The following is a 201618-nucleotide window of genomic DNA, read 5'->3' as shown; positions in this document are numbered from 1 at the left end:
GTAATTTAGCGAGCTTAAGGGCATCACGTTTATCGGTTTTAATCTTCTCGCCTGGTTTTTTAGGAATAAGAGACGGGGCAACCACATAACAGCAATGGCCAAGGCTTGTGATTAATCTGTAAATCCAATAACCACAAGGGCCTGCTTCATAAACAAAGTGTAACGTTGCGCCAGGGTATTTAGATTCAAACTGACGAACAAGCTTTTGAACGGCAACTTTGGAAGAGGAAAATCGACCAAGGTGAACAGGTTGTGCACCTCTATGTTCTTCAATATAGGCGACTTCATTGAATTCTTTATGTGTATCAAGTCCGATAAAAAGTATGCTATGTTTATTCATGTTAGCCTCTGCTGTTTAGTTGATAGACAAACTAATTATGGCTCTGGCTTTGAATTAAGCTAACCCACGAAAAGCGGAGGCTAACACCGTGTGGGAGTCATTATGTCTATGCGCCAAAAGAGTGTCTGGGATGATTTTTAGAAAAAAGGAAAAGTTAACTGCTCTCAAACTCTATTCTATTGGAGCCGATCAAAGTGGAATTCACCGCCCGAATTTAGTAGATCTGCTACTAGACTTTTTTAGTTCTAAATTCGGAGAGCTGCCTAGTAGCTTTGTGATACACGGGCCTTATGGTATTCCCAAAGGACAGGATATCGGCATTAGAGCGTTTAAGAATAAACTTAAGTCAAAAGGCCACGACAAATACTATGCACTCCATGGAGAAACAGAATCAAAATTGGGTTTTGAAGTTCTCTTTGAAGCCAAAATCGGTAATGAGTCTTATAGTGAGCTAATAATATGGTTTAATCCTGATCTTTTTTCAGCCTCCTTAAAAGACGTCGCCGTAGAGTTCCAAACCTGCTTTTACACAAGTAGCGGTTTTGACATAGAGATAAACCCTCTAAAACAAACAGTCACAGAAGATAAAATTAATAGAACAATTTTCGGTGGAACAAGTATTGAGGTGTCTTATGAGAATAAGCAATGGATTAAGGGGTTTAAAAACGGAGCTTTCCGAAAGGCTGATGGTAAAAACCTATATAGTGACATACAGTTCAAAGAGGTTGTTAAACAAGAGCCAACAACTACTTTTAATAAATTGGGAAATTTAAACTATGTGGAATTTGGCGCATAATCGGGTAGCCGGAGGTCTCTAACCTACAGCCCCCACACCACACATCATGCGCTTTCTATTAGCAGGAAGTGCAATGGGCGGTTCATCTCCCGTAATGAGTATTGATCCAAATATCTCTCAATGACACTAACCCTTGTGAAGCTAAGTAATCACTGCCTAATGCAATGTTAATTCCTTTTGTTTTTGAGCTTCTACAAGTGCCTTCGCTTCCAAGCGCCTACTTTTGGTACTGGTGATACCACATGCTATGGCGAGTCTTTCACTAACACCCAATTTCATTAAACTGCGTACTTTATGCGTGCTATTCCTTTGTAAAGTGCGCAATTGCCGCCAGTAACACAAATTTATCCTGCGGCGGATCCAATGATCTAAATCCACCGTAAGCTGATAAGCGTTGGCAGACAGCAAGTAAGCTACATCGACAAATAAAGGTCAAAAAATACTGTGCAATATTAGAGTTAAAAGGCATGAATAAATTGACCTTGCACAGATAAACGAAAGTGAATACATTCAAAAATGCCAATTAAAATAATCCTAAGTCTTTTTATATTTTACATGAAAGTCAGTTGCCGATTGCAGCAAAATAGCAACTCGGCTATGGTTTAACCATCAAGGAATATAAATAAAAAACGAGTTAATCTACAGGCTCGTTAGAGGTAAAAATGAGTTTCGGTACATTTTATAAAGTTGAAAACGAAGTTCGGTCTGCTTTCGAAGGAAAGGTAGCGAAAAGCGAATGGTATGATGTTTTAGGAGAAATTGAGATTCAGAATTATGAATCTTGCGATGCTGAAGAATCAATACCCGGTTGGGTCTTAGCATTAAAGAACCAAGGTGAACCATTGAGTTTGTTATTCCAAGGGGAGCTCCGTGCAGAACCAAATGAATATGATGATCCCGACGTTGTATTTGTTGGCAAAGAAATGATCGCGTCAATTGTGACGGAGCTAGAAAACAAGTCGAAGCCATATTTTCAAGAGTTGCTCTATGAAGTGAATTGTTCGCCAGATTTTTGGCTGTTTGACTCAATGTTTAATTTTTTAAAGAGCGCAGCATCTAATAACAATGCTATCGTAATTATATGGGGTGGATAGTGAAACCTAAGTTAAATTAGCTGTTCTTTATAATGAAGACCAAACAAGAGACTACAACACATTTACGAGCTCAGAATTATTCAAAAAGGAAAGCTTTTGACTCCGATTAAAATATTTAGTTTGCAGCAGCATAAAAGCAAGTACGAAGATCGCCCTTTAAAGTCTTATTTATATGTTTGCGGTGACAAAACGGCACTGCAAGTCTCGGGTTATGAAATAGAAAAACAATTTGAGCTCGCTGATTATTATCTTCTTCTACTTAACTGGGACTGCCTATTTGAAGAAGGCTGTGAAGTTGTTATTTTAAATAAGCAGATTAAGCTAGTAGCGACTTATAGTTTTACGCCATTTTACAACAGCTTTCTATTAACTGATTTTAACGAGCTATCTAACAACTGTTATGAATTGATTTTTAATCAATTCGAGCGATTTGAGTTAACAATTAACTACCCGAAAAAGCAGTTATTAAGTAAAGTTATTAAGGTACGAAAATTTACCTAGTCTTTCTTTGTAGTAGTTAATTTTTAGGTTTATGATGAGCCTAGATTACATATGCAATTAAAGGGATAACAATGTTCAGGTTGTTTTATTTTTATACTTACCCTTAAACACTGTAATCCAGTAATCATTTGCTTTTATACCACCTCCTAGTTGCTTCCAAGGCTTTTACAGCGCAAGAGTGGCATACATTATATCGCGACGTTATTTTAATCGTTGGCTGGTTTCCGCAGTAGGTACATGGTTTAGTTAAGAGCTTACAGCCAGCTTTGAGCTGAGTTACGAGAAACGATGCGCAATTCTCACAAATATAGCCTTCTAACCCAGAAGCTGTGGGGCCGCCACATGTCGTGAGTTTAATAGCGCAAACCCTTGAACATGATCCCTCAAAAGTTAATTTCTGTTGTGCCATGAAATACCTTGTTATAAGTATTTACTCAAGAAGCTCTGAAGCATCTTCAATCAGAGCCCAGTCTTTCATATCTTGAACAAATTGGCGATTCTATCGTCGATGGAATATGCTCCGTATCTCAGTGGTGCCTAGCCTCTGAAAATGATTGGTTTAGCAATTGTAACGATGTACATCATAAAGAGCTTCTTGTATCAATAGCAGGTCACAGTGAAAGTCAGCTATGTTTAGACTACAGAAAAAATGGGAGAAATGGTGAGCCGGGTTTGACTGCATTTTTTGTTACTCAAGTATCAGCTGAAATAGACTCAATTGAAAGTATAACTAACTTAATTCATATTTTAATCAAGTTCAAATACACTCACAGCCCAGTAGAGTGATCTACTATGCGGTGCAGTTATTGTCTAATGAGATCGTGATGATAAAGAATAAACTTGAAGGGTTAATGTTATCGATAATCGATGACACTCGTATCGAGGATTTTTGTTTTACTGATAATTTCGTCATAGCAACTATCGGTATCAAAGATGGTCCAATTTATGCTCCAGTTTTAGATTATGAAATTACAGGCGATGAATCACTTATTATTGATAAAGACAGTTTTAATATTGAGTGGAAGCAAGTAGTATTTGAAGGCAACACTATCTCTGTAATTAGAAATAACAAGCCCGCACTATATCGCGTAGCTCCAGATAAAAAGCGATAGTTTTTGTATTGTTCAATTAAAATTTGAATACTTAATTACATCTTTTTTTAAATATGCAAAACACTGATCTGGTGTATGAGGCGTTAACCAAGATGGAAAAATTTCTAGTAAGACCTGGATATAAAACAGAAGAGCTTTTAATTGAATTTTTGGGAGACCATACGGGGCCTCAGTATCCTGATATACAAAAAATTCTCGTACAAGGATTAAAAGCTGAACCTGATCAACTTAAGTCTTTTGAACCAACTCAATACTCTTCTTTTGATATTGCTTCAATGGCCGTAGCTGCAGATGAGTTTCTGACCTTCTGGAAATATCCAAATGGAGAATATGAATTAGATGACGATAGATGGGCTTTGGCTTTTTTCATTCATGCCCCTAAAAATAATCTACAAGTAATAACAGATATTGAAGGTGTTTTATTGGCTAGTGGTAAGTTTATTAAAGAAGAGGTTGATTTTAGTCAATACAAATAATGCGTCATTCACTTACTAGCAGATTCAACTTTGAAGAACAAATCAGTAAGCTGCTAGTATATTCAGCCATTAATTTGGTTTGTGTATTATCGTTCGCGCACACCAAACTTTAAACTATTTATCATCGGCATTTTAGGCCGTTCATCAATAGGTTAAAGGTTAATTTTTCAGTTAGATTTATGGATAATAAAAACATGAAAAATATTATTAAATACTTTTTCACTTTAAGCATTTTACTATGCTCTACTTCGACTTTCTCAAAAGAAAACGATATTCAATTTAAATGGAAATTAACACAAATCATTGCTTCAGATACAAATACCATAAAAATTAAAGATGGTAACTTTGTCAAAATTGATGATGCGGGGATCCTTGAGATGATGAAAGAGTATGGTAACAGGTATCATCCTTATCACAGAGAAGGGAAAATATTACATGTAACCTCAGCTGGAGAGACAACTAAATGGGAAGTATTACTTGTAGATAAACATAATCTTCATCTTGATACACCAATTGGAACCTATATTTTAAAACGTTAAATCTTATATTTATAAGTAGCTTAGCTATTTTGCTTTTCACGCGCTAATTGATTCGGTAATAACTGCTCTACAATCTCTCTTGCTGGCAATGTATAACGAACACCATCAAACATAACAGATGTAAATTCATTAATGCTAGTAATACCTGTAAGGGTCCAACCTTCACCGCGCTTTGGGCAATACACTGTGGTTGTAGGTTGTATTACTTTAAATTCGTCATTCATAATTAGCTCAGTTATTAACTTGTATGGCGGGTATCTTAAGGGAATAATAGCGGGCTTTAAAGCCGTAATTTAATTTTATTTATGAACAATGAGTTTGCACTAAGTCGAATCACATTAAAGCCAATTAAGCATAGGGACTGTAGTGCGTTGTGGGCTATTTTGTCTGAGCCGTTAGTTGCTCAGTTTAATGACTATGCAGTGCCACTTACGCGTGATGACGTAAAACAACTGATCCAAGATGATATTACTGGCATGTATGAAGGAAATACGCTGCGCTTTGGAATGTACTTATTAAATACGTCGACCTTGATTGGCTGCATTGGTTTATATGATATTGAAGAAGATACTGCTTTGCTAGGTTTTGAGTTGTCACCAAATCATTGGGGGAATGGGTATATGTCTGAAGCATTAGCATTCATACTAACAAATATAACAGCCCTTGTTACGCAGTTAGGCAATGAGTTGAGCATTACTAATTTAAAGGCTAAAGTGGCGATAGAAAACACCCAAAGCCAGCAATTACTTCGCCGTTTTAAATTCACTCATGTAGCGAGTGAACAATGGGTGTATCAACTGTAAATCATACTTTGTTACATAACGGTAGTTTAATTAAAAATACAGGTAAAGATTGTTTTTTAAAACAATCTTTACCTGAAAGCTATGCTGCTATAAAAAAAACTAAATCGCACTGCAATCATAATTCTATTGAGTACAGCCGGCTTCATTGCATGCGCTATTGTCATTTATAAATATAACGCGCATTACACGTCAAATTTTAAAGACATCACTATTTACTCTAAGGAATTGGATGAAAGTAGGAAAGTGTTTATTCGTTTACCTAGCAATTATGAGCCAAATAAACGCTACTCCTTGATCATTAGAACCGACGGTAACTTTAATCTTACGCAGTGGGATTCTGTGATGGCTGAGCTACCAGCGCAGCAGGATACAATTTTGGTATCGATCCCCAATCAATTTTGGCTTTTATTGAAGCGTAACAAACTACAAAAGAACACATCATACTAAGTTTATTAATTAAGATAACTCTGCATAAGAGTTATTTTTAACTAAAAGCTATCAAAAGGAATTATGAGCTTGATAAATCAAAGTTAGTAATTCGATTAAACGTATCACAAGAGTTATGCTTATTTGGCTTTGGAGGGATCTTCATTGATACAACGATTTACTAATAGGGCAGTTACAGAGTTCTTAAAGTAATCAGGTTCAGGTCAAATAAAAATGCACTTAACCACATAGAAAAGCGCTATTACTTTAAGTTAAGCTTTTAACTTAAACAAAGGGTAAGTTAAAAGCTTAAATTTAATGCCCAAAGTGAAACACAGCGTGAAATAAGTTGTTGCTAAAGAATAGATATTTTGCTGGTGAGTTGGCGTAGCATTTTTTCAGGTTCTGGCGCAGGTTCATTTAACCCTGAAATAATGGTCATAAAATAACAATCTAACATCACACTTGCTTTTATATCGTCAAACTCTTGCTGTTCATTGAACAGCCGTTTTTTAAACTCACTCATTTGCTGTTCAAAAAAAGCTGCTTGCCAAATCATATCGCTTATCAATATTTTACTAAATTCAATGTTATTACAATAAAATTCAAACAACGGTAGGGCATAGTGACGTAACTTAAGCCTTGGTGCATGTTGGCGATCAGTTAAACTAGCCTGATGAATGATCGTATCTATTTGTTGCTGCATTCCTGCTTTTAGTAAGTCGATTTTATTTTCGAAATGACTAAACACAGTACCAACGGCCACATTAGCCGCTTTTGCAATTTCTCGTGTAGATGTATGAGCATAACCTTGCTCTAAGAATAACAGCCACGCCGAGGTAAGAATTTTATTGTAGGTTTGCGTTTTTTTATTCATTGTATATCAATTAATTATATTTAACTTGTGATAGTAAAGATGAAGTTACTTGAAAAAGTGACTGCGCTCAATTATATTTATGAGCACGCTCATTTAAACAAGGAACTTATATGAACTTTATCAAAAAAGTTATTGGTTACGGACTATTTATCCCATTTATTATTTTTTATTCTTACATGCTAGGACCATTACTTAAAGCAATTTTATTACCGGGGGGAATTTTAATGTTATGGATAATTTTAGGACCTAAGGAAGGTTATTTGGCTTTGACAAAAGCGTTTGCAACTAAAGGTAAAGCAAAAAAGTGTGATCGCAGCGGGTGCTAAATATTAGCAAAACAGGCTGATTAAATAATCAGCCTGTCAGTGTTCTAGTTATATGTTCTAGTTATAATGTGTAATGAAAACCAAATGCAATGCCATCATCTTCTGATAGACCCATTTGATATTCTTGCTCTTTATCGGCACTTGAAAAATCACTAAAGTCTTTACGTGCTTCAATGTAAAAAATCGTATCTTCGTCGAATAGATAGTGAAAGCCAAGTACTGTAAATTGACGTTTAAAGTTGTCATTAGGGTCGGCGTTAAAATTTGGTTGGATCACGTAATCTGTTCCAGCATCATAGACGTTATATGCAATGAAGGTACGAATGTCATTATCAAACTTATAAGATAATAAAGACTCTACCCCAATCGCGTCTTTGATCAGACGGCCTAAGTTATCGGTATCATGATTTTCATTTTTGTTGATATTTGCGGCAAAATAAAGGCCATCATTGTTGAAGTTACCCCAAGTAACGCCTGCGCCATAAATAAAATCATTAACAGACTGAATTCGTCCTGCTGCGTAATTTACGGTCAGTTCTCCGCGGTTAAACCCAGCAGAAAGTTTTAAGTCGTCGCTTACTGAATAGGTAACGGCTGCCCCATAGGTTGAATTAAATTCTACTTGTTGAGCAAGATCACTGCCATTTTCCCACAAAGTCTGACAAGCAGCTTCAGAAATGGCTTCGATATCGCAAGTATAAAAATCATTATTTTTAAATTGCACTTGTGTTGCAATACTAAAATCACCGAACGTATTACGATACTGCAATAACTTGTCACCGCGCCCGGTACCATTAATTGCACCATCGTCTTTGTTGTAAGTGTAAACACCGGCTGCATTGCCATCCCACACTAGGCTGTAATTAGTACTATAAACTACGTCGTACCAAGCACCCCATTGTTTACCAATTGTCACTTGTCCGTATTTTTCATGTGCTATACCTACATAACCAAGTCGGTTATATAAAAATTTATCTTGAATAGATTCAAAGCGGTTGTTATAGATAATATCGCTACTACCAACAGGGTTTACACCCCATTCTAATAAGGCTAAAGCTGACCACTGATCTTTTAGTTTGCGACTAAAATCAAAGCTAATCCGTGATGCACCATTAACTATTTCAGTTTGCCCTTGTGTGTGGATTATTCTGGCGTCAATAAAACCACCGATGGTTAAATTGTTTTTTCCGTCATCATAAACCTCAACAGCGTTTACGCTCGGTGCTATCAACGCGCTTGCGATGATGACCCCAATTAATTTTCTATTCATTTAATATTGCCTTGTGTGCTATTTATCATTGTCCTTTGGTCGCGCAGACTAACAAAGCTAAATTAATGGCTAAAGTGAAAAAATATCATCAAAAAATGATAGAGGAAATTTGAATTGTTAATTTATGTTCTTTTTGTGCGCAGCTACACAATACTAGCATAATAAATTGACCTAAATTAGCTTATTTCGATGGACAGCAGCTATAGCCCACAAAGCTAATAATTCATGGAAAAATAGGCCTATTTGGTTTACACTCCAGCCAATTTTATTTCTTTGATTTTCCCCGTTGGAGGGTAGCGCTATCATCAGTACAGCTAACATCACCATGCAATTTGGTGCTAAACCGTTATTTGAGAATATTTCAGCTAAATTTGGCGAAGGTAACCGCTATGGTTTAATTGGCGCAAATGGCTGTGGTAAATCAACATTTATGAAAATCTTAAGTGGGGAACTGGAGCCGTCAGCTGGTAATGTAAGTACTGATCCAAATGAACGTGTTGCTAAACTAAACCAAGACCAATTCGCTTACGAAGAATATTCAGTTATTGATACTGTGATAATGGGCCACAAAGAGCTGTGGGCAATTAAACAAGAGCGTGATCGAATCTATAGCTTGCCTGAAATGAGTGAAGAGGATGGCATGAAGGTTGCCGATCTTGAAACTGAGTTTGCTGAAATGGATGGCTATTCTGCAGAATCTAAAGCCGGCGAGCTACTAATGGGCGTAGGTATTGCAACTGATCAGCATTACGGTCCGATGTCAGAGATTGCTCCTGGTTTTAAACTGCGTGTGCTTCTTGCGCAAGTGTTATTTTCAGATCCAGATATCATGCTACTCGATGAGCCAACTAATAACTTGGATATTTATACTATCAAGTGGCTCGAAGATGTACTGAATCAACGTGATTGCACAATGATCATCATTTCCCATGACCGTCATTTCTTAAACTCTGTATGTACGCATATGGCTGATATTGACTATGGTGAATTGCGTATATACCCAGGTAACTATGACGAATATATGTTTGCAGCAACGCAAGCTCGTGAACGCTTATTAAGTGAAAATGCCAAGAAGAAAAATCAAATTGCCGAGCTACAACAGTTTGTTTCGCGTTTTTCAGCTAATGCATCTAAAGCAAAGCAAGCAACATCTCGTGCCAAGCGAATTGACAAGATTCAATTAGATGAAGTTAAAGCATCGTCACGTCAAACACCGTTCATTCGTTTTGAGCAAGAAAAACAGTTATTCCGTAATGCCCTTGAATTAACAAACTTAGGCCAAGGTTTTGACGATATGCTGTTCACTGGCCTTGAAGGCTTAGTTGAAGTAGGCGAGCGTATCGCTATCATCGGTGAAAATGGGGTTGGTAAAACAACACTATTAAATACTTTAGCAGGTCGTTTGGCACCGAAGCAAGGCGAGTTTAAATGGTCTGAAAACCATAATATCGGTTATTATGCGCAAGATCATGCTGATGAATTTGCCACCGATATGAACTTATTTCAGTGGATGGAGCAATGGCAGCAAGAAGGCGATGATGAACAAGTTGTTCGCAGTTTCTTAGGCCGTATGTTGTTCTCACAAAATGATATTAAAAAGTCTGTAAAAGTAATATCTGGTGGTGAGCAAGGCCGCATGCTATTTGGTAAGATTATGATGCATAAACCAAATATCCTATTAATGGATGAGCCAACGAACCACATGGACATGGAGTCAATAGAAGCATTAAACCTTGCGCTAGAAGCATATGAAGGTACGTTAATGTTTGTATCTCACGACCGTCAATTTGTATCCTCAGTTGCAACCCGTATTTGGGAGATCAAAGACGGCAAAATAATTGATTTCAGAGGTACTTACTCTGAATATTTAGCCAGTAAAGAAGGCTAAAGCTCAATTTACTTACTGCTCAAAAAGCCATGCTAGTCATGGCTTTTTTGTTACTCGATATTCGCAATTTAACAATTAATACGTGTATAATAACCGCCTTTAATGCGGACATAAGTCCGCTATAGGTATTAAAACCATTACTGAGGAGTATTTATGACTGTTGGCATTATTATGGGTTCCAAGTCAGATTGGCCAACTATGGAACATGCGGCGATCATGCTAGATAAATTTGGCATCGCTTACGAAACTAAAGTTGTATCGGCTCATCGTACTCCTCAACTACTCGCTGATTACGCAAGTTCAGCAGCAGAACGTGGTATTAAAGTAATTATTGCCGGTGCCGGTGGTGCAGCGCATTTACCAGGTATGGCCGCTGCTTTCACATCGTTACCAGTATTAGGTGTGCCGGTTAAGTCTAAAACGTTAAATGGCATTGATTCATTGCTGTCGATTTGCCAAATGCCAAAAGGTGTTGCGGTAGGTACATTAGCAATTGGTGAAGCTGGTGCTGCAAATGCGGGATTATTAGCTGCACAGATTTTAGGTTGTCAGCAACCGGAGATATTCGCCAAAGTTGAAGCGTTCCGTAAAGAACAAACCGAAACTATTTTAGCTAACCCAAATCCAGCAGAGTAATATGACTATTTTAATTTTAGGAGCCGGCCAATTAGCACGTATGATGTGTTTAGCTGGTGCGCCATTGAATTTAAATGTGGTTGCGTATGATGTTGGTAGTAAAAAAATTGTTCACCCATTAACTGGGCAAATCTATACTACAACGTTAGAGCAAGCCATTGTAGATGCTCATGCGATCACTGCTGAGTTTGAGCATATTCCTGATGATGTGCTAACGCTATGCTGTGCAAGCAAAAAGTTTTATCCGGGTAAAGCCGCGATTAAAACGGGTGGCGATCGCGCCCTAGAAAAAGCATTACTAAGTAAAACCGCGGTTAAGTGCGCACCATATCAGTTAATCACTGAAAAAGCCCATTTAGAACAAGCCGTTGCTAGCTTGGGTAAGCCATTAGTGATCAAAACCTGTCAAGCCGGTTACGATGGAAAAGGCCAGTGGCGTTTAAAATCAGATGATCAAATTGAGCAGATATGGTCACAAATGGCTGATTTTATTGCCTCCGGTACTGAATCCGCGCCACACACTATTATTGCCGAACAAATGATCCCATTTGATCGTGAAGTATCAATCATAGGTGTTCGCGATAAAAGTGGTAATACCGCTATTTACCCACTTACTGAAAACCAGCATACCAATGGTGTTTTAACCTTATCTATCGCCGGTAAAGAAAAATCTGTGATTCAACAACAAGCTGAAGATGCATTTAATAAATTGGCTAATGAGCTTGATTACGTTGGTGTATTGGCGATTGAGTTTTTCGATGTGGCAGGGCAGTTATTGGTCAATGAAATTGCTCCTCGGGTTCATAATTCTGGTCATTGGACCCAACAAGGCGCGCATTGTAGTCAATTTGAAAATCATATGCGTGCAGTCGCTGGGCTGCCATTAGGTAGCACACAATTGCAGCGTGTTACGGCAATGGTGAATGTGCTCGGACAAGCAGCGATCCCTCAGCAAGTACTAAGCATTGCTGAGGTTACGAGTCATTGGTATGGTAAAACAGCAAAGCCTGGTCGTAAAATGGGCCATATTAATGTATCTGCTGCGAACCTTCATGAGTTAGGTGAACGCTTAGCACAATTGTCGGAGTATCTTCCGGAGGAAGATTATCCCGGCGTATTAGCGGCCAGCACCGCGTTGATTTTAAATTAACTAAAAAAGCCGAGTTTATCTCGGCTTTTTACTTGAGGAATGGTTTTATGATTAGCGCTAAATACAGAACCGTGGTATTCGCTTTTTTCATGGCATTATTTATGTCTGGTTTTATGTCATTGGTAATTTCAATTTTTAATGTTGGTTTAATTGATAACATAGTTTCTATTTGGTTAGCGGCGTGGGCTTTTGCATTTTGTGTCGCATTTCCTACCGTAATTCTTGTAGCGCCAGTTGTGCATAAGCTCACTACAAAGATTGTGCGCTCGTAACGAAGGGATTATTTTGTCTGTGTCTGAACGGATTAAAAAGCCTCTATACCTGCTTTGTTTTGGCCTGTGTATCACCCCTTTAATTGGTGGTGGTAGTGCCCTAATTTGTGGCGCGATGTTTGCAATTTTGCTCGGTAATCCATTTGCAGAGCTATCCCAAAAGGCAAGTAAATGGATGCTCAAAGCCGCGGTGGTTGGCTTAGGTTTTGCTGTTGATTTTAATCAGGTGATTGAAGTTGGTCGCAGTTCGCTGGCACTGACCATAGTCAGTATTACAGCGATCATTGGTCTTGGTGAAATTTTAACGCAAGTCTTTAAATTAAATCGTAACACAGGTGTATTAATATCATTCGGTACGGCTATTTGTGGAGGCAGTGCGATTGCAGCAATGGCACCGGTAATTAAAGCTAAAGATCACGAAGTAGCGGTTGCACTTGGTGTAGTGTTTTTATTAAACGGTGTCGGTTTGCTACTATTTCCAACCATTGGTCATTACTTTAGTTTAAGCCAACACCAATTTGGTTTATGGGCAGCGTTAGCTATTCATGATACCAGCAGTGTAGTAGGGGCGTCAGCAGCTTATGGAGCTGTGGCACTAAGTATTGCTACAACAGTTAAGCTCACACGTGCGATGTGGATCATTCCCTACACTACGATTGCAGGTGTCTTTTGGCGCTCAGAAGAAAAGGCCAGCATTCCTTTATTTATTGTTGGCTTTTTAGCTGCTGCATTGATCAATACGTATTTACCTCAATTTACGGATCTCTGGCAGCTGATCAACACCGTAGCAAAGCAACTATTGGTAATGACTTTATTCTTAATTGGCAGTGGCTTATCACTGGCTGTATTAAAACAAGCAGGACTAAAGCCCTTTATAATGGCAATTATTTTATGGATAGTCGTAAGTAGTGTCATTTTGTTATTAATTTTAGATGGATATATCGTATGAAGAAGCAGTTTTCTATCGCCACATTAGCGTGCCTATTAATCAGTGGTTTTTCTAACTCAGCATTGGCCGCATCATCTTTACGTGTAGCCACGTTTAATGTGAGCATGGATGCAACAAATTATGCTGAAAATGATAAGGACGTTGATCCTAATGGCCTGGTAAATGCGTTACAAACAAATCATCCACAAATCAAAAATATTGCCGAGATCATTCAACGTATTCGCCCTGACATTTTATTATTAAATGAATTTGATTATGTCAGCAAAGCGCAAGGCATTGATTATTTTAAAACGCACTACCTTGCTAAAAGCCAAAATAAACAGCCCGCTATAGATTATCCGTACAGCTATGTAGGCCCAGTAAACACAGGTTTGAAAACGCCATTTGATCTAGATAATGACGGCCAAGCAACTGGTATTAAAGGGGATGCATTTGGTTTTGGCTTTTTTGAAGGCCATTATGGTATGGCCGTTTTATCTCGCTACCCAATTGATTTTGATAAAATTCGTACCTTACAAACCTTTAAATACAAAGACATGCCAGATGCTAAAATGCCTATTGATCCAACTACAGGTGAAAATTGGTATAACAACGAAGAATGGCAAGCTTTGAGACTCAGTTCAAAATCGTTTTGGGATATTCCGGTTACTGTAAAAGGTAAAACGCTGCACGTTATTGCATCGCACCCAACGCCTCCTGTATTTGATGGTGCTGAAGATAGAAACGGCTTACGTAATCATGATGAAGTACGTTTGATTAAAGATTATATCGCCAGCGCAGATTACCTCTATGACGATCATGGTGTCAAAGGCGGGTTAGCTGAAAAATCACGATTTGTTATAGTCGGAGATTTAAATGCGGCTCCTGAAGGAGATAAAAAACGCCCAGAAACAACGGATCAACTTTTAAAAAATCCATTAATAAACAGCAAATTTACACCAACCAGTAAGGGCGCTAAAACCAGCTACAGTGAAAAGTATGCAGCGGCTTACACTGCAAACTGGCAAGCTCGTGCAGATTATGTTTTGCCTTCAAGTTATGGCATTGAAGTCCATGATGGTGGGGTATTTTGGCCAACTAAAAGTAGCGAGTTGTACCGGTTAATTAAAGATCGTAATGCATCGTCAGATCATCGCATGGTGTGGTTAGATATTTCTATAAAGTAACTTGGTTATTAAACAGCAAAGTTTGGCTGTTTGTCTGAAATAATTGCTATTACATAGGTGCTTCTGCTTAAATTGGGGGAATTACAATAACCTTACAGAAGCCCTATGATTTTTAAATCTTCTACTCAAAAAACCTTAATTGCACTTGCCGTCGCGTCCAGCGTTATGTTGTCCGGTTGTCAATCAACCGCATCTACCCCTACAGAGCAACCACAATCAACTGTTGCCAGCGTTGTTGTAACGCCTGCTGATAAAGGCAGCAGCGCAATCACACTTGAGCAAGCAATGGCTCATCCTGATTGGTTAGGCCGCCAAGCAGAGCGTGCGTTTTGGGCTGCTGATTCAAAAACAGTTGTCTATGCGCAAAAGCAACAAGGTAATGAGCTACGAGACTTATTTACACAAGCTGTTGATAGCCAAGCTGCAAGCCAAGTAGCGTTAAATAAGTTGCATACATTAGGGGCTGATGATGCTGTTTATTCAGCGGATCGTACACAGCAAGCTTATGTATTTGAAGGTAATATATTTGTAAAGAACATTAATACAGGTGCAATTACACAAATTACTCACGACAGTGCTAAACAATCTAAACCACAATTTTTAACTGATGGTAATTTAGCTTATCGTCAAGCAAACACTTTTTATAAAGTAGATCTGGCAACGGGACTGCAAGCTGAGCTTGTAAATCTTCATTTGAGCGATGCACCAAAAGGAGTTACAGAGCCTGAAACTTACATCGCTAAAGAACAGCATAAACTGATTGATTACATTGCGCTGACCCATAAAAATAAAAAAGATAAACAAGCGCGCAAAGAGCAACTCAACCAGCAAAATAGTTCAATTGCCAATGCTCAGTTTTACTTAGGTAAAGGCAATGAGTTAGCCGATGTGCAGTTATCTCCAAATGGTAAAGCCTTAATTGCTGTTGTCACTGAAGCCAGACCTTGGCGAGATGAAGCCGACATCATGCCAAACTATATTGCTGATGATGCACGGGTAAAAGCTGAAAAAGTACGTCGTCGTGTTGCTGATGAAAAACCACAAACCTCGCAATTTATCTACATAGATTTAACTGAGCAAACGCAAACAGTACTCGCATTTGATACCTTACCTGGTTTTGATGAAGATGTATTAGCGGCAGTTAAAAAAGAAAACTATGCCCGTGACGGCAAAACATATGAATCTAAAAAAGAACTTCGTGCTATCAACCTAATGATGGATTGGGGATGGGATCAAAGTGCTATCGTCTGGAACAAAGCCGGCACGCAAGTCGCGATTATGCTTGAAGCATGGGATAACAAAGACCGTTGGTTAGCTACTGTTGATACTAAAAATTCCAAACTTGTTTCACAACATCGTTTACACGATGATGCATGGGTTAACTATGCTTATAACGATTTTGGCTGGTTAAATAATTCAGATACCTTGTATTATTTATCTGAAGAAACTGGCTATAGCCACCTATATAAAAAACCACTCAATGGTAAAGCAACACAACTTACCAAAGGCCGGTTTGTCGTATCGAACCTCACACTAACAGATGACGACAGTGCAATTTACTACAAAGCCAATGTTGAGCATCCTGGTCTATATGAAATCTACCGCGTTGATCCACAAACGGCAAAATCAGAGCAAGTAACCAACTTAGACGGTATGACCGACTATAAATTAAGCCCTGATCAAAGCAAATTATTGTTAACACATTCCAAAATCATGGCTCCACCAGAGTTATATGTTGCTGATGCAAAAGCGAATACAACTGCAACGCAGCTAACTCATACAGTATCGAGTGAATTTTTAGCAAAACAATTAATTGCGCCTAAAATTGTTGCGGTACCGTCAAGTCATACTGAACAACCGGTATACGCTAAAGTATATTACCCAGCAGACTACGTAGAAGGTGAGAGCGGCAAAAACCGCAAAGCGATCATTTTTAACCATGGTGCAGGTTATCTACAAAACTCACACATGGGTTGGTCAGGTTACTTCCGCGAATTTATGTTTCATTCATTACTAGCCTCTGAAGGTTATGTAGTGATGGACATGGATTATCGCGCATCAAAAGGTTATGGACGTGATTGGCGTACGGCGATTTACCGTCAAATGGGTACCCCAGAAATTGAAGATTTAGCCGATGGTGTTAAATGGATGGCTGAAAATGCCAATGTTGATACCGGTGCTGTGGGTACATATGGCGGCTCTTATGGTGGCTTTATGACCTTTATGGCGTTATTTACTCAGCCTGATTTATTTCAAGCAGGGGCTGCGCTTCGTCCAGTTACCGATTGGGCACACTATAATGGTCCATACACATCAAACATTTTAAATCACCCAGATGTTGATCCAATTGCGTATGAAAAAAGTTCGCCTATATATTATGCGCAGGGACTTAAAAACCGCTTATTGATCAACGCCCCTATGGTTGATAATAATGTGTTTTTCCAAGACTCAGTACGCTTAGTACAGCGTTTAATTGAGCTTGAAAAAGAAAACTTTGAAACGGCTATATTTCCAGTCGAACCACATGGTTTTGTACAGCCTTCTAGTTGGTTAGATGAATACCGTCGTATTCATAAACTATTTAAAGAAAGTTTATAAGCACTTAAATGTTAGACAACGCCAAGCTTATGCTTGGCGTTTTTTTATATAATTGATCAGCAGTGGCGTTGCGAGTACTATTCCGCCAATTGCACCTATTAAGTGAGCATCAACAGCAACCCGAGAGGCAATTAATTTACTCACTTCAGCACTGGGGCCATGAAATTGTTCATAAGCAATTTTAAGCCAAATACCGATAAACAATAAACCGCCGCTTTTCATGCCAACTTCAATATCTTTGATTGCCCCCCACACAATGACACCATGCAGTAGTGCACTCAATCCGGTGTAAATGTGAATGTCAGGACAAAAAAAGTAAACCCCAATACCGCACCAAGCAGCCAAAAACAAGGTGTGCAATGCATATTGCGTCGGTTTTGTATGCTCAGCATGTAACGCCCATATCAGTACGATACCGGCACAATTTAATGCTAAGTGCGCCCAGTTAGCATGCACATATTGGCTCGTGATCAAACGCCAAACTTGGCCTTGGTCAATGAGCTGGCGATTAAACTCTAAAACATCATTTAAATTAAACGCTGCAAATAGGGCGCTTAATGCCATTAAACACAGCGGGGGTAAAATATATCGGGGTTGAAGTGGTAAATTGACCATTTTATTCTTATTTTTACAGCAAAATTTTGCATATTGTGCCCGTTTAACTTTAAGATGCCAAACATCTCAATGCAATTAAGGTCTTTTTATGTTTTTACCTTTTAAAACCAGCGTCGTCTTTAGTTTAACTCTTTTTACTTTACCGGTTTTAGCCACTCAAACACCACGGGAAGTACGCGAGCCAGAAGCCGCCACTGGCCATCAACTAAAGCAACATGTCACCGGTCAGCAGTATATGGTTGCTGCGGCAAACCCCTATGCAGCTAAAGCTGGACAAACCATACTCGCTAAGGGCGGCAGTGCTGTTGATGCTGCCATTGCAACACAATTAGTGCTGACTTTGGTCGAGCCGCAATCATCCGGGATCGGTGGTGGGACTTTTATGCTGTATTTTGACAAAGGTCATAATAAGCTAACCAGCTTTGATGGCCGCGAAACAGCACCAAGTAATGCTGACGAAACATTGTTTTTAGATGAAAAAGGTAACGCGGCACCTTGGATTGAAGCAGTGGTTGGCGGCCGTTCAGTGGGTGTACCTGGTTTATTGCATGCCTTCGCTAAAGCGCATCAACAATATGGCAAACTTGCATGGGCGGAGCTGTTTAAACCAGCCATAGAACTTGCTGAACAAGGATTTGTAGTATCGCCGCGTTTACATGCTTTATTAGCCAAACAAATAAATCCTGGGGTGACAACACTTCCGGTGATCCGTGATTATTTTTTCCCAGATGGTAAACCGCTTGCTGTTGGCACTGTTAAAACGAACCAACCACTTGCTGAAGTTTACAAAAAAATCGCCAGTAAAGGCATTGATGCTTTTTATAAAGGCGATAACGCTAAGAAAATGGTTGCTGCGGTCACTCATTCTATTGTTGCGCCAGGCACTTTAGCATTAACCGATCTAGCTAATTATCAAAGTAAACAACGTGACGCAGTTTGCACCCCGTACCATAGCTATAAAGTATGTTCTATGGCACCACCGAGCAGTGGCGGAGTCGCGGTGTTACAAATTCTCGCTTTGCTTGAAGATAAGAACATGGGTCAATTTAAAGCTAATTCTGCACAAGCCCTGCATTATTTTAGTCAAGCATCGCGACTCGCTTTTGCGGATCGTAATGTGTATATGGGCGACCCTGATTTTGCAGATATTCCTACTAATGAGCTACTCGATAAACGCTATATCGAGCAACGAACAAAATTAATAAGTGAGCGAGATGAAAAAGCCTATGCAGGGCAGCCTCGTCCATTACTAAGTTACGCACAAGATGATGCGTATGAATTGCCATCTACTACCCATGTATCTATTGTTGACAGTGAAGGGAACGCGGTATCAATGACCAGCTCAATAGAAATGGCGTTTGGTTCAACGGTTATGGTGAACGGTTATATATTAAACAACCAATTAACCGACTTTGCTTTGTCGCCGCGCAAAAACGGCAAATTATTAGCCAACCGCGTTGAAGCAGGTAAACGCCCGCGCAGCTCAATGTCACCGGTGATGGTGTTTAATAACGATGGCAGTTTACGCTTAGTGGTCGGCTCACCTGGCGGTAGCCGAATTATCGACTATGTCGCGCAAGTAGTTATTGGCGTATTAGATTGGCAACTAACTGCTCAACAAGCCATTGACTTGCCAAGAATTACTAATCGTAATAATAATTACACTAGTATTGAAAAAGGCACCGCTATCGAGGCAATTATTCCTGATTTACAAAAGCGGGGTCATACAGTAAAAGTGGTCGATTTAAACTCTGGCTTGCATGCGGTTGAAGTCGTCAATGGCACTTTATTTGGTGCCGCAGATCCTCGCCGCGAAGGGATCGCTTTAAGTGAGCAAAGTATTGTTCTTAAAGAGCACGAAATGCCAGTGAATAAGCCTTAATTGACATCGTGATTTAATGTACAATCTATTTTTACGTGTGTGTTAAGCACACACGTCTTATTTTCTCCTAATGGTCTGACAAGATTGAATATCATTGCTTTTTAATATTCAACAGTAATAATGACAGATCGTAACTTAAAGACTTCGTTAAGCTTGGACTTATGACTACAAATACTGACCCAAATTATCTTTATATTCATCACTCAGGCCCTGGTCTGATCGAAACGCCACTCTTAAATAAAGGCAGTGCATTTACTCAAAAAGAGCGTGAAAGTTTCAACCTTGCGGGATTACTGCCTCCTCGCTATGAAACGATTGAAGAACAGGTTGAACGTTGTTACCAACAATATTCAAGTTTTAAAGACAACCTAAATAAACACATTTATTTACGTGCCATCCAAGATAACAACGAAACACTTTACTATCGTTTAGTGCGTGACCATCTTGAAGAAATGTTGCCTATTATTTACACCCCAACCGTGGGTGATGCCTGTGAAAAATTCTCAGATATTTATCGTAGCGCGCGCGGTTTATTTATCTCTTATGAAGATCGTTATCAAATCGATGATATTTTACGTAATGCGACCAAAGGCAAAGTAAAAGTTATCGTTGTTACCGATGGTGAACGTATTCTTGGTTTAGGCGACCAAGGTATTGGTGGCATGGGCATTCCAATTGGTAAGCTATCACTTTATACCGCCTGTGGTGGCATAAGCCCAGCCTATACGCTACCGGTTATGCTTGATGTAGGAACGAATAACGAAAAGTTATTAAACGATCCTATGTATATGGGTGCTCGCCATAAACGTATTGCACAAGATGAATACGATGAATTTTTAGATCTATTTATTAAAGCCGTTAAGCGTCGTTGGCCAAATGTGTTATTACAATTTGAAGACTTTGCACAACCTAATGCAATGCCTTTATTAAAACGCTACCGTGATGAAATTTGTAGTTTTAATGATGATATTCAAGGCACAGCGGCGGTTACAGTTGGTTCGTTACTTGCTGCATGTCGTGTGAAGAGTGAACAGTTATCAGAACAAAAAGTAGTGTTTGTAGGCGCAGGCTCCGCAGGTTGTGGTATTGCCGAGCAAATCATTACGCAAATGGTGTCGGAAGGTATTTCTGACGAACAAGCCCGCAGCCAAGTTTTCATGGTTGATCGTTTTGGTTTGTTAACACAAGGTATGGAAGGACTGCGCGACTTCCAGCAAGCACTTGCTCAACCTACAGATAAATTAGCTGATTGGACATACAGCGGTGAATACGCCTCATTGCTAGATGTGATGCACTGCACAGCTCCTGATATTCTCATTGGTGTATCAGGGCAACCGGGTTTATTTACTGAGCAAGTCATTCGTGCCATGTATAGTGGTTGCGCGCAACCAGTTATTTTCCCGTTGAGTAACCCATCTAAGCAAGTTGAAGCACTGCCGGAAGATGTGATCAATTGGACACAAGGCAAAGCGATTGTTGCAACTGGCAGCCCATTTGCACCGGTTGTTTATGACGGTGAAACATTTGTAATTCCACAATGTAATAACAGCTATATTTTCCCAGGTATTGGTTTAGGTGTTATTGCGGCGAAAGCCACCAGTATTACTGATGCAATGCTCATGGTGTCGAGTGAAATATTGGCAGAATCATCACCTCGGGCTAATACCGGTAAAGGGAGTTTACTACCTGCACTAACAGAAATTGAAACACTGAGTAAACGCATTGCTTTTGGGGTGGCTAAAAAAGCCATCGAAGAGGGGGCAGCGCTTGAGATCAGCGATGATATGTTATGGGCAGCAATTGACAGAAATTACTGGTTACCAAAATACCGTAATTACAAACGTTGTAGTATCTAAGCGATCACTGCTGATTAACTAGTAAATTATCTAGAAACAGGCTTCGGCCTGTTTTTTTATGCTTGTTCATTTTAAATTAACCGCGTACGGTATCTAATAACGTTATTAAAACTATTAAGGATATGTATGCGTTATTTACCATTGTTAGCCGCGACTCTAAGTTTCAATGTATTTGCAGCCAGTACACCAGATGCCCCACACATTTATATTCAAGGCCAAGCGCAAATCTCCACTATTGCCGATAATGTAAAGTTAGGCGTTGCCATTGTTGAAGTTGATAAGGACTTGATGAGCGCTAAACAAAAAGCTGATCAAACTATGGCTAAAGCGATTAAATTAGCAAAGCAGCAGGGGATTGATGAAAAAAGTATTTATGGTTCACAGATCTCAATTAACCGAGAAAATCAATATAACCGTGAAACAGGTAAACAAGACTTTATTGGTTACCGAGTTAGTCGCACACTTTCACTCACACTGACGGATGTAACAAAATATCCATTACTGCTGCAAAGTTTAGTGAACGCAGGCATTAATGAAATAAATCAAACTGAGTTCACATCGAGTCGTTACGAGTCATTGCAAAAGAAAGTACAAAAAATGGCAATTGCAGATGCAAAATCAGCGGCAAAAGAATTTGCAGCTGAATACGACGTAGAACTCAAAGGTTTGTATAGTGCTTCAAATGCCCCTATGAACATATCAGCTCAACCTTACATGCGTGCTGAAAAAACCATGTTGTCAGACAGTAATTCTGGCAGTTTCGTACCTGATGCCTATCATGCTGGCGAAATCACAATCTCAGCAGACAGCTATGCAATTTATCTAATTAAAAATTAACACTCAACTCATTGGTGGCGAAATTTCGCCACCAATTTATCTCCCATTTCAGGGGAGATCCTCGCGATAGCATTAAGCATATTAATTATTTGCTCGCGATCATACTGATTACTAATATTTTCATTTACATCATCGATAATAGCATCTAAATAAGTAAATAGACTCTGCGCTGCTTTACTGTTCTGGTGGGTTCTGAACAAAATGTTTTTGAACGCTTCGAGTACATTATTCATCACATAACCATCACTTTTTGCATAGTTGCGGATTGGCGTGAAGTTATCATGCAATAATTCATCAAATGATGTTTCATGGAAATATAACAGTGGCTGTTTATCATCACTATGTTTTAAAGAGTAATTAACGTTATAAATGCTTAATCGATCAATGAGTAAAATACTGAGCATATCGATCGCCTTTACCGCAGTACCTGGATCGTTAATACCCGGGCTCATCGCTTTCACTGCAATCTCTGAAATCTGTGTCATTCCAAACCTATAATTGTCACTTACATATTCTTCGATATAAAAAATAAAGCAATTAAGTAGATCTTCAAGGAGTTGCTCGTTATCAGATAAATCATGATTACATTTTAAAAACGGATAGCCTTCAACAGTAAAAAAACCCTGCTTAACTACAACATAAATTTTTATATCATGTTGTTGGCAAAGGGCACATAGTTTATCGCTATTCACGCCTTTAAAGTAACCTTCTGTTTTACTTGAAATATTCGACCAATCGTCAAAGTTAGGAAATACATCGATAGGGTTATCTTTTTGCATGCTAATAATCGATTTCAATTCATTTTTAGTATTCTTATATAAGTCGTTTAATACGTTATCGACTTGAATAGCCCTTGAAATTGAATGGATGAAAAATACAAAAAAGCCTAACGATATTAGGCCAAAAACAAGTGAAAAAAGTATGCCCAATGAAGGAATTCCTATTTCACCATTATCCATAGTACGGATGTTGATCAGCATAACGATTGAAAAAATAATACTGCCGAGATAAAACCCCAAAACAAGTTGATGTGATTTACGCGTTATAAGCCCCGGTAATACTCTAGGTGATAGACTTGCGCTGGCACTATTAAGTACCACCATAACCATAGAAAAACTAAAAACAGTTAGCGAAATAATACTACCCGTTAATGTACTTAGAATCGTTCGTGCATTTTCTTCGCTATCAACCAATAGTACCTCAAGCAGCGACTTAAGCTCCATAACAAAAGAGGTGTACTCTGTTGTGGTAACAAGTACTGCAAACAATAAAAATATCACCGATAATAACGATGGATAGAAACCAATACTACTGACTAATTCTCGGTAATTATCGGCAAATTTTCGCGGAGTAAACATATATGAACCCTAAGATGACTTAGTTGTTGCACCAACAACAGCTAGTTTATGCAGTAAGCTTAACAACAAACTTTGTTGCAGGTCTAATTATTAATAGTAACAGTGCCAATAGGAACGTATTTTTTGTCCGCTGCAGGTTTAAAATCTATAATATATGGGCTTCTAATCGCGGGCGGTAAGATGTTGTTGCTTTATTTATATTTCATCATGATTAATCGGATAAATAGTAAACGCCATTGATACTGTACTGGTTGATTATCATTTGTTATTTAAATAACAATAGTTGTATAGTACTACCAATAATTAGGGAGACTTGGTAATACACAAGTTTTTATAAACACTTAGATAAAAATTAGGTTTATTGTGATTGTATCTTTATATGCTGCTTTATTAGCACTTTTTTATATTTATTTAACGATGAACGTAGTTAAAGTTCGTCGAGCTGAACGAATTTCACTTGGTGATGGTGGTAATCAACAACTGCAATGCGCCATGCGCGCGCATGGTAATTTTATTGAGTATGTTCCTCTTGCAATTATTTTATTGTTTTTAGTCGAGTATCAAGGTTTAGCCAGTCATTATTGCCACGCATTTGGGGCAGCATTACTGATAGGGCGCGTATTTCATAATTTGGGTATTGTCGATAAAAATCTCCGCTATCGCCAAATTGGCGCGCTAACAACCTTCTTAATAATAGCGTTAAATGCGTTTATCTTATTACTTACACGCCTTTATTAAATGTCAGAGAGAATCTTTATAATTGGCCTACCTCGTACGGGCACAACCAGTGTATGCCATGCATTTTTACAACTTGGTTTTAGTTGTGCCCATACAGCCTATACCAAGCAATGTTTTAACCAAGCGCAAGTGATCGCTGACACCCCAATTTTTAATGATTACGAATATTTAGATTCACTTTATCCAGGTGCTAAATTTATCTATTTAGAGCGAGAAGCAGATAAATGGCTGCCTTCAATTCGCCAATTATTACTGAGAATGCACACCAACTTGATGCGAGCGGATGGGGGGTTCAACCCTCATATTAAGCGTTGTTATCTGCATACCTTTGGCCGTTTTTCTGTTGATGAGTTACACAGTGATGCCTATTTGCAACAATGCTATGAGCAACACAAAAGTGCTGCTCATAACTATTTTGCTAAGCGAACAGCTGACTTTTTATCAATAGATATCGCCCATCCAAACAGTTTTAATCAGCTTTGTGATTTTTTGCAATTACAAACTGAACTGACAGAGTTTGAAAAAATGAATATTGGTGGCAAAGTAACAGCTTGGAATGCAATAAAACATCCACTAAAAGTTGCTTCAACAGCAAATGGTAAAATCGATAAATATCTATACCCATCGTCTTGATAGGAAGTAACTACTCAAGGTGATTAAAAATTATTGCTGTAACAAGATTTTGTAGTTCAATTGCGTTAAAATCTCGCCATTAGTTTTTAGGTAAAATATTTATGTTCGAATTAAAATACCATACTCCATTTGCATGGACCGAAGCTGTGATGGCAGACTTTGACACCTTTTTACAAGATCATGCCGCTGCAGAAAAAAAAGCATCCGGTATGGCTATGTCGATGTTGTCGCATTATCCAGATCGCCGCAAGCTTGTAAAAGCAATGACAGATTTAGCACTGGAAGAAATGATCCACTTTAAACAAGTATTAAAGCTACTGCTTGATCGTGATGTTAACTTAGGCAACGACCAAAAAGATCCCTACGTGAAACAAATTCGCGCGATTTTTAGAAATGGCCGCGACGAGTTCTTAATGGATAGATTATTAGTCGGTGCCGTAATTGAGGCGAGGGGACACGAGCGTTTCTCTTTAGTTGCACAAGCATTACCAATCGGCAAAGAAAAAGATTTTTATGTGGCAATAGCTAAATCGGAAGAAAAACATAAGAACTTATTTGTCGAGCTGGCTTATGAATATTTTGATAAAAATGAGGTCGATGCACGATTAGAAGAAATTCTTATCGCTGAAGCTGAAATATGTAAAAACATTCCATTTACTGCAGCGCTGCATTAAACATATGGGCACTAGCTGGTAATTTTATTTATCTAGTGCCTAACTGTAAGTTACTAATTTATCAACGTTTTAAAATTTTTGATTAATTCACTTAACTCAACAATTGTAGGGCTCCCGCCTAAATAATTGGTATCAATATGGTACGTATTTTCGATCCAATATGGCTTAGCGGTTGCGTTATGTCCATGAATAGAGAACAGCACGCCAAGGTTTTGAACCAGTTTTTTACTCTGCGTTATTTGTCTATCCCATAATAAGTCACTGATCAGTTGAGCATTTACTTTCATAGGTTGCTGCCAATCCCAACATGTAGCTAAAGTATGCGACAAACCAATTTTTTCGCCTTGGTAGTTCAATAAAATTGATAGTGGGCATGATATTAATTTATTACAGGCATTTAGTAGGCTATTTTTATCACTATGTTTGTGCCATAGACCGCCATTTTTTATCCATAAGTCATACGCTTGTTGATCTTTAGCAAGTGCCTCGAGCATCATATGCTCATGGTTACCCAAGACCATATAGACACCCAACTGTGAAAAGGTATCTAACAACTTTAAACTATCATTGCCACGGTCGATAACATCACCTAATGAAATTAGTACATCAGCGTGCGGATCAAAACTTACTGAATGGATGGCTTGTAGAAATTTATTATAATCAGCATCTAAATCACCAATCACAAACACACGTTTATCATCCGGAATATCAATAACTTTATTAGGGGACGCATACCGTATTTTATTCGTGCTAATTCCCATCAAAACAAATTACTCCTGTGATTTTACTAATTCTTCATACGATAACATTGTAGCTATGTAAGCTAAAACAATTTATAAATAAGCGAAGTGTTTACTGGTCATAAATAATCAAGCCGTAGTTCACGCTTAAAAAGTCGCTACCAGATAGTCAGCAATAAAAAACGCATCTTACGCTAGGGCACTTGCCTGTGAATATACTAAACGAGCTGTCACGTACAATTGAGCAAATACACGAACGAATGATCGTAGAGCTAGGACCATAGTTCAACCATCATAGCTGCCGGTAAAGTTTAAACATCGGCAGCACATTATAGTTGTGTGTAAATGAGCAATGCTCAAAGTCAGCTAATATAAAACAGATTTAAAGTGCGCTTAGAATCAAAGTTAAACGACCAGCCTTAACAATTAGTTATGTGTGAGTTAGGTATTTGAAATTGATGTAACTGATTTAATCTAAATTTGCATGCAAGTAGGGAAAATAGCGTTTATTAATCACGGTAATTAGTGTAAGCCGCCGCAGAAATTTAGAAAAAAAGACGCTAGATTTTAGAATGCTATTAATTATGTTAAATAGGCTTTACTTTTGACTTTATTGGTCATTACAATGGTGTTTACTGATGTGTTGAAAGAGTAGGGTTTAAACAGTGTTTAAACCCTTTTTAAATGTTAGCTAAAGAAAGCCTTGCGAGCCAAGATGAAATCTAAACCAAATTGTTTAAACTCGGTTTCGTTTAGTAGTTCGAGTACTTCAACGCCTTTACATGTTTCTGCATTGAAGTTAATGGGGAAGAACTGCTCCTCAACATTAAACTCTTTCGCAAGTTCCAATGCACTTTTTAGTGCTGATAATCCATTCTGATTTGTTTCAGAAAGTGAAATATTAATACCTTTGAACTTTATACCGCATAGCTTATCTATCTTGCGTTGGTATGGAGCGAGTACTTGCTCAACCGTTTGCACTGCAGGGCGTTCCGGTGCGGTTGGGCTTTGGAGTGGATCAACTGCTGTAATTGTGCCGTCTTCATTTGCCACGGGCTCTGGCAAGTTAGCGTTAAACTCGTTGACTTGGTTTAGCTCTACTAAGTACTCGTAGTAGCTACGCGCCCATTGCCATTGCTCGCCTTGTGCGGCAATTTCGGCAAATTTTTCAATATGCTCAACTTTACCCTTTGCTATAAGTTGCGACAGGTCATTTACTATTGGCCCTTGTACAAGTGTCGGTAAACCCTGCTCATTAAGAACGGGGGCTTCGTTTTCGTCTAGGACGATAAAATCTAAAAGTGGGGTTATGTTATTTGTCATTTTTAATCCATCCAAGTGGTTCAACGCAACGCGCAGTACCGACCAAAACAGTGTTACCGTTTTCGTCAAGCATTGTGGTTTGATTGTCTGCAATGTGAATTTTGCCATCATCGCCCCAGTCTGTACCGTTGTGTTTCAGCTCTGTGTATGCGTAATTGATAAAGCCTTGCTGGTTTTGAACTGTGTCGTAACTTAACGCTTTAAATGCCGAGCTTGAGTTTGTTGGAGCGGCGAGCGGGATGGCAACGTGCTTAGTCTCTTTACTTGCTGAGAGTTTACCCGTTGCTAAATCAATACCAATTTGATTTAAACTTAGTTCAGCAGCTTGATTGCTTGTTGATGTATTAACGTTACCAGTGAGTGCAAAACCCAAATCGCGCGCTTGGGTTGCTGAGTCAGAGATTAAAACGTTATTTAGATTTCTGATTGCAGAATGGACAGCGTTTTTAGTCATTTTAGCTTTGGTTTTGTACTGCCAAATTGTCACTTGGTTAGCTGGCATATTAGTGACTGTAACCGTGTTTTTAGCCGCGTTACCAATTGCTGTAGTGGCCTGAGTCCACGTTGCACCGCTATCGGTCGTATGAGTGCGGGTAATGTCAGAACCTAAACCAACATATGGGCGTGTGAGTGCAAAATCATCTTTCGCACCGTTGGGCAAATCCGGTAAATAGCTGCCTGTCCAGCCGTCTTTGAGGTCATTGCATTGTAGTATGTCTGGTATTGAGCCTTGCACATCTGTATGTATAAAAACTGAAGATAGCGAAGGTCCAATAGCTAATGACAGAACGTAATTAAGATTTTCACCCGCAGGTATGCCGTGACCAATAGCGGGGGCGATTGGTACAATACGAATGTTATAGCCCTCCAATGAACCTGACGATGAGTCAAGCAACGAAAATCCTTGTATTTTGAAATACATTGGACTGCCATTGTAAAAAATGCAAATCGATGAAAAATCTAGTGAGGAATTTAAATTATTTGTCCACCAACTTGGCTTCGTCATTCCTAAATTTAAATATGTCGTAGTGTGATACCCAGAGGTTTGCCCCACATTCGTTATGACGGCACTTTCTTGTCCACGATACTCACCTGATTTAATAGCTAAGTCGGCTTCTGCAAAATCTTCTTGCTTTAAACCCCACGCTGAATAGCGCATATCACGGCAGACACCGCCTTGGCCCCATGCGTAGATAGCATCATAGAAACGTCCATCAGGTCTACCAGAAAAATTGCTAGTCACGCTGCCGCCAATAGCCCCAGAAGCGACATATCCACCTGAACCATGATAATTAAAACAATCACTTCTACTCGTTAATTTTCTTTCAGTGTTTGCAGCCCACCATTTTACTCGGCTACCATTTGTATTTACGATGGTTGATGTGCCTTGAGGATTAAGGTGCGGGTGATATGCGCCCTGATTTAAGCGATTGACGGTACCACAAACTAAAAAATAACATTCACCGGCAACTGCTGAATCTAAATCGGCGGCACTTGAATCCGACATAGCCCCAAAAACTCCGGCATCGATACCCGCAACTGGATGAGCAATCCCCAAAGATTTTGAGCTGTATAGCGGAAATGCACTACCAATAGCTTGTGCTACGTCACGTTTCCCCTGTGGTCGCACATGCTTTATAGGATTCACAGAGGCATAATCTAGGTAACCTCGATTTGAAGCGTCAACAAAATCCCAGTTGTTGTTTCCGGTTCCAGCAAAACTGCGCCCACGAGCACAAAATTGATAAAATTTCCCCGTTGCATCATCAAAATAAATATTATTTTCAGGATCACTTGCAATGACTCTGCGTTGTGCTTCCGTAGCCGTTTGCCAGTTAACGCCTTTGCCGCGACTTGATTCATCCCCCTCATACCACGCAAAATAAGTGACTGGGCGAACATTATCACTTACCGTTGCTACACCATTGACACTTGTTGCTTGGCTTTGAATTAACCCATTGGCATAAACAAACGGATCAGCATCATTAATCTCACGTAAAAACCCCTCAAAGCCCCACATATCAACTCTATCAGTGACAGCTTTATTTGTTTCCGTTTCACTTGCAAATGCAATGGCGGGTGTTGCGTGTGTAACTGAAACACCCGTTTCACTGTCATAAGTGCGAGTACCGTCTTCAGTAGGGGGGAACTGTAAATAGTTATCTCTTGCTGCACTATTTAGATATTCTATTTTTGTTAGCACTCCTGCGACATTAACAAGAGGATAATCACTTTTAGAATTGCCTATAGCGCTAGTTGAACGCCCAAGGACTAAAGTTCGGCCTTGTGAATTTAAAACCCAAAGCCCTTGATTTATTGAACCACCCGCTCCGGTTAAATGCTTACCAAAATGCATAAAACCACTGGCCGCATACTTCTCATTGTTCGCAGCGCGGCGGGCTTCAAACTCTACCTTACGCATGGCCCACGGATAGGGATGGTATGCGTCCATTTGTGCTTCGTTATCTGCCTCAATTTGTTTGAGGGTTTTAACTGTTGTTGTGGTGCCGTCTTGATTAACGAACGTGACGTTACCCATATTTGTTTGCCAGTTTTGCATGGCCACAAAATTATCGTTGACGTTTTTATTTGCGTTGTTAATAGCATCAACAGCGGCTCTAAAATCGCCCGTGGTGGGTATTACAACAGCGGGCTGGCTAGACTGGCTACTGTTAGCCCAGTTTTTAACAAGCTCAATGTATTGCTGGCTTGCAGCGCCAACATAGCCGCGATTTATCTCAACTAAAAACCCAGCTAAAAATAAAAAATCACCTTGGCGAATGTTAGCGATACTCTCGCCGCTGTTGATTGTGACCACTTTAGAGCCGTTGGTCACGCTGGCTTGACTGGCTGTAAATGCTGCCATGGTTTAGACCTCTTGAGATATTAATGTTAGTTTTTGGGTGGTGGTATATGAACCCGACACCTGTAAGCCTGTACGACTGGTGATCGCTAATTTATAGGTGCGGTTTGATGCATTTTGTTTATTGTCTGTATAGGTAAACGATCCTGATCACGATTGATTCGTGCTCCAAAGGTATTTTCGAGATTCAAAATCGTACTCACTACTGACGCTGGCGCTGCCCGTGAATGATTGGGTTTTGCGTGATACCCAGCCACCATTTATATACTCATAAAGTACAATAGTATAATCAGGTGCGGGTGGGGCGCTTGGGGCTGTGTCACTACGACCAGTTGCGTACGCATTCGCTTGCAACGAACAAACAAGGTCGATCACACCACCATTACTTCCAAATGGGCCAATTGTTACATTTGCATTCGATGCCAAGCTTGTTGTTGTTAGCGCCGTGCTTAAAATACCTGTTGTGATCGAGCCGCCAAAATATGCGTTGCCTGACGTGTCTTTCCATTCGAGTGCGTTCGATTTACGTAACGCAGCTAGATTGGGTAAGCCATTACTCATTATTTTAGGGCCATACCAGTACCAAAGACTATCTGGTCCGAACCCGCTGGCAAGCTCAATTTTCATAAAAGCGCCACCAATCAAATCAATGCGGGGTGACTCAATACGAGTACCGGCTCTTAATACTTTTCCATCTAATGTATCGTCAATTAACGCACTGCCGTGGATTCGTAATGTGTAACTTTCCCACGAACTGCCGTTGTAGCGCTTTGTTGTCTGGATTTTTGCATCACTAGATTTATAAATAGTTACGCGATCGTGCTCAACGGGTGAACCAGGTACGCTGGCATTTGCTGTCGCATCTGACCACGCGCCTATTGACGTGGCTACACTTACCTCTATTGAACCACGACTACCATTGGTGCCATTAGTACCATTAGTGCCGTCATTACCATCAAAATAATCAATGCCTTTTATTGGGCTGTAACCCGCTAACCCCAATTGAGTAAATGCAATGTTAGTAAGCTCTGTACCTACTTGATAAATACTACAATCAAACCCGTATTCACCTGTTGGTGCCGTAAGTGATGAATAAAAAAGCACGCCGTTTTTGTAGTAATGTACGTGCTCGCCATCACACTCCACAGCTAGATTGTCTGAGCTGGTATAACTGCCAAAAAAGCCAACATACGTACCCGATTCATAGATACTAATTGAACCTTGATCACCGTAAAGTGCATAGTTAATGTGCTCATAACCACCCAACGTGTTGGCTGTTTGGCTAAGCCCAAAAATAGTATGGCGGCTATCATTTAACGTCGCAGATACAGCACATGCTTTGTATTTCATAACACTCTGAGCACCAGCATCCCAGCCTAATGATCCAGCAACCTTAGTAACACTGTTACCAGTTTTTACTGCATTGGCGTTTACAGCGTTAATAGTAAATGCACTCGCGCCATCTACGCCGTCCGCTCCATCCTGCGCTTTAATATCATCCAGTGTGTTTACTTGGTGGCCGTCACCAAGCACCAAGCGCCCACGTATAACATGCTGTGGGTTTTGCGGATCGGTATTATCAACGTAGGACGTTGGCACAAAGGTGTCACCAACCATCACGCCTTGGCGTATAACATCACCCACTAAATCAATGCTTGCAATTTCGCCATCGTTATAGCCCGCAATACCTGTTACGCGACCATTGTTATCAAGCGTCCAGCCACCGCGAGCAACCAGCTTACCGCCCACCGTGGTAAACAGTTGGCGTAGCTGTTTAATGCTTGCCGTGCTTTCACCGTCTGTTATTTGCATATTGGCGATAAATTCAGCGAGCGGGCCATTAACCCACGAACCGCCATCTGCAACACATTGCACCGCGTCATTTTCGCTGGTGATTTGCCCCTCAGCATTTACGCAATAACCTACTGCAGTGCGGGTGTATTGCTGAGCTGTGGCTATCGCGGTGTTTTTAGCGGCCTCGGTATCATCATTAATTTTGCTGGTTAGGGTTTGTTGTAACGTGCTGAACGCTTGGTCTTGGCTTGCAAATGTTTGGGTTATTTCGTCAAACTCAGCAATAGTGTCGTCAACAAACGATGCAAATTCTTCATCACGCAGCGTACTTGCTTCATTGATTGTTGCTAGGGCAGTAGTAACATCACTAAAACGCGCTGTAACGTTTTCAAACGTGGCTTGATAACGTTGGTCACGCACTACACTTGATTGATATTGATTTGCCACCGCTTTATTTAGTGATGTAATAATGGCATTGCTGTTGTTAAAAATGGCTGCTAACTCAAGCTGCTGCTGAGCCAAACTTTCAAAATCACCAGCTTGAGCTTGCAGCTTTTCGTTAGCGAGCGACGCTTTAACATTGAGCGTTGCCAACTCATTGTCTTGCATCATTTGGTTATACGCTGCAATTACATCATTCAAGCCCTGCGCTTGTTGCCCAAGCTCTAGCCCTTGAATTTGTACAATGCTAGTTGTTACCGCGCCCTCAGCGGCGTCTAATCGTTGTTTTACATTCGCAAAAGTAGCATTTACGCCGTCTTCTTTATCATTGAATAACGTGATCTGATTTTCAATATAACCCTCTGCCGCATTAATAAACTGCTGCGCGTTATTGGCTTTTTGCAAAGTGCCATTGTCAGCAAACTGCTGCAGCGTGGCGCTTATTTGATACGTTGCATTAAATGTATCAAGCAGTTGGCTTACGTTGCTTTGCGTTTGATAGCCCTGCAGCGTTACCCACGCTGCCCCAATTTCAACTGCGCGCTGCACTGCTGGGCCGTCAATCCATTCATGGCCAGCGGCAATACAGGCCATTGCGTCTGGTTCATCAACGCGGTTGCCCTCGGCATCTACGCAATAGCCGGTTACTGCGCGGGTAAACTCGTTAGCAGTTGCAAGCATGGCCAAATCTTGCGTTTGAAACTCAATGCGTAATTGTGAACCCATGCTTGCACGAGCTTGTTGCTCTGTGCTCACTAAATTATCAATGCGGTTTAAATCAGCCTCGGCGCTGCCCATGCGCACGCTTAGTTGCTGCTGCGAGTTGGCAGTTACAGTTAGATCGTCTGCATTGGCTTGTATTAAATCGTACGCAAATGCAATGTTATCGTTTATGCCGTTTGGTTTATTAACAAACTGGGTGATCAAGTTTGTAATGGTGCCATCAGCGGCATTTATCCATTGCTGGGCTTCTTTTGCTGCAGTGATTATGCCCTCGTCGTTAATCTGCTGGATTGTTGCAGTTATGCTGTATTCACCGTCAAACGTGCTAATAAACTGCTCAACGTTCGCGGCGGTTTGGTAGCCTTGGTTATTAACAAAAACGCTGGTGTAGTCGTTAATTAACTGTACCAGTGGGCCGTCAACCCACTCATGGCCAGCGGCAATACATGCCATGGCGTTAACTTCATCAACTTTATTGCCCTCGGCATCTACACAGTAACCAACAATGGCATCAACCCTTTCGTTGGCTTGTGCTACTGAGCGCGTACCCTCGTTGATAATTTCAGCGCGCAGCTCACGTTCAGTGCTTGAACGGGCGGTACGTTCGTTCGCAAATGCTTGGTTTAAACTCGTTAAATACGCAGCGTTTTGGCCGTATAAGCCCACTAATTCAAGTGTTTGCGTTGCGAGTGATTCAACATCATTAGTAACAGCGGCAAGCTTTTGATTAGCGGCAGCAAGGCTAAAGCTTTGCTCTGCAAGTTCTTTGTCTTGCTGCATTTTGTTGTATGCTGCAATAACCTCATTTAAGCCTAAGCCTTTAACATCAATTTCTAGGCCGCTTACTTGGGTAATGCTTTGGCTTATTTCGCCAGCGATGGCATCAATGCTTTGTTCAGCGGTGCTAATGCGCTGGTTTACACCATCGTCACTGTTTAAAATGCTGGTTACTTGGTCACGAATGGTGGCATTTGCTCCGTCGATCCACGTTTGAGCAGCGTTGGCTTTTACGATGATGTCTTGGTCGTTAAACTCTTGCAGCGTAGCGGCAATGCTGTACTGAGTATTAAACGAATCTATAAGCGTTTGTACGTTACTTTGCGTTTGATAGCCCAGGGCGTTAACCCAAGCGGTTGTTGCATACTGTGCCATAACGCCCGTTGCGGCGTTAATGTCTTGCTCAAGCTCTGTGGTACGCGCGGTAATGTCTGCAAGGGCTAAATCGTTTGCACCGCGTTTACCCACCTCGATAAAGTCGATATCACACGCGCCAAGGTCAAACTCTAAACTGGTAATCGTACCCGTGTAGCCCTGTGTTCCAGTAGCATCAAGCGTTAAAGTCTCAAAGTCGCTGCTCGTTGGCTCAGGCAAATGTAGGGCAGTGGCCCCCCCATTAAATTTAATATCACCTTTCCATGTTCCGCCTGAGTGTTTACGCACGCGCAGGCGAAACATCGGGTTTTCATCGGCGTTATAGCTAATTGCTGGGCTACTAATTTGCGCGGTGGCCACAATGTATCCAAGGGCATTATGGCTATCTGGATCAAACCCTTCGCTACTTGTATTAAACTGCCAACTGTATGCGGGTTGCAGTGCAGCTAATGCACCGGCTATCTGACTTTCAACTTCACTAAACGTGGCTTTTTGGTTGATTTGCGCGGCTTGAACAATAAGCTGCGCCTCAGCATGGCTAATACGATTTTGAGACTGAGCAATTTGCTGTGACGCAAGGGTAATTTTACTGTTCACACCGTCAATTAAAAGCGTAGCGCTATTAAAGCTTTCATCCGCATACGCAAAGGCACGGTTTACAATAGTGCCAGTATCCGGATCAACATACACAGCCGCATCAATCAAACGCTCATTATTAAACGCACGGCGCTCGTATTCGTTACGCCAGTTTGTATAAGCACTCGTTATGTTTAACAAACTCAAACCAATGTTTTGTTGAGCTAAACGCTGCTGCTCAATGGCAATATTATTGATTTTAATCAGCGCGGGTAAACTGTTTTGATTCGACTCGTCTAAAACTTCGGTTACGCGCTCTAAATCATCTATTTTGCTGTTTGAGTTGGCTAATTGCTGCTGTAAGTTGTTTGGGTTCTCAGCGTCAATCACTTGTACTTTTTCAGCAAGGCCGGTTATCGCATCAAGGTTTTTAGCAATTAAGCTCGGTAGGTTGTTCTCGGTTTCTGGGCGCAGGCGGTCTACTTGTGCGTTAATGTCTGCTATGAGTGTTTGGGCTTCTTCGCTTAGTTTAGTGAGGGGTAATTCATTAATGTACTCTGTTAAGTCAACAGTAGTCGTGGTGGCCGTTACATTCACCCAATCACTTTCGCCCAGGTGATTTACGCTGCGCACTCTAAATTTATAGTCGGTTTCGCTTTTTAAACCGATGCGATTATAAATTTGTGCAAGCACACGTTCGCCGCTTTGTGGCTGTGCGTTAGTGCCTAAAAACTCCCACTCAAATGCAGTGCCAATGCCTGCTGCAGCAATCTCGGCAGTGAGCGTAATTTGGTTATAATCAGCCGTTACATACACAGTGGGCAACGTAGGGGTGAGTACATTAAATTGCACAGCAACAAGCTGTGAGCGCTGGCCAAAAATGTTTTTAGCGCTAATACGTGCGGTGTATTCTCCCAGCTGCAAATTAGGGATTGTTACTTGTGTATACGTAACAGAGGTTTTAAATACCGGCTCGTTGGCGTCGGTATTAATAAACTCAACATCGTATTCATTAACTGCAAGCGGGGTCGGGTGATTCCATTTGATTATGCCGTTGCCATCACCATCTATTGTTACCCGTACATCAAAAACAGGCTGAGGTTTACCCACCAAATAGTCACTGTTTGGGGTTAAATCCTGCGCGCCAGGTATTATGTTATCAGCCCATAAATTAGGGCCGTCTTCAACACACATCAAGCTTACACCGCCATCTAATCTAAAGCGGCGCTCGGTTACACGGTAAATTTTATTGTTAATCGACTCGCGGGGTAAGTTTAAAAGCACAGTACGGCCAACCGCAGCAGCTAAGCCTTTGTGCTTAAGCGGTAGCTCTATTTCGCCAAGGCGTGTTTGCTCTAAATAAATTGTTGCTAGGCGCTGCGCAGTGGTGCTACTGCGTACAAATGGCAGTGAAATAGACTTTTCTAATATCTGATTATCAATGGTTTGATACCCAGTAGACACGACAGGCGGGGCGTCTGTACGATCGTAGTTTTGCTCAGGGTCGGTAAATGTGGCTCTAACAACATTGGCACGGTCGCGTAAATCAGCATGCCATTTAATTTTAATATTGCCGTGTACATCATCCTGGTTAATTGTATACGTCGGGTTGCCATACCATGCACCTACCCGCACATACCATTGGCCCATTTGTCTAAAAATTTTACCCGCAAAACAGGCTTCTAACTGGTTTAAAACATCAATTGGTTTGGTGCTAAATGTAAAGCTGCCATTGGTTGTGTAGCGCGGCTCAGTGGTAACAACACCCTGAGCGTCGGTAAACTCGGCGTCTTCATCACACACGTTAATTGCCGCAATCCACCACTGCAACGGCAACCTGCTAAAGGGCACTTCATACGCGCCATAAAACCGCACATAGTGCAGGGCGCACAGTACGGCGTTTTGACTCCAAAGCCAGGTGGTTTCATCATCAGGGTCTTGGCTTGTATCCCGTGGGTCCCACACTCTAGCGCCGCGTATTAAAAAGCCCATATCGCCAATGCCGTCTTCAAACACTTCGCGGTTATTTTCAATCTCTATAAAAATATAGCTTTGCCCAAAGCCCACATGCTCGCTCGTCCAGCCTGCCATTTTAGCCACCGCTTTTGCGTTAGCTGTGGTTTGGCGGCCATCGCTTAACTCATAATCCCAACTCTCACTTGGGTAATCACTCAGCTTTTTATCAGCAATGTAAATCTCTTCAAGGGCATCAATAGGCGCACCGTTAATGAGTACAATTAATTGCATCCATTTTTTATCGCCTTTTTCAACTTCCGCTTGGTGAGCAATAATACCGCCCACACGGTCACGGCCAAAAGTAATACGCCTTGGTTGGTCTATGCCTTTTTGCAGGCCTTGGCCAAGGGTTGCTAAATCATTTTCTGGCAAGTCCGGCGCTAACGAATCCCACAGTGCGCCAAGCCCTGTATAATCAAAAACAGTATCAACAACATTAACAACCGTATCTACAACCTTAGACATTGCGCTGCTCCAACGGGTAAACTGCTTTTACTGTGTCCATTGGTCGGGTTACTAAACCATATTCCCCCACACACACCACTGCGTTTACAGTCACTATGCCGCCCACATACTCACCTTTAAATTCAACTAAGGCGATATCACCACGGCGGGCGTAACTAAGCGCTATAGCAGGGTTTAAACGCTCTTTAAACACATTGAACATCATTTAAACCGTGTTTAAATAGTTGTTTAAACGCGCCAGTTTCAGTGCGGTATTTACCTCTAAAATCCGCTGCTACATCACTGCCAGTTGCAAATAACACCCAGTCGGCAACGAATAGGCAGCAATCATTTTTACCCCATTTAAACGGTTCACAGTTTCGTTGGTTAATAAATGCAGCAAGCTTAGCGGCGACGTTCATTGCGTGGCCCTCCTATATAATTACCAGGTTGCGTATCAGGTAGGTTTTGTTTGTTCGCGGTGGTTTGTTCACTAAAAAATACATCACCCGGGTAAAGTGATTTTTGCGTGGCGTCGTTCCAACGTTGATTTAAACGGGCTTCTTTCCAGCGCTCGCTTTCACCTGCAACACTTAGCTGTATTTGCGATACATCGCCGCGCTCTACGTCACAGGCAACAATGTATCCACTTTCAAGCAATTGGCTTTGGCTTACGCGGTAGTGTTCATCCACAGTAACAAGGTAAATTTCACAGCCCTGGCTTATAGGGTCGTTTTCGGCCACCTCGGCTAATACAGCTTGGTCTTGGGTGTGTAGGGTTAAACGTATGCTGGTGCTGTCGTTTTTATCGCTGGCGGGTATTTCGCTCACAGTGCCAAGCATGCCCACGCCATGCCAGGTTAAATTAGCAAAGCGGCGTTCACCGACACCTGTATGCAGCAGTACATCGCCGCTTTTAAACGCCAGGCGTACAAAAAAGCGAGCGCGGCCACTGGTGGCTAAATCAGTAAGTAGGGCGGCGTTTAGGCTTTCCATTAAAACGCCTCCCGACCTTTAATTTTCCAGCTTGTAACTATGCCGTTTTTATACTGCGCACTGGCAAGGCCTTGCTTGTTATCAGCCAAACGGAATAAACCAACCGGTTGTTTAAAGGTAATTAGGGTGTTGTCTGCAGGTATTTTACGCAGAGGGGATTCAAATATTACTGTGGCGCGGCCAAGTGAGTCAGTCACTAAATCTTGGGTTAAAACTTTTAGCTCAGTGTTTTGGCCAACACCTACTTGCATACGTTCGCCAACAACCAATAGGCTTTGGTTAGCGGGTAAGCCATCAATAATTAAAATATTGCCGTCTTGGTTATCACCACGCACATAACCCACAAAATCTTTATCAAGTTGTTCACGGCGGTAATCAATTAAGGTAAACGTGCCCACTTGGCCGCGTAAACTGGCAATAAAGCCATCAAGCGCCAACGCATCGCGCTCAGGGACATTGGCAAGTTCAATTTCAAATTCCCAGTAAGCACCCTCAAGGTCGTAAACCTCGGTCGCGTTATTGGCTTTATTTAAATGAGTTTGGCTATTTGGTACTAACGTAAAGTTAGAGAGCTTAGGCCGTTTGGGTAGGGGGAGTGGTTGCATCGTTACCAAGTTTCATAATAAAACACTGGTAACGAGTATAAAATTTAAGGGGTAAGCTTTCGGCTGGAAAGGGGTTTACATATGTCTTTCAAGTTCTTTTTTTAAGTTTTTATTTAAAAGTTTTGTATCAAATTCGAAGATCAAACTTACCAAATCTGTGTCAAAATTCATCTTAAAGGATTTTATATAAAGAGTATAGAGTACCTCTTCCTTTTGCTGGTACAACTCCTCAAGCAAATATTTGAAACTGTTTAATGCTTCATTTGTAATATTTTCATCTCTATCAAGATTTGAAATTTTTTCAACTATAACTTCTCCCATTAAAGGGAGTAAAATTTTCTCAAGGCTATCTGAATTTCTAATGAGCCCTACAACATCTAAGGGTTCATCAATTTTCTTATGATGTTTGTATAGTTGTAAGCAAGTTTTCACATCAAATTTTATATCTATTGTTTTTCTAACAAGGCTTTCAAGCGTTAACGGTTTTATATCGGCAAACGCTTCAACTTTTTCTGTAAGACCGGGGTTATCTCCTACTGCTTCTAATAATTTTCCGCAAACATCTAACTTAAAGCTAAATAAGTTGTTATCCAGAAATTTATCTCTTGTTATTTGTACTTGTTTTACAAATAAATCTAGCCCGTTCTGATTTATAACTAACTTATTTGATTCGTGGATTAAAGAATTTGCTTTTTTCATCGATTTAAGGTTTGAAGCTAATAGCCCAATCGTTATTAAAGTCAGTACAGGGGTTAAAACGTTATTAAAATAAATAGCTGTATTCATCCAGCCATCTAAATTTGTCTGAGCGGGTCTATAATCAAAATAATGACTAAAATGAAAAAATACACCTCCTATCAATAACCCAAGCAGGATTACCAAGCTTATTTCTTTCAAATATTTCACAAGCATTCCATCGTTTTAAAACTCCTTTTTACACCAATCTCAATTACTTAACAACTAAGCAGCGCCACGAACTGCTTTAATAATTGCACCATTACTTTGAATATTAGCCACAACAACACCAACAACCTGGCGGGCTATGTCTTGACCAACCGCTTGTGATGCTTGTTCATTAGCGCCACCTTGTACGGTAATTTGGTTTGTTATATTTAACGTAACTCCACCTGAGCCACCACCATCATTCGCTGCGCCGCCTGCATTGTAACGCCGCGCCATTTGGCTAATCTCAGTATTTTGTTTAGGGCTTAATACGCGCTCACCACGTTGTAATACATAGGTAGACTCATTCGGCACATAATCTAAACCACCGTGCGCAATACCCGCCGGTTGCTGGGCTTTAATTTGGCGCACTTGTTGTAAGCCACTCATTACTGCAGCCGCTGCGGCAACGCCACCCAACACAGGGCCAACAATTGGAATAGGCGCTAACGATGTATATGCAGCCGTTGCACCTTGGTACGTATTAATAACAGCCTGAGCAATAGCAAAGGCTTTGTACGCTTTAAAGGCTGTTTTACTTTGCCCTGCCATGGCTTTAAACGTGGCAGCACCTAAACCAACAATCGCGCTCGACTTTTCGGCTTCGGTTTGTTTTTCAAAGTTAGCAAAGGCTAAAACATTACTTTGCAGCGCTCCGGTATGGCGGGTTTTAATTTGCATTAACCGCTCTTGGTGCGCGGCTTCATTTGCTTCACGCTGGCTGTAATAACCATTTGCTGAGTTAAGCTCTGTTTGGCGTTCTAAATCACGTAGCTGATTATCAGTGTTATATTTTAGTTCGCCTACATCATCATTCGCCGCTAAGCCTATTTGCGCTCGGCGCTTGGCATCAACACGGGCTTGTTGGCGGGCTTGCTCTACACTCAGTTCGTTGTTGTAAGCGGCCAGTGCTTCACGCCCAGCAAAGCCTTTAATAGTGGCTATACGGTTTTCTAAGTCTGCCTGTAAATCGTTTTTACGTTTTTCTTCGGCTTGGTTTTGTATACGTGTTTTTTCAGTTTCACGTTTTTGTGCAATGGTTTTTAGGTCTTCGCCATATTTAACATCAAGCTGTTTTAAAATAGCGTCGTATTTAACTTTATTAGCAGCATCGTTTTCACGTGCAACGATCACCATTTGCTTACGTTTTTCGTAGCTATCTTTTAAGCGGGCTTCTTCGCCCATTAAGCTGACTTCTAAACGCTTTATGTTATCGGGAAGGGCAGTACTTGCTACAACTGGCTTAGGCTTTTCAGTTTCTTTAATTGCAAGCACTTGTTGCAGTGCCACAATTTCATTCTTTAAATCAGTAACGCGTTTTTCAGCGGCCTCTACGTCAGAAAACTTACCTTTTAAGAATGGATTGTTAAAACGATCCCGTGCTTCATCAGCAAGTTGAATCGCATTTTTTATACGCCCTTGAGCCATTAATAGTAAGCCTTGCGCTTGGCTACCGGTTAAATTGGCATAAGGGTTTAAGTCTTTACTCGCCTCCTTTAATTTATTAACTGAGTCGGTAGCGTCATCGCCTTGGCTTGCAAAGTAAGCAAGGCCAAGCCCTGCGGTAACGAACAAACCAACAGGGCCACCTAGTAACCCCATTACAGTGCTAAGGCCCCTGCTGCTAAGGTTGCTCTACGAGCAATAGGCACATAAGCGTTGGTTGTAGCGTTTACCGCTCCTTGTGTTGCAGCTACTTGCATATTACTTGCAGCCAACTTATTAATTGCAGCAGCTCTAGTGCCATCAGTATGCGCCATTGCTAGCTGTCTTTTTGCAGCAGCCTGATCAATTAATGCCCTTTGGTGCTCTGCAATAGCAGTCGCTTTAGATTGTTTGGCCAAGGCTGCATCAGCAATTAACGCACGGTTCTTAGCGGCAATATTTGCAATGTAGCCCTTTGTGCTGGCAGCTATTCCAGCAACTAAATGCCCAGCTAAAACGGCAGCTAATCCGCTGGTTGCCATCACTAAACCATTTACAACCTCTTCGTTCTCCCTCAAATAGGCCATGCTGTCGGTAATTGAGTCAACCACACTTGTAACAGCAAAGTTTACTGGCTCTTCATATTTGCGTATTAAACGTTGGTACTCATTCCCCATTTCCGCAAAGCTGGCGTTTATTTTACCCTCGGTGGCCTCGGCCGCACCGGCATAATCGTTAAGCGCTTTGATCAGATAGTTTTTAAACATCTGGCTGGTTACTTGGCCATCGTTCACCATTTGCCTAAAACCGCCGGCGGCTTTACCCGCTGCTTTATCAAGTTTTTGTAAAAGCCCTGGCATGGGTTCTGTTACTTGGTTTAACTCTTCCGCGCGTAAAACGCCGGCAGTCATCCCTTGCGTCATACCAAACAAACTCTGCCCAAGCTGCACATTACTGGCACCTGTTTTAGCAGCGGCGTTAGCCATGCCCTCTAAAATGGCTTTACCTTGGGTTTGGGTAACAACACCCACTTCTTGTAGCGTTAAAATTTTACTGTAAGAGTCGGCAAGGGTGGTGTAACCGGTGTTTAATCGGTCTGATGTGGCAAATAAATACTCTTGTACTTTAGCGTAGTTTTCAGCTGAACCAGTTAAACCTTTTAAGCGGGTATCGAGCAATTGTGCAGCGCCCGTATCGCGCACAAACATAGTAGCGGTGCCAATACCCACCAAGGTAGTGAGCGTTGCACCAATTTGCCCGTAGGCGCTATTCATTAACCTCAGCTGGCGGGTCATTGCGCCTTGCTGTTGCATAATGCGAGCTTGGCTGGCACCTAATTGCTGGTTAGCTACCATTTGCCGCTGTACTGCTTGTTGAATACGGTTTAATTCATTTACGTTTTGGCGCGCACCGGTGGTCACTGCTTTACCGTCATAACTTAAGCGTAACGCCAAATTCAAGTTGTTGCTCATCGGGTCGCCTTATTAAACCAATTATTGTGCGCTCTAGGGTTTGCAGTTTTGCAAAATCATCGGGGTTGAGGGTTATGTCTGCATAGCGCCAGGCTATATCAGCCCTGGCATAATCAAGGGCAATTTCTATCCCTTGGTTATCCCGTTGCCATTGGCTGCTGGCGGTGGTGAGTGCCACTACCGCCGTATGGTTCTGGGGCAATACAAACAATGTTTCCTCATCGTGTGGCGCAATCTGTTTAGGTGCGCCAAAATGGGCTTCGTCGTCGTTAAGTGTTTTACTGTCTGCTGCTAGGTCGCCCAAAAACCACCTAGCAACATCGGCTAGTTTTTTTCAGTGATACGGTACTGGGCGTTAATGCACTCAACACTTAATCGGGCCGCTAAGCCACTGTACGCCAGCATTTCTTCAAGTGTGCTTATATCAAAGGGTACGTCTTTACCGTCATCAAAAAAGTCATCCCAACCCACTAATAATGCACGCACAATCTTGTTGTCATTAGCACCTTGATTTTCAGTAAGTGTTTTAAGCTCGCTTTCAGGTACTAGCTTAATTTTTGCAGTAAATTTAAAAATAACCCCACCAAACTCAAAATTGAGTGGGGCACTAATTAAGGCACTTTTTAACCCATTTAATAATTTTAATTTCATTGTTTGTTTTCCTAATTTAGCAGTCGTAATTCGTTATTTCTGGGTGACTAACTTACTCAAACACTATCGTCAGTTCGTCATAGCCCGCGCCGCTTGGCACTAGCTTGCCGTCAAACTCATAACCAGTTAATTCAGATTCCAGGCTGGTGTATTTAGGCCAAGGCATTTGGTAGCGGCCAATAATGGTTACTTTTTTACCTGCGGCGGTGCCGTGGGTAAATTCAAACATTTGCACTTTGCCCACATCAGCAAACGGGTTAAAGGTGGCCAGTTCTTCAGCTGTTAGCGTAAAGTTAGCGCTGCTTTCGTGACCGGTTATCATTATTTCTTCATGATTAATGGCACGGTCAAACACCACGTTATTACCTAAGTCGACAGTAAGCTTGTGCAGCGTGCGTTTAACGTCGTTAAGCTTAAAGTCACTGCTATTACTTACGCCAAGTACTTCGGGGCGCACCCAACGATCCCAATCAACAGCAGGGGCGGCAGTACTTGCAACCGGCGCACTAAACAAGCCTTTAAACTGCCAATTCAGCATCGGTTTGCCTTTTTCAAGCGCAAAGCTCACATTACCTTTCATTTCGCTAATGTTGTGGGTGTTTTTACCAAAGCGTACTTTGCAGGTAACCGCTACAGCCGCGCCTTTGGTAAAGGTAACGCTTGAGGCATCCGCCACTTGCACCATGCCACAGGCTAATAACAGCGGGGCAAAGGCAGGCTCATTACCCACCGTGCCACTCATGGCAAGCGGGGTTTTAAAGTTAAGGCTTATGTGCTCACCGTAAAACGTCTCAAGGCTTGCACCGCTGTAACTGGTTTCTAGCTCGTCTTTTTCGCTTTCGCTTTCAAGGGCCAGTTCAACGTCACTGGCATAAATAGCGTGCAGGCCCGTTAAGGTTGTGCCCAGGGCATCAGCTAAAATGAGTTTGTCTTTAAATCGCCAACTGCTCATGCGTTAGTCTCCACTTTAATTAGCTCACCGTTTTTTAAATTAAAAGCGCCGGCTATTTCATCTCTGTTACCTTTAGCACTTGCCAGTACCTGGTTAACGTTTTGGGCAATCGTCATAGCGCGGGACTTTTTAGGGGTTGTGATCACAACGCCTGTTTCCTCAGCGGGTTTACTTGATTGCGGCTCGGTTTGTTTGCTCATGGCATCACCTTAACAGTTACAGTATGTAGGCCAGTTACACTAAACTGGCACTGATAAATTAGGTTGTTGGTTTTTTTGTTAAGCTCAATGGTACGGCCCTTATCAAGCTTTATTGGGTCCCACCCAGGGTATTGGCATCCCGCAATAGCGGCTTTTACATCACTGCGCAATTGCTTTACTTGTGCATCACTGTGGGCATTACCTGCAGCGCAGGGGATCACAATCATCACAGCAAACACGTCTTTAACCTGGTATTCATCACGGCCGTGTACTTCATTGGTGTTGGTGTTGTCATCAGCCAGTGGTAATACAAACAGCTGAGCGCTGTGTACAGCATGCTCGCGTACATGGTTAAAATCGCTCGCAAATCCCACTGATGCATCAAAAACAGTGTTGTTTAATAAGGCTTCTATGTTGTTTAAATCAAAGTTAAATGCCATTTAAATGCTCTTTAAATTAACCAATCAGTGATGATGTCGTTGATCTCGTTTTCTTGCACAGCAGCTATACCCAGTATTGGCCGTGCAGGTAACGTCACGCTTTTATTGCGGCCAGTTTCACCACCAAAGTGGTGTATGGCTGCGTACTTTTCACCTAAGCCATGCTCAAGCGTATTGCCGTTTACGTTGTGCGTAACAGAGCCTGCAAGGTTACGGTCATCAGTCAGCGTTAAACCGCCACGGTCTTTTGCCGCTTGCGACTGCTCCCACTTGCGGCCTTCGGGGGTTACTTCGCGTAAAAAGCGGGTGGTGACGTCCATGTCTAAAAATGCACCAATGTCGTCCAATACATCAGCTGGGGCAACGCTTGTGTTTGCAATTTGGGCTAAGCGCGGTAGGGCATTCCCGCTTATATGTATAAATACACCCGCCATTAATAGCGTTCCCAATTAAATTGAGAGCCTGCAGGTTTGGTTCGCATCCCAGTTCTTACGCCTGCAGGCGCGTCTTCCTTAATTTGGATCACACCTTTACTAACCTTATCAAGCATCGCCATGGCGTGGCTTTTAAGGGCTTTAAGGTTTTCGTCAGCAATGTTAGGGGCAAGCTCACAGTGCATTAAATCGTTAGCAATGCCTGGCAATACTGATTTATTAATATCATCTGGGTTTAACGCAAATCGTGCTACGTAGCCCGCTATAACAGCATTTACATTTTTTTGTGCTTGCGCATACCAGGCATTAATTTGCTCTTGCAACTCGCTGTACGTCTCACTTAAAAGGGCGGCTTCAACATCATCACGCGTCACGCGAGTGCCTGGCTCATTAAATTTATTCGACGCAAATTGCAACAGCGTATTAATGCCTATTTTGTCTATAACTGCTTGTTCTGTAGTAAACATGCACACCTCAGTTAGTAAAAAAAAGCCCCGAGCAAGTCGATATTGGTTAAACGCGGGGCCTTTACACAGGGAACAACAATGATTAATTAACCGGCTGGCGTCAGCACGTTGGTCAGCAAAATACCGCAGTCTTTCGCTAACACAATTTCTTTAACTGCTTCACCTACCATCACTTCTACACCGCCATTTAAGCCAGCGGCTACATCACGGTTTGACGACACACGCGAGCCATAGCGTGCGGTTAAAGCAAATGTCATACGTTTGTTTTGAAATGACGCCAATGGGTCGTGATACGTAAACGATAAGTTGTCAGCAAAGGCACGTTTAAGCACTAAGTCTTTGCCTTTTTTCGCTGTATTCAAACGAGCTTGGCCAACGTTGATATGGTCAATTTCGAGCTGCTCTTTAATCCAGCTCCAAGGTACTAAGCCCTTGTCGCCACTGGTGCCGTTATACGCTTTAACAATATTAGGGTGGGTACGTAACTTGGTAGACACTGTTTGAGACATAGTCATCGCGTTAGGGCGCATTAATGGCTCGTCTAGCATTTCTAAAAAGAACGGCAAAATATCAAGCGTAGGGTCATCTAAAAACTTAAATCCTTGCGCCGATAAGCTTTCAGACTTACCAAAGTTAGCCGCAGTGTTATACAGCTCAGCAACACGCACTTCACGACCAAGTAAAACTAAGTCGGCAATGCTCTCAGCGGCATGCGTACGCGGGTTGTAGTTTGCTGGTGCATTAGCCTGGTCATCATTTGGAATAACATCAGATAAACCATAATCAACAACAGAGCTTTCTTTTTCCGTTACACCAAACTCAACTTGATTCGGGCTAGACTTACGGCCAATTTTGGTATCTGGCAGCGTAAATTTGTCGCCTTTGTTGTATTCAGTCCATTCAAACGATCGTTTACCAACAGATGAATACGGCGCTAAATTATCAGCAATTAGCTTTTTATTTGTATAAGCAATGGCTATGGCCGTTTGCTCAACGTCAGGGGTAAATGGCATACCATTACTCATGGCAAATCCTCACTTTAAAAATTTAAGTTAACCCAAGCGCATTAAGCACTCGGAATAGTCGCAATTAACTGCGGGGCTAAAAATATGTCGCCAATGGTGCCAGCGTCGCCTTCTTCCATTGCCCAGCCTGCAACGTGTATTTTGGTTTCACCCACGTAGTCGGCTAAATCAAGGGCGATAGCTTTACCTTCAGTGTCAGCAACAATCAAATCACCTGCAGCAATATCACCACCAAATTCAACAGGGGCAGATTGGGTCATTACCACATCAACACGTAAATGGTTGTCAGTGCCTTGCTCTGTAACACCAACAAACACGGCGCTTGCGTCAACAGCCGGTTCAACCTGAAAATCTTCAAGTGCAGACACCGCCACTAATCGGTTGGCAGCAATAACAGCAACCGCGCTAAAGTTTCTAATAAATCCTGGTTGTGCCATGGTTTTAAGCCTTTTTGATGTGATCTAGCGCGGCAGTAATGCTAATTTCAATGCCCTTGCTAGATTGTGATTGTTGAAATTCAAGCGCCTTAGCTGCCAGCGCTTCTGCACTGTCGTCAGTTACTTCGCCGTCTTTATCGTCTTTACTAAACTCGTGGGTTAACCCTGTTTGCTCAGGTAAGCCTTTTAAAAAGCCTTCAAACCACGCAGCGGGTTTAAGCTCTTGGCTTTTACCGTCAGCGGCAGCAAACTCAAAAGTGGTGTCGCCGTCATCCAGCTTGGCCATAAACTCAGCCATGCCATCGGTATTGGTTAAACGTGGGGCCTTACCGCCATTTACTTCGGTGTTAATAAAGGTGCTAGCCGCTGCAACACGTTGCGCGTATTCAAGCTTTGCATTTTTAGCGTTGGCCGCATCAATTTGGTCTTGCAGCGCCTTTCTTTCTTTTTCATCCATTGCATTGTCCTCATGGGTGGGTGGGGTGGCGTTGCTATTTACATCAGTATTAATAGCATCATCACCTTTACTAAATTCGGCACCTTCACCCGCATTGGCTTTAGCACGTTCGTGCTCAGCAATAATGGTTTCTTCTTTTAACCATTCACCTTCGTAATGTGGCACAACTTTGTCAGCCGCTTCACTGCCAAAACGGTCAGTTAAAAAGCTGCGTAAGTTGCTCATAAGGCGGGTAAGGGCGTTTGATGTATGCAGCGATATGTTGTCAATATCACCTGCAGCAAATTCTAAAGTTAAAGTGTCGGCGTCATCACTTTGGTTAAACTGCCAGGCTAGGCCTTCAACAGCAGGGGGCTTGCCGCCCAAATAGCCAATGTGTGCCAGCTTATAGCCGTTATCAGTTTTTTCTAAACGTACAGAGCGGTTAGGGTAGCGCTTGCTTTCAACGGCCTGTGCAAACTCAGCACAAACGTCTTCAGCTTTGGCAAACAACGAGCCACCAACGGCTTTTAATTCACTGGCCCAACCCCACGCAGCGTCATGCATTTTAGGATGGCCAATAACCAACGGCGCGGTTTTAGGTTTAAAGTTGGCTACAACGCTGTTTAAATCAGCGTCGCTAAACGAATGAGTAACGCCTTTAGAGTCGGTTTGTGTGCCTGCTTTAAAAACTTCAAACCAATCAAATTGGGTGTTTTTGTTTGTTTTGTCTGCCATGTTCCAAGTGCCAATAAACTAACTAAGTGGCACCCAGTGTAGGGGGGGAGTGATTATTGAACCGCTGGAAAAGACTTTACAGCGTTAAGAATGGGGTAACCTATATAGGCTAAGCGGGTATTTAAAACACTGCAAGGAATATTTTATGGCTCGCTGCACATCATGTACAAAACCACTCACTCAAAATGAAATAACGTTTCTCGACGGCCAATGCTCAAACTGCGAAATTGACGCCCACGCCCAGGCGTTCTCACTCTGCAAATCGTGCAACAGCCCACTGTACACACCCATTAAACTAAACGGCGAGTTTTACTGCTCAAATAAATGCGCACATAAAAAAGAAGTAAAAAAAACCCGCTAAGTGCGGGTTTTATCTATTACTTTTATAGCTGTACAAGTTAATGTTACTACTACTTTTTATTCTTACCCTGATTGATCACTAATCTAAATTGTTGTGCTGTTTTAAAACCTTGAAACTGATCATGTGCTGCATAAATTGCTAAGGAGATAATAGCTCCCCTCACAGACAAAAATAGCCACTGCGCAAGGGTTGAATCCCCCCCATACAAACTAGAAATGCCATTAAACACAGCATCTAAAATCAATAATAAAATGATAAAAGCAGCATTGCTAATGACTTCATTTTTTAAATCAGTTAGTAAATTTATAGCCTTATCTATCTTTTTTTGAGCAGCCTTTAGCTCACTAACATCTTTTAACACACCCTCAATGTAGTTAAACAACGCCCATGTTAGTGCGCTTGCAGCAGTAACAAAAAAAGGGAAAACGGCCAATACCGTATCAAATAACTTTTTTGCAGCCCCGTTAGTTATGTGTAAAACAGCGAAACATAGAATTAAAGACACCAAAATATATAAACCAATTAATAATGGCTTTTTAACTTTTACCCATATGTTTAATTGTCGCATAAACTTCAGCACCTAAATTTGACTCTTTATAATTTAAGGTATGCACAGAATCAGCTTTTTCACCTAACTCCATTTGAGAGTCATCTGTTTCACTCTCATTTTCAATAGATGGCAGGCTTACTGTATCAATATTCTCGTTACTACTATGCGCCTTTTTTCCGCCCCTTTCACCTTCTGTAACAACACTCCAGCTTCCTTCGCCTTCTGCAATATACTCTAGGTAGTTTGACACTGGTGCTTCGGGTACTTTCAAATCTCCAGAGTCATTTTTCAAAGTAATGTCAATTTCATCTTGCCCAAATATATCTTTTAATGCTTCTACAGCATCCCTTGCTTTTTGGTTTGTATCTAATATGTTTGGAGATATTAACTTAAATTCTAGTCTATATATTTTACTTTTTGAGCCTACAATATTCCAAAACTTAGCTGATTCAGATTTACCTTCAATAAAAATGCGATGATTGTATGTAGCAAGTATTGGATCTGTAAAAGCTGACTGCAATGACCTGGCTATATGTTCAGGATCGCCATATCTCCAATCTTTCCTAACAAATATGTGTTGAGTTTCGATATCGATTACTACAGATAATGGAATCCAATTATCATGCACCACTTCAACGATGTCACCAGGAACCTTCTCGCCAGTTTGTTGTTTCTTAAGTTTTGCTATTTTTCCGCAGAAAAACCGCTCTTTTGGAAAATCATACCCAAAAGACGGAACGAGCCCTTTAAATCCAAGAACGCTATAAAGAGCGCCAGCTGACTTAAATTCTCTATCATTCTTGATCGCTGGTATTATTGCGTGACCTTTAACTGGTGGGATCGCTTTTACATTAAGCGCTTTTTGCGCTTCTTCCACTAGTGAGTAGCGTAAAATGAGATATTCTTTAACCATTCTTGTATTTCCCTATATGTATTATTATTTGTTTTTTTGAATAATACACACAAAGCAGACGGTTTAAAATCCTCTTTGAGCCAAAACACTAAACCATAACTTTAAATCCAAGTTAAACCATGTTTAAACCCTGTTTAAATTTAACTGAGCGTGTTTAAACGGTTTTGAGTTAAGCCATCATAGCCACAAAAATCAATAGGGCGCTTAAAATCGCTTACAGGCGTTAATGGGTTTTTAGCCTTTTTACAAAAGCTGTGCTAAAAAATAAGCCCCCGCTGCATTTAAATACAGCGAGGGCTTAACCCAACATAAAAAAGGATAAACTATGGATAACCAAAAAATAGAGATTGCTAAATTGTCCGTCCAACTATTTACAACAATGGTTGATAAATCGTTACTGTCACAACTAGCAAATGAACTGCAAACCCCAGAAATGACATATTCAGATGCGAGACCGCTTGAGCTATTTGACGCTATCTTTGCCCATGTCGAAACCAAGGTCAATGGTAAGTAAGTCATGCTCACTTAGAGCGCCAGCTCCCGCAGCGTAAGCCGCAATAAGCAATGGGCGGTTACTGTAGTAAATGCCCATTTGCTTGCATTCTTTTTTAACCAGCTCTACAACCCGCTGGCTAATAACAAGCGACTCATCAACTGTCATACTATGTAGCTTACTCATCATCATTCTCCAATCAGTTAAAATAAACACGTAAATTAAATACAATCAGTGAGCATCTACAATAACCAACCGCGGTAAAAACCACTGTCGGAAAAACCTTTACATATAAAAACGGGGTAGTTAATTTAACCAACAGGATCAAAACAAAAAGGAAACACATGAAAACTTACTTTAAATACTTATACTTCCCAAAAATGCTATTAATTGGTTTATCCCTCCAATTCTATTTTTTGTATTCTTAACCAATATGACTATTGATACTTTTAAAAAAATTGATATTGAACTTACCACTCAAAAGCTTAAAAAAGAGTTTGATGTTAGTAGTACCAGGGCACTTTCCCTTGCTATGGGTTTATCACAGTCTGCATTCATAAATGCTATGAAACGTAGCTCATTACCATACGAAGGTATTGTAAAGGCGTGTGTAGCAAAAAGTATTTCACTAGATGACATATTTGGAATAAAACAGACATTCACAATAAGTCACCAAAATGAATCAAATCTAGCTAATTCATATAAAACCATCAAAAAAGAAGTAACTCATTTAAACAACTTAGTGGAATCAGTAATAGATGAGACCATAGCGTTCAATGAGTTAACAGGAGAAAGGTCACTTTCTGTGCGTAAGTCGCTAAGACCAATACTTGTTGAAGCAGCTTTAGAATATGAGTGTGATCATACTATCGTACAAGCTATTGCAAAGAGTACTTTAAGCCTGCTTTAATCTTTAAGAAAAAGCCCCTAACTAGGGGCTTTAACATCATTTTTCAGTAATTTTCACTGTTTTAGTTATCAATTCTGACACTAATTTTGACGTAGTAGATTCGCTTATTGTCTTATTGGCAGATAATTGGCAGATATAAAACATACCCATATTTAGGAACGAAGTTCTCTCTGTTGTTGTAGTCAATAAATTAGCTGTTTGATTTATAGAGCCTGATATTTCAGCTAAAGCTTGTGACTTAGCTCTATCATCACCTTGACTTTCACTCACTTTAGCTGCTGTTTTAGACAAATTTAATATCGCTTCTGATATAGTTGCGTCACCTTCCGCATCTGTTGTTTTAATTGCCAAAGCAGTTTGCATGCACGCTCTAATCGTTCCATCAGGATCGTTTAAAATAACAGCTGCACTGGTATCAGGCTCCCAAACAAATAGCGTACCAACCGTTTTATCCTCCTTGTCAGAAATAGATATATATGATTTTTTGAAATATGTGCTGCATCCACTAAGTACAGATATAGCAATAATGATAAAGATGATTTTCATCGTGTATCCTTACAAGTGTTAATTTCATGTAAATCTAGTCTGCATAATTACACTTGTAAAGTTTAAAAATAATTAATTAATTAACGCACTTTACATTCAATTGCTTTCTGATACTTTCTCTTTAATTCTCAAGGAGAGACCAGTTATGACTACCCTTAATCAAAAAGAAAACATCCCTAGTGTTTTCACCTACAAATATTTCTGGCTAGCAATTGCTATCCCAGTATCAATTTCTTTGATCCTTATGTGTTTTATTTGGATAAATGATAGGTTAATACCTGAGTGGCCTAACAAAAATTCGTTAGACATATTCCTAACCTTTATGTCAGTTCCTTTATGGATTCTTGGATCTTCAATCCCACTAGCAACACTTGCAACAGCGAATTTCAGAGCGATTCAATTTCAGGAAAACTTAGAGTATCAAAAAAGGAATTTGGAAAGGCAAGAATTTGAGCATAAATTAGATCTCTACCACAAAGAACTTGTACTTTTTAAAGAAAAATTTGAAGCAGCGATTTACAATGGTGGGTTCAAATTAATCAGGGCAAATGATGCGACATCTATATATTGCCGCTTCTACCTTAAACCTAAGTCAAAAGATGATGTTCATAATAAAGTTGACGAAAATCGTGTTGAATACATATTTGCCTTTTTTATTAATTTTGAAAAAGAAGTATTTACCATTGCAAGGGGGCTAAATATGAATGAAATGAAATATGAATTAGTTAAGCACATTATTAATGATAAAGACCAGAAAATTGTCACTGCAGTTTGTTCACAAATCAATCCATACAAAGTAAAAATTATCGTGCTTTTATTAATTTTTGAAGACGTTTTGAAAGCTATCTGTGATGCGATAGGTATAAAACATTATTCTATTTTTAAATTCCCGTTAGCAACTGTTTTTGAAATGATAGTTGATATTTTTGCATTGCAACGAAGTTTGTTAGATAAAGGTTATTTGAAATACCACAACTTCTTCTCTTTTGAGAGGCAATCTCATCTGATCAGTATTATAAATTTTTGGATAGATCAAAGCCAAATTGAAAAATTTCAAGATAACAAATACTTATATGATGACTTTAAAGGTGAATGCTATATAAAGTACGGACAGATAAAAAGTAATAGCGAACTGTAGTTTTCAATCTGTTGGTGTTTAAGCGAGTTCCAATCAGTTCCATTTGTAGAGATCATATTTTACTTTGCAGTACATTTTCAATATCGCTTAAAGATAAATCATATAACCTAATATGATCACTGGCATTGTAGTTACTCATAAACTTTTGGTATTCAACAGAGCTAACAGGAGAAGTGTCTATAAAGAATGACTCGCCATCTTCTCCAAGTTTATTTGTGTAAGTAATTTGAGTTGAATGTTTTAGAGATATGAAAACAAAACCATACTTGTCATTAAATTTAGAATTTTGGAATTCAACATAAACATCAAAAAACTTAGCATTATTGTTATGACCTTTAACAATCGATAATTCACCAGTTGGATCTGAAGAATTAAAACTAACATCATAGTATCCAATTATTGGTATATAAGAGACAATCTTTTCTGTTTCTTTATACTGTTCAACTATAATTATTGAATTTACATTTTTATTAAAATTACTAATTTCTTCTCCTGAATTGTATATTCTCAGCTCAGTCTCATTCGCATGCTTTGCGACTGGATCATATAAAGAGATTTCCTTTAAATAGAAGTTAGGTTTAGCATTCAAAGAAGATAGCTTTAGCTGCTGATCAGCTAATTTGTAGGATGCAATAGCTACAAAAAGAGCTGCAATGCTTAATGATATAGGTGCAAAAGTATCAAAGTATATTTTATTTTTTTCTAACCAGACTCGCATAAATATAATCCATTAAAATTTGTACGTTACTATTTAAACCTTTGTCCTTTGCAGCACTCGCTCTACACGGCCAAGCACTGTGAACCTGCCAGATTCAATATCTTCAGCCTCAACAAAAAAACCAGAGTAAGCGTTGTTGTCACTAGTGACTTTATAACCCTTACTTTTAAAATCGTACTGAATACGTTTTACAAAAATCTCATCATCAAAGCGCAGAACACAAACACCTTCACGTGCTTCTGATAAATCATCTATCAACGAAACAAGCGTTAAATCACCATCGTGAAGTGTGTTTTCCATACTATCACCGCGAACGGGAACAACTGTTAACTTCTTATTATGTAAGTTGTGTTGTTCTAACCAACGCTTTGAAAGTTCAAAACGAGCAATAGGGTGCTCAGCTACCACTAATGCGCCACCACCAGCACTGGCTGATAAATCATATTGCGGCACCGCCGTTAAATCAGCATGGCTGGTTTGCAGGGCTGTGCCTGGTGTTGATGCGGCTGGTAAAGTATCTCTTTTACAGCCTTTGAGTACGTAATTAATATCAAAGCCAATATCGGATAAGGCAATTAATTTGTCAGAAGGGATTGGATATCCAGCTTCCCAACGAAGGAAAGTCGTTTTACCTACACCAATTGCTTTAGAAGCATCTGCTTGTGTTAGCTCTAACCTGTTACGCTCTTCCCGCAAGAAAGTTGTCATTTATTGAAACTTTTAACCATTAAAATTACTAGAAACTTCAATAATGTACAATATATTGAATACAATAATGCCAAATATTGAAACCTTGACGTTGACAGTTTCAACATATTGAAACTATACTCACCACACATTAACAAAAACATTCTCTTTAAATCTCGCCAAAGAACTGAAAAGAGAATGTAAACCAAAAGGTACTTTACAATGAAACCAGAGCAAATTAAACAAGCCCTTGAAGAAAAAGGCTATTCACTGTCAATTGTTGCTACTGCGCTGGGTTTAAACCTATCGCATGTTAGTAGTGTTGTTTATCAACATACCACCTCATACAAAGTGGCTGCTGCCATTGCCAAGATTATCGGTAAACCGGTAGACGTTATTTTCCCCGATGTACCTGCCTACATTAAAAACAAAGATTGTCGCGCTAAAAAAGTACAAGCGTTACGCGAGTTACTAGCCAGTGAGCAATAGCATCGGCAATCACGCGTATTAAATCAATGTAATTTTGCAAGAGATTTTTACCATGGAAAATTTAACAATGGCACAGCAAAAACAACTCACTAAAAGCATTCTAGATGCCGATGTAGCGCCTGATTGCGATATATACCACTTGTTTATTCACAGCGTATGTTCAGCCATGAAGCGTTCAGGCTTTAGTCGCCCAGTAATAGCTGACCGCATGAACGATGCACTACGCGCTCAAAACAACGATGTAGACCAAGCCAAACTCAATAAATGGCTTGCCCCAAGTCAAACTAACTATATGCCAATGCATTATTTGCCTGCCTTGTGTTACGCAGTGCGTTCAACAGAGCCAGCCAATATATTGCTTAAACCCATTTTGTTTAAAGCGGTCGATCAGCGCTCACAGCTACTGCAACAGCACGCAGAACTGCAAATGGAGATTGAAGAGCGAACAGCCATGCAGCGCTACATAACAGAGTCGTTATTAACTAACGACAATCAAGACTGAAAGCACCATTTCACCACCCGATATAAAACCCATATAAGGCTAAAAACAATGACAATCAAAGACCAAAAACCGTCTGCATTTTGTAAAGCCAGCCGCATAAACGCAGCCGGAGGCCATTATGAGCACTGAGTTAACGGATCAAACATTCTCTGCCGAAGAGCAACAGCAGTTAAGCGCCAAAATCGAGAAGATGGCAGGGCACATACAGCTCGTAATGCCAGATTCAGTTGACGAAGCATGGCAACTGGTTGTGCGTATGGAAGAACAAGCGCTGGTTGATACCGCAAAGCGCGGGCTGTTGTATATGTCGATCAAAATGCACTTAGGCCACGGCGAATTCGAGCAAAAACTAAAAGAGTTCGGTATTCCTGTTCGTAATACACAAAATTCGATAGCAGTAGCAAAAATGTTTTTAGCATTGCCTGATTCAAAAACGCAGACGTCTGCGCTTTTGAACATGAACAAAAGCAAGCTGATTGAAATGGCACGTTTACCGGTTGAAACCGTTGAATCGTTAGATGACGACGACCTAGACACGCTTAATGATTTATCAGTGCGTGAGTTCCGCAAGGAAATTCGCAAGCTAAAAGACAAGCATACCGAGCTTGAAGAGCAAACAGCCACGCTTATAAACGCCCTAGAGACCGAGCGCTTAACCAAAGCCCCTAAGCAAATGTACGAGCTGCCGATGTTGGTTGCACAGATTCGCCGTGATGCGTTTGCGCACAGTGCCGTTGTTAACGAGTCGCTCGAAGAGTTTATAGCCATGGCAGAGCAGCTATGCAACACACGCGACCTTGACCTAAACCACCGTATTGGTGCAGCGCAAACCACTTGGCATTTATGGCTAGGCATACAGCAGCGCATAACCCACATGTTAAACCGTTTAAGCGGGGAGTTTGGCCCTGAGCATTTAGCCGGCGCTGAGTGCATACCGCAATTTGCCGAAGACGAATGGCAAGACGCCCAAGCAAACCGTGAATACATGCTTGCCATGTTTAACGACCGTTTTAGCACTAATTCTAATAAAAAGTAGGAGAGAGCAATGCATCCTGCAGTACAAAAATACAATAAGTTACCCAGCACAGGTAACGAGCTGAGTTGGCAAAATGCCAGCGAAACAGCCCGTAAAAAAGCCCAAAATAGGGCGGTGCTAGTTCGCCATTTACTTACCCAAGAGTGCGGCATACCTAAAGCATTTGAGGCATTGGTTAAAGCCTACCGTGCCAACACGGCGCTTAGCACATTAGCAAGCGCGATTGATGCACTAGGTAAGTTACCCGGGCGCGCCACTATTTATAACTGGTGCAATGCGTATAAAGACAACGGCATTAACGGCCTATTACCAAACCACAAAGGCAAAGCACAAACCCAATACAGCTGGCTTGCCCGCTGCCTTGAGCTTTACCACAGCCCAAACAGCCCAAGCTTTGCACAAGTGGCAGATCAGTTAAACAAAGAGGGCTACAAGGCAGAGCATCACCAAGTGCGCCGCTTTATAAATGCACTCCCACATGAGTTAGGCCCACAAAGCCCGTATCGCATGGGTGCAAAACTGTACCGCGAAAAACATAAAGATCATTTGTTGCGCTCAACCGATAACTTAAAGCCTGGCGTTATGTATAACGGCGATGGCCACACGCTCGATGTATATCTTGCTCACCCTAAAACGGGTAAGCCATACCGCGCTGAGCTTACCGCGTTTCAAGACGTAGCAAGCCGCACCATTGTGGGCTGGGAACTCGGCTACGCCGAAAGTACACTTGATACGCTAGCAGCAATAAGCCGCGCTATTAAAGTGCATAACAATGTGCCTGCCATGTTTTACCTTGATAACGGCTCAGGCTACAAAAACAAACTCATGAACGACGACACAACCGGCTTTTATGCACAGTTTGAAATAGACGTTATTTTTGCCATACCAGGCAATGCCCGTGTTAAGTGGATAGAGCGGTTCTTTTTACATATGGAAGACCGCGTTGGTAAACGCTTTAGCACGTATTGTGGCCGCGACCACGACGATCGCCATAAGCAACTGGTACTTAAAGAGGCCAAGCAAGGCAAACGTAAACTGCCCACGGTAGACGAATGGATAGCCGAATTTAAAGCGTTTTTAAACGACTACCACAACAGCGAGCACCCTGAAATTAAGGGTAAAACCCGCCAGCAAGTATGGGACGAAAACATAGAGCGCGTACCACCGGTAGAGGGCGATTTTGTGATGCTACCGCGCGAAACCGTCAACATTCGCCGTGGCCGTTTTCGCTTGCACCAACGTGACTACAGTGCCGACTTTTTACACCAGTTTAACGGCCAAGAGCTTGTTGCCGCCTACGACCTACACGACGACAGCTACACCAAGCTTTATAAGCTAAACGGTGAGTTTTTAATGTTCGCTAACTTAAAAACTAAATCGCATGCCGTGCCTACATCGCGTATTGAGCAAGCTGAAAGTAAACGCCGCACTGGCCGCTTAAAACGCATTGAAACCAAACGCCGCGAAATCGAAGCCCAAGAAACGCAATATCGCATTATCGATGTTGATTCTGTGGCTAAGTTTGGTGCGCCAATTAAGGCTATTGCAGCACAACAAGCACCGGTAAATATTTTTGATTTTGATGTAACGCCTACGCAGCCACAGCACGAAATCGACCTAAACGAATTACTAGATCAACCCAATTTACGCAAGGAACATACTTATGAGCTATAGCCAACCACACCCATACACGCCAGAGCAAACGCTACGTGTTGAGCTAATAAACCAAGAGTTAAGCACCACAGGCATGACCGCCGAGGAGCTTAACTGCGGCTTTGCATTGCAGTCAGTTAAAGAAGTACTGGCAAACAAATGCACCATCAACCCTGAAAAAATCATTGTGGCGATGTGGCAAAAGCTGTTTGGTAACGCCGCTATTACTGAGATTGAAAAACGCAACGGCTTTAATAAGTCATATAACAAAGCTGATCGCGAACTAGCAGCCCGTATTTGCTTGCGTTTGCAATCGCCCGAAATACGCGAGCAAAACATTACCAGCGCCAGTATTGCTGTGAGTATGGGTAAAAGCCCTGCGTCTATTAGCCAATTAATTAACGGTAAATACAACGCAAAGCCAACGGCGCACTTGCACGACATTTGGGCGCTTATTTGCCCTGCAGAGGTTGACCAAGGCAAGCCATCTAATGAGCGCAAAAAAATTGAAATTGTGTACGGTGATGTGCGCTTTATTCCTACTAGCACCTCAAAGCTCATTGCTATGGCATGTGACCAAGCGCGAGCACGTAAACGCTTTAGTGTGTTTGCAGGCCAAGCGGGGTTGGGTAAAACCAAAGGCATTGCGGAATATTGCCGCCACAACAAAGAGGCTATTTTAATTGCCGGCAGCGAGCAAACCAGCAGCACCCAAGTGCTTGAGCAACTCACTACAGCCCTGGGCTTATCGCGTTGCCCAAGTGCCTATAAAAACATGCAAAAGATTATTAGCGCACTACGCGACACAGACCGCCTAATTATTTTAGACGAAGCCGACAAGTGCAAACCTAACTCGCTCGACCCGCTGCGCACCATAAGCGACCAAGCCATTGTAGGCGTAACGCTGGTTGGCAACATTCAACTCGTAGACAAACTGCAAACCCAAGAGCGCTACGAACTGATAGCAAGCCGCGTGTGCTTTTGGCCTAAACCCATTGGCCAAATAACGGTTGAAGACATACGCACCCTGTTTTTAGAGCTAACCGAGGGCACGGTAAAGCTCGCCCAAAACGATGCAAAGTGGTGGCAATGGCTGCACAAACGCGTTGAAGGTAATGCCCGTGAGCTGGTTGAAAACCTGCTCCCGCACTTGCTTAACCACACCAACAAAAATCCAGACACCGCCGTAGACAAGCTGTTAGTCAATGGCATTTTTTCATCAGTACTTAATAAACCAGCGGTTTAAACGCTGTTTAAACATATTTTAAATAAGGATTTAATCATGGCATTTTCAATTAATTTAAACACTCCACGTTTTACCGCACGTTTAGCAGTAAACGACACGATTAGCACGCAACACATGCTGGCTGTACTTGCTGATAAACAAGGCTCAGGCGAGTTTATCGACAGCTGCAACGGCAATATCAAAGCCGCGTTTTCAATGCTGATAGCCGAAAAGCTATTCACTATTCAGCACGTTTTAGGCGTTAAATCGCCAGAGCAATTGGCTATTCGCTTTAACAACTTACACCCAAACCTAGCGCGTATTTATACCCAAGGCGTTAGCGACTGGGGCATTAAGGTCATCAATTTACAACCAGCCATTGCGTTTGAGTTTATCCCGATGGAGCAAAGCGCATGAGCAACTTGATCCAACAAATCAAAATTGCGCAAAAGGCGGCGGGTATCGAGCAAGATATCCACCAACTTAATGTTGCCTACATTTGCAACCAGCGCACCAACACCTGCGCACAGTTAACCAAGCTTGAGCAACAGCAGCTGCTTGCGCGTTACCGTGCAATGAACCCAAATGCCGGCAAAAAGCAGTTACCCGCGCAGCTAAAAATGATTTACAGCCTGTGGGGCCAGCTACACCGCGCAGGCGCGGTAAACATTGACTCAAAAGGGGCGTGTGACTCATTTTGTGAAAAGCACCTGCAGGGTAAAAAACTCAGCCAAAGCGCCCAGCAATGGCCGCATATTATCGAAGTACTTAAGCAATGGCTTATACGCCATAAAGCAAAGCAGGGGGCGTAAATGGCTAATTACGAAGAGTACCAAAACTTTACCATTAACCCGCGTAAGCCGCCTTACACCGAGGAAGAACGCTATCGCCCAGTTAAAGCAACAGACCGCGAAAAGTGCCGCATTCGCCGTGACGTAGAGGCATACCAAGAGCAACGCCGACTAGACCGCGAAAACGGCTTAGATTATTTATTTGAGGAGCAATCATGAGCGAATCAACCATAGATTTACGGGCATTACCCCATGGCCTGCGCCGCATAGTTAAACACTTAGGGGTTGAACAAACCATTGCGGTACTCACCGAGCAGCAAGGGCAAATGTTTTATATCCCAGAAAAGCCAACCGAGGATCACGAAGTAGTCAAGGTATTTGGTAAAGCCCTAGTGCAAGAGCTAATAGATGCCAACGTAGGTTCAAGCTACCAAATACCCATGCTGCACAAAGTGCTGATGCAAATTCGCAATCAACAAATTTGCCAAGCCCTGGACACTAAAAGTAGCAACATTCAGCAGCTGGTTAAGCGTTTTAAGATCAGCCGCCAGCAAGTAAGCAGTATTTACAGTGCATACCAAGACGAACGGGCGCACGAAACACAATTAAATTTAAGTTTGTAGGGGGCTTTATGGAGCTTTTAAAAGACATTAAAGCAGAATGCTTAGCCTTTTTTAACGCTGCGACGTTACGCAGCAAACCAGTAATTCATTACAAATGCCCTGAGTGCGATAACACCTTAAAAACCATGCGCCCACCAGAGGGCGAGGTTTATAACGATCACACTATTTGCATTCATTGTTGGTTTGAGTTTATCCGTGTAACTGATGGTAAAGAGGTTAGAATCCAAACCTACCCCAAGCACAAACATGCAAAACAATAACTTTGTACTGCTCACTGCAATGCAACTTAGCGGCGGCAAAAAGCCAAAGCGGTGGCAGTACGAATACGGTTTAAACCTGTTAGCCCGTTACATCAACCAGCGTAAAGTTATGGGCCTAGATGTAACGGGTTTAATGGAAGAATATAGGGAGGCATATAAAGTCTTGATAAGTTATAGGAGTTGGCATAGTTTGTATTAAATTAAAAAGGAACTTCATATGCAAGACTACGCAACTCAGATAAATGATCTATTCAACGATGACTCATACCCACCCATGATTATATTTACTGGTAAATGGGGCATTGGTAAAACTTACTTTGCTGAAAAGTTTTTAACTTTTGAGCTCAAAACTAAATTCCAATATAAAATCACATATCTATCGGTACTAGGTATTACATCACTAGATGACTTTAAAGATTTATTAATAGCAAAAAGATATTTAGAAGAAAAGCATGATGCAAAAGGGGTAAGCCATCTAACACATTTACTTGCTACAGCAGAGAAAGTGACAGGTGGTTCTAGTATCATTAGTAACGTTATTAAAGGCTCTGCAGGTGCTGCAAAACACTATATGCTAAAAAATATTTCTGATGAATTATTTATTATTGATGATATTGAGCGTATCGAGTGTTCTTCTTTAAAAAAGCATATTATTGGAGAATGTTTAACACTTACACAAAGCGAAAATAAATTTATTTTCGTTACTGATGAACAAAAACTCAACCTTGAACAATCCTTTACTGAAAAAACATTCTCTGAAACAATTATTTTTAGGCAGAGTCCCACAGAGTTATTTTTAGCTATAAAGCCTGAGTTAAAAAAGTTAGCTAAAGACGAAGAATTGATAGTAACACTGATAAAAGAAAACAATTTAACCAATTTGAGGGTTCTCAAACGAAGTTTAAAGCGCATTGAATCTCTTATTTTATATCTGGAACAGTTTTCTAGGATTGACTACGAGCTAACGAAATCAAAAATAATAAGTGACGGGATTTTTATCGCAAAAAGTTTTTATGTTGATAACCAAGAGCAGATAACTGAACGAGATGATAAGTACTACAAGGCTTTTTCTTTTAGACAACACCAGAATTTTTTCTCATACATGACGGGGAAGGAAAATAATTTCGAAAATATTTTTCCCGAAAGTTCACTTCCTCAGAAAGATTCACATTTAGATAAGCTTCTTTATAGCCAAGTATTCACATTATCAGAACAAGACTTTGAAAAAGGTGCTGAAGAACTTAAAAATTACATACTGAATGAACAAAATGTTGTCGTACAGAAGTTTTTTGAATGTTTTGATTACTATGAATTTTTAGTTTCAAAAGGCTTTTTAGAAGAAGATGAAAGAATAACCTTTGAAAAAATTGATAATATTGCTAGTTCAAAACAGTTTGAAAATTATGAAGGGATGAGAAGTCGAACATTTGTTGAAGAAAAATATGAGCTAGAATTAGATAGATACCTTGATTCTATTTATAAAGATCAAAGAAGCCAAGAATTAACTAATTTAATAAATGAAATGGGAAAGTCATTCAAAAGTTCTTGCCTTTATACAGATGCAGGATATAAAACAAGACCGATTTTGCATGAAATAAAAATCGAAACTTTAAAACAATTAGTAATTGGTTGGGAAGGCCGAGATATTGGATATTTTGCAGCCTTTATAAATGGAAGAGTGGACTTTATAGGTGCATCCAGGGAGCTAGAAAAAGAAAAAGAAGTGACTAATGAGTTAATTATCTATTTAGAGGAATATCAAACATCATTGCCTCCATCACTTAAGAAAGGAGATATATGGTTTTTGTTAGTTGCTTTAAAAAAGTTTCAAAAAAGCGGTGAATAAAATTTTGGCTTGCCCCCTTGTATTAGCAAGCCTTTTTAATTTAACCTAATAGACCAGCTCGAAAGCCCCAGCCGCAAACAACTTTACAGTGTTACCCAATCCCCTAAATTGATTTACTACCAGCATGACAAATACAGTGCATGCGCCATTTATTGAGTTTTTAGCTCAACAAATTATTAAGGCCAGTTCTAAAGCCGAGCAAATTGCAATTTCTCGCCGTTGCCCGTTAAAAGACCTGCCCGCATTGCGTACCCGCGTTAAACAGCTGCTAAACCCAGCCAATAACAAACCAGTGCGCAGTACTCGCTTACCTGCCTGTTACGTCCTAACAAAACAACGTTTAACCAAAATGAGGACTCAACAGCATGGCGCTTAAAAGAAAAGTGGTAGTACCGACTGCCCCAAGCTTTACGTTTCAAGAATTAGTACCAAAAGCCACGTTTGAGCTTTATCAAGACGACCCTTTGTTTTTGATCAATCTATTTGATGATCGCGCATTGCGTATGCTGCAAAAGTTACGCAACACGTTTGGCCCATGCACCGTAAATAGTTGGAGCTGGGGCGGCGCTAATCAATACCGTGGTTTTCGCCAGCTTGATTGCGCAATTGGTGCTAAGCGCAGCCAACATAAGCTAGGTAAAGCATTCGATTGCAGTTTTACTAATTACACCGCTCAGCAAGTACGTGACTACGTATTAGCCCACCCGCAAGAATTCCCCTACATCACCGCCATCGAAGGGCAAGTAAGTTGGTTTCATTTTGATGTACGCACGCCTACATGGACGGGCATTAAAGTATTTAACCCGTAAGGAGCACCCATGAATCAAGAACAAGAAAACTTATTATTTCAAGCCATCGGTGAAATACAGGGTAGTCAGGCGGCTATTTTAAATGACTTAAAAGACATTAAAGCCGATATTCACCAAAGCATTGAAAAAAGCGAAGCGCGTCAAAAAGAAATAACAGATAGCTTAAAGCTTGATATAGAAAAAAGCGAAAAACGCCAAGTTACAGCCATTAATAAGCAAGACGAGCGCTTAGCGAAGGTTGAAGAAAAGCTCACTAACCAGCGGGTTAAAGTGGCTGCTATGGGTGGCTCTGCGGGCTTAGCTGTATCGCTGATAGCCTATGCTGTAAAAAATGGATTGATGAACTAATGGCGCACCCTGCAGAAAAGAAAAACGCCATTCGCCACAGCTATGTAACCGAGCTGCTCGCGTTAAGTGTGGCTGCCATAAAACACAGCGTGGCCGACGGCACAGCACGACGCTGGAAAATGGAAGCCAAAGACAACGGCGACGATTGGGACTTAGCCCGAGCAGCAAGCCGCCGCAGTGAAGGCACAGCAGGGGAGTTTACCACCGACTTTATTGAAGAATTCACCATTCAAGTAAACGAAACCTTTGAGCTTTTAAAATCAGCCGAGGGCGCAGCGCTGCCGCTTGAACAACGTACAAAAGTACTTAGCTCACTCACCGATATGATGAGCAAAGTAATGAAGGTATCGGGCGGTAATAAAAAACTTGAAAAGCGCACAATTGCCGCTGAGGTAGTTAAAATTCTTGCTAAGTTTGTATCAACCAAATACCCCGAATTTGCCCCTGAGTTTGTTGAAATACTCACAGCCTTTGGTCCACGACTCGATCAGGAGTTAAGCGACTAATGGCCGATATGAATTCACGCGAGTTCTTAGCTGAAATAGAACAGATCACCGGCTCACTGCGACGCGATATTGAAGCAAAAGAACGCAATATTGATCCAAGCCCTGCAGCGATTAAAGAACGCCGTAAATGCGTACTCGGCGGCGACTTTGAGTTTTTTGTGTATACGTATTTTCCGCACCACATGTGGCTAGACGACGATCAAACAGCGTCTGAGTTTCAAAGCTATTTTATGAACTGGTTCCCCGAAGCCCTTAAACTTAAAAATGGCTGGAAAAACTGGTTTGTGGCACCCCGTGGTGAAGGTAAAAGTACCCTAGCTGTAAAAATTGCCCCTGTTTATGTAGCGGTGTTAGCGCTATTGCAAGACCCTGATATTTGCCAAGACCTGGGCTTAGAGAAAATAAAGCAATTTATCGATTTTGTTATTTTGTTTGGCGCTGAAACCAAAATGCCAACCAAAACACTAGAGGTAGTTAAAACCGAGCTGCTTAACAATAATAACCTCGCGTTAGACTTTCCCGAAGTATGCCAAAAATCCCCAGTGTGGAAACTCGGCGAGTTTGTAACAGCCCAAGGCGTACGCTTTGAAAGCCGTGGTGCTGAGCAATCAGTACGCGGTACGTTCCATGGTGCCAGCCGCCCTAAGCTACTGCTATCCGATGACATTATTACCGATGCCGAGGCAAAATCGCCCACTGAGCGCGATAACCGCTGGCGCTTCCTAGAAGCGGCCGTGCAATACCTTGGCCCACCGGACGGTACCGTTAAATTTTTAGGTGTAAATACCGTATTAAATAACGATGATCCAATAAGCCGCGCTGAAGAAGCACCAGGGCATATTGTTCACCGCTTTAAAGCCATTAAACAAATGCCTGAACGCATGGATTTGTGGGAAGAGTGCCGCGATTTAATGGTGCATGACGACAAACACTTTGAAAAACGCGCCGCCGCCAAAGGTGAAGCAGTTTCAACCGAGCAAAAACCGTCGTTTAAGTTTTGGATCAAGCGAAAAAAGCAAATGCTTAAAGGTGCAACTACAAGTTGGCCAAGTGTGCGTTCGCTTTACGATTTAATGTGTATGTGGGCGGCTAATAAGCGAGAGTTTAACCGCGAAATGCAAGGCATAGCCAAAAGCGACGAAGAAGCTATTTTTTACCAGTTTGATTTTTGGGTTGATCGCCTAAACGAATGGATACCCTACGGCGCATGTGATCCAAGTATGGGCAAAACCGAAAAAGCCGACCCGAGCGCAATATTAGTGGGCTTTTACTCTAACGAATTGCAAAAGCTACACGTTGAATACGAAAGCCGTAAAGTACGTGGTACCAGCCGTTTACTTAACGACTTAATACGCGCTCAAAAAGAATATAACTGCCGCGTGTGGGGCTTTGAAAACAACAATGCCTTTGATTTTATGCGCAGCCAATTTATTACCACAGGCCTAGAGAAGGGCATTGCCCTGCCGTTACGCGGTGTTACAGCGGTTATTAGCGCTGAGGAACGCATAGGATCACTTGAAACCTACGTGACCAATACACCAGCGCAAATTGCCTTTCATTCGCACTGCCGCTTACTACTCGACGAGCTAGAAAACTGGCCAGAAAAACAAACCGCCCATCACTACGATTTAAGCTGTGCCCTGGCTATTTTATGGATGGTAGCTAGCACTGGTGCAGGCGGTATGCCGCGTGTTAATAGCCGCAAAGTCACTAAACAAATAAGGGGCTATCATGTATAGCAAGCCACGCATTAAATCTACAGCATACGCCGCGCTTAACCGTATGTTTGACCAAAACCGTATAGATCCAAGCCTTACGTCACTTATAACTGAGCTACCAAACCCTGATCCAATCTTGCGCCGCGCGGGTAAAAACACCGCTATTTATGAAGAAATAGCACGTGATGCCCATGTAATAGGTGAACTACGCTCGCTACGTAGCGGTTTATTTAGCTTTAATACCGAGCTTGTGCCAGGTGGTGACGATGCAGCCAGTTTAAAAAGTTATGAGTTAGCCAAAGCGTTTTTTGCCCGTAAGCCATGCCCACATACAGAATGGGCGGATATGGATTGGCACAACTACAGCGCAATTTTAAATGGCTTTAGTGTGACCCATTTAGGCAAATACATTAAGCACGACGGTCATTGGCAACCTGAATATGTAGAGACCTGGCGCAACAGCCGCTTTGCGTTTAATAGTGATCACGAGCTGCTTGTTAAAACCAGCGACAATCCACAAGGTGAGTTAGTCGATCACCGTCGTTGGTCGTGCGTTCGCCACATGCCAAGCGCCGAAAACCCATATGGCATCGCATTGTTAAGCAGTTGTTTTTGGCCGTGGACCTTTAAACACGGCGGCTTTAAGTTTTTTGTACAGCTGTGCGAGCGTTTTGGTATTCCATTCCCCGTGGGTAAATACCCAATTGCCAGTAAAGACAAAGATATCGAAAACTTGTTAGATGGCTTAGCACGACTTGTGCAAGACGGCATTGCAGCAATACCGGATGACACCAGTATTGAGATCATCGAAAGCAAATTATCTGGAGAGCCAGTGCCAGAGCGCTTAGTAAACTTTTGTAATGCTGAAATTAGCAAAGCCCTCACAAGCCAAACCCTAGCAACCGAGCAAAAAAATGGCGGCGCACGTGCTGCCAGCGAAACCCATGCAAAACGCGCTGGCGACAACCAACGTTCAGACAGGGCGCTTGTAGCTTCATACCGTAACCAGCTTTTAAACGCATTACACTCGGTAAATTTTGACGGTGGCGAACCGCCCAAATTCATCTTTAAAGACAAACGCGAGATCAACACCGACACCGTAACCCGCGTGCGCGAAACAGCCCGTATTGTGCCTGTTGGTGAGGACTGGGCCTATCAAGAACTCGGTGTACCAAAGCCAAAAGACGGCGAAGCAATACTTGATGTGCCCGAGGAAGGCCATGGCATTGCCACAGCCGCTAAAACTGAGTTTGCCAAAAAGCCAACAGACAGCGTAGAGCTTACCAACGAGTTTGATGTGTTTGATCACGCAAGTGACGACACCATTAAACAGATTTTTCAATTTGCCCAGGCATCTAAAAGCCTGGACGAACTTAAACAAAAAATAACCTCACAATTTCCTGAAATTTCAAGCTCTGCATTGGCGCAAGTTGCCCAAACAGCAATGGAGTATGAGTTTATGGCAGGCATGAACGAGGCTAATTCTAAAACTGTGGAGATAGACAATGAATAATGTTCCTGACGGGTATTTAAAAGACGGCAAAGGCAATTTAGTCGCCATTGCTAACATCAAACAAACCGATTTAATCAAAGACGAGTTTGTTAAAAAAGCCATCGATAAAGCCGTTGAAATGCAGGAAGCACTAGCAGAGTTTAAGCAAAGCTTAATGGCCGAAGCCGACGACTTTATAGAGCTATTAGCGCAAGAACATGGCGTTAACTTAGGCGGTAAAAAAGGCAATGTGACACTACGCACTTTTGATAGCCAACTAAAAGTAACGCTACAAACACAAGAACGCATTGAACTTGGCCCAGAGCTTACCCTTGCTAAGCAATTAATTGATCAATGCCTGGATGAATGGACGGAAGGCGGCAATCAAAACATTAAAGCAATTGTTAGCAAAACCTTCAACACGGATAAGCAAGGTTCACTTAACCCGCAACGCATTTTAGCCCTGCGTAAACTCGAAATTTCAGACGATTCAGGCAAATGGACCAAAGCCATGAACATTATTGCGGAATCCGTTGGCGTTGTTGACTCTTGTCGTTTTATCCGCTTTTACAAGCAAGATGATAACGGCATTGAGCAAGCAATTTCACTCGATATAGCAAAACTGTAGCGGGGCGCTTATGGCCATCACAAAAGAGCAGTGGATAGAGATAGAAAACGAGCTTGCAGGCACATTTGGTAATGTTGTTTTCTCTGTAGGCGATCACAAAGTCTCTGTGCAACGCCAGAGAAAATCTGAGTCGACAACCGTGTTAAGTGTTTATATTGATGATTTTATAAAAGGCGAATGGTTTAACAAAAAAGAGTCGCGCCCTGTATGCCTTGAGCAAGTATGGCGTAAACGCTCTATTTCATTATATAAGCCTAATGAGATTAAACGTATTCAAAAAGCCTTTGGTAAACGCGATTCAAAAAAATATTACCCAAAACTGCATGATAAAACTGAATATTTTGATTGTTTTTTTACAACGTCTAAGTCACTTGTTCGACAGTTTAAGCGCATTGAAAATATAGAGCTTGAACTGATTGGTGGCGTAACTTATGAATCAATGGAGGCATAAATGGACCCAATTACAATAGCACTTGGCATAGCAAAGCTCACAGGCCTAGATAAAAAAATAGGCGGTTGGATAGGGGGCGACAATGGATCAAAGGTCGCGTCTAAAGTGGTAGATATTGCGCAAACCATTACTAATGGTGGCACGCCAGAGCAAGCATTTAACCTGGTTCAGCAATCCAGTGCATTACAACAAGAGTTACGACAAACCATTTTAAACCGTGAAAAAGAGCTTGATGATTTAGCGTTTAAAAACACTCAAAGCGCCCGCAATATGCAGATACAGGCACTTAATCAAGATGATAAGTTTTCTAAACGCTTCATTTATTACTATGCGTGGTTCTGGTCGGTTGCAACCGTTATATACATAGGGTGTATAACGTTTTTAACCATTCCAGATACCGCAACACGTTTTGCTGACACTATTTTAGGCTTTATTTTAGGCACCGTTGTAGCGTCAATATTGAATTTTTTCTTTGGTAATAGCCGTGATAATTCACGCAGAAACGAAATTCAAGACATTCAACAGTCGTTAAAAGAGCAATAATATGGCCTTACCAGCTCCACAATATGGCGACCTTGTTAAGTTCAAGGAAGCCATTTCTCATTTCAAAGACAAAATTAAGCTTACCAGTGAGTCATATAAAGACTTACAGGGCTTAATTCACGCCAAAGCATTTACCGTTGCCGGTGCTACACAAATAGAGATCATTAACGAGCTATATACAGCAGTTGATAAAGCGATTAGTGATGGCGAGACCATATCGGACTTTAGAAAGCGCTTTGACAAAATAGTTGATGATCATGGCTGGTCATACAATGGTAAACGGGGCTGGCGTACTAAAGTTATTTATCAAAACAATAAAAACACCGCGCGAGCAGCTGGCCGTTGGCAACAACAAGAGCGTTTAAAACAGCGCAGACCTTATTTATTATACTTAACTGCTGGCGATAGTCGCGTAAGACCTGATCACGGTAAGTGGAATTACATTTTACTGCCTGTAGATCATCCGTTTTGGGATACACATTATCCGCCAAATGGTTATAACTGCAGGTGTAAGGTGGTATCACTTAATGCGCGTGATATTGCACGAATGGGGCTAACAGTTACTAAGCCTGAAACAGTGAACAAGTTTATGGAGTCATTCAAAGTTGTAGACCCATCAACAGGCGAAGAACTTAATAAGTTAGCAGGCATTGATCTAGGCTGGGATTATAATCCAGGTAAAGCATGGCTAGGTGCAGACATTGCAGCAGGTAAATCAGTTATGACGTTATCAACTGACATTCAAAAGTTAGCGGTACCACAATTTAACGAAGCAGTTTTAAAATCTCAGCAGTACTATATAAAGCAGGTAAACTTACAAGCAGCAAAGTTAGCGCTTAAAAAGTCAGTACCAGACAGCCAGCAATTTACGTTAGGGCACTTGCCTGTAAATTTACTAAACGAGTTGTCACGTAAAAACGCACCTATATATAGTAGCGCTGTTACAGTCAGCAGCACTCAAATTGAAAAGTTCTTAACTGGCCAGCTAGCAATTGAACAAGTACAAGACCTAATGAACGCTGTTCAAAATCCAAATACGTTTGCTTATATAGGCAACCAAGTAAAAATATCGTATCAGGGTTTTATGATCACAGTAGAGCTAGGCCCAACGTTCAATACAATAATAGCTGCCGAAAAAGTTTAAACATCGGCAGCTCAAAATATTTAAACAGCTTTTAAAAGGCGTTTAAAGTGTATTTAAAGGAAAGTTAAACGATCAACAATGATCTAATTCTAAACGTACAATGAGCAGGAATGATCGTGGAATGAGTCAGTTTGAACAGGTTTCGTCTAAAACCAAGCGTAATCCGAATTTACTTGATTTTGCGCTCAGGGTTCACCAAACCCAGTAATAATGGGCTTTTCCAAAACACGAGGGCGAAAATCTCCATATCATCATTATTCTAGAAATGAACAACCCCTTACAACAATTAGGCTGTTACTTATAAAACTTACTTTATTTAACATAATATAAATTATAGGTTATTAAATGCATTACTGTAAACCTCTGCAAATACACATCTAGAATCGCTCACTAAGTCCAATACTAGACGGTATCGGACTTAGTGATGGTTTATTTCAATAATACAGTTTAATTCGAGTATCTTTCTTGAGCTTCATTATCGCTTAGCATAGTATTAAAAATACAATTTAAGCTGTATCACAAGAAGTAAACAATATGGAATTTGTGCGCCCGTTAGAACCAATCCTAATAATTGATGATGTTCAAGATATACGTGACTACTTAAATCAGATCTTAACTGAGTTAGGTTTTGAAGATATTCTTGAAAGCAGAGATTTTGAATCGGCTAAAACGTTGATTGATGAAAAATCCCCGAATGTTATCTTTCTCGATATTGAACTGCCCGATACCGATGGTACAGAAATTCTTGAATACTTAAATGACAATTACCCACATACACATGTTGTCATGTGCTCTGGCCATAACAGCCTCGAAAATGTTCAAAATACTTGGGAACTAGGTGCTAAAGGTTTTATTGCAAAACCATTTAATGCTAAAAAAGTTGATACGGTCATGAAACGCCTCGAACTCATTTAATGTAATTTATCAACCTACAAGGTTACTATGCAACAGACCGTACAAGCGATCATTGATGATTTATCTCAGGTTATTTTTGGCAAACAGCAACAAATAAAACTCGCGTTAACCTGCTTGTTGAGCCAAGGTCATTTATTAATTGAAGATTTGCCAGGTATGGGTAAAACCACTTTATCGCATGCACTTGCTGCGGTATTAGGTTTATCATATCAACGAGTGCAATTTACCAGTGATTTATTACCCTCAGACATACTGGGCTCAAGTATTTTTAATGCCAATGAGCATAAATTTACTTTTCATAAAGGGCCTATCTTCAGTCAAGTTGTTTTAGCGGACGAAATAAATCGTGCAGGTCCAAAAACACAAAGCGCTTTATTAGAGGCAATGGAAGAAAACCAAGTTACTATGGATGGTGATAAACATGCCCTACCAACACCATTTTTTGTTATAGCAACTCAAAACCCTTTATATCAATCAGGTACTTATCCTTTACCTGAATCTCAATTAGACCGTTTTTTTATGCGTATTAGTTTGGGTTTTCCACCTAAAGAAGCTGAACGTAAACTCATTTTAGGCCAACATAATCGTGATTATGCACACTTACCTGTACGTATCGATACACAACAATTAATTGAAATACAAAATAAAGTAAGTGCTGTTATGTTAAGTGAACCAGTTGTTGATTATATTTTGGCGCTTGTATCTGCTACCCGAAATAACAGCCAATTTGCTAATGCGTTATCTCCACGGGCCAGTATTGCAGTTGGCAAAGCCGCGAAAGCATGGGCGTTTATTGATGGTCGTGACTTTGTTACCCCTGATGATGTGCAAACTATTTTTGCTAGTGTTACCGAACATCGTTTAGGTCTGCAGCATGATGTTAGCTCACAACAGATCAAACAATTAATAAATACTGTTGATGTGCCACTTTAAGGTATGAACAATAAAACAGGAAAGCGCCCTACTTTTTGGTTTCAGTTTAAAGCTAAGATTTTCAAGCTATTACTAAGAAATAAACATAATACCGAACATCTTACCTTAACGCATAACACAATATATGTTTTGCCATCAAAATTGGGCGTGAGCTTTTTAGTGGTTACTATGCTTAATTTTATATTAGGCATTAATTATCAGAATAATCTGATTTTAGCGATGGCTTATTTAATGCTCGTAGTAATGATATTTTCGTTACTTATGGGTTATAGCAATCTTAAAGGATTAAAAATTGATTATAAAAATCATATAGCTAGCTATGCTCCCTGCTCTGCATCATTAGAGCTGCAACTAAAAACCGAAGAAAAATGTCAATCATTGCAGTTTATTTATGAAAATAAAACCCTCACAACCGTTGATGAAATAACCAGTCAACAGCAAATAGTTAATTTAGATTTAGGATTAAAAGAACGTGGTGAATACCCCTTGCGCCGATTAAAAATAATCAGCAAGTACCCGTTTGGATTAGTATCAGTATGGAGCTATATGCAATTAGCACATACGGTATTTGTCTACCCGCAACAACTCAAACCATTGCATGAAGCTAGTTTGCAAAATAACCACAACACTGATGATGGCCTGCATAAAAACAGCCATGGTAGTGATGAATTTGATGGTTTAAATATTCATCAACCTGTTATGAATATGAAACGAATATCATGGAAACATTACGCAAAAACTCAGCAATTAATGGTAAAAGAGTTTGTAAATTATTCAGCCCAAAGTGTTGTTTTTGATTTTAATCAGTTACAAGGAAATACCGAATCCCGCCTACAACAATTAAGCTATTTAGTAACTCAGGCTTACTCACAAGGCGTTAGTTATGGCCTGCAATTAGAAGCAGGACTATACGCGATCAGTGATACCAAAGAACATTGTAAACAGTGTTTAGAAGCACTAAGCCGTTTTGCAAAGGATGAAAATGAAAGTCACTGATAATTTAACCGCGATCAATTTGTCGTTATCTATTGTTTATATTTTAGTGCTGAGTTTTATTTTCACTGAGTTACCTCCTCTATTTAATACATTATTAGCTAGTTTGTGTATTTGGAATCTAGCCGTTACCTTATTGAAACGAAATAAACCCAATGCCATATTAGCAAATACTTTGGCCGCTTTGAGTCTATTGATCTTGTTTTATGACGTAGGTTTTAGCGATACGGTGACTTTATTTGTTGCGATGCTGATCCTCTCTAGCTTATTTAAATTACTGCAAGCCAATACAAAAAAGCATTATCAAACTATCATTTTGTTAAGTTTTTTTAGTCTCTCAACAGTATATCTATTTTCTCAGAGCTTATTTGCTACGCTAGTAATTAGCATGCTATATATTTTAAATTTTGCGCTTTTAGCGCTGATTGAATCTAAACATAGTTTAAAAATTGCAGCTAAAGACAGCTGCAAACTTTTGTTGCTAGCACTACCTTTAGCGATATTTTTATTATTATTGTTACCGAAACTTCCCGCATTTTGGCAATTACCGGGGCCAAAACTCGCTAAAACCGGTTTGTCAGAAAGTGTTGATCCATTTGATATAGCCAAACTGTCTAATTCAGATGAGTTAGTATTTCGAGCTAAATTTGATCAACAAAAGCCATCTGCCCCCTATTACTGGCGAGCGATTATACATGATGAGTTTGATGGTAAACGCTGGTTAATATCGGACATTTTAAAAAGCCAACAAGTAATTGACCAAATCACCTCAGCTGAACGTGGTGAACCATTATATAGTTATCAAATTTTTGCAGAGCCTGGCGCTAAGCCTTGGCTTTATGGTTTACAGTTTGCCGACTCGGCCCATCAAGATGTAAAAACAACCAGCAATGGATTACTACTGCGGAAACGTTTTTTAGCTAATAGTATTAGCTATACAGCCCAGAGTTATGCTTTTAGCTTGGCTGAACTCTCTCGCTCTGCACACTATCAAAACGTGCAGCTTAATTTAGCTAAAGAGACTAATTTACAGTCGCAGTCTTTAGCTAAACGTCTGTATGAACAACATAATAACGATGATCAGGCTTTTTATTTAGCACTGTATGACTACTTTGCCAATAATAACTTTAGCTATACCTTAACGCCGGATCCAATTACCGGTAACAACACCCTTGACCAGTTTTTATTTGCTAATAAACGTGGTTTTTGTGGCCATTATGCCAGCACGGCTGCATTTATGTTTAGAAGTGTTGGTATTCCTGCCCGCGTTGTTTCGGGGTACTTAGGTGGTGAGTATAATCAACAAAATAGTTATATGAGCATCTATCAATATGATGCCCATGCATGGGTTGAAGTATTAATAAAAAATAAAGGTTGGCAAATTTTTGATGCAACTGCGGTTGTTTCACCTGAACGATTAAACGGATCTTTATCACAGCACTTGCAGCTTAATAGCGAATTTACTAGCAACTTGAGTTTTGGCTTATTACGATTGAGTAATATTGCTGGTATTAACTGGTTAAGGCTTAAGCTTGAAAATCTTGATTACCAATGGACAAATTGGGTGTTAGGTTTTGACCAGCAAAAGCAATCTTCCCTGCTAAAAGAATTATTCGGTAATAAACAGCTTTGGCAAATTTCACTGATCGTGATAGCAACCGTATGTTTAGCCTTTATTTGTTACTTTGTGTATTTGTCTTGGCCTAAAAAGCCAGAATCGCCAGCGCATTCACTCGCAAAAGACTACCTTACTGTTGTGCGTTGGTGTAATAAGCAAGGTATTTCTGCACCGTCAAATCAAACGCCGCTGCAATTTTTAGCATATGCAGCTCAACAGCTGCCTAACGAGCGGACATATATCATGCAATTTGCGCAATTATACTCCGATGTGCGTTATCGCCAGCTAATATTTAGCGCTTATCGTAAAAAACACAGTAAAAATCTGGTAAAATTAATTAAAACAACAACTAAGAGAACTCTATGAATGCAGTCGTGATTGGCGTTATTTTAATGCTTGGCCTTACTTTAGCCCGCGTTAATGTAATTGTTGCTATGACTTTAAGTGCTTTAGTCGCCGGTTTAACCGCCGGACTTAGCTTAAACGATACCCTAAACGCATTTAACGCAGGCCTCTCTGGCGGAGCTGAGATCGCTCTAAGCTATGCAATGCTAGGCGCATTCGCTGTTGCGATTTCAAAATCAGGCTTAACGCGCATTTTAGCTGCAAAGCTACTTGCTAAAGTAAATAACAATAGTAGTAATAGCGAAACAAATTTAAGCTATTTTATTTTACTGATAATTTTAGTGTGTGCAATTTCATCGCAGAACCTAGTCCCAGTTCATATAGCTTTTATACCAATTTTGATCCCCCCGCTACTGGTTATATTTAATAAACTAAGGTTAGACCGACGTGCTATTGCCTGTATTTTAACGTTTGGTCTAGCAACCTCATATATGGTTTTACCCTATGGCTTTGGTGGAATTTATTTATACTCGATTTTACATAAAAACTTAGTGGAAAATGGCTTAGATATCATTAATACCCAAGTACCTATGGCGATGATCATTCCTGCCTGTGGCATGTTAGTTGGGTTAATTGTAGCTGTGTTTATCAGTTATAGAAAACGTCGGGATTATCAGCATGATGAACATCAAGAGCACGCAACTAATGTGGTTGTAGAACAACCTAAAAAAGTATTGTTAGTCGGTATTACAGCGGTATTAGCATCTTTAGCAGCACAAAATGTCAGTGGTTCAATGATTTTAGGTGGCTTAGTTGGGGTGATGATTTTTAGTTTGTTTGGCGTAGTTAAGTGGGAGCAAAATAGCGACGTATTTAGTAAAGGCGTAGCAATGATGGCAATGATTGGATTTATCATGATCTCAGCTCAAGGGTTTGCCTCTGTAATGAAAGCGACAGACGATGTGACTAGCTTAGTACAAAGCGCCGCATTGATTATTGATGGCAACAAACCTTTGGCAGCTGCACTAATTTTATTAGTTGGTTTAATGATCACCATGGGGATTGGCAGCTCATTTTCCACAGTGCCAATAATAGCAACCTTGTTCGTGCCACTGTGCTTAGAGCTTAACTTTTCAATGATGGCAACCGCAGCTTTAGTGGGAACCGCAGGTGCTTTAGGCGATGCTGGCTCCCCTGCTTCCGATTCAACCTTAGGACCAACTTCCGGCTTAAACGCTGACGGTCAGCATGATCATATCTGGGATTCAGTTGTGCCTACTTTTATCCACTTTAATATTCCATTGCTAATATTTGGCTGGATAGCCGCTATGGTGCTTTAATACCTTAAATGTGAGTAACCAAGTAGAGAATAGATTAAGCCCCCTACTTGGTTACTAAATTATTGTTTTAACGCAGATGCTAAAGATATATAACAGTGAAATATAGTATGATGTGTTCTTTTTGTAAAGCAAAGAAAGCACCATAAAAGTGCTTTCTTAACTTAACAACTAGGTTTAAAAACCATAAATCATCTTATCGCATACAACCGGCGTAGGTCTGTGATTGTCATCGACCGCAACGAATGTAAAACTGCCAGTAATTGCCGAGTGTTTATCATCCCGGTGCATTGTTTCTAAGAATATTTCAACGTCTACTCTTAAACTTGTATTGCCTACATGCACAACTTTTGAGATCAATTCAGCGAAGGTTCCAGCTGGAATAGCTTCTTTAAAATCAACTCTATCTGATGAAATGGTTACCAATGGTTTACGGCAAAAGCGCGTTGCAGCAATAAATGCAACTTCGTCCATCCATGCCAATGCATCACCACCAAACAAGGTATTGTGGTGATTAGTACGCCCAGGAAATACTGTTTTTGTGACCGAAGTCGTTGAGTCTTTAATACGCTGAGCAATTATTTCTTCACGGTTTACTTGAGTTGTCATGTTCTCTACTTTTGGTTTGCTAATTTATCTAACATCATAAGTGCAGGATCAAGGCGTTCGCCTTTCCAATTAAAACGCCAATCCAGATGAGGGCCAGTTACACGGCCAGTCGCACCAATTTCAGCTATTTTATCACCGCGTTTAATGGTATCCCCTACTTTTACATCAAGCTTACTTAAGTGTATGTAGGTAGACGTGACACTGTGGCCATGATCTAAAATTAAAGTTCCGCCAGAGTAATAAAGGTCGTTATCAGCAAAAACAACGGTACCACTGACAGGCGCATAAACAGGGCTGCCTGTTTTGTTGGCTATATCTAAACCAAAATGTGGCCGACGAGGCTCACCATTAAAATAGCGTTGGCTACCATACACACCCGAAATACGTCCTTGTGCAGGTTTGTAAACTGGATCTAAAAAATACCTAAGCTCAGAGTCAACTTTTCGGGCATTTCTTACTGCCACAGCTTCGCGGCTGATGCGTTCACTTACCGCTTTTGGCGGTAACACATATTTACTTGCCACTCCAGTAATTTTATCAATTTTATAATCACGTTTAGTGATCTCAATCGCTTGCTGATGTTTGACACCATCTGCATCAACCCAGGCTAATTGATGGGTTAATTCAGCATCACGGCCAAAGCCAAATACAAACTCACCTTGTGCGGTGGTTTTTAATGCTTGGCCATTAAAAATAACTGACTTAACCCCATCAATTTGACCAGTCACTAACCCGCCTTGGGTTAAGTGACCTTTTAGCTCAACTGCATCAGCAAAAAAGCTCACAGTAGCAAATAACGAAACGGCTAATAATTTACGCATAACAAATGGACCCTTTGGCCACACCTTCGTATGCTGTGACTTTTACGTCATTGTCAGGATGCTGCGCTTTAACTTGCTCAGCAAGGTAACCTGCAATACATTCAACCGTAGTATCAATGGGTAAAATATCACACCGTTCTTTACTTATTGCCATTTCAAAATAGCCTTGTGCGGCGGTATAGGCAAAACAGAGGTCATTTTCTTTGGCGCTGATGTGCTGTAGCTGCGGCGCTTGAATTTGATCTTCTGCTGTAGCTAAATAAATATCTTGCCATTTATCAGCCCATTGCTTTTGTAATCGTGGCATTGCCATCCCATCAAGGGCAATACCAATTTGCGAACGGTGACCATGAATAATACGCTGGCAATTACCGTCGTGCTTTTTAAGGCCATGACTATAGTGATAATAAAAGCTCTTACTATGCTCTGGCTTTAACTCAATTTCGATTTTATCGATATTGCTTGGTAACTGCGGCATGATTGTAGCAATTAGAAATTCAATAACTGACTGCTCATTAATAACATCAGCATCAATTAAACAAAACGCTTGGTTTGGCGCGCTCATTGCTAAGTGGTGATCATCACCAAAAGTACAATCAAGTGTTGTGTAGTCACCATGGTTTTCAACTTGGCCGTTAATTTGGTTGCCAATGGCCAGCTTGTGATCAATACATTGGTCGATAATGCCTTTGATTTGCTTTTTAACTAAGCCAAAATCAAGCACCATAGACTCTTCATTTAACTTGCCATGCAAGGTTAAATCAACAATCCAGCTCTCGCCAACTGCGCCTCGTTTATTACACAAGTAAGAAAAATCAATTACGGTAAGTGCGTTAACAAAAAGGATCATAAACTTCCTTTATACTGGTTAAAAAATCACGGTAATTATAATGATTTTTGCTAGTAATTGCGCGATTTAATCGTGTAATTAGCATGTTCTTCACCTAAGCGGTGGTATTTCGTGCAAATAAATTATTTTTTTAACTGCTCCGAGTTGTTTAGCGTACAAGTGTACGCTAAAGTACGTGGCAATTTCTAAGCGATGAAAAGTGTTATGGAACCTAAAAATAGTTATACAAAAGAAGATTTGATCCTATGTGGTCAAGGTGAAATGTTTGGAGAAGGCAATTGTCGTCTACCAAGTGACAACATGTTAATGATGGATCGTATCATCTCAATCACTGATGACGGTGGAGAGCATGGTAAAGGTGAAATCGTTGCTGAGCTTGATATTAACCCTGATCTTTGGTTTTTTGCTTGTCACTTTAAAGGTGATCCAGTCATGCCAGGTTGTCTTGGTTTAGATGCAATGTGGCAACTGGTTGGCTTTTTCCTTGGTTGGTCTGGTGGTCCTGGTCTTGGCCGTGCGCTAGGTGTAGGTGAAGTTAAATTTACTGGGCAAATTTTACCAACAGCAAAAAAAGTGACCTACCGTTTGACCATGAAGCGCGTTATTAAACGTAAATTATTCATGGGGATGGCTGATGGTACTGTTGAAGTAGATGGCCGCGTTATCTACGAAGCAAAAGATTTAAAAGTTGGTTTATTCCAAGATACTAGCGCGTTTTAATTTTTTATTAAAACCCAGCTACAAAAACGCCGCTGTTTCATAAACAGCGGCGTTTCTGCTTTAATTCAATACTTAAAAATTAGGTTTTATACATATTGCGATTTTCTATCGCTTCGCGCCAACCGCCTAACCACTCTGATTTTGGGTCTACTTGTTGATAAGGGCATAGGTCTTTTGAACGGCCCGCGAGGCCTGCTTTAAAGCCTTGAGAATGAGCTCTTTCTAACCGATCTCTTTTCTGTCTCTTCATAGGTAAATCCTCACCTTTTATATTTATATATTTGTAGTGTTCGTGACATCTACATTTAATGAATAGTTAATAAAACTGTTAAATTCAAATCACAAAAGCAATTAAATAAATTGACTTTAACTAAGCTGCTGATGCAAAAATGAATTAACATATAAAAAAGTAAAGTGGTCGTACCATCTTCTGTGCGACCCATATATGTACAAAAAATTACGACTATCTAATCACTAACACGCAGTTTCCTGCTCTAATTGTGACTGCGGTTTATGGATGAAGTTCCTATAAAAAATGTAATTATGACAAATTTATTTCAACTCATTAATAGTAAAGAAGTTTAATTTTTGAACTTATTTCAGACCACTTTACTGCGGCTTATTCGCACTTAATTAGCCCACATTTCACGTACACTTTTTTAAATTGTTTAATAATTAATCCTTGCAACTATACCCAAACCACCTCAAGATACAGAATTCAGCGTTTCACAGGGGCTTAGTATCAAGGCGTTACTTTGCAACAATGGCAGCCCCTTTTAAGAAGTAACAACGCTGAGAGTAAGTGCCTGTGAAACGCCCAACGGGTTGGTTTAAAAGCGATTTATACTGCGTTATTGATTTTAACAATAGAACCACTATTACTTGCAATCAATGCCTTGCCTAAATCGCTTTTAATTCCAACTGAAACTCGCATCCTGAGGTGGTTTGGGTATATTAATACGATCGGTCTAATATGTGTTTATGCTAAAAAATAGTCAAAATCCACCACGACGTGGTCGCCCACCAAAAGTTGCCCGCAGTAATGCCGACACCAAAGCATTACTTATTGCTACGGGGGTAGAAACACTTACCGAGTTTGGCTTCAGTGCCACAGGACTTGATACTATTTTAAAAAAAGTAGGTGTTCCAAAAGGTTCTTTTTACCACTACTTTAATAATAAAGATGCCTACGGCTTAGCTGTTATAGACGCTTATAACGATTACTTTGTTGCTAAACTTATTCGCTATCTAGGGGCAAGCGATATCCCTCCTTTAGAGCGACTAATCAATTTCACCCAAAGTGCAGCAAGGGGTATGCAAAAGTACGATTTTAGTCGCGGTTGTCTAGTCGGTAATTTAAATCAGGAACTAAACCATCTCAGCGATGACTTTAAAAATAAACTATTAACCAGCTACGAGATTTGGCAACAACATGTGCAAGTTTGCCTGGCACAAGCTCAGCAGGATCGTGTTATTGCAGCCAACGTGAATACCACACAAATGAGTGAATTTTTTTGGATTGGCTGGGAAGGTGCTGTAATGCGTGCCAAGCTAACTAAAAATACTCAGCCACTTATTTTATATACTGAAATGTTTTTACGTGCATTGCTTAGGTAACGGCTTAAGTAATTGCTCTTTTTGCATAACAATTAAAAGACGATCGGTCTAAATGGAGTCCAGATGAACAATCAATTTAAAGCCATTGTTATAAATAATACTGACGATAAGTATACCGCGTCAGTACAAACACTAAATAATAGCGAATTACCCAATCTCCCGGTCAAACTAGATCTGCTTTACAGCACCCTAAATTATAAAGATGGTTTAGCTATCACAGGAAAAGGCCCCGTGGTGCGCTCATTTCCTATGGTGCCGGGTATTGATTTAGTGGGTAAAGTAACAGCCAGTGATTCTAGCGAGTTCGCTATTGATCAGTTGGTATTATTAAATGGCTTTGGTGTTGGCGAAAAATACTGGGGGGGTCTGGCTCAACAAGCCGCTGTTAATGGCGATTGGTTGATCCCACTCCCAACGTCGTTAACACCTAAACAGGCCATGCAAATTGGTACTGCCGGTTACACCGCGATGCTCAGTATTATTGCGCTTGAAAAGCAAGGCATCACTCCCGACTCTGGTGATATTTTAGTTACGGGTGCAAACGGTGGTGTGGGTAACTTTGCCGTCTATTTACTTAATCTACTAGGTTTTACCGTAGTTGCTGCAACAGGTCGTGTAGATCAAAGCGAACATTTAAAACAACTTGGTGCCTCTGAAGTGATCGACCGAAATGAGCTATCAAATCCAGGTAAGCCATTAGCAAAAGAACGTTTTGCTGCAGCCATTGATTCGGTTGGCAGTCATACCCTTGCTAATATTTGTGCTTCTTTAAAGTATGGCGGTGTTGTTACTGCTTGCGGTTTAGCACAAGGCATGGATTTTCCTGCATCCGTTGCGCCGTTTATTTTGCGTGGTATTTCATTAATCGGCATAGACAGTGTAATGCGTCCAAAGGTCGACCGCATCCAAGCATGGCAACGTCTAGGTGAGCTTGTTGAGCAGAGCTACTTAGATAAAATATCGACTGAAATTAATTTAGAGCATGTTATTAACGCGGCTGATGAGCTGATGGCCGGAAATATCCGAGGCCGTGTAGTAGTAAATTGCCAACAGTAAAAATAAGTTCTACCAATCGTGTTAAGTTACTAAGTATTTATAGCGACGGAGAAATGCAGTAATAACAAGGCAGGAATTTTGACATGTCGTTGTTCTACTTGAAAAATTACTGACGTAGTTAGCGCTTCATTTAGCCCGCTAGAATGGTTAAATATTTAACTCAATTGGTATTATTAAAGCTTCTTGTAAAAGAAGCTTTAATTTCTTCGTAATTACACGCCTAAAGCAGCAAGCTTTTCGTTTAATTCGTCTTTTGAAATTAAACTCATTTCATACTGTTTTTTAACTTTACGAATAGTGTCAAAATTATCAAGTTTTAATCGTGCTTTAGCTAATTTCTGTTCTTTTTCTGCTACAGAGATCACATCAAGTTTAACGGCTTTTTCAAGCTTCTCTTTTTCTTGATCGTATTCTTTTTGAAAAATTGCTTTTTCTTGAATGATGATTTGATCTTTTAGCTTTTTCTCAATTTCAATAGCTTCATCTTCAAGCTCAATTTTTTTCTCAAGTAACGGTTCAACACGGTTTAATGCTTCTTGCAAAGCACTTTCGATATTTTGTCCTTGGTTTTCTAGTAAATTTTCTACGTATTTTTTACCAATATCTTGATAACCAATATTTAGCTGCCCTTCTATTGAAGTGATCTCAGAGCGGATCGCCGATAACTTTGAGTTCTCTTTCATTGAGGTGCTCATATCAGAGCTTAGTTTAGACGTTGATTCGCTGATATTTGAACCAATAGTGGTAGCTTGTGTTTTAATTTTATTAAAAAGACCCATGTATATTATTCCTTAAATCTATCATCCAATGTTGTGGCGTCATGCCAATACTTATTAAAGCGCACTAATATTACCGATAAACTAAACAAATGTAAATTACACAAGCAAACTGACTTGATATTCTTGTATCAAATTATCGTGATAAAAATTATAATTCTGGGATTAGATTTTAGAAAAAGAGTGTAAAACATGAGTAATGAAGATTTATTCGGCAATAACCCGCTACAAGGCGTTAAACTTGAGCAAGTTGTATCAGAGTTAGTTGATCAATATGGGTGGGAGCTTTTACATGCTTATCTACTGCTAAATTGTTTTAAAAACAACCCTGACATCAAATCTGCAGTTAAATTTTTGCGTAAAACCCAGTGGGCACAAGATAAAGTTGAAAACTTTTATCTTTATAGATTAAAAAACCTTCCTAAACCCGATGATGTTCAATATGAACTACCACCACGTGACCGCGTTATTCCTGAAGATCATAAACCGGGTGAACCATGTGAGTTAAGTTTTAGCGACGCAAAACGTATTCAAGCGAAAAAAGAAGCCAAAGATCGTGCACGGACGCGTAAACAACGCTCAAATGCCAGTAATCCTTGGGGTAACTAGGTGCTAAGTGCTAAGTGCTAAGTGCTAAGTGCTAAGTGCTAAGTGCTAAGTGCTAAGTGCTAACAAATGTTTTAATAATTAAGCTGGCAGTGCCAGCTTTTTTGCGTTTATACGGATACTTTTCATAAATGTTCTAATGTACTTTCATTTAAAAAGCGACTTAGCTTTCTCAGATTTAAGCCCTCATTTATTTCTCATTCTTTCCTCTTTGTGCAATAAAATTTTAGTGAATTATTAACAAAGAAATTAAGGTTCGCTGCGCTTAAAGAGCTAGCCTACGCAAATAGAACCGATTTGATTAATTATTGGCTATTCGTATCACTGCAGTGCCCTTCCTTTTAATACATAATCATTTTGACAGCGGTTGCTAGCAACAATGCGGCGAAGATTTTTTTGACTAACGTGACTGGTAAGTGATGGGTAGCTTTGGCGCCTAACGGGGCGGTAAACCAGGATGTGCAAATGATACCGAATAACGCTGGTAAATACACAAATCCAGCAAATCCATTTTCTAGTGCAAAATGGCCGCTGCCTGAGCTGATGTAACCAATTGAACCAAATAATGCGATAACAATGCCGCATGCGGATGCACACCCTATGGCTTTTTTCATATCGACTGAGAAAAACGTTAACAATGGTACCAAAAGCGCGCCTCCGCCAATACCGATCATCGCAGACAAGCCGCCGATGATCGTGGTCATAATGGTTAACACACCTTTATTGGGCATGTCACGCTCAACCGATGGCTCACGCTTATTACTTACAAACATCTTTATCGCAATAAGTACCACTGTGACAGCAAACACTAAGCGAACAACCTGCTCAGGTAATAGTGCTGCTATAAAGCCACTGATAAGCGCCCCCAGTGCAACGCCCGTCATTACCCAAGGAGCAAGAGTCCATGGAACATTGCCATTTTTATGATGTGCGATTGCGGAAGACGTTGATGTAAATAATATTGATGCTAATGACGTTGCAATTGCGGCAATAACGACTTGCTCAGCTGGTAGAATTTCAAAATGCAGTAAAATAATACTCAACACAGGAACAATAACCAGTCCGCCCCCAATACCTAGCAGCCCTGCTAAAAAACCTACGCCACTGCCAAGTAAGGCGCAGTATAAAATCAACATTATCAATTCACTCATTGCGTTTATCTCTTATTATAATTTGGGAGCACTCATGCTAAATGAATGCGATTCTATTTCCGATTGAGCAGCTATCACTCACCATATTGGCCGCGAGTATATCAATATAACTGATGCCTATTGATATATTTGGCTACATTAAGCCCTGAATAATCCTCATGTTTTAGATGAAATAAATACAACTTACACACCTAGAAGTCTAAATGTCTGTATAGCCAAGTTGAAACTCTGTTTTTTCAAGTGCCACTTCAGATAATTTATAGCTAATGGCGTGCAATATTATTAGTTGATGAATACAGCTCATGTTTTAGGTGAAATTAAACCGTTTTTATTCATGTACCGATCCACGTATAAATAGCTCAACTCTTAGAGGCAACACAGTTTTACAGCGGTTTTAATTAAGCCATCAGGCACAAACACAAAAACTGTGAACATCACTTACGAGATCAGTAACGTTAATTCGCTCAAGAGCACAGCATAAACGCAGGTTTTAAATCAGATAATTGGATACAGATCACCATGACTAAAGATTTCACATTTACTATTAAGAGTATTTGTCTCGATGAAAATTATCATCCAGCAGCTAATACACGTATCACTACCAATTTTGCAAACTTGGCCAGAGGCAGTTATCGCCAAGCAAACTTACGCAACGCCTTAAAAATGATCGATAACCGTTTTAATGCCTTGGCGCAGTGGGATAACCCAAAAGCGGATCGTTATTCTGTAGAGCTTGAAATCATTTCTGTTGATATGGATATTGCTGGCAGTGGTAATAGCTTTCCATCGATTGAAATATTGAAAACAAATATTGTTGATCATCACACTAACAAACGCATTGAAGGCATTGTAGGAAATAATTTTTCCTCCTATGTGCGCGACTATGATTTTAGCGTATTACTGCAAGAACATAATAAAGATCAGTCTAAATTTAGTATCCCTGATAACTTTGGCGAGCTGCATGGCAAACTATTTAAATATTTTATTAGTTCTGACAGCTACAAAAAGCACTTTAAAAAGCCGCCAGTAATATGCCTAAGTGTTTCGGATAACAAGACCTATCATCGTACTGAAAATCAGCACCCTGCGTTAGGTGTTGAATATCAGCCAAATGAACCGTCTTTGACTGAGCAATATTTCAAAAAAATGGGCTTGCAGGTGCGTTATTTTATGCCGCCAAATAGTGTAGCGCCCTTAGCCTTTTATTTTGTTGGTGATTTGCTAAATGATTACACTCATCTTGAGCTTATTAGCACTATTAGCACTATGGAGACATTTCAAAAAATCTACCGACCAGAGATCTATAATGCCAATGCGACTGCGGGGAAATCATATCAACCAAATTTGAAGAACCTAGATCATTCACTCACGCAAATTGTTTATGACCGTGAAGAGCGCAGTAAATTGGCGAATGAACAGGGGAAATTTGCTGAGCAGCACTTCATCAAGCCATATCAAACAGTGCTTGAGCAATGGTCTGCTAATTACGTGTAATAGCGAGTTCAATCGTTAGATTCAATCGCAACTTAAAAAGTTAACCCAAATAAATGGCATTATTTATTATGAAAACATCTCTTAGCAAAACAATATTACCGACTTCAACTGCAGGCAGCTTACCTAAACCTTCATGGCTTGCAGAGCCGGAGACTCTTTGGTCACCTTGGAAACTTCAAGGTGATGAATTAATTGACGGCAAACACGATGCGTTACGGATCTCTCTGCAAGAGCAACAATGCGCAGGTATTGATATTGTCAGTGATGGCGAACAAACACGCCAACACTTTGTTACCACATTTATTGAGCACCTTAACGGTATAGATTTTGAAAACCGTAAAACGGTGAGAATTCGTGACCGCTATGATGCCAGTGTACCTACTGTGGTAGGTCCTGTTAGTCGTATCAAACCGGTTTTTGTTGATGATGCTAAGTTTTTACGCAGCCAAACCAAACAACCGATCAAATGGGCGCTACCAGGTCCTATGACCATGATAGATACACTTTATGATGACCATTATAAAAGCCGCGAACAGCTCGCTTGGGAATTTGCCAAAATTCTTAATCAAGAAGCCAAAGAACTAGAAGCTACGGGGGTTGATATCATTCAATTTGATGAGCCTGCATTTAATGTGTTTTTTGATGAAGTAAATGATTGGGGAATTGCGTGTTTAGAAAAAGCCATTGAAGGCCTTAAATGCGAAACGGCCGTACATATTTGTTATGGTTATGGTATCAAAGCCAATACAGATTGGAAAAAAACGTTAGGCTCAGAATGGCGACAATACGAAGAAGCATTTCCAAAACTGCAGCAATCTAATATTGATATTATCTCATTAGAATGTCACAACTCGCACGTACCAATGGAACTACTTGAACTTATTCGCGGTAAAAAAGTAATGGTAGGCGCCATTGACGTTGCCACCAATACCATAGAAACACCAGAGGAAGTGGCAAATACGCTACGTAAAGCACTGCAGTTTGTCGATGCTGACAAGCTCTACCCGTGTACCAACTGTGGTATGGCTCCGCTACCTCGGGCAGTTGCAAGAGGTAAGCTTAATGCGTTAACCGCAGGCGCAGAGATTATTAGAAAAGAGCTGGCTCAAAGTAATTAAAATCTAATTTATTTCATGAGGTGGAGTAACCACCTCGTCCTAATTTATTTTCAACAATTAGACTTACTACAAATACAATAAGCCTATATACACATAAAGTATTTAATACCCGCGCTTTTGCCAAAATTCGATTTATGACATTGACTCTTGTTCAAACACTGAAAATGTTTTATCGGCAATCAGTTTGCCGTTTAGCTCTATGGTCATACGCCAGTCACCTATTTTATTGCTGATGGGTTCCCACAAGGTATCACCTAGGTAAAAGTGCCAGTCATTGTCTTTAACGTATTCAAAGCCGTCAAATGGTGGCATTACCTCACCATCAGCATCCGGTATATCAGGATGGTATATACAATAATGAAGTTTTTCGCCTTTGGCTTTTTTAATATTAATGATAAAACCAAACTCCACATCGAGTTGTGCGGGTACTTTTGTGGTAAATGCTTGAATTTGCGGTAAGGCTTTTGATGATGAGTCCCACTTTGTATAAATACCAAAGCTTTGCATAGTGATTACAGGCTTAGTTTTTGCCATTATTTATCCTTTTTTTGATGCATTAGTTTAACGTATTTATACGGCAAAATTAAGCGCCAAAACGTTTAGGATCTTTAGGATAGAAAAAATCAGGCTGGCGATCACACAAGGCAAACTCACGGGTGTTTTTGTAAGGTAGTTTCATAAACCCGGCAACCCCCACATCAGTAATGCTCACCGCATATTGCATCAACTTATTAAGCAAGCGCTTAAACTGTGCTTCTTTAGTGCCATCTAACAAACGATAGTAATGATGTATTTTCATTCTATCTGGTAAAGCTTCAAAAATAATGCAGCCGGTATGATGTATTTGGTTTAACTCAAATACGCATTTGATCACTTTTTTAGGTAGCTGCAGTTGCTCGTCCGGATCTTTACCGTCTTCAAAATACGAATGTGGTCGGGTGACTTCTGAGCTTTTTAAATTCATTACCTCATAGTCAAGCTCTGGAAGTTGTTCAAACTTAAATGCACCTGTGCCATCACGCTCCAGTTGAATGGTCTTTCTGGCATCAAATAAACAACACTTAAATAAGCCTTTTTGATGAATGCCTTGTGCCAACATCACGGTATTATTAACCGCTTGGGTAAAAGCATGGCCTAGACTTTCGTCATGCATGATCAGTGATGATTCAACGAACAGTGATTCTTCTTTCCAATGAAAGCTTAATCCCCCTACTACTGGGTATTTCGCTAATCGGCTGATAGACGCTAAAAATGCTTTTTCAGTATCGCCAGTATCAAACAGGAATTCTTTATAATATCGGTCCAATTGAGCGTCATTTACATCAAGCAGTTGTTGGTTATGGTCGGCTTGGCGTAAAAATTGTTTACGTGAGCTATAAACCACAGTATCAGGTAGTTCGTCATCGTTACCAAACCAAAATGGAATATTGGCTCGCACATCTTCAGCTAAATTGAGCTCTGGTAAATATGCTTTAGCCATAGCAGGCATATTTCGCATAAAGTAATCACCCGCCCCGTCTCTTGTAATTTTATTTTTAGAGAGCATACCGTCAATCACTTTTGCAAGCTCCATAGGGAGCCCTAGTGAACTGGCTGGGATCACTTGCGCGCCAAATCGGCATGACTGTGCAGAAGCCAGTGCGTATAAGGTGGACGCCACGCCTTGCTCATCAAAACGCGGCGATGATTTAGCACCTGACATTTGCTCATCACCAATAAAATACACATCCCCCATCCGCGCATTGGTGGTACTTAAATCGCCAGACATTAAATCCATAAAGTTACTGGTGATTGGCTCGCCATTACTGTCTATTTGGGCATACACCGAGCTGCCCCAGTCCACCAGCGATAAGCCTTGGGTATGTTCATCCCACACTAGATTAGAGGGCTTGATATCGCCATGCACAATCGGTTGTGGCGTTATGCCATTTTGCTGAGTGCGTAGGTCTATTAATACATTACGTAGTTTTAGCGCTAAACTGGTGATTGCTGCGGCGCTAAAGCGGCCTTTTTTAAGTGATACTTTTTCTAAGTCTTCGCCCAACGCGCGAGCCATCATTAAAATGCCCTGCTTTTTTATCCGTTCAAAAGCATAAAACTTAGGCACTAATGGGTTATCAACTTGCGAGAGCATATAGGCTTCGTCCTCAAGTCGATCACGTACACTTTGCGCCAAGGTAATACGTGAAAATTTAAACACCCAAGGAAGTTTACGCTCATCTAAACCCGCAAATACAAATCCAAAAGCACCCGAGCCAATCATTTCAACCTGGCTGTAGCCTAAATTAGTGAGTTGCTTAATACAGATATTCAACCATTGGCGGTGTTTTTTGGCGTCATGGTGCGAAAGCAAATAGACCGACTGCTCTTCATTGATATAAAAATTGCGGATTGCTTTGGTTTTCACTGCGAGGTCTCAACGTATTCTAAAAATGTAAGGGATAAGGGTGAAGCTAGCTTATTGATTATTAATTTTTAGTTCTAAATTTCTAGTCATTTAGCCTCAGCTTAGCGTGTCCTGACATTTTGCGCAAAAAAAGTGTAAAAAGGCAATCTGTGTTAAAAAATAATGCCCCCAACTCACTAAACGACAGGTGATACTCTTTATTCATGGTAATTGCTTAGTTAGATATTACAGACTTTCTGATTGGTAAAATAAAAGAAAAAAAGCCGCGTGATCAGCGAACTGATCACAACAGCTTTTAACAACCAGAATCGTTATAAATTAGAGTGCTTGTTCAAGCTCTGGTAGCACATCAAATAAATCTGCTACTAAACCATAATCCGCCACTTGGAAGATTGGCGCATCGGGATCTTTATTGATAGCCACAATTACTTTTGAGTCTTTCATACCCGCTAAGTGCTGAATTGCGCCACTAATACCTACGGCAATATATAAGTTAGGCGCAACGATCTTACCGGTTTGACCCACTTGCATATCGTTTGGCACAAAGCCTGCGTCAACCGCAGCACGAGACGCACCAATTGCCGCGCCTAGTTTATCGGCAATACCATTAAGTAATGAAAAGTTCTCGCCATTTTGCATACCGCGTCCACCTGATATAACCACTTGCGCAGCAGTTAACTCTGGGCGCTCAGATTCGGTTTGCTCAACACTTACAAATGCGCTTAATTCACTGCTAAACACAGAATCAACAACACGACTCTCAGCGGGAGCTTGCTCACCTTGCAGATCAAAGCTACTTGCACGAACGGTGAGCACTTTTTTGCTATCCAGTGATTTTACAGTTGCGATGGCATTACCTGCATAGATTGGACGTTTAAATGTATCAGCGTCAACCACATCAATGATTTCTGAAATTTGTGCAACATCAAGTAATGCGGCAACACGTGGCATGAAATTTTTGCCCGTTGTAGTGGCACTAGCAACAAGATGCGAATAATCTGGCGCAAGCGATAACACTAAATCTGCGATGTTTTCAGCTAACTGATGCGCATACTCACTATGATCAGCCACCAGCACGGTGTTTACACCTGCAATACTGGCCACTATTTCACTCATTGGTGCTACGTTTTCACCAGCAATTAGTACATCAACAGCAAAACCAAGCTTTAATGCTGCGTTTATGGTTTTAGAAGTTTCAGGCTTTAAACTGCCATTGTCATGATCTGCTATAACTAATGTTTTCATTTAAATCACCTTCGCTTGTGTTTTTAATAAATCAACTAACTGGGCTACATCATCAACAATGATACCGCCACTGCGTTTTGCAGGTTCATGTACCGCAACAAGTTCGATACGCGGGGTTAAGTCTACACCTAAGCTATCAGCTGCAATTACCTCAAGTGGTTTACGTTTGGCTTTCATAATATTTGGCAATGATGCATAACGGGGTTCATTCAAACGTAAGTCTGTTGTGACTACGGCCGGTAACTTTAATGCCACTGTTTGTAAACCGCCATCAACTTCACGCGTCACATTAACAGTGCCATTTGCTATGTCGACCTTTGATGCAAACGTACCTTGCCCGCGCCCAGTAAGAGCCGCCAGCATTTGACCTGTTTGATTGTTATCTGAATCAATCGACTGTTTACCTAAAATTACCAGTTCAGGGGCTTCTTGCTCGACGATTTTAGCAAGCAGCTTTGCAACGTGCAGTGATTCTAATTTTTCGTCAGTCTCAATATGAATCGCTTTATCGGCGCCCAGTGCCAGAGCTGTACGTAATTGTTCTTGAGATGCTTTAGCACCAATGGTTACAGCAATCACTTCAGTGGCAGTGCCCGCCTCTTTTAAGCGGATAGCTTCTTCAATGGCAATTTCGCAAAATGGGTTAAGTGCCATTTTCACATTAGTTAGATCAACGTCGCTATTATCTGCTTTAACGCGTGCTTTTACGTTGTAGTCGATAACTCTTTTTATTGGAACGAGAACTTTCATAGGAACTCCATAATTATTTAAACCTACAAGCTAACGTGTACGTCAACCTATTTATTTTATGAAATCAGACTACTTCCTGTTGACGTAAACGTCAACCTAAAATAACCTTAAACTATTCATCGCCTGTAACGTTTCATTTGCAAGTATGAAATTGCCCTCGTAAAGGCACAGGTCCGTCACATAAAAGAGGTTAATATGGTCGATCGCGAAACCATGGAATTTGATGTCGTTATTGTCGGCGCAGGCCCTGCAGGCTTAGCTACCGCCATACGATTAGCGCAACAAGCACAAGAAAAACAACAAGAGTGCATGATCTGCGTGGTTGAAAAAGGCTCTGAAGTGGGCGCTCATATTTTATCGGGCGCAGTATTTGAAACCACCGCTTTGGACGAGTTACTGCCCAATTGGCAAGAACTTGGCGCACCATTGACCACTAAAGTAACCAGTGATGAAATATATTGGTTTAATAATGACAGCAAAGCCACCGCTATCCCTCACTTTGCCGCACCTAAAACATTTCATAATACTGATAACTATATTGTCTCTATGGGTAATGTATGCCGCTGGCTTGCAGAGCAAGCAGAAAACCTAGGGGTTGAGATTTTCCCAGGGTTTAGCGCGCACTCACTGATTATTGAAGATGACACAGTAAAAGGCATTATTACCGGCGATATGGGCCTTGATAGCAATGGCAATGAAAAAGATGGCTTTATGCCTGGCATGGAACTTCGTGCTAAATACACTGTATTTGCTGAAGGTTGTCGTGGTCACTTAGGTAAACAGCTGATCAATCAGTTTGCACTTGATCAAGATGCCTCACCGCAACATTATGGTTTAGGCTTTAAAGAAATTTGGCAAATCGATCCTGCTAAACACAAGCAAGGCACGGTAGTTCATGGCACCGGTTGGCCCTTAAGTGCAGATACTAACGGTGGTGCGTTTATGTACCACAGTGATAATAATCAAGTTGTAGTCGGCTTAATTGTTGATTTAAATTACTCAAACCCGCATTTAAGCCCGTTTGATGAATTTCAGCGCATGAAACACCACCCAATATTTAAAGATGTATTAGCCGGTGGCGAACGTATTGCTTATGGCGCTCGTGCGATTGCAAAAGGTGGCTTGCACTCATTACCAAAAATGCACTTCCCGGGTGGTTTGTTGGTCGGCTGTGATGCTGGCACCTTGAATTTTGCCAAAATCAAAGGCAACCACACAGCGATGAAGTCAGGTATGATTGCCGCTGAGGTGATCTTTAGCGCGCTTACAAACGAGCAACAGCATACTGACTTAGTTGACTACAGCGAAGCATTTAAACAAAGCTGGGCTTATAAAGAGCTATACCAATCACGTAACTTTGGCCCTGTGATGCATAAGCTAGGAAAATTTCTTGGTGGTGCGTATAACACCCTTGATCAAAATATTTTTGCAGGGGCATTACCTTTTACTTTTAAAGATAATATCCCAGATCACGCAACGCTAGTTGATAAAAACCAGGCCAGTGTCATTGATTACCCGAAGCCTGATGGTCAACTCAGCTTTGATAAATTATCTTCGGTGTTTTTATCAAATACCAATCATGAAGAATCTCAGCCGTGTCATTTAAAACTAAAAAATAGCGCTATTCCTATCGATGTTAATTTAGTTAAATTTGACGAGCCTGCTCAGCGCTATTGCCCGGCGGGTGTGTATGAGATACAGCAAATTGCCGGCAAAGACGAGTTTGTGATCAATGCACAAAACTGCGTGCATTGTAAAACTTGCGATATTAAAGATCCGAGCCAAAACATCACCTGGGTAACACCTGAGGGAGCCGGTGGTCCCAACTACCCAAATATGTAATCTAAATACAATTAAAGCGCTTGATACAGCGTTAAAATAATATTTTACATATAAATTATAAACCTATCCTAAATTGCAGGGGCTTCGGCCCCTTTTTTGCGCTATGCTAATAAGAATTATATATGAGTGAGATATTTTTATGCCGTCGTCTAATGTTGTATTCCGTTTTTTAGCAGAGCCCACCGATGTGAATTTTGGCGGGAAGGTTCATGGCGGTGTCGTCATGAAGTGGATTGACCAAGCAGGTTATGCCTGCGCTGCTGGTTGGAGTGGTCATTACTGTGTCACTGTATCTGTCGCTGGGGTTAAATTTCGTCGCCCTATTCTAGTTGGTCAAATTGTTGAAGTTGAAGCTAAAATTGCCCACACTGGCAAAACCAGTATGCAAATCTTTATACAAGTTCGCTGTGGCGATCCGAAAACGCGTAATTTAGTTGAGACTAACCACTGTGTAATTAGCTTTGTTGCCATGGACGAAACAGGTTACCCCGTAGCAGTGCCAGAATACATCGCAGTGAGTAATGAAGACAAAAAATTAGAAAACTACGCAATTAAGATGAAAGAGATTGCCATAGAAACTGAAACTTTATTGCATAAATCAGAACCCTGATCACCTAAACTATCTATCTGTAAAAGCTACATCCTAGTCAGAAATCTTTTCTCCAGCCAAACTGAACGAGCGTTTAAATAGCGCTCATTGGTATACTTTACATGCTATAAAAGACTATAACTGGCTGTTTTTAAGCCAAATTAATCATGGCACGCACAATGCAATATTAAAATTAACCGGTAATTTAAAGGTTATATTTTTATTTTGTAAAGGAGCTATTAAATGATTAAATCAATTTCACTTTCTGCTATCTCATTAGCATTATTAGGTTTTAATACTGCAGCTAGCGCAGAGACAACAAACATAGATTACCCTCGCGTATATACCGGTATTGGTTATGGCCAATACTCATTCCAATTTGAAGATTCTGAAAACGATATCGATTTTGACGACGACTCACAGATGCTCAAAGGCTATGTTGGTTCACAATTTAATAAGTATTTGAGTTTAGAACTGGCCTATCAAAACTTTGATGAAGTAAGTGATATAGATAGTTACGCTGAGGTAGATGGTATCTCCCTTGCAGCACGATTAGCAGCACCAATAACAGAAAGCTTTTCTGTCTACGCTAAAGGTGGTTGGTTAGAATGGGATGCTGAGGTCACCAGTGATATTCCAGCCCTTGGTGAAATATCAGCCGATCAAAGTGGTGGCGATATATTCTACGGTGCAGGTATTGAATATGCATTTACCAGTAATGTGCAAATACGCTTTGAGTACGAGCGTTACGAATTAGAAGACGATATTGATCCAGATATGGACGTAGCATCAGTATCTGTACAATATATGTTTTAAGGAATACTTAACCTGTTCTGAGGTTATTTAGCAGTAAAAGGCAGCTTCGAGCTGCCTTTTTTGTTGTTAGCGGTTAGAATATCGTATCTTTAACAGTAATTGAGTTTCATGAGCGATTTTCAACTAACGGCTATTGGCCATATTCAATCTCCTTATAAACAAAAGTTCGCCATTCCTCGCCAACCGCGTTTAGTTCCACAAGCAAAAGCTAAGTTGGTATTTGCTGCTGATTTTAACCGTGAAGAATTTGTTCGTGGTTTAGATGAATTTAGCCATATTTGGTTATTGTTTCGCTTTCATGAAACTGCTGATAAAGGCTACTCAGCCATGGTTAGGCCACCGCGTTTAGGCGGTAATGAGCGCAAAGGCGTATTTGCCACGCGCGCGACCTTTAGACCCAATGCCATTGGCATGAGTGCCGTCAAACTTGAAGGCATAGAATATAAAAATGGCCAGCTGTGTTTATTATTGGCAGGCATAGATTTACTTGATGGCACCCCGATTTTAGACATCAAACCATATTTACCTTATTCAGATGCCATGGTTGATGCCACTGCAGGCTTTGCTGACACGCGCCCAGAAACGCAAATGACCGTTGAGTTTAGCCCGCAAGTGCAGAAATTTATTGAACAGCAAACCAACTTCCCAGAGTTGCATGACTTTATTAGTAATGTACTTAAGCAAGACCCTCGCCCTGCCTATAAAAAGCAAAAAGAGGGTGAACAAAGTTATGGAATGACCTTGTATGATTTTAATATCCGTTGGCAAGTCAACGACGAGCATAACTATGTCACTAGCATAGAAAAAAGTTAGAAAAACACACTTAGCGCTTTAGTGTAAAAGCAACCGCTGCTAAACTGAGTGCCCAATTGAAATAATAATTTTATAACTATCGGAATAAACATGCGTACCAGTCAATATATACTCGCAACACTTAAAGAAACGCCATCAGATGCTGAAATTGTATCGCATCAATTAATGTTAAGAGCGGGCATGATCCGTCGCGTCGCGTCGGGCCTATATACTTGGTTACCCTCTGGATTACGCGTGTTACGAAAAGTCGAAAACATTGTGCGTGAAGAAATGGACAAATCAGGTGCAATCGAAATGTTGATGCCTGTTATTCAACCTGCGGATCTATGGGAAGAATCTGGCCGTTGGGAGCAGTTTGGCCCAGAACTTATGCGTTTTACTGACCGTCACAATCGTACTTTCGCGTTAGGACCAACCCATGAAGAAGTGATCACCGATTTTGTTCGTAAAGAAGTAAGTTCGTATAAACAATTACCGCTTACTTTGTACCAAGTACAAACAAAAGTGCGCGACGAACGTCGTCCTCGTTTTGGGGTCATGCGCGCGCGTGAATTTACTATGAAAGATGCCTATTCATTTCATTTAAGTGAAGAATGTTTAGATGCAACTTATCAAGTAATGCACAAAGCATACTGTAATATATTCGATCGCTTAGGCCTTGATTACCGTCCTGTTATTGCTGATACCGGCTCTATCGGTGGTAGCGTATCTCATGAATTTCATGTGTTAGCTGAATCAGGTGAAGATGCTATCGCCTTTAGTGATAAAAGTGACTATGCAGCAAACATCGAAAAAGCAGAAGCATTAGCGCCAAGTGAAGCGCGCCCTGCTGCCGCAAAAGAATTAAAAGTATTCCCAACACCTGATGCGAAAACTATCGACGAGCTAAAGAAACACTATGGTGTAAAACCTCATCGCAGTGTTAAAACACTGATTGTTTACGGCGCGCCAAATGAAGATGGTCAACGTGGTTTAGTTGCATTAGTAATACGTGGCGATCATGAGCTTAACGAACTTAAAGCTGAAAAACATCCATTAGTAGATTCTCCACTGGAAATGGCAAACGAGGCTGACATAATTGCAGCCATTGGTGCTAAACCGGGTTCATTAGGCCCTGTTGGCTTAACCATGCCAATTTTAGTAGACCGTACAGCCAATGTAATGGCTGATTTTGTAGCCGGTGCTAACAAAGATGACGAGCATTACAGCGGTATTAACTGGGATCGCGATGTAACTGAGTATGAAGTTGCTGATCTACGTAATATTGTCGAAGGTGATCCTAGCCCATGTGGTAATGGTACTTTACATATTAAACGCGGTATTGAAGTTGGCCATATCTTCCAGCTTGGTACTAAGTACTCAGAAGCGATGAAAGCGGGAGTATTAAACGAAAGCGGTAAAAACCAAATAATGACTATGGGTTGTTATGGTATTGGTGTATCGCGTATTGTCGCAGCGGCTATTGAGCAAAATAATGATCAATACGGCATTATTTGGCCACAGCCAATCGCCCCGTTCGATTTAGCCATTGTGCCAATGAATATGCATAAATCGCATCGTATACCTGATATCGCTAATAACCTTTACGACGGTTTAAAAGCCGCAGGCTTAGACGTGTTATTTGATGACCGTAAAGAGCGCCCAGGTGTGATGTTTAACGATATGGAATTACTCGGTGTACCTTTCACGTTGGTAATTGGTGAGCGTAATCTTGATGAAAACAAGGTTGAGTTGAAAAATCGCCGTACTGGTGAAAAATTAATGATAGATATTGATACCGCTGTTGAAGCAATCAAAGCGGCCATGAACGCTTAATCATCAGCACCTTCTGAAAAAAAAACCGCGTAATGCGGTTTTTTTGTTTTTGCACGATTATTAATTGTCATAGATGTTTCGTCAAACAGTCTTATAAACGTCATTCAAGTTGCTTAACTTTGTTGTTATTACACCGTGAGTAACCTCCTATGCACGACATCGAAAAAAGTGATAAAAAGTACTACCCAGCCGTTTGGATCTCCGATGTACATTTAGGCTATAAAGATTGTCGAGCAGATTACCTACTCGACTTTTTAAATAGTATTGAGTGCGATGCCCTTTATCTAGTGGGTGACATCGTCGATTTATGGTCTATGAAGCGAAATTTTTATTGGCACCCTAGTCACTATCAAGTATTAGCTTGTATTCAAGCCAAAGCAGTTCAAGGTACTCGAGTGATTTATATTCCCGGCAATCACGATGAAACATTCCGACACTACGTCAATAACAGCCTATTTGGTATTGAAGTCCACCAGCAGTTTATTCACACAACCAAAGCCAACAAACGATTTCTTCTGGTTCACGGTGATGATTTTGACTCAGCAACTAGGTATAACAAACTGATCAGTATTGCCGGTGATACAGGTTATGACTTTTTACTGTTTTTAAATCGCTGGACTAATCGTATTCGACGCCTATATGGTGGTAACTATTGGTCACTTGCTGCTTGGATAAAAGCCCGCGTTCATAAAGCGCGTGAAGCAATAGAGGCATTTGAAAATGCTGCTATTCATGAGGCTAAAAAGCAAGGCGTAGACGGTATTATTTGCGGTCATATTCATCACCCACAACTCAAAGTCGTTGATGGCATTGTTTACTGTAATGATGGCGATTGGATAGAAAGTTGTACCGCAGTAGTAGAGCAAGAAAATGGTCGTATCGAATTGCTACACTGGTCTGACACTCAAACAGTGATTAATTCTGCTGATATTACCAAACTTAATCAAAATCTTGGTGGACCAAAGGCTAAACCTGAAAAATCAGTAGCTTAAAATTTAGACTGTGTGGTTTATTTTAACCACATAGCTAATTTATCTTTCAAAACTTTTGGCTTTATGGGTTTGGTAATATAATCATTCATACCAGCTGTAATACAACGCTCTCTGTCACCTGCCATAGCGCTGGCAGTCATAGCGATAATAGGCACTTTCGCATAGTCAGCACCAGCTTTGTTGCTGCGAATTGCAGAGGTCGTGTCATAGCCATTGAGGTTTGGCATTTGGCAATCCATAAAAATCAGATCAAATAAAGCTGTTTGCTCTGTATTTAATATTTCTAGTGCATCGAGGCCATCGCTGGCACATACAATAGTGACACCGGTATTTTTTAATATTGCTTTGGCAACTTCAAGGTTGATCATATTATCATCAACCAATAACACCTTAAAATTTGAGAAATCGTATTCAACATATTCTGTTTGCTCACTACCTTGGCTAGCAACCAAAAAACTATTATTAACACCAAACAAACTTGCTAACTTATAGCTAAATTGATCTTGAGTAAGCGGCTTATTAAGTACATGGCAATTTTCAGGCACCTGCTCTTTGGCTTTTTTACTAAGCAGTAAATCCCGCAAGATTAATACATATTTTTTATTCTGCTTATTACATAAATTAATCAGTGTTTGTAAGTATGGGTGATCATTATCAACAACCAGTAAATCAACTTTTAACTCTTGATATTGTGCTTGGTAGTCAAATCGTTGAATATTATTGGCCGCTACTTGGCAATTTTTAATCAATAAATTAGTGACATTGTTATATACACTGTCGCTATCTATCAGCACGCCAACCTGAATATCTTTTGCCAACTCAACGGCTGTATTGAGCTTTTTCTCAGCTGCAATATGTAATTGCACTTGCGCTGTAAAACAGCTTCCCTTGCCCTTTTCACTGGTGACGCTAATATCACCGCCCATCAATTGTGCCAACTTACGACAAATTGACAAACCAAGCCCTGTACCACCAAAGTGGCGAGTGGTACTGGTGTCCTCTTGGGTAAAGGCTTCAAACAGCTTATCGATATTTTTTTCAGCAATGCCGATGCCCGAATCTTCAATAACAAAGTTCATTAATAACGTATCTTCAGTAAGATACTGACAGCCAAGAGTTAAACTGACTTCACCTTGATGAGTGAATTTGAATGCATTATTAAGTAAGTTTATTAATATTTGTTTTAATCGGTGGCTATCCCCGACTAACATACGGTCTATAACTTTATCGGTATGCAAAAACACTTCTAAGCCTTTACGCTGGGCTTGTAATGCCATAGAGGTGATCATATCACTGCATACAGTAATCACATCAAAACTGTGATTATCAATATCTAGTTTACCTGCTTCTATTTTTGAAAAATCCAAGATGTCATTAATTAATGTCATTAATGAGTTAGCGCTGCTATTGGCCAGCTCTAGGTATTGCTGTTGCTGTTGCGTTAGTGTGTCTTCTTTGAGCATTTCCAGCATCCCTAATACACCATTCATAGGGGTACGTATTTCATGGGAAATGTTAGCAATAAAATCACTTTTCGATTTACTGGCTGCCAACGCTTCTTCAATCGCACTTTCAAGTTCAGTTGTGCGTTGGCGAACCTTTTGCTCTAACGTACTATTGAGTTTTTCAAGCTCTACTTGAGTCTGTTTAAGTGAATTGATGTTTCGTAAAATCGCTGCAACTTGGTGGCGCTGGGTAAAAATATCAAACACGCTAGTAAGTGTAATTGAGTAAAAGTGTTGTTGATCCTGCGGATCAGTATACACGCCTTCAAATGATGGTTTTGACCCCTGCGCTATGGTTTCATCAATACATGAATTATCACTTTCAGCAAGCGTAAATAATTGCGTGAATTTGGTGTGATCAATAATGATATAAAAGCACTGTAACGCTGTTTTATTAGCATTACTGATAAGCCCATCCTCTTGTACTGTTAAAATTGCATCGAGGGAATTTTCAATAATCTTGTTATTACGCTCCTTCAAGGAGTGAAGCTCCAATTTGCGGTTTATATACCTTTGATAGAACCACACTAATAACCACAAAGCAGTGAAAAGTGAAATAATTACCAGCACAAAATGATCACGACGCTTAGCAACGTCTTTTGCCAAAATATCGGTATTAATCGATACCGCAAGTTCAAGGGGCAACATGATAATGTTATTTTCTAAACTAATACGTTGTTTTAAATAATAATGGCTTGGTAAATCATGAAAAGGTAAAGTCGCTTGGCTGCTCATATCTTGGCTTTGACTAAATACACTTAACCAAGTAATGTCTTGACCAAACTCAAAACCAAATCGTAGTTTAGGATCTGGGTGAAATAAAAACTGCTGCTGATCATTTAACAGATAAACATCAACCCCAGCAGGTGAACTAAAAGTAACACTATTAAATAACTCATCAGCAAAATAATTGGTTACTAATACAGCAAACACTGTTCCTTGTTTATTAAATACCGGCTTAGCAACTCGGTAGGTACTCACGTAGGGGATCTGAATTTGGCCATGCTCTCGATTATAGTTAATCGGTGATATATAGACAGATTCACTATCTAACTTGCTGGCATTAAGCATGTAATCCCGCTGCCCTTTTTGTTGTAATAAGTCTCCCTCGAGGCGCACCACAACATCATTGATCCTATCAACACGGACAATTTCTTGACCATTATCAGCAAGGGTAATATATCTGGCTTGTAATAGCTGCTGGTCAGTGCGCATAAAGCCACTAAATATTTCAGCTAAACGCGTTTGCCATATTGCTATGGGAGTATTTAATAGTGGATCAATAAGGTTATTTGCAGCGGCTCGGCTGATGCCACTGATAGGCGGTGTGGCATTTAAAAAGTTGATTGACGAAACACTGTCTTTTAAATGTCCTTTTAACATCAGTGCTTTTGTATCAAGCTCTTGCTGTAGTGTGGTTTGGGCAACCTGGTAAACATCTTTGCGTACTTTCAGCTCAAATATATATAAAGCAGGTATTGCGAGGATGAAAAAAAACAGCAATGCTAATAAAGAAAGTTTATTACTGCGAAATAAATTAAAAAATGTCAGTGAGTTGCGCATCAAAATTGCCAGTTTTCTTTCAAAACAAACTACATTATAGAGCAATTAAAAAGTTATCTCTGCGCTTTTTATCGATTCTTAGTTTTTCTAAGGAAACTATAATAATAAAAATGACGAGCTAGCCCGTCATTTTTATTATTTAACTGAGAGTATTGTAACAACCACGCCCAGCCTACTTCTATATAATTTATTATCTAAATAAGACTTCTTCTTTATTAAACCATTTAACACAAAATGCTAATAGTGCACCGGCAACAATCACGGTCGCTAAAAAGATTAGTCCAAGTAACGTGTAATCAATCGTACCTTTGATAATTTCTTTAATCGCTAAAGCCACATTAGTAACCGGTATAAATGCAGTTTTAGCTGTTAGCTCAACATTCGGTAGTAAAGCAACAATGATAGGAAATATCACCCCCATACTCAGTGGTGTCATGTAATTTTGTGCTTCTTTAAAGCTACGCGCATAAATCGATATTGCTAATGCAAGAGAAGAAAAAATCGCGGCGACGGGTAATAAAATAATAAAAATGAGTGCCAAATCTAATACTCGTAATGAACTAAATGCTGTTTTTATTACATCCAAATCAATGAAAGAAATCGCGATACTGATCCAAACGCCCATACTCAACACGGTTATCGTTGTAGTGGCGATTGACGCTGCAAGTAAAGTAATAAATTTACCTAATACAAGTTGCGTACGGGTGATTGGTGTAAGTAGTAACGTTTCTAATGTGCCGCGTTCTTTCTCACCTGCACCTAAATCAATTGCTGGGTATGTTGCTCCCATCAATACTAATGGGAGCAGTAAGTAAGGGATAAAGCCGCCTATTTTCTCACCTAAATTTTCTCGTTTATCAGCAGTATCAACTTTTACAACTTTGATTGGATCAATAATTGCACTTTGTTGCTCAACTGAAACACCGTAGCTTAATAGTTTTTCAGCTCTTAGCTTATTACCAAATTCTTCAGCAAGCTCTTTTACTCTGTCGAATAAAAAGTTAATCGCTTTAGCATCGTTATAAACCACTTGCCACTGGCTTTGTTTTGCGTCATCAAGGTTTTGTTTGGCATCTGCGGGTAAGAAAATACCCATATCAATGGTGCCGGCTTTAACGGCCTCTGTAAGCTCTGCAACTGTATTAAAGGTGTGATCACCTTTGTATAATTGAAAACTTTTATGATAAAAAACTTTATCTGTGAATGATTGCGCATATTCGCCATTGATAATGGCATAGGTATGAACTTTTTGTTCGGCTTCAAGTGTTGCTTGAGAACTAATAAATGCCATCACCGCAAATAATAATGGAAAGATAGCAACTGGTAATGCGACAATAAAAATGAGTGTTTTTTTATCTCGTAATAGCTCCTTTAATTCCTTTTTAAATACTTCAAACATTATTTTTCTCCGTCAATATATTCATAAACGCTTGATTTAGTTCGTCGCTTTTACCCACTTTTTTAAATTCGTCAAGACTGCCGTCAAAACAACTGATACCTTCGTTGATCACCGCAACGCGGTCACACAGTAGCGCTACTTCATCTAAATGATGGGTTGAAAATATAACAGGAGTCCCTTGCGCTTTAAGCCGTTTGATAAACTCGATCACCGTTTGAGTGGTCATAATGTCTAATCCAGTGGTCGGCTCATCAAGTACCACGACTGCCGGATGGTGCACAACTGCGCGGGCTATATTAGCTTTTTGCTTCATACCCGTTGATAAATTATCAGCACGTTTATCAATAAAGCTATGCATATCGAGTAAATCAAATAACTCTTCACACCGTGCTCTAATCGCGTCTTTACTCATACCGTGTAGTTTTGCAAAATATTCGATATTTTCTTTTACCGTTAAACGGCCATATAAACCGGTACTGCCAGATAGAAAACCAATAGACTTACGACCAAATAGTGGTTTTTTAATGATGTCTTCACCAGCAATAATTATTTGCCCTTCATCGGGTTTTAACGCTGTCGAGATCATTCTTAGCGTGGTGGTTTTTCCTGCACCATTAGGGCCGAGTAAGCCCAGCACTTCGCCTTTATTACAATGAAAGCTGACATCTCGCACCGAATGAAAATAATCTTTATCTTCACGGGGATCTATTTTATCGACTTTGTTTTTTTTATGGTCTTTAGTTAGCTTAAATTTCTTTTTAAGCCCCGTAACTTCTATCATGTTCGTGTCCTTCGTTTTGGTCTAAAGTAATCCGTATTACTATAAAACTCGGGGTTATTATTATCATACCAGCCTGGTACGCCTAGCAGTGGTAATGGTGAGAGCTGGCTATTGTCCCTTAAACAGTTATCAATGCTAATCATCTCATAAAGGGTTTGATCAATATACTGATACTGCTGGGCTAAATCTTTACAAAATATGTCACTCGGTACTTTTACAAATAATGCTTTACCTGTCAGACCAATATACGGCTTTGTTAGCATTTCATAATTAGCGTGGCCGAACATAAATGGCGCAATGGTTTTACCCCACAACGCTCTTTGCTCAATAAATGCCTGCTGCCATTGATGATTTTTAAGTAACGCAGGCCAAACATCATCACTTACAGCAAGTACAACCCCACATTCATCAAACAAGGTTAAAGCATTGCGGTGTTTTGAGCGTACTTTAGTGCCGTGAAGTGTGATCTCTTCAACATGACGTTGATTGATCAATGCTTTCGTTTTAGGAAATAAACACCAGATAAGTCCACCAAATAAGTCATGCCAATTTTGTTGTCGCGTTGGTACTTTACCGGTATCAAAAATGATTTGCTCATAATAGCGCTCTTCCTCACTAAAGCAGGCATCTTCAACAAAGCGAATTGTTTGCTGATTTGCATTTTTAGCATCTAAAAATGATGAAATCCACGCACATTGCGGCCAGTCGGATAAACCGTTTAAAGAAAACAGTGTATTTAAATGGCTAAATGCACCATTTTCTAAACTGGCGCTATGCCATTGTTCGTAAGGGGTAAAACGCTTCATGAGTATCTTTAGCTTTACAATTATTATGGTTGGAGTTTACCGCAAAAACTGGTTCTCTTTAATAGAAGTTCTTATACTGAGCTCACTTAAAACAAAAAAAGAGCGACTATGAAACGTTATTTTTCTCTGACACTCCTTGCAACTGCGGTACTTGCAGGATGTGCAACAACAAGTCTCACCTCTGATGATGTTAGCAAAGGGTATAATTCAATCAATGCCCAACAACTCGCAGAGCATGTCAAAGTGCTTGCCTCCGATGAATTTGGAGGCCGCGCTCCATCTTCAAAAGGTGAAGAACTCACACTAGCTTACCTTACTGAAGAATTTAAAAAATTAGGTTATCAACCAGGTAATGGCGACAGCTTCTTACAAGAAGTTCCGTTGGTGTCTCTTGAAGCAGATCCAAACATGGTGTTAACTATCGGCGGCAAAGATTACCAGTATAAAAAAGACATGGTAATGGGCAGCAGTCGCATTAGCGAACGCCAAAGTATTAAAGACTCCGAACTGGTATTTGTTGGTTATGGTGTTAATGCCCCTGAATATAATTGGAATGATTACGCAGGTTTAGATGTTAAGGGTAAAACTGTGGTGATCTTAGTCAACGACCCTGGTTTTGCCACTAAAGATCCTGCTTTGTTTACCGGTGATGCCATGACTTACTATGGCCGTTGGACTTACAAATACGAAGAAGCCAGCCGTCAAGGTGCTGCTGGAGCTATCATCGTTCATGAAACTGCACCTGCCTCTTACCCTTGGTCTGTGGTTGAAAACTCATGGAGCGGCGAGCAGTTTGGTTTTCAAAAAGAAAACAATAATATGGACAGAGTCGCTGTTGAAGGTTGGGTAACCACAGAGGTTGCTAACGAGCTTTTCACTAAAGCAGGTTTAGATTTTGCCAGTGCGAAAGCCAATGCAGCAAAAGGTGCTTATCATGTTGATATGGGCGATTTAACGGCGTCTGTTGCGGTTAAAAACACCATCAAAAAATCAATTTCATATAACTTCATTGCGACTTTACCCGGTAGTGAAAAACCAGATGAGCATATTATATACTCAGCACACTGGGATCACTTAGGTACGGATAAAAACCGTAAAGGCGACCAAATCTACAATGGAGCACATGATAACGCGACAGGCACTGCAGGCTTAATTGAAGTAGCAGAAGCGTTTGCAAGCTTACCAAAGCACCCTAGCCGCTCAATGACTTTCTTGGCAGTGACAGCTGAAGAGCAAGGTTTATTAGGATCTAAGTATTATGCTGCACACCCAGTGATAGCAGCAAATAAGACAGTCGCTAATATTAATATGGATAGCTTGAACTTGTTAGGCAAAGTAAAAGATATCAGCGTGGTTGGTATTGGTAAATCAGAAATGGACTCGCTATTAGCACAGGCAGCTAATACACAAGGGCGCACGGTATCCGGCGATCCTAAACCATCTTCAGGCGGGTACTATCGCTCTGATCATTTTGCTTTCGCCAACATGGGTATTCCAGCGATGTATGCGGGTGGTGGCAGTGAAGCACTTGACGAAGATACGGCTAATTATCGTAAACGCATGAGCTTAGTGCTACGTGGTTGTTACCATCAACCATGTGACAGATACCGTGATGAATGGGATCTATCGGGAGCTGTACAAGACTTACAACTGTTTTATCAAGTAGGTTTTGATATTTCAGAGCAACCACAATGGCCCAAATGGAATGCGAACTCAGAATTCCAAAGAAAATAACGCAAATGATATTGATTTTCATTTAATTTGAATCTAAAGTGCAACTTAGATAGTTTTTAGGTTGCACTTATGTTTTCACTTTCACTGCCCAAAATTAGTTTTCCAGCGTCCACACATTTTATTACCAGTAATAAACGGCTGCTATTACCGCTATTGTTGTTGTGTTGTTTAGCTTATGCTCCTTTGCGAGCAATGACATTGACGGCAATGAGTGATGCGTTTTTTCAAGTTAGTATATTTGTTGCCGTCACTTTATTTATCTATTACTACGCCATCGATCGGTTGCCTCACTTAGAGCTTGGCTATTTAAGCCAAAAATCACCCTTGTTAGAAATTAGTTTTGCTTCACTACTAGGAGCTTTACCTGGCTGCGGAGGCGCCATCATAGTAGTGACACAATTTACCAAAGGACAAGCGAGCTTTGGCTCTATCGTTGCTGTATTAACAGCGACCATGGGGGATGCTGCATTTTTACTATTAGCAACGAAGCCGCTTGAAGGCTTACTTATTATGATTATTGGCCTAAGCGTTGGTATTATCAGCGGATCCTTAGTCAATGCATTTCATAAGCAAGATTATCTTCGCCCAGCAAAAAATGATTATGCTGATGAGTGCTTAAATCAGCCTAGTAAGGCAATTATAGTCAGTAAATCAATTTGGCAAATTATTATGATGCCCAGTCTTATTGTGGCAATAATGATTGCTTTCAATACTGACTTTTCAGCCTTTGATGCTCTACTTGCTGAATCAATAACCTTATTTGGCGCTATTATGGCGCTATTGGCTGTGACAACTTGGGCGCTGTCGTCTAAAGGTCAAAGCTATCAACAAGTAACTTCAGAAGAAGAGACTATAACGCCCCCTTCAAAGCTATATAAAGTTTTGCAAGACACCCATTTTGTTACGGCATGGGTAGTTGCCTCATTTATGCTATTTGAGTTATTAGTAACATTTGCCGGTGTGGATTTAAAAGCCTGGTTTACTCACTATGCATACTTAGCGCCTTTAATTGCCGTTTTGATTGGTTTTTTACCTGGCTGTGGACCACAAATAGTGGTAACTACATTGTATATTCAAGGCATCATTCCCTTTAGTGCCTTAGCTGCGAATGCAATATCAAATGACGGCGATGCCCTTTTCCCTGCAATCGCAATGGCACCACGTGCCGCATTTGTGGCAACAATATATTCGGCAATTCCCGCTTTACTCGTTGGCTATGGCTTATATTTCTTTGGGGTGTAAGTCACTGACATAAAAAAAGCTCAGCGACTGCTGAGCTTTGATAAAATGAATAATTAAGAGCTACGCTTAACTCATTGCCATCATCATTTTGGCTGGGTTTTCTAAATACGATTTCCACAAGTTATTGAATCGCGCTATCGTGGCCCCATCAATCACTCGGTGATCGCCTGACCAACTAACTTGCATAATTGCAGCAGACACCACTTGCCCTTTGGCATCAAAACGCGGTAGATGTTGTAATTTACCCAATGCCACAATCGCCACTTCTGGCTTGTTGATAATTGGCGTCGCAACTGTTCCGCCAATCGCACCAATATTAGAAATGCTAATTGTGCCGCCTTTGAGATCGTCAGGGCTAACACGTCCTTCACGGGCAGCATCCGTCAATCGCGTTACTTCATTGGCTACATCAACAATACTCTTTGTTTGACATTGTTTGATATTTGGCACTAACAAACCAATTTTAGAGTCAACTGCCATACCGATATTGTGATCATCAAAGTAGCTAAGCTCAGTGCATTCATCATTTATTTTCGAGTTTAATACCGGAAATTCTTTCATAGCCAGCGATAAGGCCTTGATGAAAAATGGCATCATTGTCAATTTAACGCCTTGTTGCTTATATTGCTCTTTTAAATCACTGCGCAAAGCAATCAAAGTTGTTAAATCAATCTCATCACAAAATGTAAAATGTGGGATAGTCGTTACCGAAGCAACCATTTGTTTAGCCATTGCTGCTTTGATGCCTTTAATTGGCTCAATGCGCATGCCGCCAGTGTCGCTAGCTGTGGTTTTCGTAACGTCAGGCTTCGTTTGCAGTGGTGATGTATCAATACTATTTGGCACTTCCCCTTTCACAAACTGTTCAATGTCCTCTTTGTAAATACGGCCATTCTTACCACTGCCTGGGACTGTGGTTAGATCAACATCAAGTTCACGTGCTTTGCGTCTTACTGCCGGTGATGCGACCGCCTTTTTATTAATTACAGGGGCTGTCACTGACTTTTCAACTACTGCTGGTTTTTGCTCTACCGCTTTGGTTTGTGCTTTCACTAATGCATCATTGATATCGACAACGTTTGCTTGAGTGCCTGCAATCGACATTTGAAAAAGTGGACTGTGTACTTGTGCAACATCCCCTTTAGCATAATAAAGTTTTACCACTGTGCCGGTATATTTAGCTGGAATTTGTACGAGTGCTTTATCTGTCATTACATCACAAACGGCTTGGTCTTCTTCTATCAAATCGCCTTCGCTGACTAACCACTCAACAATTTCACACTCAACAATTCCTTCACCAATATCGGGAAGGATAAAATCCTCAACGACTTCAGAGTGAGTATTTGTTTGCGTGTGTTCTATTACGCTGGTTGTTTCTGGTTGAGTATGATCGGCTGTAGTCTCACCAGCTACATCCATTGCAAACAGTGGGGCATGCACTAAAGCAATATCCCCTTTAGCATAATAGAGCTTACTGATCACACCATCATGAACCGCAGGAATTTGCACCAGTGCCTTGTCTGTCATTACATCACAAATCGGTTGATCTTCAGCTACGGTGTCGCCTTCGGCTACTAACCATTCAACAACTTCACATTCAACGATGCCTTCACCGATATCCGGTAAAATAAAATCTTTTGCCATGATGACTCCTAAAATTCGACCGATTGCTTGATTGCTGCTAGCACTTTCAACGCATCAGGTACATATTCTTTTTCAAGCGCTAATGGATACGGAGTATCTAAGCCGCAAACACGTAAGATAGGTGATTCTAAATGCAAAAAACATTCTTGTTGGATTGTCGCCGCAATTTCTGCACCAAAACCATTAGTGATTGGTGCTTCATGGCTAACAATAAGTCGCCCTGTTTTTGTCACTGAGTTAACAATCGTTTCCATATCCCATGGTAAAATACTGCGTAGATCAATCACTTCACAACTAATACCCTGCTCACTTGCACGTTTTGCAGCATCTTCGATGATTTCCATCTGTGCGCCCCAAGCAAGTAGTGTTACATCCGTACCTTCACTAACTATTTCAGCTTTACCAAGTTCAATGCTGTAATCTTGTTCAGGAACTTCACCCGTTGATGCACGATATAAACGTTTAGGCTCAAAGAAAATAACTGGATTATCATCTTTAATTGCAGCACGTAATAAGCCCTTTGCTTGGTAAGGGTTGCGAGGGACAACAATCTTAAGTCCCGGGGTATGTGCAAAATAAGCTTCAGGTGATTGCGAATGATATAAACCACCGGCAATACCACCACCGTAAGGAGTACGGATAGTCAGGTTGCCAACATTAAACTCGTTACCGCTACGATAACGAAATTTAGCAGACTCATTTACTATTTGGTCAAAGGCTGGAAAGATATAATCGGCAAATTGAATTTCAGCAAGTGCTGGTGCGCCAAACGCTGCTAAGCCATTAGCAAAACCCATGATCCCTTGTTCGGTTAATGGTGTATTAAATACACGGTGCTGACCATATTTCTCTTGTAGTCCAGACGTTGCGCGAAATACGCCGCCAAAATAGCCAACATCTTCACCAAAAATACACGCTTGCGGATGTTCAGCCATAGTTATATCAAGGGCTGAATTAATCGCATGTAACATATTCATTTTAGCCATTACTTAATTCTCCCTGCAGTCACTGGGTAAGCATCGGGGTGTTGCTTGATATGCGTTTTCAATTGCTCGTATTGACGTTGCAAAGAAGGGATCGGTGTATCATATACATCCGACACCAACTCTTCTAAGGCCGGTTTTGCAATCACTTCAGCGCGTTTTAATGCGGCTAGGATATCTTCACGAATTTGCTCTTTGGCTTTATTGTCTTCTTCTTCATTAAGCCAGTTTTGCTTAATTAACCATTTGCGAAAACGTTCGATTGGACAAGATTGATAATTTGCTTCTTCGTCTTTTGAACGATAGCCACTAGGATCATCTGATGTAGAATGCGCGCCAAGGCGATATGCAATCGATTCAATTAAAATCGGCTCACCTGTTTTAGTGGCAAGTTCACGGGCTTTTTTAGTTGCGGCATAAACAGCAAGTGCATCAGCACCATCAACACGAATCGTTTTAATACCGTAACCTACGCCACGAGAAGCAATGCCGTCGCCCTTAAATTGCTCATCCGCAGGAGTTGAAATCGCATAACCGTTATTGCGAGCAAAAAATATAACCGGTGACTTATGCACTGCGGCCATATTTAAACCAGCATGAAAGTCTCCTTCTGAAGCAGCCCCTTCGCCAAAGTAACAGATAGTTATGTTATCTATCGTTGAGCTTAGTTCACCTGATTTTGCATCTATGTGTTTAATTTTCTGGCCGTACGCGTAACCAGTTGCTTGCGGTATTTGAGTGCCTAGCGGCGATGAGATAGTCATGTAATTAAGTGCACTTGAACCGTAGTGAATTGGCATTTGGCGACCTTTACCTAAATCCAACTCATTTGAAAACATTTGATTCATAAACTGATCAAGTGTGAAGCCACGATAATGAAGTGCAGCCTGCTCGCGGTATTGCGCCATGATCATATCGTCTTGATCAAGTGCCGCAGCAGACGCTGTCACTGCCGCCTCTTCGCCTAAACATTGCATGTAAAAGCTTACCCGGCCTTGGCGTTGAGCAGCTTGCATACGCTCATCAAGTGCACGAATAAAACGCATTGTTTCATACAAGCGCAGCGCAGTACTTTCATCAATACCGGGGGCTGTTGCACCGTCGTGGATATCGCCATCCTCGTTTAAAATACTCAAGGTCGGAATATTTAAGGCATGACCGTCAATAAATGAAAGATCGTGACTAATATTCAGCGATACGTTATTTGGATTGCTCATAACCTACCTTCTTTTGTTGTCGTAAACAGTACAAGTCAGTTGTTATTATTGGCTGTGCTCTGCAGGATAAACTTTGCAGAAACTGTACTGTATTTAAATTAAAGCTGCTAACACTTTACGTTAACGTAAAGTGTTATTCAACTAATCATAGACGAAACAAAGTTAATTGGCGACAGTGGCATTGGAAAGTTAACTATACAAGAGCATAAAGTATATACAATCATATAGTTAACGATTTGAGCTGACCTGCAAAGCAACAAATTAAATAATATTATCAGTCAGTTGTAATGGTATTACCGTTAATAATGCACGTTGTCCAAGGGCAACATCGGCATTAGGAAATATAATTGCTTCGCCTTCAACATCTGCGTAATAACAGGTCTGACCATCCGTTGCGAGTAAATCACCTTTGCTAAACCCGGTAAAATTCTCGGCATCATCCGAAAAAGGAAACGAAAAATCTTGTTCAGTGCGATTGATTGATCGGTGCACAGCAAATAACTCAAAGTCACTTGCATCAAATTCTTTATATATCACTTCTTTTTGGCTAATTAATGCGATTAGGGTCGCTTTGGTTTTCGCAAAACGACTCATATCATTTTCACCAAACGGTTTTACTTGACCAAGTTCAACGGTAAATGAATCTGCACCATGAACAAAAGAAGAATAGTAACTAAAAGTGGTGGCTGGTGATTTCATCATTAGCACCGTATTTACTCCACAGCTTAATAAAAACTGTAGTTGCGACTTTTTCCACGGTTTACCATGTAAAAATGGATATACAGCAAATTTATCATTTTTTGAACCACGAATAGCAGTATGCAAATCGTAATGACAGCGCTCTCGCTGCTGCCCGCCGCGTTGATAAAAGTCACTAACATATTGTTCAAGCTTGGCCGCTCGTGTGCGCTCATTATTCATCTTTACACCTTCGACAGTGTGATGACCATTAAATAAACGGTTTAGATTTTCTTCTACAAAACGCTTGTCAATATTAATTGATTGCGGGTTACCAAAAATAAACAGTACACGCTGTGCTAGTTGTAAATCGCCTAAGATAATACGCTTAATTAATTCATCGCAAATTTCAATAGGTGCTGTTTCATTACCATGGATCGCACTTGAAAGTACCACATCGATTGTAGTTGCGCATTTTGGTTGAAACTCTATAACGCCGGTGTCATGAATAGTTACAGTGGTACCATTACTTAAAGTAAAAGCACTCGGTGCTAAGTGCCATTCATTATTACGGCTGAGAGTTAAAAAATCGCCTTGCTGTTGTAATTCGTTTAAATACTCTGAGTTGGCTGTCATAATCCAAATGCCTTCATATTATTATGCAAATGAGAAACAAAAACGGCTGAATAAATCAGCCGTTATAAAATAGTCTAAGCGTTATTAACTAATCACTGAATCAACCAACTTCTTGGCTTCTTTTTCTAATAGCGCTAAATGTTCTTCACCTTTGAATGATTCAAGGTAAATTTTATAAATGTCTTCAGTCCCTGATGGACGCGCTGCAAACCAGCCGTTTTCAGTAACTACTTTTAAACCACCAATAGCGGCATTATTACCAGGCGCATGAGTTAGCTTTTGTAAAATAGGCTCGCCCGCAAGTGTATCTGCCGTAACATCTTTCGCACTTAGCCCTTTAAGTCGCTCTTTTTGAGCAGAACTTGCAGGTGCATCTATACGTTTGTATATAGGCGCACCAAATTCGAGCTCAAGCTCTTTATAAAGTGCTGATGGGGTTTTTCCTGTTACAGCTAAAATTTCCGCGGCTAATAAACCCATGATGAAACCGTCTTTGTCGGTATTCCATACTGTACCGTCAAAACGAAGGAATGATGCCCCAGCACTTTCTTCACCGCCAAACGCGAGTGTTCCAGTACTTAGCCCTTCGACAAACCATTTAAAACCAACAGGTACTTCTCGCACTTGACGATTATTACGGGCAACTACTCGGTCAATCATCGCACTTGAAACAAGTGTCTTGCCAATTTCAACGTCTTTGGACCAATCACGATGATTTAATAAGTAATCAATGGCAACCGCTAAAAAGTGATTAGGATTCATTAAGCCGTCAGGAGTTACAATACCATGGCGATCATAGTCTGGATCATTGCCAATGCTTATATCAAAATCATCTTTAAGGGCGATTAGGTTTGCCATCGCATAAGGTGATGAGCAATCCATACGAATTTTGCCATCTTTATCAAGTGGCATAAATGCAAAGCGCGGATCGACACTTTCATTGACGACTGTTAAATCTAAAGCAAATTTTTCGGCGATAATAGGCCAAAAGTTGATCCCTGAACCACCGAGCGGATCAATACCCACTTTAATATTTGCTTTTGCAATCGCTTTTACATCAACAACATTAATCAGATCTTCAATATAAGGAGTCATTAAATCTTGGTATTTAATAAAACCTGAACGGGCTGCTTTTGCAAATGGGAATAGCTCAACTTCAACTAAATCTTCTAGTAGTAGTTGATTTGCTCTGTCTTCTATCCACTTAGTAACGTCAGTATCTGCCGGGCCACCATTAGGTGGGTTATATTTAAAACCGCCGTCTTCTGGAGGATTATGTGAAGGTGTAACAACAATACCGTCAGCTAATTCATGAGGATGCAATTTGTTATGACACACGACCGCGTGGCTAATCACCGGTGTAGGTGTAAAATCGTCGTTTTCTTGCGTGATCACTTGTACTTCGTTAGCAACAAGCACTTCAATCGCTGAATTGTAAGCCGCCTCACTTAACGCGTGCGTATCCTTACCTAAGAATAGTGGTCCAAAAATATTATTTTGTTTTCGGTAATCACAAATTGCTTGAGTAATGGCGAGAATGTGAGATTCATTGAATTTCACATCATATGAACAACCTCGGTGCCCTGAAGTACCAAAAGCAACACAATGTTCAGGGTTTTGCTCTAGATCGGGTTCATTTAAATAATAAGCAGACACTAATTTTGGTACATTTACTAAATCTGATTGTGTTGCAGGTTTCCCTGCACCGGAATGAATCGCCATTACATTTCCTTTATAAGTAGTCTCGAATTTTTTCAGCTTGTTCAGCACTGTAGCCTAAGCCAAGTGCCACTTCGTGTAGCATCATTTTCTTACGGGTAGTATTTGAGTTGGTCATTACCCAGTATTCACTGTCGGTAATGTTTTTTGGATTCATACTGCTGCCACTGTTTACTAACGCTTCTTTGCTGGTTGCAAAGTAAACGCGATCACGCCCTTGCACATCCAATACCGCTGAAAAATCAGTTTTATGAGTTCTATGTAAAGCAGATAAAATAAACAAAAAGCGCCCTACTACGCCTTTTTGCATCGCCAACTCTTCTTTATTGAGTATATTAAAAACACTGGCATGCGCTTGTGTCAATGGTGTGACAGCGGCTGACTTTTTATTCTCGGTCGATGAGGTGTTTTCAGTTGTTTGAGTCGTCTTTGCAACCTCATGCGTGACGGGCTGTTCTGGTTTTTCTTGCGCGGCTAAATCATTTTCGCCGTGAATATTTAATAAACGACGTAAAATAGTTGAGGCGCTTTCGCCTATACTTTGAGTGTTACTTGCAATGTATTGATATAACTCGTCGTCTATGTCAATTTTTTTCATGTTATTCCTGTCGTTACGGGTCACATTTTTTTCATCCATGCTGATTATACCCAAACCTGATTTAATTCTCTATGTTTTGCAATTTGTTATTTCACTAGGCAAACTAGGCACACTTTTATGAGATTGTTTTTGGAAACTGTGATGCTGTTAAATTACAAACAAACTGGCCAAGGGCCGCATGTAATTTTGATCCATGGATTGTTTGGTTCACTGGAAAATTTAAATGTTATAGCCAATGCATTGGCAGAAAATTTTACAGTAACGAATCTTGATTTACGTAACCATGGCCGTTCACCACACAGTGATATTATGGATTACCCGGCAATGGCTGACGACGTACTCGCCTTAATGGACCATTTAAGTATTGATAAAGCCCATTTAGTCGGTCATTCTATGGGCGGCAAAGTTGCTATGCAAATAGCACATATTAATCCAAGCTCAGTAAATAAGCTCGTAGTATTAGATATCGCTCCTGTTGCATATCAAAGTCGTCATGATGATATCATTGCGGCATTAAAGCTGGTAAAAAGCCATGCTATTAATGACCGCAAAGAAGCGGATAAATTAATGACGCAGCTAATACCTGAATTAGGTGTTCGCCAGTTTTTGCTAAAAAGCTATGCGAAAAACGAACTTGGTGAACTGCAGTGGCGCTTTAATTTGACTACCCTAAGTGAAAAATATCGCAATATTTTAGCAAACATTAAAGCAAATGATTCTTGTTTATGCGATACTTTATTTATCAAAGGGAACGATTCTGATTATATATTGCCTGAATATCGAGAAGCTATTATGGCTCAATTTAGCAACGCAAAAGCAAAAATTATTCATGGCGCAGGCCATTGGTTGCATGCCCAAAAACCAATGGCGGTTAATAAGTCTATCAATGATTTTTTAATGGCTTAATAAAGCAAAATTTAATCACGTATTTTTGACTTAGCGCACTAAATTATTACAATTTTATATGCTATAGTACGCGCCGTTTAATTTAAAGGTTATACGTTGATGGTCAGTCAGTTAATTAACGAATTTGATACCCTTGGGTTGTACTTTGGCTTAGCCGGTGTGTTCTTTTTTATCGGTATGGCTATCCAAGACGTACTAAAAAAAGGTAATGTGCCTAAATTTGGCCGTTATGTAGTATGGCTTGTGCTATTTTTAGGGTGTTCTGGTTTTATCGCTAAAGGACTTATTCAAGTTTTTTGGCAAGGTGCGGGTGTGGGTTAACCATGGCTAAGTCTGAAACAGATAGAACAACGCTCGATTTATTTGAATACGAAAAACGCCCCGGCAGACCAAAAACGAATCCCCTACCAAGGGAGGTTCAGTTAAAGGTAAATAAACGTAATCAAATAAAAAGAGATAAAGCACGTGGTTTAAAGCGTGTCGAATTTAAAGTTTCATCGCAGTTATATCAAGCGTTAAGCGATATGGCCGATGCACAAAATATTAGCCGCAGTGCGCTGATTGAAACTATTTTACAAGAAAGATTGGCTATTGATAGATAAAAGGTTTTAAATCCATGGCAAGTGTAGGTATTTTTTTCGGAAGTGACACAGGTAACACAGAACACGTAGCTAAAATGATCCAAAAAGAATTGGGTAAAAAGTTAGTGGCTGTGCATGATATTGCTAAAAGTTCAAAAGAACAGATCGCAGAATTTGATTTAATCTTATTTGGCATTCCTACTTGGTATTATGGTGAAGCACAATGTGATTGGGATGACTTTTTCCCTGAATTAGAAGAAGTTGATTTTGATGGCAAACTTGTGGCTATTTTTGGCTGTGGCGATCAAGAAGACTACGCTGAATACTTCCTTGATGCGATGGGTATGATCAATGACATCGTTACTGAGCGTGGCGCTATTGTTGTGGGTCATTGGCCAACACAAGGGTATGATTTTGAAGCCTCGAAAGGCATGGCTGATGACAACCATTTTGTTGGTTTAGGCATTGATGAAGACCGTCAACCAGAGCTTACTGAACAACGTGTAAAAGCATGGTCAGCACAAGTTTATGAAGAAATGTGTTTAAGTGAACTTGCTGATTAAATGCACTTTATTGCTAGTAATCGTATAAAATAGTGACGTTCGTTTTCCTATTACACATTTTATAAGTATTTCTAGCAATTGATCTTTGCACTTAATGACTAGGCACGTTATTCTTATCGTTGCTAATGTGTCGTGTACATCTTTGTAAGGTGTCTAGTATAACCAAATATAATTGAGACAGATTTAATGACTGATCATAACTTGGAATTAAAAAAAGCCGGCTTAAAAGTAACTTTGCCGCGTATTAAAATTTTAGAGATTTTACAATCTCCAGATAACCAACACATCAGCGCTGAAGATGTTTACAAAATTCTTTTGGACCTAGGTGAAGAAATTGGCCTTGCTACTGTGTACCGCGTACTTAACCAATTTGATGATGCGGGTATTGTTAGCCGTCACCATTTTGAAGGCGGTAAGTCAGTATTTGAACTCTCTGGTAGCACACACCATGATCATCTTGTATGTTTAAAATGTGGTAAAGTTGTTGAATTTGAAGATGAAATGATTGAACGTCGTCAACTTGAAATTTCAGAAGAAAATGGTATTAAATTAACCAACCACTCTCTTTATCTGTATGGCGAGTGTACTGACACTGCAGCATGTAAAGCATTTGCTGATAGCCAATAATTTATTAGCTGAATAAAAAAAACCTGCAAATTGCAGGTTTTTTTATGTCTGTTACTTTTATCCCCTCGCCTTTGAGCGAAGGGATAAAAAACTACTGCTGCGTTTTAGTCCAAGAATCACGTAAACCAACTGTTTGGTTAAAAACAATGTTCTCTGACTTAGTATCACGGCTGAAGTACCCTGTACGTTCAAATTGAAAACCTTGTGCAGGCTCTGCATTAGCAAGTGATGGCTCAAGTTTTGCGTTTGCTAAAACCACTAATGAATCAGGATTTAAAGTTGTTGCAAAGTCTTCAGCTGCTGCAGGATTTGGTACGCTGAATAACCGATCATATAAACGAACTTCTGCGGTGATTGACTCACTGGCTGACACCCAGTGGATAACGCCCTTCACTTTACGTCCATCAGTTGGATTTTTGCCCAGCGTTTGTGGATCATAGCTACAGAAAATCGTGGTTATTTCGCCATTTTCGTCTTTTTCAACACGCTCTGCTTTAATAACATAAGCACCACGTAAACGAACTTCTTTATCAAGTACTAAGCGCTTGAATTTGTTATTTGCTTCTTCTTTGAAGTCTTCACGTTCAATATAAATTTCACGGGTGAACGGAACATCACGACGACCCATACTTTCATCATTTGGATGATTTGCAATTGATAAGGTTTCAACGGTATCAACAGCATAGTTTTCAATGATGATTTTAACCGGATCGAGAACGGCCATGGCACGTGGAGCATGTTCGTTTAAGTCTTCACGGATACAGGCTTCAAGCATGCCCATTTCAACCATGTTTTCTTGTTTGGTTACGCCAATACGTAAGCAAAATTCACGAATTGATGCTGGTGTATAACCACGACGGCGAAGACCTGCGATGGTAGGCATACGTGGATCATCCCACCCTTCAACATACTCATTGACCACTAAGTCATTTAGCTTACGCTTTGACATTATAGTGTATTCAAGGTTTAACCTTGAAAACTCAATTTGTTGTGGATGACATTCAAGACTGATGTTATCTAACACCCAATCATATAAACGGCGGTTATCTTGAAATTCAAGTGTACACAATGAATGGGTAATGCCCTCTAGCGCATCTGAGATACAGTGCGTAAAGTCATACATTGGGTAAATGCACCATTTATCACCGGTCTGATGATGGTGTGCAAATCGAACACGATAAATAATAGGATCACGCAGCACCATAAATGAGCTGGCCATATCGATTTTTGCACGTAGTACACACTCGCCTTCTTTAAATTCACCAGCACGCATTTTTTCAAATAGTGCTAGGTTTTCTGAAGGACTAGTATCACGGGTTGGACTATTTTTACCAGGCTCTTTTAACGTGCCGCGATATTCACGCGCTTGATCAGCTGTTAAAAAGCAAACATAGGCTAAGCCTTTATTGATAAGCTCTACAGCATAGTCATACAAAGTATCAAAATAATTTGACGAATACTTTATTTCACCATCCCAGTTAAAACCTAACCACTGAACATCTTCTTTGATTGAATTAACGTAGTTAATATCTTCTTTTTCAGGGTTAGTATCATCAAAACGTAAATTACATTGACCACTGTAGTCTTGCGCTATACCAAAATTTAAACAAATTGATTTAGCATGACCAATATGTAAAAAACCATTTGGCTCTGGTGGAAAACGAGTATGTGTAGACGCATGTTTACCTGATGCTAAATCTTCATCAATACGGGTTCTTATAAAGTTACTTGGGCGATTCTCAATTTCCGCCATAGGAATACAATCCTCACAATAGTGCATGGTGACAAAACTACTGCATTATACCCAAACCACCCCAAGATGCGAGTTTCAGTTGGAATTAAAAGCGATTTAGGCAAGGCATTGATTGCAAATAATAGTGGTTCTATTGGTAAAATCAATAACGCAGTATAAATCGCTTTTAAACCAACCCGTTGGGCGTTTCGCAGGCATTTACTCTCATCGTTGTTACTTCTTAAAAGGGACTATCATTGTTGCAAAGTAACGCCTTGATATTAAGCCCCTGTGAAACGCTGAATTCTGCATATTGAGGTGGTTTGGGTATATTATAAAAACAAACCTTAACATACAGTAATAGATGCGGGTTTATTACATATTGTGTGCTTAGCGGAAAATACTAGCTGAAGAACCACGTCTGGGTTGTTATTTAACCTCTTAATGGCGATAAATTGTTCTAGCGCAATAAAACAGTCATTCAACCAAGCTACAGTGGCGTCATTAAAGTAATTCTTTTAAGGAGAAAATAATGGCTTCACTTTCACAGCATCGCGTTTATATCCCAACTACTGCACGCGCAAACCAATATATCTTAGCGGAGTTCGTACCCAGTGCCGATTTATACGCACGTTTTAGCAATATACAGCAATGTTATGAACGTTTAGCACGACAGCTATTCTCTTCATGTGATGAATACGAGCTACACAATGTACATTTGATAGCAAACGATAAGCTTCCCGTTGTTAGGTTTCATGAAGAGTCGTATTGTTTACAAACAGAAAAGCAAATTTTATTCTTTTATAACCCGCGTTACCATGAAGCGCATAAATGCATTTACGACAGCAGCAAACCCAGTAAAAAAATTCGCTTGCTCTTCCTTGCTACTGGTGAAGACTTGCGTGCGAATGCTGCCATATTCCATACCCGTGTTAAAAAAGTACTCGAATACCTACAAAGCACATTATTGATCGATGAAACAGCAATAAAAGTGCGTGATCATCAGCATTTAACCTATGACTTGTTCGCCAAAGCGAAAGGATGTAAAGAAAGCTACGGTTATAAACTTAGAGGACTCTACCCTCGCTACCAAAGCCGCCATTGTACACTCCCTGCAGAACATAATGAGATGACTTATACGACATTTGCGATCCCAATAACACGTACCATTAAAACTCAGTTTCATCATTTACTTAATAAGCCAACATTCACAGAGTTTTACCAGCATTTTTATGACGCATTTATTCAGCAATGCGCCGCCAAAAATTTACATTTAGCGGCGATGATAGCAAATGGTACGATGCCAATAATTAGAAACAGTAAGACTGATAACAACGATGGCAATCATGAATTGCAAAAGCTGAGCTTTTCAACCGACGATCAAAAAACGCAATACAGTCATTATTGGCATGATGAAAAGCTAGTAGATTCACTGCATTTTGTTATTGTTGCCAGTGAAAAAGACGAACAAGGAATTGGCCACGGTCGGTTTATGAATCAAGTTGAAAGTGTGATCCGTACACTCATCGAACCATTATCTATTAATAAAGAGCGCCAAGATATCACTGTGCGATTTTTTCAACATATCAATCATTATCTATAATAGCGAGCTTGTCGATAATGACCCCCTTAAGCTAAGTTCAGGTTAACTACAAACTTTATCCCTGCCAGTATTTTTAGCATGGTAAAGGTTTGTGTCAGCAACTTTTAATAATGTATTAAGGGCTAGTCCTGGCTGCATTTGTGCGACCCCAGCACTGCTTGTTAAAGTGATTTTTTTATCGGTCAAGCTTAACGATTTTAAACAAATGCATAAGTTACCGATAAAATCATGCCCTTGTGCAAGTGTTAAGTTTGGCATAACCACAATAAACTCTTCACCACCAAAGCGAGCAAATTGATACTCAGTATCAGCTAACTGCTCAGTAAGTAACGCGCTAAAAGCAATTAGGGCTTGATCACCGATATCATGACCATATTGATCATTTACTTGTTTAAAATGATCAATATCTAAAATTGAAACTGAAAAGTTTTGTTGCTTCCCGATAAGTTGCGCTTCAATAAAATCGAGAATATAGCGACGGTTATGAGCTCCAGTGAGTGGATCTGTATTTGCTCTGCGTTGGCTTCGTAAATATGCTTTGCGTTGATTTAATGCGAAAATTGTAATGCTTAATATCGCTAATATACCAATAACAGAATAGGCTGCTTGTAACTGTCCTTCTTTAGCTAACTTGTCTAAAGTAATTTGTTGGTATTTTAATTTCTCTTCAGCCAACTGCAATTTGATATCTTGTTGAGTAGATTCAAATCGTGAGCGTGCTTCTTGCTCGAGTTTCTGCTGCGTTGTTTCTTTTGCTTGCTCTGTAAGCTTAATCAATAACCTCAGTGTATTAGTAGCCTCTGCAAAACGACCTAATTGTTCTAGGCTTTGCGCCTTTAAGCTGAGTGTATTACGGCTGTAACGGTTATTAAGCGGCCTATCGTAATCAGTCAACAATAACTCTGATGCTTGAATATATTCAAGTGCTTGCTCTGGTTGCTGTAATGCTAAGAAAGTTTTAGCAAATCCATTATTTAACGCAATTATATGCGCTGGATTTACAATCACTTTATTGACATAACTTTTAGCCAAGTATAGTAGTTGCAACGCTTGCGAATATTTTTTTTGCTTCAGAGCGACATTTGCCTTACCAGCTGGTGCCAAAAAAAGATAGCGCGGTGCTTTTACCATTGCTGATAACATTATCATTTCTTCATAACAAGCCGCCGCTGAATCAAGTTTTTCAGCGCGCTCATATGTCATGCATAAGATATAGATAACAGGCAAACCATTGACAACATCGCCGTTTTTGCTGGCGATATCGCGCGCCAAAACTGCATATTGCTCACCTTTCTCAAATAGTGACATGGTCGAATAATATGCCGCTAAACTATCATAAACATAAAGCATGGTAGTTGATGACATATTCGTAGTTTTGGCTTCAATGTAGGCATTTTCGATAATTTCTATTGCTTTAGGGTATTCCTCTTGCCAGAGCAACAGAGCCCCTTCAATAGACTCAGCTTGTACCAACATCTCTAAATCGTTTGCTTGAGTAAAGGCATTTTGTGCTAAGCGGATTTGTTTAATACTTTCAGGTAACAGCCCTTCTTCTAAAGAAAAAACACTCCGATACATTAACCAATAACCTTGGATCCAATCATCGTCTTTAGGCAGTTGTTGTTGGGCAAGTTCAAAGTAACTTTGTGAACGTGCGATATCACCTTTAAATAAATACAGCCGCGCTAACAAAGTATTATTATAAGCGTGTTCAGTGGTAGAAATACGCTGAGCTGCTTGTGTAAGAACTAATTCTTCGATCAACTGATTTGGTTCAGCTAATGCGCGTTGTTCGGTTACTAAAAATGCGGTACGAAATGAAGTAGATGAAAATAAATTGAAAGAGCAACAAAAGCATACAAGGTAGACTGTAAAATAAATTATTCGCATTACTGCTAGATCTTCCAATGATAAAAAGCAATCGCATATTATAACGGCAGTTTTGATTATTACCAGTAGATTTTATTGAAACAAGCTATTGATTTTTATTATTAAATAAACAGCTAAAGATTCTGAAATTTATTATTATCTAGACATAATACTTTATAAATAATGGCAATAAAAAAGGCTCACTAAGTGAGCCTTTTTTCAAAACATAGCGGGTTATTACCAGCCAGTTTTTTCTTTAAGTGCTTTACCGATATCAGCAAGTGAACGTACAGTTTTTACGCCCGCAGCTTCTAATGCAGCAAATTTCTCATCAGCAGTACCTTTACCGCCAGCGATGATTGCGCCAGCATGACCCATACGCTTACCTTCTGGTGCAGTAACACCAGCAATGTAAGAAACAACAGGCTTAGTAACGTTAGCTTTGATGTACTCTGCAGCTTCTTCTTCTGCAGTACCACCGATTTCACCGATCATTACGATCGCTTCAGTTTGTGGATCTTTTTCGAACATTTCTAAAACGTCGATAAAGTTAGTACCAGGAATTGGGTCGCCACCAATACCAACACAGGTAGACTGACCGAAACCTGCATCTGTAGTTTGTTTAACAGCTTCGTACGTTAAAGTACCAGAGCGAGAAACAATACCTACTTTACCAGGTTTGTGGATGTGACCAGGCATGATACCAATCTTAGTCTCACCAGGAGTGATAACACCTGGACAGTTAGGACCGATCATACGAGTACCTGTTTGATCTAGTTTAACTTTAACGTCAACCATATCAAGTGTAGGGATACCTTCAGTGATACAAACGATTAGCTCGATGCCCGCATCGATTGCTTCTAAGATAGCATCTTTACAAAAAGGTGCTGGTACATAGATAACTGATGCAGTTGCACCTGTTGCTTCTACAGCATCACGTACAGTGTTAAATACTGGAAGACCAAGGTGCGTTTGACCGCCTTTACCTGGGCTTACACCACCAACCATTTGTGTACCGTACTCAAGCGCTTGCTCTGAGTGGAAAGTACCTTGGCCACCGGTGAAACCTTGACAGATAACTTTTGTATCTTTATTGATTAATACAGACATTATTTGCCCTCCGCAGCAGCAACAACTTTTTCAGCCGCGTCTGTTAGTGATTCAGCAGCAATGATATCTAGACCAGAATTCTTAAGAACTTCACGACCTAGCTCAGCGTTAGTACCTTCTAAACGTACAACTACAGGTACGTTTACGCCAACTTCTTTAACTGCGCCAATGATGCCTTCAGCGATCATGTCACAACGAACGATACCACCAAAGATGTTAACTAAAACAGCTTTAACGTTGTCATCTGAAAGAATGATTTTGAATGCTTCAGATACACGTTCTTTAGTCGCGCCGCCGCCAACATCTAGGAAGTTTGCAGGCTTGCCACCGTGTAGGTTTACGATGTCCATAGTACCCATTGCTAGGCCTGCACCGTTAACCATACAACCAACGTTACCGTCTAATGCAACGTAGTTAAGTTCAAAACTTGCTGCATGTGCTTCACGTGCATCTTCTTGTGATGGATCGTGGAAATCACGCATTTTAGGTTGACGGTAAAGTGCATTACCATCGATACCGATTTTGCCGTCAAGACAGTGAAGGTTACCTTCATCAGTGATAACAAGCGGGTTGATTTCAAGTAGTGCGAAATCGAAATCAGTAAACATTTTACCAAGACCCATGAAGATCTGTACGAACTGTTTCATTTGTACTGGATTAAGACCCAATTTAAAACCTAGTTCACGTGCTTGGTAAGCTTGAGGACCTACTAATGGGTCGATCTCTGCTTTGTGGATAAGCTCTGGTGTTTCTTCAGCAACAGTTTCAATTTCAACACCGCCTTCAGTAGACGCCATGAAAACAACTTTGCGAGATGCACGGTCAACAACTGCACCTAAGTACAATTCGTTGGCGATATCAGTACAGCTTTCTACTAAAATTTTAGCAACTGGCTGACCATTCTCGTCTGTTTGGTAAGTAACTAGGTTTTTACCTAACCAGTTAGCTGCAAACGCTTTAACTTCGTCGATAGTTTTAACTAGCTTTACACCGCCAGCTTTACCACGTCCACCTGCGTGAACCTGAGTTTTAACAACCCACATATCACCGCCGATTTTCTCAGCAGCTGCTGCAGCTTCTTCAGGTGTATCGCAAGCGAAACCTTGAGAAACTGGTAAACCATATTCGGCAAAAAGTTGTTTTGCCTGATACTCATGCAAATTCATGATGCTTTATCCAATTTTTTATACTAAAAGAGCTGACTATTTTTCATAAATAGACAGCTATCCCAAATTGCGCACCTAGTATAGATCCCAAGGCTTAACATGAAAACCCCAGTACGACCAAAGGCGCAAAAAAAAAGCTGTGAATATGACTCACAGCTTATATTTTATACTACTGAATTAAACATCCAGTAATAAACGAGTTGGATCTTCAAGTAACTCTTTAATTGTTACTAAGAAGCCAACAGATTCTTTACCATCTATTTGGCGATGATCATAAGATAATGCCAAATACATCATAGGAAGAATTTCAACTTTACCATTCACAGCCATTGGACGATCTTGGATTTTATGCATACCCAAAATTGAAGACTGCGGTAAGTTGATAATAGGTGTTGATAGTAACGAACCGAACACACCACCGTTAGTGATAGTGAAGTTACCACCCGTCATGTCGTCAAGTGTTAACTTACCATCACGACCTTTAAGTGCTAATTCACGAATACCTTTTTCGATTTCAGCAACAGATAGCTTATCGCAATCTTTTAGTACTGGAGTCACTAGGCCACGTGGCGTAGAAACCGCAATGCTGATATCAAAATAGTTGTGGTATACGATATCATCGCCATCAATTGATGCATTTACGTCAGGGAAACGTTTTAGTGCTTCAGTCACTGCTTTTACGTAAAAAGACATGAAACCTAAACGGATACCGTGACGTTTCTCGAACACTTCTTGATACTGCTTACGAAGATCCATGATTGGTTTCATGTTAACTTCGTTAAATGTCGTTAACATTGCAGTAGAGTTTTTCGCTTCAAGAAGACGATTAGCAATGGTTTTACGTAAACGTGCCATAGGCACGCGTTTTTGTGTACGGTCACCCATTGGTGCCGCTGGCGCTGCTTCAGCTTTCGCCGCAGGAGCTGGTGACTTCAAGAATTGATCAACATCTTCTTTTGTCACACGACCATTTTTACCAGAGCCTTTAATTTTAGAAGCATCTAGGCCTTTTTCTGCGATTAAACGACGCACTGACGGTGTTAACACGTCTGAGCTATCGCTAGAATCAGTAGCTGGAGCTTGTTCTTTTGCTGCAGGGGCTGCAGCTGGTGCGCCACCGGCTTTAACTTTACCGATAACTTGGTCACCCAGTACTGTATCGCCTTCTGCGTGAATAATTTCACCCATTACGCCATCTTCTTGAGCAACAACTTCAAGAACAACTTTATCAGTTTCGATATCAACTAGGTTTTGATCGCGTGTTACTGCGTCACCTGGTTGCACATGCCAAGTAGCTACTGTCGCGTCTGCGACTGATTCTGGAAGTACAGGTACTTTAATGTCCACTTCTTTACCTTCTGATGCTGGTGCTGATTGCGCCGCTGGCGCGTTTTCTTGTTTGTCTGAAGCTGGTGCAGCTTCGCTCTTTGCGTCTTCAGTTGGCACAGCTGCATCAGCCTCACCAATGATACCGATCACTTGGTCGCCAAGTACGGTTGCACCTTCTTCTTGTGAAATTTCAGTGATCACACCATCATGTGGTGCAACAACTTCTAAAACAACTTTGTCTGTTTCGATATCTACTAAGTTCTGATCACGGCTTACTTTGTCGCCAACACTTACATGCCATGTAGCAACGGAAGCATCAGCAACCGACTCAGGAAGAACAGGAACTTTAATTTCTGTGCTCATTGCTTATCCTTTATTTTCAATAGTAAGCGCGTCTGCGACAAGCGCTTGTTGTTCTTTAGTATGCACTGACATATAACCACACGCTGGAGAAGCAGAGGCTTTACGACCTGCATATTTAAGCTTCGCACCTTGTGGGATTGCATCTACAAAGTGGTGTTGTGAACAATACCAAGCACCTTGGTTTTGCGGCTCTTCTTGACACCAAACAAAGTCTTTCACATGTTGATAACGCGCCATAATGGCTTCCATTTCATCATGTGGGAATGGGTATAACTGTTCAACACGCACAATAGCAACATTCTCTTGCTCAAGCTTACGACGCTCTTGTAATAGCTCGTAGTAAACTTTACCACTACAAAATACTACGCGTTCTACTTTCTTAGCATCAATATCATCGATTTCATCGATCATATTATGGAATACACCTTCTGCAAGCTCTTCAAGCGACGACGTTGCAAGTGGATGACGTAACAATGATTTAGGTGTCATAACAATCAGTGGGCGACGCAGTGGTCTTACTGATTGACGACGTAACATTGCATATACTTGTGCCGGTGTTGAAGGCACACATACTTGCATGTTGTGATCAGCACATAGCTGTAAGAAACGCTCTAAACGTGCTGAACTGTGTTCAGGACCTTGCCCTTCATAACCATGTGGCAATAAAATGGTCAGTCCACATAAGCGGCCCCATTTTTGCTCACCTGAACTTAAGAATTGGTCAAATACAACTTGTGCGCCGTTAGCAAAATCACCAAACTGTGCTTCCCACAGTACTAGTGATGTTGGCTCTGCTGTCGCATAACCATATTCAAACGCCACAACCGCTTCTTCTGAAAGCACTGAGTCAAATACTTGGAAAGTACCTTGATCTTCACTTAAGTGCTGTAAAGGTGTGTAAGTGGCCCCATCAGTTTGACTATGTACAACTGCATGGCGGTGGAAGAAAGTACCACGACCTGAATCTTGGCCTGTTAAACGAATATCAGTGCCTTCAGTTGCGATTGTTGCATAAGCAAGTGTTTCTGCCATACCCCAATCAAGTGGTTTCTCACCGTTAGCCATTAATTTGCGATCATCGTAAATCTTTTTAACGCGAGACTGGGCTTTATATTGCTCAGGGTAACTTGCTATTTTGTTACCCAGTTCTTTTAATTTTTCAACTGGAACGCTGGCATCGTAATCAACACTCCATTCATGGCCTACATACTTAGCCCAATCAGATGAGTGTGATGTTTCTGGTTGAATTTCCTCAACAACACAATTGCCTTCGTCTAAACCATTACGGTAGTCATCAGCCAGTGCTTTAATTTCATCTTCAGTAAACGAGCCTTCAGCCATTAACTGATCTGCGTAGATCAAACGTGGCACTGGGTGTTTTTTGATTTTTTGGTACATGATCGGTTGAGTCGCATTCGGCTCATCCGCTTCATTATGGCCGTGACGACGATAACAAACTAAATCAATAACCACATCACGTTTAAATTGATTTCTGAAATCAAGTGCGATTTGCGTAACAAATGCAACCGCTTCAGGGTCATCTGAATTAACGTGGAAAATAGGCGATTGCACCATTTTTGCGATGTCTGTACAGTAATCTGTTGAACGTACATCGTATTGTTTGCTTGTAGTAAAACCAACTTGGTTGTTCACTACAATGCGAATACTACCACCACAACTAAACGCATTTGTTTGCGATAAGTTAAAGGTTTCTTGAACAACACCTTGGCCTGCAACTGCAGAATCACCATGAATGGTGATAGGTAGTGCTTTAATACCTGAACTGTCACCCAAACGGTCTAAACGTGCACGAACCGAGCCCATAACTACTGGGTTTACGATTTCAAGATGCGATGGGTTAAAGGCAAGAGCCATATGAACTTTGCCACCTTTAGTAGCAAAATCTGAAGAGTAACCCATGTGGTATTTAACGTCACCTGAGCTTAATGTTTCTTTATGCTTGCCAGCAAACTCATCAAATAGTTCTGATGGGTTTTTACCAAGTACATTGACAAGAACATTTAAGCGACCACGGTGAGCCATACCAATAACCGCTTCTTGTTGGCCACTTTCGCCAGCACGGTGAATAAGCTCTTTAAGCATTGGTACTAATGCATCACCACCTTCAAGTGAGAAACGTTTAGCACCGGGGAACTTAGCCCCTAAATATTTTTCAAGACCATCCGCTGCGGTTAATCCTTTAAGGATACGCAACTTTTCATCTTTACTGAATGTTGGACGTGATTGCACTGACTCTAAACGTTGCTGTAACCAACGCTTTTCTTCAGTTGATGTGATGTGCATATACTCAGCGCCAACAGAACCACAGTATGTGGTCATTAGAGCTTGATATAACTCACCTAAAGGCATGGTATCGCGGCCTACGGCAAACGATCCCACGTTAAATTCACGGTCAAAATCAGCTTTAGATAATTCATGATATTCAAGCTCTAAGTCTCGAACACGTTCACGTTGCCAAATGCCCAATGGATCTAAGTTGGCATTTTGGTGACCACGGAAACGGAAAGCATTTATAAGCTGGAGAACTTTGACTTGTTTAGGGTCACTGCTTCCACCTTCTGCTACCACTACTTCTCTATGCTTGTTTTTCGCAAGCGCCGCAAACTGTGCACGAACTTCTGAATGCTTAACTTCAACATCCACACCATCAACTTTTGGTAATTGTTCGAACACTTCTCGCCATTCTTCTGGCACAGAAGTCGCATTGTCTAAATACGCTTCATAAAGCTCTTCTATATAAGCAACGTTGCCGCCGTTTAAATGTGAAGATTCTAGCCATGCCTTCATCACACCTTCGTGCATTTATAAGCCCTTTTCTTTAGCGCAGAAATTAATTGTAATAACAAGATGGCCAATTCACATTAGCCATCTTACATTTATCAAGATTATTAAACCGAACGGCTTATTAACATTGATTTGATTTGTCCGATTGCCTTAGTTGGATTAAGACCCTTAGGACAAACGCTAACACAGTTCATGATACTGTGACAACGGAACACGCTGAATGCATCGTCTAAATCAGCTAAACGCTCTTCAGTTGCCGTATCGCGGCTATCAGCCAAGAAACGGTAAGCATGAAGAAGACCAGCTGGACCTATGAACTTGTCTGGATTCCACCAAAACGAAGGACACGATGTTGAACAACATGCACATAGAATACACTCATACAAGCCATCTAACTTATCACGTTCTTCGATTGATTGAAGACGTTCACCCGCCGCTGGCGTGTCATTAATTAAGTATGGTTTAACTTTTTCGTATTGAGTGTAGAACTGACTCATGTCAATAACAAGGTCACGTACCACAGGTAAACCTGGTAATGGACGTATTACAATTTTACCTTTGCCATTTTTTTGTAGCGTAGATAAAGGAGTAATACATGCTAAACCATTTTTACCATTCATGTTAACACCGTCAGAACCACATACACCTTCACGGCATGAGCGACGGAATGATAATGTTGGATCTTGCTCTTTTAATAATAAAAGTGCATCCAAAACCATCATGTCGTGGCCTTCTTCCGTTTGCAAAGTATATTCTTGCATACGTGGGGCGTTATCAACATCTGGATTATAACGATAAACAGAAAACTGTACTTGTGCCATCGTCTCGCTCCTAGTAGGTACGTGCTTTAGGTGGAAATGCTTCGCGCAGTTTAGGCGCATAGTTAACATCACGTTTGCTCATTTCATCCGTTATCGGATTGAAAACAGAGTGACATAGCCAGTTTTCGTCATCACGATCTGGGAAGTCAAAGCGAGAGTGTGCACCACGGCTTTCTGTACGGAAGTTTGCAGCGACTGCAGTTGAGTACGCTGTTTCCATCATGTTATCTAGCTCTAGACATTCGATACGTGCAGTGTTGAAGTCTGATGATTTATCATCAAGACGCGCATGCTGCAGACGTTCACGAATTTCTTTAAGTTCTTTAAGACCTGCTGCCATTGACTCACCTTCACGGAATACCGAGAAGTTAAGTTGCATACATTGCTGTAGATCTTTCTTGATTTGGACTGGATCTTCGCCTTGACCAATTGTTGAGTTTTCCCAACGATTAAAGCGAGCAAGTGACGCTTCTAAATCTGACTCAGAGGCATCTTTAGATACTTCAACATCATTTAGGTATGTACCCAAGAAGTTACCAGCCGCACGACCAAATACCACTAAATCAAGCAATGAGTTACCACCTAAGCGGTTTGCACCGTGTACAGATACACAGGCAATCTCACCAACTGCAAATAAGCCTTCAACTACTTTCTCATTGCCTTGGGCATCGATTTGTAGTGCTTGACCATTTACATTGGTTGGCACACCACCCATCATATAATGACAAGTAGGAATTACTGGAATTGGCTCTTTAGCAGGGTCAACGTGAGCAAATGTTTTAGCAAGATCACATACACCTGGAAGACGTAGGTTAAGCGTTTCTTCACCTAAGTGATCAAGCTTAAGCTTAATGTGTGGACCCCAAGGACCATCACAACCACGACCTTCACGGATTTCTGTCATCATTGAACGAGCAACAACATCGCGTGACGCTAAATCTTTTGCATTCGGTGCATAACGTTCCATGAAACGCTCGCCATCCTTATTTAAAAGATAACCACCTTCACCACGACAACCTTCTGTTACTAGCGTACCCGCACCAGCAATACCGGTTGGGTGAAATTGCCACATTTCCATGTCTTGCATAGAAATGCCGGCACGAGTTGCCATACCAACACCGTCACCAGTATTGATGTGTGCATTAGTCGTTGATGCGAAGATACGACCTGCGCCACCCGTTGCTAATACAACAGCTTTAGATTTAAAGTAAACAACTTCGCCAGTTTCGATATCGATTGCAGTACAACCAACAACATTACCATCATCGTTTTTAACTAAATCTAATGCATACCATTCAGAGAATACATTGGTTTTGTTTTTAACGTTTTGCTGGTAAAGAAGGTGTAATAACGCATGACCAGTACGGTCAGCCGCAGCCGCAGTACGTGCAGCTTGCTCACCACCAAAATTCTTCGATTGACCACCGAAAGGACGTTGGTAAACACGGCCATTTTCAAAACGAGAAAATGGTAGACCCATGTTTTCTAATTCAGTAATTGCTTCTGGGCCTGTTTTACACATATATTCGATAGCGTCTTGGTCACCGATGAAATCGGAACCTTTAACAGTATCGTACATGTGCCATTCCCAGTTATCTTCATGTGAGTTACCCAAAGCAACCGTAATACCACCTTGTGCAGACACAGTGTGAGAACGGGTTGGGAATACTTTAGAGATAAGCGCACAGGTTTTACCTGATTCAGTGATAGCAAGTGCTGCGCGCATACCCGCACCACCTGCGCCAATCACAACGGCATCAAATTCACGAACAGAATATTTCACTTAAACACCCCATAAAACGATTAGACCAATAGCTACGTATGCAACGGCCATAAGGTTTAATACAAACCCTAAAACAGCACGTAATGTTGCATTTTTTACGTAATCAGTCAGTACTTGCCAAAGGCCAATACGGGTATGAACCATAATGCAAACCAGGGTAATTAACGTAAACCCTTTCATTGCGAGGTTTGAAAACAGGCCTTGCCATGCTTCAAAAGTGACTTCTGGTGTACATAAGAAATAGCCGATAATAAAAATCGCGTACGCGGTAATTACTAGTGCCGTGGTACGTAATGAAACATAATCTTGTACGCCATCACGCTTTAGAGTTGCTTGATTTAAAACCATATCCACACCCCTGCTAGAACAGAAGCCACAACGCCAAGTGCCATAGCAATTTTAGCGCTGAGGTTACCTGATTCAAGTTCTTCCCAATGTCCCATATCCATAATGATATGACGAATACCGCCGATAAGGTGATATGCCAATACAGAAATGGTGCCCCAAGCTATAAATTTGGCAATGAATCCGCTAAACAGACCCTTGACGAATTCAAAACCTTCAGCAGAAGAAAGAGACTCAGACCAAGCCCAAATGACAAACGTTAAAGCAAAAAATAACGCAACACCGGTGACGCGGTGAAAAATTGATGCTTTAGCCGTTGCCGGCATTGATATAGTTGTTAGATCTAGATTTACAGGTCTTTGCTTTTTCACAGTTACTTGCCCATCTTGCCCACTAGGAGCTCATCTACTTGTTTTTCTTAACCCACCAAAAAACGATTTTTCTGATGGAACTATCTAAGTAAAGCGTTTTGTTACGACTAAAATTCACATTTTTGCAAAGATTAGCTGTAAAAATAACGTTTACCTACAGACAATACGGTATAAAACCTTCGATAGTATATATAGCCAGAGGTCTTTTTACAATTCTTGTTTAGTTATAGCTATTTGCGAATTAGCCAATGGTATAATATTTAATCCCGTGAGAATATTTATTATACATTTGTGCATAATGTTTATAAAAATTGACTTTAACCCCCTCTTTCACGTTAAAATGAAAAGAATGTGCTTAAACAGATTCAGAACATAACAATCAGAGTTGTTATCTTAATAGGAGATAAATAGATGGCGGATAAGAAAGCCACAGTCCATATTGATGGTCTAGATCCAATCGAACTTCCAATTTACCAAGGTACTGCTGGTCAGGATGTAATCGATGTACGTACGTTAGGTGCTCATGGTCATTTCACATATGATCCAGGTTTCATGTCGACTGGTTCTTGCGAATCTTCAATTACATATATCGACGGTGGCAAAGGGATATTACTTCACCGTGGTTACCCAATTGAACAACTAGCCGAAGACTCAGATTATGTTGAGTTGTGTTATTTACTGCTAAATGGTGAGTTACCAACTAAAGAGCAATATGCTGATTTTGCATCACAAATTACACATAGCACGATGCTTGATGAGAAAATTGCAAACTTCTTCCAAGGTTTCCGTTTTGATGCCCATCCAATGGCTATGCTATGTGGTGTAGTTGGTGCATTATCATCTTTTTATCATGAAGATCTTGATATTACTGATGCAACACAACGTAAAACAAGTGCAGTAAAATTAATTGCTAAGCTACCAACTATCGCAGCGATGGCTTACAAATATAACGTAGGTCAACCATTCGTTTATCCACGTAATGATTTAAGCTATGCAGAAAACTTCTTACATATGATGTTCTCTGTACCAGCTGAAGAATATAAAGTTAATCCAGTGACTGCTAAAGCAATGGATAAAATCTTTATGCTTCACGCTGATCACGAGCAAAATGCATCAACGTCTACAGTACGCTTAGCTGGCTCTTCTGGTGCTAACCCATATGCATGTATTGCAGCGGGTATCGCATCACTATGGGGCCCTGCACATGGCGGTGCTAACGAAGCATGTTTAAACATGTTAGAAGAAATTGGCTCTGTTGATCGCATCGACGAATACGTTGCTAAAGCAAAAGATAAGTCAGACCCATTCCGTCTTATGGGCTTTGGACACCGTGTTTACAAAAACTTCGATCCGCGTGCAACTGTAATGCGTCAAACCTGTCACGAAGTACTTGCTGAGCTTAATATTCAAGATCCATTGCTGGATATTGCAATGAAACTTGAGCAAATTGCCTTAGAAGACCCATACTTTGTTGAGAAGAAACTTTACCCTAACGTAGACTTCTACTCAGGTATTATCTTAAAGGCAATTGGTATCCCAACAAGCATGTTCACTGTGATCTTCGCAATGGCACGTACTGTTGGTTGGATCACACACTGGGACGAGATGTTATCGCAACCTGGTCATAAGATCAGCCGTCCACGTCAGCTATATACTGGTCACACACACCGTGATTACGTAGCGACAGACAAGCGTTAATTTTAGTTAATGCTAAAAAGGGCCGCATTTGCGGCCTTTTTTGTATCTAGTCCTTGAGAAATATCACAAAGCCATTACAATTCCGATTCAGTTTTTAATTCGGCTTTGCTGTGCTTGGTGTTGAAAAGTTATGTTTAATATAGAAAAAATTCGCGCAGACTTTCCTGCCCTAAAACAACTCATCAACGGGCAACCGCTGGTCTATCTTGATTCGGCTGCAACCACACAAAAACCACTGTCAGTTATCAGCGCGACTGAGCAATTTTACGCACGCAATAATGCTAACGTTCATCGTGGCCGCCATACCTTAAGCGAACAAGCAACCCACGCCTATGAACAAGCAAGACAGACCGTTGCCAATTATTTTAATATCAATGCAAATGAATTAGTTTGGACCAAAGGAGCTACTGAGGCAATAAACTTAGTGGCGAATGGCTTAACTGAGCAGCTTGATAATGATTCAACCATCATCATTTCAGCCTTAGAGCATCACGCTAATATTGTGCCATGGCAACAGTTAGCAAAGCGCACGGGAGCAAAGCTACTGGCACTTCCGTTACAAAAAAATGGCTGCTTTGATGTTCAAGCATGTGTTGAATTCATCAGTCAGCATAAGCCATCTGTACTTGCTATCACTCACGCGTCTAATGCGCTTGGTAATATCACAGATCTTGACCCAATATTACATGCCGCAAAACGCCATGACGCAATTACCTTAGTGGATGGCGCGCAGGCTGCGCTACATTTACAGCCAAATTTACCTCAACTCGGTTGTGATTTTTATGTTTTTTCGGCTCATAAAATGCTCGGGCCCACAGGATTAGGAGGATTATATGGTCGCTATAATCGGTTAAATAGTTTAGCTGTGTATCAAACTGGTGGCGAAATGATTGAAACTGTTACATTAGCAAAAACAATATTTCGGCAGGCACCAGCAAAGTTTGAAGCGGGTACACCAAACATTGCTGCAGTGATCGCTTTTGCGGCTGCAATTGATTACCTAACCAGTTTAAATAAGACTAATGTATATACTCATGAACAAATAATTTTTAATTATGCGGCAGAAAAACTGCAAGCCATCGCAGGAATTACCGTTTATAGCAACCTTGAGAACAATATTGGCACCCTTTGTTTCAATTATAAAGACGAACACCCTTTCGATATAGCAACACTTTTAGATGGTTATGGTATAGCAGTTCGCAGCGGTCATCATTGTGCGCAGCCATTAATGCAACATTTAGGTATTAATGGCAGTGTTCGAGCCAGCTTTGCATTTTATAATAACCATAGCGATGTTGATTTATTTATCGCTGCTTTGCAAAATTGCTTAGAGTTATTAGACTAATTATGGATAAGACATGATTAAAACGTTTAAAGAAATTGCTTTATCGCTTGAGAGCTCGCCATCATGGCAACAAAAATACCGTGAAATAATGCTACTAGGTAAACAATTACCAGCTATGCCGGCTGTTTTAAAAACCAGTGATGCCCTTGTGCCTGGCTGTGAGAGTAAAGTTTGGCTGTATTTGGATTTTGATCTTGAAGAAAATTGCCTAGTTATTATTGGTGACTCAGATACCCGCATAGTAAAAGGATTATTAGCAATTATTCTGTCGCTTTATAATGGCTTAACCCCTGAACAAGCTATTAACACTGACGCATTTGCACAGTTTAATCATCTAGGGCTTATCCAGCACCTTAGTCCTTCCAGAGGCAACGGTATTAAAGCCATGGTTGAGCGTATTCAAACCATGGCAGAACAGAAAAACTAACTTTTCACGGTACGTGCGCAGCGATCTAAATATTTACGTATTGATTTTGCTGCGACAAAAAAACCAAAACTTCCGGTTACCATAGTCGCTGAACCAAAACCGTTGTTACAATCCATATTCATCGAGCCATCAGCCCCCTGTTTAGCATGACAAACGCTGCCATCAGTACTTGGATATACCAATTGCTCAGTTGAATAAACACAATCGATGTTGAATTTTCGCTTTGGATTGCTACTAAAGTTGTACTGCTTGCGCAAAATATATCGGACTTTTGCCAGTAATGGATCATGGGTGGTCTTTGCTATATCACCAAAAGTGATTTGACTCGGATCAGTTTGACCGCCAGCACCACCGGTGGTGATCACCGGTATTTTGTTACGTTTACAATGCGCTATTAATGCCGCTTTTTCTTTTACTGCATCAATGCAATCTATGACATAGTCAAAACCACTTATATGCTCACGAATATTATCTAAAGTAATAAAATCATCGACAACACTGACCTCACACAGTGGATTGATCAATTCACAGCGGGCCTTCATTGCGACAACCTTTGCTTCCCCTACTGTGCCTGTTAAGGCATGAATTTGCCGATTTACATTAGTTGCACAAATATCATCAAGATCAATTAAGGTTATTTTACCAACTCCAGTACGTGCTAGAGCCTCTGCCGCCCACGAGCCCACGCCACCAATACCAATAACACAAAAGTGGGCTTGTTGTAGCCATTCAAATTCAGTGTTGCCATATAATCTTTTGATACCACCAAAACGGATATCGGTTACTTTTTCACTCATTTACCAATCCAGTTGCCATGGTGTCAGCCAAGGCTGAAAATTTTCATGTTCAATTAATGTTGTAAACTCATCATCGTAATGCGGTAACAAACTAAACTGCTGTAGTTTACCTTGCCACACAAAACTTAGTGCAAAAGCATGTAAATAGGTGCGCTCAGCAGCAGTACCACCGTATATTACATCACCTAAAATAGGCGCAGAAAGGCTTTTTAGCGCGACCCGTAATTGGTGCGTTTTACCCGAGTAAGGCTTTAAGATAAATGCCCTTCTATTGGCTTTAAAATTAATAGAATAAAAGCGAGTTATGGCTGGGTTTTCTTTACTTGTTAGTAGCTTATAGGTACTACGGCGTGATTTAGCCATATCCCCTTTGATCCAACCTTGCTTTTTCTTCGGTTTGCAATCACTTATCGCCAAATAAAACTTATTAACTTGATGAGCAGTAAATAAAACTGTCAGCTTTGCAGCCGCTTCACTACTGCGTGCTAAAATTATTAGCCCCGATGTCACTTTATCAAGGCGGTGCACAGCATATAACTTTTCTGCGAGTTGTTGCTCAGCGAGTACTACAAAACCTGGGCCTTCTTCACTATGGAAATTAAGCCCGGCAGGTTTTTCTATAATATAAAAATCAAGGTGCTTTGCTATAACCTTGAGTAATGTAAACGTGTTCACCACTTAATGACTTTGCAGTATAGCGACTACACGCGCTAAATCATCAGGCGTATCAACCCCTGCTTGCGGTGTTATTTTTGCCTGTTCTATTTTTATTTTATAGCCATGATATAAAACACGTAATTGCTCAAGAGATTCAAGTTGCTCTAATGGGGATGGCGTCAGTGAGATGTATTGTTTAATAAAACCAGCGCGGTATGCATAAATACCCACATGACGTTGAAAATCTTGTATGTCTAACCCGTTATTTTCACCTGTGTACATATGACTTCGATCATAGGGAATGCTGGCACGAGAAAAGTACAGTGCGTTTTTATTTACATCGCTGACGACTTTAACTGCGTTGGGATTAAAGATCTCATCGACACTATCAATGGCAGCACTCAAGGTCGCCATTGGCGCACTTGAATTAGCAAGTAAAGCAGCAACTTGCGAGACATTTTCAGCGGCTAATAAAGGCTCATCACCTTGTACATTCACTACAATAATATCGTTATTGAGAGATAATAAATCAACAACTTCTGCTAGCCGTTCAGTGCCTGACTGATGATCATCTCGAGTCATTAATACATCATTAGTAAAACCTTTGACAACATCAAAAACCTGTTGGTGATCGGTGGCTATCACGACCTTACTTGCCCCTGACGCCATCGCCTTTTCATAAACATGTTGGATCATCGGTTTGCCACAAATATCAGCAAGTGGTTTACCTGGTAGACGACTCGATGCAAAGCGTGCAGGAATAACGACTACGAATTCCACTTTTCAATCTCTTCTAAGCTCAATTCACGCGCTTCATTTTCTAGTAATACAGGAATATCATCTCGAATAGGGTAAGCAAGTTTTGCAGCTGTGCTGATCAATTCACTGTTTTCTTTGTCTAAACGTAATTTGCCTTTACACACTGGGCAAGCAATTATTTCAAGTAATTTTGTATCAAAGGCCATCTAGGATCCCTTTTTCTCTCAGTAATAAGTTAAGTTTAGAAACCACCGCAGGGGATGGCTCTGCGTCAACGGGTAAAAAATACCACGTTGGTTTTGCAAATGAATGACATTTTACCGCATCTTTCTCCGTCATAAACACTATTTCATCATTAAATTTTATGAAATCTTGTGCTGTATAACCATAATGATCTCGAAAATGATGGCAACTTAGCAATGTAATGCCTTGTTGACGTAAGCTATTTTCAAAACGTTGTGGATTACCAATGGCGCTCACTGCGTGACCGGTCAAAAGCGGGACTTTAGTGGCTATATTAGTGGCAACATTTACTAAATCAGCACTTTTTAGCTGATAATTAAACGTGGCATTCCCCCCATTTTCAATAACTAAGTCAACTGATTTTAAACGTTTTTGTGTTTCTCTCAGTGGCCCCGCAGGCATTAACAAGCCATTGCCAAAACGCCGTTCACTATCAACAATACAGCACTCTATTGTTCTGGCCATTTTATAATGTTGCATACCATCATCGGAAATAATCACATCAAGCTGATAATGCGCAATTAATTGTTTTATATTCGCTTGTCGATCTGGGCCTACAACTACAGGGCAGTCAAGCCTGCGTTGAATAAGTACCGGCTCATCACCTGCCTGAGTCGTGTCGGTATGCTCAGTCACAGTAAGTGGATAGCTATCACTATTACCGCCATAGCCTCGACTAATAATGCCAACTCTTAAGCCACGCTGCTGTAAGTAATTCGCAAGCCAGATCACAAAGGGGGTTTTCCCATTACCACCAACGCTAATATTACCTACCACGATAACTGGCACAGGGCTTTGGTATGCCTTCAATAAACCTAGCTTATACGCTAATTTACGCAGATCACTTATAAACCAAAATAATACAGTCAGTGGTAAAAGTAATATGGTAATAAAGCTTATTTCTCGATACCAACTTTGTTCTATTTTACTCACCCGTGATCACCAAATTGCATCTTGCAAAGCGCTGCATACGTGCCATCATTAGCCAGTAAGCTAGTGTGATCACCACTTTCTATCACTTGACCATTATCAATAACATAGATGCGGTCGCTTTGTTCGATTGTTGATAATCGGTGGGCAATCACAATAGAGGTTTTATTTTTCATTAATGCTTCTAAAGCTTGCTGGATCAGTTTTTCAGACTCAGTATCCAATGCAGAGGTTGCTTCATCTAAAATCAAGATTGGTGCATCTTTTAATATCGCCCGCGCAATTGCAATTCGTTGGCGCTGCCCGCCTGATAACATTACACCATTCTCACCGACCATGGTATTTAGACCATCGGGTAAATCTTTAACAAATTCCCACACATGTGCTTGTTTTGCTACATTCAATACCTCGTCATCGCTAAGTGAACGTGCAATGCCATAACTGATGTTATTAGCAATAGTGTCATTAAATAACACCACTTGCTGGGATACTAAAGCAAATTGGCGACGTAAATCAGTTAACTTATAATCCGCCAATGGCACACCATCGAGTAAAATCTCACTGGGCGGTTGTAAGTCATAATAACGCGGTAATAAGTTTGAAATGGTTGATTTACCAGAACCAGAACGCCCAACTAACGCAATACTCTCGCCTGCTTTTATAGTGAGCGATAAGTTTTTTAATACAGCTTCTGCTTTCGTTGGGTAATTGAAGGTGACATTTTTAACTTCAATCATACCTTTTACTTTATCTACACTAACTGTACCGACGTCTTTTTCGGCCTCTTCATCAAGCACTAAAAAAATACTTTGCGCTGCAGATATGCCACGCTGTAAATCACTATTTACATTAGCTAATTGCTTTAAAGGGCGTAATAACATCATCATCGATGAAATAAGCACCACAAAATCCCCAGAGCTCACTGTATCAATCATTGATGGCATAGAAACCACCCAGAGAATAACGGCCATTGCACTGGCAGCCAAAATTTGAATCACAGATACACTAAGCGCTTTAGTGGCATCCATTTTGATACGCTGCTGGCGGTTATGGTTATTAATTTTTGCAAACTGGGTTATTTCTTGCGCTTGACCGCCAAAGCCATGAATAACTTTGTGACCACTGAGCATTTGCTCTGAGCTACGGGTAACTTGTCCCATTGCTGATTGAATATTTTTAGAGATATGGCGAAAACGTTTTGATACAACAGAGACAATAACGGCCACCAAGGGAATTATAACCAAAAAGATTAACGACAGCTTCCAACTGGTATAAAACATCACAGCTAGCAAAAACACCACAAACGCGCCTTCTCTGACCACAATGAGCATCGCTTTGGTGATCGCTTGCTGTACTTGCTCTGTATCGAACGTTATTTTTGAAATCAAATCACCCGTTGAATTTTGATCATGAAATGCAACAGGTAAATGTAAAATATGCTCAAATAATTGCTGACGTAACGAACGAACAACTTGTGAACCCACATAACTTAAACAATAAGACGAGATATAATTAAAAACGCCTCGGCCAAATACTAACGCGATGACAACAAATGGCGCGTATTTTAATACTTCAGCGTTGCGTTGATTTAAGCCCTGATCTATAAATGGCTTCATTAGCTGGATAAATAAAGCATCCATCGCTGAGTAGCCAATCATGCCAATTACAGCAAAAATGGCAACGCTTTTATAATCCCCCACATACGTCAATAAACGCTTATAAATTTGTGATGTAGTTTGGTCCATAATACTCTCTTATTCATAATCTGTGGCTATTGTAGCCTCCAGTTGCACAAAACTAAACTCAATCTTTTAGAAACCAATAACTTTCATCTTCACGAGCTAGGTTTACTGTGTAGTGATGTTGATAAAATTCAATTTTAACCTGCCCTTTTTCTGCTGTTGTATATTGTAAAGCATGCTGTGTAGCATAACGTGCTACAACTTCTGTACGTGGAAATTGCCACTGTCCTTTATATGCCGTTGAATGAATAACAATCTCAGGAGCAACCGCAGCAATAAATGCATCACTCGATGAGGTATTACTGCCATGGTGAGGACTCAGTAATACCGTACTTTTAAGCACCCCTTGCTGCAGGATTAGTTGCGCTTCTCTTGTTGCTGAAATATCACCTGGAAGCAAAACACTGAACCTGCCATCGCTAATACGCACGACACAAGAGTTATCATTATCAGTTATTAAATGCTGTGCTGGCTCGCTCACGGTAATGGTTAAGTTATAAAAACTATATTCGCCCGCTCTGCAAACTTGCTCTGGCCCATTTGGTTGTAGCAATTTAAAAGTATGCTGATAACCATGCTCTAACCAATGGATAAGCCCTCCAGCATGGTCTTTATCCATGTGGCTGATGAGCGCAACTTCCGCCTCAATGCCGTTTCTTTTTAAATAAGGTATTAAGGTGCTGTTGACCCGCGTAAATGTATTAAAATAAATTGGGCCAAGATCATAGATAAAACCTTTACCTTGATTACTGACTAACACCATGGTGCCATGACCGACATCGAATACATTTAGCTGCCAGCGCGGTTTGGTCAGTAAATAATGATCGAGTACAACCAGTAATAATGGTATGCATGCCAATAAACGCCAGGGCAAAAAACACACAATCATTGCTGTAATGTAGCTACTAACAAGCCATTGCTGGCTAAAATTTGTGGTATCAAACCAACGAAAATCAACCGGGATCAACAATAAGAGTTGATAAATATGTTGTAATAATGAATCAAACACGCTAATCAACCCGCTAATATCAAAAAATACACTCATTGCAGAAAACATTACTAAGCAAGGCATGATAATAAAACCAAGTAATGGGATAGCCACTAAATTAACAACTAGGCCAATTACACTGACCCCATTAAAATAATAAAGTGATAACGGTAGTAAACCAATAAACAATGCAATCTGTAGAATAATAAGTGTTTTTATGATGGCTAAAAAGCCGGAGCTGGTTACGGTTATAACACTAAAGACCCAAAAGATAATTGCCACCGCAGTGAATGAAAAATAAAGCCCCGGATTAAGTAAACTAAATGGATCAATAAGTAATACACATACCAATGCAAACAAGATAAATCGCCAGCGTAGTGCCTGCTTAGCAAAGTAATAAATAACTAAATAACACCCTAGCATGATCAGCGCACGCGTTGCAGAGACGATAAAACCACTTAAGTACACATAACTAAAAGCAAGCACAAATCCACCTAAACTATAAATAAGTGACAAATTGATCTGCTGTGTGGTTGGTTTAACCAAAAAAATAAAAAGGCTTGTTAAATAGCGAGTTATAAAAAAACCGATACTAAACATCAAGCCAATGTGTAATCCCGAAATGGCTAATAAATGGCTAATACCAAATTGCTGCAATTCTTGCTTTTGTGAAAAACTCATAGCACTGCGGTCGCCAGTCATTAGCGGATAAAACAGCCAATTAAGTGAGTTATGCTGGTAGGTATGTTTGATAAAATTACGATATTTTTCAACTAGATAAAATTCATGGTTGTTAGATATTTCGATAATACTACCAACTTGCTTGCCTTTAAAAAATAGTCGCTCACTAAATGCGTAACGCTCTTTATCAAACACATCATAATTTTTTTGGCTGCGATATTTTTCTAATTCAAGCCACGTTGTAACGTGATCACCTACTTTGAGTCTCTGGTCGTTTTTTAATGTGAGCAATGCAAAAGGAGGCTTAATATTTGATAGAGGCTGATTATCTATCTCATTGAGCTGAACTTTTAAATAATAGTTATCACGCTGAGAAATAACTTCAACAATCGTAATATTACTTAGATGTGGTTTATTTTCATCCAAAGCCAAGCTGGAAATTGCATAAAAGCTGGAAAAATGTCCCCATACACACAAAATTCCACAAATAAAACCTAACAATACACTGTAAAACGGCTTAAAATAGGCACTCGCAATTAACAGAGATAACGCGAAAACTGTAAATACAAGGGTCTGATAATAATAAACGGTTATAATACAACCAACGACAAACCCAACGCTTAACCAAACAGATGTAAATGGTTGCTTTAAATGGCTAAAAAAACGATCCAACGGTTTTTACCCGATCACAATAAAGTTAAACATCATAAATATTTAAAAATTTTTGGTCGTTTACTCCACGATGCTAATCTATGGCATTTAAATCGTCGCTCAGCTCGTGGGGCATTTTCAGTCGGTTTATTCTTCGCTTTCATCCCTGTTCCTTTTCAGATGGTGCTTGCTGCTGCGTTGGCTATTCCATTACGAGTAAATTTACCTATTTCTGTCGCCGTAGTATGGATCACCAACCCGCTAACCATGCCGCCTATTTTTTATTGTTCGTATTTAATTGGCACGTTAGTGTTAGGGCAGCCGGAGCAACATTTTGCATTTGAACCAAGTTGGCAGTGGTTTATGGAAAGCTTAACCACCATTGGTCCTGCTTTTTTAGTTGGCTCGCTTATTTCTGCCTGTGTTGCCTCAATAATAGGCTATTTCGGTGTTGATTTACTATGGCGACGCTCAGTGCGTAAAGCATGGTTAAATCGTCATAAAAAATAACTGTTTCAATTTAAAGTATAGACAAAAAAAACCCTGCTTAGCAAAGCAGGGTTTTTTATTTTAATACTAAGTGACCGTTAATACTGGATCACCTAGCAATAATTTCAATACTTAACGTAATATACGACGCAGACCAACTAACGGTAGTAACAATAACGTATACCAAGGGAAACTAGACGATTGACGTTCATAAGTTTCCGTTTCAGGAGCTGAGCAACTATCAATACTGCCGTTAATAGGAGATAACTTCACTGGCACTACAATACTTTCGTATTCTATTTCACCATTGATATCTCGTACAACACCGCCTAATGAATCAGTTTTCTCGACCGTTTTAGTAGCAACACCAAAAATTTCGTTTTTATTGTTAATTACTTTAGCTCCTGAAACGACATAACCATAACGTGTTTCACCATCTGCTTCGTAGCAAGGCAGTAGATCATTTATATTTGTAATCGCATCTTCACCAATCTTGTACAGGAAACCTTCGCGGCGACGCGCACCAACATTAAATAGGTCAGTTTCACCTTCACCAACAATATAACCATTGTCATTAATATCATTGGCAACTGAGCTGGAGCTATTAAAGAAATCCGTTGGGAATACAGTACTATTACTGGCAACATCATGATAAAAGAATTTTTGACGATCTGAGCCATCAATTCTCTTTATTCCATAACCAACAATCGTATTATTATTATTAATTGCTACTGCCTTACCACCTGTCCAATCATCTTCTTGATTGAGCATTTCAACAACGTTTCCGTCTTTGTAATAAACAGGCAACGATCTAATTGTTGACGATCTGTTATTATCACGAATGTCAGAGTAACCGGCAACAATACCATTACTATTAACAGCAAGTGCATTACTTATAAATGCAAACCCATCATCATCTTCTGGTGTAAGACCCAAACCAAGCGGTTCAGTTTTAGTAATGTTTAAATTTGTATCAAGTGTCCACTTAACTGCACGGGTATCGAACAATCGTGATGATGTGCTTCTATACAAATTCTCAATACAAACACTGACAGGTTCATCTTCACCATCACAATTATCATCAATATTTTCTTGTCTATCAACTGGGATCCCTGTTGATACTTGCCCAACGACAATATAACCGGTGTTTGTTTTAACGATATCGTTGGCTGAACTTAAGCCACCAAATTCAGCATACTCAGGCACTAACGGCACATTTAAACCCGATGGCGATACAACAACTCCCCGAGAGATAAAATCACGCACGAATCGTGTTTCTTCTTCACTTTCACCCTCAGGAAGAAAGCTAGTTTTCTCATAAGGTGCACTGCCCCAACCCACAGTAACACCGTCTTCAGCCACTGCATTATAGTTATTGCTAACTGATCGTGTAAGGCCATCATAATCGACTGATGCAACATCAAACAGTACTTGCTCTTGAGCTTCACCATTCAAAACATGGTAACCAACAATATTTGCCAGTTTTTGATATTCTGAGTTATTAGCTTGTGCTGATAAAAATGAAAGCATAAAACTGTGTGCATCTGGGTTAGTTGCCGCCGCATTATTTTTTTCAATATCATCAAGCGTAAAAGTAATTTCTTTATCAATGTTCTTAAAATACTTTTCTCGCTCACGGTAAGCACTTTCAATTACATTATCACCAAAATCGATATAACTAACATCAATAGGTAAATTGTAAATACCGTTAGCAACGCCGATTATATTGCCACTTTCGCTGACATCTTTTACGTAATTATGCTTGGCTTCGTCTAAAGAACTCAGCTCTGTCAACTGATATGTTGCACTGATTGCTGATGTACTCATCGTAGCTAGAATACTAGCCGCGAGTAATTTATATTTCATTTTAGTCCTTACTACTGATTCTTTAAATCTTCAAGTTCTTCCCAGCGCTCCAGAGCGGCTTCAAGGTCAGACTCAAGTTGTGCTAAATGGTTCAATTCTTTGGTTGTCGCACTGGCATCTTGTTTAAAGAAATCAGCGTCATTAACCACAACTTGCTGCGCTTCTAATGCTTGTTCAAGTTGTTCCAGCTTACTGGGTAATTGTTCTAATTCAAGTTTTAATTTGTAAGAGAGTTTATTACTTTTGTTATCTGCTTTAGCCACAGGAGCTGGTGCAACGACTGCTTCTTTTTTAGCAGGTGTAGTTAGCTGTTTTTTTTGTTCCTGTGCTAAATAATTAGCATAGGCTTCATAATCACTGTAACCACCGACAATATCTGTAATTACCCCATTACCTTCAAATGCCCAAACACTGGTACAGGTATTATCAATAAACTCACGGTCATGGCTTACAATTAACACAGTTCCCTGATACTGATTAATAATATCCTCTAACAGCTCAAGGGTTTCTATATCTAAATCATTGGTTGGCTCATCAAGCACAAGAATATTTGATGGTTTTAAAAATAGTTTAGCTAATAATAAGCGATTTTTTTCACCGCCAGAGAGTGCTTTAACTGGTGTACGAGCACGCGCAGGTGGGAATAAAAAGTCTTGTAAATAACCGAGTACATGACGTGAGCGTCCGCCCATCATTACTTCTTGCTTACCTTCGGCAACGTTATCTTGTACGGTGGCTTCTTCATCAAGCTTTTGGCGGTATTGATCAAAGTAAGCAAACTCTAAGTTCACCCCTTGCTTAACAATCCCTGCATCAGCTTCAATATCACCAAATAGCAGTTTTAATAAAGTCGTCTTACCAATACCATTAGGGCCAACTAAGCCAATACGATCGCCACGCATAACAAGGGTTGAGAAATCCTGAGCAATCACTTTGTCTTTATTAAATGCATGATTTAAGTGCTTAGCTTCAAATACTAATTTACCTGAACGGTCAGCTGTTTCAATGTTGAAGTCAGTTTTACCCACTTGATCAACACGCTGTTTGCGTTCATTACGTAGCTGTTTGAGCTCGCGGACACGGCCTTCATTACGCGTTCGACGTGCTTTTACACCTTGGCGGATCCACGTTTCTTCTTCTGCTAAGCGTTTATCAAATAATGCGTTTTGCGTTTCTTCTACTTTTAAATCATGGGCTTTTTGCTCTAGGTATGTCGCATAATCACCAGGGTATGAAATTAACTTACCGCGATCTAAATCAAGAATACGCGTAGCAACTGCACGAATAAAAGCACGGTCATGAGAAATAAAGACAATACCGCCTTTAAACTCTTTTAAGAATTGTTCAAGCCACATCACACTTTCCATATCTAAATGGTTAGTAGGCTCATCAAGTAATAATAAATCCGGCTCACTGACAAGTGCCCGTGCAAGGGCAACTTTGCGTAACCAGCCACCAGAAAGTGATTCAAGTTTGGCTTCTGGTGCTAATTCTAACTGTGTTAATACAAGTTGAATTCTACTATCAAAACGCCAACCATCTGCGGCTTCGAGTTGATTTGATAAACGTTCAAGTTTATTAAGTAGTTTATCTGTGCAGTCAGTTTGTAACTCAGTGCTGACGTGATGAAAGTCAATTAATAAATTTGCAATCTCAGGCATACCTTGAGCAACATAATCGAACACCGAGCCACTAGCTCCTTTTGGTGGATCTTGCTCTAGACGCGATATTTTAATACTACCTAACTGATTTATTTCACCATCATCTAAAATAACTTGGCCATCAAGGACTTTTAGTAACGTTGATTTACCCGCACCATTACGACCAACCACACACACACGCTCACCAGTTTCGATGACGGCATCAGCGTTGTCTAACAGTGGATGCGTACCATACGCGAGTTGAGCTTTAGAAATTCTAATTAAATCCATACTATCTGTTTACTCTTATTCTGTTTGCGTAAAAAACTGACGCACATCTTGCGCAGTGAAAGGCCAAAATAATTGCGGGCCTTGATCGCTTTTTAAAACGGGTATACTGGTCTGATATTCTGTAATTAATTCTTCATCACTCATAATATCAACAAGCTGTAACAGATCATCACCCAACAACGGCGTGATCAAGCTCTGCGCTTGCTCACATAAATGACAGCCATCGGTATGATACAAAATCCACTTAGCCATGGGTTATCAACCAGCTATTATGTATTTTTTTATTGCGTTTAAAGTCAGGAGAAATCGTCTGCTCTGAAATATTAACAGCTTTTAAGCCTAAGCCAATCAAGCCAACTTCATCCATGGTGAAGCCACGCATATTATTCGAGAAAATCAACGTGCCAGATGGACTGAGGATTTTTTTGACCCATGTCAGTAATTTAATATGATCATTTTGTACATCAAAAGCATCTTTCATGCGTTTTGAATTTGAAAACGTTGGCGGATCTAAAAAGATCAAATCGTATTGGCTTGTGGCATGCTCAAGCCACTTCAAACAATCAGCTTGTTCGAAACGATAACGAGTATTGCTAATATTGTTCAGGTCAAAGTTATCTTGGCCCCATTTTAAATAGGTTTTCGATAGATCAACCGTGGTTATCGCTTTAGCGCCACCCAGAGCGGCATGTACAGAGGCTGTCCCTGTGTAGGCAAATAAATTCAAGAAGCGTTTATCTTTGGCATTTTCTTGGATATAACGACGAGCAAGACGGTGGTCTAAAAACAAGCCAGTATCTAAGTAATCAAATAAATTGACTTTAAACTTCGCGCCAAACTCCTCAACTACTTGAGTACGATTTTGCTTAGCCATCGGTGTGTATTGCTCTTCACCTTTTTGCTTTTTACGTACTTTTACAGCAATATTTCCAGGTGCGATATTGAGCTGCTGTGAGGTTAACGAAATCACGTCTTGTAAACGTTTGTGCGCTGTTACATCGTCAATTTCTTTCGGCGCAGCGTACTCAAATATTACCGCTGAATCACCATAAATATCAACAGCTACATTGTATTCAGGGATGTCAGCATCGTAGACACGATAGGCCTGCACATCATTTTGTTTGAGCCAATTTTTCAAGCCTTGCTTATTCTTTTTAACCCGATTAGCAAACGACATTGAACCTTCAAAGTTCAATGCAGGCTTATCTTCAGTTGTTTGGCTGACTTGTTTGTCATCAAGTTGATATAAATTAAGTACCACATCAAGTGGACCATTTTTAAATTTATAACGCTTGAGTTTCACCAGCTTTAATAATTTAAATAAACTCTCATCCATGCCTAGTAGAGCAAGTTTCCAGTTATTAAAATGTTTTTTAAAGCCTGTACCTAAAGCACTGTGTAAACTTACCAACTCAGCCATCGAACCAATACGTTCACCATACGGTAAATTTGAAATAACCACACCTGGTAATTTCGCCACTGAAGTAAGCTTAGTTGCATCGCTTTGTTTAAACTTGATCACATCGCCTAGATCAGCTCTACGAGCATTATCTACTGCTTTGCTTAGTACATTAGCGTCATTGTCATGGCCAATAAGCCATAGTTTAGGATCTGTAATTTGTGCTGTAAGCTGCTCTTTTAACTCTTTGTATTTAGCAATACGGAAACTTGGTAAGCGCTCAAATGCAAATCCCTCACGGAATAAACCCGGCGCTTCATTACGCGCCATGCCAGCAGCTTCAATCAAAATAGTGCCAGCACCACAGCAGGGATCAAATAGCGGCTGTTGAACATTATCAAGCCAACCACTGCGTTTGATCAGTGCTGCCGCTAAATGCTCTTTAATAGGTGCCTTACCTTGACCTTCTCGGTAACCACGTTCAGATAAACGCGGCCCTGAATAATCGATATACATGGCCACACCTTGACGCGATAAACGCGCAACAACGCGTACATTGGCATCTTGTTTATCAACATTTGGCCGCTGTTCAAATAAATCATTAAAATAATCAACAATCGCATCTTTGATCACTAAACCTGAGAACTGGGTATTTTTAAGTGAGTCGTTGGTACCATTAAAGTCGACTGCAAAAGTTTGCGTTGGACCAAACCATTCCTGCCAAGGCTGTGAGCGAGCAAAATTGTAAAGGCTTTCTTTATTATTAACGCCCTCCTTCTCTTCGATCAACATCAGCACTCGTGTCGCGAAGCGGCTCATTAAACAGACCTTTTGTGCTAATGTAGTGTCGGCGTCAAAACGCACAGAACCGACTGTTTGTTTGGTCACCGTAGCGCCAATGTCAGTAAGTTCATCAACCAATAAATTTTCGATTCCGATAGAAGTAAGTGCGATAAAATGCAAAGTAATAACCCTTAATAGCTAATTGCGCGGGATTATAACATAGGTTGGGCGACAAACACGCGATAAACAAAGGAACTACAAAAAATATGCTTAGGCTGTTTTACTGTTTTGTGCGTGGTTATAAATTGGATGGACACGATTGTTAAGTATACGAATAGCTTCAAATTGATTAAGGCTTAAGTTTTCATCAAGCTTAAAATGCTCAGATAGACAAATGCATAAAGAGGCTTCTTTACAGTGGTCAACAATCAAAAACTCACCACTTTGTTCGCTAGTTTGCAATTTTATAACGGCTTCTATACTGGGCTCATTGCCTTTGTAGGGTTCGAAAAACCAACTTTTTGCCAGCATTGGCTTTAAATAAAATTTAGCTGCTGTCGCATTGAGCGCAATTTGACATAGCTGCGCGCCATTCCATAGATTAAATCCAGCAAGATATTGGTAAACCTGCTGATAAAAGGCGGCATCTTCTAAACTAAAGTTAGGTTGGGTTAAAATAGCATCGGTGAGTTGACGTAGTTTATAAGGCGTGCACAGCTGCATATCTTGATCTAAATCGATCAATAAACGATTTCTTACTGGACAAGCAATCCATTTCCACTGCTTTGATGCTTGTAACATGCGTTCCCTACGCCTCGACTAATTAATCTTATGAATATTGTAGTATAGCGGCTTTTGACCAATTAATATATATTTCTTTAGAACATTTATTGAACGATCAAAAGCTTAAATAACGGATCCTTATAAGCCTTGCAGGATCGTTTTTACCAATTGCGGTCCTTTATATATAAATCCAGTGTATACCTGTACAAGATCCGCACCTGCTGAAAATTTTTCTTTCGCACTGGCTGCATCATCAATTCCGCCCACTCCAATGATCGGCAACTTACCTGCGGTTAAACGTTTTAATTCTTGCACTACATGCGTGGAGCGCTCACGTACTGGCTGACCTGACAGGCCTCCGGCTTCATCAGCATATTGTTGTCCATGCACCGCAGCCCGCTCTAAGGTAGTGTTCGTCGCTATTACACCATCGATGTTGTTATTTAATAATGATTCACTAACTTGAGCTATTTGCACAGCATCAAGATCTGGGGCAATTTTTACTAGCATTGGCACTTGTTTATTATGTTTGGCGATCAAATCAAGCTGCTCATTTTTAAGGCTTTGCAAAAGATCATCTAGTGCAGCACCATATTGCAGATCGCGAAGTCCTGGCGTATTTGGTGATGAGATATTGACAGTAATATATGAGGCATGTTCAAACACTTTGCGCATACAGTGGATGTAATCGTCTTTACCTTGTTCATTTGGGGTATCTTTATTCTTACCAATATTGATACCTAGAATGCCGTCGTATTTAGCAGCCTTAACGTTATTAATTAGGTTATCAACACCTTTATTATTAAAGCCCATACGATTGATAATTGCATTTGACTCCGGCAGACGGAAAATACGCGGCTTGTCATTACCGACTTGTGGACGAGGTGTCACAGTACCTACCTCAATAAAGCCAAAACCCATCTTTGCAAACGCATCAATACATTCTGCATTTTTATCAAGGCCAGCTGCTAATCCTACTGGGTTTTTAAACTGTAAACCTAAAAATTCGACTGGACGATCTGCCACTGATTGCGACCATGCAGCACTGAACGGGGTATTGTTAAAACGGCGCAAGTTATGAAGTGCAAATTCATGGGCCCATTCCGCATCACGGGTGAACATAAAACGGCGAGCAAGATCGTAAAACATGAAATAATCCTCTTAATAAAAAAATACCCCAGACTAGGCTGGGGTATTGTATAACAATTTTAACGATTAACTCATTATTTTCATGTGGGAAAATAATCAGTCAGTATCAATTGCTTATTTTGCAGATGTATCACAGTTATGACTAAGTAGCATAAGTTCACGTAATGCAACTGAGAACTTAGCAAAATCATGACTTTGTGAAGTCTTAAATTCAGCTAACATTTGCTTCCAGCGTTGTAGTAATAAATCTTGGCTGTCCATCCACTGATCAATTTGACCGTCAACATCTTTGTTATCACCAGCAAAGTTATTTAAAACAACTTCAGATAGTGTACGTTGTTGCCAATCAAGCTCTTCACGGTATGAAGCGCGGGCCAATGCTTGCCAATGATTCGCCACCGGCTGATGAGTAATTTGGTCAAGGAACCAATGCAGTCCCATCCGTGCACCTAGTTTGAAGTAGGTATTAGATACCATATCAATACTACGCCCTGAATTTGCAGCAACTTCTGCTAAGTCCATTACTGAGAACAAGCTAGAGAGCGAAACAATACGTGTTGCAAGCTCAGCTGGTACTGCACTTTCAATAAGCTTGTCTGCGGCCGCAGATAAACGTTCACTTTCTTTTTCTACCATGTAGGTAGTTAAGTTTGCACTTAAATCAGCGAAGGTCGGTGCAAAGAAGGCAATTGTTTGCTCAATATTTTGCGCTTTATTGCGATGACGTAAGAACCAACGTGTTGCTCGGCGTACTGTACGACGTAACTGATACAACATTTCAGTTTGCACTGCGGCTGGGATCTTGTTATCAAGATCAACAATTGCAGACCACGTATCACGCATTTGGAATACTTCACTGGCAACAGAGTAACATAACGCAATTTCAGCTTCGTTTGCGCCAGTTTCTTCATGCATACGTACCATGAAGTTCAGACCCATATCGTTAACGATATTATTAGCTAATTTAGTAGCAATAATTTCTTTACGCAGTGGGTGATTATCCATCGCAGTATTGAACTTTTCACGTAGTGGTAAAGGGAAAGACTTCACTAATAGCTGACGATAATATGGATTTTCTGTGATGTCGTCAGTCACGAGTGACTCTTTAAGTACCATTTTAGCGTACGACACAAGCACCGATAACTCAGGGCGAGTTAAATCTTTACCCGCTGCAGCGCGTTCTGCCAACTCTTCATCGCTTGGAATAAATTCAATTGCACGATTTAACTTGCCATCTTTTTCAAGGGCATGAATAAAGCGTACTTTTTCTTTAAGCGTTGATGAGCCTTTTGATTGCGTAATTGACAGTGTATGCGTTTGACGATAACAGTCTTTCAGTACCAGTTGTGCAACTTCATCGGTCATTGAATACAGTAGCTCATCACGTTGTTTACGCGTTAAATCACCGGCTGTAACTAAACCATTAAGTAAAATTTTGATATTTACTTCGTTATCAGAACACGCAACTCCACCTACGTTATCAATGAAGTCAGTATTAACGCGCCCGCCTTTAGCAGCAAATTCAATACGTCCTAATTGGGTTGCACCTAAGTTGCCACCCTCACCGAGTACTTTTGCACCAAGCTCACTACCATTGATACGTAGGGCGTCATTTGCACGGTCGCCTACATCTGCATCGCTTTCTTTACTGCTCTTAATGTAAGTACCAATGCCGCCATTCCATAATAGATCGAATTCCATCATTAAGAATGCTTTGATCAGCTCGTTTGGTGTCATGCTGGCTTTTTTAGTGCCCAACATTTTTTTCATTTCTGGCGTTAAAGTGATTGATTTAGCCGCACGTGAGAACACCCCGCCGCCCGCTGAAATCAAGTTTTTGTTGTAGTCTTCCCACGATGAACGAGGTAAGTTAAATAGGCGCTCGCGCTCTGGGTAAGACGTCGCTGAATCTGGGTTTGGATCAACAAAGATATGCATATGGTTAAATGCCACTTGTAAACGGATATGCTTGGATAACAACATACCATTACCAAATACATCCCCAGCCATATCACCAATTGCAACTACCGTAAAATCAGTTGTTTGTGTATCAATGTCCATTTCGCGGAAATGACGTTTAACCGATTCCCATGCGCCTTTGGCCGTAATACCCATTTTCTTATGGTCATAACCTACTGAACCACCTGATGCGAATGCATCACCTAGCCAGAAGTTATATTCATTGGCAATGCCATTGGCAATATCAGAGAAAGTAGCTGTACCTTTATCAGCGGCTACAACCAAATATGCATCATCTTCATCATGACGAGTTACATCAACCGGCGGCACAATTTCACCTTGGATAATGTTATCTGTGATATCTAATAAACCACGAATGAAGATTTTGTAACACTCTTGGCCTTCTTTGAAGAATGCGTCACGATCCGTAGGCAGTTGTTTACAAACAAAGCCGCCTTTTGAGCCTACAGGTACAATAACTGTATTCTTTACTTGTTGTGCTTTAACTAGACCAAGTACTTCCGTACGGAAATCCTCACGACGATCTGACCAACGCAAGCCACCACGCGCAACTTTACCACCACGTAAATGCACACCTTCTACACGTGGAGAATAAACAAATATTTCAAATGCCGGTAATGGCAATGGCATATCTGGAATTAAGCTTGGATTTACTTTGAACGACACATAAGACTTAAACTGACCTATGTCATCTTTTTGGAAGTAGTTAGTACGCAGCGTAGCAATGATCATATCGACGTATAAACGAATAATACGGTCATCATCTAAGTTAGCAACGTTTTCAAGTTCTACATAAATTTGCGCAATTAGCTTATCAAGCGTTTTAACACTAGCAGGGCTTTTAACAGAGAACTTTTTAGCAAATAAATTAACAATTTGCGAACCAATGTGCGGGTAATTAGCTAATGTGCTCTCGATGTAGGTTTGCGAGAAAGTAACCCCAACTTGGCGCATGTATTTTGCATAAGCGCGTAAAATTGAGGCTTCGCGACCAGTTAAGCCACCCATTAACACTAAACGGTTAAAGCCGTCATTTTCTAAACGGTTACTCCACACACTAGTAAGTGCGGCACGAAAACGTGCTGATACTTTATCGAAATCTGCAATGCCTTTGCTATCAAGTAGCATTGAGAAATCCATGATCCAGTTGATACGGCCATCGCTGGTTTTAACCGAATAAGGCGTTTCACCAATGACGCGCAAGCCAAAGTTTTCAAGCATTGGCATAACGTCTGATAAATGGATTGGCTCATCTTTGTGGAATAAGCTCAAACGTACAATGTTGCTGTTCGCTTCTTCTTGCGGACGGTAAAACAACATTTCAAGCTTGTTATCGTCATTCAATAGTTCAAGCTTTTCAATATCAACAACAGCGGCACTTGGCAGTACTTCATCTTTGTAAGAACGGGCAAACGCATTACAATATTTGCGGTTTAATTCGTTACCACGTGCTTCACCAGCAGACTCTAACAGTGCTGATTGTAATTTATCTTCCCAAGTACGAGCGGCTTCTACTAAATTATTTTCGATGTCTTTCACGTTATATTCTATATTGTTGTCAGTCACACGCACGGTATAATGAGTACGCGCCAGTGTAGACTCAGAGAAGAAGGTAGTAAATTCGACTTTATCGTCTGAATTAAATGCATTGCCTAAAATATCTTGTGTTTCACGACGCAGTGCTGTGTTATAACGCTCACGCGGAACATAGACCATGCAAGAGAAAAAACGACCATAGGCATCTTTACGCACAAATAAGCGACACATATCGCGCTCTTGTACTTGTAAAACACCCATTGCAACTTCAAGTAACTCGCTTTCACGGGCCTGAACAAGTTCATCACGCGGATAGGTTTCAAGAATATTTAATACCGCTTTATAAGCATGAGTGCCTTTGGCAAAATCACACATTTCCATGATGCGATTTATTTTACTTTTTAAAACTGGCACATCAGCGGCGCTGTTGTTATAAAAACTTGATGAAAACAACCCGATGAAACGGTCTTCGCCAATCACATTCCCCTCATCATCAAAACGTTTAATCCCTACATAATCTATGTATGCTGGGCGATGTACGCGTGATAACGAATTGGTTTTTGTAAGGATCAACAGGTTATTGCTACGGGCTTCTTGACGGGCAACTTCTGGTAATTCAGATAACAGGCGAGAATGCTCTTCGGTTGAATTCTTCATCAAACCTAAGCTGCCCTCGATTTTACCTTTGAGCTGGTAATCGCCTTGTACTGGCGACAAATCGTATTGGCGATAGCCCATTAATGTAAAATTATCTTTTACTAACCAATCTAAGAATTCAACAGTCTCTGCAACTTCACTTGCATTGTTGTTATGATTACGTTTTGGTAATTCTTTACTGACCGCAATTAACTTTTTGCGGATCGGTTGCCAATCTTCTACCGCAGTAGACACATCGTTCAACACTGACTCAAGCTCTTTTTTGAACGAGTCAATCACTGAAGAATCTGTTTGGCGATCAATTTCGATAAAAAACACTGTTTTTGTAGAGCTAGACTCTTGTTCGGCTTTTAAATTTGATAAAGCCGAAATTTTAGCGTTTTTATCGCGTTGAATCTTAAGTGGGCTGTGTAATAGCAAGTGAGATGCGATATTTTCGCGGGTCATCGCCATACGAACAGAATCAACTAAAAATGGCATATCTTTAGCGATAATTTCGACGATTGTGTGTGATGACTGCCAGCCATCTTTTGCTACTTCAGGATTGAAAACGCGGATCACCGCATCATCAGAGGTATTTTTTTCTAGCGAGTTCCATAGGCTAAGTGCAGCGCCATATAAGTCACTATCATTGCGATGTGCCAAATCTTCTTTAGACATATTGCTGTACAAGGATTTGGCGAATTTCTCAACGAGTAACACATTATCAGCGTGAACTTTTTTCTGGATCAGCTTACAGACATTATCTAAGATAACCGAGGCTTGCCCTTCATTTCGTGTCATTACATGTTCCTTAAATCTATACCACCTACTTAGATGGAAAATTTGTACAGCAATTTATTGTGTGGAGTCAGGCAAATTCTAACCCTTTTAAAATTAATAAACAGCCCTTTCGGTGAAAACATTTTAAGCATTTCAGCTATTTGGTCATCTATTCACAAATTATAGATATAAATGGCCTTTACAGGCCATTTAGGAGCAAAATTATTCACATTATTTTTTCTGGTCAGTCCAGATCAAACTACCAATTGCTGGTAAAAGTAATACTGCGCCAAGCATATTGACTAAAAACATGAAGGTTAACAATATTCCCATGTCCACTTGGAACTTAAGATCAGAGAAAATCCAGGTGCTCACACCAATAGCTAACGTGATACCGGTAAATAACACCGCACTACCACGCTCAACGAGTGCATTACGATACGCCACTGGTAAGGCAACACCTTGCTTTAATTGCCCCATCATCGATGACAAAATATAAATCCCATAATCCACCCCAATACCTACACCTAGTGCAATCACTGGCAACGTTGAAACAGTCAGACCGATTTCAAGTTGTACCATTAAAGCTTGCGCAAGAGTCGATACAATATACAAGGGTAACACTACCGCTATGGTCGCTTTTACACTCTTAAAGCTAATCAAGCATAAAATAATAACTGCACCATAAACGTATAACATCATAGGTAATTGTGCAGCAGAAACTGATTCATTCGTCGCAGCCATGACGCCGACAGGCCCTGAGGCCAGCTTAAACTGCAGCATATCGGTTTGTTCTTCAATGGCAAATTGTTTAACACTGGCAATGATATGTTCAATGGTCTGCGCTTTATGATCATCTAAAAAGATAATCACAGGCATAACTGAACAATCACCATTGAGTAAACCGGTACTGGTTTCGACTCGTGAGGTAGATTGCACCAAACTTGCCGTATTACGAGGCAAACTTTGCCATTTTAAATTACCTTCGTTATACCCGGCATTAACCGACTGCGCGACTGAGCTTAGGGATACTGCTGATTGAACACCTGCTAAGTTTTCAACTTTATATTGAAAACGACTAATGCGATCCATTACGTCGTGCTCTGTACATGCTGCAGGGTAAGCTTCGACAATCACTTTTAGAATATCGGATGAAATTGTATATTTGTCCGATATTAAAAAGGTATCTTGGTTATAACGGGCATCTTGATGCAATGACGGTGCACCTGCATGTAAATCGCCGATATGCATTTTCCCTGCTTGCCAATAACCTACAGCAAACAATACTAAGGTGCAGCCAATAATGATTTTCGCGCATTTTGGATCAGTGGCTTTGACTAACAGATCACGAATTGAATCAAGTAAGTTTGGTTTTTCGCTGTTGCCTGATTGAATATGAACTGTGCTTTCAAAGCGCATATACGATGCCCATACTGGCAATAAAATCAAATTAGTAAAAATAATAACAGCCACACCTAAACTTGCTGTGATAGCCAGTTCACGAATTATACCTATATCTATGGTTAGTAACGTCAAAAAGCCGACCGTGTCTGACAGCAATGCAATACCACCGGGTATTAACAGCGATCTAAAACTAGCCTGACAGCAAAGACGCGTATTACTGCTTCCTTCGGCGACTTTTTTACCTATTGCATTGATCATCTGTACGCCATGACTTACGCCGATTGCGAACACTAAGAATGGTACTAGAATCGACATTGGATCTAGACCAAAGCCTAAGCTCGACAATATCCCTAACTGCCAAACCACGGCAATAATTGAACAGGCTATAGGTAAAATAGTGAGCTTGATGCTGCCGCAAAATAACCACACCATGATGAAAGTAAACGCGATAGCAATAGCAAAAAATAACACAACCCCTTTCGCACCTTCGGCAATATCACCGGCCATTTTGGCAAAACCAATAATGTGGATACTTACTTTATCAGTGCTCAATGGCTCTCGAATTTCGCTTTCTAGCTTTTGTGCAAACGCTAACGTATCTAATTTTTCTTGCGTTTGCGGATCAGTTTCCATCAACTGCGCGGTTACCATCGCACACGAATAATCAGAGGCAATCATCCTGCCTACGACTTTCGCTTTTTCGATATTCTCTTTAACAACCGCTAAACCTCGTTGATCAGCAGTAAAATTGGCGGGAATAATTGGCCCACCCGCAAAGCCGTCTTCAACAACTTCAACAAAACGTGCACTGGGTGAAAAAATTGAATTCACTAACGGACGATTCACCCCAGGAATAAAATATAACTGATCATGAACGGCTTTTAATTGGGTGAAAAACTCAGGATTAAAAATATCACCGCTATCATCACACACTGAGATCAAAATACTATTTGCGCCACCAAATTGCTTTTCATGCTTTAAATACACTTTCATATAATCATGATTAAGTGGAATATTTTTATTAAATGAAGCATCAAGTTGGATTTGTGTGGCTTTAAAACCTAAAAAACATGTTATTAAAATAAAACTTATCACCATCATTAATCGATGACGAAAAACTGCTTTCTCTAAAAAATTGACGATTGTGTGCATTATGGAGCCATCCCCTTCACTTTAATGCCATTTTCTGATGCCATAACCAATTGATTTTCAAAAATAACGGCATCAAGAATTGCTTTACCATCCGCTAACTGCTCAATAGTAAGTTGATTATTTTTATAGTGGAAAATCACACCGCTGTTGGCAAGTAACAACCATTGATTATCACCGCTAGCGATAATACTATTGATTGTGGCGGTTTTATTATTACTTATTGGTTGCCATTGCTCACCTACCTGACGGCTAAAAATATTGCCTCTTAAACCCGCGACTATTTCTTGCCCTTGTTCATCGCTGGCATAAGCAAAAAAAGAACCCCGGTAGATTTCTTCATCGCGTTGCCATGTTTTTCCGTTGTCTGTACTGTGCGCTAACAAACCCATTTCGCCCACTAACATAAGTTTATCTTTTGTTGTGACAATACGATTAAAGTGCGGCAATATTGATGCAGTTTCGGCTTCATAGCCTTGAGGATCGGATTCTTTTAAATCATTTAAGTAATCTCTATCATCTGCAAATAATAAAGAATCCAGAAAACGCTTTTGCCAATGTTTGCCACCATCACTGGTTTCATAAAACATACCATAGGCACCCACAGCAAAGCCGTGAAGTTCACTGGTAAATAAAATATCTAAGCAAGGTTTATCTAATTGCGTATTCACTTGTTGCAACTGCCAGTTTGCACCACCATCATTGGTATGAACAATAGTCGCATCATGCCCGCAAGCCCAACCGAGTTCACTGCCACTGAAGGCAACCGCCGTTAATAACACTTGCGTTGGAACGCTCGCTTGTTGCCAATTTTTTGCATTACTGCTGGTAATAATAGTGCCATGTTTTCCGACAGCGACCAGTTGCTTTCCCGTGTATTCAATATCAGTCAACAGGGTTTTATCTGCTTTAGTTGCGACAATTGCAGCAAGTGGTTCAGCTGCAATAGAAAGAGTTGAAAGGCTCGCCACAGCGGCAAGACCTGCATAAAGCATGTACTTCATAAATTAAAATCGCCTTGAAAAGAATGTGTTTGTCGGTATATAACGTGCAGTCGGGGGACTCGGTTAGTGTCATGACCCAGTGCGTGTCAGAGTGACAAACGCGATTTGAAATAATAAAAAAGCACCTAGATAATTCCAGGTGCTTAGAGTGTATTAACGACCTTCGCGGCGCAGTGCACTTGAGGTAAATTCATTATCATTAAACGATTGTGAGAAATCATACATTTTCTCTTGGTTATCTAAACCAATCGCTAGGTAACGGCGTGAATTCAAATCGTAGTAAACGTCTAATGTACTCCAGTTAGTGAGCGCATCGTAATAGTTAATTGTATGAGCCATCGCTACACGGTACATTTGGTCACGGTTATCATAGATATCCGTCACTTGTACTTGCCAGCTATCTTCATCAATATAAAATACGCGCTTCTTATAAATATGACGAGTGTCGCCTTTCAAATCTGCCTCTACAACCCAAACACGGTGTTTTTCATAACGCACATGTTCCGGATTGATGTGACCGGCCATCAGAATATCGTCATACTGTAACTTATCACTGTGTAACTTATAACTATTGTATGGTACATAAAGCTCTTGCTTACCTTTGAGCGTCCATGTATAGCGGTTTGGCGAACCGTTAAACATATCGAAATCATCGGTTGTACGCAAGCTATCAGCTGCTGTCCCTGGTGCATCATAAGCAACATTAGGCGCGCGACGAACACGACGCTGGCCAGAATTGTAAGTCCACGCTTGTCGCGGAGTTAAAATTTGGTCCATGGTTTCATGAACTAATAGGGCCGTGCCAGCTAAACGCGCAGGCTCGGTGACTTTTTGTTTAAATTTAAACAAAATATTAGATTCTTGTAACTCTGCTGGTGTTGCTTTTGGATCTGAGTACTTAACTAACAGTTGCTCATCAAAGCCAACTAAATTATACGAACCTGAGGCTATAGGAGCTGCTTGACCGCCAAAACGCTCAATTGACAGACCACGGTAGCGTAATAAATGGTTCCAAATTGCCTCTAAGCCAGTTTTTGGAATAGGAAAAGGAATACCAATTGCGGTATTTTTTATCCCATTACCTTCTTCTATCAACTCTGCAGTTGGTGCGTATTTTTTTGTCGCATCATAGACAAACTGTGGGTTTGAAGCACTGCGATGAGTAGTATAGATATTCATTTTAAACGTATCTGGATACGCTTCAAAAAGAGCTACTTGACCAGGACTTAAATTTGCTTTGTATTTATCAACATTCGATTTATCAATGGTGAAAAGTACTTTGTCGTCAGCGTACGGATCTGGATGATGCATTCCCGGCGTATAACCTGCCGGTGCTTTAGTAATACCACCTGTCCACGCAGGAATCGAACCATCAGCATTACCTGCTTTTTCTGCACCTAAAGGAGTTAGATCTGCACCTAAACGTGCTACTTCTTCACTGGTCATTTTGGCAACGACCGCTGTTGTAGAAAACAAACTACATAGCGTTAGTGCAATGAGGGTAGGTTTTTTTATCATCATGATACCCCTAAATTGAATATTTAATATTGAAAGAAACAAAATCACGGTCTGAGAAAGTATTTATATCACCGCCACCCCAGAAAGAGTTGTAGCTAAAGTCAAATGACCATGCATTTTGATAATTAAAGTTCGCTGTAACACCAAGTGACTTACGATCTTCTATAAATAAGAACATCGGATCGGGTGTGTTACCATTTACATCGTGCGAAAATACAATACGAGGTGAAAAGTTAACTCCTTTGAAGAAGTTATAGTAATCGCCTTTGGCAATTAAGCGATATCCCCACGATGATGCTGATGCAAACTCTTTTTGCTCTGGCCCATTTGATAAAGCCATATGAAGTGTTGAGTAATCATCGGTACCTGGTCCAGTCATAATACCGCTTCGACCAGTGCCTGATACATTTAAACGCATTTCATCATATTCAGGCATGTTATTAATGTGCACACCACCAATTTCACCCACAACAGCCCAGCTATCAGCCCAAAGTGATGGGCCAAATAAATGTGTTGCTGTAAACTGCAATTGGCTAGTATTACGCTCAATATAACCTTTTGCTAATTCGCCAGGTCCTACAACGCTAATTGCGTCACCCGGGCTCATTTGTGAAATACCTGCAAACTCAGGACGAAGCCCCGCTACCGCTAACTGCTCAGGCATAGCAGCATAAAGCAATTCTACGTCATCGATTTGTAATGGTTCGTCTTCACGGAAGGTGAACTCACCAGCAAACGCTGTTTCACCAATTGATGTATTAAAGCTTAACCCATACAGTTTAATATCTTCTGGATACTCATTGGTTGCTTTAGCAAATGCTTTTAAATCAGAGACATTGTCAGAAGTGATTTTAGTCGTTGCTAACATGGCTAAATCTTGAGCCATTGAGGCTTGTGTAAAGTTAGATACGCGACCAGAGATAAGCGGGCGACGACTATGGTAGTTTACATGATAAAGTGCAACCTCAGTGTCATTAAACTCTGGTAAAAACATACCTAAACGTAAACCATATTGGCCACCATCATCAGGCTCAGTTTTACCATCCCCTCCTTTGCCTTTAAGCGCGACTTTAGTAGGGTACGCTAGATAAGTTTGTGCCAATAACGCTTTACCTTCAGGGCTTGCAGGATCGATCCCTTTAGCGGCAGCAGCTTGACCAAAGGTGGTCATCAAGTTATTTAAGCTATCAGTTAAAAACGCTAAATCTATATCAGGGTTAGAGGTAAAACCAAGCTGTACATTTTGCTGATAACCATTTTCTGCGGCAAAGTCATTGGTTGAAAAATACGTACCAGCTGCAGGTAAGCGTGTTTCATGCCATTGGTACTGGTAAAAGCCTTCCAAAGTCACATTTTCAGTGATCCCTAAAGATGCCCATAACATACCAACTGGAATAAAGGCTTCTTTTAACTCGGCACCAGGCGCTTTTAATCGGTCAATATCGACCGGATTTACGTTAATACCGTGAGAAATTAATGTGCTTTCACCCCAGTTTATAACTTGTTGGCCAAGGCGAATAGAAAGTGGATTATTACCCTCATTCAAATCAAAGTTGGCCCATACGTAAGCATCTAATAGACGAATATCTGCGCAGCTTTGTTTTTTAGTGTCTTTATCATCACAAGGATCAACTCCTTGGCCTGAAGTTGGATTAACATAGGCGCGATCGCCATCCATCAATTCAAAATCATAAAAATACATAAAACGGGTGAAAAGGCCGTAGTTATCTTTGTTGATCGATAAATCGTGTGTCCCTTTCAACAGCTTTGAAAAAGACTCACCACTATCAAAGTTCAAATCCCCAGCGTCACCGTTATTAGAGTAAGAGCCAGGTTGGGCCCAGACATCTTGCGCTGAATAAATAGGATTTAAAACGGAGTTGTAGCCTGTCCAATCAAAAGACGGGTTATTACTTTTCCCTATTAAGTTAAAGTTTCGGTCTTCAACACGAATACTTTGCCCATAAGAGAAAGTCGAGTCGAAGGTTATATCAAACCCTCCGGCCTCAAATGTTGCAGCCTGTGTTGGTGCTGCTGATAACCCTAAAGTAGCGGCTGCGATGCCTAGTACTAGTTTATTTTTAACAAAAAGCGATCTTCTTATCATTGTGTGTCCCCCTGTCGCGGGTAATTTTGTGATCAAGTTATTGTTTTTAGTGTAGTCGTAACGATAGAAGCGAAATAAAGAAATTACAAATAGAACGCGTTCAATCGGTCATAATTTTTCTGTTTAGTTGACGTTCACCTAATGGTAAGACGTCCTACCAGATAATTTATACACGTAAATTAACAATAGGACAAATCGAATTAACAAAAAAATAATATTATAAGTGATTATTTTAAAATATTGTTTTAGGCAACACGTTCCAAACGTAAAAATTTATGCTCTGGGGTAAGCAAAAGTCGAAAGCGCCCTCTTACTCCTAAAGAAGAAATAAAAGGACGCAAATGGCTGGCCGCAAAACGTACTTTTTTGCCACCATCTTCAATTACTTGAACTGATGTATACTTACCTTCATAGTAATCCATGCACTGTTTGTAAGTTAAGTTCAGTAAAAAATAATATTCGACCATAATTTATTGTAGTGCTTTATCAACTTTTTCATACAAGTCGTCACTTAAATTATCAAGCAAAGCAAGACGTTGCAACTGAGCTTTGATAGCAACCGAACGTACTTCATCGTATCTGCGCCATGACATAAATGGCGTTAACATACGTGATGCATTTTGGGGGTTGATTGCATTAAGCTTAACTAATAAGTCACCGAGTAATTGATAACCTGTACCATCTTCACGGTGAAACTGTGCGGTATTAAAATGGCTAAAACTGCCCACTAACGCCCTGACGCGGTTTGGGTTTGAAAAATCAAAACAAGGATGATCATATAATTTTTTGATATTAGTAATGGCGTCATCGCCACCTTGCATTGCTTGCAATGCAAACCACTTATCCATCACTAACACATCATGACGCCACTGACTGTCAAATTGGTTTAACAACTCTTTTGCTAAGGGATTGTCAGCTTTTACCACTGCACTGAGCGCGGCGAGTACATTGGTCATATTGTGTGAATTAGCAGTACTAACAAGGAGTTGATTAATATCAAGCTCATTAATTTTTGCCAAATAATGTAAGCACATACCTTTTAATGCACGTATAGCGACAGCTGTTGCACTTACAGAGCCGTCATCAATTAAACTTTGATAACAGTCTAAGAGCTCACTACGCAATTGCTGAGCAATTTGTAACTCAAACTGATTTGTCACTGCAACCAATTGATCCACAGGGATCACATTAAACTCAGCTGCGAGGGTATCAAAACTAGGCAGCTTTAATAATTCCGCAATTAAAGCTAAATCTCCCTCCTGCTCAACTAATAAACTACGTAATGCAGAAATAATTGCTGGATCCAATTGATTATTTTCAGGTGTTGTAATGGCCCCTTTAACTGCCCCAATGAATAATTGTTGTTGAGCATCCCAACGCGAAAAGTCACTGCGCGCAAAGCGCATAATGTGTAATAATTCAGTGGCTGTATTTTGTTGCTCAACAATACACGGCGCAGAGAAATCCTCTAGTAGCACCGCTACAGGCTTCGCGGTTAAACCATCAAAGCTAAACGTTTGCTGCGCTGTTGTGACATCTAAGACATGATCAAGTGGCTGTCCTTCAAACTGTAAAGGGACAGACTCGCCCTGTTGATCAAGTAGCTCGATAGCAAATGGGATATGTAATGGCGCATTTTCTGGCTGATTAAGCGGTGCCAGCTGCTCTATATGCAGTGAAAAAGTACCATTGAGCTTATCAAACTCTTGTTTTACGATTAGCCGTGGTGTGCCAGCTTGGCTATACCAACGTTTAAACTGAGTTAAATCGATACCTGAGGCATCACTCATAGCCGCAACAAAATCATCACAGGTGACGGCTTGCCCATCATGACGCTGAAAATAAAGTGCCATGCCCTGCTGGAACTTTTCTTCTCCCAATAACGTGTGCATCATACGGATAACTTCAGCGCCTTTGTCATACACAGTTACTGTATAGAAGTTATTCATCTCAATCACTTGTTCAGGACGGATCGGATGTGCCATAGGACCGGCATCTTCACTGAATTGATGAGTACGCATTACTTTAACCGCATCAATACGATTCAGTGCCCGCGAGCCTAAATCACTGCTAAACTCTTGATCACGAAAAACTGTTAAGCCTTCTTTTAACGACAGTTGAAACCAATCACGACAAGTCACTCGGTTTCCTGTCCAATTATGAAAATACTCATGGCCAACGATTGACTCTATGGTGTGATAATCTTTATCAGTGGCGGTTTCTTGATTCGCCAACACACATTTAGAGTTGAAAATATTAAGACCTTTATTTTCCATCGCGCCCATATTGAAAAAATCCACAGCAACGATCATGTAAATATCTAAATCATACTCAAGATTAAAACGCTGCTCATCCCACCGCATTGATTTTTTAAGTGATGCCATCGCATGAGGGGTTTTCGGTAAATTCCCTTTATCAACAAACAAGGCTAAATCTATTGTACGACCACTTTGCGTAACAAAGGTATCTTCAAGTACATCAAAGTCCCCTGCAACAAGTGCGAACAAGTAACTTGGCTTTTTGAATGGGTCTTGCCATTTTGCAAAGTGACGGCCATTGTCTAATTTACCTTCCGCTAATTTATTACCATTTGATAATAAATGAGTAAACTGCTCGTCAGCAATAATCGTCACGTCAAAGCTTGCAAGTACGTCTGGGCGGTCAAGATAATAGGTTATTTTTCTAAAACCTTGCGCTTCACATTGTGTACAATACGCACCGCCAGATAGATATAAACCTTCTAAAGATGTGTTAGTTTTTGGCGCTATTTCATTAACGATTGTAAGCTGACATTGCGCTGGTAAATTATGGATCACAAGCTGCTCATCACGTAGGTCATAATCTGTATATGCGTTGTTATCTACAGTAATTGAGATCAGCGTCAAATCAATGCCATCAAGCACTAAATCTGCCACACCAGCTATTTTTTTCGTGATCGTCATAACACTCGTAACACGGGTGTTTAACGGCAATAAATCGAAGGTCAAATCAATGTGATCAATTAAAAATGGTGGAGCTTGGTAATCTTTAAGATACTGTGCTTGAGGTTTTTTTAATGCAGTCATGTGAAACTCCAAAGTGGCTCCTCTTAACAGAGGAGCGTATAATTTATGGCTATTGTTTTGGCTTAATACGTAAAATTTTAATGCCTAGGTAAGCATAAATAACAGCTAGTAATGGATTAATAAGATTAAAAAATGCATATAGCGCATAATCAAATGGGTTGATCAGTAATACACTTTGCATATATGCACCACAGGTATTCCAAGGGATCAGAGGACTGGTTATCGTCCCGCCATCTTCTAATGTTCTTGATAAATTAACAGGTTTCAAACCACGCTTTGCATATTCTTCTTTAAACATCCGACCAGGGACCACAATAGCGATATACTGATCTGCAGCAATTACATTGGTACCAATACAGGTCGCAATAGTAGCAGTAATTAAAGAGCCAGTGCTTTTCGCAATTTTAAGAATACTTTTTACAAAAATATCTAATAAACCTGTTTTTTCCATAATGGCGCCAAACATCAATGCCGTCATGATCAGCCACGTTGTGGTTAACATGCCAGACATCCCACCACCACTGAGTAATGAGTCCATTTTTTCATCGCCTGTCAGGATACTAAAGCCATCAAAAAATGTACTCCAAACCAATTTAAAATAACCGACAATTTGCCCCTGGGAGCTATCAATTTGTGTTGCAATTAGGTCTGATTGAAAAATCATTGCCCATACTGCACCAAGTACCGCACCGATAGAAATTGCCGGAAATGCAGGCATTTTTTTAATTGCTAACACCAGTAAAACAATCAGTGGCACCAGCATCTCTAAACCTATATTAAAGTTTTGTTGTAGAATAGCGGTTATTTCATCAATACGCCCAGCCTCACTTGACGCTGTGGCATTAAAGCCCATAAAAATAAAGATGATTAATGCAATCACAAAACTTGGTACAGTCGTCCATAGCATATGATGAATATGCTCGAATAAATCAGCTCCCACAACCGCAGGAGCTAAATTTGTTGTTTCAGACAGTGGACTGAGTTTATCGCCAAAGTAAGCCCCAGATATTACGGCACCGGCCGTCACTGTTTGCTCTAATCCAAGGCCAGTAGCAACACCGAGTAGCGCTACACCTATTGTCGCCGCCGTGGTCCAAGAGCTACCAATACTCATTGCTACAATGCCACAAATTAAACAGCTTGCTGCGTAAAACCAACTAGGATTAATTACCTGTAAACCATAATAAATAAGTGTAGGTACAGTGCCTGACAGCAGCCAAGTGCCGATCAGCGCGCCAACCATTAACAAAATTAATATAGCGCCCAAAGATAGAGTGATCCCCTCTATCATCGCTTGTTCAAGTTTTTTCCAAGTATAGCCATTTTTAAGGCCAATAAGAGCAGCTGTAAATGTAGCAAACAGTAGCGCAATTTGATTCGGTCCTGATGACGAACTATCACCAAATAAATAGACCGCAGCACCTAATAAACAAATCAGTACAGAAATTGGGATCAAGGCATCGAAAAAGCTGGCCTGTAGGATGGGTTTTTCTTTTTGTGAATTCAAAATTGAGACTCCTACGCGCATTTTTATGCGCGTTTAATTATTATTTTTTAGCACAGACGCGACGCTTAGCCTAACTAAGTTACTTACTTTTGTCAGCGTTTAATCAGTAATTATAGCAATATCAAGAGTTTTAGGCAGCAAAAAAGGCGCCAAAGCGCCTTTTTTATTAACCTGTAAAACAAGTTATTTCTTAGCTACACGACCAAACTTGATATAATCTTGGGTAATTAATGCAGCTTCTTCTAAGAATGGATCTAAGTCGTCTAAGACATCAGGCGCATCATCCAAGCTCTCGATTGGTTTTTCACCTAAACGAGTAAGCCTTTCATTAGTACGAGCTAATGCACGCGCTTCACCATCGTCTTTTTCTTTAATACGCTGCGCTTCTACAAGAGAAATAGTTTTCCGGTCTTTCTCTTCTTTATAACGCGTAATATCTTGAAAAACATAGTTAAACTCAGGTTCTGATTTAATGCGTTCAGCATGCGCTTTGCTTAAGTAAGCAATAGCTGGGTGTAAGTCATCAACCGAGTTATATTTGGCGCGTACGATACTGTCCCACGGTAATGCATTATCCTCTTGGCTTTCGCCCCATTCCGCTGGATCAATTGCTGATGGGAATGAAATATCTGGGATCACACCTTTATGCTGTGTACTACCACCATTGATACGATAGAACTTTGCAATCGTATATTGCACACTGCCAAGTGGATTATCGTATAAATCGTAAGCACGGCCTAAGCCCTTATGCTGTTGCACAGTGCCTTTACCAAACGTTTGCTCACCAATTATTACTGCTCGACCATAGTCTTGCATCGCTGCAGCAAAAATCTCAGAGGCAGATGCGCTGTACCGATCAACAAGTACTGTTAGGGGGCCGTCGTAAAACGTAACACCATCGCGGTCTTTTTGCTCTTCAATGCGATTATTTAGAGTATGAATTTGTACCACTGGACCTTGGTCAAAAAACAAACCAGATAGTTGTGTTGCTTCATATAATGAACCACCACCATTTTGGCGTAGGTCAATTATAATGCCATCTACTTTGGCTTCTTTTAATTTCGCCAATTCTACTTTAACGTCTTTAGACAAGTTGTTGTAGAAACCAGGGATCTCGATAACACCTATTTTGCTGGTTAAATCAGAATATTTTGCTTTGAATACTTCTGATTTTGCCGCTCTATCTTCGAGGCGAATTTTATCGCGAATAATTTCAACTACTTTAGGCGCGCCATGATCATCAGCACCTTTTAAGTATTGTAACCGCACCTTAGTGCCTTTTGGTCCTTTGATTAAATCAACAACGTCATCTAAACGCCAACCAATGACATCAACAAATTCTTCTTTGTCTTGAGCAACGCCGATAATACGGTCGTCAGCTTTAATTTGCTCCGATTTATCAGCAGGTCCGCCTGGAACTAAGCTGCGAATAACCGTGTAGTCTTCGTCGTAGCTAAGTACTGCACCAATACCTTCTAGTTCAAGATCCATGTCCATTTTGAACTGTTCAGCTCTGCGTGGCGATAAATAGGAGGTATGTGCTTCAATACTTCGCGCAAAAGAGTTCATTACGATCTGAAATACATCTTCACTATTGGTTTGCACTAAACGTTTTTGTGCATTGTGATAACGCTTAGTTAATAATTCTTTGATACCAGGCCAATCTTTGCCGGTCATTTTTAATCGTAGTGCATCATATTTTACACGTTCACGCCAAAGCTCGTCTAACTCAGCTTGCGTTTTTGCCCAATCAGCATCTTCACGATCAAAGTAATATTCATCAGCCTTATCAAAGGTCATTGGTGTTTCAAGTAACTTTAAAGAATACTCATAACGCTCAAAACGACGCTGCATGCTTAGGTTGAAAATATCAAAGGTAAAATCAAGTTTACCGGTCGTTAATGCATTATCAAATTGGTTGCGGTATTGCTCAAATGAGGCAATATCCGCAGCCAAAAAGACGCTTTTATTAAAATCAAGGGATTCGATATAACGGTCAAACACTTTACTTGAAAGTGCGTCATCAAAACGAATTGGTTTATAATGTGCACGAGTAAATAAGTTTGTCACCCGTTTGCTAGCCGTACTATGCTGACTCTCTTGCGTAAGTACTGGCAAGTCTTTTGCTGTAACTACATCATTAACATCAGCAATATCTGATGCAAATAATAAACCTGAATACAGGGCGGCAACTAACGGAATGAGCTTAAACTTCTGACTCATACACAACTCCTTAATTTATATACAGCTTAAATAATGTACAGGCTGTCTGCTTTAGTTTTAACTTGCATGCCAGTTACCAACTCTACATGAACGTCTTCTTTGTTCACTTCAGTGATTACTGCATTAACAAGGGCTTGGCCAAGTTTAACTTTAACTTTGTTATTAACCTTGACCTCACTTGCTGGTAAAGGTTCAATTTTACCTGAACGTTTAACCGGCGCAGCTTTTGCTGGTGTGGCATTAACTTTAGCGTTTTTATCGCCTGGTTTAGCGAATTGGCCTGGTTTCTTTTTGTAAGATTTTGTGTCTGAATCATTACGTGGACGTTGTGACTTTTTACGTTTAGCCATTTTCGCACGACTTTCTTCAAGTGCTTTTTGAGCATGATCAATGTGCTCTTGTTCCACTTTAGCATCTTGATTTCCATCAAGATCAATACGAAATTCAGACTTAGTCACGGCTTCTAAATAACGCCAGTTAGACGTATATTTTCTCAGTGCTTGACGTACTTGCGTCTTACTAACTTTTTCAGAACCTTCAATTCGCTCAGCGATATCTTTAAAGATACCTACTTTCAGCGGCTTGATGCCGTCTTTTTGTTTAAAACATTGCGGAAATTCTTGATATAAAAATTCCAACACTTCATTAATATCTTTTAGCTTGTTTGTGGTTTCCATTTTAGAACCTATTTTTCACATCTTTTCATCAAGGGACGAATCGACGTAGTGTGTTACCCAGTCGACCAGCTCTTCAAAGTCGGCTTCAATTACAGCCATATCACCTCGAAGGTGTTCCCAAATACCATTTATAATTTCATCAATTAATTCACATTCAGTATCATCAGGAAGACGATCCCATGCAATGTGGATTAAATCGTTGAGCGTTTCCGCTACATGCTCTTCATCCCCTTCCCAATCACCTACATCAGTGATGGCAAACAGATAATCCTGTACATTTACTAAGTCTTTCATGCAATAGTTGCCTCAAAGCACGCGATGAGTGCTTCTAAACCTTGCTTATCATCAGCATCAAACCTAGCAATACTTGGGCTGTCGATATCTAATACAGCAAATACCTCACCATTTTTGTGGATAGGTATTACTATTTCAGAGTTTGACGCCGCATCACAGGCAATGTGGCCTGCAAATGCATGTACATCTTCAACAAGTTGAGTTTGCGCAGTTGCAGCGGCAGTTCCACAGACCCCCTTTCCGACAGGAATTCGGATACATGCAGGATTACCTTGAAACGGACCAAGTACTAATTCAGTTGGTGAATCCATCAAATAAAAACCAGCCCAATTTACATCATCGAGTGACGTAAATAACAGCGCGCTAATATTCGCCATATTGGCAATAATGTTAGGTTCACCAGTAATTAGCGATTCAGTTTGTTTAACTAATGACTGGTAAAATTCTTGCTTTTGCATACCAAACTACTTCTTATCAAACATACAGTAGCTAAAGGTACTCTTTGTCGCCAATAATTGAAACCTTTTCAGGGCAAAAAAAAGCAATTTGCCCTAATTTTCAGCAAGCTTGGTTAATAATTCTGCTATTGAGGAGGCTGTTGTTTTATCGCACCTAACCTTAATCCATATAAAAACAGTCCCGCCGCTAAAGCTGACATCGCGGTATTAATTAAAAAGACCATACCACCTGTTGCACTGAGTAAGTAACTAAAAATTGCACCACCGAGTAAACCTAATGTCAGTACTCCCGAATAATTAACTTTCGCGTACTTGTACATCAATAAATATCCGGGTACTACAAAAGCAGCCATGGTTAAACCGACAATATGCGCGTTAGCTATCGCACTCATAAGTAACTGGAAAAAGGTAGTCAGCGGATCGGTATTGAGCGTTAATGCATAATAAACTCCTAACACACTGCCAATGATCACAGGTGAAAGTAATGATAACCCAACACTTTTTGCAAGCCGATGTTTCATAATGCGTCCTTAAAATCATACCTGAATAAATACTAAGAATGCATGATGTTTTACAACATCGAAATAGAGACTATGGTCGTAACTAAATAACTACATAAAACTTAGGCACAAAAAAGCCCGCTAATTTAGCGGGCTATTTTATATGGTGGAGAGATAGGGATTTGAACCCTAGAGGGGCTATAAACCCCTGCCGGTTTTCAAGACCGGTGCATTCGACCACTCTGCCATCTCTCCGAAACATTTATAAATCACGAATAAGAGTGTACTCGCAATTATTTTAATTAGGTGGTGGAGAGATAGGGATTTGAACCCTAGAGGGGCTATAAACCCCTGCCGGTTTTCAAGACCGGTGCATTCGACCACTCTGCCATCTCTCCGCACGGCCTGCATAATAGAGAAGGCAGTGCTCTTTGTGAAGCTTTTTTTTTCAAAAAAGTGTTCAAGTGCTTAAAAAACCATTGATTTGTATATTCTTAACTCACCACTGAGCAAAATTCACACTAAATTGAACTTTTCTTTTTAATTATCGGTCTATTGAACTACAAAGGTTTGCCCAAATATAGAAGTCTTGGTAATCTAACTTCAGTTTAATTATCGGAACTTACAATAGGTTTCTAAAGGAGCTCTAAAATGGCATTTAATCATTCGTACAATACCGCTAGACCGGTTATGTCGACCATTGAAACAAACAAGGTACTTAAAAACACCTATTTCTTATTGGCCATGACATTAGCATTTAGTGCTGTGACGGCTGGTATCTCAATGGCATTACAACTACCTTATTTTATGGGGTTAGTTTTTACTCTTATTTCATTTGGCCTTTTATTTGTCGTAAATAAAAAAGCCGAAAGCGCGTCAGGCGTTGCATGGGTATTCGCTTTTACGGGTTTAATGGGTGCGGGACTTGGTCCGTTACTTAACCATTATGCAGCGATGCCAAATGGCCCAATGCTTATCATGCAAGCGTTAGGATCAACTGCACTGATTTTCTTTGGTTTGTCTGCGTATGCACTAAATACTAAAAAAGATTTCTCTTTTATGGGCGGTTTTTTAACGGTAGGCCTTATTGTTGTGATTGTGGCCAGCATTGTTAATATCTTCATCGGCAGCTCGCTAATGTTTATGGTATTAAATGCAGCGGTTGTATTGATCATGTCTGGCTTAATCTTGTTTGATACAAGCCGCATCATCAACGGTGGCGAAACAAACTATATTCGCGCTACAGTCTCTTTATATTTAAGTGTATATAACTTGTTTACTTCATTGCTTGCACTGCTTGGCGCAAATAATGACTAATTAAATAGTTCTGTTAAAATAGCCCCTCTTTAGGGGCTTTTTTATTGGAATAGTTTTGGCACGATTTGTACTTTCTCTGCACAGCGCACCATCGGATCATGATACCACGCAACGTTTGGTTAAATTTGCACAAGCATGTTTAACACAAGGGCATAACATTGATGCCATTTTTTTGTATCAAAACGGCGTTTTTCATGCCAGCGAGCAACTAGATTTGGCAGCTGATGAATTAGCGATTAATGCTTTATGGCAACAATTACATGAGCAAGGGATTCATCTTATGTTGTGTGTTACTGCTGCCGAAAAGCGTGGCCTTGATATAAATAATACCGGTGTTTTTGCAGTCGCAGGGTTAGCTGAGTTTGCAATGCTTGCCAGTGATGCGGATAAATGGGTGCAATTTAAATGATCAATGTATTAGTTTTAAGCCACCATAGTCCTTTCGATGATTTACATATTCGTGATGCATTAGATATGACATTAATATTCGCTGCTGTTGAGCAAAATATTAGTTGGTTATTTAGCGGCCCTGCGGTACTAGCCCTAAAAAAACATCAACAACCTGAGCATATAGGTTTAAAGAACTACTTTAAGACCATCAGAACGCTAGAAATTTACGATGTTGAAAACATTTATGTATGTGAAAAGTCTCTGCTCGAGTATGGCCTTGATAAACATAACTTGTTAGTAGAAGTAAAAGCGCTTAATTATCAGCAGCAAACTCAACTTATAGCCCAGCAACAACACATAGTGAACTTATGAGCACTTTACACATATTTTCCAAGCCACTTGGCTATTACAACACGGATCAATTAGTTAACCTGATCCAGTCAGCAGACAAAGTATTATTATTAAGTGACGCATGCTTTGCGATTGCCCAATTTAGACAGCTTGCAACGCACTTATTAATACTTGCTGATGACGCCAAGGTACGAGATATCACAATCAATCAGCCCGATCACTCGCTTAGTTATGACGACTTTGTCGCACTAACATTAGCAACATCTCACTCTATTACGTGGTAATACATGCTTGAATTTAATAATCAAATTATCGACACGGATAAACAAGGTTACTTACTTGATCACTCGTTATGGAGTGAACAATTAGCCTGCGTTATTGCCGAGCAAGAAAACATTGAATTAACCTCCCAACACTGGGAAGTGATTCATTTTGTGCGTAATTTTTATTTGGAGTACAACACCAGCCCAGCAATAAGAATGTTAGTTAAAGCAATGGCAAAAGCACTGGGTGAAGATAAAGGCAATAGTATTTATCTGTATACTCTTTTTCCTAAAGGCCCAGCTAAGCAAGCAACTAAAATTGCTGGCTTACCAAAACCCGCACGGTGCATCTAGCAATGACAATAGCTAAACCAAATAATACAGCAAAACGCCGAAATAGCGGCCGTAGCTATAATCGCGGTGCAATTACAACCAAAAAAGTGAATAACTCAATAAAGCGCGAGATAAAACCAGCCATTACCGCCAGTGAGCGAAAAATTGTCTTATTTAATAAACCATTTGATGTGCTGTGCCAGTTTACTGATGAAGCAAACAGACAAACCTTAGCTGACTTTATTACCATTAAAGATATATATGCTGCAGGACGATTAGATAGAGACAGTGAGGGCCTGCTATTGCTCACTAATTGTGGGAAATTACAAAACACTTTAACAGCGCCAAACAAAAAAACCAGTAAAACTTACTGGGCACAAGTTGAAGGTGAACCAACTGATGCAGCAATTAAACAACTGTGCCAAGGCGTCGAGCTCAAAGACGGATTAACATTACCAGCCGTTGTTAAACGCATAGATGAGCCAACTTTATGGCCACGTAATCCTCCCGTTAGAGAGCGAAAAAACATTCCAACCAGTTGGCTCAGTATTACCCTTACCGAAGGACGTAATCGCCAAGTAAGAAGAATGACAGCACATATTGGCCACCCTACTTTACGTTTAATCCGCTATCGTATTGGTGACTATACGTTAAAAGGAATTGATAATGGCCATTTTAAAATAATCGCAGATGAACTATAGCTGTGCTTGAGCGCAGCTATTTCAAATATGCCTAGTAGCGCGCAGCTGATTTTTTGTATCAATCTTCACTAACAACGATACAATTACGCCCTTGTCTTTTTGCTTGGTACAAAGCTTTATCTGCCGCATCAGCAAAATAGATATAATCGCCAGTTTGGGGATTATGCAAAGTTTTAATGCCCATGCTTAGTGTTATATAGCCAATATCTGTATATTCATGCTTAATAGCTAATTGATTAACTGCTTGCTGGATTTGTAATGCACTATGTAAAGCCTTTTTCGGATCAGCCTCTGGCAGTAACACCACAAATTCCTCACCGCCAAAACGGGCAACAAAGTCCTTTTCGTGATTCATCGTGGCCACTGCAATACATTGTGCAATTTGATACAAGCATTCATCGCCTTTAATATGACCGTAGTTATCGTTGTATTGCTTAAAATAATCAATATCGATTAAGATCATTGATAACGGCTTTATTTTTTTATTCATTAATTCAAGTTCATTGGCCAACTTGTCATCAAAACAACGTCGATTGGCAATTTGTGTTAATGAGTCTAAAAATGCCATGTCTCGAAGTGTATCTTCAGCAGCTAAATGCTGTGTTACATCCTTAAATATAGCTAAAAATTCGTGCCTAAAATATCTTCCCGAAATTTCCATCATTATATGGGAGCCATCTTTACAAGTAACACAATAAACTTGTGGTTCAATATCAGTATCATTTTCTAACGCAAAGCTAAGAGCTTGTTGCCACGTTTGTCGCACCCACATCAGATAATGTGGATCTGGGTAAGCATTAAGCCACCAATCATTAAGTGTTGGAATATCCTCAATAGTGTAACCGAACACATCTACAAAACGTTGGTTTATACGGATTATATTCTCGGTGAGCATACATACATTACACAACGGTATTGGCACTTGCGTAAATAAATTAACGTACTCACTCAAATCATGCTGGCGGGTTAGTGGTTTATTATCTTGCGTTGAGTAATCACTATTTTGCACGATAACAGCATTATTTTGACTCGTTTCTACGCGCATCGATAGCGCGAAATGCCATTCTTGCCACCAGGTTGCTAACTGTGAAACGAGAAAATACTCAGACTCACTTGAAGTTTTCAAATTCACGGCAACACTTTTAAGTAGGCAATCTACTTTACTATATTCAATTACTCCCAATTGTTGATAATTTAAAAGAATATTTTCAAAAAGCCTATACGCATCAACTCTTAAAATACTGCGCGTGTCATCAACCATCGCTGTTAATTGTGATTTAGAATTACCAGCATATTGTGCAATGAAGTTAATTATTGATTGTTGATAGAAAATATAGTCCATATACATTGCCCATTAATTACGTGTGCATAAAAACATGCACTTGGAAGTACACCAGAATAATTTAAAGGAATGTAAGCAGATGAAAATATTCGGCGTGAGAAAATTCGTAAAGAGCAGTTGATTAATGTAAACAATATAAAAGTGAAATCGCAATTTAAAAATACCCTTAATAACTTTATCAGGTCCAGTAATTTACGTTATTTTAGCAATAAAACTTAGCCACTGTTTATTAAACAAACAAAAAACTATCATGTAAGAATAAATAGGGGTAGATTTATCATCTGAAAATGTATAAAAGTGCTAGCTCTTATATATTTTAACAATCCAAAAAGACGACTTTGTGGCGCACAATATGCTTATTTTCTTAAATAACTCAAGTATGTTATTACACTGCCGTTATACATTATTGTATGAATAAACTCTCGACTTAAAATACGGTATTAACTACATTATCGCGCGCATGGGATTAGATGCTAAATGGATATGACCAATGAAGAACTAAATTTTATATCAGATCTTTTCCAAGTGACGGTTCCTTCAAAATTGAGGGACAATCATACACTGACATTACAAAGCTCTATCCCTGCCAATATTGCTGAATTACTAAATAATACAAAATTAACACTACTGGCTGAAGTTGGCGATTATCAATTATGGTTTCCACTTGAAATAAGAATTGCTAAAACTGGCATTGTGACCCCTGTATTAAGCGCACCAGAGGTCATCGACACACAAGGAATAAAGCGCTGTTGGCGTGGCGGGAACCTCAATATTCGGAGCCAAGACTTTGAAGTTGAATCAATCTCAAGTACTGGACTTTTTCTAAAATCAACCACTCAAAAAGCTCCTTTAGCGATTGAGCAACAGATAAAACTAACCCTTCCAAACAAAAAAAATATTACTATCGACATCAAACCGGTACGTTTTAGTAAGCGAGGCATGGCTGCCAAGATCACTCATATTCATCAAGGGAAAGAACATCTAAGGGCTTATTTATTTGAAGCCCATAAGCGCCAAAATGCCAATTTATATGAGTCCTCAAACAGCTTATAAATATAATTCACAGTTGTGTATTAGTCGCAGCTAGTTGCAGTGAGGTTAGTACAGCGATAAGCTAAACCTTTATTGTAATAAATGAAGGTTCTATGAGCGAAAATAACTATCCAATAGGTACTCAAGGCACGCCTTGGAATGATAAAGATAAACAGTGCTGGTTTAACCTACAAACGATTAAACGTAGCTATCAATCTGAAGTTGTAACTTTAATCAACGAACTGGATAATGATTTCGAGGTTGAGCAATATGGTGCGCTCAGTTTTGATCCTACTCGCTACCCTCTTTTTATTATTAAATCAAAACAGTGGGCATCGAATAAACCGAGCATATTGATCACCGGTGGCGTACATGGCTATGAAACAAGCGGTGTTCATGGCGCATTACATTTTATGAAAACGCTAGGTATGAAATACGCTAAAGAGTTTAACTTACTGGTTGCTCCTTGTATTAGCCCGTGGGGATATGAAACCATTAATCGCTGGAACCCAGCAGCCATAGATCCAAACCGTTCGTTTTATTCACCAAGCCCAGCACCAGAGTCAGCAGCACTAATAAATTATATTAAAGCACAAAATATACCTTTATTAGCGCATATTGATCTGCATGAAACAACTGACACTGACAACAGTGAGTTTCGCCCTGCACTTGCGGCTCGTGATGGCAAAGTGAACACTAATTGGAATATTCCTGATGGTTTTTATCTTGTCGCTGATAGCAATAAACCTGAACCGCAATTCCAAAAAGCGATTATCGACACTGTTGCTAATGTGACTCAAATTGCCCCCAGTGATGAAAACAATCAACTCATTGGAGTGCCATTAGAACAACATGGTGTGATCAATTATGCAGCACGAGAACTCGGTTTATGCATGGGCTTTACAGATGCACAGTATGTCACGACGACAGAAGTGTACCCAGATAGTCCGACGGCAACAGATGAGCTATGTATTACAGCACAGGTGGCTGCAATTAAAGGTGCATTAGATCACCTGCTTACAAAATAATTATTGCGAGGGTCTATTGGTAATTATATTTAGGCCCTGTTCTGACATTTTTAATCTGGTTATTAATTAATCACTGATTAATTAATGCAAATTTATAAAAAATTAAAAAATACCTAGACTCCGCGTTTTAATTGTATAAAATTCGCGCTCTTAAATTTTCTTACAAGGAAGCACGTTGAAATTTAGCAATAAACATGGACAGGTTAGTTTACACCGCGAGCAAAATATAATCATTGCTAATTTTTGCGGGAATCTTAATGCAAGTTTAGTAACCTCATTTAGCAATGGCTTATTTGAGCAGGTTAGTCAGCTTGCCAATAAACCATGGGGATATATCAGTGATTCTCAAAATTTGTTGGCTGCAACTCCTCAGGCAGAGCAACAACTTACAGTGTTGGCCTCTGCCATGGTTCGTAATGGATGTATTGCTAGCGCTTATATTTTTGATTCAGCTATCGTAATCAATCAAATGCAACGCATTATTCACAATGCAGGCCTTAGCGTGGATATTCGTCACAGCTTGTTTAAAAGTTTAGCGCAAGCTAAAACCTTTGTTAACCAAACAATGAACGATAAAGCAGCTCAGTTTCACTCTGCATAAATTAGTTACGATAAAACACACTGCTTATTGATGTATTAATACTGCTATCTTCTTCGGCTGTGATCACAAAATCAAGTTCATTGAGCTTACTTGGTAAATCATAGCCATCGGCAACCACAGTGACCGGGATGCGCTTCATTTGACCAGGCTCGACAGCTGTAAGTTGAGGACTCTGTAACTTAGCCACATCAAGACCGGTAATCGCTACTCGGTAATGCACTAACTGCTGTGTTTTATTAATTATTGTCAAGGTGTAAGGGTTTTCAACTAAGCCCTCATAATTTACTCGATATAATGCATTACGATCACGCAGTACTGACACTTCGATTGGCGTGCGTTGAACTAACCACGCTAACATACTGACCATTAATAAAACTGTGAGTGCGCCATAACCAACCAGTTTCAACCGGTATGGATTAGTTTGCTCGCCAGCCATCTGTTTTTCGCTTGCGTACTTGATCAAGCCTTTTTGATAGCCAAACTTATCCATTGTATCGTCACATGCATCGATACATAAACCACAGTTAATACATTCATATTGTAAGCCGTTACGAATATCAATCCCTGCCGGGCACACTTCCACACATAAATTGCAATCTACGCAATCACCTAAATCTAACGCTTTAGGATCGGCCTTACGTTTACGTGGACCACGACTTTCCCCACGCGCACTATCGTAAGTGACAAGTAATGTATCTTTATCAAACATTACAGCCTGAAACCGTGAGTATGGACAAGCAATAGTGCACATTTTTTCTCTTAAGAAACCGGCATTTCCATAAGTACAAAAGGCAAACAAAAATACCCAAAAACTAGTGATGCCCGACCATTGCAGAGTAAACATATCCCCATACAAGCTTTTAGCCGGAATAAAGTAAGCCATAAATGACGTTGCTGTAAACAATGATATGATTAACCAAGCGCTATGCTTGATTGTTTTTTTCTGCCATTTTGATAACGTCCACGCGGATTTATCTAACTTTATACGTTGATTACGTGTTCCCTCTATACGTTGCTCCACCCATGAAAACATCAGCATCCAAATTGTTTGTGGGCATGTATATCCACACCATACCCGGCCAAGCCAATTGGTAACAAAAAACAACGCAAAAGCGCCTAACATAAATAACAACGCCAAGATCATAAAATCTTGGGGCAGTAAGGTCAGCCCAAAAATAGCAAACTTTTGACTCGCAACATCTAGCAATACCGCTTGCTGGCCTTTGTATGGGATCCAAGGAATAAGAATGAATGTAAGCATGAGTAACCAACCAAGGTTACGGCGAATACGCTGGAAAAATCCTTTTTGCTCACGGATATAAATAGGCCCTTCATGCTTATAGGGCTTGATGATCATATCTTCTTCTTTAATATCAAATTTCATAATAACTACTTACTGTGACGGTTAGGCCCGTAAGTTTGCAAGTTTCAGACCAAACAGAAATTAAATTAAGCAGTTGAATATTAATGAATTTTTATTTAATAAACTCGCTAAAATCGCGACATTTAGCGAGTATCGTGATATCTAACGATTTTTACGGATCATCAACTTGCGCATTTTTGATCGTAACGTACTCTCCGGCATGCCTAATTTAACTGCCGCGCCTTGACTGCCAGAAATTTGCCAATTTGATAATTCTAATACTGCGATGATATGCTGTCTCTGCGCTTCGTCAAGGCTCAGATCCGTGTTTAGGTTAGCGCTAGCATTGGCATCAAGTGGTTGCGATAACTGCAATACAGACTGCTTTGATAAAATAGCCTCTCGCTCTAGTACATTCTGTAATTCACGAATATTACCCGGCCAATCATAAGCTTGTAGCTGTGTTATAGCTTTTTCACTGAGTCCTTTGAGCTGTTTACCAAGACGTTTATTTAATTGCGCAATTAAATTACTACACAAATATGGAATATCTTCTTTACGCGCTTTCAGTGGTGGAACTGTGATTGGAAATACATTTAGTCGATAATATAAATCTATTCTAAAGCATCCTGACTGCACCATGGCCCATAGGTCACGATTAGTCGCAGCAATTACACGAATATTAACTTTACGTGTTTGACTACTGCCAACACGTTCAAATTCATGCTCTTGCAATACCCGTAACAACTTACTTTGCGCTTCAAGAGCAAGCTCTCCAATTTCGTCTAAAAAAATGGTGCCATTATTAGCCAACTCAAAACGTCCTTTACGATGCTCCTTAGCCCCCGTAAAAGCCCCCTTTTCATGACCAAATAACTCAGATTCAAGTAAGCTTGGCGTAAATGCGGCGCAATTAACCTTAATAAAGGATTGCCCACTGCGCCCACTTAAGCGATGTAAGTTACGAGCAACTAATTCTTTTCCTGTGCCGTTTTCACCTAAAATCAATACCGTGCTATCGGTCGGGCTAACAAGTTTTATTTGCTCAAGCATGGTTTGAAATACGTGGCTTTTGCCTACCAAACCAGACTCTTGCCAATCTTCATTAAGTTCTGCTATCAAATAGCTATTTTGCTCTTTTAATTGCTCACTTAAGTGATTCACTTGCGCTAAAGCATCACGCAGTGCGTGCTCTGTCTGGTGTTGTTTTGAGACATCGCGAAATATCGCGACAGCGCCGATCAACTGATTATTTTTATAAACGGGTGTAGATGTATATTCTACCGCGAAACAGCTGCCGTCTTTACGCCAAAATACCTCATCTTTAACATGGCGATGCTTGCCGTCAAACATAGTGCAATAAATCTGGCATTCATCTGCTGGATATGGCCGTCCGTCAGCGTGACTATGATGATGGTACTGATGAATTTTTTTACCCAGCAACTCATCTGCATGCCATCCCGTCATGCGTTCAGCAGCGGGATTTACAAATACCGCATTACCACTTAAATCAAAGCCATATATTCCCTCACCAACGGCGTTGAGTAATAAAGTTGGATCGTCTAAAAACTGTTTTATCATTGCTTACACCAATCTCGCGAAATATCGCGTTTATTATGCCTATAATGGCGAAGATTTGCACCCTAAGTGACTAACTCATACCGTTCATTAAAGCGAAACTATCCGTCGTTTTGCTTCATCATGAACCGCATCTAAAGTAACTGTAAGACTACAGCGCTCATCGTTAAATATTTGAAAAATAAATTAATAGATACCTAACTATCATCAAGACAAAGTTAATCAGCTTGTGATTGTAATGCATTAGCTTTGCAAATATGTATTAACTGCAGTGTCTGCACACTTCTTATTTAATTATTGCATAATCTTTGCTTACAATTTCATCTCTGGTAGTAGTTACATTCTTGGTTGTAACCGATTAAACTCAAAAAAAACAATATTGTAGGGATCACATGTCGTTAATTATTAACAACCTTGAAAAACACTATAAAACGGTTACTGCGGTGAATAAGCTGTCATTTGATGTGCAACCAGGAGAGATTTTTGCTTTACTTGGCCCAAATGGTGCGGGGAAATCATCATTAGTAAAAATGATCGTTGGTTTTTCCTCTCCAGATAGTGGCTCTATTCAACTCAATGATGCAGGACAAGCGTATTCATCTATTCCGGCACATTTACTGGGCTATCTACCAGAAGACCGAGGCCTCTATCCAGAAAAAACAATAAAACAAAATCTACAATTTTTTGCAGCATTACACGGCGTAAAAGATAGCGAATTTACGCAGCGCTGTGACTATTGGTTAGCTAAATTTAATTTAACCGCACGCTTGAATGACCCCTTAAAATCACTTTCTAAAGGGAACCAACAAAAAATCCAATTGATCACTGCAATTTTACATAAGCCCAAATGGGTAATTTTAGATGAGCCATTTTCTGGCTTAGATCCTATTAATCAGGAATTAGTTGTTGAATTTTTAGCGCAATTAAAACAGCAAGGCATGACCGTTATTTTAAGTGCACATCAGATGGCGATGGTAGAAAAACTTGCTGATCGGGTATTGCTATTAAATCAAGGTGAAAGTGTTTTATACGGCAAACTCAGTAATATACTTCAAAGCGCGCAAAATAATAGTATTCAAGTCGTATTCAACGATCCAATTAATCAAACTTACTTTGAGCAACTATGTGAACATTATTGTGTTGAGCAAATAAAAGCACAGCAACTAACTATCACCCTAAAGCAACACCAATCACTTAACCAGTTACTTCCTCAGTTAATCAGCATCGGGGAAATATGTGAACTCAAAAATAAAGCTCAGTCACTGCATGCAATTTATTTACACGCAGTAGCTGAGCATAACGCTAAACTGGATCAAGGAACGACGCTATGAATAAATCATCGCTTACACAGCAACAGCTCTGGATTGTTGCAAAATGGGAGTTCTTGCATTTTTTTAAATTAAAACAAGAAATTATTTCGAAGTTGATCATGCTCGCTATTGCTGGAGTTATTTATTTTTTTGCCACTGCAAACAGTCAACTTGAACAAGGTTATCATTTAGCAAGCAACCTCGAGTTTAGCGTCAAAACAGAGCCTACATCGACACAATTTAAGTTTACCAAACATGATGATTTAACTGCCATCATTGCAAATTTAGCTGAGGATACTGGCTATGATGGCGTACTTAAGTTTGACCAAGCGACTCACTCATATACGTTAATAACGGCTGTAAAATCAGCATGGCAAACAACATTGCAATCGCTCCTTAGAGCGCAATTGCAACAAGCTCAATTTGATAGCTTAGGCTTAAGCGAGCAACAACGACTAGGATTGACGAAAAATATTTCAATTGAACATAGGGTACTTGACGAGCTTTTGAAAAATCAAGCTGATCGTAGTCAAACATACACAGCATTTGGGGTACTGATATTATTATTTGTTGCGATGTTTGGGATCTTTGGCCAACTCTTTGTCAGTATTACCGGTGAAAAGCAAAACCGCGTAACGGAGCAATTGCTAGCCACCATGACACCACAAACATGGATAGATGGTAAGCTACTTGGGCAAATATTACTTGCAGTAAAAACCATGATTGGCACCTTGCTATCGATTATTTTATCGATGCTATTTTTTACTGTTATCATTAAACAACAAGCCCTCAATTTAGACTTTATTAATTGGTCATTACTGCCTTGGTTGTTAGCCTATGCGATTGTAGGTCTTGGCATCTGCGCTGCATTTATGGCTGCGATCGCAGCGGGTATTGATGATCCTAATCACAGTAGTAAAAGTGCCTTAATGATGCTGCCATTGGCACCTATTGTGATTGCATTTTTTGTTATCGATGCACCAAACAGTGTTTTAACAATCGTGCTTAGTTACTTGCCGATCACGGCATTTGCGGTTATGCCGGTGCGCATGTCATTAGTTGAAATACCAATTTGGCAAGCACTCTTATCCCTGCTTCTCAGTATTGGCTGTTTTTATTACTTACGTATATTTGCCGCTCGTATTTTTAAAATGGGTATGAATATGTACGCAAAAGAACCGAGTTTAAAGGCTATGTGGTTGAGTATCTTTAAATAACAAAACATATAGGCAGATAGCGTTGCGTTATCTGCTATTTAATGATTGTGAGTTTTGCTATTTATAAAATCAGTGAGAGCAAATAGCACACCTGATATCACAAAAGTAGCATGAATTATTACTTTCCACATCAATTCATCACTTGAGTGACTAGTAGAGCTTATAAACACCTTTAACAGTTCGACTGCAGAAATGGCAACAATTGCGCTGATCAATTTCATTTTAAGACCAGAAAAACCTACTTTACCCATCCATGCAGGGCGATCTTCATGATTACCAATATTTAATTTAGAAACAAAATTTTCATAGCCACTAAAAATAATTATTAATAATAATCCTGCCAGTAATGCGGTATCAACCAAGGTCAAAATACCCACCAGTAGTTGCTCATTAGTAGCGCTAAATGTATTTATCGCCATTTGATACAGGTATTTAAAAAACTTCAAAAGTAACAGTACAATTGCAACGAGTAAGCCTATAAAAAAGGGAGCTAGTAGCCAGCGGGCTCGAAAAATAAAGCTTTCAACAAACTGTTCTAGTTTAGATGCAACACGAGGTGTGGTGTCAGGTAGTTGGCTTTGAGACATAATTATTCCTAAATTGATAGCTGGCGTAAGATAGCATTGATTAACATAAGTTTCTCATTATTTTACCGTCTCTTATTACATTATATTTGTCTTTACGATAAAAATATTTCGTTATCTTTTATTGTCATTTCGTTTAAGAATCACTTACCAACAGCATGTTGCTTGATTGGATCACTGTTGTTTTTGAATATAAAACAGCAGTCACTACATTTTTTAGGAATACACGAATGAAAAAAGCATTGCTAGCGCTTATCGTAGCGCCATTATTTGCAGTTTATGCAACTTTTGCTGTTGCTGACGATGCTGTTGAAGCTTCCGCCGAAACAATTAAAGAATACACTGAGATGTGTTTAAACTGGGCTAAAGACGACGACATCAGCAATGAAGAGCTTAAACCATACGTACTAAAGTGCGTAAATGATGAACTTGAATCAGAAGGCTATAAAAAAGTCACTGACGTAAAAATCTAACGTCAAAAATGCCTCTAAAGGCATAATTTTTGATATAAAAAAACCGGAATTGACACAAGGGTGTGCATTCCGGTTTTTTTGTTTTCAGAGCTTAGTATTCTACTCAGCGTCCTTTTTTGTTTTTGCAGCGGCTTTTTTAGGTGCGGCTTTCTTGACTAGTGCCTTTTTAGCGGCTGGTTTTTTCTTAGGTGCGGCTTTCTTCTTTGCCTCTTCAACCCACTTTCCTGCATTGAAATGTGCAGTCCAGCCTGTTGCTTTACCGTCAACCTCAGTCATTACATATTGTTCTTTATTCTTACGGCTATAACGAACAATTGCTAAGTTACCATCAGGATCTTTTACTGGTGCATCAGCTAGATAATAAAACTTAGGTGAAATACGATCTCTAAAACGCTGTAACTCTTCCACTTTAGGGGCACGAGTTTCACGTGATTTAGGGAAGGTATTCGCTGCTAAGAAAATACCTGCAGCGCCGTCACGTAGCACAAAGTATGCATCCGATTTTTCACACTCTAATTCTGGTAACTGAACAGGGTCTTCTTTTGGTGGCGCTGCTTCGCCGTTACGCAGTAATTTACGGGTGTTTTTACACTCATCATTACTACAGCCAAAGTATTTACCAAAGCGCCCTGATTTAAGCTGCATATCTGATGAGCATTTATCACATTCAATGATAGGGCCATCATAGCCTTTAATTTTAAACGTGCCCTGCTCAACGACATAGCCCTTACAAGCAGGGTTATTACCACAAACATGTAATTTACGAGTTTCATCTATCAGGTATGAATCCATTGCCGTTTCACAAATTGGGCAACGCTTCATTTGCATCAATGTTTCGGTTTCGACATCTTCAACGTCAGCGGCAACCGCTTCATCACCTGACACTAAGTTCATAGTGGTAGTACAACGTTCTTTTGGCGGTAAATTATAACCTGTACAGCCTAAGAAAACGCCAGTAGAGGCTGTTCGAATACCCATTTTTCTGCCGCATGTTGGACAGTCAATATCAGTTTCGACCATTTCATTTTTACGCATCCCACCTTCATCTTCTTCACCACTGGCTAAAGTCAGTTGTGTAGAAAAATCAGCGTAAAACTTGTCAAGTACCTGTGTCCAGACACGCTCACCTTCAGCGATGTCATCTAACCGGCCTTCCATTTTTGCAGTAAAGTCAAAGTTCATCAGATCAGTAAAGTTCTCAACTAAACGATCGGTGACAATTTCACCCATTTTTTCTGCAAAGAAACGACGGCTTTCAACACGGACATATCCACGATCTTGTATCGTTGAAATAATCGATGCATAGGTAGATGGACGACCAATACCACGCTTTTCAAGTTCTTTTACTAAACTCGCTTCACTAAAGCGTGCTGGCGGCTTAGTAAAATGCTGTTTTGGATCAAGTTCAACAAGGCTTAATATCTCGCCTTCTTTAATAGCTGGTAGTGATTGATCTTCTTCGTTCTTTTTTCGAACTGCTGGTTGTACTTTAGTCCAACCATCAAAACGTAACACCCGTCCTTTGGCTCTTAATTGGAAATCGGCGGCAGTAACAGTTAATGTTGTTAAGTCATATTCAGCAGGGACCATTTGACACGCAACAAATTGACGCCAAATTAACTCATAAAGCTTTTTAGCATCCGGGTCTACGCCTTCTAGGTGACCAGATAACACAGTAACACTTGAAGGACGGATCGCCTCATGCGCCTCTTGTGCATTGCCTTTTGAACTATAACTAATAGCTTCTTTTGGTAAATACTTATCACCAAACTGCTGCGAAACATACTCGCGACACATTGCAACTGCATCTTTCGACAAGTTGGTTGAGTCAGTTCGCATATAGGTGATATAACCTGCTTCATACAAACGTTGCGCTAACATCATGGTCTTTTTAACGCCATAGCCTAAACGCGTACTCGCAGCTTGTTGCATTGTTGAAGTAATTAGTGGCGCACTAGGACGACTTTTACTTGGCTTTTCCTCAACACTAACAACTTTATATTCAGCTTGCTCTAAAGATGCAGTAGCTGCCATAGCTTGCGCTTCATTGACTGGCTTAAAGGCTTTATCACCTTGTTTGAACACCTCTAAACGAAGTGCCGACTCGGTATTTTTCACATCGGCATGAATATCCCAGAACTCTTCAGGAATAAACGCTTTAATTTCACGCTCGCGCTCAACTAACAAACGTACTGCGACAGACTGTACTCGTCCAGCGGATAAACCACGGGCAACTTTTTGCCACAATAATGGCGATACCATAAAGCCTACAACACGATCTAAAAAGCGACGAGTCTGCTGGGCATAGACCATGTCGGTATTTAGCTCACCAGGAGCCTCAAAGGCGGCCTGAATGGCATTTTTAGTTATCTCATTGAATACGACACGCTTATATTTTTCTGGCTCTCCACCGATAATTTCTTGCAGGTGCCAAGCAATCGCTTCTCCTTCCCTATCCAAATCCGTTGCGAGATAGATTTGGTCAGCGTTTTCAGCGAGCTTTTGTAATTCTTGAACAACTTTTTCTTTACCTGGTAATACTTCGTAATGTGGCTCCCAGCCTTTATCTGGATCAATCCCCATTCGAGCTACTAAATTTGTATAATCACGCTGTTTTTTGTACGCGGCCTTTTCTTCTGGTGCCATTTTACGTACTTCTGCAGGTGTTTTTACAGCAGCCGTTTTGGTTTTGCCTGAACCGGAGGTAGGAAGATCTCGTACATGCCCAATAGAGGACTTAACGATAAAATCGTTTCCTAAATATTTATTAATTGTTTTAGCCTTAGCAGGAGACTCTACAATTACTAGCGATTTGCCCATAGTTGCCTATTTCTAACCAAGTATTTTAAATGTGTTTTGCCCATTTACGGGCGCGAATATTTATAGGTATATCTACAAACACCAATTGTTACAAGCTTTTAATACAAACTTTTCCGCTTTTAATGAATAATTAAACAATTATTGTCGTTAATTTAGACAAAACGGTGTTTTAAGGTATTTGCAGTGGAATATATAGAATAGCAACAAAAATGCCAACCTTATGGTTGGCATTTATTTTATTTAAATGTTTAAAACTAGCTAACCATCATCACTAATTTGTAATTGTGCAGTGGTATTGTTCTCTTTAGGCGAAGTGAATGAAAGCTTTAAAAATCCAATAGATTTTTTATTCGGCTCCGCTTCACGACTTATAGAAAGGCCAATTAATGCAGCATTTGTTGCTGAAGAATTGCCAATCACAAATCCGTCTGTACCACTGTAATCTCCGTTTTCTGTACTTATCTCAACATTTGTTTCCGCAGCTAACGGGTTATTATAAATATCAGAGTAATAAAAATTAAAAGATAACGAAGCTAACTGAACACCCGAATCATAGCTTGCAATATTGAGCTCTGTGATATCACACATTTGATCGTTAACACTCTCCTCAAGACCAAGGATCACCTCAGATGTAGTGCCAACATTATATTGATTAGTGATGTTTTCACAGCGATTAATACTATTGGCTACTCCCAGAGCATTTATTGAAAGATTTCCAGTGGGATTACCAGCGTCATCTAACTCAATTTCAGCTAACGCCGCAGCAAACTTATTACGTAATGATTCTTTGTCAATTACAAAACGGTAATAAACTGTACTGCCGGACATAATAACTTCAAATGAACGGCGTACATCAATAAGCTCTTTATTACACATGTTAGCAGCCTGTGCTGCTTCGGTGCATAATAACCCATTATATTTGCCATCTAGTAATGTATGCATACCGTTAGAGTCTATATCACCTATTGGCTCCTCAAAATGGGCTCCATTCGTTGCAAACTCACTACATGGATCAGTATCTGAGCCATCTGTACAGCTTTGTGCATCTTTAGTTAATGAAGCTGTCACTGGGTCATAAATTGCCGATAAACCGTCGTAAGTACCGCTCTCATTATGATCTACGAACGCTTCATTTAAGTCGTAGCCTGAATAGTATTCATTGCTATCAAATAGGCCATTACCATTAATATCAATAAAAGACTCTTGCCCTTTAGCTGTAACTAACACTGTAGCACGTGCCCCAAGCGGTACACCTAATTCATTCGTGTTAGCATTCAAAATCCCATCAATACAAGGCGCAGGGTTATTCTTATATAAATCGCAGTTACGTGTTTCTTCAACCAATCCTGCAAAATTTGCATTTGCATTTAACTGAGTAAGTGTGACGGCATTACTTTGTACAAATGTAGGATTAGTAACGCCAACTATATCCTCCAAATATTTTGCTTTAACACGTAGCAACTTTTTAGGGTTGTAATCAGATAATTTATTTCCCCATTTATTTTCAGTAAATGGTCTCGGGTTCTGGCTACGCCATTGCACTGTACATGCACCATCAACAGAGAGACACTCTAGTTGTGGATTGCCCTCTTCACCATCTAAAGTACCAATAGCGCCGCCCTCTGTTGTTAAATACACTGAGGTACCATCTGGAACCGGGTTATTAAAATGGTCTGCAATGAGTACTGTTATATCAAACGTTTCATTATCGTATTGCAAAGTCTCTGTAGCATAGTTAGTAATCGAAGCGGTAAAACTATTATTATCAGGAAGCCCTGTACTAATAGAGAGTAAATCAGACACTGTGATAATTTGCTGATCCAATGACACCAGCGACAAGTTACCTGTTGGACAGCTTACTCCTTGGTCACGGTCTGCCTCTGCTTTTTGGCATTGCGTATATACATCTTGCCAGCAAGTTACATTATCATTTTGATCGGCTGGTATTTGCTCATCAGGAATAAAACATGCTTGCACTCGCACTGCCATCGGCACAAAACCTGAATTCACTTGAACTCGGGCCAAGCCAGCAGCATCAGTGTCAACACTATGATGCGATAAACTGATCCCACCATTAGTAGAAGTAAGACGGAAATCTAAGCGTTTACTCGTAACATCTTGGCCAATTTTGTCGATTAATTTAAATGTTAGTTCACTATTTTCTTTACGACCAACACCACCAGTACCCTTTAACGCAATTACATTTTGAGTCGCTGAAATAAATTCAATCGACGCCACATCAGCTTCAGAAACAGGAATATTAACTGACGCTATTTCGGGCGTGCCCCCTGTTAATACTGTTGCAATAACAGTATCACCTTGTGCACTTTTACAGCCATTTGTTCTATATGTTGACGTAGCAACACCACCAATACTGATCACTTTTTCATCAACAATTGATTTACCACTCTCAACACAACTTGATGTAAACTGAACATCAAAAGGCGTTACGATTAAATTATCATTAGTATCTCTAATTTCAACAGTTATAACGGTTGTTGCACCTGCAGCTAGTGGCTGATATTGACCCTCAATTGGATTACCTAAGCTATCTAATAAATTAGGCAAGCCATTATCTATTGATACTTTTAATTCTGCCGTACTAATTGAAAATGCTTTATTTAAGTTTGTATCTTTTGCTGTAGCAGTTAAAGTACCGGCTCCACTACTTGCTCCTGGTTGTAGTTTTAATAGCGCAAATCCAAAGTTATCAGTTAAGGCTTTTCCGGAATCAGGAAGTAATTGACCTAAATCTGTAGATAACTCAGCAATAATCCCTGAAATACCATCACCACTACTGGTGTCTACAACCTTAATGAGTACGTCAATAAGTGAATCGGATGAAAATGTATTGGTCACTGTACAACCACTAGAAGGGTCTAGCGGATTTAATGCGACAGTATTGCGATTTGTATCCCAATTAGCATTACACCCTTGGAGAAGTTTAATATCTAATTCTGCCTGAGCACTTTCAACCGGAGCATCGTCACCATTTGAAACAAAGCCAGCTGTTTTTGTTATTATCTCGTTACTTTCAGATTCATAGCTTGCAACAACTTGACCAGCTCCTTTGAAGTTGCCACTGCTTAGTGTTACTACGGCTACACCATTCTGATCAGTTAATGCAGTACCTAACTCTGGGGTGATTTTACCCGTGAATTTAGATGTAAAACTAATTAATTTAGAAGCAAGTGGCACACCATCATCTCTTAATGTAGCAGAAACAACACCTTTATTATCTTTACTAACCGGATTTAGCTCTGTAAATACTGCTCCATTTTGATCTAAGATATTTAGCTCTAAAGTTATAGTACCCGAGACCCCTGTATCACTACCCTGGCCACCCGTAGTCTGAAAATCAAAAGTTCCAGAATAAGACTCCCCACCGACATTATAAGTGGCAGTCACTTTACCTGCTCCCGCATCTTTACCTGCAGTAAGTTCGATTGTCGCAATACCATCATTTTGAGTTAATGCTGAGCCTGTTGTGGGCTGTAATAGGCCAATCCCATCTGTCAGCGTGAACAAAATACGCTTGCCAGCGACTATTTCGCCATTTTGCTTTAAAGTTGCTCTTAAGTCTAAAGGCGCTTGACTTGTTACACTATTTGAAATTGCTCCCGTATCTTGGCTATAGCCTTGAAGAGTAACTGTATAAGTGTCTTGAGCTGTACTGTCTTGATCACCTGTCGACGTAAATGTAAAAGGCTCTGCGGTGTTAAACGTTTCACCATTAATTGTGACCGACGCATTAACGGTACCGGCTCCAGCTGTATTACCCACGGAAAGGTATATTTTAGCGCTACCATCTGTTCCAGTCTTGACCGTACCCGAATCAGGGTCAAGCACACCATATCCGCCATCAGTAGTAAAATTGACAATTATATTAGGTGCTGCTGCACCATCTTTCAATAACTTAGCCACGAGCACTAAACGTTGTTCAGAAGAAACGTCGTTAGCAGATTCACCAGTGGTTTCTGACAAACCATTAATACTTAGAGTATATGAAGGAGAATCAGTGCCCTCTCCATCAAGGCCTCCACCGTCCTTTTCAAGTGTTCCACCGCCACCACACGCGGTGATAAAAAAACTCAACAGTATGACACTGAGCCATCGCATTAAAGGCATTGCCCTCTCCCTAGCGTTTGTAATTAATTATTTAAATATAAAATTTACCCAATATTAACCTATATCAAGCTTTAAAATCACAACTTTTATTACTTTTTTATGGTTTTTTTCAACAATATTTTTTTTCATATTTAGCGATTTTTTCTGTATAAAAATCTGCATGCTGGTAGGCTATGGCAAATTTATAAAAAATAGATTGTTACTATGTCAAAAATCCGTTCAATGAGTTTAACCACCCGTATCATGATAGGTATGTTTCTGGGGGTTGCTGTAGGCTTCATATTCCAAGCTATATTAGCTGGCGAAGACGATTTTCTAATCCCACTTGGATTATTCTCTTTGCCAATTAAGGGCTTTTTTGTAGATGGTTTATTTCATATTGGTGGACAAATATTTATCGCCAGTTTGAAAATGTTAGTTGTACCACTGGTATTTGTATCACTTGTTTGTGGTACATGTAGCTTAAGTGATCCGAAAAAATTAGGCCGTTTAGGCGGTAAATCAATCGTTCTCTATCTTATTACTACCGCAATTGCAATTACGGTTGCGATTACCTTGGCATTATTAGTTAATCCAGGGGAAGGGATTAACTTACCTTCTGAAGCGACGTATAGCGCAAAAGAAGCACCAACTCTTGCACAAGTAATCATTGGCATGTTCCCAACCAATCCAATTGATGCCATGGCAAGCGGCAATATGTTACAAGTAATTGTATTCGCATTGCTATTTGGTATTGCAATGGCTCTTGGCGGCAGTGCTGGTAAACGAGTAGCGGTTGTTTTTGAAGATTTAAACACCGTGATCTTAAAGCTAGTTACCTTATTAATGAATGTGGCTCCTTATGGGGTGTTCTGCTTAATGGCGAAGCTATTCACTACTATCGAGTTGAACTTGATAGTCAGCTTAGCTAAATATTTTGGTGTTGTGGTGGCTGCGCTATTTTTCCATGCCTTCATTAATTACACCTTACTGTTAAAGTTTTTAACCGGATTAAACCCGATTATCTTCTTGAAGAAAATGAAACATGCCTGTTTATTCGCATTTAGCACTTCAAGCTCAAGTGCAACAATGCCTATTACACTTGAAACAGCCACTAAAAAATTAGGGGCAAAAAATTCAGTTGCGTCATTTACAATTCCACTCGGTGCCACTATTAACATGGACGGTACAGCAATCATGCAAGGTGTGGCTACGGTATTTATTGCACAAGTATTCAGTGTTGATTTAACGATTTCAGATTACTTAATGGTAATTTTAACCGCCACTTTAGCATCTGTAGGCACCGCTGGTGTCCCTGGTGTAGGCTTGATCATGCTTGCCATGGTCCTGAATCAAGTTGGTTTACCTGTTGAGGGCATTGCCATCATTATTGGCGTTGATAGGTTACTTGATATGACTCGTACGGCGGTCAATGTCACAGGCGATTGTATGGTGACATGTGTAGTGGCTAAATCTGAAGGTGAACTAGATGAGGCAGTATTTAACGACCCAAATGCAGCCAAAGACTTAGAGGATTATCACAAATCAACTGACTAAAGTTGTGCGTGTATAAATGAAAAAAACCCGCAAATTTGCGGGTTTTTTTATCATTTAATAACGGAAACCTTTATGGGTTTAGCCCTTTTAAACGAGACAATAATGATATACCGGTTTTGTTAACAGTGTTACTCAACCCGATAGCAAGCTTGTCGCTTAAGCTCTTTTTAACTTTATATTTAATTTTATATATTTGTCGCTCATCTTGATACTTAAGCAATGTGTCATCACTGGTTTCTATGGTATCGACTAGACCTTTTTCAAGCGCTTGAGTCGCAAACCAGTGCTCACCTGTTGCCACTAAGTTAATATCTAAACTTGGCCGTTGACTGCTAACAAACTGTTTGAATAAGTCATGAGTTTGCTCTATTTCTTCTTTAAACTTCTCCCGTGCTTTATCTGTATTTTCACCAAATAAAGTTAGGGTACGTTTAAACTCACCCGCAGTGATTTGTTCAAAATCAACATCGTTTTTCTTCAGAATTTTATTAAAATTTGGAATTTGTGCTATCACACCAATAGAGCCAACGATAGCAAACGGTGCGGCAACAATTTCATCAGCGACACAGGCCATCATGTAACCACCACTGGCAGCAACTTTATCAATCGCAACCGTAAGGTGAATACCTCTATTTTTAATGCGTTGTAGCTGGGAAGCAGCAAGTCCATAGCCATGAACCACCCCGCCACCACTTTCTAGCCTAACCAACACTTTGTCTTGCTTAGGATCGGCAATTGCAACAATTGCGGTAATTTCTTCACGTAAGCTATCGACTTCATGAGCATCCATACTACCATTAAAATCAAGTACATATAATCGTGGTTTCGACTGTACATCAGTGGTTTTTTTAGCATCATTCTTTTGTGCTTTATGGTGTGCTTTTAATGCTTTTTTAGATAAGGTGCTTGCAATAAAATCATTTTTCAAATCATCTAACTGCTCAGAAATATCATCTATCTCAATCTCACCTTTTTTACTTTTAGGCTTTATCGCTGCAGCGACACTAATTAATATTACCGCAGCGGCGGCAATCACAAATGTCGCCGTTTTAGCTAGAAACAGCCCGTACTCATATAGAAATTCCAATCGTATTCTCCAAACAAAAATTTGACCTAATTTACCATTCAAACAAAAAAAAGCCACTTTTCAGTGGCTTTTCATTTATTTTAATACTCTAAAAAATTAATCAGTGACAATCTCGGTATTTTGAATAGATAACGCACGACCTCGAGTTACTAAGTAAGTTGCAATCTGTAATTGCATTTCACTTGTCGCGGCAGCGCTTCCTTCAGCCGTCGCGCCTGCGGCTGCATTCGGTGCAGGTGTAAGTACTGAGCTGTGATGCCCTTTGGTAAATTTAACTAAATAACTCATACCATCGTCAGTAGGCGCTTGCGACTGGGTTACTGTCGTTAAACCCATTAAGTTAGCAAGTGGCAGTGAGCCTGCAATTGGATTGTTTACAGTCATTGGTGGAATCACTTGGTCTGGTTTATTTCCATTAACTTCTCCATCTCCAACTACCACATTCATATAAACAGGTGTGCCAAGCGCTTTTATAGCAGATGCATAGTTTGTAGGATCCCCGCTATCAAGTGCCGTCTGTGCTGCAAATGAGAACTGACTCATTACACCTTGAATGTTAGCTAGCTTAGTCATTTCACCAGCTGCATTTAACGAAGTGTAATATTCTCCATACCCACATGAAATACTCTCGCTCGTAGAAACTGCTTCACCACAATTTGATACAGCAGAGCTCTCTCTATAAGCTTGGAACTCAGCAGATTCAGATGTCCCAGCTGATAGCAATACTGAGCCTTGAACAAATGGGCCAAAACTCGCCGATTCTAGTAAGAAGCTGGCTATCCCACCACCACCGCTAGCAAGTGCGACGCTATTGACTTTGAACAGACCATCAACTTGGCTATCTAAAGGTGTATTTGCTTGAGTAACAAAAGCGGGAGCAACTACTGAGCCTAATGAATGTCCAATAAACACTACATCAGAAGTGTTAAGTGATGTATCGTTTGTAAAGTTTAGACCAAGACGTAAAGCAAGTAAATCAGCTGCAGACTGTCTTAAATTGTCACGTGCTACTAGTAATGATTGCAAATTCATATACGCCAGGACAGAGCCTGTTGATGCATTAAAATCATCATTACCATCGTCATCCACGTCAATACCACGTTCACCATGCACTGGATGGTCTATTGAGGCCGTTGCAAAGCCTTGAATCGCTAAACTAGCCGTTAATGCCAGCATATCTTCTTTTTTAGAAGTAATACCATGTTGCATTATCACCACCGGCCAACCACCCGCTGGCATTTCAAGTGCCGACATACCAAGACTTTGTGTTCTGATAAAATTTATTACAGGCAAAATAGGTTTTGTTATCTGAACAGTTACTTCTTGCTGGCTTTGCACTTTTGGGATCGGATTGTATTTTGTTAAGTGGCGAGTAATATCAATTTTCGGGTAATCATGTAATCTCCCCTCACTTAAACCTTGGCAAAGCGGCTCATATGGACCAACATCAAACATTGTAGGATCAATTTCATCTTCTTTTCCTGCTTCGCGCAGCGCTTGATCAGCTGCTTGCTGATTAAGAACGGCAACTGGGCTTGAACACATGCCTTGCCAATATGTAGCAGCTAAATCTGAAATTTCTTTTCCTTCAGGCTGAGATAAATACATAGGTAGTGTCACACTACCTTTTTGATATTGAACACCTGCAAATGCTGGCGAAAGTCCCGTAATACCTTGTGAAGCAAAGACTTGCTCAACCGTTAACATTGGTTGTTCAGGAATTTGAACCATTGGCGTTGGCAAGGCTGGATTTTGTAAGCTCGCTGCTAGCAATTTTTTAATAGTACCAAGCACTGGACCTACAGATTGAATGGTCATCGCTGCTGAATATATAATCTCATCTTTAGTGATCGTGCCGCCTGAAATAAGTACATTTTCATAGCTATTTACCACGCCCTGCAGCGCGAGTTGCGATTCAGTTACTAATGGGGCTTCCTGTTTTACTAATCCGTAGGTTGAAGATGGCTGGATTGAACGCCCTAATGAGTCTTTAAGCTCAGTCGTCAGCACATTAATATACGAGCTGCCAGCTTTAAACGGTTTTAATGGAATAATAGCAACCGCATTGCCACTTGCTTTAGTGATGAAATCAACGCCAAAGGTTAATTCACCTAATAATTTACATCCTGCTCCAGCGGGTACCGCTGCGCAATCTGCATCTGTCAAACTAGCGCCCATAACAACTTCAAAAATACGCACAGCTCCCGGCGCACCAGCCGAACTTTCATCAAGGCTCACATTCGCAGGAAAGGTAAGATCTACTTTATAGGGAACTTGGCTAGACCAGCCATCAAGTGCACCTAGTGCCAGTGACGGGTTAGCATAGGCGCTTCTTGGCACTGATGCACCATTAGCACTCAACTCACCGGGGATATTTATAGTGCCATCTTTTGTACCACTCATTAATAAATCATTTGGTACTGAAATAACCCCATTTGCGGGATCAAACTTCACTGTAGCTGATGGAATAACTGGTGGTGTATCATTTTTAACATCTTCTAACGTTTCACCGCCGCCGCAACCAGCTAGAGCAGCTGTAATTGCAAGTGAGAGTAGCATTTTTTTCATATTGTTTGCTCCGCACGTAATCTTTTTTTTATGTGTGTTGATAAATAAGTGTAGCTAATTTTGTTACTAATTCTTTTAAGTTTTCGCGTAATATTTAGTTAAAATAATGTAATTAGGTTATTAATAAGACATTAGACCAGTTAAAGTTAACGTAAAGTTTCAAATTTCGCCACCTTATTTTGCAATAAATTCGATAACTTGGTGTTTTGCTATGTTAAAATCAATCAAATTGATTTTTTGGACCTTTATTATGCAAACCTATAAAGCGGCTGATAATGCCCTACAAGACAAAGTGATCTTAGTAACTGGTGCAGGTGACGGCATTGGCCGAGTGGCTGCAATAACTTATGCCAAACATGGCGCAACGGTTATATTATTGGGTAAAACCACCAGCAAACTGGAAGCGGTATACGATGAAATCATTGCCGTTGGCGGGCCAAAACCTGCGATTGTACCGATGGATTTAAAAGGTGCAAGCAAACAAAACTTTCGTGATTTAGGCGCTACCATCGAACAGCAATTTGGTAAACTAGATGGCTTGCTCAATAATGCAGGAATAATTGGCTCACTGGGTCCACTTGAGCATTTTTGTTCATCAACGTTTGATAACATCATAAAAGTGAATGTTACCGCTCAAGCGATGATTACAAAATATATGTTTCCAGTTTTACGTAAATCTCCAAGTGCTTCAATTATTTTCACCTCTTCTGGTGTTGGTCGCCAAGGTCGTGAGTTTTGGGGCGCGTATGCCATTTCAAAATTTGCAGTTGAAGGAATGATGCAAACATGGGCATGTGAAGTTGGTAAAACGAATATCCGGATAAATTGTATTAATCCCGGCGCCACCCACACAGCTATGCGTGCCAGTGTCTATCCAGGCGAAGATCGCGATAAACTAGCCTGCCCTGAAGACTTAATGCCAACTTATTTATACTTAATGAGTGATGATTCAAAAGACGTCAATGGTCAATCATTAGACGCGCAAACAAAGAAATAATACCAGTCGTGTTAAGTTACTGACCATTTATAGCGACAGATAAATACAGTGATAACAAGGCAGGAATTTTGACATGTAGTTGTTCTACATAAAAAATCCCTAACGCAGTTAGCACTTTATTTAGCCCGCTAGAATGGTTAAATATTTAAGTCGATTGGTATAAACCAAGTACTAAACATAAAAAAGCCGCTAATTAGCGGCTTTTTTAATGCAAGGCAGATATTAACGGCGTTTAGTTTGTTTAACGCG

General features: G+C 40.2%; 187 protein-coding genes and 2 tRNA genes (1 of these 189 only partly in view). 89 read left to right on the top strand and 100 right to left on the bottom strand.

Translation table 11 applies throughout. The features are described from left to right. Nucleotides 1-340 (bottom strand): IS110 family transposase (locus PSR9079_RS08790; protein ID WP_149980939.1); only part of this gene is annotated, 340 nt, incomplete at its 3' end. A 130-nt stretch (nucleotides 341-470) separates the two neighbouring features. Between PSR9079_RS08790 and PSR9079_RS08785 the strand changes: the two genes are divergently transcribed. The 6 genes from PSR9079_RS08785 to PSR9079_RS08755 all read left to right on the top strand — a co-directional run bounded on the left by PSR9079_RS08785 (nucleotide 471) and on the right by PSR9079_RS08755 (nucleotide 4858). Further along, a complete protein-coding gene (locus PSR9079_RS08785; protein ID WP_149981179.1) occupies nucleotides 471-1136 on the top strand; it encodes a hypothetical protein in 666 nt (221 codons plus the stop codon). A 662-nt stretch (nucleotides 1137-1798) separates the two neighbouring features. Continuing rightward, nucleotides 1799-2230 carry a hypothetical protein gene (locus PSR9079_RS08775; protein ID WP_149981178.1) on the top strand — a complete coding sequence of 144 codons (432 nt, stop codon included), beginning with the start codon at nucleotides 1799-1801 and terminating at the stop codon, nucleotides 2228-2230. A gap of 96 nt (nucleotides 2231-2326) precedes the next feature. Beyond that, nucleotides 2327-2731, top strand: coding sequence for a hypothetical protein (locus PSR9079_RS08770; RefSeq protein ID WP_149981177.1), 405 nt, complete (start codon nucleotides 2327-2329; stop codon nucleotides 2729-2731). An 824-nt stretch (nucleotides 2732-3555) separates the two neighbouring features. Continuing rightward, a complete protein-coding gene (locus PSR9079_RS08765) occupies nucleotides 3556-3843 on the top strand; it encodes a hypothetical protein (protein ID WP_149981176.1) in 288 nt (95 codons plus the stop codon). Nucleotides 3844-3935: 92 nt separating this feature from the next. Next, nucleotides 3936-4319 carry a hypothetical protein gene (locus PSR9079_RS08760; protein WP_149981175.1) on the top strand — a complete coding sequence of 128 codons (384 nt, stop codon included), beginning with the start codon at nucleotides 3936-3938 and terminating at the stop codon, nucleotides 4317-4319. Between the two features lie 194 nt (nucleotides 4320-4513). Next, on the top strand, nucleotides 4514-4858 hold the full coding sequence (locus PSR9079_RS08755; protein ID WP_149981174.1) for a hypothetical protein: 345 nt from the start codon (nucleotides 4514-4516) through the stop codon (nucleotides 4856-4858). A gap of 20 nt (nucleotides 4859-4878) precedes the next feature. Here the strand turns inward: PSR9079_RS08755 and PSR9079_RS08750 are convergent, their stop codons facing one another. Continuing rightward, nucleotides 4879-5082 carry a hypothetical protein gene (locus PSR9079_RS08750; protein WP_149981173.1) on the bottom strand — a complete coding sequence of 68 codons (204 nt, stop codon included), beginning with the start codon at nucleotides 5080-5082 and terminating at the stop codon, nucleotides 4879-4881. Nucleotides 5083-5163: 81 nt separating this feature from the next. Between PSR9079_RS08750 and PSR9079_RS08745 the strand changes: the two genes are divergently transcribed. Continuing rightward, nucleotides 5164-5661, top strand: coding sequence for a GNAT family N-acetyltransferase (locus PSR9079_RS08745; protein WP_149981172.1), 498 nt, complete (start codon nucleotides 5164-5166; stop codon nucleotides 5659-5661). A 126-nt stretch (nucleotides 5662-5787) separates the two neighbouring features. Continuing rightward, a complete protein-coding gene (locus PSR9079_RS24245) occupies nucleotides 5788-6108 on the top strand; it encodes an alpha/beta hydrolase-fold protein (RefSeq protein WP_425468852.1) in 321 nt (106 codons plus the stop codon). Between the two features lie 334 nt (nucleotides 6109-6442). On the opposite strand, the gene PSR9079_RS08735 is transcribed toward PSR9079_RS24245, so the two are convergent. Further along, nucleotides 6443-6964: a TetR/AcrR family transcriptional regulator gene (locus tag PSR9079_RS08735; protein WP_149981170.1), complete on the bottom strand. Its 522-nt coding sequence runs from the start codon at nucleotides 6962-6964 to the stop codon at nucleotides 6443-6445. A gap of 110 nt (nucleotides 6965-7074) precedes the next feature. Between PSR9079_RS08735 and PSR9079_RS08730 the strand changes: the two genes are divergently transcribed. Continuing rightward, a complete protein-coding gene (locus PSR9079_RS08730) occupies nucleotides 7075-7290 on the top strand; it encodes a hypothetical protein (protein WP_149981169.1) in 216 nt (71 codons plus the stop codon). A gap of 61 nt (nucleotides 7291-7351) precedes the next feature. On the opposite strand, the gene PSR9079_RS08725 is transcribed toward PSR9079_RS08730, so the two are convergent. Beyond that, nucleotides 7352-8560, bottom strand: coding sequence for a porin (locus PSR9079_RS08725; RefSeq protein WP_149981168.1), 1209 nt, complete (start codon nucleotides 8558-8560; stop codon nucleotides 7352-7354). Between the two features lie 301 nt (nucleotides 8561-8861). On the opposite strand from PSR9079_RS08725, the gene PSR9079_RS08720 reads away from it, so the two are divergent. The 7 genes from PSR9079_RS08720 (at nucleotide 8862) to PSR9079_RS08690 (ending at nucleotide 17219) form a co-directional block, all read left to right on the top strand. After that, nucleotides 8862-10448 carry an ABC-F family ATPase gene (locus PSR9079_RS08720; protein WP_145233417.1) on the top strand — a complete coding sequence of 529 codons (1587 nt, stop codon included), beginning with the start codon at nucleotides 8862-8864 and terminating at the stop codon, nucleotides 10446-10448. A gap of 153 nt (nucleotides 10449-10601) precedes the next feature. Beyond that, the gene (gene purE / locus PSR9079_RS08715; RefSeq protein WP_145233343.1) at nucleotides 10602-11084 is read left to right on the top strand and encodes a 5-(carboxyamino)imidazole ribonucleotide mutase; all 483 of its coding nucleotides are present in this window, start codon (nucleotides 10602-10604) and stop codon (nucleotides 11082-11084) included. A gap of 1 nt (nucleotide 11085) precedes the next feature. Then, on the top strand, nucleotides 11086-12234 hold the full coding sequence (locus PSR9079_RS08710) for a 5-(carboxyamino)imidazole ribonucleotide synthase (RefSeq protein WP_149981167.1): 1149 nt from the start codon (nucleotides 11086-11088) through the stop codon (nucleotides 12232-12234). Between the two features lie 47 nt (nucleotides 12235-12281). Beyond that, a complete protein-coding gene (locus PSR9079_RS08705) occupies nucleotides 12282-12506 on the top strand; it encodes a DUF2798 domain-containing protein (protein ID WP_145233348.1) in 225 nt (74 codons plus the stop codon). Between the two features lie 19 nt (nucleotides 12507-12525). After that, nucleotides 12526-13455 (top strand): YeiH family protein, encoded by a 930-nt coding sequence (locus tag PSR9079_RS08700; RefSeq protein ID WP_149981166.1) that lies wholly within the window; start codon nucleotides 12526-12528, stop codon nucleotides 13453-13455. Then, a complete protein-coding gene (locus PSR9079_RS08695) occupies nucleotides 13452-14621 on the top strand; it encodes an endonuclease/exonuclease/phosphatase family protein (RefSeq protein ID WP_149981165.1) in 1170 nt (389 codons plus the stop codon). The genes PSR9079_RS08700 and PSR9079_RS08695 overlap by 4 nt, the downstream gene beginning before the upstream one ends. A gap of 105 nt (nucleotides 14622-14726) precedes the next feature. Beyond that, on the top strand, nucleotides 14727-17219 hold the full coding sequence (locus PSR9079_RS08690) for a S9 family peptidase (RefSeq protein WP_149981164.1): 2493 nt from the start codon (nucleotides 14727-14729) through the stop codon (nucleotides 17217-17219). Between the two features lie 27 nt (nucleotides 17220-17246). Here PSR9079_RS08690 and rrtA read toward each other — a convergent pair whose 3' ends face one another. Further along, a complete protein-coding gene (rrtA, locus tag PSR9079_RS08685; protein WP_149981163.1) occupies nucleotides 17247-17834 on the bottom strand; it encodes a rhombosortase in 588 nt (195 codons plus the stop codon). A gap of 88 nt (nucleotides 17835-17922) precedes the next feature. Between rrtA and ggt the strand changes: the two genes are divergently transcribed. The 3 genes from ggt (at nucleotide 17923) to PSR9079_RS08670 (ending at nucleotide 22409) form a co-directional block, all read left to right on the top strand. Next, a complete protein-coding gene (ggt, locus tag PSR9079_RS08680; RefSeq protein ID WP_149981162.1) occupies nucleotides 17923-19716 on the top strand; it encodes a gamma-glutamyltransferase in 1794 nt (597 codons plus the stop codon). A 161-nt stretch (nucleotides 19717-19877) separates the two neighbouring features. Next, nucleotides 19878-21572 (top strand): NAD-dependent malic enzyme, encoded by a 1695-nt coding sequence (locus tag PSR9079_RS08675; RefSeq protein ID WP_149981161.1) that lies wholly within the window; start codon nucleotides 19878-19880, stop codon nucleotides 21570-21572. Between the two features lie 126 nt (nucleotides 21573-21698). Next, nucleotides 21699-22409, top strand: coding sequence for an SIMPL domain-containing protein (locus tag PSR9079_RS08670; RefSeq protein ID WP_149981160.1), 711 nt, complete (start codon nucleotides 21699-21701; stop codon nucleotides 22407-22409). A gap of 8 nt (nucleotides 22410-22417) precedes the next feature. Here PSR9079_RS08670 and PSR9079_RS08665 read toward each other — a convergent pair whose 3' ends face one another. Beyond that, complete coding sequence (locus PSR9079_RS08665) at nucleotides 22418-23767, bottom strand: DUF2254 domain-containing protein (RefSeq protein ID WP_149981159.1); 1350 nt, start codon at nucleotides 23765-23767, stop codon at nucleotides 22418-22420. A gap of 363 nt (nucleotides 23768-24130) precedes the next feature. Here PSR9079_RS08665 and PSR9079_RS08660 point away from each other — a divergent pair, with 363 nt between their 5' ends. The 3 genes from PSR9079_RS08660 to PSR9079_RS08650 all read left to right on the top strand — a co-directional run bounded on the left by PSR9079_RS08660 (nucleotide 24131) and on the right by PSR9079_RS08650 (nucleotide 25812). Then, nucleotides 24131-24505 carry an MAPEG family protein gene (locus tag PSR9079_RS08660; RefSeq protein WP_149981158.1) on the top strand — a complete coding sequence of 125 codons (375 nt, stop codon included), beginning with the start codon at nucleotides 24131-24133 and terminating at the stop codon, nucleotides 24503-24505. After that, nucleotides 24506-25138, top strand: coding sequence for a sulfotransferase family protein (locus PSR9079_RS08655; protein WP_149981157.1), 633 nt, complete (start codon nucleotides 24506-24508; stop codon nucleotides 25136-25138). It begins immediately after the preceding gene. Between the two features lie 101 nt (nucleotides 25139-25239). Next, nucleotides 25240-25812, top strand: coding sequence for a MiaE family protein (locus PSR9079_RS08650; protein ID WP_149981156.1), 573 nt, complete (start codon nucleotides 25240-25242; stop codon nucleotides 25810-25812). Between the two features lie 53 nt (nucleotides 25813-25865). On the opposite strand, the gene PSR9079_RS08645 is transcribed toward PSR9079_RS08650, so the two are convergent. From PSR9079_RS08645 to PSR9079_RS08540, 24 genes are all read right to left on the bottom strand, one after another. Further along, the gene (locus tag PSR9079_RS08645; RefSeq protein ID WP_179959159.1) at nucleotides 25866-26573 is read right to left on the bottom strand and encodes a metallophosphoesterase; all 708 of its coding nucleotides are present in this window, start codon (nucleotides 26571-26573) and stop codon (nucleotides 25866-25868) included. Between the two features lie 666 nt (nucleotides 26574-27239). Continuing rightward, nucleotides 27240-27875, bottom strand: coding sequence for a hypothetical protein (locus tag PSR9079_RS08640; RefSeq protein WP_149981154.1), 636 nt, complete (start codon nucleotides 27873-27875; stop codon nucleotides 27240-27242). Then, nucleotides 27865-30741 (bottom strand): hypothetical protein, encoded by a 2877-nt coding sequence (locus PSR9079_RS08635; RefSeq protein WP_149981153.1) that lies wholly within the window; start codon nucleotides 30739-30741, stop codon nucleotides 27865-27867. The genes PSR9079_RS08640 and PSR9079_RS08635 overlap by 11 nt, the downstream gene beginning before the upstream one ends. Nucleotides 30742-30888: 147 nt before the next feature. Next, nucleotides 30889-37905, bottom strand: coding sequence for a fibronectin type III domain-containing protein (locus PSR9079_RS08630; protein ID WP_149981152.1), 7017 nt, complete (start codon nucleotides 37903-37905; stop codon nucleotides 30889-30891). Then, nucleotides 37898-38098 (bottom strand): DUF6950 family protein, encoded by a 201-nt coding sequence (locus tag PSR9079_RS23925; RefSeq protein WP_246175518.1) that lies wholly within the window; start codon nucleotides 38096-38098, stop codon nucleotides 37898-37900. Before PSR9079_RS23925 ends, PSR9079_RS08630 begins: the two co-directional genes overlap by 8 nt. After that, the gene (locus PSR9079_RS23920) at nucleotides 38091-38306 is read right to left on the bottom strand and encodes a DUF6950 family protein (RefSeq protein ID WP_246175517.1); all 216 of its coding nucleotides are present in this window, start codon (nucleotides 38304-38306) and stop codon (nucleotides 38091-38093) included. The genes PSR9079_RS23925 and PSR9079_RS23920 overlap by 8 nt, the downstream gene beginning before the upstream one ends. Continuing rightward, a complete protein-coding gene (locus PSR9079_RS08620) occupies nucleotides 38290-38880 on the bottom strand; it encodes a hypothetical protein (protein WP_149981151.1) in 591 nt (196 codons plus the stop codon). The genes PSR9079_RS23920 and PSR9079_RS08620 overlap by 17 nt, the downstream gene beginning before the upstream one ends. Further along, nucleotides 38880-39485, bottom strand: coding sequence for a hypothetical protein (locus tag PSR9079_RS08615; protein WP_149981150.1), 606 nt, complete (start codon nucleotides 39483-39485; stop codon nucleotides 38880-38882). The genes PSR9079_RS08620 and PSR9079_RS08615 overlap by 1 nt, the downstream gene beginning before the upstream one ends. Before the next feature lie 75 nt (nucleotides 39486-39560). After that, nucleotides 39561-40391, bottom strand: a complete 831-nt coding sequence (locus PSR9079_RS08610) for a hypothetical protein (RefSeq protein WP_149981149.1) — start codon at nucleotides 40389-40391, stop codon at nucleotides 39561-39563. Nucleotides 40392-40445: 54 nt separating this feature from the next. Beyond that, nucleotides 40446-42029 carry a hypothetical protein gene (locus tag PSR9079_RS23915; RefSeq protein WP_246175516.1) on the bottom strand — a complete coding sequence of 528 codons (1584 nt, stop codon included), beginning with the start codon at nucleotides 42027-42029 and terminating at the stop codon, nucleotides 40446-40448. After that, nucleotides 42029-43324, bottom strand: coding sequence for a tape measure protein (locus PSR9079_RS23910; protein WP_246175515.1), 1296 nt, complete (start codon nucleotides 43322-43324; stop codon nucleotides 42029-42031). The genes PSR9079_RS23915 and PSR9079_RS23910 overlap by 1 nt, the downstream gene beginning before the upstream one ends. Next, nucleotides 43284-43628 carry a hypothetical protein gene (locus PSR9079_RS08600; protein ID WP_149981148.1) on the bottom strand — a complete coding sequence of 115 codons (345 nt, stop codon included), beginning with the start codon at nucleotides 43626-43628 and terminating at the stop codon, nucleotides 43284-43286. Before PSR9079_RS08600 ends, PSR9079_RS23910 begins: the two co-directional genes overlap by 41 nt. A gap of 20 nt (nucleotides 43629-43648) precedes the next feature. Further along, nucleotides 43649-43975: a hypothetical protein gene (locus PSR9079_RS08595; RefSeq protein WP_149981147.1), complete on the bottom strand. Its 327-nt coding sequence runs from the start codon at nucleotides 43973-43975 to the stop codon at nucleotides 43649-43651. Nucleotides 43976-44027: 52 nt separating this feature from the next. Continuing rightward, nucleotides 44028-44927: a hypothetical protein gene (locus tag PSR9079_RS08590; protein WP_149981146.1), complete on the bottom strand. Its 900-nt coding sequence runs from the start codon at nucleotides 44925-44927 to the stop codon at nucleotides 44028-44030. Then, entirely contained in the window at nucleotides 44924-45127 is a 204-nt protein-coding gene (locus tag PSR9079_RS08585; RefSeq protein ID WP_149981145.1) for a hypothetical protein, read from the bottom strand. The genes PSR9079_RS08590 and PSR9079_RS08585 overlap by 4 nt, the downstream gene beginning before the upstream one ends. Next, nucleotides 45124-45567, bottom strand: a complete 444-nt coding sequence (locus PSR9079_RS08580) for a phage tail terminator protein (protein WP_149981144.1) — start codon at nucleotides 45565-45567, stop codon at nucleotides 45124-45126. Before PSR9079_RS08580 ends, PSR9079_RS08585 begins: the two co-directional genes overlap by 4 nt. Nucleotides 45568-45578: 11 nt before the next feature. Then, complete coding sequence (locus PSR9079_RS08575) at nucleotides 45579-46001, bottom strand: phage virion morphogenesis protein (protein WP_149981143.1); 423 nt, start codon at nucleotides 45999-46001, stop codon at nucleotides 45579-45581. Then, nucleotides 46001-46468, bottom strand: coding sequence for a DUF1320 family protein (locus PSR9079_RS08570; RefSeq protein WP_149981142.1), 468 nt, complete (start codon nucleotides 46466-46468; stop codon nucleotides 46001-46003). The genes PSR9079_RS08575 and PSR9079_RS08570 overlap by 1 nt, the downstream gene beginning before the upstream one ends. Nucleotides 46469-46554: 86 nt before the next feature. Beyond that, nucleotides 46555-47493, bottom strand: a complete 939-nt coding sequence (locus tag PSR9079_RS08565; protein ID WP_149981141.1) for a capsid protein — start codon at nucleotides 47491-47493, stop codon at nucleotides 46555-46557. Between the two features lie 41 nt (nucleotides 47494-47534). Beyond that, nucleotides 47535-47930 (bottom strand): DUF2190 family protein, encoded by a 396-nt coding sequence (locus PSR9079_RS08560; RefSeq protein WP_149981140.1) that lies wholly within the window; start codon nucleotides 47928-47930, stop codon nucleotides 47535-47537. Between the two features lie 4 nt (nucleotides 47931-47934). Further along, the gene (locus tag PSR9079_RS08555) at nucleotides 47935-49104 is read right to left on the bottom strand and encodes a hypothetical protein (RefSeq protein ID WP_149981139.1); all 1170 of its coding nucleotides are present in this window, start codon (nucleotides 49102-49104) and stop codon (nucleotides 47935-47937) included. 410 nt (nucleotides 49105-49514) lie between these two features. Beyond that, nucleotides 49515-50045 (bottom strand): hypothetical protein, encoded by a 531-nt coding sequence (locus PSR9079_RS08550; protein WP_149981138.1) that lies wholly within the window; start codon nucleotides 50043-50045, stop codon nucleotides 49515-49517. Beyond that, nucleotides 50002-50928: a DUF4747 family protein gene (locus PSR9079_RS08545; protein WP_149981137.1), complete on the bottom strand. Its 927-nt coding sequence runs from the start codon at nucleotides 50926-50928 to the stop codon at nucleotides 50002-50004. Before PSR9079_RS08545 ends, PSR9079_RS08550 begins: the two co-directional genes overlap by 44 nt. Before the next feature lie 463 nt (nucleotides 50929-51391). Continuing rightward, nucleotides 51392-51607, bottom strand: coding sequence for a hypothetical protein (locus PSR9079_RS08540; RefSeq protein ID WP_149981136.1), 216 nt, complete (start codon nucleotides 51605-51607; stop codon nucleotides 51392-51394). Between the two features lie 247 nt (nucleotides 51608-51854). Between PSR9079_RS08540 and PSR9079_RS08535 the strand changes: the two genes are divergently transcribed. After that, complete coding sequence (locus tag PSR9079_RS08535) at nucleotides 51855-52331, top strand: hypothetical protein (protein ID WP_149981135.1); 477 nt, start codon at nucleotides 51855-51857, stop codon at nucleotides 52329-52331. A gap of 36 nt (nucleotides 52332-52367) precedes the next feature. Here PSR9079_RS08535 and PSR9079_RS08530 read toward each other — a convergent pair whose 3' ends face one another. Continuing rightward, nucleotides 52368-52877, bottom strand: a complete 510-nt coding sequence (locus tag PSR9079_RS08530; RefSeq protein WP_149981134.1) for a hypothetical protein — start codon at nucleotides 52875-52877, stop codon at nucleotides 52368-52370. Nucleotides 52878-53022: 145 nt separating this feature from the next. Here PSR9079_RS08530 and PSR9079_RS23905 point away from each other — a divergent pair, with 145 nt between their 5' ends. Beyond that, on the top strand, nucleotides 53023-54015 hold the full coding sequence (locus tag PSR9079_RS23905) for a hypothetical protein (protein ID WP_246175513.1): 993 nt from the start codon (nucleotides 53023-53025) through the stop codon (nucleotides 54013-54015). Nucleotides 54016-54067: 52 nt separating this feature from the next. On the opposite strand, the gene PSR9079_RS08520 is transcribed toward PSR9079_RS23905, so the two are convergent. Together PSR9079_RS08520 and PSR9079_RS08515 are read right to left on the bottom strand one after the other, a co-directional pair. Next, nucleotides 54068-54733: a hypothetical protein gene (locus PSR9079_RS08520; RefSeq protein WP_149981133.1), complete on the bottom strand. Its 666-nt coding sequence runs from the start codon at nucleotides 54731-54733 to the stop codon at nucleotides 54068-54070. Between the two features lie 33 nt (nucleotides 54734-54766). Then, on the bottom strand, nucleotides 54767-55441 hold the full coding sequence (locus PSR9079_RS08515; RefSeq protein WP_149981132.1) for a LexA family transcriptional regulator: 675 nt from the start codon (nucleotides 55439-55441) through the stop codon (nucleotides 54767-54769). Nucleotides 55442-55642: 201 nt separating this feature from the next. Between PSR9079_RS08515 and PSR9079_RS08510 the strand changes: the two genes are divergently transcribed. From PSR9079_RS08510 to PSR9079_RS08380, 27 genes are all read left to right on the top strand, one after another. After that, complete coding sequence (locus PSR9079_RS08510) at nucleotides 55643-55909, top strand: helix-turn-helix domain-containing protein (RefSeq protein ID WP_016707158.1); 267 nt, start codon at nucleotides 55643-55645, stop codon at nucleotides 55907-55909. A gap of 52 nt (nucleotides 55910-55961) precedes the next feature. Beyond that, the gene (locus PSR9079_RS08505; RefSeq protein WP_149981131.1) at nucleotides 55962-56411 is read left to right on the top strand and encodes a hypothetical protein; all 450 of its coding nucleotides are present in this window, start codon (nucleotides 55962-55964) and stop codon (nucleotides 56409-56411) included. Nucleotides 56412-56529: 118 nt separating this feature from the next. Then, the gene (locus PSR9079_RS08500) at nucleotides 56530-57447 is read left to right on the top strand and encodes a hypothetical protein (RefSeq protein ID WP_149981130.1); all 918 of its coding nucleotides are present in this window, start codon (nucleotides 56530-56532) and stop codon (nucleotides 57445-57447) included. Between the two features lie 9 nt (nucleotides 57448-57456). After that, nucleotides 57457-59121, top strand: a complete 1665-nt coding sequence (locus tag PSR9079_RS08495; protein ID WP_149981129.1) for a Mu transposase C-terminal domain-containing protein — start codon at nucleotides 57457-57459, stop codon at nucleotides 59119-59121. Beyond that, nucleotides 59111-60346, top strand: a complete 1236-nt coding sequence (locus tag PSR9079_RS08490; RefSeq protein WP_149981128.1) for an AAA family ATPase — start codon at nucleotides 59111-59113, stop codon at nucleotides 60344-60346. Before PSR9079_RS08495 ends, PSR9079_RS08490 begins: the two co-directional genes overlap by 11 nt. Nucleotides 60347-60382: 36 nt before the next feature. Then, nucleotides 60383-60742: a hypothetical protein gene (locus PSR9079_RS08485; RefSeq protein ID WP_149981127.1), complete on the top strand. Its 360-nt coding sequence runs from the start codon at nucleotides 60383-60385 to the stop codon at nucleotides 60740-60742. Continuing rightward, on the top strand, nucleotides 60739-61137 hold the full coding sequence (locus PSR9079_RS08480) for a phage protein GemA/Gp16 family protein (protein WP_149981126.1): 399 nt from the start codon (nucleotides 60739-60741) through the stop codon (nucleotides 61135-61137). Before PSR9079_RS08485 ends, PSR9079_RS08480 begins: the two co-directional genes overlap by 4 nt. Next, the gene (locus tag PSR9079_RS08475; RefSeq protein ID WP_149981125.1) at nucleotides 61138-61335 is read left to right on the top strand and encodes a hypothetical protein; all 198 of its coding nucleotides are present in this window, start codon (nucleotides 61138-61140) and stop codon (nucleotides 61333-61335) included. Continuing rightward, entirely contained in the window at nucleotides 61332-61739 is a 408-nt protein-coding gene (locus tag PSR9079_RS08470; protein WP_149981124.1) for a Mor transcription activator family protein, read from the top strand. The genes PSR9079_RS08475 and PSR9079_RS08470 overlap by 4 nt, the downstream gene beginning before the upstream one ends. 8 nt (nucleotides 61740-61747) lie before the next feature. Next, the gene (locus PSR9079_RS08465; RefSeq protein ID WP_149981123.1) at nucleotides 61748-61999 is read left to right on the top strand and encodes a hypothetical protein; all 252 of its coding nucleotides are present in this window, start codon (nucleotides 61748-61750) and stop codon (nucleotides 61997-61999) included. Then, nucleotides 61986-62198: a hypothetical protein gene (locus PSR9079_RS08460; RefSeq protein WP_149981122.1), complete on the top strand. Its 213-nt coding sequence runs from the start codon at nucleotides 61986-61988 to the stop codon at nucleotides 62196-62198. The genes PSR9079_RS08465 and PSR9079_RS08460 overlap by 14 nt, the downstream gene beginning before the upstream one ends. An 18-nt stretch (nucleotides 62199-62216) precedes the next feature. Then, nucleotides 62217-63845 (top strand): P-loop NTPase family protein, encoded by a 1629-nt coding sequence (locus PSR9079_RS08455; protein ID WP_149981121.1) that lies wholly within the window; start codon nucleotides 62217-62219, stop codon nucleotides 63843-63845. Nucleotides 63846-63969: 124 nt separating this feature from the next. Beyond that, nucleotides 63970-64221, top strand: a complete 252-nt coding sequence (locus tag PSR9079_RS08450) for a hypothetical protein (protein WP_145233980.1) — start codon at nucleotides 63970-63972, stop codon at nucleotides 64219-64221. After that, the gene (locus PSR9079_RS08445) at nucleotides 64211-64654 is read left to right on the top strand and encodes a hypothetical protein (protein ID WP_149981120.1); all 444 of its coding nucleotides are present in this window, start codon (nucleotides 64211-64213) and stop codon (nucleotides 64652-64654) included. Before PSR9079_RS08450 ends, PSR9079_RS08445 begins: the two co-directional genes overlap by 11 nt. Before the next feature lie 9 nt (nucleotides 64655-64663). After that, complete coding sequence (locus PSR9079_RS08440) at nucleotides 64664-65002, top strand: hypothetical protein (RefSeq protein ID WP_149981119.1); 339 nt, start codon at nucleotides 64664-64666, stop codon at nucleotides 65000-65002. Further along, nucleotides 65002-65508, top strand: coding sequence for a DUF1804 family protein (locus PSR9079_RS08435; protein WP_149981118.1), 507 nt, complete (start codon nucleotides 65002-65004; stop codon nucleotides 65506-65508). Before PSR9079_RS08440 ends, PSR9079_RS08435 begins: the two co-directional genes overlap by 1 nt. Beyond that, nucleotides 65508-67247: a hypothetical protein gene (locus PSR9079_RS08430; RefSeq protein WP_149981117.1), complete on the top strand. Its 1740-nt coding sequence runs from the start codon at nucleotides 65508-65510 to the stop codon at nucleotides 67245-67247. Before PSR9079_RS08435 ends, PSR9079_RS08430 begins: the two co-directional genes overlap by 1 nt. After that, nucleotides 67240-68739 (top strand): phage portal protein family protein, encoded by a 1500-nt coding sequence (locus PSR9079_RS08425; RefSeq protein ID WP_246175512.1) that lies wholly within the window; start codon nucleotides 67240-67242, stop codon nucleotides 68737-68739. Before PSR9079_RS08430 ends, PSR9079_RS08425 begins: the two co-directional genes overlap by 8 nt. After that, nucleotides 68732-69346 (top strand): DUF3164 family protein, encoded by a 615-nt coding sequence (locus tag PSR9079_RS08420; RefSeq protein WP_149981115.1) that lies wholly within the window; start codon nucleotides 68732-68734, stop codon nucleotides 69344-69346. Before PSR9079_RS08425 ends, PSR9079_RS08420 begins: the two co-directional genes overlap by 8 nt. A gap of 10 nt (nucleotides 69347-69356) precedes the next feature. After that, nucleotides 69357-69797 carry a hypothetical protein gene (locus PSR9079_RS08415; RefSeq protein ID WP_149981114.1) on the top strand — a complete coding sequence of 147 codons (441 nt, stop codon included), beginning with the start codon at nucleotides 69357-69359 and terminating at the stop codon, nucleotides 69795-69797. After that, nucleotides 69798-70340 (top strand): hypothetical protein, encoded by a 543-nt coding sequence (locus tag PSR9079_RS08410; protein ID WP_149981113.1) that lies wholly within the window; start codon nucleotides 69798-69800, stop codon nucleotides 70338-70340. 1 nt (nucleotide 70341) lies between these two features. Next, nucleotides 70342-71484: a phage head morphogenesis protein gene (locus PSR9079_RS08405; RefSeq protein WP_149981112.1), complete on the top strand. Its 1143-nt coding sequence runs from the start codon at nucleotides 70342-70344 to the stop codon at nucleotides 71482-71484. 534 nt (nucleotides 71485-72018) lie between these two features. Beyond that, on the top strand, nucleotides 72019-72399 hold the full coding sequence (locus PSR9079_RS08400) for a response regulator (protein WP_145233960.1): 381 nt from the start codon (nucleotides 72019-72021) through the stop codon (nucleotides 72397-72399). Between the two features lie 27 nt (nucleotides 72400-72426). Continuing rightward, nucleotides 72427-73332 carry an AAA family ATPase gene (locus tag PSR9079_RS08395; RefSeq protein ID WP_149981111.1) on the top strand — a complete coding sequence of 302 codons (906 nt, stop codon included), beginning with the start codon at nucleotides 72427-72429 and terminating at the stop codon, nucleotides 73330-73332. 168 nt (nucleotides 73333-73500) lie between these two features. Next, nucleotides 73501-74328 (top strand): DUF58 domain-containing protein, encoded by an 828-nt coding sequence (locus PSR9079_RS08390; RefSeq protein ID WP_179959158.1) that lies wholly within the window; start codon nucleotides 73501-73503, stop codon nucleotides 74326-74328. Further along, nucleotides 74315-76309, top strand: coding sequence for a transglutaminase TgpA family protein (locus PSR9079_RS08385; protein WP_149981109.1), 1995 nt, complete (start codon nucleotides 74315-74317; stop codon nucleotides 76307-76309). The genes PSR9079_RS08390 and PSR9079_RS08385 overlap by 14 nt, the downstream gene beginning before the upstream one ends. Next, complete coding sequence (locus tag PSR9079_RS08380; RefSeq protein WP_149981108.1) at nucleotides 76306-77628, top strand: Na+/H+ antiporter family protein; 1323 nt, start codon at nucleotides 76306-76308, stop codon at nucleotides 77626-77628. The genes PSR9079_RS08385 and PSR9079_RS08380 overlap by 4 nt, the downstream gene beginning before the upstream one ends. A gap of 174 nt (nucleotides 77629-77802) precedes the next feature. Here the strand turns inward: PSR9079_RS08380 and PSR9079_RS08375 are convergent, their stop codons facing one another. The 3 genes from PSR9079_RS08375 to PSR9079_RS08365 are packed head-to-tail and all read right to left on the bottom strand — an operon-like array spanning nucleotide 77803 to nucleotide 79905. After that, complete coding sequence (locus PSR9079_RS08375) at nucleotides 77803-78234, bottom strand: acyl-CoA thioesterase (protein ID WP_064666260.1); 432 nt, start codon at nucleotides 78232-78234, stop codon at nucleotides 77803-77805. Between the two features lie 5 nt (nucleotides 78235-78239). After that, entirely contained in the window at nucleotides 78240-79055 is an 816-nt protein-coding gene (locus tag PSR9079_RS08370; protein WP_149981107.1) for a M23 family metallopeptidase, read from the bottom strand. Further along, a complete protein-coding gene (locus PSR9079_RS08365) occupies nucleotides 79048-79905 on the bottom strand; it encodes a 6-carboxytetrahydropterin synthase (RefSeq protein WP_149981106.1) in 858 nt (285 codons plus the stop codon). The genes PSR9079_RS08370 and PSR9079_RS08365 overlap by 8 nt, the downstream gene beginning before the upstream one ends. Before the next feature lie 204 nt (nucleotides 79906-80109). Here PSR9079_RS08365 and fabA point away from each other — a divergent pair, with 204 nt between their 5' ends. Beyond that, a complete protein-coding gene (fabA, locus tag PSR9079_RS08360; RefSeq protein WP_145233946.1) occupies nucleotides 80110-80625 on the top strand; it encodes a bifunctional 3-hydroxydecanoyl-ACP dehydratase/trans-2-decenoyl-ACP isomerase in 516 nt (171 codons plus the stop codon). Nucleotides 80626-80704: 79 nt separating this feature from the next. Here fabA and rmf read toward each other — a convergent pair whose 3' ends face one another. Next, complete coding sequence (gene rmf / locus PSR9079_RS08355) at nucleotides 80705-80875, bottom strand: ribosome modulation factor (RefSeq protein WP_016707188.1); 171 nt, start codon at nucleotides 80873-80875, stop codon at nucleotides 80705-80707. Between the two features lie 731 nt (nucleotides 80876-81606). Between rmf and acuR the strand changes: the two genes are divergently transcribed. After that, nucleotides 81607-82242, top strand: a complete 636-nt coding sequence (gene acuR / locus PSR9079_RS08350) for an acrylate utilization transcriptional regulator AcuR (protein WP_149981105.1) — start codon at nucleotides 81607-81609, stop codon at nucleotides 82240-82242. Between the two features lie 63 nt (nucleotides 82243-82305). Next, on the top strand, nucleotides 82306-83298 hold the full coding sequence (acuI, locus tag PSR9079_RS08345; RefSeq protein ID WP_149981104.1) for an acrylyl-CoA reductase (NADPH): 993 nt from the start codon (nucleotides 82306-82308) through the stop codon (nucleotides 83296-83298). 212 nt (nucleotides 83299-83510) lie between these two features. Here the strand turns inward: acuI and PSR9079_RS08340 are convergent, their stop codons facing one another. After that, complete coding sequence (locus tag PSR9079_RS08340; RefSeq protein ID WP_149981103.1) at nucleotides 83511-84077, bottom strand: hypothetical protein; 567 nt, start codon at nucleotides 84075-84077, stop codon at nucleotides 83511-83513. Between the two features lie 189 nt (nucleotides 84078-84266). On the opposite strand from PSR9079_RS08340, the gene PSR9079_RS08335 reads away from it, so the two are divergent. Next, nucleotides 84267-84683, top strand: a complete 417-nt coding sequence (locus PSR9079_RS08335) for a VF530 family protein (RefSeq protein WP_145233938.1) — start codon at nucleotides 84267-84269, stop codon at nucleotides 84681-84683. 338 nt (nucleotides 84684-85021) lie between these two features. Here PSR9079_RS08335 and PSR9079_RS08330 read toward each other — a convergent pair whose 3' ends face one another. Further along, complete coding sequence (locus tag PSR9079_RS08330) at nucleotides 85022-85831, bottom strand: sulfite exporter TauE/SafE family protein (protein WP_149981102.1); 810 nt, start codon at nucleotides 85829-85831, stop codon at nucleotides 85022-85024. A gap of 519 nt (nucleotides 85832-86350) precedes the next feature. Between PSR9079_RS08330 and PSR9079_RS08325 the strand changes: the two genes are divergently transcribed. Further along, nucleotides 86351-87325 (top strand): DUF1852 domain-containing protein, encoded by a 975-nt coding sequence (locus tag PSR9079_RS08325; RefSeq protein WP_149981101.1) that lies wholly within the window; start codon nucleotides 86351-86353, stop codon nucleotides 87323-87325. Nucleotides 87326-87393: 68 nt separating this feature from the next. Beyond that, a complete protein-coding gene (locus PSR9079_RS08320; RefSeq protein WP_149981100.1) occupies nucleotides 87394-88443 on the top strand; it encodes a methionine synthase in 1050 nt (349 codons plus the stop codon). A 132-nt stretch (nucleotides 88444-88575) separates the two neighbouring features. Here PSR9079_RS08320 and PSR9079_RS08315 read toward each other — a convergent pair whose 3' ends face one another. The 4 genes from PSR9079_RS08315 to PSR9079_RS08300 form a co-directional block, all read right to left on the bottom strand. Then, nucleotides 88576-88977 carry a DUF3859 domain-containing protein gene (locus tag PSR9079_RS08315; protein ID WP_149981099.1) on the bottom strand — a complete coding sequence of 134 codons (402 nt, stop codon included), beginning with the start codon at nucleotides 88975-88977 and terminating at the stop codon, nucleotides 88576-88578. 49 nt (nucleotides 88978-89026) lie between these two features. Then, on the bottom strand, nucleotides 89027-90850 hold the full coding sequence (locus PSR9079_RS08310) for a protein kinase domain-containing protein (protein ID WP_149981098.1): 1824 nt from the start codon (nucleotides 90848-90850) through the stop codon (nucleotides 89027-89029). Nucleotides 90851-91168: 318 nt separating this feature from the next. Further along, nucleotides 91169-92095 (bottom strand): electron transfer flavoprotein subunit alpha/FixB family protein, encoded by a 927-nt coding sequence (locus PSR9079_RS08305; RefSeq protein ID WP_149981097.1) that lies wholly within the window; start codon nucleotides 92093-92095, stop codon nucleotides 91169-91171. Then, nucleotides 92096-92845 (bottom strand): electron transfer flavoprotein subunit beta/FixA family protein, encoded by a 750-nt coding sequence (locus tag PSR9079_RS08300; protein ID WP_149981096.1) that lies wholly within the window; start codon nucleotides 92843-92845, stop codon nucleotides 92096-92098. 195 nt (nucleotides 92846-93040) lie between these two features. Between PSR9079_RS08300 and PSR9079_RS08295 the strand changes: the two genes are divergently transcribed. From PSR9079_RS08295 to PSR9079_RS08270, 6 genes are all read left to right on the top strand, one after another. After that, nucleotides 93041-94687: an electron transfer flavoprotein-ubiquinone oxidoreductase gene (locus tag PSR9079_RS08295; protein WP_149981095.1), complete on the top strand. Its 1647-nt coding sequence runs from the start codon at nucleotides 93041-93043 to the stop codon at nucleotides 94685-94687. Nucleotides 94688-94826: 139 nt separating this feature from the next. Beyond that, nucleotides 94827-95297: an acyl-CoA thioesterase gene (locus tag PSR9079_RS08290; protein ID WP_145233918.1), complete on the top strand. Its 471-nt coding sequence runs from the start codon at nucleotides 94827-94829 to the stop codon at nucleotides 95295-95297. A gap of 222 nt (nucleotides 95298-95519) precedes the next feature. Beyond that, nucleotides 95520-96092 carry an outer membrane beta-barrel protein gene (locus PSR9079_RS08285; protein ID WP_149981094.1) on the top strand — a complete coding sequence of 191 codons (573 nt, stop codon included), beginning with the start codon at nucleotides 95520-95522 and terminating at the stop codon, nucleotides 96090-96092. Between the two features lie 108 nt (nucleotides 96093-96200). After that, nucleotides 96201-96905 (top strand): tRNA (N6-threonylcarbamoyladenosine(37)-N6)-methyltransferase TrmO, encoded by a 705-nt coding sequence (gene tsaA / locus PSR9079_RS08280; RefSeq protein WP_149981093.1) that lies wholly within the window; start codon nucleotides 96201-96203, stop codon nucleotides 96903-96905. A 90-nt stretch (nucleotides 96906-96995) separates the two neighbouring features. Further along, the gene (locus PSR9079_RS08275) at nucleotides 96996-98720 is read left to right on the top strand and encodes a proline--tRNA ligase (protein ID WP_149981092.1); all 1725 of its coding nucleotides are present in this window, start codon (nucleotides 96996-96998) and stop codon (nucleotides 98718-98720) included. A gap of 149 nt (nucleotides 98721-98869) precedes the next feature. Next, entirely contained in the window at nucleotides 98870-99712 is an 843-nt protein-coding gene (locus PSR9079_RS08270) for a UDP-2,3-diacylglucosamine diphosphatase (protein WP_149981091.1), read from the top strand. Nucleotides 99713-99729: 17 nt separating this feature from the next. Here the strand turns inward: PSR9079_RS08270 and PSR9079_RS08265 are convergent, their stop codons facing one another. The 4 genes from PSR9079_RS08265 to PSR9079_RS08250 form a co-directional block, all read right to left on the bottom strand. Continuing rightward, a complete protein-coding gene (locus PSR9079_RS08265; RefSeq protein ID WP_149981090.1) occupies nucleotides 99730-102780 on the bottom strand; it encodes an ATP-binding protein in 3051 nt (1016 codons plus the stop codon). Between the two features lie 190 nt (nucleotides 102781-102970). Next, a complete protein-coding gene (locus PSR9079_RS08260; protein ID WP_149981089.1) occupies nucleotides 102971-104179 on the bottom strand; it encodes an ABC transporter permease subunit in 1209 nt (402 codons plus the stop codon). Next, nucleotides 104172-104960 carry an ATP-binding cassette domain-containing protein gene (locus PSR9079_RS08255; RefSeq protein ID WP_149981088.1) on the bottom strand — a complete coding sequence of 263 codons (789 nt, stop codon included), beginning with the start codon at nucleotides 104958-104960 and terminating at the stop codon, nucleotides 104172-104174. Before PSR9079_RS08255 ends, PSR9079_RS08260 begins: the two co-directional genes overlap by 8 nt. Further along, the gene (locus PSR9079_RS08250) at nucleotides 104957-105766 is read right to left on the bottom strand and encodes a DUF3025 domain-containing protein (RefSeq protein WP_149981087.1); all 810 of its coding nucleotides are present in this window, start codon (nucleotides 105764-105766) and stop codon (nucleotides 104957-104959) included. Before PSR9079_RS08250 ends, PSR9079_RS08255 begins: the two co-directional genes overlap by 4 nt. A 108-nt stretch (nucleotides 105767-105874) precedes the next feature. Between PSR9079_RS08250 and PSR9079_RS08245 the strand changes: the two genes are divergently transcribed. Together PSR9079_RS08245 and PSR9079_RS08240 are read left to right on the top strand one after the other, a co-directional pair. Continuing rightward, nucleotides 105875-107500 (top strand): M28 family metallopeptidase, encoded by a 1626-nt coding sequence (locus tag PSR9079_RS08245; RefSeq protein ID WP_149981086.1) that lies wholly within the window; start codon nucleotides 105875-105877, stop codon nucleotides 107498-107500. A gap of 69 nt (nucleotides 107501-107569) precedes the next feature. Beyond that, nucleotides 107570-108742 carry a putative manganese transporter gene (locus tag PSR9079_RS08240; protein ID WP_149981085.1) on the top strand — a complete coding sequence of 391 codons (1173 nt, stop codon included), beginning with the start codon at nucleotides 107570-107572 and terminating at the stop codon, nucleotides 108740-108742. A 66-nt stretch (nucleotides 108743-108808) separates the two neighbouring features. On the opposite strand, the gene PSR9079_RS08235 is transcribed toward PSR9079_RS08240, so the two are convergent. The 6 genes from PSR9079_RS08235 to seqA all read right to left on the bottom strand — a co-directional run bounded on the left by PSR9079_RS08235 (nucleotide 108809) and on the right by seqA (nucleotide 116217). Beyond that, on the bottom strand, nucleotides 108809-110386 hold the full coding sequence (locus tag PSR9079_RS08235; RefSeq protein WP_149981084.1) for a dihydrolipoyllysine-residue acetyltransferase: 1578 nt from the start codon (nucleotides 110384-110386) through the stop codon (nucleotides 108809-108811). A gap of 8 nt (nucleotides 110387-110394) precedes the next feature. Further along, nucleotides 110395-111372 carry an alpha-ketoacid dehydrogenase subunit beta gene (locus tag PSR9079_RS08230; RefSeq protein WP_145233893.1) on the bottom strand — a complete coding sequence of 326 codons (978 nt, stop codon included), beginning with the start codon at nucleotides 111370-111372 and terminating at the stop codon, nucleotides 110395-110397. Further along, complete coding sequence (locus tag PSR9079_RS08225; protein WP_149981083.1) at nucleotides 111372-112586, bottom strand: thiamine pyrophosphate-dependent dehydrogenase E1 component subunit alpha; 1215 nt, start codon at nucleotides 112584-112586, stop codon at nucleotides 111372-111374. The genes PSR9079_RS08230 and PSR9079_RS08225 overlap by 1 nt, the downstream gene beginning before the upstream one ends. A 261-nt stretch (nucleotides 112587-112847) precedes the next feature. After that, nucleotides 112848-113900 carry a succinylglutamate desuccinylase gene (gene astE / locus PSR9079_RS08220; RefSeq protein ID WP_149981082.1) on the bottom strand — a complete coding sequence of 351 codons (1053 nt, stop codon included), beginning with the start codon at nucleotides 113898-113900 and terminating at the stop codon, nucleotides 112848-112850. 84 nt (nucleotides 113901-113984) lie between these two features. After that, nucleotides 113985-115622, bottom strand: coding sequence for a phosphoglucomutase (alpha-D-glucose-1,6-bisphosphate-dependent) (gene pgm / locus PSR9079_RS08215; RefSeq protein ID WP_149981081.1), 1638 nt, complete (start codon nucleotides 115620-115622; stop codon nucleotides 113985-113987). A 10-nt stretch (nucleotides 115623-115632) separates the two neighbouring features. Then, a complete protein-coding gene (gene seqA / locus PSR9079_RS08210) occupies nucleotides 115633-116217 on the bottom strand; it encodes a replication initiation negative regulator SeqA (RefSeq protein ID WP_149981080.1) in 585 nt (194 codons plus the stop codon). A gap of 141 nt (nucleotides 116218-116358) precedes the next feature. On the opposite strand from seqA, the gene PSR9079_RS08205 reads away from it, so the two are divergent. The 5 genes from PSR9079_RS08205 to fur all read left to right on the top strand — a co-directional run bounded on the left by PSR9079_RS08205 (nucleotide 116359) and on the right by fur (nucleotide 118894). Continuing rightward, nucleotides 116359-117123, top strand: coding sequence for an alpha/beta fold hydrolase (locus PSR9079_RS08205; protein WP_145234106.1), 765 nt, complete (start codon nucleotides 116359-116361; stop codon nucleotides 117121-117123). A 99-nt stretch (nucleotides 117124-117222) separates the two neighbouring features. After that, nucleotides 117223-117444, top strand: a complete 222-nt coding sequence (locus PSR9079_RS08200) for a DUF2788 domain-containing protein (protein ID WP_054204660.1) — start codon at nucleotides 117223-117225, stop codon at nucleotides 117442-117444. A gap of 2 nt (nucleotides 117445-117446) precedes the next feature. Continuing rightward, on the top strand, nucleotides 117447-117725 hold the full coding sequence (gene ybfE, locus PSR9079_RS08195; RefSeq protein ID WP_016709654.1) for a LexA regulated protein: 279 nt from the start codon (nucleotides 117447-117449) through the stop codon (nucleotides 117723-117725). 14 nt (nucleotides 117726-117739) lie between these two features. After that, entirely contained in the window at nucleotides 117740-118267 is a 528-nt protein-coding gene (fldA, locus tag PSR9079_RS08190) for a flavodoxin FldA (RefSeq protein ID WP_149981079.1), read from the top strand. A gap of 186 nt (nucleotides 118268-118453) precedes the next feature. After that, nucleotides 118454-118894 (top strand): ferric iron uptake transcriptional regulator, encoded by a 441-nt coding sequence (gene fur / locus PSR9079_RS08185; RefSeq protein ID WP_145233880.1) that lies wholly within the window; start codon nucleotides 118454-118456, stop codon nucleotides 118892-118894. Nucleotides 118895-118985: 91 nt separating this feature from the next. Here the strand turns inward: fur and glnS are convergent, their stop codons facing one another. After that, nucleotides 118986-120647: a glutamine--tRNA ligase gene (gene glnS, locus PSR9079_RS08180; RefSeq protein ID WP_145233878.1), complete on the bottom strand. Its 1662-nt coding sequence runs from the start codon at nucleotides 120645-120647 to the stop codon at nucleotides 118986-118988. Between the two features lie 511 nt (nucleotides 120648-121158). Between glnS and PSR9079_RS08175 the strand changes: the two genes are divergently transcribed. Further along, on the top strand, nucleotides 121159-122229 hold the full coding sequence (locus PSR9079_RS08175; protein WP_149981078.1) for a DUF3083 family protein: 1071 nt from the start codon (nucleotides 121159-121161) through the stop codon (nucleotides 122227-122229). 42 nt (nucleotides 122230-122271) lie between these two features. Here the strand turns inward: PSR9079_RS08175 and PSR9079_RS08170 are convergent, their stop codons facing one another. The 9 genes from PSR9079_RS08170 to sdhC all read right to left on the bottom strand — a co-directional run bounded on the left by PSR9079_RS08170 (nucleotide 122272) and on the right by sdhC (nucleotide 134191). Beyond that, nucleotides 122272-124119, bottom strand: coding sequence for a GGDEF domain-containing protein (locus PSR9079_RS08170; RefSeq protein ID WP_149981077.1), 1848 nt, complete (start codon nucleotides 124117-124119; stop codon nucleotides 122272-122274). A gap of 216 nt (nucleotides 124120-124335) precedes the next feature. Beyond that, complete coding sequence (sucD, locus tag PSR9079_RS08165) at nucleotides 124336-125208, bottom strand: succinate--CoA ligase subunit alpha (RefSeq protein ID WP_145233870.1); 873 nt, start codon at nucleotides 125206-125208, stop codon at nucleotides 124336-124338. Then, a complete protein-coding gene (gene sucC / locus PSR9079_RS08160) occupies nucleotides 125208-126374 on the bottom strand; it encodes an ADP-forming succinate--CoA ligase subunit beta (RefSeq protein WP_145233868.1) in 1167 nt (388 codons plus the stop codon). The genes sucD and sucC overlap by 1 nt, the downstream gene beginning before the upstream one ends. A 177-nt stretch (nucleotides 126375-126551) precedes the next feature. Beyond that, entirely contained in the window at nucleotides 126552-128066 is a 1515-nt protein-coding gene (gene odhB / locus PSR9079_RS08155) for a 2-oxoglutarate dehydrogenase complex dihydrolipoyllysine-residue succinyltransferase (protein ID WP_149981076.1), read from the bottom strand. Between the two features lie 3 nt (nucleotides 128067-128069). Continuing rightward, the gene (gene sucA, locus PSR9079_RS08150) at nucleotides 128070-130889 is read right to left on the bottom strand and encodes a 2-oxoglutarate dehydrogenase E1 component (RefSeq protein WP_145233864.1); all 2820 of its coding nucleotides are present in this window, start codon (nucleotides 130887-130889) and stop codon (nucleotides 128070-128072) included. Nucleotides 130890-130975: 86 nt separating this feature from the next. Next, nucleotides 130976-131692, bottom strand: a complete 717-nt coding sequence (locus PSR9079_RS08145; RefSeq protein ID WP_016709644.1) for a succinate dehydrogenase iron-sulfur subunit — start codon at nucleotides 131690-131692, stop codon at nucleotides 130976-130978. A gap of 10 nt (nucleotides 131693-131702) precedes the next feature. Beyond that, a complete protein-coding gene (gene sdhA, locus PSR9079_RS08140; protein ID WP_149981075.1) occupies nucleotides 131703-133475 on the bottom strand; it encodes a succinate dehydrogenase flavoprotein subunit in 1773 nt (590 codons plus the stop codon). Then, on the bottom strand, nucleotides 133476-133823 hold the full coding sequence (gene sdhD / locus PSR9079_RS08135) for a succinate dehydrogenase, hydrophobic membrane anchor protein (RefSeq protein ID WP_145233859.1): 348 nt from the start codon (nucleotides 133821-133823) through the stop codon (nucleotides 133476-133478). Then, nucleotides 133814-134191, bottom strand: coding sequence for a succinate dehydrogenase, cytochrome b556 subunit (sdhC, locus tag PSR9079_RS08130; RefSeq protein ID WP_145233857.1), 378 nt, complete (start codon nucleotides 134189-134191; stop codon nucleotides 133814-133816). Before sdhC ends, sdhD begins: the two co-directional genes overlap by 10 nt. A 411-nt stretch (nucleotides 134192-134602) precedes the next feature. On the opposite strand from sdhC, the gene PSR9079_RS08125 reads away from it, so the two are divergent. The 3 genes from PSR9079_RS08125 (at nucleotide 134603) to PSR9079_RS08115 (ending at nucleotide 137661) form a co-directional block, all read left to right on the top strand. Then, a complete protein-coding gene (locus PSR9079_RS08125; RefSeq protein ID WP_149981074.1) occupies nucleotides 134603-135889 on the top strand; it encodes a citrate synthase in 1287 nt (428 codons plus the stop codon). A gap of 130 nt (nucleotides 135890-136019) precedes the next feature. Further along, complete coding sequence (locus PSR9079_RS08120; RefSeq protein WP_149981073.1) at nucleotides 136020-137234, top strand: aminotransferase class V-fold PLP-dependent enzyme; 1215 nt, start codon at nucleotides 136020-136022, stop codon at nucleotides 137232-137234. A 13-nt stretch (nucleotides 137235-137247) separates the two neighbouring features. Further along, nucleotides 137248-137661, top strand: coding sequence for a SufE family protein (locus PSR9079_RS08115; RefSeq protein ID WP_149981072.1), 414 nt, complete (start codon nucleotides 137248-137250; stop codon nucleotides 137659-137661). Here PSR9079_RS08115 and tcdA read toward each other — a convergent pair. The 7 genes from tcdA to PSR9079_RS08080 are packed head-to-tail and all read right to left on the bottom strand — an operon-like array spanning nucleotide 137658 to nucleotide 144884. After that, entirely contained in the window at nucleotides 137658-138458 is an 801-nt protein-coding gene (gene tcdA / locus PSR9079_RS08110) for a tRNA cyclic N6-threonylcarbamoyladenosine(37) synthase TcdA (RefSeq protein ID WP_149981071.1), read from the bottom strand. The genes PSR9079_RS08115 and tcdA overlap by 4 nt on opposite strands. Further along, complete coding sequence (locus PSR9079_RS08105; protein ID WP_246175511.1) at nucleotides 138459-139133, bottom strand: TIGR01621 family pseudouridine synthase; 675 nt, start codon at nucleotides 139131-139133, stop codon at nucleotides 138459-138461. Nucleotides 139134-139136: 3 nt separating this feature from the next. After that, the gene (kdsB, locus tag PSR9079_RS08100; protein WP_149981069.1) at nucleotides 139137-139895 is read right to left on the bottom strand and encodes a 3-deoxy-manno-octulosonate cytidylyltransferase; all 759 of its coding nucleotides are present in this window, start codon (nucleotides 139893-139895) and stop codon (nucleotides 139137-139139) included. Beyond that, on the bottom strand, nucleotides 139883-140080 hold the full coding sequence (locus tag PSR9079_RS08095) for a Trm112 family protein (protein ID WP_145233843.1): 198 nt from the start codon (nucleotides 140078-140080) through the stop codon (nucleotides 139883-139885). Before PSR9079_RS08095 ends, kdsB begins: the two co-directional genes overlap by 13 nt. Continuing rightward, a complete protein-coding gene (gene lpxK / locus PSR9079_RS08090) occupies nucleotides 140070-141050 on the bottom strand; it encodes a tetraacyldisaccharide 4'-kinase (RefSeq protein WP_149981068.1) in 981 nt (326 codons plus the stop codon). Before lpxK ends, PSR9079_RS08095 begins: the two co-directional genes overlap by 11 nt. After that, the gene (gene msbA / locus PSR9079_RS08085; protein ID WP_149981067.1) at nucleotides 141047-142792 is read right to left on the bottom strand and encodes a lipid A export permease/ATP-binding protein MsbA; all 1746 of its coding nucleotides are present in this window, start codon (nucleotides 142790-142792) and stop codon (nucleotides 141047-141049) included. Before msbA ends, lpxK begins: the two co-directional genes overlap by 4 nt. Before the next feature lie 58 nt (nucleotides 142793-142850). Beyond that, a complete protein-coding gene (locus PSR9079_RS08080) occupies nucleotides 142851-144884 on the bottom strand; it encodes a DNA internalization-related competence protein ComEC/Rec2 (protein ID WP_246175510.1) in 2034 nt (677 codons plus the stop codon). 225 nt (nucleotides 144885-145109) lie between these two features. On the opposite strand from PSR9079_RS08080, the gene PSR9079_RS08075 reads away from it, so the two are divergent. Continuing rightward, the gene (locus tag PSR9079_RS08075; RefSeq protein ID WP_149981065.1) at nucleotides 145110-145619 is read left to right on the top strand and encodes a DUF2062 domain-containing protein; all 510 of its coding nucleotides are present in this window, start codon (nucleotides 145110-145112) and stop codon (nucleotides 145617-145619) included. Nucleotides 145620-145730: 111 nt separating this feature from the next. Here the strand turns inward: PSR9079_RS08075 and PSR9079_RS08070 are convergent, their stop codons facing one another. From PSR9079_RS08070 to PSR9079_RS07970, 21 genes are all read right to left on the bottom strand, one after another. Then, nucleotides 145731-147464, bottom strand: a complete 1734-nt coding sequence (locus PSR9079_RS08070) for a DUF3466 family protein (RefSeq protein WP_149981064.1) — start codon at nucleotides 147462-147464, stop codon at nucleotides 145731-145733. A gap of 11 nt (nucleotides 147465-147475) precedes the next feature. After that, on the bottom strand, nucleotides 147476-149395 hold the full coding sequence (gene uup / locus PSR9079_RS08065; protein WP_149981063.1) for an ATP-binding cassette ATPase Uup: 1920 nt from the start codon (nucleotides 149393-149395) through the stop codon (nucleotides 147476-147478). Between the two features lie 15 nt (nucleotides 149396-149410). Further along, entirely contained in the window at nucleotides 149411-149647 is a 237-nt protein-coding gene (locus PSR9079_RS08060; protein WP_149981062.1) for a glutaredoxin family protein, read from the bottom strand. Further along, nucleotides 149640-151757, bottom strand: coding sequence for a bifunctional 23S rRNA (guanine(2069)-N(7))-methyltransferase RlmK/23S rRNA (guanine(2445)-N(2))-methyltransferase RlmL (gene rlmKL, locus PSR9079_RS08055; RefSeq protein ID WP_145233826.1), 2118 nt, complete (start codon nucleotides 151755-151757; stop codon nucleotides 149640-149642). Before rlmKL ends, PSR9079_RS08060 begins: the two co-directional genes overlap by 8 nt. 90 nt (nucleotides 151758-151847) lie before the next feature. Then, the gene (locus PSR9079_RS08050; RefSeq protein ID WP_145233823.1) at nucleotides 151848-152378 is read right to left on the bottom strand and encodes a cell division protein ZapC domain-containing protein; all 531 of its coding nucleotides are present in this window, start codon (nucleotides 152376-152378) and stop codon (nucleotides 151848-151850) included. 120 nt (nucleotides 152379-152498) lie between these two features. Beyond that, entirely contained in the window at nucleotides 152499-153509 is a 1011-nt protein-coding gene (pyrD, locus tag PSR9079_RS08045; RefSeq protein ID WP_149981061.1) for a quinone-dependent dihydroorotate dehydrogenase, read from the bottom strand. A gap of 114 nt (nucleotides 153510-153623) precedes the next feature. After that, nucleotides 153624-158465 carry an NAD-glutamate dehydrogenase gene (locus PSR9079_RS08040; RefSeq protein WP_149981060.1) on the bottom strand — a complete coding sequence of 1614 codons (4842 nt, stop codon included), beginning with the start codon at nucleotides 158463-158465 and terminating at the stop codon, nucleotides 153624-153626. Nucleotides 158466-158675: 210 nt separating this feature from the next. Further along, the gene (locus PSR9079_RS08035; protein WP_149981059.1) at nucleotides 158676-161000 is read right to left on the bottom strand and encodes an efflux RND transporter permease subunit; all 2325 of its coding nucleotides are present in this window, start codon (nucleotides 160998-161000) and stop codon (nucleotides 158676-158678) included. Beyond that, a complete protein-coding gene (locus PSR9079_RS08030) occupies nucleotides 161000-162001 on the bottom strand; it encodes a YCF48-related protein (RefSeq protein WP_149981058.1) in 1002 nt (333 codons plus the stop codon). Before PSR9079_RS08030 ends, PSR9079_RS08035 begins: the two co-directional genes overlap by 1 nt. Before the next feature lie 153 nt (nucleotides 162002-162154). Continuing rightward, a complete protein-coding gene (locus tag PSR9079_RS08025; protein WP_149981191.1) occupies nucleotides 162155-163519 on the bottom strand; it encodes a DUF1329 domain-containing protein in 1365 nt (454 codons plus the stop codon). 10 nt (nucleotides 163520-163529) lie between these two features. After that, on the bottom strand, nucleotides 163530-165626 hold the full coding sequence (locus PSR9079_RS08020; RefSeq protein WP_149981057.1) for a DUF1302 domain-containing protein: 2097 nt from the start codon (nucleotides 165624-165626) through the stop codon (nucleotides 163530-163532). A gap of 245 nt (nucleotides 165627-165871) precedes the next feature. Further along, nucleotides 165872-166093, bottom strand: coding sequence for a DUF2835 domain-containing protein (locus PSR9079_RS08015; RefSeq protein ID WP_149981056.1), 222 nt, complete (start codon nucleotides 166091-166093; stop codon nucleotides 165872-165874). A gap of 3 nt (nucleotides 166094-166096) precedes the next feature. After that, nucleotides 166097-168691 carry an aminopeptidase N gene (pepN, locus tag PSR9079_RS08010; protein ID WP_149981055.1) on the bottom strand — a complete coding sequence of 865 codons (2595 nt, stop codon included), beginning with the start codon at nucleotides 168689-168691 and terminating at the stop codon, nucleotides 166097-166099. A 49-nt stretch (nucleotides 168692-168740) separates the two neighbouring features. Next, entirely contained in the window at nucleotides 168741-170219 is a 1479-nt protein-coding gene (gene nhaC, locus PSR9079_RS08005) for a Na+/H+ antiporter NhaC (protein WP_149981054.1), read from the bottom strand. A gap of 162 nt (nucleotides 170220-170381) precedes the next feature. After that, nucleotides 170382-172421: a carboxy terminal-processing peptidase gene (prc, locus tag PSR9079_RS08000; RefSeq protein ID WP_149981053.1), complete on the bottom strand. Its 2040-nt coding sequence runs from the start codon at nucleotides 172419-172421 to the stop codon at nucleotides 170382-170384. A gap of 26 nt (nucleotides 172422-172447) precedes the next feature. After that, nucleotides 172448-173098 carry an RNA chaperone ProQ gene (gene proQ / locus PSR9079_RS07995; RefSeq protein ID WP_149981052.1) on the bottom strand — a complete coding sequence of 217 codons (651 nt, stop codon included), beginning with the start codon at nucleotides 173096-173098 and terminating at the stop codon, nucleotides 172448-172450. A 15-nt stretch (nucleotides 173099-173113) separates the two neighbouring features. Beyond that, entirely contained in the window at nucleotides 173114-173392 is a 279-nt protein-coding gene (locus tag PSR9079_RS07990) for a hypothetical protein (RefSeq protein ID WP_064666123.1), read from the bottom strand. Further along, nucleotides 173389-173850, bottom strand: a complete 462-nt coding sequence (locus tag PSR9079_RS07985) for a GAF domain-containing protein (protein WP_149981051.1) — start codon at nucleotides 173848-173850, stop codon at nucleotides 173389-173391. The genes PSR9079_RS07990 and PSR9079_RS07985 overlap by 4 nt, the downstream gene beginning before the upstream one ends. A gap of 125 nt (nucleotides 173851-173975) precedes the next feature. Further along, nucleotides 173976-174371 carry a hypothetical protein gene (locus PSR9079_RS07980; protein ID WP_145233799.1) on the bottom strand — a complete coding sequence of 132 codons (396 nt, stop codon included), beginning with the start codon at nucleotides 174369-174371 and terminating at the stop codon, nucleotides 173976-173978. A gap of 143 nt (nucleotides 174372-174514) precedes the next feature. Further along, nucleotides 174515-174605, bottom strand: a tRNA-Ser gene (locus tag PSR9079_RS07975). A gap of 52 nt (nucleotides 174606-174657) precedes the next feature. After that, a tRNA-Ser gene (locus tag PSR9079_RS07970) sits at nucleotides 174658-174748 on the bottom strand. A 253-nt stretch (nucleotides 174749-175001) separates the two neighbouring features. Between PSR9079_RS07970 and PSR9079_RS07965 the strand changes: the two genes are divergently transcribed. From PSR9079_RS07965 to PSR9079_RS07940, 6 genes are read left to right on the top strand one after another with little or no spacing between them, the layout of a single operon-like run. After that, nucleotides 175002-175667: a Bax inhibitor-1/YccA family protein gene (locus tag PSR9079_RS07965; RefSeq protein ID WP_145233793.1), complete on the top strand. Its 666-nt coding sequence runs from the start codon at nucleotides 175002-175004 to the stop codon at nucleotides 175665-175667. A gap of 55 nt (nucleotides 175668-175722) precedes the next feature. Further along, nucleotides 175723-176076: a sulfurtransferase complex subunit TusD gene (gene tusD, locus PSR9079_RS07960; RefSeq protein WP_149981050.1), complete on the top strand. Its 354-nt coding sequence runs from the start codon at nucleotides 175723-175725 to the stop codon at nucleotides 176074-176076. Next, nucleotides 176073-176429 (top strand): sulfurtransferase complex subunit TusC, encoded by a 357-nt coding sequence (tusC, locus tag PSR9079_RS07955; protein WP_145233789.1) that lies wholly within the window; start codon nucleotides 176073-176075, stop codon nucleotides 176427-176429. The genes tusD and tusC overlap by 4 nt, the downstream gene beginning before the upstream one ends. Next, on the top strand, nucleotides 176426-176692 hold the full coding sequence (locus tag PSR9079_RS07950) for a DsrH/TusB family sulfur metabolism protein (protein ID WP_149981049.1): 267 nt from the start codon (nucleotides 176426-176428) through the stop codon (nucleotides 176690-176692). Before tusC ends, PSR9079_RS07950 begins: the two co-directional genes overlap by 4 nt. 3 nt (nucleotides 176693-176695) lie before the next feature. Further along, nucleotides 176696-177025, top strand: a complete 330-nt coding sequence (locus tag PSR9079_RS07945; protein WP_145233784.1) for a TusE/DsrC/DsvC family sulfur relay protein — start codon at nucleotides 176696-176698, stop codon at nucleotides 177023-177025. Between the two features lie 2 nt (nucleotides 177026-177027). Continuing rightward, nucleotides 177028-177705 (top strand): pseudouridine synthase, encoded by a 678-nt coding sequence (locus tag PSR9079_RS07940; protein WP_149981048.1) that lies wholly within the window; start codon nucleotides 177028-177030, stop codon nucleotides 177703-177705. A gap of 58 nt (nucleotides 177706-177763) precedes the next feature. On the opposite strand, the gene PSR9079_RS07935 is transcribed toward PSR9079_RS07940, so the two are convergent. Beyond that, the gene (locus PSR9079_RS07935) at nucleotides 177764-179047 is read right to left on the bottom strand and encodes a sensor domain-containing diguanylate cyclase (RefSeq protein WP_179959157.1); all 1284 of its coding nucleotides are present in this window, start codon (nucleotides 179045-179047) and stop codon (nucleotides 177764-177766) included. A gap of 477 nt (nucleotides 179048-179524) precedes the next feature. Between PSR9079_RS07935 and PSR9079_RS07930 the strand changes: the two genes are divergently transcribed. The 3 genes from PSR9079_RS07930 to PSR9079_RS07920 all read left to right on the top strand — a co-directional run bounded on the left by PSR9079_RS07930 (nucleotide 179525) and on the right by PSR9079_RS07920 (nucleotide 181708). Beyond that, nucleotides 179525-180100 carry a hypothetical protein gene (locus PSR9079_RS07930; RefSeq protein WP_149981046.1) on the top strand — a complete coding sequence of 192 codons (576 nt, stop codon included), beginning with the start codon at nucleotides 179525-179527 and terminating at the stop codon, nucleotides 180098-180100. A 92-nt stretch (nucleotides 180101-180192) separates the two neighbouring features. Beyond that, complete coding sequence (locus tag PSR9079_RS07925; RefSeq protein ID WP_149981045.1) at nucleotides 180193-181107, top strand: M14 family metallopeptidase; 915 nt, start codon at nucleotides 180193-180195, stop codon at nucleotides 181105-181107. 175 nt (nucleotides 181108-181282) lie between these two features. Beyond that, nucleotides 181283-181708, top strand: coding sequence for a hypothetical protein (locus tag PSR9079_RS07920; RefSeq protein ID WP_149981044.1), 426 nt, complete (start codon nucleotides 181283-181285; stop codon nucleotides 181706-181708). Between the two features lies 1 nt (nucleotide 181709). On the opposite strand, the gene ccoG is transcribed toward PSR9079_RS07920, so the two are convergent. Then, on the bottom strand, nucleotides 181710-183092 hold the full coding sequence (gene ccoG / locus PSR9079_RS07915; protein ID WP_149981043.1) for a cytochrome c oxidase accessory protein CcoG: 1383 nt from the start codon (nucleotides 183090-183092) through the stop codon (nucleotides 181710-181712). A 141-nt stretch (nucleotides 183093-183233) separates the two neighbouring features. Next, a complete protein-coding gene (locus PSR9079_RS07910) occupies nucleotides 183234-184652 on the bottom strand; it encodes a sigma-54 interaction domain-containing protein (RefSeq protein WP_149981042.1) in 1419 nt (472 codons plus the stop codon). A 389-nt stretch (nucleotides 184653-185041) separates the two neighbouring features. Here PSR9079_RS07910 and PSR9079_RS07905 point away from each other — a divergent pair, with 389 nt between their 5' ends. Beyond that, the gene (locus PSR9079_RS07905; protein ID WP_149981041.1) at nucleotides 185042-185980 is read left to right on the top strand and encodes an ABC transporter ATP-binding protein; all 939 of its coding nucleotides are present in this window, start codon (nucleotides 185042-185044) and stop codon (nucleotides 185978-185980) included. Then, on the top strand, nucleotides 185977-187176 hold the full coding sequence (locus tag PSR9079_RS07900) for an ABC transporter permease (protein WP_149981040.1): 1200 nt from the start codon (nucleotides 185977-185979) through the stop codon (nucleotides 187174-187176). Before PSR9079_RS07905 ends, PSR9079_RS07900 begins: the two co-directional genes overlap by 4 nt. 38 nt (nucleotides 187177-187214) lie before the next feature. Here PSR9079_RS07900 and PSR9079_RS07895 read toward each other — a convergent pair whose 3' ends face one another. Beyond that, complete coding sequence (locus PSR9079_RS07895) at nucleotides 187215-187763, bottom strand: TIGR00645 family protein (RefSeq protein WP_149981039.1); 549 nt, start codon at nucleotides 187761-187763, stop codon at nucleotides 187215-187217. A 227-nt stretch (nucleotides 187764-187990) separates the two neighbouring features. On the opposite strand from PSR9079_RS07895, the gene PSR9079_RS07890 reads away from it, so the two are divergent. Beyond that, nucleotides 187991-188233 carry a hypothetical protein gene (locus PSR9079_RS07890; protein WP_149981038.1) on the top strand — a complete coding sequence of 81 codons (243 nt, stop codon included), beginning with the start codon at nucleotides 187991-187993 and terminating at the stop codon, nucleotides 188231-188233. A gap of 99 nt (nucleotides 188234-188332) precedes the next feature. Here PSR9079_RS07890 and topA read toward each other — a convergent pair whose 3' ends face one another. Together topA and PSR9079_RS07880 are read right to left on the bottom strand one after the other, a co-directional pair. Further along, nucleotides 188333-191053 (bottom strand): type I DNA topoisomerase, encoded by a 2721-nt coding sequence (topA, locus tag PSR9079_RS07885; protein WP_149981037.1) that lies wholly within the window; start codon nucleotides 191051-191053, stop codon nucleotides 188333-188335. Between the two features lie 258 nt (nucleotides 191054-191311). Beyond that, nucleotides 191312-195181, bottom strand: coding sequence for an Ig-like domain-containing protein (locus PSR9079_RS07880; RefSeq protein WP_149981036.1), 3870 nt, complete (start codon nucleotides 195179-195181; stop codon nucleotides 191312-191314). A 204-nt stretch (nucleotides 195182-195385) separates the two neighbouring features. On the opposite strand from PSR9079_RS07880, the gene PSR9079_RS07875 reads away from it, so the two are divergent. After that, nucleotides 195386-196717: a dicarboxylate/amino acid:cation symporter gene (locus tag PSR9079_RS07875; RefSeq protein WP_149981035.1), complete on the top strand. Its 1332-nt coding sequence runs from the start codon at nucleotides 195386-195388 to the stop codon at nucleotides 196715-196717. Nucleotides 196718-196787: 70 nt separating this feature from the next. Here the strand turns inward: PSR9079_RS07875 and sohB are convergent, their stop codons facing one another. Together sohB and PSR9079_RS07865 are read right to left on the bottom strand one after the other, a co-directional pair. Beyond that, nucleotides 196788-197804: a protease SohB gene (gene sohB, locus PSR9079_RS07870; RefSeq protein WP_149981034.1), complete on the bottom strand. Its 1017-nt coding sequence runs from the start codon at nucleotides 197802-197804 to the stop codon at nucleotides 196788-196790. A gap of 96 nt (nucleotides 197805-197900) precedes the next feature. Continuing rightward, nucleotides 197901-200372 (bottom strand): VolA/Pla-1 family phospholipase, encoded by a 2472-nt coding sequence (locus PSR9079_RS07865; protein WP_149981033.1) that lies wholly within the window; start codon nucleotides 200370-200372, stop codon nucleotides 197901-197903. A gap of 250 nt (nucleotides 200373-200622) precedes the next feature. Between PSR9079_RS07865 and PSR9079_RS07860 the strand changes: the two genes are divergently transcribed. Then, the gene (locus PSR9079_RS07860) at nucleotides 200623-201369 is read left to right on the top strand and encodes a YciK family oxidoreductase (RefSeq protein WP_149981190.1); all 747 of its coding nucleotides are present in this window, start codon (nucleotides 200623-200625) and stop codon (nucleotides 201367-201369) included. Nucleotides 201370-201591: 222 nt separating this feature from the next. Here PSR9079_RS07860 and rluB read toward each other — a convergent pair whose 3' ends face one another. After that, on the bottom strand, nucleotides 201592-201618 hold the 3' portion of the coding sequence (gene rluB / locus PSR9079_RS07855; protein ID WP_145233749.1) for a 23S rRNA pseudouridine(2605) synthase RluB. The gene runs 843 nt beyond the window's last position; 27 of the gene's 870 nt are visible here — the last part of the coding sequence; the start codon falls outside the window, past its right edge; the stop codon is at nucleotides 201592-201594.

Source organism: Pseudoalteromonas rhizosphaerae, assembly GCF_902498845.1.
GTDB classification, from domain to species: Bacteria; Pseudomonadota; Gammaproteobacteria; order Enterobacterales; family Alteromonadaceae; genus Pseudoalteromonas; species Pseudoalteromonas rhizosphaerae.
The sequence above is the reverse complement of the archived record's forward strand: the minus strand, read 5'-3'. Positions and strand labels throughout refer to the sequence as shown.

What these genes read in the sequence shown, in the direction of transcription:
- PSR9079_RS08380 (WP_149981108.1), top strand. Translation starts at nt 76,306, where the DNA reads ATGAATGCAGTCGTGATTGGCGTTATTTTAATGCTTGGCCTTACTTTA.
- PSR9079_RS08515 (WP_149981132.1), bottom strand. Translation starts at nt 55,441, where the DNA reads ATGACAACTTTCTTGCGGGAAGAGCGTAACAGGTTAGAGCTAACACAA.
- PSR9079_RS08775 (WP_149981178.1), top strand. Translation starts at nt 1,799, where the DNA reads ATGAGTTTCGGTACATTTTATAAAGTTGAAAACGAAGTTCGGTCTGCT.
- PSR9079_RS07890 (WP_149981038.1), top strand. Translation starts at nt 187,991, where the DNA reads ATGAAAAAAGCATTGCTAGCGCTTATCGTAGCGCCATTATTTGCAGTT.
- PSR9079_RS08745 (WP_149981172.1), top strand. Translation starts at nt 5,164, where the DNA reads ATGAACAATGAGTTTGCACTAAGTCGAATCACATTAAAGCCAATTAAG.
- PSR9079_RS08240 (WP_149981085.1), top strand. Translation starts at nt 107,570, where the DNA reads ATGTTTTCACTTTCACTGCCCAAAATTAGTTTTCCAGCGTCCACACAT.
- PSR9079_RS08585 (WP_149981145.1), bottom strand. Translation starts at nt 45,127, where the DNA reads ATGAGCAAACAAACCGAGCCGCAATCAAGTAAACCCGCTGAGGAAACA.
- PSR9079_RS08040 (WP_149981060.1), bottom strand. Translation starts at nt 158,465, where the DNA reads ATGACACGAAATGAAGGGCAAGCCTCGGTTATCTTAGATAATGTCTGT.
- odhB (WP_149981076.1), bottom strand. Translation starts at nt 128,066, where the DNA reads ATGAGCACAGAAATTAAAGTTCCTGTTCTTCCTGAGTCGGTTGCTGAT.
- PSR9079_RS08270 (WP_149981091.1), top strand. Translation starts at nt 98,870, where the DNA reads ATGCACGACATCGAAAAAAGTGATAAAAAGTACTACCCAGCCGTTTGG.
- PSR9079_RS08635 (WP_149981153.1), bottom strand. Translation starts at nt 30,741, where the DNA reads ATGGCAGCATTTACAGCCAGTCAAGCCAGCGTGACCAACGGCTCTAAA.
- PSR9079_RS08710 (WP_149981167.1), top strand. Translation starts at nt 11,086, where the DNA reads ATGACTATTTTAATTTTAGGAGCCGGCCAATTAGCACGTATGATGTGT.
- PSR9079_RS08755 (WP_149981174.1), top strand. Translation starts at nt 4,514, where the DNA reads ATGAAAAATATTATTAAATACTTTTTCACTTTAAGCATTTTACTATGC.
- PSR9079_RS08410 (WP_149981113.1), top strand. Translation starts at nt 69,798, where the DNA reads ATGGACCCAATTACAATAGCACTTGGCATAGCAAAGCTCACAGGCCTA.
- PSR9079_RS07865 (WP_149981033.1), bottom strand. Translation starts at nt 200,372, where the DNA reads ATGAAAAAAATGCTACTCTCACTTGCAATTACAGCTGCTCTAGCTGGT.
- PSR9079_RS08200 (WP_054204660.1), top strand. Translation starts at nt 117,223, where the DNA reads ATGGTCAGTCAGTTAATTAACGAATTTGATACCCTTGGGTTGTACTTT.
- PSR9079_RS08595 (WP_149981147.1), bottom strand. Translation starts at nt 43,975, where the DNA reads ATGAAATTAAAATTATTAAATGGGTTAAAAAGTGCCTTAATTAGTGCC.
- PSR9079_RS08340 (WP_149981103.1), bottom strand. Translation starts at nt 84,077, where the DNA reads ATGGGTCTTTTTAATAAAATTAAAACACAAGCTACCACTATTGGTTCA.
- PSR9079_RS08485 (WP_149981127.1), top strand. Translation starts at nt 60,383, where the DNA reads ATGGCATTTTCAATTAATTTAAACACTCCACGTTTTACCGCACGTTTA.
- PSR9079_RS08245 (WP_149981086.1), top strand. Translation starts at nt 105,875, where the DNA reads ATGAAACGTTATTTTTCTCTGACACTCCTTGCAACTGCGGTACTTGCA.
- PSR9079_RS08475 (WP_149981125.1), top strand. Translation starts at nt 61,138, where the DNA reads ATGGCTAATTACGAAGAGTACCAAAACTTTACCATTAACCCGCGTAAG.
- sucA (WP_145233864.1), bottom strand. Translation starts at nt 130,889, where the DNA reads ATGCACGAAGGTGTGATGAAGGCATGGCTAGAATCTTCACATTTAAAC.
- pyrD (WP_149981061.1), bottom strand. Translation starts at nt 153,509, where the DNA reads ATGTTTTACGATCTTGCTCGCCGTTTTATGTTCACCCGTGATGCGGAA.
- PSR9079_RS23905 (WP_246175513.1), top strand. Translation starts at nt 53,023, where the DNA reads ATGACTACCCTTAATCAAAAAGAAAACATCCCTAGTGTTTTCACCTAC.
- PSR9079_RS08575 (WP_149981143.1), bottom strand. Translation starts at nt 46,001, where the DNA reads ATGGCGGGTGTATTTATACATATAAGCGGGAATGCCCTACCGCGCTTA.
- PSR9079_RS08265 (WP_149981090.1), bottom strand. Translation starts at nt 102,780, where the DNA reads ATGCGCAACTCACTGACATTTTTTAATTTATTTCGCAGTAATAAACTT.
- PSR9079_RS08300 (WP_149981096.1), bottom strand. Translation starts at nt 92,845, where the DNA reads ATGAAAGTTCTCGTTCCAATAAAAAGAGTTATCGACTACAACGTAAAA.
- PSR9079_RS23920 (WP_246175517.1), bottom strand. Translation starts at nt 38,306, where the DNA reads ATGAACGTCGCCGCTAAGCTTGCTGCATTTATTAACCAACGAAACTGT.
- PSR9079_RS08400 (WP_145233960.1), top strand. Translation starts at nt 72,019, where the DNA reads ATGGAATTTGTGCGCCCGTTAGAACCAATCCTAATAATTGATGATGTT.
- PSR9079_RS08580 (WP_149981144.1), bottom strand. Translation starts at nt 45,567, where the DNA reads ATGGCATTTAACTTTGATTTAAACAACATAGAAGCCTTATTAAACAAC.
- PSR9079_RS08145 (WP_016709644.1), bottom strand. Translation starts at nt 131,692, where the DNA reads ATGGCACAAGTACAGTTTTCTGTTTATCGTTATAATCCAGATGTTGAT.
- PSR9079_RS08025 (WP_149981191.1), bottom strand. Translation starts at nt 163,519, where the DNA reads ATGATAAAAAAACCTACCCTCATTGCACTAACGCTATGTAGTTTGTTT.
- PSR9079_RS08630 (WP_149981152.1), bottom strand. Translation starts at nt 37,905, where the DNA reads ATGTCTAAGGTTGTAGATACGGTTGTTAATGTTGTTGATACTGTTTTT.
- PSR9079_RS07935 (WP_179959157.1), bottom strand. Translation starts at nt 179,047, where the DNA reads ATGGACTATATTTTCTATCAACAATCAATAATTAACTTCATTGCACAA.
- PSR9079_RS08750 (WP_149981173.1), bottom strand. Translation starts at nt 5,082, where the DNA reads ATGAATGACGAATTTAAAGTAATACAACCTACAACCACAGTGTATTGC.
- PSR9079_RS08540 (WP_149981136.1), bottom strand. Translation starts at nt 51,607, where the DNA reads ATGAGTAAGCTACATAGTATGACAGTTGATGAGTCGCTTGTTATTAGC.
- PSR9079_RS08665 (WP_149981159.1), bottom strand. Translation starts at nt 23,767, where the DNA reads ATGTTTACTCCGCGAAAATTTGCCGATAATTACCGAGAATTAGTCAGT.
- PSR9079_RS08315 (WP_149981099.1), bottom strand. Translation starts at nt 88,977, where the DNA reads ATGGCAAAAACTAAGCCTGTAATCACTATGCAAAGCTTTGGTATTTAT.
- PSR9079_RS08170 (WP_149981077.1), bottom strand. Translation starts at nt 124,119, where the DNA reads ATGCGAATAATTTATTTTACAGTCTACCTTGTATGCTTTTGTTGCTCT.
- PSR9079_RS08495 (WP_149981129.1), top strand. Translation starts at nt 57,457, where the DNA reads ATGCATCCTGCAGTACAAAAATACAATAAGTTACCCAGCACAGGTAAC.
- PSR9079_RS08490 (WP_149981128.1), top strand. Translation starts at nt 59,111, where the DNA reads ATGAGCTATAGCCAACCACACCCATACACGCCAGAGCAAACGCTACGT.
- purE (WP_145233343.1), top strand. Translation starts at nt 10,602, where the DNA reads ATGACTGTTGGCATTATTATGGGTTCCAAGTCAGATTGGCCAACTATG.
- PSR9079_RS08275 (WP_149981092.1), top strand. Translation starts at nt 96,996, where the DNA reads ATGCGTACCAGTCAATATATACTCGCAACACTTAAAGAAACGCCATCA.
- PSR9079_RS08235 (WP_149981084.1), bottom strand. Translation starts at nt 110,386, where the DNA reads ATGGCAAAAGATTTTATTTTACCGGATATCGGTGAAGGCATCGTTGAA.
- PSR9079_RS08175 (WP_149981078.1), top strand. Translation starts at nt 121,159, where the DNA reads ATGGCTTCACTTTCACAGCATCGCGTTTATATCCCAACTACTGCACGC.
- PSR9079_RS08320 (WP_149981100.1), top strand. Translation starts at nt 87,394, where the DNA reads ATGAAAACATCTCTTAGCAAAACAATATTACCGACTTCAACTGCAGGC.
- PSR9079_RS08415 (WP_149981114.1), top strand. Translation starts at nt 69,357, where the DNA reads ATGGCCATCACAAAAGAGCAGTGGATAGAGATAGAAAACGAGCTTGCA.
- PSR9079_RS08695 (WP_149981165.1), top strand. Translation starts at nt 13,452, where the DNA reads ATGAAGAAGCAGTTTTCTATCGCCACATTAGCGTGCCTATTAATCAGT.
- prc (WP_149981053.1), bottom strand. Translation starts at nt 172,421, where the DNA reads ATGAGTCAGAAGTTTAAGCTCATTCCGTTAGTTGCCGCCCTGTATTCA.
- PSR9079_RS08785 (WP_149981179.1), top strand. Translation starts at nt 471, where the DNA reads ATGATTTTTAGAAAAAAGGAAAAGTTAACTGCTCTCAAACTCTATTCT.
- PSR9079_RS07875 (WP_149981035.1), top strand. Translation starts at nt 195,386, where the DNA reads ATGTCAAAAATCCGTTCAATGAGTTTAACCACCCGTATCATGATAGGT.
- tusC (WP_145233789.1), top strand. Translation starts at nt 176,073, where the DNA reads ATGATCAATGTATTAGTTTTAAGCCACCATAGTCCTTTCGATGATTTA.
- tsaA (WP_149981093.1), top strand. Translation starts at nt 96,201, where the DNA reads ATGAGCGATTTTCAACTAACGGCTATTGGCCATATTCAATCTCCTTAT.
- PSR9079_RS08455 (WP_149981121.1), top strand. Translation starts at nt 62,217, where the DNA reads ATGCAAGACTACGCAACTCAGATAAATGATCTATTCAACGATGACTCA.
- PSR9079_RS08690 (WP_149981164.1), top strand. Translation starts at nt 14,727, where the DNA reads ATGATTTTTAAATCTTCTACTCAAAAAACCTTAATTGCACTTGCCGTC.
- sucC (WP_145233868.1), bottom strand. Translation starts at nt 126,374, where the DNA reads ATGAATTTGCATGAGTATCAGGCAAAACAACTTTTTGCCGAATATGGT.
- seqA (WP_149981080.1), bottom strand. Translation starts at nt 116,217, where the DNA reads ATGAAAAAAATTGACATAGACGACGAGTTATATCAATACATTGCAAGT.
- PSR9079_RS08335 (WP_145233938.1), top strand. Translation starts at nt 84,267, where the DNA reads ATGAGTAATGAAGATTTATTCGGCAATAACCCGCTACAAGGCGTTAAA.
- fldA (WP_149981079.1), top strand. Translation starts at nt 117,740, where the DNA reads ATGGCAAGTGTAGGTATTTTTTTCGGAAGTGACACAGGTAACACAGAA.
- PSR9079_RS08480 (WP_149981126.1), top strand. Translation starts at nt 60,739, where the DNA reads ATGAGCAACTTGATCCAACAAATCAAAATTGCGCAAAAGGCGGCGGGT.
- PSR9079_RS08295 (WP_149981095.1), top strand. Translation starts at nt 93,041, where the DNA reads ATGGTCGATCGCGAAACCATGGAATTTGATGTCGTTATTGTCGGCGCA.
- PSR9079_RS07980 (WP_145233799.1), bottom strand. Translation starts at nt 174,371, where the DNA reads ATGAAACATCGGCTTGCAAAAAGTGTTGGGTTATCATTACTTTCACCT.
- PSR9079_RS08560 (WP_149981140.1), bottom strand. Translation starts at nt 47,930, where the DNA reads ATGGCACAACCAGGATTTATTAGAAACTTTAGCGCGGTTGCTGTTATT.
- PSR9079_RS08435 (WP_149981118.1), top strand. Translation starts at nt 65,002, where the DNA reads ATGGCGCACCCTGCAGAAAAGAAAAACGCCATTCGCCACAGCTATGTA.
- PSR9079_RS08070 (WP_149981064.1), bottom strand. Translation starts at nt 147,464, where the DNA reads ATGAAATATAAATTACTCGCGGCTAGTATTCTAGCTACGATGAGTACA.
- PSR9079_RS08735 (WP_149981170.1), bottom strand. Translation starts at nt 6,964, where the DNA reads ATGAATAAAAAAACGCAAACCTACAATAAAATTCTTACCTCGGCGTGG.
- PSR9079_RS07950 (WP_149981049.1), top strand. Translation starts at nt 176,426, where the DNA reads ATGAGCACTTTACACATATTTTCCAAGCCACTTGGCTATTACAACACG.
- proQ (WP_149981052.1), bottom strand. Translation starts at nt 173,098, where the DNA reads ATGGAAACCACAAACAAGCTAAAAGATATTAATGAAGTGTTGGAATTT.
- PSR9079_RS08705 (WP_145233348.1), top strand. Translation starts at nt 12,282, where the DNA reads ATGATTAGCGCTAAATACAGAACCGTGGTATTCGCTTTTTTCATGGCA.
- PSR9079_RS08430 (WP_149981117.1), top strand. Translation starts at nt 65,508, where the DNA reads ATGGCCGATATGAATTCACGCGAGTTCTTAGCTGAAATAGAACAGATC.
- PSR9079_RS08020 (WP_149981057.1), bottom strand. Translation starts at nt 165,626, where the DNA reads ATGATAAGAAGATCGCTTTTTGTTAAAAATAAACTAGTACTAGGCATC.
- fabA (WP_145233946.1), top strand. Translation starts at nt 80,110, where the DNA reads ATGGAACCTAAAAATAGTTATACAAAAGAAGATTTGATCCTATGTGGT.
- ggt (WP_149981162.1), top strand. Translation starts at nt 17,923, where the DNA reads ATGTTTTTACCTTTTAAAACCAGCGTCGTCTTTAGTTTAACTCTTTTT.
- rmf (WP_016707188.1), bottom strand. Translation starts at nt 80,875, where the DNA reads ATGAAGAGACAGAAAAGAGATCGGTTAGAAAGAGCTCATTCTCAAGGC.
- PSR9079_RS08125 (WP_149981074.1), top strand. Translation starts at nt 134,603, where the DNA reads ATGGCGGATAAGAAAGCCACAGTCCATATTGATGGTCTAGATCCAATC.
- PSR9079_RS08420 (WP_149981115.1), top strand. Translation starts at nt 68,732, where the DNA reads ATGAATAATGTTCCTGACGGGTATTTAAAAGACGGCAAAGGCAATTTA.
- PSR9079_RS08450 (WP_145233980.1), top strand. Translation starts at nt 63,970, where the DNA reads ATGACAAATACAGTGCATGCGCCATTTATTGAGTTTTTAGCTCAACAA.
- sucD (WP_145233870.1), bottom strand. Translation starts at nt 125,208, where the DNA reads ATGTCTGTATTAATCAATAAAGATACAAAAGTTATCTGTCAAGGTTTC.
- PSR9079_RS08115 (WP_149981072.1), top strand. Translation starts at nt 137,248, where the DNA reads ATGATTAAAACGTTTAAAGAAATTGCTTTATCGCTTGAGAGCTCGCCA.
- PSR9079_RS08390 (WP_179959158.1), top strand. Translation starts at nt 73,501, where the DNA reads ATGCTTAATTTTATATTAGGCATTAATTATCAGAATAATCTGATTTTA.
- PSR9079_RS08545 (WP_149981137.1), bottom strand. Translation starts at nt 50,928, where the DNA reads ATGGTTAAAGAATATCTCATTTTACGCTACTCACTAGTGGAAGAAGCG.
- PSR9079_RS08260 (WP_149981089.1), bottom strand. Translation starts at nt 104,179, where the DNA reads ATGTTTGAAGTATTTAAAAAGGAATTAAAGGAGCTATTACGAGATAAA.
- PSR9079_RS08470 (WP_149981124.1), top strand. Translation starts at nt 61,332, where the DNA reads ATGAGCGAATCAACCATAGATTTACGGGCATTACCCCATGGCCTGCGC.
- sdhD (WP_145233859.1), bottom strand. Translation starts at nt 133,823, where the DNA reads ATGGTTTTAAATCAAGCAACTCTAAAGCGTGATGGCGTACAAGATTAT.
- PSR9079_RS08570 (WP_149981142.1), bottom strand. Translation starts at nt 46,468, where the DNA reads ATGTTTACTACAGAACAAGCAGTTATAGACAAAATAGGCATTAATACG.
- PSR9079_RS08250 (WP_149981087.1), bottom strand. Translation starts at nt 105,766, where the DNA reads ATGAAGCGTTTTACCCCTTACGAACAATGGCATAGCGCCAGTTTAGAA.
- PSR9079_RS08535 (WP_149981135.1), top strand. Translation starts at nt 51,855, where the DNA reads ATGACTATTGATACTTTTAAAAAAATTGATATTGAACTTACCACTCAA.
- PSR9079_RS08205 (WP_145234106.1), top strand. Translation starts at nt 116,359, where the DNA reads ATGCTGTTAAATTACAAACAAACTGGCCAAGGGCCGCATGTAATTTTG.
- PSR9079_RS08440 (WP_149981119.1), top strand. Translation starts at nt 64,664, where the DNA reads ATGAATCAAGAACAAGAAAACTTATTATTTCAAGCCATCGGTGAAATA.
- PSR9079_RS08120 (WP_149981073.1), top strand. Translation starts at nt 136,020, where the DNA reads ATGTTTAATATAGAAAAAATTCGCGCAGACTTTCCTGCCCTAAAACAA.
- PSR9079_RS08095 (WP_145233843.1), bottom strand. Translation starts at nt 140,080, where the DNA reads ATGGCCTTTGATACAAAATTACTTGAAATAATTGCTTGCCCAGTGTGT.
- PSR9079_RS08460 (WP_149981122.1), top strand. Translation starts at nt 61,986, where the DNA reads ATGCAAAACAATAACTTTGTACTGCTCACTGCAATGCAACTTAGCGGC.
- tcdA (WP_149981071.1), bottom strand. Translation starts at nt 138,458, where the DNA reads ATGAGTGAAAAAGTAACCGATATCCGTTTTGGTGGTATCAAAAGATTA.
- msbA (WP_149981067.1), bottom strand. Translation starts at nt 142,792, where the DNA reads ATGGACCAAACTACATCACAAATTTATAAGCGTTTATTGACGTATGTG.
- PSR9079_RS08230 (WP_145233893.1), bottom strand. Translation starts at nt 111,372, where the DNA reads ATGGCTAAAATGAATATGTTACATGCGATTAATTCAGCCCTTGATATA.
- glnS (WP_145233878.1), bottom strand. Translation starts at nt 120,647, where the DNA reads ATGGCGGAAATTGAGAATCGCCCAAGTAACTTTATAAGAACCCGTATT.
- PSR9079_RS08640 (WP_149981154.1), bottom strand. Translation starts at nt 27,875, where the DNA reads ATGACAAATAACATAACCCCACTTTTAGATTTTATCGTCCTAGACGAA.
- PSR9079_RS08050 (WP_145233823.1), bottom strand. Translation starts at nt 152,378, where the DNA reads ATGTTACAAGCATCAAAGCAGTGGAAATGGATTGCTTGTCCAGTAAGA.
- PSR9079_RS08655 (WP_149981157.1), top strand. Translation starts at nt 24,506, where the DNA reads ATGTCAGAGAGAATCTTTATAATTGGCCTACCTCGTACGGGCACAACC.
- PSR9079_RS08445 (WP_149981120.1), top strand. Translation starts at nt 64,211, where the DNA reads ATGGCGCTTAAAAGAAAAGTGGTAGTACCGACTGCCCCAAGCTTTACG.
- PSR9079_RS08760 (WP_149981175.1), top strand. Translation starts at nt 3,936, where the DNA reads ATGGAAAAATTTCTAGTAAGACCTGGATATAAAACAGAAGAGCTTTTA.
- PSR9079_RS07880 (WP_149981036.1), bottom strand. Translation starts at nt 195,181, where the DNA reads ATGCCTTTAATGCGATGGCTCAGTGTCATACTGTTGAGTTTTTTTATC.
- nhaC (WP_149981054.1), bottom strand. Translation starts at nt 170,219, where the DNA reads ATGCGCGTAGGAGTCTCAATTTTGAATTCACAAAAAGAAAAACCCATC.
- PSR9079_RS08675 (WP_149981161.1), top strand. Translation starts at nt 19,878, where the DNA reads ATGACTACAAATACTGACCCAAATTATCTTTATATTCATCACTCAGGC.
- PSR9079_RS08075 (WP_149981065.1), top strand. Translation starts at nt 145,110, where the DNA reads ATGGCTAAAAAAACGATCCAACGGTTTTTACCCGATCACAATAAAGTT.
- PSR9079_RS08035 (WP_149981059.1), bottom strand. Translation starts at nt 161,000, where the DNA reads ATGCACACAATCGTCAATTTTTTAGAGAAAGCAGTTTTTCGTCATCGA.
- PSR9079_RS08255 (WP_149981088.1), bottom strand. Translation starts at nt 104,960, where the DNA reads ATGATAGAAGTTACGGGGCTTAAAAAGAAATTTAAGCTAACTAAAGAC.
- acuR (WP_149981105.1), top strand. Translation starts at nt 81,607, where the DNA reads ATGCTAAAAAATAGTCAAAATCCACCACGACGTGGTCGCCCACCAAAA.
- PSR9079_RS08725 (WP_149981168.1), bottom strand. Translation starts at nt 8,560, where the DNA reads ATGAATAGAAAATTAATTGGGGTCATCATCGCAAGCGCGTTGATAGCA.
- PSR9079_RS08555 (WP_149981139.1), bottom strand. Translation starts at nt 49,104, where the DNA reads ATGGCAGACAAAACAAACAAAAACACCCAATTTGATTGGTTTGAAGTT.
- PSR9079_RS08375 (WP_064666260.1), bottom strand. Translation starts at nt 78,234, where the DNA reads ATGACAACTCAAGTAAACCGTGAAGAAATAATTGCTCAGCGTATTAAA.
- PSR9079_RS08290 (WP_145233918.1), top strand. Translation starts at nt 94,827, where the DNA reads ATGCCGTCGTCTAATGTTGTATTCCGTTTTTTAGCAGAGCCCACCGAT.
- uup (WP_149981063.1), bottom strand. Translation starts at nt 149,395, where the DNA reads ATGGATTTAATTAGAATTTCTAAAGCTCAACTCGCGTATGGTACGCAT.
- PSR9079_RS08505 (WP_149981131.1), top strand. Translation starts at nt 55,962, where the DNA reads ATGGAAAATTTAACAATGGCACAGCAAAAACAACTCACTAAAAGCATT.
- PSR9079_RS08615 (WP_149981150.1), bottom strand. Translation starts at nt 39,485, where the DNA reads ATGCAACCACTCCCCCTACCCAAACGGCCTAAGCTCTCTAACTTTACG.
- PSR9079_RS08405 (WP_149981112.1), top strand. Translation starts at nt 70,342, where the DNA reads ATGGCCTTACCAGCTCCACAATATGGCGACCTTGTTAAGTTCAAGGAA.
- PSR9079_RS23915 (WP_246175516.1), bottom strand. Translation starts at nt 42,029, where the DNA reads ATGGGGTTACTAGGTGGCCCTGTTGGTTTGTTCGTTACCGCAGGGCTT.
- PSR9079_RS08465 (WP_149981123.1), top strand. Translation starts at nt 61,748, where the DNA reads ATGGAGCTTTTAAAAGACATTAAAGCAGAATGCTTAGCCTTTTTTAAC.
- PSR9079_RS07945 (WP_145233784.1), top strand. Translation starts at nt 176,696, where the DNA reads ATGCTTGAATTTAATAATCAAATTATCGACACGGATAAACAAGGTTAC.
- PSR9079_RS08330 (WP_149981102.1), bottom strand. Translation starts at nt 85,831, where the DNA reads ATGAGTGAATTGATAATGTTGATTTTATACTGCGCCTTACTTGGCAGT.
- PSR9079_RS08395 (WP_149981111.1), top strand. Translation starts at nt 72,427, where the DNA reads ATGCAACAGACCGTACAAGCGATCATTGATGATTTATCTCAGGTTATT.
- PSR9079_RS07985 (WP_149981051.1), bottom strand. Translation starts at nt 173,850, where the DNA reads ATGCAAAAGCAAGAATTTTACCAGTCATTAGTTAAACAAACTGAATCG.
- PSR9079_RS08590 (WP_149981146.1), bottom strand. Translation starts at nt 44,927, where the DNA reads ATGAGCAGTTGGCGATTTAAAGACAAACTCATTTTAGCTGATGCCCTG.
- PSR9079_RS07900 (WP_149981040.1), top strand. Translation starts at nt 185,977, where the DNA reads ATGAATAAATCATCGCTTACACAGCAACAGCTCTGGATTGTTGCAAAA.
- PSR9079_RS08365 (WP_149981106.1), bottom strand. Translation starts at nt 79,905, where the DNA reads ATGATCCTTTTTGTTAACGCACTTACCGTAATTGATTTTTCTTACTTG.
- ybfE (WP_016709654.1), top strand. Translation starts at nt 117,447, where the DNA reads ATGGCTAAGTCTGAAACAGATAGAACAACGCTCGATTTATTTGAATAC.
- PSR9079_RS08520 (WP_149981133.1), bottom strand. Translation starts at nt 54,733, where the DNA reads ATGCGAGTCTGGTTAGAAAAAAATAAAATATACTTTGATACTTTTGCA.
- PSR9079_RS08620 (WP_149981151.1), bottom strand. Translation starts at nt 38,880, where the DNA reads ATGGAAAGCCTAAACGCCGCCCTACTTACTGATTTAGCCACCAGTGGC.
- PSR9079_RS08060 (WP_149981062.1), bottom strand. Translation starts at nt 149,647, where the DNA reads ATGGCTAAGTGGATTTTGTATCATACCGATGGCTGTCATTTATGTGAG.
- PSR9079_RS08500 (WP_149981130.1), top strand. Translation starts at nt 56,530, where the DNA reads ATGAGCACTGAGTTAACGGATCAAACATTCTCTGCCGAAGAGCAACAG.
- PSR9079_RS08565 (WP_149981141.1), bottom strand. Translation starts at nt 47,493, where the DNA reads ATGAGTAATGGTATGCCATTTACCCCTGACGTTGAGCAAACGGCCATA.
- pgm (WP_149981081.1), bottom strand. Translation starts at nt 115,622, where the DNA reads ATGGCGATTCATTCCGGTGCAGGGAAACCTGCAACACAATCAGATTTA.
- PSR9079_RS08510 (WP_016707158.1), top strand. Translation starts at nt 55,643, where the DNA reads ATGAAACCAGAGCAAATTAAACAAGCCCTTGAAGAAAAAGGCTATTCA.
- PSR9079_RS08370 (WP_149981107.1), bottom strand. Translation starts at nt 79,055, where the DNA reads ATGCGTAAATTATTAGCCGTTTCGTTATTTGCTACTGTGAGCTTTTTT.
- astE (WP_149981082.1), bottom strand. Translation starts at nt 113,900, where the DNA reads ATGACAGCCAACTCAGAGTATTTAAACGAATTACAACAGCAAGGCGAT.
- pepN (WP_149981055.1), bottom strand. Translation starts at nt 168,691, where the DNA reads ATGACTGCATTAAAAAAACCTCAAGCACAGTATCTTAAAGATTACCAA.
- PSR9079_RS08015 (WP_149981056.1), bottom strand. Translation starts at nt 166,093, where the DNA reads ATGGTCGAATATTATTTTTTACTGAACTTAACTTACAAACAGTGCATG.
- ccoG (WP_149981043.1), bottom strand. Translation starts at nt 183,092, where the DNA reads ATGAAATTTGATATTAAAGAAGAAGATATGATCATCAAGCCCTATAAG.
- PSR9079_RS08765 (WP_149981176.1), top strand. Translation starts at nt 3,556, where the DNA reads ATGATAAAGAATAAACTTGAAGGGTTAATGTTATCGATAATCGATGAC.
- PSR9079_RS07965 (WP_145233793.1), top strand. Translation starts at nt 175,002, where the DNA reads ATGGCATTTAATCATTCGTACAATACCGCTAGACCGGTTATGTCGACC.
- PSR9079_RS08645 (WP_179959159.1), bottom strand. Translation starts at nt 26,573, where the DNA reads ATGGGAATTAGCACGAATAAAATACGGTATGCGTCCCCTAATAAAGTT.
- acuI (WP_149981104.1), top strand. Translation starts at nt 82,306, where the DNA reads ATGAACAATCAATTTAAAGCCATTGTTATAAATAATACTGACGATAAG.
- PSR9079_RS08385 (WP_149981109.1), top strand. Translation starts at nt 74,315, where the DNA reads ATGAAAGTCACTGATAATTTAACCGCGATCAATTTGTCGTTATCTATT.
- PSR9079_RS07930 (WP_149981046.1), top strand. Translation starts at nt 179,525, where the DNA reads ATGGATATGACCAATGAAGAACTAAATTTTATATCAGATCTTTTCCAA.
- PSR9079_RS08305 (WP_149981097.1), bottom strand. Translation starts at nt 92,095, where the DNA reads ATGAAAACATTAGTTATAGCAGATCATGACAATGGCAGTTTAAAGCCT.
- PSR9079_RS07925 (WP_149981045.1), top strand. Translation starts at nt 180,193, where the DNA reads ATGAGCGAAAATAACTATCCAATAGGTACTCAAGGCACGCCTTGGAAT.
- PSR9079_RS07860 (WP_149981190.1), top strand. Translation starts at nt 200,623, where the DNA reads ATGCAAACCTATAAAGCGGCTGATAATGCCCTACAAGACAAAGTGATC.
- PSR9079_RS08425 (WP_246175512.1), top strand. Translation starts at nt 67,240, where the DNA reads ATGTATAGCAAGCCACGCATTAAATCTACAGCATACGCCGCGCTTAAC.
- PSR9079_RS08225 (WP_149981083.1), bottom strand. Translation starts at nt 112,586, where the DNA reads ATGAGCAATCCAAATAACGTATCGCTGAATATTAGTCACGATCTTTCA.
- PSR9079_RS08670 (WP_149981160.1), top strand. Translation starts at nt 21,699, where the DNA reads ATGCGTTATTTACCATTGTTAGCCGCGACTCTAAGTTTCAATGTATTT.
- PSR9079_RS07990 (WP_064666123.1), bottom strand. Translation starts at nt 173,392, where the DNA reads ATGAAAGACTTAGTAAATGTACAGGATTATCTGTTTGCCATCACTGAT.
- fur (WP_145233880.1), top strand. Translation starts at nt 118,454, where the DNA reads ATGACTGATCATAACTTGGAATTAAAAAAAGCCGGCTTAAAAGTAACT.
- rrtA (WP_149981163.1), bottom strand. Translation starts at nt 17,834, where the DNA reads ATGGTCAATTTACCACTTCAACCCCGATATATTTTACCCCCGCTGTGT.
- PSR9079_RS07895 (WP_149981039.1), bottom strand. Translation starts at nt 187,763, where the DNA reads ATGTCTCAAAGCCAACTACCTGACACCACACCTCGTGTTGCATCTAAA.
- PSR9079_RS07940 (WP_149981048.1), top strand. Translation starts at nt 177,028, where the DNA reads ATGACAATAGCTAAACCAAATAATACAGCAAAACGCCGAAATAGCGGC.
- topA (WP_149981037.1), bottom strand. Translation starts at nt 191,053, where the DNA reads ATGGGCAAATCGCTAGTAATTGTAGAGTCTCCTGCTAAGGCTAAAACA.
- PSR9079_RS23910 (WP_246175515.1), bottom strand. Translation starts at nt 43,324, where the DNA reads ATGAGCAACAACTTGAATTTGGCGTTACGCTTAAGTTATGACGGTAAA.
- PSR9079_RS08730 (WP_149981169.1), top strand. Translation starts at nt 7,075, where the DNA reads ATGAACTTTATCAAAAAAGTTATTGGTTACGGACTATTTATCCCATTT.
- PSR9079_RS08030 (WP_149981058.1), bottom strand. Translation starts at nt 162,001, where the DNA reads ATGAAGTACATGCTTTATGCAGGTCTTGCCGCTGTGGCGAGCCTTTCA.
- PSR9079_RS08650 (WP_149981156.1), top strand. Translation starts at nt 25,240, where the DNA reads ATGTTCGAATTAAAATACCATACTCCATTTGCATGGACCGAAGCTGTG.
- PSR9079_RS08530 (WP_149981134.1), bottom strand. Translation starts at nt 52,877, where the DNA reads ATGAAAATCATCTTTATCATTATTGCTATATCTGTACTTAGTGGATGC.
- PSR9079_RS08325 (WP_149981101.1), top strand. Translation starts at nt 86,351, where the DNA reads ATGACTAAAGATTTCACATTTACTATTAAGAGTATTTGTCTCGATGAA.
- PSR9079_RS07910 (WP_149981042.1), bottom strand. Translation starts at nt 184,652, where the DNA reads ATGATAAAACAGTTTTTAGACGATCCAACTTTATTACTCAACGCCGTT.
- PSR9079_RS07905 (WP_149981041.1), top strand. Translation starts at nt 185,042, where the DNA reads ATGTCGTTAATTATTAACAACCTTGAAAAACACTATAAAACGGTTACT.
- PSR9079_RS08285 (WP_149981094.1), top strand. Translation starts at nt 95,520, where the DNA reads ATGATTAAATCAATTTCACTTTCTGCTATCTCATTAGCATTATTAGGT.